The sequence below is a fragment of the Vibrio profundi genome (genome assembly GCF_005281835.1).
In the GTDB taxonomy this organism is placed as follows: domain Bacteria; phylum Pseudomonadota; class Gammaproteobacteria; order Enterobacterales; family Vibrionaceae; genus Vibrio; species Vibrio profundi.
The window spans coordinates 402904-565444 of the sequence record NZ_RZIS01000003.1; the positions used below are offsets into that span (position 1 = coordinate 402904).

The 162541-nt window shown below is 42.7% G+C and carries 140 protein-coding genes (1 of these 140 cut by a window edge); 80 read left to right on the forward strand and 60 right to left on the reverse strand.

The window, feature by feature from the left end; genetic code table 11:
* On the reverse strand, positions 1–1308 hold the 5' portion of the coding sequence (nirB, locus tag ELZ11_RS10605) for a nitrite reductase large subunit NirB (RefSeq protein WP_137357377.1). Its footprint begins 1260 nt before the window's first position; 1308 of the gene's 2568 nt are visible here — the first part of the coding sequence; it begins with the start codon at positions 1306–1308; its stop codon lies off the left edge, out of view.
* Between the two features lie 467 nt (positions 1309–1775).
* Between nirB and ELZ11_RS10610 the strand changes: the two genes are divergently transcribed.
* A complete protein-coding gene (locus ELZ11_RS10610) occupies positions 1776–4313 on the forward strand; it encodes a molybdopterin oxidoreductase family protein (protein ID WP_244291644.1) in 2538 nt (845 codons plus the stop codon).
* Between the two features lie 93 nt (positions 4314–4406).
* On the opposite strand, the gene ELZ11_RS10615 is transcribed toward ELZ11_RS10610, so the two are convergent.
* The 6 genes from ELZ11_RS10615 to rbsD all read right to left on the reverse strand — a co-directional run bounded on the left by ELZ11_RS10615 (position 4407) and on the right by rbsD (position 10484).
* A complete protein-coding gene (locus tag ELZ11_RS10615; RefSeq protein ID WP_137357379.1) occupies positions 4407–5408 on the reverse strand; it encodes a substrate-binding domain-containing protein in 1002 nt (333 codons plus the stop codon).
* A 71-nt stretch (positions 5409–5479) separates the two neighbouring features.
* Positions 5480–6406, reverse strand: a complete 927-nt coding sequence (gene rbsK, locus ELZ11_RS10620; protein ID WP_137357380.1) for a ribokinase — start codon at positions 6404–6406, stop codon at positions 5480–5482.
* 127 nt (positions 6407–6533) lie between these two features.
* Positions 6534–7412 carry a ribose ABC transporter substrate-binding protein RbsB gene (gene rbsB / locus ELZ11_RS10625; RefSeq protein ID WP_137357381.1) on the reverse strand — a complete coding sequence of 293 codons (879 nt, stop codon included), beginning with the start codon at positions 7410–7412 and terminating at the stop codon, positions 6534–6536.
* 115 nt (positions 7413–7527) lie between these two features.
* Positions 7528–8523, reverse strand: a complete 996-nt coding sequence (gene rbsC, locus ELZ11_RS10630; RefSeq protein WP_374939814.1) for a ribose ABC transporter permease — start codon at positions 8521–8523, stop codon at positions 7528–7530.
* Positions 8520–10025: a ribose ABC transporter ATP-binding protein RbsA gene (gene rbsA / locus ELZ11_RS10635; RefSeq protein ID WP_137357382.1), complete on the reverse strand. Its 1506-nt coding sequence runs from the start codon at positions 10023–10025 to the stop codon at positions 8520–8522. Before rbsA ends, rbsC begins: the two co-directional genes overlap by 4 nt.
* A 39-nt stretch (positions 10026–10064) precedes the next feature.
* Entirely contained in the window at positions 10065–10484 is a 420-nt protein-coding gene (gene rbsD, locus ELZ11_RS10640; RefSeq protein WP_137357383.1) for a D-ribose pyranase, read from the reverse strand.
* A 588-nt stretch (positions 10485–11072) separates the two neighbouring features.
* On the opposite strand from rbsD, the gene ELZ11_RS10645 reads away from it, so the two are divergent.
* From ELZ11_RS10645 to ELZ11_RS10680, 7 genes are all read left to right on the forward strand, one after another.
* A complete protein-coding gene (locus ELZ11_RS10645; protein ID WP_208746704.1) occupies positions 11073–12503 on the forward strand; it encodes a discoidin domain-containing protein in 1431 nt (476 codons plus the stop codon).
* A gap of 234 nt (positions 12504–12737) precedes the next feature.
* Positions 12738–13364, forward strand: a complete 627-nt coding sequence (locus tag ELZ11_RS10655; protein WP_137357384.1) for a LysE family translocator — start codon at positions 12738–12740, stop codon at positions 13362–13364.
* A gap of 108 nt (positions 13365–13472) precedes the next feature.
* Positions 13473–14072, forward strand: coding sequence for a LysE/ArgO family amino acid transporter (locus ELZ11_RS10660; protein WP_137357385.1), 600 nt, complete (start codon positions 13473–13475; stop codon positions 14070–14072).
* A gap of 84 nt (positions 14073–14156) precedes the next feature.
* A complete protein-coding gene (locus tag ELZ11_RS10665; protein ID WP_137357386.1) occupies positions 14157–14474 on the forward strand; it encodes a heavy metal-binding domain-containing protein in 318 nt (105 codons plus the stop codon).
* 25 nt (positions 14475–14499) lie between these two features.
* Positions 14500–14901 carry a GFA family protein gene (locus ELZ11_RS10670; RefSeq protein ID WP_137357387.1) on the forward strand — a complete coding sequence of 134 codons (402 nt, stop codon included), beginning with the start codon at positions 14500–14502 and terminating at the stop codon, positions 14899–14901.
* 24 nt (positions 14902–14925) lie between these two features.
* Entirely contained in the window at positions 14926–15288 is a 363-nt protein-coding gene (locus ELZ11_RS10675) for an MmcQ/YjbR family DNA-binding protein (protein ID WP_137357388.1), read from the forward strand.
* 754 nt (positions 15289–16042) lie between these two features.
* Complete coding sequence (locus tag ELZ11_RS10680) at positions 16043–18682, forward strand: cellulose-binding domain-containing protein (protein ID WP_137357389.1); 2640 nt, start codon at positions 16043–16045, stop codon at positions 18680–18682.
* Between the two features lie 121 nt (positions 18683–18803).
* Here ELZ11_RS10680 and ELZ11_RS10685 read toward each other — a convergent pair whose 3' ends face one another.
* Entirely contained in the window at positions 18804–19697 is an 894-nt protein-coding gene (locus ELZ11_RS10685) for a LysR family transcriptional regulator (RefSeq protein ID WP_137357390.1), read from the reverse strand.
* A 164-nt stretch (positions 19698–19861) separates the two neighbouring features.
* Here ELZ11_RS10685 and ELZ11_RS10690 point away from each other — a divergent pair, with 164 nt between their 5' ends.
* Positions 19862–20182 (forward strand): carboxymuconolactone decarboxylase family protein, encoded by a 321-nt coding sequence (locus tag ELZ11_RS10690; RefSeq protein ID WP_137357391.1) that lies wholly within the window; start codon positions 19862–19864, stop codon positions 20180–20182.
* A 66-nt stretch (positions 20183–20248) separates the two neighbouring features.
* Here ELZ11_RS10690 and ELZ11_RS10695 read toward each other — a convergent pair whose 3' ends face one another.
* Positions 20249–21133, reverse strand: coding sequence for a winged helix-turn-helix domain-containing protein (locus ELZ11_RS10695; protein WP_167494663.1), 885 nt, complete (start codon positions 21131–21133; stop codon positions 20249–20251).
* Positions 21134–21467: 334 nt separating this feature from the next.
* Here ELZ11_RS10695 and ELZ11_RS10700 point away from each other — a divergent pair, with 334 nt between their 5' ends.
* A complete protein-coding gene (locus tag ELZ11_RS10700) occupies positions 21468–22067 on the forward strand; it encodes a porin family protein (RefSeq protein WP_137357393.1) in 600 nt (199 codons plus the stop codon).
* 69 nt (positions 22068–22136) lie between these two features.
* Here the strand turns inward: ELZ11_RS10700 and ELZ11_RS10705 are convergent, their stop codons facing one another.
* The 5 genes from ELZ11_RS10705 to ELZ11_RS10725 form a co-directional block, all read right to left on the reverse strand.
* Positions 22137–22973, reverse strand: a complete 837-nt coding sequence (locus ELZ11_RS10705; protein ID WP_137357394.1) for a carbohydrate ABC transporter permease — start codon at positions 22971–22973, stop codon at positions 22137–22139.
* Entirely contained in the window at positions 22963–23976 is a 1014-nt protein-coding gene (locus tag ELZ11_RS10710) for a carbohydrate ABC transporter permease (RefSeq protein WP_137357395.1), read from the reverse strand. Before ELZ11_RS10710 ends, ELZ11_RS10705 begins: the two co-directional genes overlap by 11 nt.
* 26 nt (positions 23977–24002) lie before the next feature.
* On the reverse strand, positions 24003–25094 hold the full coding sequence (locus ELZ11_RS10715) for an ABC transporter ATP-binding protein (protein WP_137357396.1): 1092 nt from the start codon (positions 25092–25094) through the stop codon (positions 24003–24005).
* Positions 25095–25174: 80 nt separating this feature from the next.
* Positions 25175–26425, reverse strand: coding sequence for an ABC transporter substrate-binding protein (locus ELZ11_RS10720; protein WP_137357397.1), 1251 nt, complete (start codon positions 26423–26425; stop codon positions 25175–25177).
* Positions 26426–26455: 30 nt separating this feature from the next.
* Positions 26456–28570, reverse strand: coding sequence for an ADP-ribosylglycohydrolase family protein (locus ELZ11_RS10725; protein WP_137357398.1), 2115 nt, complete (start codon positions 28568–28570; stop codon positions 26456–26458).
* Between the two features lie 451 nt (positions 28571–29021).
* Between ELZ11_RS10725 and ELZ11_RS10730 the strand changes: the two genes are divergently transcribed.
* The 3 genes from ELZ11_RS10730 to ELZ11_RS10740 all read left to right on the forward strand — a co-directional run bounded on the left by ELZ11_RS10730 (position 29022) and on the right by ELZ11_RS10740 (position 34480).
* On the forward strand, positions 29022–30437 hold the full coding sequence (locus ELZ11_RS10730; RefSeq protein ID WP_137357399.1) for a GH1 family beta-glucosidase: 1416 nt from the start codon (positions 29022–29024) through the stop codon (positions 30435–30437).
* A gap of 77 nt (positions 30438–30514) precedes the next feature.
* Entirely contained in the window at positions 30515–31537 is a 1023-nt protein-coding gene (locus ELZ11_RS10735) for a LacI family DNA-binding transcriptional regulator (RefSeq protein WP_137357400.1), read from the forward strand.
* A gap of 351 nt (positions 31538–31888) precedes the next feature.
* Positions 31889–34480 carry a glycoside hydrolase family 3 protein gene (locus ELZ11_RS10740; protein WP_137357401.1) on the forward strand — a complete coding sequence of 864 codons (2592 nt, stop codon included), beginning with the start codon at positions 31889–31891 and terminating at the stop codon, positions 34478–34480.
* A 76-nt stretch (positions 34481–34556) separates the two neighbouring features.
* Here ELZ11_RS10740 and ELZ11_RS10745 read toward each other — a convergent pair whose 3' ends face one another.
* On the reverse strand, positions 34557–35603 hold the full coding sequence (locus tag ELZ11_RS10745) for an endonuclease/exonuclease/phosphatase family protein (protein ID WP_137357402.1): 1047 nt from the start codon (positions 35601–35603) through the stop codon (positions 34557–34559).
* Positions 35604–35702: 99 nt separating this feature from the next.
* Positions 35703–36740 carry a GGDEF domain-containing protein gene (locus ELZ11_RS10750; RefSeq protein ID WP_167494664.1) on the reverse strand — a complete coding sequence of 346 codons (1038 nt, stop codon included), beginning with the start codon at positions 36738–36740 and terminating at the stop codon, positions 35703–35705.
* Positions 36741–37019: 279 nt separating this feature from the next.
* Between ELZ11_RS10750 and ELZ11_RS10755 the strand changes: the two genes are divergently transcribed.
* The 5 genes from ELZ11_RS10755 (at position 37020) to ELZ11_RS10775 (ending at position 43334) form a co-directional block, all read left to right on the forward strand.
* A complete protein-coding gene (locus ELZ11_RS10755) occupies positions 37020–38834 on the forward strand; it encodes an extracellular solute-binding protein (RefSeq protein ID WP_374939817.1) in 1815 nt (604 codons plus the stop codon).
* A gap of 8 nt (positions 38835–38842) precedes the next feature.
* Complete coding sequence (locus ELZ11_RS10760) at positions 38843–39931, forward strand: microcin C ABC transporter permease YejB (protein WP_137357405.1); 1089 nt, start codon at positions 38843–38845, stop codon at positions 39929–39931.
* A gap of 2 nt (positions 39932–39933) precedes the next feature.
* Positions 39934–40971, forward strand: coding sequence for an ABC transporter permease (locus ELZ11_RS10765; protein ID WP_374939815.1), 1038 nt, complete (start codon positions 39934–39936; stop codon positions 40969–40971).
* A gap of 9 nt (positions 40972–40980) precedes the next feature.
* Positions 40981–42576 carry an ABC transporter ATP-binding protein gene (locus ELZ11_RS10770; RefSeq protein ID WP_137357407.1) on the forward strand — a complete coding sequence of 532 codons (1596 nt, stop codon included), beginning with the start codon at positions 40981–40983 and terminating at the stop codon, positions 42574–42576.
* Between the two features lie 143 nt (positions 42577–42719).
* A complete protein-coding gene (locus ELZ11_RS10775; protein ID WP_137357408.1) occupies positions 42720–43334 on the forward strand; it encodes a glutathione S-transferase family protein in 615 nt (204 codons plus the stop codon).
* A 15-nt stretch (positions 43335–43349) separates the two neighbouring features.
* Here the strand turns inward: ELZ11_RS10775 and ELZ11_RS10780 are convergent, their stop codons facing one another.
* Positions 43350–44141, reverse strand: coding sequence for a substrate-binding periplasmic protein (locus tag ELZ11_RS10780; protein ID WP_137357409.1), 792 nt, complete (start codon positions 44139–44141; stop codon positions 43350–43352).
* Positions 44142–44282: 141 nt separating this feature from the next.
* Here ELZ11_RS10780 and ELZ11_RS10785 point away from each other — a divergent pair, with 141 nt between their 5' ends.
* Together ELZ11_RS10785 and ELZ11_RS10790 are read left to right on the forward strand one after the other, a co-directional pair.
* Positions 44283–44813: an RNA-binding S4 domain-containing protein gene (locus ELZ11_RS10785; RefSeq protein WP_137357410.1), complete on the forward strand. Its 531-nt coding sequence runs from the start codon at positions 44283–44285 to the stop codon at positions 44811–44813.
* A gap of 166 nt (positions 44814–44979) precedes the next feature.
* Positions 44980–46272: an alpha/beta fold hydrolase gene (locus ELZ11_RS10790; RefSeq protein ID WP_137357411.1), complete on the forward strand. Its 1293-nt coding sequence runs from the start codon at positions 44980–44982 to the stop codon at positions 46270–46272.
* A gap of 30 nt (positions 46273–46302) precedes the next feature.
* Here ELZ11_RS10790 and ELZ11_RS10795 read toward each other — a convergent pair whose 3' ends face one another.
* From ELZ11_RS10795 to ELZ11_RS10825, 7 genes are all read right to left on the reverse strand, one after another.
* Positions 46303–47247, reverse strand: a complete 945-nt coding sequence (locus ELZ11_RS10795; protein ID WP_137357412.1) for an ADP-ribosylglycohydrolase family protein — start codon at positions 47245–47247, stop codon at positions 46303–46305.
* A gap of 90 nt (positions 47248–47337) precedes the next feature.
* Positions 47338–48165: an EAL domain-containing protein gene (locus ELZ11_RS10800; RefSeq protein WP_137357413.1), complete on the reverse strand. Its 828-nt coding sequence runs from the start codon at positions 48163–48165 to the stop codon at positions 47338–47340.
* 156 nt (positions 48166–48321) lie between these two features.
* Positions 48322–49248 carry an amino acid ABC transporter permease gene (locus ELZ11_RS10805; RefSeq protein WP_137357414.1) on the reverse strand — a complete coding sequence of 309 codons (927 nt, stop codon included), beginning with the start codon at positions 49246–49248 and terminating at the stop codon, positions 48322–48324.
* A gap of 88 nt (positions 49249–49336) precedes the next feature.
* The gene (locus ELZ11_RS10810; protein WP_137357415.1) at positions 49337–50146 is read right to left on the reverse strand and encodes a transporter substrate-binding domain-containing protein; all 810 of its coding nucleotides are present in this window, start codon (positions 50144–50146) and stop codon (positions 49337–49339) included.
* 12 nt (positions 50147–50158) lie between these two features.
* A complete protein-coding gene (locus ELZ11_RS10815; RefSeq protein ID WP_137357416.1) occupies positions 50159–50956 on the reverse strand; it encodes an amino acid ABC transporter permease in 798 nt (265 codons plus the stop codon).
* Positions 50956–51672 carry an amino acid ABC transporter ATP-binding protein gene (locus ELZ11_RS10820; RefSeq protein WP_137357525.1) on the reverse strand — a complete coding sequence of 239 codons (717 nt, stop codon included), beginning with the start codon at positions 51670–51672 and terminating at the stop codon, positions 50956–50958. Before ELZ11_RS10820 ends, ELZ11_RS10815 begins: the two co-directional genes overlap by 1 nt.
* A 184-nt stretch (positions 51673–51856) precedes the next feature.
* Positions 51857–53005, reverse strand: coding sequence for an iron-containing alcohol dehydrogenase (locus ELZ11_RS10825; RefSeq protein WP_137357417.1), 1149 nt, complete (start codon positions 53003–53005; stop codon positions 51857–51859).
* Positions 53006–53166: 161 nt separating this feature from the next.
* Between ELZ11_RS10825 and ELZ11_RS10830 the strand changes: the two genes are divergently transcribed.
* The 5 genes from ELZ11_RS10830 to ELZ11_RS10850 all read left to right on the forward strand — a co-directional run bounded on the left by ELZ11_RS10830 (position 53167) and on the right by ELZ11_RS10850 (position 58975).
* The gene (locus ELZ11_RS10830) at positions 53167–54045 is read left to right on the forward strand and encodes an AraC family transcriptional regulator (RefSeq protein WP_137357418.1); all 879 of its coding nucleotides are present in this window, start codon (positions 53167–53169) and stop codon (positions 54043–54045) included.
* A 456-nt stretch (positions 54046–54501) separates the two neighbouring features.
* Entirely contained in the window at positions 54502–56145 is a 1644-nt protein-coding gene (locus ELZ11_RS10835; RefSeq protein WP_137357419.1) for a glycosyltransferase family 39 protein, read from the forward strand.
* A 303-nt stretch (positions 56146–56448) separates the two neighbouring features.
* On the forward strand, positions 56449–57498 hold the full coding sequence (locus ELZ11_RS10840; RefSeq protein ID WP_137357420.1) for a hypothetical protein: 1050 nt from the start codon (positions 56449–56451) through the stop codon (positions 57496–57498).
* Positions 57499–57546: 48 nt separating this feature from the next.
* Complete coding sequence (locus tag ELZ11_RS10845) at positions 57547–58599, forward strand: hypothetical protein (protein ID WP_137357421.1); 1053 nt, start codon at positions 57547–57549, stop codon at positions 58597–58599.
* A gap of 97 nt (positions 58600–58696) precedes the next feature.
* Positions 58697–58975 carry a hypothetical protein gene (locus ELZ11_RS10850; RefSeq protein WP_137357422.1) on the forward strand — a complete coding sequence of 93 codons (279 nt, stop codon included), beginning with the start codon at positions 58697–58699 and terminating at the stop codon, positions 58973–58975.
* A 153-nt stretch (positions 58976–59128) separates the two neighbouring features.
* Here the strand turns inward: ELZ11_RS10850 and ELZ11_RS10855 are convergent, their stop codons facing one another.
* Positions 59129–60511: an MATE family efflux transporter gene (locus ELZ11_RS10855; protein ID WP_137357423.1), complete on the reverse strand. Its 1383-nt coding sequence runs from the start codon at positions 60509–60511 to the stop codon at positions 59129–59131.
* Between the two features lie 389 nt (positions 60512–60900).
* Between ELZ11_RS10855 and ELZ11_RS10860 the strand changes: the two genes are divergently transcribed.
* Together ELZ11_RS10860 and ELZ11_RS10865 are read left to right on the forward strand one after the other, a co-directional pair.
* A complete protein-coding gene (locus ELZ11_RS10860; protein WP_137357424.1) occupies positions 60901–62070 on the forward strand; it encodes a hypothetical protein in 1170 nt (389 codons plus the stop codon).
* 141 nt (positions 62071–62211) lie between these two features.
* A complete protein-coding gene (locus tag ELZ11_RS10865; RefSeq protein ID WP_137357425.1) occupies positions 62212–62490 on the forward strand; it encodes a hypothetical protein in 279 nt (92 codons plus the stop codon).
* A gap of 315 nt (positions 62491–62805) precedes the next feature.
* Here the strand turns inward: ELZ11_RS10865 and gcvP are convergent, their stop codons facing one another.
* The 3 genes from gcvP to ELZ11_RS10880 all read right to left on the reverse strand — a co-directional run bounded on the left by gcvP (position 62806) and on the right by ELZ11_RS10880 (position 67506).
* Positions 62806–65685, reverse strand: a complete 2880-nt coding sequence (gene gcvP / locus ELZ11_RS10870) for an aminomethyl-transferring glycine dehydrogenase (RefSeq protein ID WP_137357426.1) — start codon at positions 65683–65685, stop codon at positions 62806–62808.
* A gap of 92 nt (positions 65686–65777) precedes the next feature.
* Positions 65778–66158, reverse strand: coding sequence for a glycine cleavage system protein GcvH (gcvH, locus tag ELZ11_RS10875; protein ID WP_137357427.1), 381 nt, complete (start codon positions 66156–66158; stop codon positions 65778–65780).
* Positions 66159–66210: 52 nt separating this feature from the next.
* Complete coding sequence (locus ELZ11_RS10880) at positions 66211–67506, reverse strand: serine hydroxymethyltransferase (RefSeq protein WP_137357428.1); 1296 nt, start codon at positions 67504–67506, stop codon at positions 66211–66213.
* Positions 67507–67898: 392 nt separating this feature from the next.
* Between ELZ11_RS10880 and ELZ11_RS10885 the strand changes: the two genes are divergently transcribed.
* The 3 genes from ELZ11_RS10885 (at position 67899) to ELZ11_RS10895 (ending at position 71289) form a co-directional block, all read left to right on the forward strand.
* A complete protein-coding gene (locus ELZ11_RS10885; RefSeq protein ID WP_137357429.1) occupies positions 67899–68522 on the forward strand; it encodes a helix-turn-helix domain-containing protein in 624 nt (207 codons plus the stop codon).
* A gap of 385 nt (positions 68523–68907) precedes the next feature.
* Positions 68908–70038 carry a glycine cleavage system aminomethyltransferase GcvT gene (gene gcvT, locus ELZ11_RS10890; RefSeq protein WP_137357430.1) on the forward strand — a complete coding sequence of 377 codons (1131 nt, stop codon included), beginning with the start codon at positions 68908–68910 and terminating at the stop codon, positions 70036–70038.
* A 135-nt stretch (positions 70039–70173) separates the two neighbouring features.
* A complete protein-coding gene (locus tag ELZ11_RS10895; protein WP_137357526.1) occupies positions 70174–71289 on the forward strand; it encodes a S1 family peptidase in 1116 nt (371 codons plus the stop codon).
* 77 nt (positions 71290–71366) lie between these two features.
* On the opposite strand, the gene ELZ11_RS10900 is transcribed toward ELZ11_RS10895, so the two are convergent.
* On the reverse strand, positions 71367–73133 hold the full coding sequence (locus tag ELZ11_RS10900; RefSeq protein WP_137357431.1) for a methyl-accepting chemotaxis protein: 1767 nt from the start codon (positions 73131–73133) through the stop codon (positions 71367–71369).
* 154 nt (positions 73134–73287) lie between these two features.
* The gene (gene arfB / locus ELZ11_RS10905; protein ID WP_137357432.1) at positions 73288–73698 is read right to left on the reverse strand and encodes an alternative ribosome rescue aminoacyl-tRNA hydrolase ArfB; all 411 of its coding nucleotides are present in this window, start codon (positions 73696–73698) and stop codon (positions 73288–73290) included.
* 86 nt (positions 73699–73784) lie between these two features.
* Between arfB and ELZ11_RS10910 the strand changes: the two genes are divergently transcribed.
* Positions 73785–74396 (forward strand): beta-phosphoglucomutase family hydrolase, encoded by a 612-nt coding sequence (locus ELZ11_RS10910; protein ID WP_279631083.1) that lies wholly within the window; start codon positions 73785–73787, stop codon positions 74394–74396.
* On the opposite strand, the gene ELZ11_RS10915 is transcribed toward ELZ11_RS10910, so the two are convergent.
* The 4 genes from ELZ11_RS10915 to ELZ11_RS10930 all read right to left on the reverse strand — a co-directional run bounded on the left by ELZ11_RS10915 (position 74397) and on the right by ELZ11_RS10930 (position 80416).
* Complete coding sequence (locus tag ELZ11_RS10915; RefSeq protein WP_137357433.1) at positions 74397–76298, reverse strand: sensor domain-containing diguanylate cyclase; 1902 nt, start codon at positions 76296–76298, stop codon at positions 74397–74399. It lies immediately after the preceding gene.
* Between the two features lie 248 nt (positions 76299–76546).
* On the reverse strand, positions 76547–78295 hold the full coding sequence (locus ELZ11_RS10920; RefSeq protein ID WP_137357434.1) for a formate--tetrahydrofolate ligase: 1749 nt from the start codon (positions 78293–78295) through the stop codon (positions 76547–76549).
* Between the two features lie 218 nt (positions 78296–78513).
* The gene (locus ELZ11_RS10925) at positions 78514–79818 is read right to left on the reverse strand and encodes an inosine/guanosine kinase (RefSeq protein WP_137357435.1); all 1305 of its coding nucleotides are present in this window, start codon (positions 79816–79818) and stop codon (positions 78514–78516) included.
* Between the two features lie 121 nt (positions 79819–79939).
* A complete protein-coding gene (locus tag ELZ11_RS10930) occupies positions 79940–80416 on the reverse strand; it encodes a CreA family protein (protein WP_137357436.1) in 477 nt (158 codons plus the stop codon).
* Positions 80417–80674: 258 nt separating this feature from the next.
* Here ELZ11_RS10930 and ELZ11_RS10935 point away from each other — a divergent pair, with 258 nt between their 5' ends.
* From ELZ11_RS10935 to ELZ11_RS10945, 3 genes are all read left to right on the forward strand, one after another.
* Positions 80675–81166 carry a hypothetical protein gene (locus tag ELZ11_RS10935; protein WP_137357437.1) on the forward strand — a complete coding sequence of 164 codons (492 nt, stop codon included), beginning with the start codon at positions 80675–80677 and terminating at the stop codon, positions 81164–81166.
* Between the two features lie 66 nt (positions 81167–81232).
* Complete coding sequence (locus tag ELZ11_RS10940; RefSeq protein WP_137357438.1) at positions 81233–82993, forward strand: HD domain-containing phosphohydrolase; 1761 nt, start codon at positions 81233–81235, stop codon at positions 82991–82993.
* 237 nt (positions 82994–83230) lie between these two features.
* Positions 83231–83935 carry an HAD-IA family hydrolase gene (locus ELZ11_RS10945; RefSeq protein ID WP_137357439.1) on the forward strand — a complete coding sequence of 235 codons (705 nt, stop codon included), beginning with the start codon at positions 83231–83233 and terminating at the stop codon, positions 83933–83935.
* Here ELZ11_RS10945 and ELZ11_RS24060 read toward each other — a convergent pair.
* Positions 83880–84089 (reverse strand): hypothetical protein, encoded by a 210-nt coding sequence (locus ELZ11_RS24060; protein ID WP_137357440.1) that lies wholly within the window; start codon positions 84087–84089, stop codon positions 83880–83882. The genes ELZ11_RS10945 and ELZ11_RS24060 overlap by 56 nt on opposite strands.
* Positions 84090–84284: 195 nt before the next feature.
* On the opposite strand from ELZ11_RS24060, the gene ELZ11_RS10955 reads away from it, so the two are divergent.
* The gene (locus tag ELZ11_RS10955; protein WP_167494665.1) at positions 84285–85385 is read left to right on the forward strand and encodes an efflux RND transporter periplasmic adaptor subunit; all 1101 of its coding nucleotides are present in this window, start codon (positions 84285–84287) and stop codon (positions 85383–85385) included.
* Between the two features lie 11 nt (positions 85386–85396).
* The gene (locus ELZ11_RS10960) at positions 85397–88456 is read left to right on the forward strand and encodes an efflux RND transporter permease subunit (protein ID WP_137357442.1); all 3060 of its coding nucleotides are present in this window, start codon (positions 85397–85399) and stop codon (positions 88454–88456) included.
* Between the two features lie 73 nt (positions 88457–88529).
* On the opposite strand, the gene ELZ11_RS10965 is transcribed toward ELZ11_RS10960, so the two are convergent.
* Positions 88530–89960 (reverse strand): methyl-accepting chemotaxis protein, encoded by a 1431-nt coding sequence (locus ELZ11_RS10965; RefSeq protein WP_137357443.1) that lies wholly within the window; start codon positions 89958–89960, stop codon positions 88530–88532.
* Between the two features lie 150 nt (positions 89961–90110).
* Positions 90111–91331, reverse strand: coding sequence for an aromatic amino acid transport family protein (locus ELZ11_RS10970; RefSeq protein ID WP_137357444.1), 1221 nt, complete (start codon positions 91329–91331; stop codon positions 90111–90113).
* Between the two features lie 351 nt (positions 91332–91682).
* Between ELZ11_RS10970 and ELZ11_RS24015 the strand changes: the two genes are divergently transcribed.
* From ELZ11_RS24015 to ELZ11_RS10980, 3 genes are all read left to right on the forward strand, one after another.
* Positions 91683–91805: a hypothetical protein gene (locus tag ELZ11_RS24015; protein WP_257619035.1), complete on the forward strand. Its 123-nt coding sequence runs from the start codon at positions 91683–91685 to the stop codon at positions 91803–91805.
* Positions 91806–91898: 93 nt separating this feature from the next.
* Positions 91899–92492, forward strand: a complete 594-nt coding sequence (locus ELZ11_RS10975) for an acyl carrier protein phosphodiesterase (protein WP_137357445.1) — start codon at positions 91899–91901, stop codon at positions 92490–92492.
* A 53-nt stretch (positions 92493–92545) separates the two neighbouring features.
* Positions 92546–93820 carry a DEAD/DEAH box helicase gene (locus ELZ11_RS10980; RefSeq protein WP_137357446.1) on the forward strand — a complete coding sequence of 425 codons (1275 nt, stop codon included), beginning with the start codon at positions 92546–92548 and terminating at the stop codon, positions 93818–93820.
* 21 nt (positions 93821–93841) lie between these two features.
* Here the strand turns inward: ELZ11_RS10980 and ELZ11_RS10985 are convergent, their stop codons facing one another.
* A complete protein-coding gene (locus ELZ11_RS10985) occupies positions 93842–94573 on the reverse strand; it encodes a TetR/AcrR family transcriptional regulator (protein WP_137357447.1) in 732 nt (243 codons plus the stop codon).
* 162 nt (positions 94574–94735) lie between these two features.
* Between ELZ11_RS10985 and ELZ11_RS10990 the strand changes: the two genes are divergently transcribed.
* Genes ELZ11_RS10990 through ELZ11_RS11000 form a run of 3 tightly spaced genes read left to right on the forward strand, consistent with a single transcriptional unit; the run spans position 94736 to position 99917 of the window.
* Positions 94736–95809 (forward strand): efflux RND transporter periplasmic adaptor subunit, encoded by a 1074-nt coding sequence (locus ELZ11_RS10990; protein WP_137357448.1) that lies wholly within the window; start codon positions 94736–94738, stop codon positions 95807–95809.
* Positions 95809–96864, forward strand: coding sequence for an efflux RND transporter periplasmic adaptor subunit (locus tag ELZ11_RS10995; RefSeq protein ID WP_137357449.1), 1056 nt, complete (start codon positions 95809–95811; stop codon positions 96862–96864). The genes ELZ11_RS10990 and ELZ11_RS10995 overlap by 1 nt, the downstream gene beginning before the upstream one ends.
* Entirely contained in the window at positions 96861–99917 is a 3057-nt protein-coding gene (locus ELZ11_RS11000) for an efflux RND transporter permease subunit (RefSeq protein ID WP_137357450.1), read from the forward strand. Before ELZ11_RS10995 ends, ELZ11_RS11000 begins: the two co-directional genes overlap by 4 nt.
* 102 nt (positions 99918–100019) lie before the next feature.
* Here the strand turns inward: ELZ11_RS11000 and ELZ11_RS11005 are convergent, their stop codons facing one another.
* Together ELZ11_RS11005 and ELZ11_RS11010 are read right to left on the reverse strand one after the other, a co-directional pair.
* On the reverse strand, positions 100020–100757 hold the full coding sequence (locus ELZ11_RS11005; protein WP_137357528.1) for an EAL domain-containing protein: 738 nt from the start codon (positions 100755–100757) through the stop codon (positions 100020–100022).
* Between the two features lie 581 nt (positions 100758–101338).
* The gene (locus tag ELZ11_RS11010; protein ID WP_137357451.1) at positions 101339–101971 is read right to left on the reverse strand and encodes a hypothetical protein; all 633 of its coding nucleotides are present in this window, start codon (positions 101969–101971) and stop codon (positions 101339–101341) included.
* A gap of 193 nt (positions 101972–102164) precedes the next feature.
* On the opposite strand from ELZ11_RS11010, the gene ELZ11_RS11015 reads away from it, so the two are divergent.
* The 3 genes from ELZ11_RS11015 (at position 102165) to ELZ11_RS11025 (ending at position 103683) form a co-directional block, all read left to right on the forward strand.
* Positions 102165–102410 (forward strand): DUF2164 domain-containing protein, encoded by a 246-nt coding sequence (locus tag ELZ11_RS11015; RefSeq protein WP_137357452.1) that lies wholly within the window; start codon positions 102165–102167, stop codon positions 102408–102410.
* Between the two features lie 167 nt (positions 102411–102577).
* Positions 102578–103117: a cytochrome b gene (locus ELZ11_RS11020; protein ID WP_137357529.1), complete on the forward strand. Its 540-nt coding sequence runs from the start codon at positions 102578–102580 to the stop codon at positions 103115–103117.
* Positions 103114–103683: a YceI family protein gene (locus ELZ11_RS11025; protein WP_137357453.1), complete on the forward strand. Its 570-nt coding sequence runs from the start codon at positions 103114–103116 to the stop codon at positions 103681–103683. Before ELZ11_RS11020 ends, ELZ11_RS11025 begins: the two co-directional genes overlap by 4 nt.
* 124 nt (positions 103684–103807) lie before the next feature.
* Here ELZ11_RS11025 and ELZ11_RS11030 read toward each other — a convergent pair whose 3' ends face one another.
* The 4 genes from ELZ11_RS11030 to focA all read right to left on the reverse strand — a co-directional run bounded on the left by ELZ11_RS11030 (position 103808) and on the right by focA (position 107541).
* The gene (locus ELZ11_RS11030) at positions 103808–104332 is read right to left on the reverse strand and encodes a porin family protein (protein WP_167494667.1); all 525 of its coding nucleotides are present in this window, start codon (positions 104330–104332) and stop codon (positions 103808–103810) included.
* 182 nt (positions 104333–104514) lie between these two features.
* Entirely contained in the window at positions 104515–105084 is a 570-nt protein-coding gene (locus tag ELZ11_RS11035; protein ID WP_137357455.1) for a hypothetical protein, read from the reverse strand.
* 260 nt (positions 105085–105344) lie between these two features.
* Positions 105345–105941, reverse strand: coding sequence for a hypothetical protein (locus tag ELZ11_RS11040; RefSeq protein WP_137357456.1), 597 nt, complete (start codon positions 105939–105941; stop codon positions 105345–105347).
* A 148-nt stretch (positions 105942–106089) separates the two neighbouring features.
* Positions 106090–107541 (reverse strand): formate transporter FocA, encoded by a 1452-nt coding sequence (gene focA, locus ELZ11_RS11045; RefSeq protein ID WP_137357457.1) that lies wholly within the window; start codon positions 107539–107541, stop codon positions 106090–106092.
* A 274-nt stretch (positions 107542–107815) separates the two neighbouring features.
* Here focA and ELZ11_RS11050 point away from each other — a divergent pair, with 274 nt between their 5' ends.
* The gene (locus tag ELZ11_RS11050; RefSeq protein ID WP_137357458.1) at positions 107816–108721 is read left to right on the forward strand and encodes a LysR substrate-binding domain-containing protein; all 906 of its coding nucleotides are present in this window, start codon (positions 107816–107818) and stop codon (positions 108719–108721) included.
* Positions 108722–108903: 182 nt separating this feature from the next.
* Positions 108904–109410: a DUF1097 domain-containing protein gene (locus ELZ11_RS11055; protein WP_137357459.1), complete on the forward strand. Its 507-nt coding sequence runs from the start codon at positions 108904–108906 to the stop codon at positions 109408–109410.
* Positions 109411–109528: 118 nt separating this feature from the next.
* Here the strand turns inward: ELZ11_RS11055 and ELZ11_RS11060 are convergent, their stop codons facing one another.
* On the reverse strand, positions 109529–111169 hold the full coding sequence (locus ELZ11_RS11060) for an ATP-dependent endonuclease (protein ID WP_137357460.1): 1641 nt from the start codon (positions 111167–111169) through the stop codon (positions 109529–109531).
* A gap of 248 nt (positions 111170–111417) precedes the next feature.
* Here ELZ11_RS11060 and ELZ11_RS11065 point away from each other — a divergent pair, with 248 nt between their 5' ends.
* From ELZ11_RS11065 to ELZ11_RS11095, 7 genes are all read left to right on the forward strand, one after another.
* A complete protein-coding gene (locus ELZ11_RS11065) occupies positions 111418–113160 on the forward strand; it encodes a bifunctional metallophosphatase/5'-nucleotidase (protein ID WP_137357461.1) in 1743 nt (580 codons plus the stop codon).
* A 479-nt stretch (positions 113161–113639) separates the two neighbouring features.
* Positions 113640–114644 carry a TerC/Alx family metal homeostasis membrane protein gene (locus tag ELZ11_RS11070; RefSeq protein ID WP_137357462.1) on the forward strand — a complete coding sequence of 335 codons (1005 nt, stop codon included), beginning with the start codon at positions 113640–113642 and terminating at the stop codon, positions 114642–114644.
* Between the two features lie 314 nt (positions 114645–114958).
* On the forward strand, positions 114959–115150 hold the full coding sequence (locus ELZ11_RS11075) for a hypothetical protein (protein WP_137357463.1): 192 nt from the start codon (positions 114959–114961) through the stop codon (positions 115148–115150).
* Positions 115151–115268: 118 nt separating this feature from the next.
* The gene (locus ELZ11_RS11080; RefSeq protein ID WP_208746705.1) at positions 115269–115982 is read left to right on the forward strand and encodes a DUF1223 domain-containing protein; all 714 of its coding nucleotides are present in this window, start codon (positions 115269–115271) and stop codon (positions 115980–115982) included.
* Between the two features lie 107 nt (positions 115983–116089).
* Positions 116090–116569: an aminoacyl-tRNA deacylase gene (locus tag ELZ11_RS11085; RefSeq protein WP_137357464.1), complete on the forward strand. Its 480-nt coding sequence runs from the start codon at positions 116090–116092 to the stop codon at positions 116567–116569.
* Positions 116570–116704: 135 nt separating this feature from the next.
* Positions 116705–117451, forward strand: a complete 747-nt coding sequence (locus ELZ11_RS11090) for a substrate-binding periplasmic protein (RefSeq protein ID WP_137357465.1) — start codon at positions 116705–116707, stop codon at positions 117449–117451.
* A gap of 326 nt (positions 117452–117777) precedes the next feature.
* Positions 117778–118710 carry an alpha/beta hydrolase gene (locus tag ELZ11_RS11095; protein WP_137357466.1) on the forward strand — a complete coding sequence of 311 codons (933 nt, stop codon included), beginning with the start codon at positions 117778–117780 and terminating at the stop codon, positions 118708–118710.
* Between the two features lie 72 nt (positions 118711–118782).
* On the opposite strand, the gene ELZ11_RS11100 is transcribed toward ELZ11_RS11095, so the two are convergent.
* Positions 118783–119340: a PhnA domain-containing protein gene (locus tag ELZ11_RS11100; RefSeq protein WP_137357467.1), complete on the reverse strand. Its 558-nt coding sequence runs from the start codon at positions 119338–119340 to the stop codon at positions 118783–118785.
* Between the two features lie 269 nt (positions 119341–119609).
* Here ELZ11_RS11100 and ELZ11_RS11105 point away from each other — a divergent pair, with 269 nt between their 5' ends.
* A complete protein-coding gene (locus ELZ11_RS11105) occupies positions 119610–120692 on the forward strand; it encodes a site-2 protease family protein (RefSeq protein ID WP_137357468.1) in 1083 nt (360 codons plus the stop codon).
* A 37-nt stretch (positions 120693–120729) separates the two neighbouring features.
* Here ELZ11_RS11105 and ELZ11_RS11110 read toward each other — a convergent pair whose 3' ends face one another.
* Complete coding sequence (locus tag ELZ11_RS11110; RefSeq protein ID WP_137357469.1) at positions 120730–121521, reverse strand: M48 family metallopeptidase; 792 nt, start codon at positions 121519–121521, stop codon at positions 120730–120732.
* 81 nt (positions 121522–121602) lie between these two features.
* Between ELZ11_RS11110 and ELZ11_RS11115 the strand changes: the two genes are divergently transcribed.
* The 6 genes from ELZ11_RS11115 (at position 121603) to cutA (ending at position 125708) form a co-directional block, all read left to right on the forward strand.
* The gene (locus ELZ11_RS11115) at positions 121603–122031 is read left to right on the forward strand and encodes a hotdog fold thioesterase (RefSeq protein ID WP_137357470.1); all 429 of its coding nucleotides are present in this window, start codon (positions 121603–121605) and stop codon (positions 122029–122031) included.
* Between the two features lie 27 nt (positions 122032–122058).
* On the forward strand, positions 122059–122292 hold the full coding sequence (locus tag ELZ11_RS11120; protein ID WP_137357471.1) for a DUF3389 domain-containing protein: 234 nt from the start codon (positions 122059–122061) through the stop codon (positions 122290–122292).
* Between the two features lie 94 nt (positions 122293–122386).
* The gene (locus ELZ11_RS11125) at positions 122387–124081 is read left to right on the forward strand and encodes an SgrR family transcriptional regulator (protein ID WP_137357472.1); all 1695 of its coding nucleotides are present in this window, start codon (positions 122387–122389) and stop codon (positions 124079–124081) included.
* Entirely contained in the window at positions 124078–124965 is an 888-nt protein-coding gene (locus ELZ11_RS11130; protein ID WP_137357473.1) for a DMT family transporter, read from the forward strand. The genes ELZ11_RS11125 and ELZ11_RS11130 overlap by 4 nt, the downstream gene beginning before the upstream one ends.
* On the forward strand, positions 124965–125216 hold the full coding sequence (locus ELZ11_RS11135) for a hypothetical protein (protein WP_137357474.1): 252 nt from the start codon (positions 124965–124967) through the stop codon (positions 125214–125216). Before ELZ11_RS11130 ends, ELZ11_RS11135 begins: the two co-directional genes overlap by 1 nt.
* 141 nt (positions 125217–125357) lie before the next feature.
* Positions 125358–125708 (forward strand): divalent-cation tolerance protein CutA, encoded by a 351-nt coding sequence (gene cutA, locus ELZ11_RS11140; RefSeq protein WP_137357475.1) that lies wholly within the window; start codon positions 125358–125360, stop codon positions 125706–125708.
* 229 nt (positions 125709–125937) lie between these two features.
* Here the strand turns inward: cutA and ELZ11_RS11145 are convergent, their stop codons facing one another.
* Positions 125938–126546, reverse strand: coding sequence for a DUF2238 domain-containing protein (locus tag ELZ11_RS11145; RefSeq protein ID WP_137357476.1), 609 nt, complete (start codon positions 126544–126546; stop codon positions 125938–125940).
* Positions 126547–126750: 204 nt separating this feature from the next.
* Here ELZ11_RS11145 and ELZ11_RS11150 point away from each other — a divergent pair, with 204 nt between their 5' ends.
* Both ELZ11_RS11150 and ELZ11_RS11155 read left to right on the forward strand, forming a co-directional pair.
* The gene (locus tag ELZ11_RS11150) at positions 126751–127590 is read left to right on the forward strand and encodes an isopenicillin N synthase family dioxygenase (protein WP_137357477.1); all 840 of its coding nucleotides are present in this window, start codon (positions 126751–126753) and stop codon (positions 127588–127590) included.
* 148 nt (positions 127591–127738) lie between these two features.
* Positions 127739–128356: a DNA-J related domain-containing protein gene (locus tag ELZ11_RS11155; protein ID WP_137357478.1), complete on the forward strand. Its 618-nt coding sequence runs from the start codon at positions 127739–127741 to the stop codon at positions 128354–128356.
* 117 nt (positions 128357–128473) lie between these two features.
* Here the strand turns inward: ELZ11_RS11155 and mrdA are convergent, their stop codons facing one another.
* From mrdA to ELZ11_RS11180, 5 genes are all read right to left on the reverse strand, one after another.
* Positions 128474–130372 (reverse strand): penicillin-binding protein 2, encoded by a 1899-nt coding sequence (gene mrdA, locus ELZ11_RS11160; protein WP_137357479.1) that lies wholly within the window; start codon positions 130370–130372, stop codon positions 128474–128476.
* Positions 130373–130572: 200 nt separating this feature from the next.
* Positions 130573–132228, reverse strand: a complete 1656-nt coding sequence (locus ELZ11_RS11165) for an ABC-ATPase domain-containing protein (protein ID WP_137357480.1) — start codon at positions 132226–132228, stop codon at positions 130573–130575.
* An 84-nt stretch (positions 132229–132312) separates the two neighbouring features.
* The gene (locus ELZ11_RS11170; protein WP_137357481.1) at positions 132313–134226 is read right to left on the reverse strand and encodes a sensor domain-containing phosphodiesterase; all 1914 of its coding nucleotides are present in this window, start codon (positions 134224–134226) and stop codon (positions 132313–132315) included.
* A gap of 179 nt (positions 134227–134405) precedes the next feature.
* Complete coding sequence (gene fabV, locus ELZ11_RS11175; RefSeq protein ID WP_137357482.1) at positions 134406–135605, reverse strand: enoyl-ACP reductase FabV; 1200 nt, start codon at positions 135603–135605, stop codon at positions 134406–134408.
* 81 nt (positions 135606–135686) lie between these two features.
* Positions 135687–136292: an arylesterase gene (locus ELZ11_RS11180; protein WP_137357483.1), complete on the reverse strand. Its 606-nt coding sequence runs from the start codon at positions 136290–136292 to the stop codon at positions 135687–135689.
* Here ELZ11_RS11180 and ELZ11_RS11185 point away from each other — a divergent pair.
* The 3 genes from ELZ11_RS11185 to ELZ11_RS11195 all read left to right on the forward strand — a co-directional run bounded on the left by ELZ11_RS11185 (position 136291) and on the right by ELZ11_RS11195 (position 141164).
* Positions 136291–136965, forward strand: a complete 675-nt coding sequence (locus ELZ11_RS11185) for an ABC transporter ATP-binding protein (protein ID WP_137357484.1) — start codon at positions 136291–136293, stop codon at positions 136963–136965. The genes ELZ11_RS11180 and ELZ11_RS11185 overlap by 2 nt on opposite strands.
* Before the next feature lies 1 nt (position 136966).
* Complete coding sequence (locus tag ELZ11_RS11190; protein WP_137357485.1) at positions 136967–139402, forward strand: ABC transporter permease; 2436 nt, start codon at positions 136967–136969, stop codon at positions 139400–139402.
* Positions 139403–139697: 295 nt separating this feature from the next.
* Positions 139698–141164 carry an FAD-dependent oxidoreductase gene (locus ELZ11_RS11195; RefSeq protein ID WP_137357486.1) on the forward strand — a complete coding sequence of 489 codons (1467 nt, stop codon included), beginning with the start codon at positions 139698–139700 and terminating at the stop codon, positions 141162–141164.
* A gap of 71 nt (positions 141165–141235) precedes the next feature.
* On the opposite strand, the gene ELZ11_RS11200 is transcribed toward ELZ11_RS11195, so the two are convergent.
* From ELZ11_RS11200 to ELZ11_RS11210, 3 genes are read right to left on the reverse strand one after another with little or no spacing between them, the layout of a single operon-like run.
* On the reverse strand, positions 141236–142180 hold the full coding sequence (locus ELZ11_RS11200; protein WP_137357487.1) for a 5-oxoprolinase subunit C family protein: 945 nt from the start codon (positions 142178–142180) through the stop codon (positions 141236–141238).
* The gene (locus ELZ11_RS11205) at positions 142177–142890 is read right to left on the reverse strand and encodes a 5-oxoprolinase subunit B family protein (RefSeq protein ID WP_137357488.1); all 714 of its coding nucleotides are present in this window, start codon (positions 142888–142890) and stop codon (positions 142177–142179) included. Before ELZ11_RS11205 ends, ELZ11_RS11200 begins: the two co-directional genes overlap by 4 nt.
* Before the next feature lie 37 nt (positions 142891–142927).
* On the reverse strand, positions 142928–143671 hold the full coding sequence (locus tag ELZ11_RS11210; RefSeq protein WP_137357489.1) for a 5-oxoprolinase subunit PxpA: 744 nt from the start codon (positions 143669–143671) through the stop codon (positions 142928–142930).
* A gap of 166 nt (positions 143672–143837) precedes the next feature.
* Between ELZ11_RS11210 and ELZ11_RS11215 the strand changes: the two genes are divergently transcribed.
* Genes ELZ11_RS11215 through galE form a run of 4 tightly spaced genes read left to right on the forward strand, consistent with a single transcriptional unit; the run spans position 143838 to position 149455 of the window.
* Positions 143838–145877, forward strand: coding sequence for a TonB-dependent receptor plug domain-containing protein (locus ELZ11_RS11215; RefSeq protein ID WP_244291645.1), 2040 nt, complete (start codon positions 143838–143840; stop codon positions 145875–145877).
* Positions 145867–146382 (forward strand): YfiR family protein, encoded by a 516-nt coding sequence (locus ELZ11_RS11220; RefSeq protein WP_137357490.1) that lies wholly within the window; start codon positions 145867–145869, stop codon positions 146380–146382. The genes ELZ11_RS11215 and ELZ11_RS11220 overlap by 11 nt, the downstream gene beginning before the upstream one ends.
* On the forward strand, positions 146382–148388 hold the full coding sequence (locus ELZ11_RS11225) for a sensor domain-containing diguanylate cyclase (RefSeq protein WP_137357491.1): 2007 nt from the start codon (positions 146382–146384) through the stop codon (positions 148386–148388). Before ELZ11_RS11220 ends, ELZ11_RS11225 begins: the two co-directional genes overlap by 1 nt.
* A 53-nt stretch (positions 148389–148441) precedes the next feature.
* Positions 148442–149455, forward strand: a complete 1014-nt coding sequence (galE, locus tag ELZ11_RS11230; RefSeq protein ID WP_137357492.1) for a UDP-glucose 4-epimerase GalE — start codon at positions 148442–148444, stop codon at positions 149453–149455.
* Positions 149456–149778: 323 nt separating this feature from the next.
* On the opposite strand, the gene ELZ11_RS11235 is transcribed toward galE, so the two are convergent.
* A complete protein-coding gene (locus ELZ11_RS11235) occupies positions 149779–151908 on the reverse strand; it encodes a TonB-dependent hemoglobin/transferrin/lactoferrin family receptor (RefSeq protein ID WP_137357493.1) in 2130 nt (709 codons plus the stop codon).
* Positions 151909–152151: 243 nt separating this feature from the next.
* Here ELZ11_RS11235 and ELZ11_RS11240 point away from each other — a divergent pair, with 243 nt between their 5' ends.
* Entirely contained in the window at positions 152152–153039 is an 888-nt protein-coding gene (locus ELZ11_RS11240; protein WP_137357494.1) for a LysR family transcriptional regulator, read from the forward strand.
* On the opposite strand, the gene ELZ11_RS11245 is transcribed toward ELZ11_RS11240, so the two are convergent.
* Positions 153040–155721: a bifunctional acetate--CoA ligase family protein/GNAT family N-acetyltransferase gene (locus ELZ11_RS11245; protein WP_137357495.1), complete on the reverse strand. Its 2682-nt coding sequence runs from the start codon at positions 155719–155721 to the stop codon at positions 153040–153042.
* Between the two features lie 217 nt (positions 155722–155938).
* On the opposite strand from ELZ11_RS11245, the gene ELZ11_RS11250 reads away from it, so the two are divergent.
* Positions 155939–156511 (forward strand): SPOR domain-containing protein, encoded by a 573-nt coding sequence (locus ELZ11_RS11250; RefSeq protein WP_137357496.1) that lies wholly within the window; start codon positions 155939–155941, stop codon positions 156509–156511.
* Positions 156512–156676: 165 nt separating this feature from the next.
* On the forward strand, positions 156677–157672 hold the full coding sequence (locus ELZ11_RS11255; protein WP_137357497.1) for a D-alanine--D-alanine ligase: 996 nt from the start codon (positions 156677–156679) through the stop codon (positions 157670–157672).
* Here ELZ11_RS11255 and ELZ11_RS11260 read toward each other — a convergent pair.
* On the reverse strand, positions 157669–158631 hold the full coding sequence (locus ELZ11_RS11260) for a tyrosine-type recombinase/integrase (RefSeq protein WP_137357498.1): 963 nt from the start codon (positions 158629–158631) through the stop codon (positions 157669–157671). The two genes, ELZ11_RS11255 and ELZ11_RS11260, sit on opposite strands and share 4 nt — an antisense overlap.
* Before the next feature lie 100 nt (positions 158632–158731).
* On the opposite strand from ELZ11_RS11260, the gene ELZ11_RS11265 reads away from it, so the two are divergent.
* Positions 158732–159100: a DUF3319 domain-containing protein gene (locus ELZ11_RS11265; RefSeq protein ID WP_137357499.1), complete on the forward strand. Its 369-nt coding sequence runs from the start codon at positions 158732–158734 to the stop codon at positions 159098–159100.
* A gap of 6 nt (positions 159101–159106) precedes the next feature.
* Positions 159107–159418 (forward strand): stress response translation initiation inhibitor YciH, encoded by a 312-nt coding sequence (yciH, locus tag ELZ11_RS11270; protein ID WP_137357500.1) that lies wholly within the window; start codon positions 159107–159109, stop codon positions 159416–159418.
* Positions 159419–159573: 155 nt separating this feature from the next.
* Here the strand turns inward: yciH and ELZ11_RS11275 are convergent, their stop codons facing one another.
* The gene (locus tag ELZ11_RS11275) at positions 159574–159930 is read right to left on the reverse strand and encodes a DUF3693 domain-containing protein (RefSeq protein ID WP_137357501.1); all 357 of its coding nucleotides are present in this window, start codon (positions 159928–159930) and stop codon (positions 159574–159576) included.
* A 199-nt stretch (positions 159931–160129) separates the two neighbouring features.
* On the opposite strand from ELZ11_RS11275, the gene ELZ11_RS11280 reads away from it, so the two are divergent.
* The 5 genes from ELZ11_RS11280 to ELZ11_RS11300 are packed head-to-tail and all read left to right on the forward strand — an operon-like array spanning position 160130 to position 162381.
* Positions 160130–160426, forward strand: a complete 297-nt coding sequence (locus tag ELZ11_RS11280; RefSeq protein ID WP_137357502.1) for a hypothetical protein — start codon at positions 160130–160132, stop codon at positions 160424–160426.
* A 2-nt stretch (positions 160427–160428) separates the two neighbouring features.
* Complete coding sequence (locus ELZ11_RS11285; RefSeq protein ID WP_137357503.1) at positions 160429–160629, forward strand: hypothetical protein; 201 nt, start codon at positions 160429–160431, stop codon at positions 160627–160629.
* Positions 160619–161734: a replication initiation factor domain-containing protein gene (locus ELZ11_RS11290; RefSeq protein WP_137357504.1), complete on the forward strand. Its 1116-nt coding sequence runs from the start codon at positions 160619–160621 to the stop codon at positions 161732–161734. The genes ELZ11_RS11285 and ELZ11_RS11290 overlap by 11 nt, the downstream gene beginning before the upstream one ends.
* Positions 161722–162060: a DUF1293 family protein gene (locus ELZ11_RS11295; RefSeq protein ID WP_137357505.1), complete on the forward strand. Its 339-nt coding sequence runs from the start codon at positions 161722–161724 to the stop codon at positions 162058–162060. The genes ELZ11_RS11290 and ELZ11_RS11295 overlap by 13 nt, the downstream gene beginning before the upstream one ends.
* A 3-nt stretch (positions 162061–162063) precedes the next feature.
* Entirely contained in the window at positions 162064–162381 is a 318-nt protein-coding gene (locus ELZ11_RS11300) for a hypothetical protein (protein WP_137357506.1), read from the forward strand.
* Positions 162382–162541: the final 160 nt, after the last annotated feature.

Here is a 162541-nt window from a genome sequence, read left to right on the forward strand (position 1 = left end):
GTCAAAACATGAACAGATCATCGCGGTGTCAGGCAGCGCTTCGACCCCCACACCTGCCGAGCCAGAATCGTCAGCAACGTTTGGTAGAATTAGAACCGCTGGGTTTTCTGGTAGCGGCATGTCATTTTGCTTAGTTTGAAGAAGGGTGCCATACGCTTCAGCATCACCGACTAAGACTGCGCCAACAATTTTTTTGCCGTCAGCTGAAACGATTAGGCGTTTGTAAACTTGTTCGATTTCATCGTTGTAAGTGTATGACTGTGCGCCTTCAGTACGACCATGAACTTCGCCAATACTGGCTACATCGACACCGAGAAGCTTGAGCTTAGTACTCATGTCGGCACCAGTGAAACTGTTGTCATGAGTGCTGTTAGACAGGATATGAGAAGCCGCGACCTTAGCCATCGAATAACCGGGAGCAACTAACCCATAAATCATATTCTCGTATAGTGCACATTCACCAATCGCGTAAACGTTACTTAAGTTGGTTTGGCATTGGCTATTAATTACGATACCACCGCGTTCACCAATTTCGATATCAGAAGTACGAGCCAATTCATCTTGTGGGCGAATTCCCGCAGAGAAAACGATCATATCGGTTTCTAAGTGGGTACCGTCAGCAAAGTTCATACGGTAGCGTGAAGTTTCGCCCGCAACGATTTCCGTTGTCGCTTTTTCAGTGTGCACGCTAACTCCTAAGCCTTCGATTTTTCGGCGAAGTAACGCACCACCACCGTCATCAAGTTGAACGGCCATTAATCGTGGTGCGAACTCAACTACATGGGTTTCAAGGCCTAGGTTTTTGACCGCATTTGCTGCTTCTAACCCTAAGAGACCGCCGCCGATTACCACGCCAGATTTACTTTCTTTACTAGAGGCTTCAATCGCGTCGAGATCGTCTAGTGTTCGATATACATGACAGTGTTCTTGGTCGTTGCCAGGGATAGGTGGAACAAAAGGAAAAGAGCCTGTCGCGAGAACTAATTTGTCATACGACTGAACGTGTCCGTTGTCGGTAACCACTTGATTGTTTGCAGTATCAAGCTGAACGACTTTGGTATTTAGCAGGTAGTTAACGCCATTTTCTTGATAGTAGCCTTCGGTCGCCATTGCCAAATCGTTGGCCGTTTTTCCTTCAAAGTAGGAGGTAAGTTGAACACGATCGTACGCTAAACGAGACTCTTCACAAAAGGTAATGACTTCAAACTCTTCAGAGTTGGCTTGAACAATACCATCGATGAACTTATGCCCAACCATACCGTTTCCGACAACAACGATCTTTTGTTTAGTTTCAGCCTTCTTGCTCATAATAAATTCCTTTTTGCTTGCCCACTTGTAAGTTGGCTTAACGGCGCAATAAATTGGTTAGCTAACTTTTCTTGTTATTACCTATAAATAGATAATTTTATTTTTCAATCTGATTTCTCATGAGCAAAGAGGGTGCCAATAGGCCTGGCTAAACAAATAAATAAATTATAGTTGTTTATTATCAATAGCTTATGTTGTTTCTTTATGGGTGGTGGGATTTGCGTTGCTATAAAGTTATTACTCTAAGTTGGTAAAAGTGGGCGTTTGTGGTGCAAGTTTCTTTAAGTTGGTGCAAATAAGATGAAATAGAAACGGCTTTTTTACGATTGGGGACATTTGGATTCTAAGTGTTTACATAAGTTATTGATTTTATGTCTTAAAAAATCAATGTAACTGATTGTTGAAAAGTGGCGTATATATTGCTCTATAGATAAATATACAAAGAGGGAAAAATACGCGAGGGACGAATGACTAGTTCGCATCAAGAATGGACCAAATCAACATGTGCGTATTGTGGCGTTGGCTGCGGTATTGAAGCGCGCCCCACATTATCTGGAAAACTGGAAATCCGAGGCGACAAATCGCACCCGTCGAACTACGGAAAGCTGTGCACCAAAGGTATTGCTTTGGGCGAAACGGTTGCTCCGATAGGCCGGCTTACGCAACCTAAGCTTAAAACCAATGAGATGCACGAACCAATAGATTGGACAACGGCGACTCAATTAGTCGCTGATAAGTTTAAGCAAGCGATAGATGAGTATGGGCCTGATTCAGTGGCTTTTTATGTTTCAGGGCAATTACTCACCGAAGATTATTACGTCGCGAATAAGTTGATGAAAGGTTTTATCGGCAGCGCGAACATTGATAGCAATTCTCGCTTGTGCATGGCATCCAGTGTGGTTGGACATAAAAGAGCATTTGGGACTGATACCGTTCCTGTGTGCTATGAAGATCTAGAACATACTGATCTGGTCATCATCACGGGCTCGAATTTGGCTTGGTGCCACCCTGTCTTGTTTCAACGTTTGAGAGCAGCTAAGCAAGCGAACCCAAATTTAAAAGTCGTGGTGGTTGACCCGCGTAGAACAGACACTTGTGAAATTGCAGATCTACATTTGGCGGTTGAATCAGGCTCTGATGTGGCGTTGTTCAACGGATTATTGGCATTTCTATCTAGCCAAGGCCACCTAAATCAAGCGTTTATTGAGAAGCATACTGAGGGCTTTGAAAGTGCGTTGAATAGCGCCCATAGCCAATCCATCACACAGCAGGTGGTTGAAGATATTACAGGCTTATCTGGCGATGAACTTAATACGTTCTATCAGTGGTTTGCTGATAATGAAAAGGTCATTACGATTTATTCCCAAGGCGTTAATCAATCAAGCCAAGGCTGCGACAAGGTAAATGCGATCATCAATTGCCATTTAGCAACTGGGCGAATTGGCAAACAAGGCATGGGGCCATTTTCGGTGACAGGGCAGCCTAACGCAATGGGAGGCCGCGAAGTGGGTGGGTTAGCCAACACATTGGCAGCACACTTTGAATTTGGCGATGCTCAATCACACGAGCTTGTCAGTGAATTTTGGGGGACTCATGCTTTAGCGACGAAGGCAGGATTAAAGGCGGTTGACCTTTTTGATGCAATGAACGAAGGCAAAATCAAAGCCGTGTGGATCATGGCGACGAACCCTGTAGTGAGCCTGCCAGACAGCGAAAAAGTAAAATCGGCCCTTGAGAAGTGTCCATTCGTTGTCGTTTCAGATTGCATTGAAGACACCGAGACAACTCGTTTGGCCGATGTACTGCTACCTGCTCAAGGTTGGAGTGAAAAATCCGGTACGGTGACGAACTCTGAGCGCCGAATTTCAAGGCAACGCCGCATTTTACCAAGCCCTGGAGAAGCAAAGCCAGATTGGTGGATGATTAAGGAAGTAGCGCAGAAAATGGGGTTTGAAAAGTCATTCGATTACTTACACGAAGGGCAAATCTTTAATGAATATTGTCATATGACAGCACTTAGCAATGAAGATGGTAAGCAGCGAGATTTGTGTTTGATAGGGCTGACTAAACTTGATGACCAAGGCTACAGTAAGCTTATTCCTCAGCAGTGGCCTGTAATGGAACTTCAACAGAAAGTCGTGAATCAGCGAATGTTTTCCGAACACCAATTCTTTACCTCTTCAGGGAAAGCACAGTTTATTGCGGTCGATTATCAAGCGCCCATCGCTAAAGCCTCTAAGGAATATCCTCTCATTCTTAATACCGGCCGAATTCGAGACCAATGGCACACCATGACAAGAACCGGGCTTGCGGCTGATCTAGGCTGCCATACTCCTGAACCCTATGTTGCGATACACCCGAAAACGGCAGATTCGTTAGGGTTAGATACCAATGATACTAAGCAGCAAGTGGTGACGGTAAAAAGTAACCAGGGGCAGTGTCAGGCGCGTTTAGTCTTGTCTGAGGACATGCAAATGGGGCAAACTTTTATGCCAATTCACTGGAATGGAACCACTGCTAAAAATAGTAAGCCTTGCGATCTAATATCGCCTAATGTCGATTCGTTTTCGGGTCAACCTGAATTCAAACATACGCCTATTTGCGTGGAACCGTATGAACTGCACAGTGAAGCAGCACTAATCAGCGATAAAATCGTAGACTGTGGTGAGTTTGATTACTGGGCTAGGCAGAGGGTTGAAGGGGGATTTCTATATCGTATATGTTCGAAAGGAAATCCAATGGAGTTGGTCATTGCACTCGCGAATAAGTTGGAAACTTTGTCTAGTGATGTGCAGCAAGCGTCAAAAACGGTCAATTTTCATGGTAACGATCAAGTTATGAATTACGGTTCTGCTAAGCTTGATTCTTCAGGATTAAGGCAAGCGTTTGTGGTCAGTGAACGAATCAGCCAAGACAAAGTTGATTGGCTGGTTGAATATTTTGATAGGCCATTGAGCGACGATTTTGAATCAGAGTTTATGAAGGGACTGGCGTCGACAGGTTAGCAAAAGGGTCAAAATTTAGTGCGCGAAACATAAATAGAAAGGGCAGCTAAAATGCTGCCCTTTCTATTTTAAGCTTTACGTAACGCCTTGAAATTAGAGTGCTCGCACACTATTTCGTTCAACTAACGTAGGCTCTAATTCGACAACCTGAGGGTAAGCGTCCGGTGTTTCTAAGCGGCTTAACAATGTATCGACCGCGGCTTTACCTAAACGATGCTTAGGCTGGTGGACCGTTGTAAGTGACGGTGTCATGTATTTAGATAGGTGAATATCATCGTATCCGACAATCGACAGTTCGCTAGGAATGTTTAAGCCATCCTCGGATGCCGCATTAATTACGCCCATCGCCATCATGTCATTGCATACAAATAGGGCAGTCGGTAATTCACCTTTGGCTTTTAACGCTTGATACGATTCAAAACCACCGTCGCATTCAAAGTTCGATTCAACAATCCAATTTGGGTTGATCTCGATGTCTGCTTCCTTCATCGCCTGCTTGTAACCCTCGTAACGAGAAGAAGCTTGATTACGATGAAGAGGGCCAGTAATACAACCAATCTGGGTATGACCGTGTTGAATTAAGTGTTTAGTCGCGAGGTAGCCACCTTGGTGCGAATTGTCTTGGATTTTATCACTAGCGAACAACATTGGGCCCCAATCCATAACGACAACTGGCAGCTCAGGGTAGCGATCAAATACGTCTAAATGCTCGCCTTCCAACGTGGAGCACATTAGCATTAAGCCATCGACCCTCTTTTGAAGCAGAGTATCGACGGATGATTTCATACGTTCGCTGTCACCTTCCGTATTACACAGAATTAGGTTATAGCCCTTTTCATAGCAGCGACGCTCAACGCCTTTAACAACTTCGCCAAAGAATGGGTTAGTGGATGTAGTAACTAACATACCCACGGTGTTGGTTCGTTTCATTTTCAAGCTACGCGCGAGCGCAGAAGGAGCGTAATTAAGCTCTTTGGCCGCGTTGTTGACGCGTTCGGCAATTTCTTCACTGACAAAGCGTGATTTGTTGATCACGTGGCTAACGGTAGAGGTCGAAACCTTTGCCAATTTAGCGATGTCTTTCATTGTGGCCATATAAAATCCTTGTGGTGATACCTAATCCACGTTGCGCGATATTGTGCCTGAAAGCAGGCACTTATGCTTGATTAATTAGAGAGCTGCTTTGCCAAAAATGTATCGGTTTCTTCACGATTTGGAATCGACGTTTGTGCACCAAAACGGGTGACTGAGATAGCCGCTGCGGCGTGTGCAAATCGGATCGCATCTTCGATAGGCATGTCTTCCATTAAACCAGTCACGAAAGCGCCGTTAAAAGTGTCGCCAGCTGCGGTTGTGTCTGTCGCATCCACGCGGAAACCAGGAATCAGCTCACCACGGCCGTTTTGGCTTAACCAAACGCCTTTTGCGCCTAAGGTAATCATTACGATTTCAATACCTTTTAAGTGCAATTTATGGGCGGCTTGTTGCGCTGATTCGTTGTCCGTCACGGTAATGCCTGTCAGTACTTCAGCTTCAGTTTCATTTGGTGTAATGACATCAACACAAGACAATAGCGCGTCAGACAATGGCCTTGCTGGCGCTGGGTTTAGAATGACGTTAGTTTTGTTGTCTTTTGCTACTCGCGCAGCGTATTCGATGCCTTCAATCGGTGTTTCAAGCTGGGTCAGCAGGTATTTCGCATTGCGGATTTTCTCTAAATGCGGCTCAATTTGTGCGCTTGTCAGCTTGTCGTTGGCCTCTGCCGATAAACAAATGCTATTTTCGCCAGATGCCGAAACTTGGATCATCGCGATGCCTGTCGGAGTACCTTCAGCCACGATAACACCATCGATGTTAATGCCGTCTTTGGCGAAATCTTGTCGAATATTAATGCCAAACGGGTCGTCACCGACGCACGCAACGAAGCCAATGTCTGCATTCAAACGTGCTGCGGCAACGGCTTGGTTTGCGCCCTTACCACCAGGAATGACTTGATAATTACCACCAACGAGAGTTTCACCTGGACGAGGAAAAGAAGGAACTTGAAGTACATGGTCAGCGTTTACGCTACCTAAAACAATCAGTTGAGTCATGATACGAGCCTTATGATATATCGTATTTGAAAATGCATTGTGATTGTTCATTTATGATGAATAACGACAATGAACTTTCGAAAAATCAGGGGGTAGGGGGACCCCCTGAGGAATTACAGGAACCTAATTACTGAGAGATTACTTTCAGTGGAACAGGTACGTAAGCATCAACAGTTTGACCTTTCAGTACTTTGTCTGCCATTTCGATACCTAAAGAACCAATCATGTCAGGTTGTTGTGCAACAGTTGCAGCTAGCTTACCGCGGTTTACTGCAGCAATACCGTCTTCAGTGCCATCAAAGCCAACGATCATTACGTCTTTACCTGAAGCTTGTACCGCGCGTAGTGCACCAAGTGCCATCTCGTCATTCTGAGCGAATACTGCTTGAACATCTGGGTTAGCAGCTAGCAAGTTTTCCATTACGTTCAGACCTTTAGTACGGTCGAAATCAGCTGGTTGGCTAGCAAGTAGCTCTAGGCCGCTGCCGTCTACAGCGTTCATGAAACCTTCGCCACGCTCACGTGCAGCAGAAGTACCAGCGATACCTTCAAGTTGGATAACCTTCGCTTTCTCGCCTACTTTTTCCATGATGAAGTGACCCGCCATTTCACCACCGATAACGTTATCAGAAGCAATGTGGCTTACTACGTCGCCACGGCTTGCGCCACGGTCAAGTGTAAGTACTGGGATGTTTGAGCGGTTTGCCATGCGAATTGCATTAGACACAGCATCTGAATCAGTTGGGTTGATTAGGATAGCTTTCACACCACGAATAGTAAGATCTTCGATGTTTGATAGCTCTTTACTTGGATCGTTTTGAGAATCAAGAACGATAAGCTTGTAGCCTAGCTCTTCTGCTTTCGCTTCTGCACCGTCTTTCATCGTTACAAAGAAAGGGTTGTTAAGAGTTGATAGTACGATAGCCATTGTATCTTGCGCCTGTGCAGACACAGATACAGAAGTTGAAAGTACAGCAGCAGAAATTAAAGTTGCTAATTTTTTCATCGTTTTAGTCCTTTGTGTAGAGTGAGCTAGGGATGTTCCAACCCCAGCTCTAATTGTTATCTTGTTTACGTTAAGTAAGATTTTGCGTTAGTGAGCTTTGCTAAGCTTTTGAACGCTATTTATTTTTATTGTCTACCAATACCGCCAGAAGAATAACCACTGCTTTTGCAATCATCTGGTAGTAAGAAGATACGTCTAATAGGTTTAGTGCGTTGTTTAGGAAGCCGATGATAAGCGCGCCTATCAAAGTGCCCATGATTCGACCACGTCCACCTGCTAAGCTTGTACCACCAAGTACAACCGCTGCGATAGCATCTAGCTCATAGCCCATACCAGCTGTCGGCTGCGCAGATGAAAGGCGAGACGCGACGATAATGCCTGCAACAGCAGCAAGTAGGCCACAAATTGCGTACACACCGATTTTTACTTTGTCTACGTCGATACCAGATAGGCGAGTTGCAGATTCATTACCACCAAGTGCGTACACGTAGCGGCCGAAACGAGTGTGATTAAGTAGGTACCAAACCGCTGCGAATACCACAACCATGATCCATACTGGAACAGGAATACCCATTGCGTAACCTGTACCAAACCAAGCGAAAGCGTCAGCTGTATCTGTGAAACCTGTCGAGATTGGACGACCGTCTGTGTAAACCATGGTCACACCACGAAGTAGAGTCATGGTTACTAAGGTTGCAATGAAAGCTTGCACTTTACCCTTGGCGATAATGATACCGCTTATCGCACCCAAAGCAGCACCCGCAACTAATGCGGTTGGCACAGCAACGAGTACAGGGACTTCCATGGCGATTAAGCTGGCCGCGAAAGCGCCACAAAGTGCTAGGACTGAGCCAACACTTAAATCAATACCAGCGGTTAGGATAACTAGAGTCATACCCACTGCGATAATCGCGTTAACCGAGGTTTGGCGAAGAATGTTCAGAATGTTGTCGACTGTGAAAAAGTTCGGATTTAAGAAAGACACAACAACAATTAAGAAGATCAAAGCGATCAATGATTTCTGTTCAATTAGCCATTCTTTGCTGATTAGTGGCTTTTTAGCTGGTGCCAACTCTTTGTTCGCGTCTTTAGTTTTGCTCATGGTACTCATGCTGCGTCCTCGTTAATCTTTTTACCGACCGCACACGCCAGTAGTAATTCTTGGTTTGCTTCTTTTGCGTCAAATTCACCGCTGATACGGCCTTCATGCATCACTAAGATGCGGTCACTCATTCCTAAAACTTCTGGCATCTCTGATGAAACTAAGATGATGCTCATGCCATCGGCTTTGAACTTATTAATGAGTTGGTAAATCTCTTTTTTCGCACCGACATCGACACCACGGGTTGGTTCATCAAGAATCAGTACTTTTGGTTTCGTCATTAAGCCTTTGGCTATAGCAACTTTTTGCTGGTTACCACCTGAAAGGTTGCCAATGATTTGTTCGCGAGTTGGTGTTTTGATGTTGAATAGCTTGATAAAGTCGTCAACGGCAATCACTTCGTCGCTGTGCTGCAATTGACCGTTCTTGGTCAAGATATCCAGTGAGCAAAGTGACATGTTTTCTTTCACAGAAAGGCCTAACACTAAGCCATCACCTTTACGATCTTCAGAGATGTAAGCAATACCATTCGATAGGCCATCTTTCGGACTTACAGGGTTGATGGTTTTGTTTTCAAGGTTAATAACGCCGCGTTCACTTGGTAGGGCACCATAAATCACTTTCATCAGTTCGGTACGGCCAGCGCCCATAAGACCTGACACACCAAGGATTTCGCCACGTTTTAAGTTAAAGCTAACGTCATGGACACCTGAGCCCGTTAAGCCAATAACTTCAAGGCATGTTTCGCCATGGCTTTGTTCAATACGTGGATATTGTTCATCTAGCTTACGGCCAACCATCATTTCAATGAGGCCATCTTCGTTTATGTCTTTGACTTCGCATTGGCCGATGAATTTGCCGTCTCGCAGTACCGTGATGTCATCACAAATTTCAAAGATCTCTTTCAAACGGTGAGAGATATAAACAATGCCGCAGCCTGCATCACGCAGTTCGTTGATGACTTTAAACAACGATTCCGTTTCCGTATCTGTTAGCGCATCAGTAGGTTCATCCATGATGATCACTTTAGATTCGAAGGACAGTGCTTTGGCGATTTCAACCATTTGCTGTTCACCAAGACTTAGCTGACCAAGTGGTGTTTTCGAACTGTGTTTTACATTAAGGCGCTTTAATAGCTTGTCCGCTTCTTGGTACATTTCGTTCCAAAGAATACGCCCCATAGAACCAGTAATTTCGCGGCCTAAGAAGATATTTTCAGCAATGGTTAACTCAGGAATTAAGTTAAGTTCTTGGTGAATGATACTAATGCCAGCTTCTTGAGAATCACGAGGGCCTTTAAAAGCGGCCGGTTTGCCTTGGTAGGCAATCGAACCAGCGTCTAAGTGATAAATGCCGGTTAGCACTTTCATCAGAGTTGACTTTCCTGCTCCGTTTTCTCCCATCAACGCCATTACACGTCCCGGATAAACATTGAGGCTTGCCTTATCCAAAGCTTTAACACCTGGGAAGGCTTTCTCAATAGAGCTAAGTTCTAAAATGGCTTGAGTCATGTAGGTTCCTTACTCGGGGCCAGAATAAATAAAATGGGGCTAAAAAGTTACACCAGCTTGGAAGATCACGTTCGCGTATGGGGTGCATTCACCTGTGCGAATAACAGCACGACTATCGTTCGTACGCTGTTTAAAGTCTTCGTGGCTGACATAAGTAATCTTGATTTCTTTATCGCTGCGAGCTTGTTCCATCTTAAGTTGATCGATCAATACTTTGTGGTGTTCAGGGCTTACAGATTTGAATTCTTCAGCGATAACCACGCCTTCAATTTGAGACTCGTCTAGCATGGTTTTTACGGTTTGTTGAAAGCTTGGAACGCCATGAGTCAGCGCTAGGTCAATACGACGTACATGGTCAGGAATTGGCAGTCCTGCGTCACAGATAGTGATCTCATCGGTATGGCCTAACGTAGCCACTAAATAAGAGAGATCGGAATTTATTAGAGTACTTTTTTTCATAACACTACCTATTACTAATATCGTTTGATGGGATGAGAAAAAGCTCAAGAAAAGCCATCGAAACGTTTCGATAGTGATAATAGTGAGTTATTTATGAATTGCACAGTTAGATGTAAAAGAGTGTGACTACGATCATCGAAACGTTTCGATGGGCTGTTTTTTGGTGATCTTTGTCACTAAAAAAGCCATATTGAACAAATATGAGCCTGATTTAATAGGCTCGGTCAAGACTACATGTGAAACAAAGCAGGGGAACCGAGCATAAAAATGAACGTTATTATTTGTTGCTTAAACGTCAGGATCTAAGGGGGTGTAGATATTCCGTTTTATGTGATTTGGTTGAGTGAAAGGTTCTGATCAAATATTGACTTCTATCCCAAATTCATTGCCAGTAAGTTCTATATTTAACAATAGGTTAGTGTCAAATTTATGAATCGTGTTTTATACGTAATATTGAGCCGTGCCAATGTTCTTTAGTGAGATTGATTGATATTTGGAATCATTCTATGCAAATTCATATTATCAAATTGAATGGTTATGAATACGAATGCATTCTTTGTTCTGTCTATTACAAATGAGAGCAATAATATGAATACACGGCTAGGCAATAAATCAAAACTAACATTAGCAATGTTGGCATTAGGTATGTCTTCATTAGCAATTTCATCAGAAGGTAACGTGAATTATGGCGTTGTCTCCAGTCAAGAAGGGGCTTCAGCAAGCAGTTATGCTTGGCTATATACAGACAGCTTTAAACCGTACCCTGAAATGGCAGAGTTCGCGTTCGACAACATCCATCATGAACATTCTCAAGACCACGATTTGAATACGTATTGGCGCCCAGAGCATCAAGTCAATGAGTGGTTAATGCAAAGTTTGGATAAACCAGAAGTAGTCACGCGCTATTCGATTCAAGGCGAAAATAGTGACATGCACCCGGAACACTGGATTCTGCAAGGAAGTGTCGATGGGGAAACTTGGAAAACACTCGATGAGCGAGTGAACATGGAATTTGATTCCCGTGAGACCAAAACATTCGATGTGAATAAAGAAAACCAAGGTTCATATCTGTTTTATCGTTTCTTCTTTCCAAGCAATGTTAAACCGATTGCCATAACAGAAGCTAAGTTGATGGTGCAAACCAATGATGGGGGAGACATCCCAAAACCGGACGACAGCAGAATGGTGATCAGTGATTCCGATGATTATCTCACTATTAAGCTTACACCTGATGAATACCACCTATGGAATAGTACGAGTATTAATGTAAGTGATCATGCTAAAGAACTGACTAAAGAAATAATGGCGAAATTCAGTGATGACTTTGATTTCATTATCTACATTATGAACAACAAAACGCGCCCTCAAATCATGCCTTTTGGTGAATTTGCTTTTGTTAAGAACGATACACAGGGGGTTGGGTTACACCAGTTTGATAATAGCCAAGCATTTGGGACGGCAGGAAAGTTACAAGGGGTATTTGGATTATATGGTTCTATGAATGAAGCGGGTGTCATGAAAGCGCTCCACTTAGATGCTTCCCTTCACGAACTATTTCATCGTTGGGGGAATTGGATCGTAGATCAAACCTCTTATGGTCATTGGGACTATGTTAATGGTGTATTGAGAAACGCGAGTGTATTCGCTCCGATAGAACTGTATTTAATGGGCTTGATTGGAAACCCATATAGTGATGACTCAGACCTGTGGGATTTAGACAGCAAAATTGTGTACGACACGTGGAGCGAAGATCCGCAATTCGCAGTTCGCAATCCAGCTTTAGGGCAGGCTCAAACGTCTTTCAAAGGCTTGGTTGTATTACTTACAGAAGAAGGAAAGCCGTTGAGTAGAAGTATGGAGCATAGGTTCGCGGCTAATGTTTACAACTTCATGAGATCGGATGGTAATCATAAAACCTACAACAATGGTGAAGTTGTGAGCCGAAACTTTTGGAATGCTACAGGTGGTCGCGCCACTATTGAGCTTGATGGGTTGAACGCCTCACAAATTAAACCTTAGAAAATGAGCTGTAATCTAGGTTTATAGTGGATAACACGGAATAGGCACGTCATATGTTTAACTTTGGAAATGTTGATATCTGGCGCTGCCTAATTTGTATTTGAGGGAGGCAGCACCAGGTACGGGTTATTGGTTCGTGTGGGAATAAAGGTAGCTTTGTTATAAATGATGGTTGCATTTGTAATATCTATAGAATTACAGTGAAAGATAATTCATAACATTCAAGGATTGATCATGTTTCCCATCGAAGTTGTTGTAACTTATACCTTAGCTTGTTTGCTATTGGTGATTTCACCCGGCCCCGATAACTTATTGGCCATAGGTCGAGGATTAAGCCAAGGTAAATTGGCCGCAGTCGTTTCAGGGGCGTCATCTGGAATGGGAATCATCTTTCATGTGTTAGCGGCGACCTTCGGGCTTACTTTGCTCATTCAAACATCAGAAATGGCGTTTTATGTTGTGAAGTTTGTCGGGGCAGCTTATCTAATTTGGTTAGGCATTAAAGTGCTACGCTCAAAAAATTTGTTTTCATTAGAGCCTGCTAAGAAGCAATCATTGAAAACAATATTCACGACGGGCTTTTTATCAGCAGCGCTTAACCCTAAACCGGGAATGTTTGTACTCGCGTTTGTTCCGCAGTTTGTAAACCCTCAACTAGGCTCAGTGACAACTCAAATGGTCGGATATGGCGCATGGTTCGCTTTACTCACAGCGATTGGGTTTAGTTTGATGGGAGTTTTTTCTTCAAAGCTAGCTGGATGGTTACGCAGTAAACCTAAGCTTGTTTCTGGACTGAATATTGGCGCTGGAGTCACATTTGTATCGTCTGGATTAGCTGTTGCGTTTATGAAACAGCGATAAGCATTATCTTATATAGCAATAGCTTACAATCCGTTATTGCTATATAACCCTATCTACTAATGATAGATTGGTAAAGGGTTTATAAAAGTTAGCAGGGCGTACATATTGATGTCGACATACATCGCAGGCTTTTCACTAGGTTTATCTTTAATACTTGCGATCGGTTCGCAAAATGCTTTTGTACTCAAACAAGGGTTGAAGAAACAGCACGTATTTTTAGTCTGTTTTGTTTGTGCTCTATCAGATGCGATTTTAATTTCATTTGGTGTTGCAGGGTTTGGATCGATCGTTCAAACATTTCCAATCATTGAAGTGACGGCACGCTATGGCGGTGCGTTATTTTTAACGGCCTACGCGCTACTTAGTTTCCGCTCAGCGATTACTACTGATCACGCATTGAGAGCAAATGCAGAATCACAAAACTCAATAGTTAAAGTCATCTCAACTTGTCTTGCATTTACTTGGCTGAACCCTCATGTCTACTTAGATACCGTAGTGTTATTGGGTTCTATTTCCACCCAATATCAGCCGGAACATTGGAAGTTTGGTATTGGCGCTGTGTTCGGGTCATTTGTTTTCTTTTTTAGCTTGGGTTACGGAGCCCGCGTACTTGCACCTATATTTGCGAAACCTAAGGCTTGGAAAATCTTAGAGCTGCTGGTTGGGGTCATGATGTTAAGCATTGCAGTCTCATTAATATTAGTTTGAGAGCATAAAATGTAACGCGGTTTTAACCCGCGTTTATTTGGCGAGTCAGACACTAAATACATTGTTAAATAAGGGTTGGATACTATGATTTTTACTACTACCGATACTGTTCCTGGTAAGGATATTGATTCTGTGGTTGGAGTGGTGACGGGAAACGTTGTTCAATCGAAACACGTTGGTCGAGATATTATGGCTGGTTTAAAAAGCATCGTTGGTGGTGAACTAGCGGGATATACTGAAATGATGAGTGAAGCGCGTGATATTGCAATAGAAAGGTTGGTTAAAGACGCTCAAGATTTAGGTGCGGATGCAATTGTCGGTATACGTTTTACTACCAGTGCAGTCACTGATGGAGCATCGGAAATAATGGCGTTTGGCACAGCGGTTAAATTGAAGAAATAGAAATTGGGATATCAAGGACGATACGATGACGATAGCAGGAAGTTGTTTATGCGGGCAGGTTACTTTTGAGTCTAAGAATACTTTTAAGTACTTCCACTTATGCCACTGCAAACAATGTCAAAAAACAACGGGTTCGGCACATGCGTCGAATCTTTTTACATCGCCTGATTATGTCGTTTGGTTAACAGGGCAAGAACTTGTGAAACGCTTTGACGTTCCTGGACGAGCGATATCCAAAGCGTTCTGTACCGAATGTGGCTGTGGGGTTCCGTATTTGACGGCGTCAGGTAAATTAATGGTTGTTCCTGCTGGTAGTTTAGATGGTACGCCAAACTTACTTCCACAGGACAATATCTTTTGTTCGGAAAAAGCCAGTTGGTACGAACATGGAATTGAAGCAAAACAGTTTGATGCATTTCCTGAATAACGGTTTTGCAAATAGGGTTTCGTCATGGATTACGAGAAATTTAATGAGTTTTGTGCCCGTTTAACTGCCACGTCTTATGTCGTTCAGTGGGGAGGTGCTCATGTATGGAAAGTCGGTGGCAAAGTGTTTGCGATAGGAGGCTGGGGGCCTGATGACGAGCCCGCCTATACTTTTAAGACCTCGACATTAAATTTTGATTTTTTGAGTAACAATGAGGGGTATCGCCCAGCGCCTTATTTTGCTAATCGTGGTATGAAATGGATACAACAAGTAGACACGTCAAGCTCGCTCGATGAGGAGTTAGAGTATTACTTGGTAGAATCTCATCGTTTGGCCTCTCTGAACTTGTCTAAAGCCAAACAAAAAGAACTAGGCCTCAACCAATAGCGACGCAGAAACCAGTGTCGCTGCTTTGTCTCGAATTTTATTTAAACTAATCATTAAACTTCACGGTTAGAGGGCGTGTCGACGTATAGTGATAAAAAGTAAGTCTCTTTTGTTTTTAAATGCAATTCATTAATTGATGAAAATCAATTTGTGATCTCTGCCAAAATATATATTTCAACCGATTCGCTGTTTATCAAAATGTCACTAATGGCTCAATGTAATTATGCTGATGTGACTTGTTTGTTTTCATAATATCGGCAGATGTCACATTATTATAAATGAGTATATGAAAGGTCTTATTTATAGGGTGAAGTAATATCTCAAATTCTAAAATGAGATGGTGGTTATTTCGGCTTGGAATTGTTTTATATAGCGAGCTTCAGAACAGGCTTAATGTGGAAATATTAATTAACTGATATGTATCAGTTGCTTACATTGCCAGTCCCGAGTTTCTACGTGCTCTACCTCTCTTTCAGGAACCTTTTAATTATCCTTAAACGTACGAGCTAATTGTATTTTGTTCACTATGGTTGTAATCGATTGCCTTATTTTTATTCGATTACAAACTAAACTCAGTTGCTTAAAACTTCGTGATGTTAGCCGCATAAAATTATTTTTGAAAGTAATTTATAAGATAAAGCTTCGTTATAGCTGCTAACTTATTTTTAGATGATAATTTATAAAAACATTAACTGTCTAACCCTTATTAAAATGTGAAACAGGACATCACGATAATTAACTGAAAGGTAAAATTATGTTTAGGATGAACAAAATAGCAGCCTCATTGGCTTGTATTGTTTTAAGTGGCCACTTATTCGCGGCCGAACCATACGATTCAACTAAGACTTATTCTGGCGGTACTCAAGTAACGGTAGATGGTAATACTTATGAAGCAAAGTGGTGGGTAAACGCAGGGCAAAGTCCTACAGATAGCTATGCGAATGAATGGGATTCTCCATGGAAACTCGTTAGTGGTACAACTCCAACACCAGACCCTGATCCGACCCCAGATCCAGACCCAACGCCGGACCCAGATCCTACGCCAGATCCGGACCCAACACCGACACCAGATCCAGACCCGACACCGGATCCAACACCAGACCCAACCCCAGGTATTGGTGCATGTGCCGAGTTCAATGTTTACCCGAATTGGACGCAAGGTGACCATGCAACAGGCGGCGATATTATGGTTAACGATAATGTTGCTTACAAAGCGAACTGGTGGACATCATCCATTCCGGGAAGCGATAGCAGTTGGGGGCATCACCTAGACTGTGACAATTCCTCTTCTGGAGGCGGAACAACCGCACTTTCATTACCAAACCCATTAGACCCAGTACGTTTAGAAGTTAATGGATGGCCAAGCAACTTTGTTGTAGCAAGCCCTGCTAGTTTAGATGCACCTTCAACTGTTACTGTTAATGCGTTGAATAGCCAAGATCTTGCGGACGTTACTAAACTTACCGCTGCATTTGTCGCTTTGATCCAAGCGGCTGACGTAGCGGGTTCTACTTCTATCATTTTAAATAGTGATGTATTGGATGTGGCGACAGCCGATAAAGGCGCTGCATTAGGTACAGTTGCTGTTAAGCAAGCGCTAACTGCTGCAGTCGACTCAACGGGAACACATAGTCAATTCGATACAGCTACTATCAATAGCCTTACTGATGATGTTAAAGGCTGGGCACAAGCGCATAACCTAGTCATTTCGAATTTAGCTCCACAGGCAACCTTTGGTTGGGCACTAAGCATTGGTGACTTTGCTTACAATACTCATTCAGGTAAGCGAGCGGTTTGGAATGCAGCTTCCGGTGCATCTTCAGACCTACTGTCGACGTTCGAGCTGTACAAAGCCGGTGCTGCTAATAAAGCTGACTTTGTTGCATTCACTAAGTCCGCAACAACGACAGCACTTACTGAAGAGCAATGGCACTACGCGCTAGAATACGTTAAACAGGTTTCTGACCATATTAAAACTCCGGCTCTATTGTCTTCGGTTCCAACTTCTCAAGCGGCTAGCTACTTCTTAGGTAATACTTCAGGTGACCGTCATATCAGAAAAGCAGCGCATAGCAATATCTTCGCTATTTTGTTTGATTCGGATAGTGCAGATCTAAATGCTAAAATCGCTCGTTACCAGACTGAAACGGTTCCTTTGTATTATGTTGGAGAAAGTGTGCAAAATGGCCCTCTAACTCGTATCACATCATTAAACTCTGAGTTAGCAAGCGCTGAAAACGCAATGAACAACCAAGCCTTCCTATATGAAGTCGCTCAATCGCAATGGGCACCATCGACTGTATATAAATGGGCGGACTTCCTAGCTGGCTTGAACTCGATGCATAACGTAGGGGTAGCTGGCAATACGTTCTGGCTTCTGGATGAGACTGCAGACGATGCTACAAACACGCTTTACGCGAAAGTCGCTATCGCAGCTTTCTTATCTCAAAGTATGCAAGAAACCATTCGCTACAACGCTTGTGATGAGAACAACTGGTCTGAAGTTCGATACGGAGCGCCTGTTAACTATCCAATGACAGCTAGTTGTGGTCAATTAGGTCAGAAATACGCGGATTACGGCATGGATCCTAATACAGGTGTTGATCACCCATACTCTTGTCCTCGCGACCCGAAAATGGAAGTGAGCGCATTAACAAATGCGAAATGGTATGGCGCACCAGCTCCTATCTTTGCTGCACCTGACTCAGTACTCGCTGAAAAAGGTTTGTTGGTAAACGGTAATGTTGGCCGCTGGACCAATGATGGCCACTGTATGGAAGTTCCGACAAGTGTTGATACGTCTAAACAAGTTTGGGAGCGTGGTGAGTGTAAAATCTACGAAGGTCAAAAAGCAGGTAAATTCATCTGGGATGGTAGCGATACAACAGGCACGGTACAAGGCTGTGGCTGGTGGGGCCGTGGTGTTATTCAAACCACAGGTCGTCAAAACTTTGGTACGTTGAACCACTTTATGGGCCGCTCACATGTGAACCCAGAAACTATCGGAACAACGGTGAATGGCACGGTTGTGGAAGCGCCTCCTGCGAACCCACTTTATGCTGACTTAGATTTCTGTTCAAACCCAGGGCTAATTTGTAGCTCAGAAGAGAATAGAGAAATTAAGTGGATTGCTGGTTTATTCTATTGGGTATCATCCGTACAGACATACAACGATGAAGGTGGTCCATACGCACATTGGAATTACCACACTGAATTGAAGAAGTATGTAGATGGCGGCTTACAAGGAACTGAGTTTATCGACGCAGTCTCAGGTATCGTAAACCGTGGTTGTCCTGATAGCCACTGCCCAATCAGTGGTGAAGTACACGCAGTGAAAGAACGTCGTGACAACTTCGATCTTGTTTTGAAAACATTAGGTGTTACCAAGCCGTAACGCTATAACGTGAAACAATGAGATAAACAATTAAAGGCTCCCGATTATCGGGAGCCTTTTTGTTATGCGTTTATTCTCTGTGAAGGGGAGCGGATATTTAGCGAAGTCTTGATACGACTTTTCAAAGGGTTATATTTTCAACCAAGAAGTCCAAAAATGCTTTGGTACGTAGGTTGAGGTGCTGGCCTGTGTAAAACACGGCGTAAATTGGAATTCCTTCATTTTGCCATTCACTCTCCATTATCGGAACCAAGCGGCCAGCGCCAATATCTTGTTTGACGGTAAAACGAGAGAGACAAGCGATACCTAGATGGTTCAATGCCATTTGCTTTAATGACTCACCACTATTACTGGTAACAGATGCGTCATTGACGATGAACATTTCATTCTCGTCTGTTTTTAGTGGCCAACGATTTAAATGTTCGAATTGGTGAAAGCCCAACAGCTGATGGTCTGTAAAGTGAGAGTAATGAGTGGGTAATCCGTTCTGAGCGATGTATTTTGGAGATGCATAAAGCCCACGATGGGTTACCCCGAGCTTTCTTGCGCGCATTGTTGAGTCTTGCAGATCGCCAATTCGGATTGCGATATCCACGTTAGTGTTGAGCAGCTCTGTTTGTCCTTCACTGTTAATCAGGTTCACTTTTAACTCGGGGTAAATTGTTCGAAGTTTACGAAGCAATGGAACGATCGCATAAAGTGAAAAAGGCGTCGCTGCGTCAACCGTTATTGCGCCTTCGACCGTATGATTAAGATGTTGAAAGTGGGGCATGATAGTTTCATGCTCCTTTAGAATTGAATAAGCTCGTTCTAATAGCCATTCTCCCTCAACGGTCAAATGTACTTTTCTCGTTGTCCTTTTAAAAAGCGAGGCATGAAACCTTTCTTCTAGCTTTCGTATGGTTCGACTGACAACCGGTTGAGTGATGTCTTTAAGGTTCGCGGCGGAACTAAAGCTTTTGGTTTCGGCAACAGCTACAAAAATTTCAAGTTCATAAATCGATGGTTCGCTCATACTTATATCTATATGGCTATTAGTGTTATAGAAAAAGTAGCATTTAAGTTATAAAAGTGTCGAGCTATAGTTTCCTCATCGACTAGCAGATTGGAATGAAGTCGGCTCTCGGCTTCAGCTAATCAAAGTTAGCGGAATATGTTTTTCATTAACCGGAGTGATTTATGCGACTATCTAATATTCAAAACAAGTTTGGCGAAATCTATGGTGAGTTACTTTCAGCTTGCTCTAACCAAGCTGAAGCCGCTTACGTGGCACTAGAAGTGTCTAAACTTAATGGCTGTAGTTACTGTATACAAATGCACACAAGAGAGTTGGCGCAATTCTCTGAATTAGAGTTAGAGAAGCTTGAACATGGAAAAATGGCGGCAATCGTACAGGGGGTTGTTAAGTGCGAACCTGTTGCACGAGATCATTACGACATCGCACTCATTGAATATGCGATTCTAGTTAACTCATTTAACAGAGTCGGAAAACTGGCCTAATGCGTGAGCTAGCCACAAGGATAAAGTGCACTCAACTTACGGCTAGCGGTTCTTAGTTTTGCCAGATTAAGAGCAAAGTGAATTTGCTTCGTGGATCACCTTGTTAATCGATGGTATAGGGTCGAAACCCTCAAGGGGAATTTTGGAAAGCCTGATACTTTCATCAGTGCGGTCATTGAATATGATCGCATTCATGGTGAGTTTGTTTGCGTCACTATCATTAAAACGAAACAGCAATGAGGTTTGACATAAGCTTGAGTCGATTTGGTTCAAGCTTAAGCTTTTTTCTATAGTTGTTAACACTTGAAGAGAGCTAGAGTTATCGTCGATATATAAGGTTTGATTTATATTGTTGTACTTTCGATACTGCGTTGCGCTATTGAGCTTATTGGACGAGTCTGACTTTGTATAAGCATCCATCGCGAGTAAACATAGGGCAATCAAGAGTCCGAATATTGAGACGAAAATGGACTTGGTGCTGACTAACGTAAGCGAAGCACTACTTGGGAATAAGTGCGGTAAAACTTTGAATACTTGTTGTGTCGTGTTGCCTTCCTTTGCTAAACGAGTGTTAGCGTCGTCGAGATCGGTTTCTTTAACATTATAAGTATCAACGCTGTCTGCATTGGCTGAGTTTTCTGAAGGCTCAATGCACAGTTTGTAACCAATCTTACTGATGGTAATTAATTGTATTCCTTGAGCTTTTAACCGAAGAAATACATTGCGAATGTTTGAAATAACATTGGTTAGCGCTTGATCAGTAACAATAGCGCCGTTCCAGCATTGTTTAAAGAATTCATCCCGGCTAATGCAATGTCCAACGTTACTAATCAGTAAACTCAATACTTTAAAAGAAAGTGGCCTGAGCGAGATGCAATTACCGTTTGAGTTGGCGATGTCTCGGTCTTGAAGGTTAATGGTTAGATTTGCGAGTTGGAGAGTACGGTTCATGGGCATTTATCTAAATCTGATTAGCTTTCAATCAAAGTGGGTTATTTCTGCTGGTGGCTATTTTCCATATATTAGCGTTGAGGGTTGTAAGGCATTGTAAGACGAAGCGTTACATTTCACGACATAGCGAACTATTGTTGCATTTACTATTGAAAGGTTGATGCATAATGGAATTGTGGTTGGTTTTTATTTTATTTAAAAACAGTGACTTAGTTGGTGTTTGTGAGAGAACTACTTTATAAATTATAAAGCGATTATATTGTTGTGTGTTTTTTTGATTTTTTTACTTCTATCTTGTCGGCAACTCGAAGTGGTTCCGAATTGGAAGGAAATAATGAAAAAAACAATGCTAATGGCAGCGGTAGTTGCATCATCTTTTGTTGCGACAAACACATTTGCAAATGAAGTAGAAGGTTTCTACTTAGGTGGCGCGATCGGTACAACCGGTATCGATGACGGTGGTCTTTATAGCGGTACTCTTGCTCCAATTACTGTTAAAGCCGAAGATTCAACATTCAAGGTGATCGCTGGATATCAGTTTAACCGTATCGTTGCGATTGAAGCGCAGTATACAAACTACGGCGATATTGTTGCGAAAAACGCATTGAATCAATCTACATACACTTGGTCTCCAACTGCGTTTTCAGTTAGTGCCAACCTAGGTTACACATTTGAAAATGGTGTGCGTCCATTTGGTATCATCGGCTTAGCGTCCATTGATCTAGACCAGTCCCTACCTATGCTTCAAGATGATAGCGGTGAAGGCGTGCGTCTTGGCTTTGGTGTTGAGTACACGCCAGCTTCAATCGGCAACGTTAGCTTTAAACTGGGTTATGAAGCCGATGCATTTACGATTGAATCTGCATCTGTTTACGATAGCGATAAAGACATCGTGATTGATTCGTTCTACGCGGCAGTAGCGTACCGTTTCTAAGCTCGATTCTCTGAATTCTGATATAAAAAGCCGAAGCATTTGCTTCGGCTTTTTGTTCCGTAGGATGACTTATCCTTTAACGGCCCCGGCCGTAAGGCCTGCAATCAAGCGACGTGAGCTGATGACAAACATCACCATTAACGGGATAACAGCGATAGATACACCAGCAAAGATAGCGCCATAGGGGATTAAACCGGTGCTTCCTTGTAAGGCACGTAATGCGAGCGGAACGGTAAACATTTCCATATCATTCATTACAACTAATGGACCCATGAAGTTATTCCACTGGCCGATGAACGTCACTAAGCCTAAGGTGCCTAAAGCAGGTGAAATCAGCGGAAGTACAATGCGCCAGTAAATTGAAAATTCCCCACAGCCATCCATACGTGCGGCTTCAATCAACTCTTTTGGTATCGCACTTCCTATATATTGACGCATTAAGAAGATGCCCATAGCTGCAACCGCCATCGGAATATAGATCGCTTTTGGCGTGTTCATCCAGCCTAAGAACGACATAATCAATGCCGTTGGAATCATGCTCAAGAACGCAGGCAGCATCATGGTTCCCATAATAAATAGGAACAGGCCTTTCTTGTATTTGAAATCAAACATTGCAAAGGCATAGCCAGCTAGCGAACAAAACAGCAAGTTCAATAGGGTAGTGATTGCCGCAATGTAAAAACTCCAACCTAAGTTCTTCCAAAAGTGCGGTAAATACTCGATAAGTGCTGCCAAGTTATTCATTAACTCATTGCCAAACCACATTGGTGGTGGTACTGACAAAATCGCCATATTGTCATGAGTTGCGAAGATAAACATGAAGTAGAAGGGCGCAAGCATAACCAAAGCGCCAATTGCTACAAAAGCGTAAGCAGTAAGCTGAGCGAGGGTGATATTACTTTTCATCTTCTTGTACCTCAGTTTTGTCTGCAAACAACTTGTTATTGCCCCAAGTTAACGCGGCGATGATCATAAATAGTATCCAGGATATGGCAGACGCAGTACCAAAGTCGCCTTCTTGGAATGCAGTGATGTACATATGCATTGCTGCTGATTTACCGGCTTGGTCAATACCGCCTGTACCGTTAGTGATGATGAATGGTTCTTCAAAAATCTGAAGGCTACCTATGATGGATAACGTGACTGCGAAGAACATCATCGGCTTAAGCATCGGAACGGTAATGTAGAAGAATTGTTTGATCTTGGATGCACCATCAATCGTTGCAGCTTCATACAAATCCTTTGGAATGGTTTGCATAGCCGACAAATAAAGGACAGTGTTCCAGCCCACGTATCGCCAGAATACAACGAATGAAATCATGCCTTTCGTGTATTCAGGTTGGTTCCAGTCAATATTTTGAGTTGGGAATATCCATGCAAATGGTTCAATGCCACCAATCGAGATGGTGCCAATTGATGTGAGTATCATATTTACAAGGCCGTAATCTCGAGAGAAAAGGGTCGTGAAAATCATCGCGACCGCAACTGTCGACGTAATGTAGGGCAAAAAGTACATTCCGATGACAGTATTTCGCATGCGAGAGAAGCTAGTATGGATAAAGAACGCAAGAGGAATGGCGACTAAATGCTGAGGAATACCTGAAGCTGCAGCCATCCAAAAAGTATTGTAGAGCGATTTATGAAACCATTCGTCTTCAAGAGTAAAGGTGTAGTTTTCAAAGCAAACCCATTCCATTGCGGCTAAGCCGCCCGCGGGTTCCCAATAATGAAACGATAGGTAGAGAGAAAACAGCATTGGGAAGATGCCGAAAATAGAAAAGATAATAAAGAATGGGCTAATAAAAATGTAAGGTACCCATTTGTAACCCTTAGCACGCATCCTTTGGATTAGTGATTGTTGAGGGGTAGTGATTCCTACCGGTGTCGTGGTCGCATTACTGATTGACATAATTCCGTTTCCTTAACAACAGTAGGTTAGGCTGCTTGAACGACTTTACCTTCGCCGTCGAAGATATGAGTTCGGTTAAGATCGAAGAAAAGCTCGATTTCCTGGCCTTCAAATTTTTCAAGCGTGTCTGCGGAAACGATTTCTGCTAGCACCTTTTTGTCACCTAGCTTGCAATGCAAGTGATAAACAGAACCAAGCAGTTCAGCCATCGTCAGCTTTAGTTTCACACTCCCAATATTGTCAGATTCAATCGCTTGTCTATTGAGATGGAAATCACTTGGTCTAATCCCGTATTCGACATTTTGCTGGGCGATACTAAATTTGGTTGGCAATGCTACGTGCTGGTCAGCGAGAGTGATATGAGTAACGTCTTCATTTCGTGCTAGAGCCGGGATAATGTTCATCTCTGGAGCTCCGATGAAGGTTGCGACGAACTTACAACTTGGATTGTCGAAGATTTCTTTAGGCGTACCAACTTGCGCCACGTAACCGTCTTTAAGGATGACCACTCTGTCCGCTAGGCTCATTGCTTCGATTTGGTCGTGAGTCACATATAGCGTTGTGGTTTTAAGCTTTTGGTGCATGGCCTTAATTTCAGCACGCATAGTGCCACGCAATTTGGTATCTAGATTAGATAGCGGCTCGTCAAATAGGAAAACAGAAGGTACACGAACCATTGCTCGTCCCATTGCTACACGCTGACGTTGGCCACCAGAAAGAGCTTTCGGGTAACGTTTCAATAAAGGAGTCAGTTCCAGAGAGTTGGCGACTTCAGCGACATGAGTTTTTACGTCGGCTTTGGATACGCCAGCCATTTTTAGTGGGAAGCCGATGTTCTGCTCAACGGTCATATGTGGGTACAGTGCATAGCTTTGGAATACCATTGCTGTGTTTCTGTCGGTTGGATGCAAATCGTTAACGACTCGGTCACCGATAAAGATTTCGCCTTCAGAGATGTCCTCTAAACCTGCGAGCATTCTAAGAGTGGTCGACTTACCACAGCCTGAAGGCCCAAGGAAGACAACGAATTCTCCATCTTGAATATGAAGATCGAATTGTTTAACTACTTCGGTCTTTCCGTAGCGTTTTTTAATATCTTTAAAAGTTACTGAAGCCATAGTGTTTGCCTAATTATTATATTGACCTAGAAAGAAAAAGAAGCCGACTATTCCCCCCGAATAGTCAGCTAACGCGCATATTATCGGCGTGCGCGGCGCTTAATTAGCTTAGCGGCATCTGCTAACGCTTTATCGATAGAAACACCGCGGTTTAGTACTGACTCTAGTGCGTCATCGATGATCTGTTCGGCTACTGGATCATGTTTATGAGCTTTGATTGCCGGGATTTTAGACGCAGAGTTACGCCATTGGACGCGAGCCTGCTCACCGCCTAAGAATGCCATCGGTTGGTCCATCAATGGCGCGTGTTGAGCCTCAATCAATGATGGGAATGTACCAAAATCTAATGCTTGTACTTGTGTATCAACACGGTCTGCTAAGAACTTGATGAAGGTCCAAGCGGCTTCTTTGTTTTCCGCTTTCTTCGGTATAGTTAAGAAAGTACCGCCCCAGCTAGCGTATGTCTGTTCTGGTAGGTCGGCGGTGCGCCAATATGTGGTATCTGGTGAAACGAAATCGCGCAAATGACCAACAAACCAAGAGCCGAACATCTGAGTGGCAATATCACCTCGACGAAGGCCTTCGTTCCATTCTGTGCTCCACAAAGCGACTTGCGCATCAAGGCCTGCTTCGCGAACATCTTGGGCAACTTCGAAAGCTTTTTTAAAGCGATCGCTTTCAACCAATATTTCATTGTTAGGTCCAAAGTAAATGGACTCGCCGTCTTTTAGGCCTGTGCGGATAACAATGTCTTTCACTAGCTTAGTATTTGCGACCAAATAGCCACCAGTTTCAGCTTTGATTTTTTTCCCTGTCTCTACAAAGCTGTCCCAGTCTTTGAGAAGCTCTTCAGGTGTTACACCTGCTTTTTCAAGTACATCACTACGGTAGAAAATAGCGCCAGGGCCAATATCTACAGGGAGCCCAGCTTGTTCGCCTTTTGCGTTTTGGCCAAGTGGTACTGTGAATGGGGAAAACTTCTCGGTGAATTCACCAGCGTTATACGGCGCTTTGCTCAAGTCTTCCAGGCCACCAGCATTAGAGAAACGGCCGATGAATCCGACTTCGATCGCGGCAACGTCAGGTACATTTGAACCCGTAGAAAGTGACGTAGTTAGGGCGGTATGGTGATCGGCAAATGCCAAAGACTTTAGATTGATTTTGATATCAGGGTATTGTTTTTCAAACTCAGGAGTAACCAATCGAATGACTTGGTCATAGTTAGCAAATGCCGCTACATCTAGCTCGACTTTTTCAGCCATCGCTGCGGTAGAAAAAAGTGCAGCGCTGATTGCGCTCGCTAAGCAAGCTTTAGAAAGAGTATTTTTCATAGTAATCCTTTGTACTTGTATGTAGGGCAATTAAATTGCTTTTATCGTCATATTGGTAAAATGAACTGGGCCTAGTTGGTTATAGAAACCAGCCGCACCGCTAGCGAAGCTTTCAGGCATCTCCGTGTCTGTCGCTTCCAAAACTAGTTCGTTATTGATGTAGCAAAGGAACTGATTTCCCTTTACATGAACATCAAATTGGTAAGGTTTATGTGGCACCCATGGAAAATCGGCTTGTGCTATCACATTGGTTTGATCGTAGTGATTTAGTATTAATTGAATTTGGTCATCGGCAGTGAGTTGTACTCGATAGAAACGTGACAAGCCTTGGTAGCGCACTATCGGCCCGAAAGGTTGTTTGATCTGCGATGTCAGTGAAAGGTTTAGTGTGTAGTCGCGCCAATCTTTGTTTCCGTACACAAAAACACCAGGGTGATTGGCATCGTTGTTGACCAATCGATAGATATCTTGGTTGTCGAACTTAATGCACGTGTCCATAGTATTGATGAAACTGCTGTCCCAAATTTCATGAATTGGCTTCTCATCCACACCTATGGTCAGTGTTGGCGTGCCTTGCCAATCTAATTCGTGTAGTTGAACTGTTCCTTTTTGGGAGCGGGTTATTGTACTTTCAACTTGAATACCGACATTGGCAATCATGCGCTGATCCAAACTCGGGACGGTCCAATTTAGAACGCTAGTCATGTTTGGGGTTAACTCAACTGGTGAAGAATGAATGGTCTCGATATTCAGTTGTGAATCATACACTTCAACAAAGATACGCGCGCTCACCGCTGCGTTGGCGTCGTCAGATAAGCTTACTTTTGCACTGATTGTCTGAGTTGGGTAAAGAGTCGGGCTGCCTACGATGTGATAGGACGATTCGTTCACTTTAGAATCGCTAGGCGTATGAGTAGCCGTTTTAAATCTAAGTGGGACACCGTTAATTAGGTTTCTAAAATCGACGCTTAAAGCGTTCGAATCATTATACATTATGGCAGTGCGCAAATAGTCTGGGTTGGTATCGAGAGCAAAGCCTTGAACTGCCCCTGAAAAAGGGAAGTGAAACTTTGGCGTTGGCTCAGGTTTCATACCTGTGTGTAGGTAAGTTGCTATTGCAAACAATTTGTCGGTTTCCTGAACCGCATCAAAGATATGGTCTTGCACATTGGCACTTGGAAGTAGAATGCGATCTGCGATTGGGCCACGCCAATCATAGCCATCATCTAAAGCATTAAGCCCTAAGCGAATGCCATTTAAACACCCTACGTTTGCTGCGTTACAGTCAGTGTCCCAGCCGAGAGTATTGACGATTTTCATTGACTCGTGGAAGCTGTCTGCACCGTATAGCAAGGATAAGATGATCAGTCCATGGTTGGGCATGACATGACAAGTACCGTCAAATTTATCGTAGCCATAGTATTGTTTAAGCTGTGAGAATGCCCAATTCCAGTCGGTTGGGTTTTGGCTGTGCCACGCTCTAACGTCTGTGATAACTTTCGCAATGTCACTGTCTTTAGGGATGTAAGTTAACCCCAGATCAATCAATGCATTAAGATCTTTTTCGACAAATGCTTGTGATTCCATAACGGCTATCATGACGGCTGCATGAACCGCTTCGCCATCGTGGCTTGCCTTAGCAGCTTCACGTGCATACTGGGCCGCTTTATCTGGCATGGCTGGATTTATCAGTGCCCATCCATCAATAAAAATCTGCGCTCCGATTTGTTCTGCGACGGTCTTACCATTGGTTTCAATAGAGCCACTTGCGGGCGCTTCAATTCCGTTGCGCAGATTTAACCAAGCTGTGTGTTCTGTCGATTGCCCGTAGCCGCCCCACCATAAGATGGTTTTGCCTTCAATAAGGTTATCTAACCATGATTGACCAACATGTTTCGCTGAAAAATCTGTGCGAAATAGGTGATCTTCTAGTGCATGGGTAAACATAAATGTACCTGTAATGTCATCGTCACTACAGATAAGAGGGTGGTCGGCTTGTTCATTTACAAAACGATTAATTTCTCCAAATTGTTCAACTATTTGTTCGTTTTCCCAGCCTTCAAATGGTCGGCCCACGTAAACGCCAATTATTTTGCCTAAAATACCAGCGTATACTTTTTCGTAATAATTGAAGTCTAAATTCATTGGATACTCGTATTATAAATATTGAATATGGCTAAATTTATTTAAAGCAAATGTTATTTTCTTGGTTTATATAAATTTAGTGGTTTAACTGATAAATACTCAGCACGAGAATAGTACGAGTTTTTAGCAAGAAATTTTGTGACCTAAAGTCAGTTAATGATTGACCTGTCATCATGATGGTGAAATTAAATTTCATGTTAAGTTATTGTTTTTATGTGTTTATAAAATATATTCATTAATAACTTTCATGGCTTTTGTCCGATTTGTGCGTGTAGCCCCGAAACGAAACATCAGAATTGAGCTCAGCTACTTCGTGAGATTTCAATCACATAAACACCGCCTGTCTATGAATATTATGTGCAAAATCGATTATCAACTGAAAATGACAAATATCTATTAATACCAATATTAATTAGTGATTTTGTTGTGTTTAAAATTATATGAGGCAGTTATGTCATTTCGTGATGAGTTTATTTGGGGAGCAGCAGCAGCGAGCTATCAAATAGAAGGTAATACCCAAGGTGTTGATCAATGTGCTGATTCGGTTTGGGATATGTGTTCTCGAAAAAAAGACTTTGTTTTAGAAGGGAATACAGGGTTCATCGCTTGCGACCATTACAATCGCTATGAAGAAGATATCCAGTTAATGAAAGATATTTCGTTGCAAGCTTATAGACTGAGCATTATGTGGCCTCGGGTGCTACCTGAAGGGACCGGACAGGTGAACCAGAAAGGTTTGGATTTCTATGACCGTTTGATAGACGAACTATTAGCCAAGGGGATCGACCCTTGGGTAACACTTTTTCATTGGGACTACCCGATGGCTTTGTTCCACAAAGGTGGCTGGCTTAACGATGACTCCAGTGATTGGTTTGCAGAATACACGCGTGTTATCGTCGAGAAACTGTCTGACCGAGTACAAAACTGGTTTACGCTTAACGAACAAGCATGCTTTATCGGGTTAGGTCATCAAGTTGGTATGCATGCTCCAGGTATCCAACTGCCTACCAAAGAAGTCAATCGAGCGTGGCATAATGCGCTGCTAGCGCATGGTAAAGCCACAACCATTTTACGTGAAGAGTCGATACTAAATGCAAAAGTTGGTGCTGCTCCTTGTTTTAGAACCGCAGTTCCTATGCGCAATTGTCCGGCAGATATAGAAGCGGCAAGGCAGTACACGTTTAATGTCATCGATGATCAGATGTTTAATGCGACATGGTGGATGGATCCGGCTTTCAAAGGTGAATATCCTGAAGATGGATTGGCGTTACATGGGAAAAACGCGCCTAATGTAAAATCTGGAGACATGGAGATAATATGCCAGCCACTAGATTTTGTCGGGTTTAATGTTTATCAATCCGCGACCGTTAAAGCTGGACAAAACGGCCAACCAGAAGAAGTCCCTTACCCGAATGATTATCCAAAGACACATTTTCAATGGCCTGTGACACCCGAAGCATTACGCTGGGGCACACAATTTCTCTATGAACGTTATAAGAAGCCGATCATCGTGACCGAGAATGGTTTGAGTACCAACGATTGGGTTAGCTTGGACGGAAAAGTGCATGACTCTTCGCGAATCGATTTTCTAAACCGTTATTTACTTGGGTTAAAACAGGCAGCCGATAGTGGTGTAGGTATTATGGGGTACTTTCAATGGTCAATTTTAGATAATTTCGAATGGGCTGAAGGTTACCTTCAGAGGTTCGGCCTAATTCATGTTGATTATGCGACACAAAAACGAACGCTTAAAGATTCGGCGCTTTGGTATAAAGGGGTGATTGAATCTAACGGCAAAACTTTAGGTGACCACAATGCCATGCAGCATTGGCGTCTGCCTGAAGACTTTAACAAAAACATTTGTTAGCGTTGAGTCGGTTCAGTATTCAACAAACTGTATTGAAGGCGTGCGGAGCGCCTTGTATTTCTTTTGGTAGTAGTTATATGAGTAAGAAAGTCACCATCCACGATGTCGCGCAACGAGCGAATGTTTCACCAAGCACGATTTCGCGATATCTCAATCGAACCTCTTATATTGCAAAAGACAAAGTCGACAGTATTGAGAAAGCGATCTTCGATCTAGGCTTCAAAGCCAAAAAGAGAAAATCGCAACCCGAAACGAAACGTACCATGACGCTTGGCATTGTTACTGCTTCGTACGATAGCCCACACATTACGCGAATATTGATGGGTATGGATGAAATGATTCATCAACATAGCTATCAACTTATTGTAGAAACCACTCACTGGCAGCCCAATCGCGAAGAAGCGGTTCTTAAGCAATTCATCAACCAAAATGTTGATGGGATCATTGTGGTTGGGGGCTATCTAAGTGAACGAGCGGTCAAGGAAATTACCGGCAAGAAACCCGTACTCTTGTTTGGTAGCCCGGTGTTTTTGGCGAAAAAGACTTCGGAGAATTTGCTTCCCCAGTTGCAGGTTGATAACGAACTTGGCGGGTATTTAGCAACGAATCATTTATTGCAACTGGGACATCGACGAATATTGCACTTGCATGGAACAGTGGGGAACATTGATGCAGAGGAGCGATTACAAGGGTATAAGAGAAGCTTAGAAATGGCAGGTATTACCGTTGATGAGCAACTAATTTGTGCTGGTAATTTTGAGGCTAAAATCGCTTTCAAAGCAATGAATGAATTCCTCGACAAAGATATCAATTTTACAGCGATATTCTGTGCAAACGATGAAAGTGCATACGGAGCCATTCAAGCGATGCATCAAAGAGGAATTTCGGTACCAGATGATGTGTCAGTTATCGGTTTTGATGATTTACCGTTCTCGTCGTTCTTTATTCCGCGATTGACTACAGTTAAGCAGCCATTTGAAGAAATGGGGAAAATAGCCATCCGTCAGATGTTAGATTTGATTAGTGAAAATACTGGTGAATATTCAGTTCCGCCTGTTGAGCTTATTTCCAGAGACAGCACAAAACGTTTAGAAAACTAATGTGATCACCCCAATTTATAATGGTAAGGAATCAAGGTTGTGATTTGATATCATTACCATCTATACCTTGTCATTATTTATTTAAATAGAACATTTAAACTTCCGTCATTAAAATTGATAAAGAATTATTTCACAATAAGTTACTGTTACTTAAGGGTTCTTGTTATCTTTTTCTCATAATTTTCATGATGTAATTGAGATTCGTGTATCGACTCTTATAAATAAACATTGGTGACTTACCCCAGAATTATGTGTGAGTTTCTTCACGATTAATATTGTTCCATAAAGTTAATATTCGGGTCGTTATACAGCGAATCGATTTTAAAACTTATTACTTGAATGGAATGTCACATGACTAAAAAATTCACCACGCCTTACTTTTCCGATTGGCCAAAAATTACGTCTTCAATTGGCCGAGATGAAGTGATCGAAAAAGAAATTTCTCGAATTGTTAGTTTGATGACCGTTGAAGAAAAGCTAGGGCAGATGATTCAACCAGATTTACGTGGTGTGACTCCTGCAGAAGCGAAACAATATAAGCTAGGTTCGATCCTAAATGGTGGTGGTGCATGGCCAAATGAAAACAAGCACGCAAGTGCTCAAGACTGGGCAAACAAAGCAGACGAATACTGGTTTGCGATAGAAGAGTCTTTTGAAGACCGTCCGTTTAGAATTCCATTTATGTGGGCAACCGATGCCGTTCATGGCCATAACAATGTGTTTAGCGCGACGGTTTTTCCTCACAACATAGGTCTGGGTTGTGCTCGCGATCCAGAATTGATTCGTAAAATCGGTGAAGTAACGGCGTTAGAAGTGGCTTCTACCGGGTTAGATTGGACGTTTGCTCCGACAGTCGCGACACCGCGGGATTTACGCTGGGGTCGAGTTTACGAAGGGTATTCTGAAGATCCTGAAATCACGTATGCGTATGCCTCTGAGATGGTTACGGGGTTACAAGGCTCGGCTGAGCAGCTGAAAAGTGATGTCAAAGTCATATCGAACGTTAAGCATTGGGTCGGTGATGGCGGTACGCTAACAGGCGTGGATAGAGGCAAGAACCTCTATAGCGAAGATCTACTGCGTAATATTCATGCAATGGGTTATTTCAGCGGATTGACTGCTGGCGCACAAGTCGTGATGTCTTCTTTTAATACGTGGCAGTCGGAAGCGAACTATGATCACATGCCAGACTATGAGGGTGACTATAACTTCAAAATCCATGGCAGCAAATATCTGCTTAATGACGTGTTGAAAGAGAAAATGGGCTTTGATGGCCTGATTGTTACGGACTGGCATGGGCACGCTGAAGTAAGTAAGTGCAGCGATGGAAATGCGACTTACGCGATCAATGCTGGCAATGATGTTTTAATGGTTCCGGTTCATGAGCACTGGATTGATGTTTATCACCAATCGTTAGAGGACATTAAGACGGGCTTGATCTCAATGGCCAGAATTGATGATGCCGTCACTCGTATTTTGCGTGTGAAGATGCGTGCTGGGTTGTGGGATAAACCGCAGCCTTCTAAGCGACAGCTCGCTGGCGACCAAACTGTACTTGGCGCGAAGGCTCACAGAGAGCTAGCTCGTGAAGCGGTTAGGAAGTCTATGGTCTTACTAAAGAACGAATCCAATGTTTTACCGCTAGCTAAATCTCAAAAAGTCCTGTTAACGGGTAGTGCTGCTGATGATTTACAAAAGCAGTCAGGGGGCTGGAATTTAACGTGGCAAGGCGATGAAAACACACTCGATGATTTTCCGGGTGCTACAACCGTAAAAATGGCATTGGAGTCTGAATTGGGCTGTGACAATGTCACATATGACCCGCAGTTGAAGTCAGACTTGCAAGCCACAGAGGTAGCCGTCGTTGTTTTCGGTGAAGACCCTTATGCCGAAATGATGGGGGACATCAAAGCTTGGCAAACGCTCGAATTTGGCGCATTAAAACGATCATACTTGAAAGATGTGGAAAAAGTGCATCAGTTAAAAGCAGCTGGCGTTAAGGTTATCTCGGTATTCTTTTCGGGACGCCCGTTGTATTTGAACGCCGAAATTTCAGCATCGGATGCGTTTGTGGCTGCGTTCTTACCAGGCAGTGAAGGGCTGGGAATCACGGATGTAATCGTGGGAGATGAGAATAAGAAGCCCCGCTACGATTTTGTCGGAAAGCTTTCTTACAGCTGGCCGAATAAAAAGCGTTCAGCAACGGTCAATCGCATTCCTACGCATATTCCTGATTACGTTGTTCCGGAGCAAGAACAAGATCCAAACGGTGAGCATGCACCTTTGTTTCCATATGGCTATGGATTGAGCTATCAAGGTTCAACCTCACCGCTCGATCTAGATTTAAATGCAATAGCACTTGATGACCAAGGCAAAGTTAATTCTGAAAAGGCGAGCGACGATTTAGAGCTATATGGGGTACGTTCTAATATTGGCGATTATCAGTTAAGAGTCGGCGACCTACATCATTGGATTGGCTCTGATGTATCTAGAAATAATGCGGTGGCACTGCAAGGGATCAATACAGCACCGTTTAATTACCAGCAGCAGCAAGACGCGGTAAAAGTCACCTTTAAGAATGAATTTGCCGCTGTGTATATTCAAACCGGTGATGGTGGCGTCGAAAACTTACACCCATATGCGATATCTGGCGGCTATTTGAGCTTTGAAGTATTAGTGACTGAGCTCGCGACTCAGCCAGTTTATGTCGCCCTACAAAAATGGACGAAGAATGTGGTGCCTGCCAATATCGCTAGCGTAGAAGTGACGCAACCTATCAATACTAAGATAGGAGAATGGAATCAGATTCAAATCCCTCTATCTGAATTCGTTGAGCAAGGCGTCGATCTGGAATATTTAGATACACCGTTTATGTTTTTCACAGCGGGTGAATTAACCACTGTGATCGCCAATGTTCGTTGGGTGGTTGGGGATAACGCCTAATAGCATGCTCTTTTGAGCTTTGGTTGAGCCACTTCGAAATCGTTGAAGTGGCTCTTTTTTACTTTCGAAATGTGGGCTAACCAGTTCTCACATGAGCGGTGACTGATACGAGCGCATGATCGGTGCTGAAATGATCTCGTTCAAATTCTGGATTAATGATGTGTCTATCCACGACTTGATACTCCGTAATTTCCATTAAGCTCAGTGAGTGCTGACAATCAAACTCATTGGACATCAGAATGTAGTCGAGCGTTGAACCTTTCCCCCCAAAATAATGAGTCGCAGGGCGTTCTTCCAACAGATCTGACTCTTTGACTTGGTGGTATAAATCCCAGCTGTCTCTGAGTCTAAATTCGCTCAACCAATATTGACTTTCTTCATCTCGATTGAGCTGGTAACTCAACAGACCTTTAAATTCGTCGCTCGTGAGTGGCTTATTGAAGTCGCCCATCAATACAACGGGTTGGCGAGTCTTGCTGCGTTGAAGTGAAATGTATCTGTGCAGCAAATTAGCCTCATAGCCGCGTTGAACCGTCGATATCCAACTACCAAACTGTTGTTCGTGAAGTTGATTTAAAGTGGGGGACGGCGTGAAATCATCAGAGGTAAAAGCGTGGGGTGGGCCGCTATAATCTTTTTTTGTTTCGGTACCGCGCTGTGACTTGAAATGCACGACGTAAATGTCGGTGTCTTGCAAATGGGGAAGCGTAATCGTCGCGTGAATAGGCGTGCGATTAAAACTAAACTCGTCAGCAAGCTCAAAAGCTTGGAGTAGGTTTTGGTCGGCGGTAACAGGTTGGCACTGTTTAATAGGGTACTTGGAGGCAATCGCGACTACAGGCGCGAAGAATAAGTAGTCGGATTCGATTTTTGGAGCGTCGACTACCTCGAAAAAGTCGTACCCAAGTGAACTCACTAGTTGTCTAAGCGACTCAGGGCTAAATACTTCTTGGAACGCAATCACGTCACTATCAAGCGCTGTAATTGCGTGACTAAACCAATTTTGTTTTTTCTGCCATTCGTCTTGCGCATAGATATTTTCGAACTCATAGTACGCGTTAGGTGGTTCTAAGTAGTTCAATAAATTTATAGTGGTGAAAGTGATTGCGGATGAAGTAGTCAAAATAGCTCGATGTTTCAAAAGAGATAGTTCAATTATGGGCTAACCACTCGATAATTGAAACGTCGTAATTTGGATTCATAAATGAAAACAGTGTGATAGCTATTTAATTAACCGAACCACATTGTTCCTTTCTTCAGATCCGCTTAGGTTGAATTCATGGCTATCAGTAATGATAGAGCGTTCTTTAGCGTACTCAAGCTGAGCTTCTAATCGCGCTAGCAAAATTTCTGGTGTCATGGCTAAGTCAGATTGGAACGAATAGCCGCCAACGCGAATATTGATTGGGTACTGAGCGACCGCTTCGAATTTACTGACGATGCGTTCGCACACTGGGCGAATGTTTTCGATAGGTGTGTTGGGCAGCAAAATGAAAAATTCGTCGTCATCACGAGCGATCGTTTCCGTTTTTCTCAATTGTTCTATGCAGATCTCGGCGAATTGCTGCAATAGCTTATCACCCGCTTCGTAGCCAAACTTCTGATTGATCTTTTTCAGTTCATCAAAATCGACGTGGAGCAAGGTAAATGCTTTTTTGGAACGCTCAGCGATGGCGACAGCACGGTCTAGCTCTTCGGTAAACGCCCAAAGGTTGTAGGTATTGGTCAACTGATCTTTGAAACTAAATTTCTGCATGTCAGTTCTGATATCGCGAGCTTGCAATGCTTGGTTTATCTCATTGAGTAACTGGTTATCCAATGCAATGAACTTTTGTAACGCTGCAAGGGTCTGATGTGGGGAAAGGTTATCTTTCTTTAATTTGATTCTTAAATGATCGGAAAGCGTCTGATGGAAACTGTGCATACGCAGCAAGAAATCACTTAAATGAACATTGAGCTGAGCAAGAGCCATACACAGCTCTACGCGGCAGTATAAGTAATCCTCTTCCGCTTTCATAAAAGTATTCATGTACCTATGGATCTCTTGCTGAAGTTTGGTTTTGAAATTCAGCGAATCAACAGATGTGGAGGGAGTTTCATTCAGCGTTTGCTTAATGATAGACGAGAAGCTTTTCACATCGGGTATGTAATCAATGCATTTCACTAGTAGATCGTAATCTTGTTGTGAAAAATTGAGTAATGAATATCGTCGTTCTAATTCATCTTTGTTGAGGCCTAGCTCGCTAATCAAACTCTTCAAATTTGGCATCCCGGTAACGATAGTTATTTAAATAGAATAAAGTGCGGATAAGTTTTAGTAAAGTGAATTTCTAGCCGTCTTTTAGTCAAATAGATTTGTCTATAACTGGTTATCTAGCTCATAAATGACAATGACTATTTTATTAGTTATTACATGATGTTAGATTTTTCTCTATACTAGATTTTAGGTCGCGCTCACAATTGCATATAAATCCAGCGACTCAATAAATTTGAATGTGGCATTTGAAGGGAGAATCAAATGGGGACGATACGTCGAACAATTCTTAGCTCCAGCTTTACTCTGATCGGAGCGTTACTTGTACCTAACATCGCAAATGCTGCCAATGTTATAGAAACCACCCAACTGGTTGGTTTTGGAGAAGCGAAATACTCTCCGGATTTTACTCACTTCGACTATGTTAATCCCAACGCACCCAAAAAAGGTAAAGTGACCTACGGTGCAGTCGGCACATATGACAGCTTTAACCGATTTGGTTCTCGTGGTGTTGCGGCGGCGAATTCCGGAGAGCTGTATGACACCTTAATGTACTCTCCAAGCGACGAAATAGACGCTTATTACCCACTTATTGCATCCAAAGTACGTTACTCAGACGACTACACTTGGATGGAAATCGACATTAACCCTAACGCTAAATTTCACGACGGCAAGCCGATTACAGCGCATGATGTGGCATTCACATTTGATAAATTCAGCGCAGAAGGTGTTCCCCAATACCGTGTTTATTACAAAGACGTAAAATCTGTAACTGCAGTGAGCGACTTAAAGGTGCGTATTGAAATGTCGGTACCGAATCGTGAGAAGCTATTTAGTTTAGCGCAAAGTACTCGCGTTCTTCCGAAGCACTTTTGGCAAGATAAAAAACTTTCTGATCCACTGAATGAGCCACCGGTAGGAAGTGCGGCTTACAAGATCATTGATTACAAATCGGGTCAAAGCGTTACCTATGGGCTGGTGGAAGATTATTGGGCGGCAAATTTACCAGTTAATGTGGGCCGTAATAACTTTAAGCAAGTTCAATACGATTACTACCGTGACGACACAGTAATGTTAGAGGCCTTTAAAGCGGGCGAGTTTGATTTCCGCCAAGAGAATTCAGCTAAGTTCTGGGCAAATTCGTATACCGGAGCAAACTTCGATAAAGGTTATATCGTCAAAGAGGAAATTCCTCACCAAAAACCAGAGGCCACCCAAGCATTTGTTTTTAATACGAAAGCCACAGTGTTTTCAGAACCTCAAGTTCGTGAAGCATTAACCTATGCGATGGACTTTGAATGGATGAACAAGAACCTCTTTTATAGCCAATATTCGCGTACACGTAGCTATTTCCAAAATACGGACTACGAAGCGAAAGGCTTACCTTCTAAAGAAGAACTTGCCGTTCTTTCGCCATTTAAGGAACAAGTACCGGAACGTGTTTTCACTGAAGAGTATCAACCACCAGTTACGGATGGTAGTGGTCGCATTCGTAGCCAAATGCGTCACGCGTTCAAATTACTAAAAGGGGCTGGTTGGGAGCTTAAAGATAAAGTGATGACCAACGTAGAAACAGGTCAACCTTTGTCGTTTGAATTACTGATTTATAGCCCGACTGCGGAGCGTATTGCGATTCCTGTACAAAAGAACTTGAAGCGCATGGGGATTGAAATGAAAATCCGCACCGTGGATACCACGCAATACATTAAGCGACTACGTGACCGAGACTTCGACATGGTGTCCTCGTCTTATTCTCCAAACCCATACCCAAGTCCTAACCTAATGATTGTTTGGAACTCTAACTTCTTGGATTCCACGTACAACACCGCTGGCGTTACGGATCCTGTGGTTGATCAACTTACAGATGAGATATCTAGGAACCAACAAAACCCTGATAAATTATTAGTGTTAGGGCGCTCATTGGATCGCGTTCTACAGTGGAACTTCTACATTATTCCTCAATGGCATGTTGGCAAATATCGCATCGCCAGCTGGGACAAGTTTGAGCGCCCAGACGTATTACCTAAATACGACTTAGGTGTTGATACGTGGTGGATCTCCGACAAGAAATCTTCTTTGTTGCCTGAAAAACGTCGTTAGGAGTATTAATGGCAGCATATATTTTTCGTCGCCTACTGTTGGTCATTCCGACCTTGTGGGCGATCATCACCATCAATTTCTTCATTATTCAAATCGCCCCCGGTGGCCCTGTTGAACAAGCGGTTGCTCAACTAGAAGGGCATAACTCCGGAATCATGGAACGCTTTTCTGGTGGCGGCCAAGAAGTTGATTTAGGTGAGAGTGAGCAAGCCTCTGCTTCTGGCTATAAAGGGTCACGTGGTTTAGATCCGGAAGTAGTCGAAGAAATTAAAAAGCAGTTTGGTTTTGATAAACCAATTCATGAACGTTATTTCGATATGCTGAAGAACTACGCCATGTTTAACTTCGGCGAAAGTTTATTTAAAGGCGGAAACGTAATTGATTTGATCATAGATCGCTTACCTGTGTCTATTTCGCTTGGCTTGTGGAGCACCTTAATCATTTATTTGATTTCGATTCCCTTGGGCATACTCAAAGCGATTCATCATGGTTCACGTTTTGATATCTGGTCGAGTGCGGTGGTGATAATTGGTTATGCGATTCCAGGCTTCTTATTCGCGATAATTTTGATCATCTTATTCGCAAGTGGTAACTACTTTAGCTGGTTCCCGCTGCGTGGCTTGGTTTCGAGTAATTTTGAACAGCTTAATTGGTATCAACAAATTATCGATTACTTTTGGCATTTAGCCTTGCCGATCTTCGCCATGGTTATTGGTGGTTTTGCCACGTTGAGTATGTTGACCAAAAACTCATTCTTGGATGAGATCAATAAGCAATATGTGGTGACCGCTCGTGCCAAAGGTCTCGATGAAAATCGAATTTTGTATAAGCACGTATTTAGAAACGCGATGCTAATCATCATTGCTGGCTTCCCTAGTGCTTTTATCAGCATCTTTTTTACTGGTTCGATGCTGATAGAAGTGATGTTCTCTTTGGAAGGGATTGGGTTATTAGGGTTTGAATCGACGATTCAGCGTGACTACCCAGTTGTATTCAGCTCGTTGTACATCATGACTCTACTTGGCTTAGTGCTGAGTATTATCTCTGACCTGACTTATACATGGGTCGATCCTCGTATCGATTTTGAGGCCCGCTAATAGTGAAAAAAGTATTTGAATTCACGAATCCACTCGCGCAAGCCCGTTGGTTACGTTTTAAAGCGAACAAGCGTGGTTTCATTTCGATGTGGATCTTTCTTCTTTTGTTCGTGTTGAGCTTATTTGCCGAACTTATCGCTAATGACAAACCTTTGATTGTGTCGTATCAAGACTCGTTCTACTACCCAGTGGTGTCTGAATACGCAGAAACTGAATTTGGCGGAGAGTTCGAAACTGAGGCCGACTACACCGATCCTTATGTCATAGAGTTAATTGAAGAGCAGGGCTACATCGTATGGCCATTGATTCGTTTTAGCTATGACACTATTAACTTCGATATTTCGGGATCTGTTCCTTCTGCGCCGGATAGTGTGAACTGGTTAGGCACCGACGACAAAGGGCGTGATGTACTTGCTAGGATCATTTACGGCTTCCGGATCTCGGTCTTGTTTGGTTTTATTCTCACCATAGTTTCTAGCGTTATTGGCGTGTTTGTTGGCGCGACGCAAGGCTATTACGGTGGTTGGTTAGACTTACTTGGGCAGCGCTTTATTGAAGTGTGGTCAGGAATGCCAACTCTGTTTTTGTTGATCATTCTGTCAAGCTTCATTGAACCAAACTTTTGGTGGCTACTTGGCATTATGGTCCTGTTTAGTTGGATGAGTTTGGTAGGTATTGTCCGCGCAGAGTTTCTTCGTTGCCGCAACTTCGATTACGTTAAAGCCGCGCAAGCGATGGGCGTGGATGACAAGCGAATCATGCTTAGACATATGTTACCTAATGCGATGGTTGCTTCACTGACAATGATGCCGTTCATTTTATCGGGTTCGGTAACTACGCTTACCTCGTTGGATTTCTTAGGTTTTGGACTACCAGCAGGCTCTCCTTCGTTGGGCGAACTCCTGGCACAAGGTAAAGCGAACTTACAGGCTCCGTGGCTGGGTATTTCAGCCTTTGTGGTACTTTCGTTAATGCTGACTTTACTCGTATTCGTTGGCGAAGCGGTACGTGATGCATTCGATCCCCATCAACAGCGTTAAGGCTCAATTATGACGAATAAAACCGTTCTCACCATTGATGAGCTTTCCGTCGGTTTCGGGCGTGCGAAAGCGATACAACAGGTGACAAGTAACGTGTCTCTTTCGATTAACAAAGGTGAAACATTAGCCTTGGTAGGAGAAAGTGGCTCAGGTAAATCGGTCACCGCGAATTCAATTCTAAAATTATTGCCTAAAGGCTCTTCTCATTACATGAATGGGACGATCACTTTCGATGGCTTAGACATTCTTAGCTGCTCTGAACGCCAGTTACGCGGCATTCGAGGCGGAAAAATCGGCATGATTTTCCAAGAGCCGATGGTGTCGCTCAATCCGTTACATAAAATTGGTAAACAGTTAGTTGAAACGCTTGCAGTGCATAGAGGGATGCGCACCAATAAAGCGCAGCAATTGGCAATCGAGTGGTTAGAAAAGGTAGGTATTAGGCACCCAGCGCAAAAGATTACCGCTTATCCTCATGAGCTTTCAGGTGGTGAACGACAACGTGTGATGATCGCAATGGCGCTTATCAATAAACCAGAGTTATTGATTGCAGACGAGCCGACTACCGCATTGGATGTATCGGTTCAGGCTCAGATCTTAGATTTGCTCAAAGAGCTCCAGCAAGAGTTGGGAATGGCAATGCTGTTCATCACTCACGATTTGAGCATTGTTCGTCGAATCGCAGATCGCGTTGCCGTGATGAAAGCTGGCGAATTGGTCGAAACTGGAGATTGTCAGCAAGTTTTCTCACAACCTAGCCACCCATACACACGTAAGCTGATTGATTCTGATCCTAAGGGCTCGCCAGTTACGGTTGAATCTGACAGTGAGTGTTTGTTGGATGTTAACCAGCTTAAAGTGTGGTTTCCGATCACTGGTGGTTTGTTTAAACGTACCATAGCGCACGTTAAGGCCGTGACGGATATGAAGTTTAGCCTGCGAAAAGGCCATTCGATTGGGCTTGTGGGAGAGAGTGGTTCGGGTAAATCCACCACAGGTATGGCGATACTAAAGCTGGTTCAGAGCGAAGGTTCGATCAGTTATCAAGGTAACGAACTACAGGGCCTCGATCGAAAAGGGATGCTACCGTATCGCAGCAGAATGCAAGTGGTGTTTCAAGACCCATTCTCTGCACTGAACCCTCGAATGTCTGTGGCTCAAGTGATTGGAGAAGGGCTACGTGTACATCATGAGATCAGCGATAGTGAAATGGATAGCATGATTTGCGACGTGATGCGTGAAGTCGATCTAGACCCCGACACTCGTCACCGCTACCCGAATGAGTTCTCAGGAGGCCAGCGTCAACGTATTGCAGTTGCGCGTGCTTTGATTTTGAAACCCGAGTTTATCTTGCTGGATGAACCGACGTCTTCGTTAGACAGAACCGTCCAAGCGCAGGTACTCGATCTCTTGAAATCGCTACAAGAGAAGTATGGGCTAACGTACCTGTTTATCAGCCATGACTTAAATGTCGTGAAATCGCTTTGCCACTACACCATTGTCATGAAAGCGGGTGAGATTGTAGAGCAGGGCAACACTGACGAGTTATTCCAATCCCCATCTCATAGCTACACCAAACAGCTGATTGAATTATCAAGCTTTTAAGCTCAAATAGACACATAAGTCACGGTTCATTCATTTAACATCGTGGCTTGTGTGTTTAGCTCACAATTTTTCCGAACAAATTTCGAATCTTGCAAATATTGGGTCTAACTTTAGTCTGACTTAATATAGTTCAAGGAAATAGGATGAAACTGTTTGAATTTAAGCCTTCGCCAAGTAGTCGTCGCGTTGCAATCTTTCTTAATGAAATTGGTGTCGAGCTCGAAACAGTTCAAGTGAATGTACGAAAAGGTGAAAACCTTTCTCCCGCCTATCAAGCAATCAGTGTGAATGGAAAGGTTCCGGTTTTGGCGCTAGATAATGGCAGCTCAATCTGTGAAAGTGTGGCGATCTGCCGTTACTTAAACGATCTTCATCCTAATAATTTGCACTTGTTCGGGCATAGCCCAACGGAAAAAGCCAAGGTAGAGATGTGGCACCGTGTAGTGGAATTCCAAGGTTTGTACCCTGCATTCCAGGCGTTTCGTAATATAAGCGGTGTCTATAATGATCGTGAAGTCTGCATTACAGAGTGGGGCTATGAGTCTAAGCAGCGAGTGAAAGACTTTCTCCCGGTATTAGAAGATAGGTTAGGGGAATCAGACTTTATCGCGGGCGATCGCTATTCAATAGTCGATATTACCGCGTATGTGTTTATTCAGTTTATTGAGGGCGTACTGTTTATCGATATTGAGGACAAATTCCCGAATATCAGCCGCTGGCATCGGTGCCTAGTGAACAGGCCTGCTTATGGCTATTGATTTTCTTTTCGCTGGCTAATCAGTGTATTGCTTGATGATGTTTTCGATTTGCCCATTGTCACGCATCTCATTAATGATTTGATTAAACCTTTTAATAAAGTCGGCTTTATAGGGAAAGTTATCCACCTCTATACCGCTGAAAGCTAGGTAACCTTGTTCTTTGCTCACCCGAACTCCCAGGCGGAATTGAGTATTCTCCGGTATCGCTCCTTTTTTCTTAAGCTGTTTTACTTCCCACAAGATAGACAGTTTGTCGTTTATGTAGCAGTCGATACGTTTTGCTCTGAGCTTTAAAATATTCTCACGGTTATCGATTGCGGTTTCTACTGTGAGTTTACCTTGCCGACTGGCTTGCCAAAACAGGTCGCCACCTATGGCAAATGAATCATTAATTCCGATGGTTAACCCGAAGTAATCATCGGGCCAAACGGTACGTGGTTGACTGATCAATATAATGTCAGGATTACAGTAGACGACGACCTCTTCATTAAGGATCGGTACTGAATAAGGCTCAATGTACTTGCGTTGGTTTGGGTAGAAATAGGGAGGGTACAAAGCGAACCCTTTTCCTGTTTCTAGCATTCTTAGTCCGCGTTTAAAGGGAACAGGCGCAATAGACACGTCGTACATGGGCATCCTACTGAATGCCACGCGCAGAACGTCAGCATATATCCCTTTGGCGACACCGTCTGACGCATAACTGTATGGTGGATACGCGTCATCAGCGTAAACCGTTACCGGAGTTATCTGATAAGCGTATGAATGGGAGAAGCCTAGCCAAAGGGTTATTAGTAAAAGATTGCGCATACAATCCCTCATCAATAACACTTATAATTAACTGTAGACGATAGCCTTAGGCTACAACAGCGTACGAAAAGAAATATCCTTTATGGTTATTTGTTTGTTTTCGCATTACACTGCGCGCAAGATTTTTAGTTAGAGGTCACCATGGACCAAGAATATTACGAAGATGCTGATTACGTTGAATACAACGAGGGCGAAGAAGGCGAAGAAATTGAGATTGAAGCGATTGGAGTTGAAGTTTCAGCCCAGCCTATAGAGCTCTATAAAGTATTTAAAATAGCGAACTTAGTAAGCGGTGGCGGTGAAGCCAAGCATGTAATTTCTGAAGGTTATGTGGCGGTTAACGGTGAACTTGAAACGCGTAAGCGTCGTAAAATGTACGATGGTGATTTCTTCGAATTCAACCAAGAGTATTACGTTGTGGTTTGCGATGTGCCCGTTCAAGAGCCTCAAGAAAAACCGGTAAAAGCTGAGCCGAAGGCAAGCAAGAAGCCGGCAAAAAACAAAAACAGCTCAAATAAGAAAAATAAGTCGTCAAACAGTTCAAGACCTGAATTAAGCGCATCTGCAAAACCTAAGAAGCAGAAAGAAAAGTCTCAAGCGGCAAAGCAGGATAATAAACTTAAGCCGCAGCGTGATGAAAAGAGTGGAAGAAATTCGATCGACTTTTTCTAAGTGCATAGATTAAGAATTAAGCCTGAAAAGCTCACTATTTGATAGTGGGCTTTTTTATTACACTTCTTTGGGCGATCGACTCTGAATTTAGTGATAAAGTCTTGTTTAGTCGTCATTAACAGTTCTTAGCTGTTGAATTGTATCTAACTTAAAAGGAATACGTTACGTGCAAACCAGTTTTATAGATGGAAAGACTCTTTACCGTCAGCATTCATTTGATTTACCACTTAACTATAACGAGCCTGAAAAAGCCACAATCCAAGTATTCGCTAGGGAAGTGGTTGACCTTGCAAAAGATTCTCAAGAACTACCATGGTTGGTGTACTTTCAAGGCGGTCCTGGTTTTCCTTCGCCACGTGTAAGTGGTGAGTCTGGTTGGCTTAAACGCGCATTACAAGAATATCGAGTCTTATTACTGGATCAACGTGGAACAGGTAATAGCTCTGTCGTGAACAAAGACACTTTGGCACATTTATCTGCTGCGGAACAGGCTGAGTTTCTCTCTAATTTTAGGGCTGACAACATAGTAAGAGATGCAGAAGCGATTCGAACTAAACTTGGCGTTGAGAAATGGGCGACGCTGGGACAAAGTTTTGGTGGGTTCTGCACGTTAACTTACCTGTCTTTGTTTCCACATAGCTTATTACGTTGTTTTGTAACGGGTGGTATTCCTTCTATTTCTCGCCACGCTGACGACGTTTACCAAGCGACTTACCAACGCGTATCAGACAAGAACCAGGCGTTCTTTGCACAATTTCCGAAAGCGCAAAGCATGTGTCAGGAGATTGCGGATCACTTGATCGAGAACGAAGTCAAACTACCAAATGGACAAGTTTTTACTGTAGAGCAATTTCAGCTGATCGGTATTAACCTTGGGCGTGGTGGTGCGAACATGCCAATGTATTTTACGCTTGAAAGCGCGTTTGAAGTAGCAAATGGTAAAAAACAGCTGAGTTATGCTTTCCTAAACCAGATGCAGCAAGAACAGGGTTACTTAACAAACCCAATCTATGCAATTCTGCATGAAGCAATTTATTGCCAAGGTTACGCGTCAAACTGGTCTGCACATCGTGTTCGTGACGAACATCCAAGGTTTAATTATCACAAAGGTGGTGAGTTCTGGTTTACTGGTGAAATGGTCTATCCGTGGATGTTTGACCAACTAGAAACACTAAAGCCTTTAAAAGAAGCCGCTCAAATCTTGGCTGAAAAGCAAGATTGGTCGCCAGTATATGATGCAAGCGTGTTAGCCAATAACCCAGTACCTATGGCTTGTGCGGTATACGCTGATGATATGTATGTAGAATTGCGTTATAGCCAAGAGACACTGGCGAATATCCCTAACTCAAAGGCTTGGATCACAAACGAGTACGAGCATAACGGCATTAGTGTTGATGGTGAGAACATTCTAGGCCGTCTGATGGATATCAACAGCCAAATAGAAAACTTGCCGAAGTAAACTCACTGGATTCCCCATTAAATAGAAGCGCTACTGGATCGGTAGCGCTAATACATTACCCTGTAACTTAGTTTTGGCCAACCACTCACTTGGTATTGAACCTGAGCTGTCGAAATAACACGCGGCTAAAATCGCGCCGATGATTACTCCACGACCACAACTATCTCCACCACAAAAAATATTGTCTCGCATGGCTTGTTGGTAACTAGAAGCCGTTGCAACGATCCGCATAATTAAAGGGAAGGCGGCATCTAAACCGCAATGCAGTCCAAACCGCTCTGCAGCGACCGTGATGTGTTCGTCGGGCTCGCTTAACGCTAGGTTCACCTGTTCGAAGATGAACTCACTACATGTTTGCCTAACCATCTCCACTGACTGCATCGGTGTATTACCTTGCAAAGCAGCTTGAAGTAATAATGTAATTGCTTTCGCCCACTCGACTGATTGATCGTTGTTATTGGTGACTCTAACCGCACTCTCGACCATTTTAGGTAATTCAGACAATCCATGAAAACACGCAATCAAAGGGACTAATTTCGCTACAGCTGGAAGTTGAGTATCGTCTGCTCCACAGCGCGTAATGGGTAATTCTTGTTGTTCTAGCTGGTGGATGTTCACCAAGGTGATTCGAGTCGGTTTGTCTATGTAGCCAACCCATTGCCCACCAAAATCAAACCAATTTCGAAACTCACGAATGTAGTCTTCTTCTTGGTAAATTTTATTGGTTGCTAAACTGTCGACCATTGCAAGTACTTGAGCGCCATATTGGGAATGATCACCAACGCTTTTGCCTTCGTGAGCAAAGTAACCTTTGTCTTGATATTCATAGCGGTTAGAAGAATGGAACTCGGGCTTATCACCCGCTATTTTTCTGATTTGCTGCTGGTCATAGAGCCAATGGAATCCCATGCATGCGGCATCGCCAACCAATGCCCCAATGACCGAATGATATGCGCGTTCTTTATGATGATCCATAGAATGACTCAGTGAAGATATTTGAGTTAATTATAGTGACATCAAAAGGGTATGGATAAGAAACTAGAAAGTTATCGAATGAAACGAGAACTAGTTGTCAAAATGTGCGTTAAATTCTTCTAACCAATGGAAAATACTGGCTGGTTTACCCAGTTGATAGCCTTGGTAAAAATCGATTGGTAGCAGCTCTATTATGTCTAATTGCTGTTGGGTTTCTATGCCTTCAATTAACACTTTAGACTGGGTGGTCACTGCTAGCTCGATCGCTTTAAGTAATGGTTGCTTATTACCCGCTTCATAAGTGAGTAAAAGGCTGCGATCTATTTTGATCATGTCCGGCTCGATAAGGTGAACCCGATTTGTATCAGAGCTGCCTGCGCCAAAATCATCGATTGCCAGTAAATAACCACGATCTTTGATGCCAGAGATAAGCCGGGCAAGTTCCTCGTTCTCGTTGCAATCTTGCTCAACAATTTCTAGCACAACATCGTCTAATTTAATCCCTAACTCTTCGAGTCGGATTCGCATTAACTTGTGTGTTTCACTATTGGTAATTGAGTTGACGTACCTTTGATAGCTGATCAACGCGGCTGGAATAACGTTAAGAAAAATCTTGCATGGAAGGTGAGGATAAAACAACGAGAAATTTCGAAGGTGGATAGCTCGACTTAGCATTTCTGCACTTAAACGCGTTGCTTCATTAAAGTCGGGGTTAGACAAAAACAAATCTGGGCGAATCCAGTTACCTTGTGCGTCCTTAATTCGTAGGAGTGCTTCAAAACCATGTAGCTTAAGTTGTTGAGTATAAATGGGCTGGAAGACACTATAGAGAGTATATTCGCCAAGCACAGCGTAAGACTCTCCAACGGAAGAGCGTTTAATATGCCTTTCAAAATCTGCGCGTGTAATCGGAGCCATTAATCAACTTATGTGAGTGAGCAATCAAGTTATTGAGTTATTGAACGATATGAGTATACGTAAAAAAATGTTGCAGTACACCAAAGAGTGCAGTTAGCCGTTAACAGTTTGTCTTATGTAGTAACATAAGTTCGGATAGTTCGCGGTGTGTGGACGCTATATTTGATTTAGGTGGCGTCGGCTGCGGCGCTCTAATCGTTTGAATAAACGAGACAAGCTGAAGCAAATAACAAAATAGACGGCTCCAACTAAAAGCCAAATTTCAAAAATCAGACCAGAAGAATTGGCAATTTCAGTGCCTACAAAGGTCATTTCTTGAATTGAGATCAGCGATACAATTGAGGTGTCTTTGACAAGGGAAATCGCTTGTCCTGCCAGTGGAGGCGTTATTGCTGTTAGTACTTGCGGCCCAATAACGTAGCGGTATTTACTGAATGCAGATAAACCAAGAGAATCAGCCGCTTCCCATTGCCCTTTATCTATTCCTTCTAGCCCAGCGCGAATGACTTCAGCTATGTATGCCGATGATAGTAACCCGATACAGATGACACCGGACGCGAGGTTTTCCCATAGATTTGAAGGGCCAAACAAGAAACTTTGAAGCGCGTTCAACTCGCCTGAGTGTTCGCGTAGCAGTGGCTCTAAGCCTAGCAACGGAATTAGTTGGTTTGAGATAAAGAAGTAAAAAATAAACACGAAGACCAAAGGTGGAATATTTCGCACCAGTTGGATAAACATGGTTGCAGGTGTTCGGAAGATTGCAAAACGCGAGTGACGAGCAATGCCAAGTAAAGTGCCTAAGGATAGGGATAGAAAAAGGCTCCAGACGCTCAAGCGTAGCGTGGCGATCAAGCCTTGAAAGAAATAGGGCAAGCCACCATTTGATGGTGAGGTGAAAATAAGGCTGATAGCGTCAGCCCAGCGCCAATGATAATTGACACCAACTGATGAACGGTAGTAAAGCCAACCTGCACATAACACGACCCCAAGCAACAATCCGTAATCAAGGAAAGTTAACCTTTGAAACCAAGGTAGACTACTGGTTTTAGGTTTGTTGACTGCAGTTGTAACCGTATTGCTCACATCTTTACCTTATACATCGAGTTAGGACGACGCTGCACCGCGTATGAGCAGCGTCTTTATTAGTTAACTATCGCTAATTCTTATTAGCTTATTGGCCTTGAGCGATTTGGTCTTGCCAATCGAGAGTCGCGAACCAGTACTCATAGCGCTCTTGTAACCAACCGTCTTCGGTACGTGCTGTGATCCATTGGTTGAAGAACTCTGCTTTATCGGCTTCACCAAGACGAACGGCAAAGGCTTCGTTACCTTTAGATAAGCGCTGTTCAAATGGAATGAATAGAGCGTCTGAGTTTTTAATGCTTTCATGCTCTGGTTTAGGGCTTGAAGCGATAACGGCATGAGCGTTGCCGTTTAGCACTTCTTGGAATGCCTGAGCATCGTCATCGAACTGAAGTACTTTCGCTTTAGGGAAGGTCTCGCGAGCAACTTGCACCGTAAATGCGCCACGGCGTGCAGCAATTTTTACTCGGCGAGAGTTGAAGTCATCAATTTGGCTGAAACCTTTTGCCAGTTCAGTATTTGCCGCCAGTTGAACGCCTGAATGTGAATATGGAGCGGTGAACAAAACGCTTTTCGCCCTTGCTTCCGTAATCGACATTCCCCCGATGATGACGTCGAACTTATTGGATAACAAAGATGGAATAATGCCATCCCAAGCGGTAGGGACGAACTCTACTTTCCACCCCGAGTCTTTTGCGAGGCGCTTAGCAACGTCAATCTCGAACCCGACAAGTTCACCTTGGGTGTTACGCATCGCCCACGGCACAAAAGTAGACATACCCACACGCAGAGTTCCGCGATCATTGATTTTGTCTAAATTAGGCGTATTCGACGCAAGGGTTGGCAAACTGACCGCTAGGGTTAGTAATGCTGTAATAGCCGTTTTAAATAGCTTCATGCTGATTAATCCTTATTGTGTTCTCCAGCTTGCCCCAAGCTTGCGCTCAAGCATCACTGAAATGGCAGAAAGTGAAAGTGTTAATGCGAGATAGATAATAGCAACCGTAAACCAAATCTCGAATGGCATTGCGGTTTCAGAAACAATGTTTCTTGCTTCTGTTGTTAGGTCGAAAATCGCCATCACGCTGACGATAGAAGAGTTCTTAATGAGCGAGATAACTTCATTTGTCAAAGGAGGCAACGTACGTTGTAGTACTTGAGGGAGAATGATATCCCAGTAGGTATAAGGCTTGGATAATCCGAGAGATTGAGCTGCCTCAAACTGACCTTTATTGATGCTGTTCAAACCTGAACGGAAAATTTCCGCGGTGTACGCTCCTTGAAATAATGATAACGCTAATACCGCAGTACTAAAGCGGTCTAGCCCAATTACGGGGCCAAACACAAAATAGAGCAAGTAAATTTGAACCAGTAACGGTGTGTTACGAATAAGCTCAACGTAACCAGTGGCGATTGCTCGCCCGACGATCGAGTTAGAGTTGTTGAGCAAAGCGGTTACTAAACCAAGCCCCAAGGTCGCCACTAAACTTACTAACGAGATTTTAATGGTGACAAGAAGGCCTTCGATCAGTTCAGCTGGCCACCATTCTCCATCTTCATAAAAGGCGATATAGTCAGGAACACGATGCCATTGCCATGAATATCCCATAGCCTGTGCTCCGGAATCTAGGATCCAGCTGATTCCCACCAACAAGAACAGAATTTGGAAGAGAGCTGACAGGGTTGGCTTAATGACTTTGAATAACATCAGTAACTTAGGATCTGTTTTAAGAAGGCTTGAGTACGAGCGTGTTGAGGGTTATCAAATAATTGATTCGGCGTGTTGGATTCAATGATTTCACCTTGGTCCATAAAGATAACGCGGTCGGCTACTTTTTTGGCAAAGCCCATTTCATGAGTCACACACACCATGGTGATTCCTTCCTCCGCCAGTTCCACCATGACATCAAGTACTTCATTGATCATTTCCGGATCAAGAGCAGAAGTCGGCTCGTCGAATAACAGTAACTCTGGCTTCATACATAGTGAGCGAGCAATTGCGACGCGTTGTTGTTGACCACCAGAGAGTTGCACGGGGTATTTGTTGGCTTGCTCTGAGATATGAACGCGCTCCAAGTAGTGCATGGCGAGCTTTTCAGCTTCCTGCTTACTCATTTTTAGTGTTCGGATTGGCGCTAAGGTCAGGTTTTCTAACACGGTAAGGTGAGGGAAGAGGTGAAAATGCTGAAACACCATGCCAACTTTACCTGGGAAATTCAATTTAGCAGGGAGTGTTTGGTCTAGAACGGTAAGCTGACCTGACTCGAATCGCTCAAGTTGATTAATACAACGGATTAAGGTGGATTTGCCAGAGCCAGAAGGGCCACAAATGACAACAATCTCACCTTTTTGAATGTTCAAATCGATAGATTTTAGGGCGTGATAGTCGCCATACCACTTATTAAGTGCTTTAAATTCAACCATGTTATGGTGATTGTTCACAATTATTTCTATTTTTGCTGACGTTAAGATTTACCTTAACAATATAGAAAAATGAATGCACATAAAAAAGGGCAGTAACTTGATATGAAATGGTCAGTTGCTTAAAAAGTAACAAAGCAGCGAGCATGCTCGCTGCTTTTAGTTCTAACTAAGCTGCTACTTTCTGTTACTGCATCGCGCCTTCAAGAATCTCACGCGTACGTTCTAATGTAATTGCTTGGTTTTCGCCAAGTTGTACATAACCGTGTGATTCTAACTGCTCAACGACTTTGTCGATAGCGGTCGATTTGTCAGATTCATATCCAGAGAATTGAGTCTCAACCTCTAGGCTGTGGTAGAAGTTTTCAATCGCGATGATCGTACGCTCTGCTAAATCTTCGCTCTGCTCTAGTCCGAATACATTCTTACCCATTTGCTCAAGCTTGCCGCGTTTCGCTTCAATTTGATTGCGTAATAGCGAAGGCTGAACGATAGCTAGAGAGCGAGCGTGGTCTACGTGCCATAGTGCAGTAAATTCGTGACCAATCATGTGGGTTGCCCAGTCTTGTGGCACACCGGTACCAATCAAGCCATTTAATGCTTGGTTAGCTGTCCACATTAGGTTTGCGCGCCACGAGTCGTTATCACGCTCTGAGTACTGAGAACCTAGCACGAGTAAGTTTTTAAGTAAGGTTTCAGCGTAGCCTTCTTGAACCATTGCGTTTGTTGGTAGAGTAATGTATTGCTCACATACGTGAACCCATGCATCAACGATACCGTTGATCAACTGGCGCTCAGGCAAAGTTTTCATTACGTCTGGGTCCATTACAGCGAATTTTGGCTGTACAGCAGGCGCCATGAATGCAAGCTTGTCTTGAGTCTCTGAGCGAGTGATAACCGCGCCCATGTTAGATTCTGAACCTGTTGCCGGTAGCGTAAGAATAGCGCCAATCGGTGTCGCTTCGTTAACTTGATGCTTGCCTTCTAAAATATCCCAGCCATCACCATCGTGTTTAGCGGCTGCTGCAACATACTTAGAACCGTCAATAACTGAGCCACCACCGACAGCAAGAATAAAGTCGATATCCTGTTCTTTTACGATAGCGACTGCTTTATCTAGTGTTTCTTTAGTAGGGTTTGCTTCAACGCCAGAAAACTCAACCCAAGAGTGACCGTTTAGCGCTTCTTGAACTTGGTCGTAAACGCCGTTTTTCTTGATAGAACCGCCACCGTAGATAACTAATACTTTTTGAGAAGCGTTGATTGCTTGTGCAATCGTAGAAATTTGACCTTGGCCAAAATGAATAACAGTAGGGTTAACGTAAGTAAATTGCATTGCTGATTCCTCGTGTAGGAGCGATAACGTTTATCTGTTTATAGTTGGAATACTTGCATATTAGTGTGATTGTTTGCGCCTTTAAAGACCATATTCTCCAAATAAATTGCCTATTTCTACAAAGTTGTTATTCTGGCTGTTCTTGTATAGTCGGTGAACATATGGAAAATCTAGCTCAATTAATGCGTTCTTACGTTGCTCTTAAAGGTTGGGATGACTTAGAGGGTATTAGAGAAACCGCGATCGATAATGTATGGCTTTATCGCAGTAGCCAAGGCAATGGCCGTCAGCCTTTCACCTATCAGTCGGGGATCATCATGATGGGGCAAGGCCGTAAAAATATCCATATTGGAGATAGACCAGTTGCTTATGGCCCCGGGGATTACCTCGTTGTCGGTGTACCTATGCCTTTAGAGTGCGAAGCTTTTCCTGAAGACGATGAGCCATTACTAGGGTTGACGATCAATATCGACTCAAAGTTATTACATAAGTTAGTAAAGCGCTTGGAAGAAGAGTCGTTTTTAACCAGCCATTGCAATAAGCATACGACGAGTGGGTTAGAGTCTGCTTCAATGGAACCACAAATGCTCGAAAGCTGTATTCGAATATTACGGGCTCTCCATTGCGATATAGAGGCAAAGATCTTGGGTGAATCACTGGTGACTGAAATCGTCTACCGAGCGCTAACGGGATCGGAAGGGCGTGTATTGTTTGAGCTTGCTCAACATGATGGACACTATGCTCGTGTTGCAAAGGCGCTTGCTAAAGTGCATCAAGAATACTCTCAAGCACTGACGGTTCAATCATTAGCTGAAGAAGCCAACATGAGTGTCTCTGCGTTTCATACGGCATTTCGAAATGTCACCTTCGAGACTCCGTTGCAATATCTAAAAAAAGTCAGGTTGAACAAAGCGAAAGAGTTGATTCAGATTGAGGGTAAACGGATCAGTGAGGCTGCTGGCCTTGTTGGGTATACCAGCCCGTCACAGTTTAGCCGTGAATTTAAGCGTCACTTTAATACAACACCACGGGCAATATGAGTGAGTTGATTTTTACCAAGCTTGATAGCTAAGTTATTGATACTAGTTTGGTGAAGGAATGGTTAGTTTTAGTTGATTCCGTGACCATATTAAGTATGCAATGAAGAATTTGATTATAGGTAGCACCTTCGTTGAGGCGTGTTTTTAGATTAGTACTCTCTATCTAGGTTCTTACATGAGCTATGGTTTATCGATCCAAAAACGTCTGTTTAGCTTTCCGTTATAGTGACTGTTTCTGATTGGTGTGAGGCAGTTGCACTAGCGGAGAGGTCAGTTAGTTCAATCGCCGTAACCTATAATTTGAAATCAGCAAACTAAGAGCACCTTCGGGTGCTTTTTTTGTGCGCGCATAGATCTTCTCAGGGTTTCAAGCCGCTAAAGGCCTTGCAACGACTATACTCAATAGCATCGAACTCAAACGCTAAGATTGTTAATGACGAATTGAATGGTGAGTGATTGAAAATTAAATTGTTATACATTTCGCTATTTGGCTTTATCGCAGTGTTTTATTTGGCAGCGATAAGGTACATGGCAATTGTCGATAACGATTTTATGGCTATTTACCTCACTTGGTTAGTGGAAATAGGAAGCCGATCAGGTATCCATTTTACCTTCGACAGCTACTCGTTAATGTTTGAATTAATTTCACCGCTTATTACGCAAATAGGTGGTGAGCTTAATGTGGTTTATATATTCAGGCTGATAAATGCATTGATGTTAATTGTCATTTCATTGCAGCTTTATTTGCTGATGACCGTCTACGTAGAAAAGTACGTTGCACTTTGTTCCATTGCCATTTTATTGCTGACCACAGTGATGTACACGCGTGGCATTGATATACGGCCCGATATATTTGTCTTGCTGATTTGGTTGCAAATCATATTAATGATGTGCAAAGAAGAGTCTTTGGCGAACTGCGACAGAATGTTTATCGTCGGCTTTTTGTATGGCATGGGATTTCTGTTCAAAGCTAAGGCGTTGATTATAACGGTACCAATGCTGATCTTATTTTACGGTGGCTGTATTCATAGTGGTATGAACTTGTCTGTGGCGATACGGGCGTTGCTATCACTGCTTTTAGGTTGCTTTGTCGCGCTAGCGATCTTCTTTCTTAAAGCCAATATTAACGGGATGGACGAAATCTACAGTGCTGGTTTCACCTTGATATCCCATTCTTTTAACAACGATGACGAAGCAGGGCTGAAAAGCGTTGTGTTGTTTAATGCCATTAAAGCGGACTTTGGATACTGGCTGTTTTTCATTTTTGGCTGCTATTTAGTGGTAAGAAACTACGCAAGATACCATACTCGCCAATTACTACTGTTTATGGCGGTGGTATCTCTCATCATTCTTTCCGTCGTGATTAATCCGCATTACTACGCGTATAACTTGGTTTCCTTGTACGCGCTGATGCTGCTGATTTCAGCGGTGTATATAAAAATTCCTTTGGACAAAAGCTTTTTCTCTTCAAGAAAAGTGAGGATTATTTCCGGCTTAGCAATAACCTCGTATTTAATGATCAAATCGTTCGTGGGCCTTGTAGAAGTTTCGAAATATACCATTGACCATCAGCTCTCTCTTAATCAATTTATAGAAGAGAATTTGCATGGTTATCGTAACGTTTATACCAATGGCGAGATAAGTAGGATTACAGGCCCAAATGTTCACTGGGTAGCTTATCGGGACGGCTATAAAACCAATAATATTTGGCGAGATATCAAAAGTAGGAAACCGATCCTAATCATTATTGATTACAAATTTATGCATGAGTTAAAAGGCGAAGATAGGGTCAACTTGTTTGAGCACTACACATACTTAACACCGCAAATCCTGACTCCGGGCTTTGGTACCGAAAGTGAGGTGAAAGGTAAGCTACTTTTGTCTGGCAGGTATCGTCTTACTAACTCGGAAAATGAAGTTTGCAAATTGAACGGAACTCTATACTCGCCGAATTCGGTGATAAGGCTGAAAAGAGGTGTGCACCTTCTTCAGTCATTCGGCGGGAAGTGCACGCTAAAGTATTACTTTAATGAAAAGTCAGTAAATGAACTGATAAGAAGTAACCCTAACATGCTGCCATACTTGCTCGATGCTAACTAACTTTATGTAATATCGAACTATTTTCAATAAATTGACTATTAATGTCTTTGTTAATACCAATCTCCAACCACATCTCGTTAGCCAATTCATAGCTTTTATTTATATTACTTTGTTTGATCTCTCACTTTAGTGATGACTCAATGGTCAATGTTTGAACTAGTGCAAAAGCTCTCGTCGGATGAGTTGATCAAAGTGTAGCCAAAGACTAATCCTTTTTATCGAGCAAAGTAGTTTCGATGTTTGAATTTTGCTTATCGGTTTTATAACCAAAGACCAATTAAGGATAAAAAGGTTAATAACATCATGAAAATAATGACAAAAATAGCGTCCATCGCAGTGGTAACTGCGTTTTCTAGTTTCACACATGCTGCAATAGGGAACTATAAGGTTGTGCTAGTTCACGGGTTTCAGGCGGATCAACTTCAATCTAAACCGGATAAAGAACAGGTAACCAGCGAAGGTGCCGATTATTGGAAAGATTATTGGCTTCAATATGCAGATGCCCGAATTGACTGGCCATCTCAGGAAAGGGTAGAAGGTAAGATTTCAAGCGATTACGTTTGGCCGAAGTTACAAGAGCTATCGCAAAATGGAACTTGTAACACCGGATGTATTTTTGTCACGCATTCTACCGGGGATTTAGTGACAAGATACCTGCTAGATAACCAAGAAAACTGGCTGCAAAATGCTGGTCTTACGCCTTTGAATGTAGTTGCAACTTTTGATTTTGCAGGTGCTGGTGGTGGCTCAGAACTTGGTGATATTGTAGTTAACATTACAGAAGGCGGGGGCTGGACAGACAGTGCGATGCGCTATGCAATTTCGTTGTGGTTAGGGGAAATACCAACACAAGAAAATTCAGGCGTACTTAATGATTTAAAAGTATCTAATGCTCGTCAAATCGCGCGATTGTCTGAACATAGGATTCCGAGAATCCGTTTTGTAGGGAATGGAACCGATTATTTCAAGACAACATCAGGCTTCTTGCCGGGTAATGACGACGGAGTTGTAGCGGCGCATTCTGCTTGCGGTGCATCAAATTCAGGTAGCTTTGACAGTTGTTCTACAGGCTTGGCAATGAACGGTAAAATTGCTTCTCAAAGTAAGGGCGTGTCGAGTTTCATGCCTGAACATTACCCATTAATTATGGGAGATGGTTACAGCCACGGCGATGTGATTAGTTCAAGCCATCAAGGTGAAGTGACATCGAGTGTCACCAGTGTCGCTCTTACCAATGGTCAATCGGTGAGTGTGGATACATATACAGAGAACGGATGGTGGGGCACTAAGTACCTTTATGTTCAAGGTTCGAACAGAGACACCATGTCTGAAATCGCATTGAATCTGAACTAGTTAGGCTTGTGGGCTGGTGGATAAAACCAGCCCTATTAGGAGCGTTATATGAAAAGAAAATACTGGTTTTATTCTTGTACGGCCTTAGTTGGTATCGCAAGCGCAATATTATGGCCAACTGGTGTGCAAACTTCTGAATATTCCAAGCCGCTAACACATTCAAACACTAAACTACCTAAACAGGTGATCACTGATAGCGATACGCCTATAGTGCAAAACGTACTTCAAGAGCCCGAAATTGAGCTTGAAGTACTGAATGAGCCAGCGATGGTCTCCATTGATCTCACTAAAGTGGCTCAAAAGCATCAAGCGACGTTGCAATATCCCGCTTACTCTCAACCTATTACAGATTCGAACAGTCCATACCTCTCATGGAACAAGTTTGAAGAAGTCGCTATTCCCGTACTGGGTGGAGACTCGACCGCATCATTAAGCGTGAACAAGTACCGCCATTTTTTTCCAGATGATATTGAAGTTAAATTAAAATCAAGCGCGATGATACTAGGCGCTAACTTAGAGGTTATAGCGGTTGAAACAAAACAAGTTCTTGAGACGCTTCCTTCAGATGATTCACAGTGGGCTATTACACCAAGTGAGAGCTGGCCTGAAGAAATCCGGTTAGTGGCAAAAGTGGAATTTGAACAAGGGGAAGACGTAGTGAGCGCGGATATTCGCTTTTACCACTCGGTTGCAAATGTCATAAATGTAGAACACGGCTATGCGGATGGAGCGGATTTACGAATCCCAGTTGTGTTAGAAACAGAGCAAGACGGAATATACCGAGTACGGGCCAACCTGTTTGATAGCAATGGCGTGGCAATTGCGTCGTTAGTTACTAAAGAGCAGTTAACAACTGGCGAACAGACCATAGAGCTAAAAGCGTTTAAAAGCGTTTTGCCTGCGGGAAGTTCAGAGTTGTATTTAAAAAATGTTATGGTGGAGCGAATGTCTGGTTACCCTGGTGAAAAGGCGGGTTATGGTCAAAGTAATCTTGAAAGCTATTCTATTGGAAGCTTTGATTCCAATACACTGTCTGACGAAGATTATCAGATGTCGGAACAAGAGAAGCAGCAAGTCGCGTTCCTTAAACAAGTCTTCTAAAAAAGCGCGAGAAGTGACTAGATCTTGGGTGTAGCTATCTATACAATTGAACAGTGTTTTATTGTGGGTGGTACTAGGGATGCGTGGAAGTCGAATAATGGCTTTGATAAGCCTGCTGTTTCTTGCGGCGTGTACATCGACGCCAAAAACAGAACCAGAAGTGCAGATGGTAGTTGAGACACAAGATTCAGAATCACTAAAGGAGCAAGCCGTTCAAACGGAACTAGAACATGAGCCCGACACTAAAGGCATTGATGGGCATGTCATACTAGATAACGAGCCTGCAAAATTGATCCTCAATTCTATAGAAAGTGTCGCGGATACGTTAAACGTACTTAGCTTCGGAATATTTGCCGCTGGGCGAACACGATTTTAAAATCTAAGGCCGATTGCTTTGTTTGTGGGGCGTCCTTAAGTAGGGGGCTAGTTTGTTCCATTTAGAAAGTGTAAAACCTTCACCTTCATCATTTATTCAGGCTGAATCAAAAAAGCGCGTTTGTCCGAAATGGAAGTAACGCGCTTTTTTGTATCAGTTGGCTGTAGCTGTATTCGTCGGCAGCGAGTCGCGACTTTTGATCACGTATCTCAACCTAAACAACATCAACACTGCGGCCACGCTTAAACCCGTTAGAATGCCTACCCAAAAGCCTTTCTCACCCATCGCCGGAACGACATAATCGGTTAAGCCCAATATCATCCCCATCGGTAGAGCGATGCCCCAGTAAGAAATGATAGCTAAGAACATTGGTATTTTAGTGTCTTTATAACCCCGTAAAGCACCGCTAGCAGAGGTTTGCAGTGCATCGCTAAATTGATACATCGCCGTAAATACCAGCAAAGTGGCTGCGGTGGCACTGATAACGGGATCCGACGTGTAAAGTCTAATAATCCACTCTGGGAACAAAAGGAACATTGCTACTGAAAGCAATGAAATCAATGCAGCAACCAAAACGCCAACTTTACTACGTTCAATAGCGCCCAATTCGTTTCTTTCACCTAGCGCATGGCCAACACGGATCGTAATACCAAATGAGATACTCATAGGGATAACGTAAGTGAGGCTTGATATGTTAAGTGCTATCTGCGCGGCAGCGACGTTCTCGGCGCCGATACGCCCAATCATTAGCGCAATCACTGCGAAGATACTGCCACAAACTGCTATGTTCATCCCGATAGGTAGACCGAGTCTAAGAAGATGAAGCATCTCTCTTATTTTTGGCTTTGCATCTGAAAAACGGATGATAGTTTTATAGTGATGATGCCCTTTGATGTAGGAATACAACATTCCTGACATGAGCCAATACACCAAGCTTGTTGCCCAACCACAACCAACAGCGCCCATTTCTGGAAAGCCAAACTTACCGTAAATTAGAACGTAGTTGACCGGAATATTGATTAATAGACCAATCACCGAAATGATCATCGGTACTTTAGTGTTGTTCATTCCTTCACAGAAGCCATTTAAGGTATAGAACAGGGCAATACCCGGAACACCAAAGGCTAGAGCAAAAGCGTAATCACTTCCGATAGGGATTATCTCAGCGGCTACGCCAATCCATTCTAATATTGGTTTGGCACTGACTAAGTACGCAATCAGTAAAACACTAGCGATTAGTGCCAGCCATACCATTTGGAAGAATTCGACGGAGAGGCTTTTGAAATCACGCGCACCGCGATGGTATGCGACGACTGGCGTTAAAGCCATAATAATGCCGCGTAGTAATAATAGAACAGGGATCCAAAGGCTAGTACCAAGTGCAATAGCAGCGAGATCCGCAGGGCTGACTTGGCCAGCCATTGTCGTATCGACAAACCCCATCGCTTGGGTAGCAATTTGAGTCAAAATGATTGGAATCGAAAGATGCATAAGCGCACCTGATTCACGAGAAAAAGGACGAAGTTTAGTTAGCATGGAAATTCATAACACCAATATAAATACACGAATGATGGCAGGATGGCCGGTGTGCATTTTAGGATGTGCCCGTTAGGCGACGACAATATAAACACCTTACCGTATAGGGTCAAGCATTGGATTTATAGAGTTTCACTTGCTCCTAGGTACCGATAGCTTGTGATGGTGACAACACGGATTTAACGCGCGTAAGTTTATGATTTAGTGGGGTTCATGCGAGGCAGTTAAATTATATATTTGTAACGCTAATCACTAGGTTAGAGGTATGAGTTATTGTTATGAAAAGACAAAGGTTAGTACAATTGGTGGCATAAGGAACTAGATAGAAAATTCTGTATTTAAATGCAGAACCTTTTGGTCTAATAGCTGCTAAGTTTTTGGAGAATAATATGTCACGAGCAGTAACTGCTGATCATGTTTTGTTTGAGGAGTGTATTCGAGCTTTTCGCTCAGGTGATGAAAGGTGGGCTCCATTCGAAAAAGGACCGAGCTATTCTTTTCTATTAACCCCTTTTGAGATTTCAATTCCGTGGCAATTTAAAGAGTGTCATGTTGCTTCTTCAGTGCAAGTTAGACTTCCTGGTGCTAACTGTGCGTTCATAAGTAAAGTTTGCAACCCAGAGCATGTTGGAGGGCACAATAGCCATTTATTCGGTATTGCTCTATCAGCAATTGCTTCATTCTCATGGTTAAAGCCCTGTAAGTCTACAAGAAATGATTATTTATGCAGACGAGAGCATCTAACCGATTCGGATTACAGTGAGTTAGCACTAAATCATGCTGTGTTAGTTGCGGGGCCGGGTGCTAATCATTCTAAGGTATCAGACGCGAAGCTGCACGATATGTACAAAGAGCTAGAACAGCTAATGTCAAAGCTACTTAGCGTCGATATCAAAACGTACCGAATTGCAATGCAAAGCATAAGGTTAGTTCATTTATCTTTATTGGTTAAAAGGGATGACTTTGGGCTGGCGTACTTACTTGTTGTTTCAGCCATTGAAGCTGTTGCACAACATGCAGTAAAACGTAATAAGGTTAAACAGAAGCACCCGAAAGAAGCTGAATGGAAACTACATTCTAAAGAAGACAGTATGTTCAAAGAATTATTGGAATCATATTTGGAATCGAGAGGAAATAACCAGTATTTACGTGAGAGGTTTGTGTTATTTATTGAGAAGTTTGCACCTATTGAAAAATGGACTAATTATATTGAACATCCAATGAGTGATGTGGCAGATACCATTAGAGCTTATGGCTCTACGGGTAGCTTTGAACATCTTACGAGAAAAAGTTGGTTTGAGAAGTATCCGGAAGATTTAAGTCCAAAAGAAATTAGCTCAATTATATCTGATGCTTATGTTCATAGGTCATGCTTCATCCATCGCGGCGAACAACCACCACATACAGATCCTAGTCCATCACTCGATCGTTTTTTCCAAGATTATCGTTCGTATGATGGCAATGAGCTTACTGAGAAATTACTACCGAATTACGAACTTCTGATTGGCTTAGCAAAGCATTCAATAACCAATTGGCTGAATACGAAATTAAAAACTTAACAACGGCTATAAGACTGAATCGCAACACGTGGTATTCTTATCACGCGTTGAATTTAGTCATTTAAGTGATATGCGAAGCGTCTTATTGCGTTGCTCACCACTTAAACGGGCCTAATATACCAATACAAATAGGAAGTAAGAATGAACGCTGTATATGAATTTCTATATGTACTTTCATTATCCAAACGCACTCAATTTGCATTGATTCTTGGTGTCGTTTTTTACTTTGTAATATTGTTGGTTGGTAAATACTACATCGCTGAAATTGAGTTCCAAGGGGTAATGAAATCTTTGGAAGGTGCCATAGTTGGGAAGTTATTACATAGATACGACAAGCTAGCGTTGTTTGCCTTGGTATCTTTCTGGGTCTTGGCTTTTAAATGCTACCGTAAAGATCACAAAAGGTTTAATAGTTTCTAGTCCTTATTCTATCTCCCATTAAGGGATTTTCAAATCTGGCGCTGTATAAGCGTCCTACTGCCACAAAGCCAACAGAAACACAATTAACCCAATTCCAAGCGTAACTTTTAGAAGTAAGCCAAGAGGGGCACCACCTTTCGGCGCTTTATTACAACATTCCATAATTCTTTCCTCATTCATCATTGGATTCATTTCACCTTAAACCTTTCCCTTACGGTAAGGTCAATGCATTTGTTCTTCTCGAATTACAGAAAACAAAAAGGCGAACCGTTTGGTTCGCCTTTGTTATGTTTTGCTGTTTAGCAACGCTACAAATTAGTCTTCGTAGTTATCGATGCTAGGGCAAGAACAGATTAGGTTACGGTCGCCGTATACGTTATCTACACGGTTAACCGTTGGCCAGTACTTCGAGTTTTTAGCTGCTTGAGAAGGGAAGCAAGCTAGTTCACGAGAGTAAGGGCGATCCCACTCTGCTTCAGAAAGGTCAGCTTGAGTGTGAGGAGCGTTTACTAGAGGGTTGTTCTCTAGTGGCCATTCACCATTTTGTACTGCTGTCATTTCGTGACGGATAGCGATCATTGCTTCGCAGAAACGATCTAGCTCTTCCAAATCTTCTGATTCAGTAGGCTCTACCATTAACGTACCAGCAACTGGGAAAGACATAGTAGGCGCGTGGAAACCGTAGTCCATTAGACGCTTAGCGATGTCTTCTTCGCTGATGCCTGTCTCTTCTTTAAGTGGACGAATGTCGATAATACATTCGTGAGCAACACGGCCGTTAGTACCACGGTAAAGAACAGGGTAGTGAGGAAGTAGTTTTTCCATCACGTAGTTCGCGTTTAGAATCGCAACTTTAGTTGCTTCAGTAAGACCTGGTTCGCCCATCATTGCGATGTATGCCCAAGAAATAGGTAGAATTGAAGCACTACCTAGATCCGCAGCTGATACCGCGTAGTCACTGCCTTGTACACCGTTTTCGATGTGACCTGGTAGGAAAGGTGCTAGGTGAGACTTAACACCGATAGGACCCATACCCGGACCGCCACCACCGTGTGGGATACAGAACGTTTTATGAAGGTTCAAGTGAGATACGTCTGAACCGATGAAGCCTGGAGAAGTTAGACCAACTTGAGCGTTCATGTTCGCGCCGTCTAGGTAAACCTGACCGCCCGCTGCGTGAACTTGTTCACACACTTCTTTCACTTGCTCTTCGTATACGCCGTGCGTAGAAGGGTAAGTGATCATGATGCTTGATAGGTTGTCTTTGTGCTTCTCAATTTTCGCTGCTAGGTCTGTCATGTCGATGTTGCCATCTTCATCACATTTAACAACAACTACCTTCATTGAAACCATAGATGCTGTTGCAGGGTTAGTACCGTGCGCAGAGCTAGGGATCAAACAAACGTTACGGTGACCTTCACCGCGGCTTGCGTGGTAACGTTGAATCGCGATTAGACCCGCGTATTCGCCAGATGCACCAGAGTTAGGCTGTAGTGAGAAATCGTCGTAGCCGGTGATTTCACATAGCTTCTCTTTAAGATCTTTCGCTAGTGCTGTGTAACCGGCCGCTTGCTCTAGAGGTGCGAATGGGTGAATTGAACCAAACTCAGGCCATGTTACTGGGATCATCTCAGCAGCAGCGTTCAGCTTCATTGTACAGCTACCCAGAGGGATCATGCCGTGCGTTAGTGAGAAGTCTTTATTCTCTAGCTGTTTTAGGTAACGCATCATTTGCGTTTCGCTGTGGTGCGTGTTGAATACTGGGTGAGTTAAGAACTCAGACTCACGACGGCAAGACTCAGGAATTGCAGCAAATTCGTTTGAAGCGATTTCTGTTGATAGTGCGTTAACGTCTTGGTCTACATCGAAGATAGCGAATAGAGACGAGATGCAGTCTGTTGTTGTCGTTTCGTCAAAACTTACACCTAGTTTACCGTCTAGCTTACGTAGGTTGATGTCAGCTGCTTGTGCTTTAGCGTAAAGCGCTTCAGTTTTGTCACCTGTGTTTAGTGTAATTGTGTCGAAGAAGCTGTTATGAGCTAGCTCGTAACCCGCTTTAGTCAGGCCTGCGGCTAGAATTGCTGTCATGTGGTGCGTGCGACGAGCGATAGTGCGTAGGCCTTCAGCACCGTGGTAAACCGCGTAGAACGACGCCATGTTTGCCAGAAGTGCTTGAGCAGTACAGATGTTTGATGTCGCTTTCTCGCGGCGGATGTGTTGCTCACGAGTTTGCATAGCCATGCGTAGTGCTTGGTTGCCTTTAGTATCGATAGATACACCGATAACACGACCAGGCATTGTACGCTTGTGCTTTTCACGTGTCGCCATGAATGCTGCGTGTGGACCGCCGTAACCCATAGGGACACCGAAGCGTTGAGCTGAACCGATAACGACGTCTGCGCCCATTTCGCCTGCAGGCTTAAGTAGGGCAGATGCTAGTAGGTCAGTTGCAACGGTTACTAATGTTTTGTTCGCTTGAGCTTTCGCAATGATGTCTGTTAGGTCGCGTACTTCACCGGTTGTACCTGGGTATTGTACTAGTGCGCCAAACACGTCTTGCTCTGGTAAAGACTCTAATGAGCCAACCAGTACTTCGAAACCGATGTATTCAGCACGGGTTTTCACAACTTCTAGTGTCTGAGGGTGAACATCGTCTGCAACGAAGAATACTTTGCTCTTACTCTTACCTGCGCGCTTACAAAGTGTCATTGCTTCGCCAGCCGCTGTCGCTTCATCTAGAAGAGATGCGTTCGCGATTTCCATACCAGTTAGGTCCATAACCATCTGTTGGAAGTTCAATAGCGCTTCAAGACGACCTTGCGAGATCTCTGGTTGGTATGGCGTGTATGCCGTGTACCAGCCTGGATTCTCAAGCACGTTACGTAGGATAACGTTAGGCGTGAATGTGTTGTAATAACCTTGACCAATGAACGTGCGTTTCACTTGGTTTAGGTTAGCGATTTCTTTTAGAGAAGCCAGCATGTCCATTTCGCTCTGTGGAGCGGCAAGCGTCATTGGCTTTTCTAGGCGGATTTGAGATGGCACTGTTTCGTCAATCAGTGCTTCAAGGCTTGCAGCCTTGATAGTGTCCAACATTTTTTGCTGGTCAGCTTTATTTGGGCCGTTGTGGCGTGCAACGAACTCATTTTGAGTGCCCAAATCTTTAAGTAATTGGCTTTGAAGTAATTCAGTCATGATATCGTTCTACTTTCTCTAGTTAGGAAGCGTGAGCAAGCTCCTAAAATTAAGCTGCTCAAAAGAGCAGCTTTAGTTAATGCTTGGCCTAATTAATCTTCTTCGATTGAGTTTAGGTAGTCTTCTGCATTCTTGAGGTTGTCTAGTTCAGACGCGTCAGACATCTTAACTTTAACAATCCAGCCACCTTCATAAGGTTCTTCGTTGATTAGCTCAGGGCTATCTTCTAATTCTTCGTTGATTTCTACGATTTCACCAGTAATTGGCGCGTAGATATCTGAAGCAGCTTTAACTGACTCAACTAGAGAGAAGCTTTCACCCGCTTCAATTTCGTCTTCAGTTTCAGGTAGGTCAACAAACACAACGTCACCTAGCATCTCTTGAGCGTGCTCAGAAATACCGATAGTTACAGTACCGTCACCGTTGTCTTTTACCCACTCGTGGCTGTCTGCAAACTTTAGTGTATTGTCCATTGCTTATTCTCCAAAAAATTATGAGGTTTTAATTTAAATCTTTAAAAACGGTTTAGCGGTAAAGAGGGAAGCGCTTGCAAAGCTCTTTAACTTGCTTGCGAACACGTTGCTCAACTTCAGCGTTGCCTTCAGGGCTTTCTACAAGGCCGTCAAGAACATCACCGATCCATTCACCGATTAGTTTGAATTCTTCAGTGCCAAAACCACGGCTGGTTCCAGCTGGTGTACCTAAACGAATACCAGAAGTAATCATAGGCTTCTCTGAATCGAAAGGTATGCCATTTTTGTTACATGTGATCCCTGCACGCTCTAATGCTTCTTCTGTTACGTTACCTTTCAAGCCTTTAGGGCGAAGGTCAACCAGCATTAGGTGAGTGTCTGTCCCGCCAGTCACAATGTCACAACCGCGAGTTTGCAACACTTCAGCAAGAACTTTTGCGTTGTCGATCACTGAATCAATATAAGTATTGAATTCAGGGCCTAACGCTTCACCAAATGCGACTGCTTTTGCTGCGATAACGTGCATTAGTGGGCCGCCTTGAAGGCCAGGGAATACAGCAGAGTTAATCTTTTTGTTGATGTCTTCGTGGTTGGTAAGAATCATACCGCCACGAGGGCCACGTAGTGTTTTGTGTGTCGTTGTCGTTACTACATGCGCATGTGGAAGTGGGCTAGGGTGAGCACCTGTCGCGATTAGGCCAGCAATGTGCGCCATATCAACCATTAGGATAGCGCCAACTTCATCAGCAATTTCACGGAATTTAGCGAAATCGATAGTACGTGGTATTGCACTACCGCCTGCAATAATCATTTTAGGCTGGTGTTCTTTAGCCAGCTCTAGTACTGCATCGTAATCAATTTCAAGTGTGTCGCGATCTACACCGTATTGAACAGCGTTGAACCACTTACCAGAAAGCGCAGGGCGTGCACCGTGAGTTAGGTGACCACCAGCGTCTAGAGACATACCTAGAATAGTGTCGCCAGGCTGAAGCAGGGCTAGTTTAACCGCGCCGTTAGCTTGTGCGCCTGAGTGAGGTTGAACGTTTGCGTACTCGCACTTGAAAAGTTTTTTAGCGCGTTCGATAGCGATAGCTTCAACGGTATCAACGTGTTCACAACCACCGTAGTAACGGCGACCTGGGTAACCTTCAGCGTATTTGTTGGTAAGGCATGTGCCTTGTGCCTGCATTACCGCTTTAGAAACAATGTTCTCTGAAGCGATAAGCTCGATTTGTTCGTTTTGACGCGCGTTTTCAGCTTGGATTCCAGCAAAAACAGCGTCATCAGTAGCAGCAAGTGTCGTAGAGAAAAAGCTTTCTAGGCTATGGTTTTGGTAAGTGTTGTTCATTGTAGATGACCTTTCAAAATTACTAATGGTGAATTGTATTTTTTGTCCATTAGGTCTTGCGTTAATTTCTGCATTGCTTCTGAAGTAATCAAAACGCTTCAGAATATGTAGGATAAATGCAGTACGTATAATCCCGAAAAAGTGGGTAAAAAGCTGCTATGCAAATGTTAAATCTGTCATTTGCGCTAAGCAGAAGTAGCATCTCTTCAACTAACAAGTCGATAACATAGCGCTCCGAGCATGAACAATCAACCAAAAATTTCCTATAGGAAACAGATTTTCTCTTTTTGTTACCGAGAGCACGGTTTATTTTACTGTGCGCTCTTTAATCAACAAAGGTCTTCATGCAACAATGAATAAATAGACAGGAAGAAAGAAAAATCGAGGGATGTATGTCAGAGAAGATTTACGATGAGTACCCATCTTTAACGTTGGCTAAAGAGTCGCAAGACCAAAACATAGAGCCATTGAAATTGGGGCAGCGTATAAAAGATATTCGCAGTAAATTGGGCATAACCCTAGAAGAGGCCAGCCAACGAACAGGCTTGGCTCGCTCTACGTTGAGCAAGATTGAAAATGAACAGATCTCACCAACTTTCCAAGCGATGCAAAAGCTTGCGTTAGGCCTACAAATCGATATGCCTCAACTATTTGAGCCACCAAGGAAAAAGGTTGCTACAGGTAGAAGGGATATCACTAAATCTAATCAAGGTAAGCCGCACCCAACTCCTACCTATGAGCATGAACTGCTCGCGACCCAACTTTCCAATAAGAAAATGATGCCTTTCAAGAGCCGCATTCGTGCTCGAGCTTTCGAAGAGTATGGTGATTGGGTTAGACACGATGGCGAAGAGTTCCTGATGATTATCTCTGGGGAAGTGAAATTCTACTCAGAGTTTTATGAACCCGTCACAATGAGTGAAGGCGATAGCGTGTACTACGATGCTAATATGGGTCATATGCTTATCTCTACGAGTGAAGAAGATGCTCATATATTGTGGGTTACAGCAAAATAATTGGAATGAATTTAAATTTCCTATAATGAAAGCAACCGTTTGCTTTTGTGTTGAATGACTTTGAAAATGCGCCTTTTTGCTTCTAAAAACAGCAAAAAGGCGTTTTTGTATGGCAATGAATGTTGTTTATTAATTGTTAAATGTCACATTTTGAACTGTTTTGATCTTGTTAAAGGTATAAAAGTGGCTCAGGCTTGTTTACTATAGTGAACATAGTTTACTGAAGTGGATTTGTGATTATTTGAATTGAGTGAAAAATGCTCGTTGGTTTCAAATACTCAATTTCTTTACCCTTGCTGAAAAGCGAACTCTATATCAGAGAAATAAAGCTAAACGCTCGAAATGTTCATTTAACCGTGATTGAGCAGCTTAATGGAGAATAACAATGACTCAAGAACATACTACAGACCTGCTAAAAACACCTTTGCATGCGCTTCACGTTGAAGTTGGCGCGAAAATGGTTCCATTCGCTGGCTATGATATGCCAGTGCAATACCCGCTAGGTGTAAAGAAAGAGCACCTTCATACTCGTGATGCTGCAGGTTTATTCGATGTTTCTCACATGGGACAACTTCGCCTGCACGGTGCTGATGCAGCTAAAGTTCTTGAATCATTAGTTCCTGTAGACATCATCGATTTACCAGCCGGTAAGCAGCGTTATGCTTTCTTTACGAATGAAGAAGGCGGCATCATGGATGACTTGATGGTTGCTAACCTAGGCGATCATTTATTTGTAGTTGTGAACGCTGCTTGTAAAACACAAGATATCGACCACTTAACCGCTCACCTTCCATCAGATGTAGAGCTAGAAGTGATTCAAGACCGTGCACTGTTAGCCCTTCAAGGCCCTAAAGCGGCAGAAGTTTTAGCACGCTTCCAACCAGCAGTTTCTGACATGCTATTCATGGATGTTCAAAAATTGGATATCGACGGCGTAGAGTGCATTGTGAGCCGTAGTGGCTACACAGGTGAAGATGGCTACGAAATTTCTGTTCCAAACGATCACGCGGACGCATTAGCTCGCAAGCTAACGGGTGAAGCGGAAGTTGAGTGGATTGGCCTTGGTGCTCGTGATTCACTTCGTCTTGAGTGTGGTCTATGTCTATACGGTCACGATCTGGATACAACAACTACGCCAGTAGAAGCTAGCCTTCTATGGGGCATTCAAAAAGTTCGTCGTACTGATGGTGAACGTGCAGGTGGTTTCCCTGGTGCAGATATTATTCTTGAGCAAATCGCGACTAAAGATGTGCAACGTAAGCGTGTTGGCCTTGTTGGTCAAACTAAGGCACCAGTTCGTGAAGGCGCAGAGTTATTTGACGCTGAAGGCAATAAGATTGGTGTGGTAACAAGTGGTACAGCTGGCCCTAACGCAGGTAAGCCTGTATCTATGGCTTACGTTCGTACAGATCTTGCTGCAATCGGCACTGAAGTATTTGCAGAGGTTCGTGGTAAGAAATTAGCAATGACGGTAGAAAAAATGCCGTTCGTTCCACAACGCTACTACCGCGGCTAATCACCAAAAATTGCCACAAGTATTTAAAAACGCAGTCTTTTTAGGCTGCGTTTTTTTGTGTGGCAGAGGTCAGATAATTCAAGCATTCCAATGTCTTAATTCAAATAGCTTCTATACTTTAGTTACGTGGAAAGTATTCCAAAGTTCGAGAACGTAACAAGGAAGGTTAGGTTGGCTATTAAAGAACTCTGTGTTCCAGTAATTTTATTCACTTCATGCGTTAGCTATGCTGAAGTAGAGATATCACCATATATTGTAAACGGGTCAACGAGTTCGGTGGCTACGTTCCCCTCAATCGCGCATCTATTCATCGATAGCTTAGAATATGACAACGTGTACTATTCGCAGCCATACTGCGGCGCGACCATCTTGGACGAAGACCATATCCTGACGGCAGCGCACTGTATTTATGGTGACACCGTTGTACAACTATTTACGACGGTGGTGCCTCAGTTATTCAATGTTAACGATTACCCGTTTGGCAATATTCAACGGGTGCGCGTTTCGGAAATCTATTACCGCAATGACTTTTCTAATGATCTGAGTGATCTACTTGCTAATGACATTGCAATACTCAAACTTGAAAGCTCCCTGAATATCGACACTGTCAACGATGTGATCGAACGACCTACGTCAGAAAGTTATCGTAGTGACAATGTAAATACGACGTTTACAGCGGTAGGGCACGGGAATACCAGTTCGGGTAACGATACATCAGATGTGCTTAGGCAAGTGAACCTTACTCCGATTTCAAACTCTTCATGCGCAGCCATGTTTATTGAAGGAGCAAGCTTGACCAACAACCAAATCTGCTTTGATGGTGCTTACAGTTCTTCCACTGGTTTGTCCGGTGGTACTTGCCAAGGGGATTCTGGAGGTCCGGTTTATTGGTACGATGGCTCTCAATATGTACAGATAGGGCTGACGAGTTTTGGACCTTCTCAATGTGGCTATAATGGCGGTGTGACATCAGTATTTACTGAGATCTACGACTATTCGGCGTGGGTTGATAGTGTGTTAGCGGGAAATGAAACCCCTAAAGTCACATCAACTAATAGCCAAAGGCAGTCATATTTGAATAGTAATGGCCAAATTACGTATTCGGGTGGCGGAACTATCTCTGGCAACGGCAGTAGCTCCCAATCTGGTGGTTCAGTTCCGTTCTTGAGTATAACGCTATTATTGATTGCTGCCGCGACACGTAAATGGGCACGAAGTTGGCGTAGAGTTAGAACAGCGCTTTCGTACTAATACTTGTCGAGAACACCAAAATCTAGACAAAAGAAAAGCCCCATGAAGGGGCTTTTTTGCCGATAAAGAGTTGGTTTCTATCGATTGGTTTTGAACTCAGCTACGGCATTGTCCATGTCATTGGCTTGGAGTGAAACCGAGTTAACTTCGTTCAGACAATCTTGGGCTGATTGCATGTTGTTCTCTGAAATCGAATTTAGCTCTGTAATTGATTCGCTAACCTGGTTCATTACGATGCCTTGTTCTTCAATCGCTGAAGCAATTCGTTCAGAGTTCGCTTGGATTGAACCCATATCATTAATGATTTGACTTAAGCTAGCATCCAACTGCTCAGACGCATTCAACGTGTCTTGCCCCTGATGGTTACATTGATCGATATCGGTCACTACGGTCGACATTTGACTCTGAATCGCAGAAACAACTTTGGTGATTTCTTCGGTCGATTGGTGAGTTCGGCTTGCCAACGCTCGTACTTCATCAGCTACCACTGCAAAACCACGCCCTTGCTCTCCGGCACGTGCTGCCTCAATTGCAGCGTTAAGTGCGAGTAAGTTAGTTTGCTCTGCAATTTCTTGGATGATGTGCACCGCGCCGCCAATTTTATCAACGTGCTCGTTGAGCGAACTGATAGAGTTTTGGCTGTTCGCTAGGGTAGAGGAAAGCTCACCGATATTGTTCACGGTCGTTTTTACGACATTACGCCCGTTCTCAGCATTGTTGGCAGCTTGCTGAACACCTTCCACCGCAACCGTTGTGCTTTCAGAAATCTCGTTGATTGTTGAAACCATTTCCTGAACGGCAGTTGCCATTGTTGTAGTGTGGTCGGCTTGAACGTGGAATTGTTCGATTACGCCTTCTAGCTGATTATGCATGTTGCCAGTACTGCTAGTGAGTCTTTGTGACTTATCCTGAGAACCGCAGACTAAGTTTTCAAACTTCTCTAGTAGGTTATTGAAGTGATTACCTATTTGTACCAGCTCGTCTTTACCTTTGAGCTCAGCTCTCATTCCAACGTTGTTGTTTTCTGAAATCTTTCTGATCACTTCAGATAGATTACTCACTTGTAAGTTGATAGAACGCGATATTTGGAAAACTAAGCCAATGATAATGGCCAATACAATAATCGTTACCGACTGTTTAACGAAGGTAAGGTTCTCTTGCTGAATATTTTGTTCTTCAGTCAGCGCTGCAAAAAACGATTTGAACTGTTCTTCGACACTGTGAGATAGGCCGCGAGTATCACCAAGAATCCCTTCGTTGTATTTCAAACCGATGACTTGTTTCTGGTTAACTAAAGCGCTAGCGGCTTGGATAAGATCAGAAGCGCTGAGTGAAGAAAGGAGTGAGGCATCGAGCTTACCAGCATTCACGCTACTATTGAAACGAGTCAATTGTAAAAGCTGATCTGAACTAGCACGAGATTCAACCGCCTCAAGTTTGCTGAGATATTGCCCAAGCAGTCCGTCTTCGTTGTTAAGGCCGTGCACCTGGTAAGCACTAACGAGTTTTTCAAAACCGGCTTGGTATTTGACTAAATCTTGTCGTAAGAGGTCGCTTGATGGCAGGCCGTGAGTGGAAAGTATTGTCGATAGCTGTTTTTCTTTATCAAGAAATAGAGAAATATTGCCAGTGAATTTATCCAAATACTTCATGTTACTTCTGAGTAAGAAGTCTTTTTCATTTCTTCGTAGGTTGAGCAATCGTATTTCAAGCTGGGATACCAAGTTCATTGCTTGGTTTATTTCTGCAGATGTTCGAGCAAAGTGTGTAGCAGTGAATAACAGAGCCAGTACACCAAATACGGCGATAAAACCCAACGAATACAGCTTTTGCTTAATATTCATCTTAAACCCCTAAATAATCGTTGTGCACTTATAAATTTAGCATTGCATAGTTAAATGTATACTAAATAACTATCTAAATTATCAATAGATAGGTAATGGTATGGTAACCTGAAGTATAAGTAATTGATATATATGTAAGAGTTTGTAATTGAAACTATAAAGGTTTGCCTCGCAATTTTTTTGTTTGGCTGCGTTGATTTTTCTTATCTAGCCTACGTTTTTGCGAGCCTTTGGTCGGTTTGGTTGGCCTGCGGACTTTTTGAACTTTGGTAACGCTCAAGATTAATTCCTTTAAGCGCGCTAACGCATCTTCCCGATTTTGTTCTTGGGTTCGAAATTGCTGAGCTTTAATAATAATGACTCCTTCTTTGGTGATGCGACTGTCTTTGCATCTTAAAAGGCGTTCTTTATAAAAGTCGGGAAGAGTCGAGTGGTTTATATCAAAGCGAAGGTGAATCGCGCTCGATACTTTATTTACATTTTGACCACCAGCGCCTTGAGCTCTGATGGCAGTAAGCTGAATTTCCCAGCTTTGAATGGTGACAGTGTTTGATATTTGAAGCATGTAATACGTTTACTACTGAATAATTACGGCATAATACTCAATATTGAATTAGGTATCAGTATGTTTTTTTGTGGTAAGTAAAAGGGATCAAGAGAGTGAATCTAGACAAGTATGAAGGTTTGATTTTTGACATGGATGGGACGCTGCTCGATACGATGCCAGCGCATCTTAGTGCGTGGCAACAAACGGCGAACCATTTTGGATTTGAGTTCGATCAAACGTGGATTCATGGGTTAGGTGGAATGCCAAGCTATAAGATTGCAGCAGAGATAAATCGTTCTCAAGGTTTGAGCCTTGACCCAAACTTAGTGTCCAAGTTCAAGATGTCATCTTTCGCAAACCTTGAAAACAAAGGCGAAAAAATTGACGTCACTTGCGATGTATTGTTCAAGCATCATGGACAGAAAAAGCTTGCAGTAGGTACGGGCAGCCAAAGGTTAAGCGCGGTTGCTCTGTTAAAAGCGCATAAATTGGAAGGGTTGTTGGATTCTATCGTGACCGCGACTGATGTTGAAAATCATAAGCCCCATCCGGACACTTTTTTGAGGGCAGCGGATGAATTGGGGCTGATACCTTCACAATGTGTGGTATTTGAAGATACAGAACTTGGGAAACAAGCAGCGCATGCAGCTCAAATGGATTGCATAATGGTTATCGATGGAAATGAGCTAGCGTTTTACCCTTATATCACAGAGTAGTTAGGCAATTTCGTCAATTTCATCGCTTAAGAAGAGGCAGATAGTATTTCTGCCACTTGCTTTAGCGTCATACAACGCGACATCAGCGCATTTATAATTTTGGTTGGCGTCTGCAGTGATATTCGTGATACCACCGCTAATAGTGACTTCTTCTCCGAACTCTAAGCTAATCACTGTGCGTAGACGGTTCAAGACATAATTGGCTTCACTGGTTGTTGTGTGGGGGAGGATTAGCCCGAACTCTTCACCACCAATACGTGCAACAAAATCGGTTTCTCGGCTTTCTCGCTGCAGTACTTCAGCAACTGTTCTAATGACTTTGTCACCGTGATCATGGCCGTATTTATCATTGATGCGCTTAAAGTGGTCGATGTCGAGAATCGCAAGGCATGATGTTTCTTTGTCTGGGTAACGGCCACAGCGAGTAGAATGATCGCGCAGCTCATTATCGAATTTACGTCGGTTCCAACAACCTGCGAGGGCATCTTTTTCACTAAGGTCACGTAAGCGGTTTTCTAGCTCTTTACGTTGAGAAATATCGACAAACGAGGCGACATAAAACTGAATGACGCCTTCTTTATCCATAATGGTTTGGATACGAAGGATCTCGGTGATCAGTGAGCCATCTTTTCTTTTGTTGACGACTTCACCTTCCCATATACCTTTATCTTGAATCACTTTCCACATTTGAATGTAGAATTCTTCGTTGTAACGGCCGGAGGCAAAAATGGAAGGCTGCTTACCTTTTACATCGTCTAAGGTGTAGCCGCTGGCCCTTGTAAATTCTTGGTTTACTTGGATTATTCGGTTGTTTCTATCGGTAATGACTAAGGCCGACATGCCATTCATAGCGGCTTTAGCTAAGCGACTTTCGATACTATTTTTGTTGTGTCGATAGTTCCACCAGACGAATGCTCCGGAAATGTTCATAATGATGATGAGTAGGGCGGCAGCTTGTTCATAGATAGATCGCATCTCACTTTTGTAATGGCTTTGTAGGCGAGAATCCTTAATATTCAATACCATATACAGAGGCTCATTGAGCTGAGATATAGCCGAACTCACATCGCTATAGAAAAACCAAGATTCACCATCGAAGTAATTACCTTGATCGTTGGCAAGCATGGATTCCCAAAGTTTCGGCTGGGTTATCGCTAATGTTTCTTTGCTGCGCTCAGGGATGATGTGCCCATACGCTTTTTCTAGTGATTGAGACATGACAACGTAACCGCTTTTATTTATCAGTGTCGGTAAGCTTTTGTTGCCACGTTCGTACTTAAGTCGGCTGTAGATTTCATTCATATTTAGGTTCGCGATGAAATAGCCTAGTCGCTTACCATTTGATTCGACAGGGGTAATAACGCGCAATGCAGGAATGATTGGCGTGACGATTTGCCCTTTTTCTACTTCGAGATCGAGGCCATAAGAGATGACTTGATTAGGCTTCAGAGTTAGCGCTTCTGCAAAGTAATCACGATTAGACTTATCTTGTAACTGGCTAGGGGCAATAACGGTGGTAATGTTATTTTCATGATTGACACGGATACGTTCCATGCCGTCGTTATCAAGAAAGCGAAGTTGAGAGTAATACTTTTGGCCGCGCGCCAGCATTGTCCATAGATCTTGAACCGACTCTAGATGAACAGGGTCCGGTTGTTCAATTGCTCTGATCAGAGTCTTTGAACGCGCAATAGTAGGAACCGATGTGGAAATTTGGCGAATGATAGTTGCCAATTCATGGTAACTGTATTCGATTTGGTTAAAGTTAGCTTGCTGTACGCTTGAGTTGTATTGTTCGTCAATGCGGTCAAATTCAGCGATAACATAAAGAGCAGGAACGATACCTAGGGCAAATAAAGTGCACAAAAACTGTCCTGAAAGCTTTGCAATTTTAATGTTCATATTCCCCTCAAAGTACTAAGGGAATGGTACAGTTTCATATGATGTAATAATGTGATCCTCTCCTCAATAATATACTTAGTTTATTGAGTACAGAATGTTGGTGCTACGCGTGTTCTTATTAATATCAAGTATATATTCAGATAGTTTTCTCAATAAAGTAGAAAAATGCGTGTGTTTACAGTGTAAATAGTTAAAAAATAGGCCCTAGAATAATGACTAGAGCCTAATTAAAATGGGTGATAAACCTTCTAGCTTAAGCCAATAATTTCACCGTTTTCGTCAATATCTAGTGACATAAATGCAGGCTTGTCTGGTAGGCCTGGCATAGTCATAACATTGCCGCACAGTGCATAAATGAAACCCGCCCCGGCGCAAAGCTTCAGTTCTCGGATTGGAACCGTAAAGCCTTTTGGTGCCCCCTTAATGTGTGACTCGGTTGAAATGGATAGGGGAGTTTTGGCTAGACAGATTGCTAACTGGTTGAAACCATGGGCATTAAATTGCGATAGCTGTTCTTTGGCTTGCTCTGACAGTGTGATGTTTGCCGCGCCATAGCCTACCTCGGCAACGGCCATCAACTTTTCTTCAATGCTCTGCTCTAGCTGGTATAACGGAGTAAAGTTGGTGGTAATCTGACATGCTCTCACTACTTTATTTGCTAACTCCAATGCGCCTTTACCACCTTCAGAAAAAGAATCACTGATTGCGACTTCGACTGTACGATCGTATTCGGAAATCATTTGCTTTAACTGTTCGAGCTCTATTGTGGTGTCTTGTGGAAAGCGGTTGATAGCGACAACAGCAGGTACACCATATTTCTTGACGTTGTTTATATGCCACTTAAGGTTTTCAAAGCCAGCCGTGAGCGCTTGTTCATCTTGCCCGAACAAGTTGTCAGGCAGCGGAGTACCAGGTTTTAAGTCATATTGGCCTGAGTTCGCTTTTAAACCCCGTAATGTGGCGACAATAACCGCGCAACTTGGCGTTTGTTTGGAAACTTGTGCTTTGATGTTACACGCTTTTTCAAAGCCCATATCAGAACCGAACCCACCCTCGGTTACGACATAGTCACTGAGTTTTGAGGCAATTCTATCTGCGATGATAGACGAATTACCATGTGCGATATTGGCAAACGGACCTGCATGAATCAAGGTTGGCACACCTTCTAACGTTTGCATTAAAGTTGGTTGGATCGCGTCTTTCATGGTGACTGTCATGGCGCCAGCTACTTGGAGGTCTTCAGTTGTCACAGGTTTGCCTTCATCATTGTAACCAATAACAATTCGGCCGATTCTTCGACGTAGATCTTTCAAGTCGCTCGACAAAGCCAAGATAGCCATGAGTTCAGAAGCCGCTGAGATATCAAAGCCGTCGTTACGTTCAAAGCCGTTAATGCTTTTTCCTTCGTCATTTTTCCCAACAGTGACTTGACGTAGTGCTCGATCGTTGTGGTCTAGAACTCGTTTCCATGTCACGCTGTTTGGGTTGATCTTTAGCGCGGTTAACCCACTGCGCGCTTTAAAATCTTGATAGCCTAGACGCTGCTCATGATAGATTCGTGCGTCAATCGCAGCTGAAGCAAGGTTATGTGCGGCTGTGACTGAATGAATATCGCCAGTTAAATGAAGGTTGAGTTCATCCATTGGTGCCACTTGAGCATAACCACCACCAGCCGCTCCTCCTTTAACACCAAATACGGGGCCCATTGAAGGTTGTCGAATACACGCCATTACCGATTCATTGAGTTTTGCTAGCCCTTGCGCCAGGCCAATCGTCGTCACTGTTTTGCCTTCACCCAGTGGTGTCGGCGTTATTGCTGTGACAAGAACAAGCTTACCGTTTGGTTTACTTTGCAACCTATCTAAAGTCGATAATGACACTTTCGCTTTATGTTCGCCCAAGGCTTGAAACTCACTGGGCTCTAAGCCTGCGCTGTGCGCTATATGTGAAATGGGCATGAGTGAGGTAGAACGACAAATTTCAATATCAGACAACATGAATGCTCCTAAATAGGTGGGATTTTAGGTCAGTAAACGTTTGCGCTGTGATACTACTAATTAAATGTGCTTTGTAAAGTTGATGTGCTAGTGATTCTGACTAAACGATATCAGATGTCACGCTTCAATGCGCTAGATCAAGTCGCAAGAATAAAGATCGAATGGATAGAATTAAAAAAGGCTACCGTTGGTAGCCTTTTTTCTGTAATCGCTCGGGATTAGCGGTCCCAGTATGTCTCTTCTAAGCTGTCTTCACGCTCTGGTAGGGCGCGAGATAAGCGAGGGGAGTGTTGAGTCAGCACTTCATAGCTTACGCGGTTTGCATACTTACAAATTTGAGATAACGATGAATACGTCAGGCACGTTTGTTCATGTTTCTCTGAGTTTGGTACGTTAACTTGGTGGTAGCTGTTTGCGGCCATATCGTGCAGTAATGCAGATAACGCACCGTCGCCAGCACCATTCGTATTTTTAATCTCTAGTGGACCACCAAGGTATGGGCCAATGTGAGAGTATACTTTAATTGGCTTTTGGCAATCTTCTTTACGCATTGCACGGCTGAACTCGAATTTATTGAATTCGGCTATGTTACCCGGTAACAATGGAAGGGTGGTTTCACGCTTATGTGATTCCTCAGTGTAGCCAGCCATGTATAAGCCGATAGGGCCCGCTGTACATAGAACCAAATCTACCCACTCAAGTGCTTTATTCGACGCTAGAAGTGGATCTTTTTCGCCAGTTAGGGCTTCACCTTCTTCTTCGTTCATCGCTACGATGGTTACGTTTTCTTTTAGGTAGTTTTGCCACCATTCAGCGTTACCTTCGATGACGTATTTGGTACCAAGTGTAAGAACAACAGGGACATTATGTGCTTTTGCATACTCGATAGCTTTTTGAACGGCCTGAGGCATTGGATCTTCTGGCTTGCCGCGCATCAAGTAAGAAGAAACAACTAATGCAGACGCTTTCTCGAATACTTTTTCTGGAATGCTTTCAGGTTTTAGCTGATTCATGTGACCTTCGTTGATCGCGAACGTACGTTCACCATCTTCGGAGATCAATGTGTAACAACGACCAATAGGACCATCTACAGTTTGCAGGTGGTTTAAGTTCATGCGTGAAGAAGTACGGCAAAGGTAGCGATAACCGTAAGAACCAACTTCAATGTTCTTAGACATTACGCCAAGTAGTACTGATTTGCTGTCTGCTAATACAGAATAGTTGTGTAGCGTGTTGCCAATGGTGTCACCAGGGTATTGGTGCGTGATTAAGCCGCGCTCAACCAACTCGTCGTACAAGGCGTCGGCTTTGCTCTCTTCGAGTACTAAAGAGTGTCCTTTACTTAATTCATATTTTTCTAGGAATTCATTGTCCACACGCGCTTCAATATCAACGATTGTTTGACCTACACCTACGATTGTTGGTCGGTGGAGCTGAGGCGTTTGTTGAATTTGGTTGACCAATGGGTCACGGGCGTGTGTTGGAAAGTAGTGCTTAGATTTACGCTGTCCAGGAAATTTCATATGAAAAAAGATAGTGGGAAATTTTGCCGCATGATATCACAAAATTTGAGAGTTTCTTTCATTTTTATTACATTTGAGTTCACCTGAGCAGGGATTGAACAGGTGAACTCTTAAAATCAATTTACTGAGTAATTTCAGTCGTATTTGGCTCTACGTAAGCTTTTGTTCCCCATAAAGGCACTGTAGATAAGCTATGCTTAAAGCTACCGGACGTTTCTTTAGTCGAGTACGACAAGTACATCAGAGTTTGGTTAGCGGGATCGTAAATACGACGAATTTTCATGGCTTTAAAAAATACACTTTTCGATTTTTTGAATACCACTTCGCCAGATTTACTTCTATCGATTTGAGCGATCATTTCAGGTGTGATTTCGCCTGTTTGGCGGCATGAGATAGAGCTGTCACTAGGATCCGCTAAACTGAAATCTGCTTCGATACTTGCGACATGACAAGTAACGCCAGGAACTTCTGGGTCTACAAGCGTGTTCAATTTGATGTCTTTCATCGTAAACATGCCTAGAGACACATCGCCAACCTCGTTGTCTGAACAACCAGAAAGGAGGGTGATGAGGCCAACTGCTAATAAGGCTTTTTTCATGTGAAGTCCTTTTTGTAATAAGTTTTATTGATTGCAAAAGAGATTGTAAAAGGAAGTGACGAGTTTACCAAGGGGGATTCTAAGGATTCATGGAGCAAATGCTTATTAAATAAGGAAGTTAACGATGAAAAACTTAAAGTGCTTGTTGGTTATCTTGATGGTCTGTATGCTTTTTGGCTGCAGCTCGGCACCTAAGTCGAATGTTTGCCTCCCAAATAATTGTGATATTTGGGGATAAATTACTAAGGTAGTAAAAGAATGAATAATGAAATACCTGATATAGCCCATAAAAAGAATCTATGGCTCTTGAGTCAAATAGATGTCCAATTCCCCACCAAAGAAAGTTTAGCTGGTAGCAAACTTTATCAAGAATCTCTTTTCAATCGCCAAGTTCAACCTTTCACTCCCTCTCAACCTAGCCATTCTGTCGACGAAATTTGTTTGGTCGATTTCCATAAAATGACAGTGATGTTCTCTTTAAACCAAGCAAGTTCATGGAAATCTAAAGCTGATCAAGCCAACATGCTGGAGTTTTTCACGCAGATCATTTTGTCTGATGAACATAACCTATATCTAGGGTTAACTAATGGCGAAGTGGTCGCATCTGCGATTGTTACCGCGCAGTCTGATGAGTTGTTGATCTCAGACATTACGAACTTATCAGGTGATAAAGTGGAATTCGCATGCCAACTGGTTAACGTTTGGGAGCAAGATCATAGTTCCAGTGCAAAATATTGGGCTGAAGTATAAAACAGTAGGCACAACTACAGGTTGATCGAGTAAAATACGCCGTCTTATTTACCGAGTGTTTTGTCAATGAACAAGTTGTGCCGTATTATTTTTGCGATTGTACTGGCTACCGTTTTTAACGCTGCGTATGCAAATAGCGAGTCGCGGGGCTTAAAGCAAATTTTAGTGCTCCATTCCTATGAGCCCTCATACCAATGGACATCTGACTTTCAGAAGGGTATCGATTCAGCACTTGCGCTTGCAGACACTCCAACTAAAGTTTCAATTGAATACCTTGATACTAAGCGTGTTAACTCCGAGGAGTATCTATCTACGCTCCAAAGCTATTTGTCTTCTAAATACCAAGATTATGAATTTGATGGTGTAATTGTCACCGACGACAATGCACTTAAGTTTTTGCATCGTTTCGACCTAATCGCTGGCAAAAACATTCCAGTCGTGGCAGCCGGGATTAACGATCCAGCCGAAAATCTTTATGGCATTACACATCGCGGCACCGTTATTTATGAGAAAGACGACATTGAAAGCAATATCAAGCTTATCCTGAGTGTCCAACCAAGAATTAAAAACCTTTATTACCTTGCCGATCACAGCGTAACCTCTGAGCTGATTCGTAAGCGAGTGTTCAAAGCGGTAGAGCAATACCCAACGGTCAATATCATTGAAATCTCCGAATTAACGTTGGTCGAAGCAAGCCAAAAATTGTCAAAAGTTTCCCCTGATGATGCAGTGTTGTTAACTCACTACAATACTGAACTAGCGTCTAATATCTATTACAGTTACCAGCAGATCGCTCACACTATCGGCGAGGCCTGTGCCGCGCCAGTATTTGCGCTCTGGGAGTTTTATATTCAAGGGGGAGTTGTAGGTGGCTATGTTAATCGCTCGGAAAGCATGGGAATTGAAGCGGTAAAATCGCTCAATCAATATGTACCGTTGAACTTTACGCAGGATGTTATTCCAGGGGATAACAAGCGGGCGGTCTTTGATTACCAAACCGTAAAAACAATGAACATTAATAAGAATACCCTCCCAAGTGACAGTATATTCCTAAATACTCCATATTCGTTCTTTAAAGAAAACCTAAGGTTGGTAATTGGAGTAAGTATTCTCATTGTGTTTTTAAGCGCAATTATCGTGATGCAGTTTGCGACGTTAAGACAAAAGAAAGAGCTCGCAAACAAGAATAAAAAAATACTTTCTTTGCAAAAACGTACATTAAGCGTTCAAAAAGAAATGATTCATGTACTTGGTGAAGCGATTGAAACACGCTCTGGTGAAACGGGTAATCACGTAAAACGTGTTGCAAAGTTGTCAGCCTTTCTAGCGAAGTTAAAAGGCATGAGCCACCGAGAAGTGGAAATTCTTGAAATTATCAGCCCTATGCACGATGTAGGTAAAATATCTGTGCCTGAGTCTATTTTGGATAAACCGGGAAAGCTCACTGATGACGAATGGAAAATTATGCAGCAACACACCACTACCGGCTTCAAGCTATTGCAAACCAGTGACGGAGATATCACTAACCTTGCAGCGGTGATTGCTCATGAGCACCATGAACGTTGGGATGGAAAGGGGTACCCACAAGGGAAAGCAGGCAGTGATATTCATCTGTTCGCGAGAATTACTGCTATCGCAGATGTATTTGATGCACTACTAAGCGTACGCTGCTATAAGCAGGCGTGGCCAATCGAAAAAGTCATTAAGTTATTCAACGACGAGTCAGGGAAACAGTTTGATCCTGAACTTACTCGCTTGCTGCTAGAAAATATTGAAGACTTTATCGCTATCCGAAATACCTATCCAGATACAAGTTCTGTACACTAGTGATTAATCGTTACTCTGGGTTCTATAAACCCAGCGCTATAATCATTTATTATTTCTTCTCTTAATGTATGGCCATCCCTTTTATATATAAACGTTAATTATTAGCCTTACATTAGTGATCTTGTGCATATTTTGCGAAGATAAATAAGTGCCAATCCCGGAAGTGTTACCTCGTACATATCAATATAACATTAATCATTTAGTATAAATTACTAGATGGTTTTATTGAGAGTGCTTATGAGTTCTGGTCAAGTAAAATGCGTAATATTCGATTGTGACGGTACGCTCGTGGATAGCGAAAAGCTATGTTGCGAGGCGCTTGTACAGGTGTTCTCTCAATTCAACTGCACGCTCACCGCTGAAGAGTGTTTAAGTCATTTCAAGGGCGGTAAGCTCGCCGATATCCTCTTAGAAACGCAATCAAGACACGGCCTCTATATTTCACTCGATATACTTGAACCGCTTTATCGAGAGAACGTACAGAAACTTTTCCAAGCCCACCTAAAACCCATGCCGGGTGCGAAAGAACTCATTCATTTTCTTGAACAAGAAGGAATTGAGTTCTGTGTCGCGTCTAACGCACCAAAAGATAAGATCGAATTGTCATTAGAAATGACGGGCTTGTATCAAAGCTTTAAAGGTAAAGTGTTTTCAGCATTCGATGCCAACAGTTGGAAGCCAGAGCCTGATTTAATCATGTATACCGCTATGAATATGGGGTTCTTGCCACAAGACTGCATTTATATTGATGACACACCAAAAGGTGTGGAAGCGGGGGTTAGAGCAGGGATTCAGACATTTCGTCTATGCTTGGAAGGAAGAAAAACCGAAGACGTTGACGCTTCGGTTTTAAATATTAGTCGATTAGAAGAGCTTCAATTCTGGATTAATGACAGGCTCTACTTACCAAGTGCATCGCACTCTGCGGCTGTGGGTCTATAGGAACCACAAAACCACGAGTAATCGAAGTAAAGTGCTTGGTATGGAATCCACAAGAAGCGCATGTAAACTTCTCACCACTCTCTGAAATCATATATTCATCGTGTTGGCATAGTGGACAGGTAATATTGTTTGGTGCAGTTTTTGTATTTTTCATTATGTCACCTGGCAGCAATAAGATAGAGCGAAAATGTATAAGCCATTTAAGATTACCCCTAGGCTCTAAAGTTAGACAGTTTTCTTATTTATCATTCCACTTTTTGAGAGTGACTTCACTGTATGGCATTTTTATTAGTGCTTCAGTATACAGTTTGGTATATTGGAACGATGTACCATAAGTCTAGGTGTCGCTGTGAAACCTCTCTTTGCATTCCTTATCATTCTTGTTACCGCCGGTTGCGAAAAACAACCTGAAACTACAACATCTACTTCGCAAGAAACGGTGCGAAGCGTCAAATTCATTAAATCTGTCTTTGAATCTCATACTCAGTACCGGGAACTAACCGGTGTTGTGCGCAGTGCACAAACGTCTCCTATTAGCTTCAAAGTGAACGGCACAGTCAGTCACGTGCTTGTGACGAAAGGACAGCGAGTAGAGAAGGGGCAGGTGTTAGCACAGCTTGAAACCAGTGATTTACTACTAGCATTGAGAAAAGCTCAGGCGTCTCTTGGTGCAGCCAAGGCGGCTAGGCTACAAGCTGAAGACAAATACACACGTTCAGCAACACTCAACGAAAAAAGCTTTGTATCCGATTCAGAGCTTAGTGGAATAAAAGCGGACTTCGATGCTAAACAGCAACAAGAGAACTTAGCTCTTACCGATCTATCCAACGCGGAATTAAACCTTGAACGTGCGAAGTTGTTTGCCCCATTTTCCGGGCAAATTAGCCAAGTGTTCATCGACAATTACACCAAAGTAAACTCTGGGCAGAAGATCATCGAACTAGTGAATGACTTTGCTTACGAAGTTGATTTCTTAGTGCCTGAATCTTTAATTGGACAAGTTGAGTTCGGTGCTATGGTACAAGTGGTGATTCCAGCATTGAACAACACGGTTTTCATGGGGCAGATCTCAGAGATTGGCGCGGTCGTACAAAAGGGCAACGCCTATGCGGTGACTTTATTGCTACAAGAGCCAATCGAAACGCTACGTAATGGTATGTCAGCCAATATTCAATTCAATATAGGAAGCACTAGCCAAAATGTCGTGATGTTACCGTTGGAAGCGTTTGATTTTGGTGACAAAAGCCATAGTGGTTCTAAAGACAGCGCGGCTATCTATATCGTTTCGCCAGACGATATGACGCTAGAAAAACGTTACGTTCAAACTAAAAACAACATCAATAGTAAAGTCGTGGTGCTGAGTAACCTGGATGAAGGCGAAATTGTCGTTACAGCAGGCATTCCTTACTTGTACGAAGGGCAAAAAGTTGCTTTATGGGAAGGTCTATAAGGTAACTGGCTATGCATAAAATCACTGAACTAGCATTAAAATACGAAAGATTTACTCAAGTGTTTTTGGTTATGTTGCTACTGCTTGGTATTAGCACATTCAACAATGCACCTAGTAAAGAAGACCCTGAAATCTTGATTCGTAGCGCGGTTGTCGTGGCGCAATTTCCTGGTATGTCACCAGATAGGATTGAAAACTTCATAACAAAACCATTAGAGCGCGAAATAAAACAAATTCCTGAAGTAACCGAAATTAAGTCTTGGTCGCGAACGGGTACTGCGCAAATCACGGTCACCGTACACGACAAATATTTCGACTTGCAGCCTATTTGGGACACGCTTAGAAACCGAATGGACAGTATGAAGTCGCAATTGCCAGATGGGACGGTTGGCCCTATGGTTAATGATGAATTTGGCCGAGTGTATTCAGCGACCATAGCCTTAAGCGGTGAAGGCTTTAACGATAGGGAACTTCGTAAAACGGCGGAAAACCTACAAGACCGGTTGAGCAGCGTTGAAACGGTCTCGCAGGTAGAGCTTTATGGGGTAAACCAAGAACGTATTTGGATCAAAGCCAAGAATGGTGCGCTTGAAAACGAAAAGTTCCAGTTTCGCCAAGTCGTTAGTGCGCTACAAGCGAGAAATGTTGTATTACCTGGCGGTAACATTCAAAGCGACACACTTCAGATTGAAATTGAGCCTACCGGTAACTTTAATACCGTCGATGAGATTCTAAATCTCGATCTACAAGAAAGAGAGTCTGGAAATACGGTTTATTTGCGTGATCTGGCCGATGTAGAACGGGGCTACGAGGATCCTTTTAACACTCCGGTCTATTTCAATGGGAAGCGCAGTATTGTTATAGCGGCTTCAATGGCGTCAGGCAGTCAAAGTGATGTGTTTGGCGAAAAGGTTCTGGAATTTATCCAGCTAAACCAACAGCTTCTACCTGTCGGAATGAAGTTGGAACTTGCAACATTCCAACCAGAAAAAGTTAACGCTTCAGTTAGCTCTGCAACTTCAAACCTAATGCAAACCGTCGCGGTTGTACTTGCTGTAGTTATGCTCTTCCTTGGAGTAAGGATGGGCTTGATCGTTGGTAGCATTGTGCCGCTCACCATATTGCTGACGGTTGTCGGTATGTCTTTGTGGGGCGTTGAACTCCAACGGATGTCAATCGCCGCGATCATTATCTCTCTCGGGCTTTTAGTCGATAATGGCATCGTGATGGCTGAATTTATAAAAAGTAAAGTGTCTCAGGGTATTGACCGCACAGAAGCTGCAATTTTAGCTTCAAAGTCGATGGCAGTACCGTTGCTAACGTCTTCTTTGACCACCATTTTGGCATTCATGCCGTTGTTACTGGCTCAAGATGTCACTGGGGAATACCTGCGTTCATTGTCCCAAGTGATCACCGTAGCGCTTCTTTCTTCTTGGTTTCTATGTTTATTCGCGACGCCTGTTATGTGTGTGTGGTTTATCAAACCGCAAAAAGCGAGCACCGAGCAAAAAGTAGAATCTAAGTTTCATCAGGGCTATAGAAAGATCATTGGCAGTATTTTGAACATGCGTTTGATTACGCTCGCGTCTGTGCTGGTGGTGTTTGCCTTATCACTCTACGGATTTAAGTTTATTACCGTTCAATTTATGCCCGGTTCCGAACGAAATCAGTACTTGGTGTTTGTTGATTTACCCGCTGGGTCAAGAGTTGAAGAAACAGACCGAGTCACGACACGACTTAACGACTGGTTGCTGGATAAAGATCTTAACCCTGAAGTCACCAGTACCGTACGTTACGTAGGTGACGGTGGGCCACGCTTCTTCTTAGCATTATCTCCGGTGGATAAAGCGCCGAATCGAGCATTCATGGTTGTGAATACCACGGATTTTGAAGCAGCAGCGGAAATGGTTCAAAAAACGAATCAATTTATTACTACTCAATTGCCTGAAGCGAGCGGGCAAGCAAAGCGTATGTGGCTTGGTGGAACGGAACTTGGATTAGTCGAATATCAAGTCGTTGGTAAAGATATCGATGTGATAAAAGACATTGCCCAACAAATTGAAGTAGCGCTTCGTAAAGTTCCGGGTGCAGTGGGCGTGGCTAATGATTGGGAAAATAATGTCCCTAAATTGATACTTAACATTGATCAAGCGCAGGCACTTAGAGCCGGAGTGACTAGCCGCGATATTGCGACCAGCTTAGACAGCTATTTACGTGGTCATGAAGTCACTAGTTATCGCGACGATGAAGATGTAATACCAGTTGTAGTAGGGGCTTCTAATGACGAGAAAGTACTAGATAAATTATTTACTACCCAAATCATTGCATCAGGTAGTGGTGAAGCGCTACCTCTTATTCAGTTTGCTACGATTGAAGCGATCAGTGAACCTTCGGTAATTCGTCGATTCAACCTAGAGAGAACGGTTACGATCAGTGTCAAACATGAGAGTTTACAAGCCAGCCAATTGAATAAACTGATTCAACCAACCTTAGAGCAAATTAACTTGCCTTTGGGCTATCGCATTGACCTTGGTGGTGAGTTAAAAGGCGCGAGTAAGGCAAATGGCGCTTTATTTGGTTATTTACCGCAGTGTTTTGGTGTGATGATCTTGCTACTGTTGCTTCAGTTCAACTCCATTCGTAGACCGGCCATTATCTTGTTGACGATCCCGTTATCACTGATTGGTGCGGTGAGTGGCTTACTTATCATGGATGCGTTTTTCACCTTCCCCGCAATGCTTGGAATCTTCAGCCTAGCAGGGATCATTATAAATAATGGAATTGTTTTGATTGACTGTATAGAGCAAAACCGTGAGCGAGGCGTGTTGATCCGAGAAGCGATCACAGAGGCATGCGTGGCGCGATTTCGACCAATCGTAATGACAACTTTGACTACCATCTTTGGACTGATCCCACTAGCAGTATCTGGCGGAGAGTTTTGGTATTCGATGTCGATTGTAATGATATTTGGTATGGCGGTAGGCACGTTATTAACACTTGGGGTTGTACCTGTGCTTTATAGCTTATTCTTTAAAGATAAAGTTGCCGAACAAAAGCCAGCGATGGCATAGATGAAATACACCTAATAAAAAACAGGACTCAAATGAGTCCTGTTTTGCTATTTAGCTGGTTTTAAGTTGAGAACTAGGCTGTTCTATAGCGCTCAAGCGTCATCGATAAAGACTGAGAAGCTTTGGTTAAATTCGAGACACCAGTTGATGAATCTCTCGCGACGTCTCTAATGACATTTGATTGGCTGCGGATATCATTCAGTTCCGAGGCAATACTGTTGGCAACACTGCTTTGTTCATCTGCAGAAGTCGCAATTTGAATGCTCATGTCCATTAATGAGCGAGCAGAATCGGCGATAGATGTTACATCGTTACCAATATCAGAAATAAGCTGGCTACTCGTTTGTGCTTGTAGCACGGTGTCGTTAGTAATGTCTGCGATGGTCTTGCTTTCATTTTGAAGCTTTTCAATCATCGCTTGGATTTCGACAGTCGCAGATTGTGTACGGCTCGCCAATGTACGAACTTCGTCGGCTACGACAGCGAAACCACGACCTTGTTCACCAGCACGTGCCGCTTCGATAGCAGCGTTTAACGCAAGTAGATTGGTTTGCTCAGAAATGGCATTGATCGTGGTGATCACTTCGTTTATCTGGCTGGTGTTATCGTTCAAGCTGGTCACTGACGACGACGTTTTCTCGATGTAGCTTGTCAGGGTAGAAATTTCAGAAATCGCTTGCTGAACTTTCGCATGACTGCGGTCGATATGTTGAGTGTCTTGCTCGGTTTGATCCGTTGCACGCTGGGAAATACCTGATACTTCTTGCGCAGAGGCCGTCATTTGATCCATCGCGGTTGCTACTGAATCAAGTGAAGCATGTTGGCCAGAGATCTGCTGTTCGCTTAACTTCATTTCTTGTTCGAATGACGCTGAAGTTTCGCTAAGCGTATTTGCGTTCTCATTAACCGTGTTGATCAATTCGCTCAAGGTGTCCATTGATTTATCCAATGCACAGCCAATAGTACCGAATTCGTCACGGCCAGGATGGAAGCCTAAGCGAGACGTAAGGTCACCGCTACCAATCTTCTCAGTGGTGGTGTAGAGCACCCAAAGTGCACCGCCAAGGAAAGTCGCTACCCAATAAACGAAAACACCAAAAGGAATAGCCCAAAGGTAGCTTAGCAAGAATGAGTTTAAGGCAGCTTGCTTTTGTGATTCGTTGTTTGGTTGCGGGATGGTCAGAGAGTAAAAGTTACCGTCTTTAGCTCTAGCCGTGGCAGTAACGTTACCGTTGTTGATTTCGGCGGTGTTGCTTGAAGCGCGAGCAGGGGAAAGTGATGCATGCTGGCTAGGGTCTATCGAATCTACGCTTAGAATCCCTTTTAGCTGGTATTGTGCTAGCTGCTTAGATTGGAGGTCAATCTGTTCTAGAGTGGAAAAATAACGCGCACCAGAAAGGCCTGTAACAGCTGCTAAGAAAATTAAAAATATCACCCACATTTTATCGTTGATAGACATCTTTATAAACAAACGGTCTATCGTTCGAAACTGTACTTCTTTCATAGTCACCTCTTGGACATTCTTTATATCGAGAACTTTATATAACGATAATTGATAAAAATGAGATCAAGGGCGACTATTTATGAAATAGATATGATGGCTGATTTACATAGTGTGATCTTGATCTCTGTATTCGTTAGGGGTGAATAGAAATCAGCCTAAAGCAGGTAACGCACCAGCAGAGATCAATAATTGGCAGATAATGATAAGTGTGCCAATCATCCCAGTAATCATCAATGACGCATTACCACCGAACACTTGGTAAACCGTTTCATTTTGCGTATGCACTTTAGGGGCAGTTACTCGAACTTTGTAAGCCATAACAGCAGGCAGTACGACTGCTAGCACTGCTAATGCAATTGCCGCGTAGCCAAGAGCCATAATAAAGCCCTGAGGGTAAAATAATGCAAACCCTAAAGGTGGAACGAATGTGATTAACGCCGTTTTAGTACGACTAGCGTTGCCAACTTTCTTGCTTAATGAATCACCCATAAACTCGAATAAGCCTAGGCTCACACCGATAAAAGAAGTCAGTAGTGCTAAGTCGGCAAATACACCCACAATGTGGCTCAAATTAGATTGCTGAACGGTTTGAGACAGAGTAACAAGAAGGGCACCTAGGCTCGAATCTTGGAGTAATTGATCTTGGCTAACAACGCCAAGTGTTACTGATTGCCAGAAAATGTAGATAACCAAAGGCAGTGCAGAGCCAACAATCATCACTTTACGTAGCGAACGAACATCACCATCTAGGTAGTTAACAATAGAAGGGATACTGCCGTGAAAGCCAAACGAAGTGAATACAACCGGGATTGCTGCCACGATCAAGCCTTGTTGAAGCGGCATGCTCAATAAGTATTGTGATGAAATGTTTGGAGCAAGGAAGCTTAATACCACAACCATTGCAATCAGTTTACAAGCAAAAAGTACGCGATTCACTTTGTCGACACTGTGCGTACCGATAGTGACCACGGTCGCGACTAATAGCGTAAAAATTATCGTTGTAATAGTTGAATCAAGTTCAATGCCCGCCAAATCAATCAACCTTTGATTAAACTGAGCACCACCACCTGCAATGTAAGCCGCGCACAGTGCGTAGAATAGAAACATTACCGAAAAGCTCGCTATCCACTTTCCTTTTGTTCCAAGAATACTCTCAGCCAGAGTATGGAGTGTCGCTTTGCTGTCAGCGTATTGATGCAGTTCCACCATTAATAGCGCGGTGAATGCCATTAGCATCCAGAGTGCAAACATGATGAATAGAGAGGTAGTGAAACCAATTCCTGCTGAAGCTAGAGGGAGAGCGAGCATACCTGCACCAATAGTGGTGCCTGCAATGATCAAAGTACTGCCGAAAACCTTTGATTTAGTCATGTGTATATTATTCTTTACGTTAGTGGGTTGTTTTAGCGAATTAATCGTAGTTTTTGACTGTTATAATCACTCAAACTCTACTTTTTGGAGATTTTGCAGTATATAACTCCCAAGATCAACCTAATGTCCATATTATTTAACGATAGGTGTAATTAAAAATGTACATCATTTGGATTCTAGTGGGGAGAGTGATTAAGCAAACGATTAACCATGATGTGAGTCATAGATACATACTGATTTGCTTCTTTATGACACGAAACTGTCATATATATTGAGTAACAATGAGAGTGTATTACCGAGTTCACTCGAACTCACCGCATTGTCTTACAATAATGGAATAGAGAGGTCGATATGAGTGACCAATATGTAAATGAAGAAAGCTTGGAATTGCTTGATGCTATGGAAATTGGGATCAATTTAGCTGATTATCAGCAAGCAAATTCAAATCATTCCGAAGAAAGTTTTAACGACTAAAACATCTAATTAATACCGAAAAGGTATTTCTTATCTCATGCCTCGTTAAAGTAGATTATGATTACTCATGATTGATGACTTTAATGAGGTTTAATGAACTACTTAGCCCACCTCCATATCGCAGAACATTGTTCCAGTAGCCTCGCCGGTAACCTATTAGGCGATTTCGTAAAAGGCGATCCGAGCAAACAATTCAATTCTGAGTTTGCTACCGGCATTAAACTTCATCGCTTTGTTGACAGTTACACGGATTCTCACCCGATAGCGAAAGAATCAAAACAGCTATTCCCAACTTCAACTCGTCGGTTTGCTCCAATAGCGTTGGATGTATTTTGGGATCACTATTTGGCAAAGAATTGGTCACGTTACCACGATAAAGGGCTAGGCGATTTTTGCGGGTCTGCTCATCAGACAATAGACCAAGAATTGAAAGAAGATTGGCCGGAACGATTTAAACTGGTGCACCGAAGTATGTGGGAGCACAATTGGTTAGAATCGTACAAGAATGTGTCCTCCATTGAGCTAGTGCTAGAGCGTATGGCAAAGCGTAGACCGAGGCTCGCTCCGTTAGAGCAATGTTATTTAACCTTAGAGCGACACTATGATTTGTTACAGGGTAGCTTTACGGCCATTTATCCCGACATACTAGAAAAAGCGAGACAGTTTCAGCGACAAAATAGTGCCTGATTTCATGAGTTTTGCTACAATTCGCGGCTAATTTCTATTGAGCCTTATTTATTATGTCTGATGCTGTAAAACCTTTCGACCAACTTGGTTTGTCTTCTCACTTACTTGATACCTTGTCTGAGTTGAACTTTACGCAACCTACCAGCGTTCAAGAGCAGGCTATCCCTCTGGTATTACAAGGTCAGGATGTATTAGCAGGTGCGCAAACGGGTACTGGTAAAACTGCTGCCTTTGGTTTGCCAATTATTCAGCGCTTGATAGAAACAAAAAATAACGTTATTCCAAACCCGAAATTAGTTCGGGCGCTGGTTTTAGTGCCAACGCGTGAATTGGCACAGCAGGTGTATGATAATTTAGTGAGCTACTCGCAAGGTACAGATTTAAAAGTTGTTGTTGCTTATGGCGGCACTAGCATGAAAGTGCAGACCGACAATCTAAAAGCGGGTGCTGATATTCTAGTTGCTACACCTGGGCGATTGATTGATCACATGTTTACTAAGAACATTATGCTCAGCCAAACAGAAACTTTGGTTCTCGACGAAGCAGATCGAATGCTCGATATGGGCTTCATGCCGGACATCAAGCGTATCTTGAAGCGCATGAATGAAGAACGCCAAACACTGTTCTTCTCCGCTACCTTTGATAATAAGATCAAAGCCATTGCACATCGTATGATGGATAACCCATCAGAGATCCAAGTTACTCCAACCAACAGCACCGCTGAAACGGTCACTCAAATTGTTTATCCAGTAGACAAAAAGCGCAAAAGCGAGCTGTTGGCTTACTTGATCGGGTCTAAGAACTGGCAGCAAGTGTTAGTGTTTACCAAAACCAAACAAGGTACCGATGCGTTAGTTAAAGAGCTTAAGTTAGATGGCATTAAAGCGGCATCGATAAACGGTGATAAGAGCCAAGGTACGAGACAAAAAGCGTTGGATGATTTTAAATCAGGTAAGGTAAGAGCGCTTATCGCGACCGATGTTGCAGCTCGTGGGTTGGACATCCAGCAACTTGAGCAAGTGGTTAACTTCGATATGCCGTACAAGGCTGAAGATTACGTTCATAGAATTGGAAGAACGGGGCGCGCTGGAAATAGCGGGTTGGCCGTTTCGTTGATGAGCCGAGACGAAGAATATCTTTTGGAAGCCATCGAGACTTTACTTGATAAAAGACTGCCACAAGAATGGTTGCAAGGGTTTGAACCTAGCCTTATCGAAGAAATCGACACAGACCGCTCACCCAAACGTAAAGGTCGCTCTGCGGATAAACGCAAAATGAAAGCGAAACTTAAAATACATCAAGGTCGCGGCCAATCTCGTAGAAAGTAGAAACCACTAAAGGGAGTCAGGCTAGCAGTCTGACTCCTTATTACATTTCCATTCGCATTCAACGTCGTAGACGAGTTCTTCTAGCGTATTTGGCTTAAGGACCCACTCATCGCTGATGTTAAAAGTGTGGATCATTTGCTGATTGAACATTTCCCAGTGTTTCATTACACACACATCTAAGTCGTCCGTTTCTTCGCTCCACGTATCTTTCAAAAATGGCGTCATGCATACCGCAGCATTCGCGTACATGATCATTTGCCATTTAATCTCGTAAATCTTAATCGCCTTATCAGGGTATTCTTCGTTATAGCGTTCTGCGAGTTCGTTAATTAGCGCCTCAACGTCACCGACCTTGTCGATAAAGTAATCAAATAGCGCATCTTCTTGACGAACGGCGTCAGCGATCAATTGCATCGGACGCTTGGTGTAGATCATGTTTGAAATCAAACGCATCACAAATAGATACAGTGAGATATTTGGCGTGACGTCTTTTGGTAATTCTTTGACGATGTGAGCGATGTAATTCTGAAAATAGATGTGCAGATTGTCGCTAATGCTGTGCCAAATCTTCTCTTTGCTACCAAAGTGGTGGCGAATCAAGCTGTGCGACACGCCAGCCTTTTCACTGATGTTTCTTAGTGATACTCGCTCGTATCCAAGATCGCAAAACATACCGGCAGCAACTGAAAGTATTTGATACTTCGTCTCTTCTGCTGCCTTAGCACTTCTTCTGCCTTGTTTTTTTTCTGTCATATCAACAATTCATTCAAGTTCGGGACTTTTACCAGATTCTACACGCTTTTTGTCAAAATAAAAAATATTACACAGGTGGAAAGTAAAACTTGTGTAAAACAATATTTCCAATATACTGCCCGACTGTGTAGTAAATAATAATTACAAATTGGAGATTCAAAGATGAAGCCTTCGTTGTCTATAAAAGTCGCGGTCACAGCCGTAAGCGTACTATTGCTCAGTAGTTCGCTGGTGGGTTGCAATAAAGTGCAATCCGAAGAAAACGAACTGGTGATCAAGCCAGTAAAAACCATACAAGTTCCTGAAGTATCGAAAGTCAATTTCGATAGTTACATTGCAAACATCGATGCAACGGAAAGGGCGTCATTGTCATTCCAAGTGAGTGGTGAAATCGACCGTGTCCAAGTGCGTATGGGTGAAGTGGTCAAGAAAGGTCAGCTTTTAGCGTTGCTTGACCAAACTGACTATCAAGTTGCGGTTGAAGCGGCTCAAGCTCAATACGACTTAGCTAGTGCACAGTACGTTCGAGCAAAAGAGTTATTTGAGAAGAACCTGATCAGCGCCGACCTTTATGACCAGCGTCAAAACAACTTTGTTACTGCACAAGTTGAGCAGCAGCAAGCGAAAACCAACCTTGGATATACCAAGCTAATCGCACCTTATGATGGTGTGGTTTCAATGGTTTTTGGTAAGCAGGCGCAAGTAGTAGGTAGCTCACAGCCAATCTTGAATATCGTGGATGACGCTAATATGGATGCCACTTTCTCTATTCCAGTTTCCCAGTTAGAAAACCGCGATTTGTCTGAGTTTTTGACGTCTCCAATGTGGGTGGTCATGGACAGTCATCAAGCTATTCAAATTCCTGCGAAGTTCAAAGAGATCTCTACTCAACCAAATACAGACACCAATAGCTACCAAGCGACTGTTTCTATTTCTTCTAACGGAGAAATGAACTTGTTGCCGGGTATGACAGCGCAAGTAAAAGTCCTTAAGCCAAACAAAGACCTAGGCATTGATGTGTCTGAATCAGCATGGTTAGAAAAAGGCCAGGAGTTTGGCAAGCTTTGGCGTTATGAGCCTGAAACAAAAACGGTAGAAAAAGTAAAAGTTGCCTTGAATGAACAAGGTCAGATCATTTCTGGTGTCAGTGCCGGTGATCAACTTATCGCAGCTGGAGCCAATGCTCTAGTGGAAGGGCAGCAAGTGACGACATGGACTCGTGAGGGCGGTATCTAATGAAGTTTTCCCATATTGCATTGATGTTAAGTTCAGCGCTTGTCCTACAAGGTTGTAATAACGAAGTCGAACATCGTGAACTGAACCCATTAACGCTATCTACTTTTGAGGTGGGTGCACCGTTAGTTAGCCAAATTCGTAAATTCAATGGTCAAGTTATGCCTGCAGAACTAACGCCATTGGCTTTCAGAATTGAAGGAGAGTTGAGTGAGTTACTTGTCGAAAATGGTGACCACGTAACCAAAGGTCAAACACTAGCTACCTTGGTTGATACCAAGCATGCACAAGAATTAAAAGACGCACAGTCGCAGTTTGATTTAAGTGAAAAACAGCTAGCTCGTGGTAAAGAACTGTACGGCAACAAAATGGTATCTCAGTCCGAGTTGGATGAACTAACGGCAAACTTTAAGCTTGCTCAAGTGAACTTAAAGCGCGCGAAACTCAATATTAAGTACACCAAACTTACGGCACCTTTTAGTGGAACAGTTTCTGAAGTGTCTAAGAAGAACTTTGAAAATATTACACCTGGTGAAACGGTACTGAGCGTGTATCAAGATTCTCAAATTTACGTGCGCGTAAATGTCTCAGATTCTGTGCTCGCAATGTTCAACCCTGATATTAAATCTGAGCGATATAAACCTATGGCGACGTTTGGTGGTCACAGCGGTGAATTCGAACTTGAGTATCTAGAACACACCAACGAGTTGCACCCAGACTCTAAGACGTATGAATTCTGGTTGAAAATGCCACAAATTCAACCGGAAGTACTACCGGGAACAAGTGTGTCGGTATTGGTTGATATGGCCAAAGCGGGGTTAAGTGATGTGCGCGGTTTCCAAGTGCCAATGACTGTTCTGGAAGCTGGTAATGAAAATGGTCAGTTCCACGTTTGGAAGATCATAGATGGTGAAGCGAAGCAATCGCCTATCTCTGTAGACAAGATAGCAGGGCAAGGTGCATTGGTGTCTGCTGGGTTAGATCAAGGCGATATTTTGGCGAATTCAAACTTGAGAAAGCTACGTGATGGAATGGAAATTAATGGAGTAGCGAAATGAACATCGCTGAGTATTCAATAAAAAACAAAGTAATTAGTTGGTTATTCCTTGTCATCTTAACCGTAGGTGGCGTTACCTCTTTTGGAGAATTGTCTCGTTTAGAAGACCCAGCATTTACGATTAAAGACGCAATGATCATTTCTACTTACCCTGGCGCGTCGTCGACTGAAGTAGAAGAAGAGTTAACGTATCCGCTAGAAAAAGAGATTAGACAGCTACCGTATATCGATAAGATTACGTCGACTTCGTCTAATGGTATGTCTCAAATCATGGTGAGCATGGCGATGGACTATGGCCCTGATGAGCTGCCGCAAATTTGGGACGAGATGCGCCGAAAAATTAATGATCTACAGCCAACGCTGCCTTCTGGCGTTCAATCGGTTCAAATCATTGACGACTTTGGCGATGTATTCGGCGTAATGATCATGGTGACGGGCGATGGTTTCGATTATATCGAATTGAAACAATATGCCGATTACCTAACGCGTGAACTGGAACTAGTTGACGGTGTGGGCAAAGTGAGTATCGCTGGCGACCAAGAAGAGCAACTCTTCGTGGAAATGTCTTTAGAGCGCTTGGCGGCACTCAACCTAGACATGACGACGGTAACGAGCTTACTAGCACAACAAAATAACGTGGTGACGTCTGGTGAAGTATTGTTGAACGGGCAAAGTTTAGCGATCAAACCTAACGGCACACTAAGCTCTGTTGAAGAACTAGAAAATCTAATTATTCATGGCCGCGATACGGGTAATCTAATTCGTTTAAAAGACGTGGCAGAAGTGTCACGTGATATCAAAGAAAAGCCAAGCAACGTTATCACTTACAATGGTAAGCCTGCTATCAACTTAGCTTTAGCGTTCTCTTCAGGCGTAAACGTTGTTGAGATTGGTCATGCACTAGAAGCCGAGCTAGAACGTTTAGAGAGTATCAAACCTGCTGGCATTGAACTGAACTACTTTTACAATCAGGCACAGGAAGTTGATAAGTCCGTTGCCGATTTCATTGTGAGCTTAATTGAAGCGGTCGCGATTGTAATTGTCGTACTGCTATTCGCGATGGGTCTACGTAGCGGTCTAATTATCGGTATTGTTTTACTGCTGACTGTTTTTGGTACCTTCATTTTGATGGACTATAACGGCGTAGAACTGCATCGCATCTCGTTGGGCGCGCTTATCATCGCGCTGGGTATGCTGGTAGACAACGCGATAGTTGTCGTGGAAGGCATATTAGTCGGACTTAAGAAAGGTAAAACTAAGCTACAAGCGTCGATTGACATCGTTAAGCAAACTCAGTGGCCATTATTGGGTGCGACAATTATTGCTATCACTGCCTTTGCGCCAATTGGCTTGTCTAAAGATGCGACTGGCGAATTCATGGGCTCGCTATTCTGGGTATTGTGTTATTCACTATTTTTGAGCTGGGTGACGGCACTGACGTTAACGCCATTTTTAGCGAATGTATTACTTAAAGAAAACGACAAAGCCGTTGAAGACGAAGACCCTTACAAAGGCGTTCTATTCACAGTGTTTGGCGGGTTGCTTAAGTTCTGCCTACGTTTCCGTTGGTTAACCGTTGTCGCTATGGTGGGGTTGTTAGCCGTATCCGTTGTAGGTTTTGGTATGGTGAAGCAGCAGTTCTTCCCACCATCAAATACGCCAATGTTTTACGTCGATATGTGGATGCCTGAAGGCACTGATATTCGCGAAACAGTGAAGCAAACTAAGAAAGTCGAAGCCTATATTCGTGAACAAGAAAATGTAGAGTTTGTGACTACTTCAACAGGTCAGGGTATGCAGCGTTTTGCGCTAACTTACCAACCTGAAAAGAGTTACGAAGCGTACAGCCAACTACAGGTTCGTACCCACGATCGCAAAAGCATGTTTGAAACGCTTGAAAAACTAGACAGTGAATTGAGCATCAAGTTTGACCAACCTAGCTTTCAATTCAAGCTAATGGAATTCGGCCCTTCACCGGCATCTAAGATTGAAGCGCGCATCATTGGTGCTGATCCACAAGTGCTACGTGATATTGCGGTACAAGTAGAAGATATTCTTCTTGCTGACCCTGGTGCGCGAAATGTTCGACATGACTGGCGTGAAAGAACCAAAGAATTGGTTCCACAGTTTAATGAATCAAAAGCTCGTCGTTTAGGTATTTCCAAAACGGACCTGTCCAACACGCTACAAATGGCATTTGGTGGCAGCTCTATTGGTTTGTTACGCGATGGTACGCACATGTTACCGATCGTCGCTAGATTACCAGAAGACGAACGTTTTGATTTCGAATCTCTAAGTAATGTGAAAATCTGGAGCCCAACACTACAGACTTACATTCCAGTTGAGCAAGTGATCGACGGTGTAGAGCTTGAGTGGAGCGAGCCATTAATTCAGCGTAAAAACCGTAAGCGTACTCTAACCGTACTTGCAGACCATGATGTGCTGGGCGATGAAACTGCGGCGAGTTTGTTCAGCCGTATTCAGCCGCAAGTTGAAGCAATGCCATTGCCGACAGGGTATAGCATCGAATGGGGCGGGGAATACGAGTCGTCAAAAGACGCACAGGAAGCGCTATTTGGTTCACTACCAATGGGTTACTTGTTGATGTTCATCATCACTATGCTGCTGTTTAATTCGTTAAGAAAGCCTTTAGTGATCTGGTTTACCGTGCCACTTTCTATCATCGGTGTTTCAATTGGTCTGCTGGGCAGTAATATGCCATTTAGTTTCACAGCATTCCTAGGTTTACTAAGTTTAAGCGGAATGATTTTGAAAAACGGTATTGTATTGCTTGATCAAATCAACATTGAACTATCGAGCGGAAAAGACCCGTATTTAGCGGTGGTCGATAGCGCGATTAGCCGTGTAAGACCAGTGTCCATGGCGGCACTCACCACAATCCTCGGGATGATTCCTTTGGTATTCGATGCGTTTTTTGGCTCGATGGCAATCACAATAATGGCGGGTCTAGGCTTTGCTACGGTTCTGACTTTAATCGTTGTTCCTGTGATGTTCGCTATCTTTTATAGAATCAAACCATCCACTGCCGGATAAAAGGATTTTTAATCTCGTGATTCTTTAGCCAAGCTCAACCTTCGGGTTGAGCTTTTTTATGGTTGGGATTTGGGTATAGGTTTAGCAAGGGGCAGAAGTTAATTAGATGGCTATTTGCGTACTCAGTTCTATAGGGAGGGGCATCGCGAGGTGGTAGCCTTGATACATATCAAAGCCTAACTGCTGCATTGCTTCAAGTTGTTCCTGAGTTTCTATGCCTTCGATTACTGTTTTCGCACCAATTTGTTTAGCCAGTTTTAAAGCGAGTTGTATTTGCTCTGTTTGGCCCTGTGCGTAATCGAGCATTAGTGAGCGATCAACTTTCAATATATTAGGTGTAATGTGTTTTACGCGAGCTTCGGTGGAAGCATTGGAACCAAAGTCGTCTATGGCGATTTGGAACCCATTTCCTGAAAGTGAGCGAGCCGCCTGTTTGAGCTTTAGCTCGCAGTTGGCATCGAGTTCGACCAACTCCATAATGATTTGATTACTCGGTATATTCAATTCTTTAAGACGTTTAGTCAACAGACTATCGGAGACGCTTTCTATCGCAAATAGCTCTCCAACATTTGGTAGAACATTCAGAAATAGCTGGAGATGACGTATGTTAGATTGCGAGAAGTTTCGTATATGGATGACGCGGCTCAAGCGTTCAACATTTATCTTATCGCATGAATTGGTGCTATCAGAGTGAAAGAAGTGATCAGGGCGTATAACGTGGCCATTGGAGTTACTGATTCGAACTAAAGCTTCAACACCGATTTGATTCATTTCATGGTCGAATATCGGTTGATAAACACTTTTTAACGTCAGGTTTTTATATCTCGCGATGTATTGCATATCACTGTCGACGAATATGCAATTAAGAAACTCATTTCTATCAGATAGAATCATATTTAGCACGCTACTAGTAAAACATGACAATAGTGTTGTTCTACTATTGTCTAACCAAGTGTCACAATATTGGCACGTGTGGTTATTTTGTCAATCCATAAAAATATATAATCATTGGCTGTTTTTTACCCAAGAAAATATCCTCTTTATTCAGAGCGTATTACCTGCTTCGAATGATGGCTGGTAACATAATGATTTATCGAAACAAAATTTGCTTTAGAAGAATCAAATAACATTTCGCTCATATAATTGTTTATCAATTTAGTCGCTATTGAGTAAATACTAGGCTCGAAAAATATCATGAATTGTTGTGCTTTATAGACAAACCTCAAACTTCCATGTTTCATTCTTAATCTGTCACATTGAAAATATTACATTGATACCATAATTCACAAATGTTGAATTTTGATGCATATAAAAGTGATAGTACATGCTGTTTCATATTGGTGGCGGGGGCTATAGGTGAATAACTTTGCAGAAAGATTATAAGGGGAGCTATATAAATACCTACGCCTAAATTAAGGTCTTTACCACTGAAGAACCGCATATAATTGGATATATTTGCGGACAAGTTGTTTATTCGTTGAACGTTTTAGTGGGTGTCCAAACTTTATAAAACACGGACTTATATTAAAGCCATCAGATAATGAGTGGGCTAATTGAGAGTTACTCTTATATAATGTAATGCCTTGTTCACTATATTCATTAATTTGATCTGGCAAATCGCCCATCCACCAGTGTAATAGTTCTCTGCTATTTTTACTCCGGCCGATCCAATGGTCACTGATTAATATCAAGAGATCATTTGGTTGAATTGCATAACCATATTCAAGTTGCCACTCCCGAATATCACTTAATAGTTTTTTTCGACATGTTTTTCCTGCACTTACCATGTGGTGAGTGATTATCCATACTGTTCCAATATCAGACGTGACCCTGAAATTATGGGGTAGATCAGGAGATTCTAGGGTTTCAATGGGCTGTATAACGCAAGGGTGGTTAAAGCTAGTAAAGGTATTTTCCATCCTTCGCGCAAACGCTTTGCCGATATGGTGCTCACTGATGCCTTGGTTGTGAACGGTAGGGTAGTGCCTTTCACACAACTTTAAGCAGTCATCTTGGAATTGATTCACACTTTTTATGACGAGATCTAATAACAATGACAATCCTTATACATGGTTATTGAAGGCATACGAGATAAGCATGATAGGCAAGCCAACGGTAAAGTAATAGCGCTAACTACTGAGTTCTTGATCAGCGCATCAAAAATATATTTTTTCATTAAGTATTAGTGCGTTAACAGAAGTAATGCGTGAAAATGTAGACATGATATGCATTTGATTGAGAATAAACATGACCATAGAACTTGATAGTAGCCAGAAACAATCACTCACACAGGCTCTTCAAACGTATTTACAAGATGAGCTAGATGTAGACATTGGCCAGTTTGACGCCGAGTTCCTTTTGGATTTTATAAGCAAAAAGTTTGGAGCGGTCTACTATAACCAAGGTGTTGCCGACGCCCAACAGGTCATTGAAACCAAAATGATGAACATTGCCGACGAACTGTATGAGATTGAAAAGGTTGTAGAAATCTAGGGAAAGCGACTCGCCAGAGCACTTGTTCGAAAATTTTGAATGACTTGGTTAAGCTAGTCTGCTGTCCTAAATGTAAAGCTTGGTAAATAATGTATCTCAAGAACAAGGGCTAAGGTACATTGCAAATAACTAATTATTCTTATTTGCATTTAATACGCGGTTTAATGATGAATACAAATGTAAAGAACTATAACGCTGTTTCAAGAATGTTCCACTGGCTTTCAGCCTTGGCAATCTTCGGACTGTTTGGTGTTGGATTATGGATGGTTGATCTGACTTACTACAGTGAGTGGTATAAGACAGCTCCTCATTGGCATCGCTCGGTCGGAATTATTCTTGCTGTGGTCACCATCGCACGTTATGTGTGGAAGAGTGTGACGGCGTCACCAAAGGTGGAAGGTAAACCATACGAAGTCGTGGCTGCGAAAATCGTTCACGGCGTTATGTATCTAACAATGATTTTGATATTTGTATCTGGTTATCTGATTTCGACTTCTGATGGCAGAGGTATCGAAGTATTTGACTGGTTTACTGTACCAGGTGCTGGTGAGCTATTTGAAAATCAATCAGATCTCGCTGGTTCAATTCATTATTACGCAGCTTGGGGACTGATTATTATGGCTGTTACCCATGCTTTAGCTGCCATTAAACATCACATTATCGATAAAGACGATACGCTACGAAAAATGATAGGAGTTTCAAAATGAAAAAATCAATTATTGCTACTGGATTAGCTTTCGCAATGGCGATGCCTTTCGCAGCAAATGCAGCTGATTACGTAATTGATACAAAAGGTGCTCACGCATCAATTAACTTTAAAGTTAGCCACCTTGGTTACAGCTTCATTAAAGGCCGTTTCAATAAATTTGAGGGTGACTTCTCTTTTGACGAAAGTAATGTTGAAGCTTCAAAAGTTAACGTAACAGTCGATACTCGCAGCTTGGATTCAAACCATGCTGAACGTGATAAGCACATTCGCAGCGAAGACTTTATCAATGCGAGTAAGTTCTCTAACGCTACTTTCAACAGTACTAAAGTTGTTGATAAAGGCGACGGTAAACTAGACGTAATGGGTGACCTAACACTTCACGGTGTAACAAAGCCAATTACTATCGAAGCTGAATTCATCGGTGCTGGTCAAGACCCATGGGGCGGTGAACGTGCTGGCTTCAACGGAACAACTCGACTAGAACTAGCGGACTTCGATATCGCGGTGATGGGTGCATCAAGCTACGTAGACATGGAACTTCATGTTGAAGGCGTGAAGAAGTAATTCCCAACGCGATTGTTAGAGAAAATCTCTAGCATAAATAAAGGCGCAAATTCGTTTGCGCCTTTTTTGATCTGTTTAGCTGTGCATGTAGAAAACATGGGGCCTCCCAGCTCAACAAAGTCGATCAGAAGAAATGATAGCTAATATAAGTTTTTATCGAACTGATTGAGTATCCGTGACCAAATTGTTGGTATGAATACTCTGCGCCAAGCTCTAGTTCATGGCCCGAGTTAAATATTGGGATATATACGCTCGCGCCAACTCCTGCGTAAGGCCGTACACCATGGAATTTGTCTTGGGAAATAAATACACCATCGGTGCTAATATTTTCTTCCCCTTCATAATAGGTCCCACCTAGCTTGGCATATGGAAGTAGCCACAACCAAGGTTGCCGAACAACTAGTCCTAAATGAAAAGAGTTTAGCGTTACTTTTGATTTTGTGTTCCCGTCAAGGATATGGTCATACGCTAAGGAGTACTTTGCCTCCATTCCCCAAAATACATTGGGAAAGTAGCTGTAACCGATTAGGGTTGGGAATGGAATAGGGGTTGGTTCTTCTATATCTTCAAGCTTTCTTTGACCCTCAGCTCCATTCTTGTCTACTCGGGAGCGTTCAAATCCAATGTGGAATTGATGATGGCTGTCCATGCGGGCAGAACAAAGAGATGAAAAAAGAACTCCAAAGATAATAAGTAGAATGCGCACAGTATATCATAACGGAAATTATTGGTACATCGTATTCTATATTGTTGTATAGACTACCACAACGTAGTAACCGCACTTTATAGGGAAGAAACTTTGCCTATTTAGGTAGGTATGGGGGAATCTATCTAAAAGAAATGATAGCTGATTTTGGTGGATATCGAACTCACATAGTAGCCCCGAGTGTAAGGTTGATATGAATACTCGAAACCAAGTTCGAACTCATGTCCAGTATTAAATATAGGCATAAAAGCGCTCGCTCCTAAACCAACGTAAGGCTTGATACCGCGGTCACTTTCGTTTGTTGAACCTTGCGACGCTTTAAGCTGAAAAGAATTTACCCCTACTTCTATATAAGGTAACAACCATCTCCAAGGCTGCCTTACGACGCCGCCAAATTTAAGCGATTCAGATCGTACATCAATATAACCTTCATCGCCGTCAAGGCTGCCAAACGCTAAAGAATAGCTAGATTTGAATCCCCAAAAAATACTAGGGTAGTAACTGTAGCCTATGGCTGATGGGTAGAGTAGATGTTCCCATGAATCCACATAACTCTCTGAGAGTAAAGAGTCTCTCGGGATCCCTTCTTTGTGTATTTTTGTTATTTCATACGCTATGTGTAAGTTATGTCCGGTTTTGTCGATTGCGAACGACAAAGTAGGGAATAGGCTCAAAATAACAACAAATAGACGCACAGATACAATCTCATTAAATTACATATAGTATGTCGTACTTTAATTTTGTTCGGGTAACATTTCAAGTGATTTACAGTATTTAAGGGAGCGTCGTACTAATAAGGAAAGTGATGTGTGGTGATGATTACTCAAAGGTTATGCTACTCATTGCTTTTGAGTTATGTTTGAAAGACAGATTAGCTATGGCGTTTCACTAGTCTGTCTTTCGAAAAGAGGGGGAGTAGTCAAGTTTGAAACACTTTACGTGTCAGGAACACTAATTAGAAGTGGTACTGGAAACTTGTCGAGATAGAATTTATGGAATAGCCGTGGCTGTAAGGCTGAAAACTGTACTCAGCGCCTAACTCAAATTCATGCCCAGTATTAAAAATTGGTATATATACACTCGCACCTAAGCCAAAGTAAGGGCGAACTCCATAATAGTTATTGACTGACCAATCTGAACGATCAGAGTGGCTATCTACTCGCTCATTTGTTTCGAAGTAATTGATACCCGCTTTCGCGTATGGAAGTAACCAGTTCCAAGGTTGCCTGATGATACCGCCCAGTTTATAGGACTTAATTTTGACAGTGGTCATTGTTTCACCATCAGTAAATTGGCTTTGGGCTTTTGAATAACTGGTTTCTAACCCGAAAAATACTGATGGAAAATAGCTATAACCAAGAGTTGAAGGACGTAAGAAATCGGCAATAGTGTCATTATAGCTATCTGAAAATAGGCTACTTTTTTCAAAACCTTCTTTATCAATGCGTACGAAATCATACGCCACTGTAAATTGATGACCAACTGACGGGCCAGCTAGCACAGAATTTGAGGTGATTGCGACTAATACGCTTAGAAGACCTAACCTTCGCATAAACATTAATACCATAAATCAAAAATATTGCGAACGATATATGGTAATTAATTCGAGTTCAAGCGAGAAATCTATTCGCCATATGTAGAAAATGCGCGAACTAATTGTTCGCGCATCTTCTATTCTTTGTTGTTCAGCCACTAATGAATTATGCGGATTCTAATTCATTAGTCTTTACTGCATGTAAACGCTCGCCATAGATCGGTCTTAATGCTTTCATGATTAACTCACGAGAAATCACACCGACTAAGACACTATTTTCCAGTACAGGTAATACATGCGGTTGACTTACTTTCATCGCTTTTGCTCGCTCTTCTAGTGACAAGCTTGTTAGACGAGTAGCAATTCCCATGCTTGATGTTGGATATAACCGCTCATTGTCGATACAAAGGAATTCAGCGACATCAACTAGATTATCAGTCGCGCTAATAGCAATGACGTCACGGCTCATTAAATCCACAACCTTTTGGCCTTTTACTGGAATGTAGTCTTGGCACCACAAATCCACCATTACATCGTGAACAGAGTAAAAACCGACCAAACGCCCAACGACGTCACACACAGGTGCACCAGTGATATTAGCGTCAAGCAGAGTATCTATCGCGTCAGTTGTTGGCATTTCAGCGGTTAGTGTTACTGGCTTAGTGTTCATGATTTCTTTTATAAGAGTTTTAGCGTTCATAGGTGTTTCCTTAACCGACGTGGTATCTGCTGTCTGTGTAATAGATGTAATGTTTGTTGCTTTTAGTTGCGGGCGACGATAGATGCTCCAGTTAGCTAGCCCAACTAACACGGAGCCGCCAACGATATTCCCGAGCGTTACAGGTATAAGATTCGCCGTGACAAATTGATGTATGTTGAGGTCGCTGTATTGTGCTGCCGACATACCAATTTGCTCCCAGAAAGTATTAGGGGCAAAATTTTGAATCGTGATGCCGAGTGGAACCATGAACATGTTAGCTACACTGTGTTCGAAACCTGTGCTGACGAACATGGCTACGGGTAACACGATCATCGCGGCTTTAGTCATGGCATTTGCAGAACTGAACGTTAACCATATTGCTAGGCAAACCAAAAGGTTACACAAAACACCCAATGCAAAAGCCTGTACTGGGCTATGATGGAGTTTGTGCTGAGCAATATTAAGAGCGTTAAGGCCCCATTGGCCGTGATCCAGTTGATAAAGACCAGCTGCACTGACCAAAGCAAGCAAAAACATCGCGCCAATGAAATTGCCTAGGTATACCTTTCCCCAAATCGATAACATTTTAGAAAAAGATATCTGCTTATTAGCCCATGAAATGCTCGACAACACGGAGCTAGTAAAAAGCTCGCCACCGCATATCACAATGAGGATCAATCCCAAACTGAATGCGATGCCTCCGGCAAGTCGGCTAAGCCCCCAACCAGCATCGGCGCTTCCGGTTGTGACTGTGATATAGAATAAAAATGCGAGTCCAATAAAAGCGCCAGCCATGATCGCTAAACTAAATGTCATGCTACTGGTTTTATTCGCTTTACTTAGCGCGTATTTCTCAGCCTCCGCCATCATTTCTTTTGGTGAAAAAAGTTGATGATTTTCAGAAGTGTTTGTAGCCATAACCCCTCCTCAAATTACCTTTCATAACAAGTCCTCAAGTTATATTTCATAACCGTCCTAGTGGTGTGTTTAATATGAGTGCAGTGGAGTATTTCTCGCCTGCCAAACCAGATTAAGAGGAATGTAGGTAGAGGTAAAATTGATAATTTTGAGAATGCTCATCAAATTTATTGATATAGTTTTTGTGGCAAGTAAAATGAAATCAATTGCTCATAAATACAGTGGAATCAGAGCTGTAGAATTAAAAAATGTCAGGCTGGCTAGGGAAGAAAGATTGCGATATTCATTGAAACAACTCACCGTATTTGACGCTGTTGCCGATTCAGGAAGTGTTAGTCAAGCTGCGGATAAACTGGCGCTCACACAATCTGCGACCAGTATGTCATTAGCGCAGTTAGAAAAGATGCTCGGCAGGCCTTTGTTTGAAAGGCAAGGGAAGCAAATGGCATTAACACATTGGGGGATGTGGTTAAGGCCGAAAGCTAAGCGATTGTTACAAGATGCCCAACAGATAGAAATGGGCTTTTATGAACAGCATTTGTTGAGTGGAGAAATTCGCTTAGGTGCAAGCCAAACCCCAGCGGAACACTTAGTTCCAGACCTTATCAGTATCATTGATAACGACTTTCCGGAGATGCGTATCGACCTTGGCGTGAAAAGTACCCAAAGCGTAATCAATGGTGTGCTCGACTATAAATATGATCTTGGTGTGATTGAAGGGCGGTGCGATGACAATAGGATCCATCAGGAAGTCTGGTGCCAAGACCATTTAACTGTTGTTGCATCCGCGCACCATCCATTCGCCAAGCGTGATAAAGTGAGTTTGGCTCAGTTGGAGCAGGCAAAATGGGTGCTACGTGAACACGGCTCGGGAACTCGTAAAGTTTTTGATAGTTCAATACATCATTTAATCGCAGATCTTGATGTGTGGCGCGAATATGAACACGTTCCGGTGCTGCGTAGCCTCGTTGCGAACGGGCAATACCTAACATGTTTACCTTATCTAGATGTCGAACGATTTATTGAAGCGGGCTTATTGGTCGCGCTTAATGTTCCTGAGCTAGAAATGGATAGAACACTCTCATTCATTTGGCGTGCAGACATGGCCGAAAACCCACTAGCTGAATGCATAAAACGCGAAGGTAAGCGTATGATGAAAAGCAAACCAGCAATCTTCTAATTTTTACTGATAACTAAATCTGTTGTTTTAACGATTGCGTATAAATACTTATGAGAAGTACAACGTGCGATACATAGTTTATGTGATTTATATCACCTGATAATTTGTAAAGTTCACATAGTATATTCGCTTGATTTTATGTGAGGCTAAGTTCAGTAGTTCGCCTACGGCTTAGAAAAAGTATGAGTACATTAGTCGCTATATCGTTAACAACAGGTATTTTGTCCGGTCTTTGGGGATGGATAGCCATTTCATTTGGTTTATTATCTTGGGCTGGGTTTTTGGGCTGTACCAGTTATTTCGCTTCGCCTACGGGCGGCATAAAGGGATTAGCGGGTAGTTTGCTAACGAATATGACGGGTGTGTTCTGGGCTATGGTGATTATCCACGGCTCAACTTTCGCTAGTCTAGAAATTCTTGGATACGTGATTACTGCAGTTGTCGCATTTTTTATGTGTATACAAGCGAAACAAGCGTGGTTGGGATATATCCCTGGTACGTTTATTGGCTCTTGTGCAACATTTGCGGCCGGTGGTGATTGGCAATTAGTCGTTCCTTCATTATTGGTCGGCGGTGTCTTCGGGTATCTAATGAAAGCGAGTGGACTTTGGCTACACGAAAAATCAAATCAGTCTTCAAATGAAGATAAACAGACAATCAAACTGTCGACTAAGAAAGCACAAGCTTAGGCGATATCTGTTTATCCACCAGAAGATTACCCCCAATTAATTTGTATAAAGTATTTGTACAGGCACACCAAATGGTGTGCCTTTTTTTGTTGGGAGGGAAGTGTTTGGTGAACCTGCGTTAAGTGTTGCCGTTCGCCATGGTAATCACTCGTTTTAACGTCCACCTTAAAAGGATAGGGATGCACTCTTGCCCTTGGTTTTCGCAATGAGACACAATCGCCAGCGCTAAATCGGGTTTGGCGTGTTTCTTAAGCACTTTTGTGACCACTTTCTTCGGTGGGATAGGATGGTCATGAGGGATCTTAATCATATCTTTGAAGAAGTTTTCGAAACCATTGGCATACAGATAATGTTCGATATCCTTATCAGGTAACTCCGTTAAACGATGACGCGCTTGGTCATTTTCCAATTGAGACATCACAGTCGCAGCGTACTTTTTACCCGCGGCGTCGCCATCTGTCACAACATGCCAATCAATACCAAAGGCTTTAGCCACTTTTATCAAAGCTTTTAAACCAGATTGGGCAAATTCGATGATCTGAACGCCTTCCGCGGCAAGATTAAATCCGCATTGATTGGCAAGTTCATTAAACAGCCAGACTTCTGTTTCTCCTTCAACTAGCAACCAACACCTAGCGAATAACGCACCTGAACGATGAAAGCGAATATGAAATCCGATTCGGCGTAGCTCATCTTTACAGAACTTATTGGTATTAAGTTGAGTCGCTATGGTTCGATCTGATTGTCGTACTAAACGACGAATAGATTGCAGAGGGACAGCAGCCAATAATTCCCCGCTGTTGGTTGTGAGAATTTTTTGCATAGGGAGTTGCTGCAACAAACTCCACGCTCTGGCTAGGTGGGTCGGGTGCAATCGACCTTCCGGATCTTCTAAGATCAATAACGGTCGAGCACAACGTCTAAGTTCTGTTGGTCCTTTAGCTTGTAGATACGCGTTGAGTAATCCCATAAACAACAAGCGCGTCTGCTTGTTTTGTGTTTCTTCAACAATCTGGTGGACGCTTTTATCGTTTGGCGCAACAGAGTAGAGCAAGCCATCACGTGGCTTACGTGGATTTTTGCGGGACTGACTTTTAAATGAGAAATAATGTTCGACTAAACTTTGCATCGAATTGAGACTACTGCGCATTTCCCCTTTGTTTACGTGGCCAGGAATAGCGAGTAATCGTCGACAAGTATTATCGATTCGCTTTTCTACGCGAGCATTTTGCCCAACATGAGCAGAATTTGCGTTAAACGGACGATCAAAGTAGCGGGAGTCACGTAAGCGAATCACTGGGTGCAAGGTCATAAGTTCTTGCGCGAGCTTTTCTGAGTGATGAAGTTTGAGAGGGTTACCTTCAATATCAAGAAATGCATAGTGCGTGGTTGTTTCGTATTGTTCTCGAGTGGCACTAATTCGATAGTAAATCCGGAACACACCGTGTTCGTCTTCTATCCAAATAGGTTTTAACCTGCGGTATCGCCCCGCATTTAGCTCGCTTTTGTCGTTGGCCTTAAGTGAAAGAATGATTTGAAGATGTTGAGATTGAGGGTGAGAAATAGAGTAGTCAACGTGGAAATCTTGCATTTCGAATTGGTACGGCACGCCGTCGGCAGGCAATACTACAGACAAAGCGTCGAGTAAGGACGACTTGCCCCAAGTGTTTTCACCAATTAAAGTCGTTAGCTCATCGAAAGCCAAAGACATGCGCTTAATACCACGAAAACCAGAAATCTCTATTCTTTCTAGTTGCATAGGCAGCTCCTTACCGGATTCATCTGCTAATGTATTGAAAGCTAACAGATATCTTTAATCATAATAGATAAATTCCGGCAGCGTAGGCGGCGTTGTCACAATTGTGACGCAAATACCTAACCTTCTATTCCTCTATATAATGTGACCGTGTAAAAAGATAAGAAATTTCTTTGCAGTTAAGTTTCATAAAATTCACGATTCTGTCATGATTCTCCTCTTAGTATGGAAGGGAAAAAGAGAGAGAAAATATGACTAAAAAGAATAAGCCAGTCAAAATGGTACTGGCACATATTAACGACACCCATTCCTACTTTGAGCCAACGTCATTACAGCTATCATTAAAAGTGAACAACAGCATCATAGAACCTTATGTCAGTGCTGGTGGCTTCGCACGCATCGCTACTCGTTTCAAACAGATCAAATCTGAAGCAACTCGACAGGGCAAGGGGACTTTGTTCTTGCATGCCGGGGACTGCTTTCAAGGCACCTTGTATTTCTCGTTATTCAAAGGAAGAGCGAACGCCGATTTACTGAATTCTTTAGAGATCGATGCGATGACATTAGGTAACCATGAATTAGACATGGGAAACGAGCCAGTTGCCAAGTTTGCAAAAAAAATTGAGTTTCCTTTGCTAGCGGGCAACTGGGACTTATCTAATGAGGACAAAACCAAAGCCTTCACTTTATCTGACAATCCAAGTATCAAGCCTTACCAGCCCGAAACGCAAAGCGCGAGTTATATCACCAAAGACTTTAATGGAGAGCTTGTCGCCATTTTCGGATTATCACTCGATAAGATGGCCGATATAGCAAACCCTGACCCTGATACTCCGTTCACGAATGCAATAGAAACGGCGACTGAAACGATAAAGCAGATACACAGTGCCGGTATCAACAAAATCGTGTTGCTTAGCCACTTAGGTTACGAAGCTGATTTAGAACTAGCAAAACAGATACAAGGTATCAGTATTATTGTTGGTGGCCATAGTCACAGGTTACAGGGTGACTTTTCTGATATCGGTTTAGCTAAAGATGATGATTATGGAGTGAGGGTTGGCGATACCTATATTGTTCAGGCTGGGTTTCATGCCATGAGTTTAGGGCATTGCGAAATCGAGTTTTCCGCTGAAGGTCTGGTAACTCGATTTAGCGGAAAAAATGAGCTGCTCCTTGGCCGTCGATTGTTTCTAGATGCAAATTTGAGCGAAACTGGATCCGATTATGCGCATGAACTTGCTTGCAATTATTTGAATGCACATTCTAATGTAGTGGTTTGCAAGAAAGATCCTCAGATTCAGAGCCTACTTGTAGATAAATACATTCCAAGAGTAAGAAAGCTTCAACAGCAGATCATTGCGTCTACTTCAAGCAAGTTAAGACATGTTCGAATTCCAGATGAAAACGGACCGAGCCAATTAGCCCCGCTGGTCGCTCAATCCTTCGTGCATAGTATGAATAAAAAAGGCCACCCAACGCAGTTTGCCATCCATAATGCAGGAGGAGTTAGAAATTCACTTAATGTCGGCGATGTTTCGGTGGCAGATATTGCCGGGAAATTGCTCCCATTTGCCGTTCCTATTGGTGTTTATGAAATAAGCGGCAAGACTTTGCAACTTACGTTGGAAGGCGCCATAAACAACGCGTTAAACAATGGTGTGGTTGGTACTGGTTCTGGTAGTTTTCCTTATACTCATAATTTGAGTTATCGATACGATGCCCAGCGTCCAAAAGGGGATCGCATTGTTGACTTAAAAATCCACTTGGACGATGTAGGCTGGCAACCGGTTGAAAACAATAAGAAATACCGTGGTTCCTCTTCAGCTTACACGATGAAAGGGAAAGAAGGATATGACGCTATTCTCGATATGAACGGTGAAGGTACAGTGACCAACCTTTCGATGGCAGACTGTTTCATTGAATTTTTAACGGATAATAAAGACGCGCTTAACCAAGGTCACTCTTTCGACTGTTTAGCCTCCGCATTGGTATAATATTTGCTCATAACCTTTAACTACCTAGAAGACGATAGTGTTTAACTGGGTTAGGGAGAGGGTATGTGGAATAGGGACTGGGTTGATACCGCCGTAGTGGTTGGTTGGGTATCTGCATGGTCGGCATTGGTCTACTTTGTACCACTAGCTGGCGTGTGAGATTCTGAGTTAATTATTCATTTAATAAATGGTATTAACCGTTAAAAAACATAAAAGGAGCAGTGTGCTCCTTTTTGTTTTTTGAACGAAAATAAAGCTAGACGAGTCCGGTTTTCAGGAATACTATCCAATTGTTTGGGGAGTAGTTAGCGCAAGTTTACTTATCGTCATCTCGTTAAGCGAATAGCTTATCCGGTAAGTAAAGGTGGATAAATTCCACTTCAACGAGACCAACGCATTCAACGCTGAAGTACATATGGTATTTCGGCATGTTTTGTATGCGGAAGGTCTACTACACAGTTCTTCCGCCCGGAGGAATGATGAACTCAACACAATCCTTATCTGTTATAAACAATGCAGCGGAGCACGCTGTAGTATCTTCAAGCTCGATGACTTACATCGGATTTTTCCTACTGACGTTGGTGTTAGTGTCTATCGACATTTATCAAACTCGTGGTGGGAATATTGCGATCCGTAAAGCTGCGATTTGGAGCGTATTTTGGTTCTTACTCGCATTTGTTTTTGCGGCAAGTATTTATTTCTTTTGGGACGTTTATGCGCCGAGAAGTGACTACAGTGCAGAGAAAGCGGTTGTCTCTTTTATAACTGGCTATCTGCTTGAGAAATCGCTCAGTGTCGACAACCTGTTCGTCTTTGCCATCATATTCTCGCAATACCAAGTGCCGGAGCATTTGCGCCCGCGTGCGTTATTGTGGGGGGTTATCGGTGCATTGATCCTCAGGGCTGTAATGATAGCGGTCGGTGCGCAACTATTAGAACAGTACCACTGGGTGTTGTATGTGTTTGCGGCTTTCCTTATTTGGACGGGCTTTAAGTTAGCTTTCGATAAAGGTGAAGAAACAGTTAGCCCTTATCCGGAGAAACTGATCCGTAAGTTCGTTAACGTGAGTTCAAGCTACCACGGCAACTCGCTAATGGTAAAAGAAGCGGGTAAATGGGTGGTGACGCCAATGGTTTTAGTTATCGGTGTAATCGCAGTGATGGACGTAATGTTTGCATTAGACTCGATCCCTGCAATATTCGCTGTTACTCGTGAACCGTTCTTAGTATTAGCGGCTAATGTATTCGCATTGCTAGGGTTACGTTCATTGTACTTTGTTCTCCAAGGGATGATGGACAAGTTTATTTACCTAAAACCAGCGTTATCTTTCATCATGGTTTTCATTGGTGTGAAAATGCTACTTGTGGGCACTTCATGGGAAATCCCGACTGTAATATCGTTAACTGTACTTATTAGTGTGATGTCTGTAGCGGTAATTGCTTCGGTCTATAGTAAGAAATCAATGATTGATCAATCGAATTAATACCTAATAAAACTAATTTAAAAGTAGGGGAATTATGGTTGATTGGTGTCATCAATAAATTATTTATTGTTAATATATTGTGATGCCAATCATCTTATTGAGCGTAGTGTTTGTACGATATTCATCTAATTAGGTTTGTTATGAATATTTATGCGCCTGGTGTGAATTTGAATTTCTGGCAATTGTTAATTTGTTGTTTGATTAGATAAACTAATGCGAAGGTTCAATTTTTGTCATTTTTTAACCATAAAAAAAACGACTAATATTCATCTCAACAAAACGAAACACGTTAACAAATTTATAGAGAGGCAATCATGGCTCAAGCAATGCAAATGAATACTATCGCTGTTCCTAACTCTATGGATAAGAAGACCTACTCGGTTAACTTCAAAGGATTGATTGCACACATTCTAGATGTTCTTTTCGTAGACAACAGCGCACCACGCAGCTACTACGCGAACGACCTATCTGGTCACATGCAAAAAGATATCGGTTTATACCGTTAATCATAATAGCGCATCCGAATTCTAAAAAACGCCAGCAGTTATGCTGGCGTTTTTTTTAGAAATTTTTCAAGGTTTACTGCGGTCTCTTTAGTTACCCACGTTAAATAAAGGGCCTCTGATGAAATCGTTTAAAGCATTGTCATTTCTACTACCACTCGTTTCTTTGAGTTCGGTGGTTACTGCGCAGACTTGGTCGCACAGCGGTGCTCCTGCGCAAATCATTGAGCTCTACACCTCTGAAGGGTGTTCGAGTTGTCCTCCTGCTGATAAATACTTATCAAACTTGAATGGTGAATCAGAACTTTGGGTTGAAACGATTCCAATGGCGTTTCATGTCGACTATTGGGATTATCTCGGTTGGAAAGATCCATACGCTCAACCCTCGTTCACTTTGCGCCAACAACTCTATAGAAAGTATGGGGTGGTAAGCAGTGTATACACGCCAGGGTTTGTAGTAGATGGAAAAGAGTGGCGTGGTTTCTTCAATTGGCTTGATCAATCATTACCTCAAGCGAACCAAAGTGATTCGCTAAGGCTGACGATGTCACTAGAAGGAAATCAAGTAAAAGTCACGTACGAACAAGCTCATGAGCTCGACTTAACATTAGTAGCGATTGCCACAAGTCGAACGAGCAAAGTAAAAGCGGGTGAAAACCGAGGAAAACAGCTTGATCACAGCTTTGTGGTATTAGAACAACACCAGCAGCGTTCTTCCGATGGTAAATGGACTATCGACATAGCTGCGAAAAATTATGACGTGCTCGCAGCTTGGGTTACTACATCCCGCTCCTTCGTACCGCTTCAGACCGTAGCAGGAAAAGTAGAGCGCTAAGGTTAGTGTACCGAATATGCTATATATAAGCGCTATACTTAACCCTGTTAAAGACATTACCGCTCATATCTACAGTACGTTTTACTTTAGAGAGCCAAGGAGGGTCTATGACTATCTCAACAAGGTTGAATCAGTTCCTACAGACGCATGATATTGACTATAAAACAGTTGAACATGTACACAGTAACGGATCGCTAAGTTCGGCGGTTGCTTCAAGAATACCTTTGAAGCAAGTCGCTAAGGCCGTGGTATTGGAAGATCATGACGGACATAACATGATGGCTGTGCTACCAGCAGACAAAAAAATCAGTATGTCCGTGCTCAATGCGAAGTTTAACGCCAAGTTTCAACTGATGAAGGAAGAAGCTGTCTACAACATGTTCTCTGATTGTGACGAGGGTGCAATCCCGCCGGTTGGAGAAGCTTACAATATGATGGTCGTGTGCGATCAGTTACTCGACATATTGGATGAAGTGTACATAGAGGCTGGTGATCACCAGACCTTACTTAAACTTGATCAAGAAGCGTTCAAAAAAATCACATCGCATGCCAAACACACGCGGTTTGGTAAAGAGATGTACCATTGACGAGCTTCCACTGTGTAAACGAAAGGCGCTGTATGCGCCTTTTCTGCGTTTCAGTACTATACCTTTCAAACCATTAGCGTCATTCAAACTAAACTTAATAATAAAGCGTGTTATTCCATAGGTTAGTGAGCATCTATGAAAAAACTTATCCTCATGACTTGTCTATTTTCTATTTGTAGTTTTGCTAATGAGCCATTGAAGTTGGTAACTCTCGATTATCCGCCTTACATTGAAGTTCACGAAGATAAAATAGACGGAGTCGCAGTCCGTTTGGTCGAAGCCATTTTCTCTAAGTTGGATGTGGAAATATCCATTGAAGTTTTGCCATGGGGTAGAGCGATAAGCTATATCGAATCAGGTACTGCCGATGGCATTTTTACCGCATTCAAAACATTAGAACGTGAACGCTTCGCTGATTATAGCCAGCAAGTATTGTTCGAACAGAATATTACGATGGCGACTTTAAAGGTAAGTGACTTAGTTTGGGATTACACAAACCTAAGTGATTGGGAAATATGTGTCGTTAGCAATGTGAGTTACGGAAAGTGGCTAGATGGCGTAATTGACTCCAATCGTTTCAAAGCCGTTCACTACGTAACGGCGACTGAACAATGTGTATTGATGCTCTTATCAGGTAGAGTCGATTTATGGCCAAGTAACGAATACGGTGCAAGAAGCATTGCAGCTAAAATGGGCGTGAGTGAGCAGATCCATCTGATGGACCCACCAATAGAATCGACCCCAAGCTACATCGCGTTTTCAAAATTAAACCAGCATCGAGAGTTAATTAAAGCGTTCGATAATGAGCTGAAATCCATGAAAAGTGAAGGGCAGTATGACCACATCATTGAAACCTATTTTAGCGAGTTGGATAAGTTTTAATGGGGTAATCGACGCAGTTTAATCCGATCACATCATCTGAACTTAGCCTTTAACTCACCCTCTCGCGAATAGATTTCATCCACTCGATTACAATTAAGTTTCTGTTATCCAGTTTCTTTTTGCGCTTTAGCCTTTAATGGGATAATGAGTAGATCCATTGTCATGCCTGGCACTTGCGAAAGGTTTACAAATAACGCCTATACTAAAAACACTGTTTCATATGCGAGTTGGTTTACTATCTTGCATTAACCGATGCTCTAACTATATGAACCTTGGCTAGGTGCCTTTAATGTTCATCTAAGAGCAAAATAGACAACGGTGGAAGTATGGCTAATAAAATACTGCTTATTTCTAATCGAGGGGTGAGACCAAATCGAACCGGAGAAACCCTATTTAAAAATAAGCTAACTAAATCAGATCACAGGCTTAGATGCGCGGAAGTTAATCCAGGTAGTAAGCCTAAAAAGTATTCCCTTAGATTAGTGCCTAAAGGGCAAGAACAACAGTTTTTAAAAGATGAGATAAGTGACGCAAATGGTAAGCCTTGGGTATTTTTTGTTCACGGAAATAACCAGACGCTTAATAAGAACCTCAAAAAGTGTTTTGAACTTAGGAAGCTGTATGACGTGAATGTAATCGCATTTTCATGGCCATCGGTACACCATGGAAAAGTACGTTCTGTTTTGGGGTGGATTCCGATCCAACCGAACGTGGGGCGTTACTTAACAAGGCAGTTAAAACGTAAGTTAAAACAGTATGGGAAAGCTCGCGCTAATGCTAGTCATTCAGCTAAGGACCTAAGTGAAAGCCTCCAGATGTTTACAAACGCGCTCCCCGAAGGCGATATTCAGGCTAATTTCGTTTGTCATAGTTTGGGACATCGAGTGCTCAAACTTTCGAAAGAGCATCGTGAATTGAACCATGCGTTAATGCCTTTTGATAATGTTTTGTTGCATCAGGCAGACGAAGACAATGAAGGTCATCGAGCTTGGATAGATTCGATTGATAAAGGGGACAAGGTTGTAGTAACAACACATCAGAAAGATAAGATCCTTGAACTCTCTAATCTATACAACCATAAAACTTTCGTGAACAGGCGTTTAGGTAATGTGCCTAAGCCCAATGAGCCTAATCCACCCATCTATAAAGATTTTACTGGCGTGAAGAACCTTAGTTTTTCCCGGCATAGTATGTTCTTGACTCCTGAAAGTGAAAATCAAAATGTGTTTTCATTTTTTAAACCAATAATAGGTGAGTAGGTTAGTTCGGGATTTGATTTTCGTACATGAAAAAAGGCGCTCAGTGAGCGCCTTTCTATTTAACTGATACGTCTACTTCTTACGGCAGAACTCAGCGATAACGTACATAGATTGACCGCCGTTTGTTTTACCAGAAACTAGCTTAGGATCGTCGCCAACGCTGATGCCACGGATTACCGTGCCTTGCTTAATTACTTGGTTAGTCCCTTTTACTGGAAGGTCCTTGATAACTGTTACGTCGTCACCTTTTTTCAGTTCAACACCGTTAACATCTAGAGGTTTGTCGTCGTCAGACATACCAATTTGCGCCCATACTGATGTTTCTTCTTCAAGGTACATCATGTCTAACAGGTCTTGAGCCCAGCTTTCAGAGTTTAGACGAGTAAGCTGACGCCATGCTGTGACTTGAACAGGAGCTTCTTGGCTCCACATGCTGTCGTTAAGACAACGCCAGTGATTGATATCTTTAGGGTCGTCAATTTCGCTTAAACACTTTTCACATACCATGATACCGTGATCCACAGTGACGTGGCTGTGTGGTGGTACTGCGTATGCAGTTAAAGAAGAATCAGAACCACATAGTTCACATTTAGATTGGCAGCGTTCAAGCATAGTTGCTTCAGAAGACATAAAGAGCTCACATTTAATAGGTATTAATAACGGGGCTATTATCCACTTTATGAAAGAGAATGAAAGGGGTGAAACGGCATTCTGTCTCGAATAGCTTTTGCGGGCTAGTTACTGAAATGTCGTTGCTTGAAATCCAGATTAAATTGTCGCCATTTACGTAAAAAACGCGAGTATTTACTAGAAAATTATACTTGGAGCCTACCTTTACCCGATAATGTTGAATCGGCATAATATGCCTTTGTTTAGATGTAATTGAATTGGATTAAAGATTGGAATTACTTGCGATAGATTTTCTTGGTAGACCTTTGAGGCTAGAAGGCTCAATGGCTGGTTGGCAACAGCTGTTTTGGGATAACACTTTAGTTTCACAGCTCGATGCGAGTTCAGAAGCAGATGAAAATAGAAAGCATACGTTCAAGCTTGCGAATGGCACAGAGGAGCTTACTTGCGAAGTCACAACCAATGTTCAGTGGCAACCATTCGAAATGGATTATGTAGCAACGGTAAACAGTCAAGTTGTTGCAGAAGGCTCTCGAAACACTAAAGACATAGAACAACAAACTCCCGTAGTCGCGCCAAAGGCTGAAAAACGATTTAGCATTATCGGACTCGTATCGCTTGGGATGAAAGCGTTAAAAAGTGCCAAGCTTATCAAGGTAGTACTTGCGTCTGCGAGTCTCGCGGCTTATTCGTGGCTTTTTTCGATTCAATTTGCTTTAGCGCTTATCGCATGTCTAATGTTTCACGAGTACGGGCATATTCGTGCGATGAAATACTTTGGGATGAAAACTAAAGGTATTTACCTAATCCCATTTTTAGGTGGATTAGCATTATCGGATGAGAAAATTAACACCCGTTGGCAAGATGTCGTTATTTCAATCATGGGGCCTTTTTTTGGCCTAATTTTGTCGGTTATTTTTACGCTTCTTTATTGGGCGACGGGCGAGATGTTTTTCGCAGGGCTCGCGGTATTTAATGCTCTATTAAACCTATTTAACTTATTGCCAATTCTGCCGTTGGATGGTGGTCACGTTCTAAAGAGCATCAGCTTTTCAATGAACAGCATGCTTGGGATTGTGCTATGTGTGGCAGCCGCGATTGGTGGCGTTATTCTAAGTTACCAGCTGAATCTAACTTTGTTTGGCTTCTTACTGATTATGGGAAGTGTAGAGATCCTGTTTGAATGGAAAGGTCGACACCATAGTCATTTGTTGCCATTAGATCGATACGGCCAAATCGTTTCGTTTGCATGGTACGTCGGTTTAGTTTCTGGATTGATTGGCATCATTTGGTATTTTGCGTCAACTGGCGATCAATTACTAAGTTTACCGATGCAAATACTCGGTACCTAATATCAAAAAAGCCCAGTTATTAGTACTGGGCTTTTTATCAGGCTTTACAGTTTGGACGAGACGTACCGTAGTTTGGAAGTGTCTTGATTGTCGCTTGTAAATCTTTTATCCGTGTATTGTGCGATGGGTGAGTCGACAGCAATTCTGGAGGCGCGCTTCCGCCAGATGCCTTGGCCATATTTTTCCACAAATCCACGCTTTGTTTCGGATCAAATCCCGCTTTAGCCATATAGTCTAAACCAACAATATCAGCTTCAGATTCTTGAGTTCGACCATACGGCAAGATCACCCCATATTGAACGCCAAGCCCTAACGCAGCCATCGTTACGCCTTGATATTGATTATATTCAGAGGCACCAACGGCGATACTGGTGAGTTGTAAACCAGTATTGGCGATTTGGGATTGAGATAGGCGTTCGTTACTGTGATCCGCAAGAACGTGTGCGACCTCGTGGCCAATAACCGTCGCTAGCTGATCTTGATTTACTGCAACCTTAAGAAGGCCAGTGTATACACCGATTTTACCTCCCGGTAACGCAAATGCATTCACTTGGTCACTATCAAAAACCACGACTTCCCATTCACTAAATCCCTTTTGTTTCGGGATGTATTGGGTGATGCTGTTCGCTACACACTGGACGTAAGCGTTAGTTTTGGCATCTTTACTGATAGGTTGCTCTTTTTTCATCTGCTCAAAAGATGTTGCCCCAAGTTGCGACATGTCTTGATCTGAAAAAAGTAATAATTGGTTGCGTCCGGTAGGAGAGGCACTACAAGCTGTGAGACCGGCTACGACAAGCATCGTCGATGCTTTCATCCATGGCGTCATACAATATCCTCATGTAATACGATATTTAGCCATGTTAACATCAACTTGAGTGATAACTAAAACAACGATTAAGGAATATGCGTGAGTATTTGGAAAAAACCGATAGATTTAGAAGCACTTAACGCGACCTCTAAAAACACTTTAATTGACCATCTTGATATTGTTTATTCAGAGTTGAATGACAATTCTTTGAAGGCAACGATGCCTGTTTGTCATTTTACTCATCAGCCTTTAGGTATGCTGCACGGTGGCGCTTCAGTGGTCCTGGCCGAAACGTTAGGCTCTGTCGCGGCCAATTACTGTGTGTCCGACGATTATTACTGCGTTGGCCTCGATATTAATGCTAATCACGTTCGAGCGATGCGAGAAGGGCACGTGATAGGTGAAGCGACCCCAATCCACTTAGGTGCTTCGACACAAGTGTGGCAGATTAACATTACTGATGAACGACAACGATTAGTGTGTACAAGCCGCCTTACTATTGCTGTGAAAAAACATAAACGTCGTTAATGAATGAAAATAAGTTGAAGGTAAGCTTTGGTTATAAATTTTAAAAGCGGAAAAATTATCGCGACACCTCACGAAATTGTTGTGAGATTAGACGGGGAGCATCGTGTAACTATGCAAGCTCAAACCGATGCCATTCAATTGATAGGTAATGGTGCCAATGTTATTTCTGTCAATGGTGCTGAGTGCAAATGGTCAATTAAATTAGATACTGAGGCGCAACTAGACGCACTCGCCGCAGCGATTGGTATCGCGATTCTTTAACATTCCTTATTACAATTCTTCGTAACTAAACTTGCGAATCTCTCTAAAAATGAGGAAACTGTACTTATCTCCCCTAAAGTATGATTTCCTCTTTATGAGTAGCCCAAGACTCCGCGTTCAATTTGAAACCCTATTCGAACACTTCGATGGTAAAGACACTGGCATTCAGCTAGAAGATATTACTGATGTACTTTGTTGTACTCGTCGAAACGCTAGGATTGTGCTCAACAAGCTTGCAGAAGAAGGTTGGATTGAATGGCACCCGGCAGCGGGACGCGGAAAACTTTCACAACTCAATTTTAAACGAAATCGCAATGACGTTAGTGAAAACCTTGCCAGACGTTACCTCGAAGAAGGAAAAATAGGGCAAGCGCTTGCGGTTTTAGACCGCGACGCCGCTAAATTGACTCAGGTAATTCAAGGGTATTTAGGCGTTCAATATCAGGAAGGGGAACAAGTGGTTCGACTTCCGTATTACCGCCCACTTTCCATGTTAGACCCTTTGAAATCGATGCGACGTAGTGAGCAGCACATTGCAGGGCAAGTATTTAGCGGCTTAACCAAGCTTGATGATAACGATCAGTTACAACCAGATCTTGCTCATTCATGGCAATCCATCTCTGAAAAACATTGGCGTTTTTACCTGCGCCCTGGGGTACGTTTTCATAACGGCGAGCCATTATTAACTGAATACGTAGTTGATGGGTTGAGTAACCTAGAATCATTAAACATGTTTTCTCACATCAAAGAGGTTACTTCTCCGGCGCCTTGGGTAGTCGATGTCATGCTGACTCAGCCGGACAAATATTTCCCTCTTGCTCTTACTGAGACGCAGGCAAAAATCACACTGCCTGTGAGCTTGCGTAATGAGGATTACGATACAAAACCGATTGGTACCGGCCCATATAAAGTGGAAATAAATGACGAGAAACGACTTATTCTTCATGCTTTTGATGGCTATTTTGGATTTCGTCCTTTAATGGATCGTGTCGAAGTTTGGGTTGTGGATGAAGCTTATTCTTCCATGGTCTTTCCAAGCTTAACGAAGCCGACGATTGCTGACCGTAGTGCGACAGACGAAGTTGAACTCGATCCCGGTTGTACATATTTATTGCTTAATCGCCGAAGCGGTATCGCTCAAGATCCCGAGTGGGCGAGCTTTCTTGCCAATACGCTAAGCGCTTCCAATTTGTTCGCTCACATACCTCAATCTACCGTCATTGAACTAGGCGTGCTGCATGCATACGGACTAAAACCTGGTTGGTATGACGTAATGCCTAATCAAGAGGTTGAGCTTCCAGAAAGCCAGCAAACGCTGAGAGTCGCTTACCAACCACAACATCCAATGTTTCCGACGGTAGCTAAGGGCATTGCATCAATTCTTAAGGCTCACGATATTACAGTAGAATTCATTACTTATGACATCACTCATCCGGATCCCGAACAAGTCGATGTTTGGATCAAACCAATGGGGATTGCTAATAATCGCGACGATGCACTTGCAGGATGGCTACTTGATTACAGCGATATCGAAAACCTAAGTCCGCTGGATGATTTTGACCAATGGGCGCATTTAGTCGATCGATGGAGAGCAGGAGAGTTTGAAAAGTTTCCTGCGCGGAAAATTGGAAAGGAATTAGTTAACTCGAACCAAATAGTCCCTATGTTTCATTGTTGGCTCGGCGTGAATAAAGATCAGTGTGGCACACTTCAGAATGCAAAATGCAATGCTCTCGGTTGGTTCGATTTCAGTCAGGTTTGGGTTAAACCTGAATTAGGCGGCCAATGAAAAACACCGTAACGTTAACCTTACTTGCACTCATTGCTTTCGCTGCGAACTCGGTATTGTGCCGCTGGGCGTTAGCAGATTCTTCAATTGATGCATATAGCTTTACTGCCATTCGAATCATCTCTGGTGCGTCGACTTTGATGTTACTGGTGCTATTGCTAAAACCAGTCGAATTTTCAGCCGCAGAATTAAGACGTTTTGTAAGTGTGAAATCGACATTCGCATTATTGGTGTATATGTTCGGCTTCTCTTACGCATACATCGATTTAGGCGCAGGGCTTGGTGCTTTAGTCCTATTTGCTGCGGTTCAATTCACGATGATCGCAAGCCACGTAATCAAAGGCCATAAATTAAATACCCTAGAATGGGCTGGATGTTTAATCTCCATTAGTGGGCTAGTGTATTTATTGGCGCCAGGCTCTTCACAGTCAACAATGAATACTCTCTCAATCGCATTGATGCTGCTCGCTGGAATCGCTTGGGGATTCTATACGTTATTTGGCAAAGGCGGAGAACAACCCTTGGTGTCTACCGCTGTTAACTTCTCGCTGGCGGTCCCTTTCGCTTTAGTCGTAGGGCTGCTGTTAAGTGGGAACCTTCATGTCACACAAGATGGTATTATCTACGCGATTTTATCTGGAAGCCTTGCATCTGGCGCCGGGTACGCATTGTGGTATTCAGCACTTCGTCATATTTCCACAGTAACGGCTTCAGTATCACAATTATCTGTTCCTGTTATCGCGACAGCTGGTGGCGTGATATTACTGGCCGAACCATTGACGTTACATTTTATAGTGTCTTCTAGCATTATTTTATGTGGGATTGGATGTGTGTTGCTCGCACCGAAACTAAACTCTAATAACAGGAACAACGATACAAAGTAATGGCAAAACCAAACAAAAAACAGCCGAGCAAAACGGTAGAAATCTTCTGTGGAAAATGTCGAACTCAGCTATTTAAATATCGTAAAGGCGGCAAAGGTGCATTAGTGAAATGCTTCAAAGAGCGTATTGTGGAAGATTACACTGAGAAACCCTGTTACTGCCCGGGTTGTGGTATAGAGTTCGCCCGAGATACTTTAGTTCGTGGTACTCCTGCGTTCAAGATGATTGGTGGAAAAGTCACAATGAAATAGTAGTGATATAGAATTAAACTATATCATCATTGTATCCACCCCGATAAATTTCTAACAATTACCATAAAATCAATCCATTTGGCTATATCATTATAATTATCGTGATTTCGATGTCAGCGTTAGCTCATTAGAGGATTTCAAATGAAAAATAGCCCCAATGCCGAACAACCTGACGAGTTCTGTGTCGTACTGACGACAGTAAATAGCCCAGAACAAGAGAGCCTCATTATCCGCGCGTTACTAGAATCAAGCTTAGCAGCATGTATTCAAACTTTGCCGATAAGCAGCCATTACGTTTGGGAAGGGAAAGTGTGCAGCGACAAAGAAACTTTGCTCGTGATTAAGACGCAAAAAAAGTGTTATCAAGTGCTTGAGCAAACAATCTGCGCGCATCACGAATATGATGTTCCTCAGATTGTTCAACTAGAAATCAAAGAGGGGTTCAATCCCTATTTAAGCTGGATAGAACAAGTTACCGGCAATAAAGAGTAACGCTATCACTTAGGCTCAACATTATTCCCTGAATTCGCTGTACCCTTAACTATGTTTTGGTTGGGAATGTTACAAGGTAACTTAAATCTAAAACGACAGTAACAAATGTCCAAGGCCAAGAGTGAGTTACCGTTGTGATATATTTGGGGGATATTTGCCTTAGCGAAAACAGCAGCTTTCCAGCCGTATATTCTTTACGTTCGAGTCTTTCCGTAAATCAGTCATATTATCAGTACTCTTTCACCCGCCCTTGAAAACCAAGTAGAGCTAGAGATAAAACGGCTCCCATCGTGTCGCATAACATGTCCTTTTGCGCGTCCCAAATATCGCCTTGCGACCCTAAAAATGCGATGCCTTCATCACCGCCAGCGATCTCTGCGTACCACCACTCAATAATTTCGTATCCAGCAGCCACACTCACGATAGCGAACAATGAAAATAGACACGCCAGCAGAGGTCTGCATAACTTATTTTTCAGTAAATATTCAGCAAGGGGATAGGCATAGAGCCCAATTGAAAAGTGAGCAACTCGGTCAAAGTTGTTACGCTCTGAACCTATCATATTGTTAAACCAGTCAAATGGGACTTCTGAGAAAGTGTACTTAGCTCCGATGGTATGTAACGCCAGCCAAATGAACATCAGTACATAAGCGGTTTTACTGAAAGTGTATTTAGTCGATATCCACCAAATGCCGAGCAAAATTATGAGAGCAGGGACGATTTCAGCGATCCAAACCGCACGTGATGAAGGTTCATATGCTGAGAATAGAAAAATGGCGCTATATAACAGCGTCAAAATACCTAACGTGGAACTTTGACTTGTGCTTACTCGGAACATAGATAACTCCAATGAATTATTTTGACTATAATGACACTTAATTAAACACTGTACAATTGCGTTTTAAATTACGAAATCTGTTGGAAATCGAATTCATCGCCCACAATATCGTCTAACGAAACCTTACATTTCATTAAAGTTTGATTTACCTACTATGGCTCACTAAAATCACGGCACAATTACTACAAACAAGAAAGTAAAGTCATGAAACTGGAAACTGTCGATTATCTTGCTGACGATGCAGCGGAACAATTTGTAAACTCATTACGCGAAACTGGATTTGGTGTTCTTAAGAATCACCCAATCCCTAAAGAACTCGTAGAATCTATCTACGAAAATTGGTACCAATTCTTCATATCTGAACAAAAAAATGACTTTCACTTCAATGTAGAAACTCAAGATGGTTACTTCCCACCATCAGTATCTGAAGTGGCAAAGGGCCACTCTGTAAAAGATATTAAAGAGTACTTCCATGTTTACCCTTGGGGTCAGATCCCAGAGCAACTAAAAGAGCAGATCTTAGACTACTACGCGCGCGCTAATGCATTCGCTGAAGAACTATTAGGTTGGGTTGAAGCTCACGCTCCTAAAGACGTTCAAGAGAAATTCTCTATCGCATTGTCAGAAATGATTAATGGCAGTGAACAAACACTTCTACGTGTACTTCACTACCCACCAATGCAAGGTGATGAAGAGCCGGGCGCAATTCGCGCTGCAGCACATGAAGACATCAACTTACTGACTGTACTTCCGGCTGCAAACGAGCCTGGTCTACAAGTTAAGTCAAAAGAAGGTGATTGGTTAGACGTACCATGTGATTTTGGTAACCTAATCATTAACATCGGTGACATGCTTCAAGAAGCATCTGGTGGTTACTTCCCATCGACAACGCACCGTGTAATTAATCCAACAGGCGCACGCCAAGAGAAATCTCGTATTTCACTTCCTCTGTTCCTTCACCCGAAGCCAGATGTTGTTTTATCTGAGAAATACACGGCAAATGAATACTTGATGGAGCGTCTACGCGAACTAGGCGTTATCTAACTCTGGTAGCAGATTATCTAAAAGGTCAGCATTTGCTGGCCTTTTTTGTTGCTTGGTTCAAGAAACGCGCAGTCAAATGTAATCCTACTCGACAAATACTTACCAATGGATTTCAATTAAATAAGAGAGTCTTCAAGGTAGTAGGTATATGTCAGAAAATCATAATATCAGCGCAACTTTTCAAACCTATATGGAGAACCCGCTTTTGTGGCCCATATTGGAAGTGTTGAGAAAAAAGCCGAGTGGTTGGAAGGTTCATACCCTGTCTGCACACTTAAATGAGTTAGGGTTAGTGCCGATACTCGATGTGGTACCAGAAAAAGACTTATTCAAGCGCAACTTCTTGATTATGAATGCGCTTTACCAATTACAAGAAACTCTATATCCAGACAATTGGTTGCAAGTCTGCGCGATGGATATCGTGTTAATGCCAAGCCATCAAGCCTCGTCTCATGCGGTTGATCATGAGGATCCTCTCCGTGACTATTATGTTCACTGGCATAATTACGAAGCAGAAGAAGGCGAAGTTAAACGCTTACTTAACGAGTTTTGGAGCCGTTATAGAAAGTTTGTCGGCAGTACCAATGGGGCAGATATGGACAGAGCCAAAGCCCTCAGCTTATTCGAGCTGCCACACGATGCGACTCAGCCAGACATTCGTAAGCGTTGGCGAAAATTAGCACTCAAATGGCACCCAGACAGGGATAGCGGAAATACCGACAAGTTTAGAGTTCTATGTGAAGCTTGGAACGTTTTAAGACACTGATTGTTTTGACAGAATTACAAAGCCCTCGTAAAAACTATCCACTAGCAAGAGATAGAATACGAGGGCTTTGAGTTTTCATGAGCTTAATTCGGAATTCTTACGCTCTTTGTGCAGTGCTCAAGAATGATTCTTAGATAAATCTGCTTGATGTTCAAACGCATAGTCGAGCACTTTTCTTAAATAGGGTGCGCCAACTTTAGAACCGCCATTACCATGCTCAATAACAACAGTCGCCACATATTCTGGGTTGTCATATGGGGCAAAAGCAGTATACAAAGCGTGGTCGAGCAGATGACGAGCTAGCTTCTTCGAGTTATAAACTTGCCCTTCATCTAAGTCAAACACCTGAGCGGTACCCGATTTACCACCACTCGTATATTCCGCGTTCTTAAAAGCACGGCGGCCACTACCATGACTCCCGTGATTAACCAAACGCATCGCATTAATGGGGATATCCCACGCTTCATCACTAACGCCTGTAATTGAAGGTAATGGTTTCGGAGCCATCAAATGCTGCAGATCGAAATCAGTGCCATGATCAAGCGTTGCTCGCAATATATGTGGTGGCATAACCTTTCCGTGATTAATCAAAACCGATGTGGCTTTCGCTAGCTGCATCGGAGTGGCAGTCCAATAGCCTTGCCCGATCCCAATAGGAACAGTGTCGCCCTGATACCAAGGTGTGCGATAACGTGCCATTTTCCAATCTCGAGTTGGCATATTGGCATTACTTTCTTCATAGATATCAATGCCCGTGGGTTTTCCGAAACCGAATCGATTCATCCACGTTGAAATTCTATCCATTCCTAAGTCAAAAGCGGTTTGATAAAAAAATGAGTCAACCGATTCTTCAATTGCCTTGGTCACATCGACCGGTCCGTGCCCCCAACGTTTCCAATCTCGCCACGCTTTGGAGTTTGGCTTTGAACCCGGAATCCGCCATACGCCATGATCGTTTCGAGTGGTGTTTTTGGTAATCACATGTTCTTGTAAACCAGCAACCGCCATAAATGGTTTCACGGTAGATGCAGGAGGGTACACACCTAACGTAGTGCGATTAACTAACGGGCGAGCCGGATCATTCAATAGGCGCTGATAATTCTTACTTGAAATACCATCGACAAATAAATTGGGGTCATAGCTTGGGCTAGAAGCCATCGCCAGCACACTATTATCCTGTGGGTCTAAGATAACGGCACTGCCAGTTCTGTGGTCGAGTTGTTGGTACACGTACTTTTGAAGTTCAAGATCGATATTGAGCACGATATCTTTACCAGCAACAGGAGGAACATACTTAATAGTACGAACAACCCGACCTCGGCTGTTCACTTCAACTTCTTGATAGCCTTTCTGACCATGTAAAATATCTTCGTAGTACTTCTCGACACCAAGCTTCCCAATCACTTGTGTCGCCTGATAATTGGCGTCTTTACCGTTTTCCGCTAAACGCCTTAAATCGTTATCGTTAATATGTGCAACATAACCTAGAACATGTGTGAGTACTTCGCCGTTAGGGTAGTATCGCTTCAAGCTGGTTTCGATAGATAGGCTAGGAAACTGATATTGATGTACAGAAAACTTAGCAATCTCTACTTCATTTAAGTTATCTAAAATCATCACCGATTTAAAACGACGCGCTTTGTGAAAGCGCTTCCTAAACTTATTAACCTGTTTTGGTTCAAGAGGAATGATTTTATTGAGTTGCTCCAGCATCGACTCAACGTTTTCCGTTTGCTCGGGAATCATGGTCAGGGCATAAACAAGTTTGTTCTCAGCCAATAGCGCACCATTTCTGTCATATATCAGACCACGAGTTGGCGGAATAGGGAGAATTTTAATGCGATTGCCGTCAGAGCGAGTTTGGTAGTCATCAAAGTTCCTAACCTGCAAATGGTAGAGGTTGGCGATCAGTACCATAGTGAGCAAGAGGATTCCGGAAAACGCTACGATTACACGTCGTTGGAATAGTTTTACTTCGCCTTTATGATCACGAAACTTAACGCGCTTATGATTCATCGAAGTTGACCTTGTTACATTCAGTTACATCCAGAGAAAGGCGAACTTTATCTGAATTTAGTCTGCGTTTTGTAAATATTGTGTCAGTATCCTCATGCGGCCATATTTAGCGAATCCAGCAGATGAGTTCATCGAATATGGGGGGCATAAAAAAAGCCCAGCTTGAAAGCTAGGCCTTTTTCACGTGTAATGCAGAAATATTAATTTGATGCTTTAAATTGAGATTTTCGCATTCGGTTTAGAGCAGCCATTACATCTAGAGTACGAGGCTTCGCTAGATCACCGTAATTTGGCATATTTGCATGCCACTCTTCAGTAAGCAACGAGTCGAACTCTTTAGCTGGATTTGAAGACCAACCTGGTAACTGTGCAAACTGGAACCAAGCCCAACCAATCGCATTCACTTCTGACGCCGACTCTAATTGCTCAAGGGCACTTAAATCAGCGAACTCTTTACCAAAACGCAGTGAGTCTTTGCCTTTCGCTGAAACACGGAACTTACCATCGGTAAGAATATTCATTAGTGCGGCACGGTTAAATGAGCGTGGTACAAAAGACGCTAGTTCGCTTTCGCACTCATTAGAACGTTGAGTAGGGTGCTGTTTAATGACTTCTTTCGCTTTATCTGTTACGTCTACCGCTTGGTAATCGTGCATTTGGATAACGGTATCAGCCACATCTAGGTAATCACCAGAACCGCCCATAACAACTAATGTGGAGATTTCCATGGTGTCTCGTAATTGGCCAATGCGATCAACCAACGGAGTAATCGGCTCATCACCCTTAGAAACCAATGCTTGCATACGTTCATCACGAATCATAAAGTTTGTTGCTGAGGTATCTTCATCAATCAATAATGTCTGTGCGCCGGCTTCGATAGATTCTTGTAGCCAAGCCGCTTGAGAAGTAGAACCTGAAGCGTCTTGCGTCGTAAAGTCGCTAGTATCTTTACCCATAGGCAAGTGGTTAATGTAGTTAGACAGGTTTAAATGATGAACACAGCGGCCATCTTCTGCACGAATCTTCATTGCTTGCTGGTTAGTTACAATACCCTCACGGCCGTCACCAGGAATGTGATTGTAAATAGAGCGCTCAACGGCGTTTAGTAGTGTTGATTTACCGTGAAAGCCACCACCGACAATGAGAGTGATGCCTTTCGGAATACCCATACCTTTCACTTCACCTTGGTTTGGTGTTTTTAGTGCAACAGTTAAGGATTGTGGCGCTTCAAAAGGCACAGCGTCTTTCATTGGTAAATCACAGTTACCCGCAATACGTGGAAGTACACTGCCATTCGCAACGAATGCAGCTAAGTTATGCTCATCTAATTGCTTGCGTAGCGCTTCTTGGTCTTCAACCACCTGACAGTGTTGAACCAATGCATCAAAATCAAGTTCTCTTTCTAAAGTCGCACGACGGATAAACTTAGGAAGGTAGAAAGTAATAATGTTGATCGCTTTCTTCGCTAGGATATTGCGCCCATCAGCGGGTAAGTTAATACGAAAGCGAATTTCGATACCGTGCTCGGTGAATACGACTGCCGTATTATCTAATACAGTTTGGCCTGTAAGTGCGATAGAAACCGTTGCTTCTTGCTTGGCAAATTCTGCAAAGCTACGTGCAATAAAATCACGAGCAGCAACTTGGTAAGCCTGCGATTTCCCTTTTAGCCATTCCAATCCTGTTAACGACCAAGCGCGAGTCGCACGGAAACGAGAAGCTGAGGCGTATGGGTCACCTTGAATGTGATCGACATGCAATTCAAAATCACCGAAGTCGTATTGACCTTTAATTTGTTGATATGCGCGGTAGTTCTGTTTTTCTAGCTTCTTCAGCTTTGCAGTCAACTGATCCATAACGAAGTGTGCCTATTATAAAAGAGAAAGGCGGCGATTATAGAAACCGCCACCTATAGAGTAAAGAGAAACTAGTACTAATTTCTATGGGAAGGCATATTGTGCCGTTCCTAAGTAGTTTTGATTGATTAAGCTGTGCTCAAACTCTTGTCCTGGCATAGGTTTTCCATACAAATAGCCTTGTCCAACTTCGCAACCTTCTTCGATGATAAAGCGCTCTTGAAACTCAGATTCAATCCCCTCAATGACAACTTTAAGATCAAGCTTCTTAGCAATCTGAATAATGGAACGAACGATTTCTACGTCATCATCGGATTTATGCATTTGGTCTATGAAACTTTTATCCACTTTGATGAAATCGAACGGAAATTTTTTGAGATAACTAAATGAAGCGTAGCCAGTACCGAAGTCATCCAGTGACAATGTAACGCCAATTTCATGTAGTGACTCCAACGTATTCTTCGCCACCACTTCATCAGCAATCAAACCGCTCTCTGTAACTTCTAGTTCAAGGAAGTGCGGTGGTAAATGATAAGTTTCAAGCAAGTGGGTGACTTGCTCAGAAAACTGAGCGTTTTTAAGCTGAACGGCGGAAACATTCACCGCCATTTTGAAGTCTTCCACGTACTTCGACCATTCTTTGGCTTTTTCTATTGCAGCGCGAAGCACAAAGCTTCCCACTTCAAAGATTAAACCATTTTGCTCAGCCATATGAATGAGCGTTTCGTTTGAGATATCTCCCAAAACCGGGTGCCTCCAACGAAGCAGTGCTTCGGCACCAATCCATTTATGAGTTACCGGACACACCTTTGGTTGGAAGTAGAGCATTAAATCGTCGTTACGAACCGCTTGCAGTAAATAACTTTCTAGTTGGTTGATATGGCTTTGATTTTCCGTGTGAGACTGGGAATAGTAAGCGTACTTTTGCCCTGAATCTTTACATGCAATCATCGCTTCACTGGCGTTTTGAAGAAGTGATGCAGCTTCTTGCCCAACATGGCTTACTGCAATCCCAATAAACGCATGGAGATGAACCATGTCTTTACCAATGGTGAATTCTGAATGGCCGATTTCAACCAACCGATGGCATAATTCGTCTAAACGATGTTGAAGATCATTGGAACTAAAAGCGATCGCTAAATCAACGGAAGTTGGTCTACCTGTTACAACTTCAATATCATCAATGCAACCTAAGCGCTCTCTGTATTCTATAAGTACTTTATCAAGTGCTTGATAACCATAGCGTGATTGAATTCGTCTACCGTTAGTAAAGCCAATATGGATGACCGCAATATGTTGCTGGGATTTGGTTTGAGAAGGCAGCAACATGTGATTCAACTGGCTTTCAAATGCGTTTCGATTTAGGAACCCAGTGCCGAGGTCGTGGCTTTTTTGGTAAGAAATTTTTTGTTCTGCTGCTTTGCGTTTATCAATTTCTTGATTCAATGAATAGTTTAGGCTGGCGAGATCTTTGGTTCGAGTATGAACACGATTTTTCAGTTCGTTGTTAAGCTGAACTAATTTGGCGTGTTGAAACAAAGTAGTAAGCTGAGACTCAATTGAAACACGAAAGCTTTCGAGTAGTTTGATGTAGGTTGGTGTGTAGTGATTTTCTTTGTTATCTAGTATACAAATTGTGCCAAATGGTTCGCCATTTGGCCAAAGTAATGGGATTCCGCAATAAGACACCATCCCAAGTTTGATGTCTGGGTTGTGATCCCAATCCTTATCCGAAAGGGCGTCCGGTACAATGAGTCTACTTTTGTTTTCAATCACCGACTCACAATACAACCCATTCCCCAAACCTTCAGAATCACCTTCAGCGTATGGGTTAGAGTCAGACTGGCTACTAGAAAAAACCTCTATCGATTCGGTATGGATCCGCATCACTAGCGCTGCTGGGACCTCTGTTATTTGGGCAAGAAGATCGACAATATTTTGCCATCCTTCTTTCATATCCAGAGGGATTTCTAGTTCTATTGTATTAATTTTTGTCATATAAGCTCTCATTCCGTCACGCGATGAAAACACTTCCTGTGTTAATAGCTGCGTAAGATGTAATGACGACGTTGTTCAACCTAAATTTAGTATAAGAAAGGAAATCAAAAAAAGCCCTTGCAATTTAACAAGGGCTCTTAGAGTTTGACAGGGATCTCATTACTGAGACCGCTTCAACATCAAGGGGTTAACTTTATAAAATTATCAATATCTATTGGATCACTGTAATCTATGGTCGACAAGTCAAATCCATTTAGTTGCATAAACTCCTTTTTGAATCCGTCATAATCCCCAATCACAGTAAAATTGTCTGAATTCATCGCTTCTAACAGCTCAGAAACGTGGTGTTGAGTTTCAGGATCAAGTTCGTGTTCGTCCATTCTTAATAAGCGTTCACCATCCAAAGGTACTAATTTTTGACCATACAATTTAGTACTAAAGAGGCGCTGCATTTGCTCTATACATCCTTCGTGCGTGCCACTTTGCTTCATGATTTTATAGAGAGCTAAGATGTAGGGTGATAACGCAGGGATGAATACGCTCGCTTTTGTCACTAAAGCTTTACACACCGTTGCATAGGCGTTGCCATTGAAGTTGGCGAGTTTTAGATTAAGGGAATGACTCGTTTGATGTAGATCTATTTTTGCGCGGCCAAGGGTTCCATCGAGATAAATAGGGTGGGTGGCTTGTGGCCCAACATAAGAGAAAGCGATAGTCTTACAGCCATCAGCGATTGATTCAGCGTTGATTAGAGTATCGATCCAACTTTCCCAGTCTTCTCCTCCCATGACTTTTAGGGTTGCGAGCTCTTCATCGACAGTTGCTGGTTCAATGGTAGTTTCACACCAGCGATCGTGTTCAAGTGAAATAGTCGAACCAGAAACACTTTGCCCGATCGGCTTTATCGCCGATCGCCAAAATTCTTCAGAGCCTGGCTTTGGCCTAATCCCTGCAGCGAGGCTATAAATGACAAGATCAACTTCACCTTCAAAATATGTTTCGATAGCCTCGACAACTTGTTCTCTCGTTTGAGTAGAAAAAGCATCACCAACTATATTAATCGCTTGTCGTTGCTCTTTTTCAGCCTCTTGTTTGAAGAAAATATTGTTGTACCAGCCTGCGCTACCTATCGATTTTTCACTAGGTCCACGCTCAAAGGAAACTCCAATTGTATCGGCTTCTGCTCCACCAAATGTTAAAGCAATCCTCGCGGCGAGCCCGAATCCAGAAGAAGCACCAATAATGAGAACACGTTTTGGGCCTTGTTTAATAGGGTTGGCTGTCTTTACGTATTGGATTTGTTGTTTAACCGCTTCTTGGCAGCCTAGGGGATGGGCATTTTTTGCAACCACCCCTTTAATTACAGGTTCAATGAGCATAAATAACCTTACAAGTGTCGAGGATATGCACTCAGGTTAACGTAAAGCTTTGTAAACTTTATTGAGCTAGACACGCAAAATCTAAAGATATTGGTATAATTTTTCAGCCACGAAGTCAGCAATCCAAGGTTGGGCGGCCGGTTTCGGATGTAGACCATCTTTCATCATCCATTCCTCTTTTAAAATGATGTGTTCTAAAAAGAAAGGAATTATTGGCGTGTTTGTCTGGTCTGATGTTGAAGTAAAGACACTTTCAAACATCTGGTTATAGCGTTTTCCATAGTTTGGCGGTATACGTATTTGCATAAGTACTGCATTAGCACCGGATTCTTCCACCTGCTGAATGATTTGTTTTAGGTTGCCTTCGATCACATTAGGTGGGAAGCCTCTTAATCCGTCATTTGCACCTAGTTCAATGAGAACGACATCAGGTGTGTGCTCTTGGAGCAGTTGAGGAAGCCTAGCTAAGCCATTACCTGTGGTATCGCCAGAGATACTGCCATTGATAACTTTTACACTTTTTCCATGTTGTTCAAGTGATGATGGCAGTAGAGTTGGCCAACTTTGCTTGATATCCATGTTGTAGCCAGCGCTTAAGCTGTCGCCGAGGACTAACAAGGTAGAGCTTTGGGCAAAAACATTAGTAGAAATAACGAATATAAATAAAAAGGAAATCAGTCGCGTCATGCATACATCCATAATAAAAGCTGAATCTGTTACCAAACTAGTTTCTACTAATCAGGAACAATTAACAATCCTCGAAAACGTCGACCTCAACATTTTAGAAGGCGAGACAGTCGCAATTGTCGGTACATCAGGGGCAGGTAAGTCCACATTAATGACTTTGCTTGCAGGATTAGACGTTCCAACAAGCGGCGAAATTAGCCTACTTGGAAAAGCGCTTTCGCAGTTGGACGATGAAGACCGAGCCGCCATTCGAAGTGAATCTGTCGGTTTTGTATTCCAAAGCTTTCTGCTAATTCCGAGTTTGTCGGCTTTACAGAATGTTACTTTACCTTGCTTATTAAAGGGTGAAGATGAAGACATCGAGCGAGCCAAATCTCTGCTTGAATCGGTAGGGCTCAAGGATCGTGTTGACCACTTACCATCCCAACTCTCTGGGGGCGAACAGCAACGTGTCGCGCTAGCTCGCGCCTTTATGATCAAGCCAAAAATTCTGTTCGCTGACGAGCCAACAGGTAACTTAGATCAACAAACTGCGGCGAAAATTGTAGAGCTGCTTTTTGAATTGAATACTCAGCACGGTACAACGCTTGTTTTGGTCACTCATGACTCCAAATTGGCAGAACGATGCCAACGTACACTGACGATGCAGTCTGGTCACTTGAAGGAGTCGTAAATTGAAATCTACTAATGGACTAAATAAGCGACTGCTTTCCTGGAGTATCGAAGAAATTCGTCATGGTCAGCTGTGGCCAGTTTCGATCGCGCTAACTTTAATTATCGCTTGTGTTTTCGCATTATCAGCACTGGCAGAGCGAATGGAGCAGGTGATCGTTAAACAGGGTAAAGACGCTTTAACCGCAGATAGCGTTTTTATATCCGCTAACCCGTTGCCGGACACATTACTGAATCTAACCAATCAATCTAACTTAGCGCGTTCGGAGTTAACACGTTTTCAAACGATGGCGTTCAGTGACAAAAGCATGCAGCTAATTACTGTAAAGGCGGTAGATGATGCTTATCCTCTTCTAGGCGATATGGAGCTGACCAACGACGTTGAAAGCGTTCACCAGGTATCTTCTGGTCAGCTTTGGTTAGACGAACGTATCTTTTCTCAGTTGGAAGTGTCAATCGGTGACAATGTCACTATTGGAGACGCAGACTTTACCGTTTCAGGTCGTATTAGCCAAGAGCCAGGCTTGAGCTTCAACCCTTTCCAACAAATGCCATCGGTCTTAATTCATAAAAGCGACGTAGACAAAACCGGTGCCATTCAACTTGGTAGCCGCGTTCAGTTTAGGTTGTTTTTAGCGGGTAGTGACAGTGAAATCCAAACCATTAAAGACCAACTCGAATTAACACCGAGTGACCGCTGGCGTGATCAGGATTCAGCGAGCCGAACCAACGAAATGTTTGAGCGTACGACTCAATATTTATCACTGACTGTGGCTATCGTTGTGATCATGGCGGCAACAACACTTGTGCTTACTTGCCAGCATTATGTCGCTAGTCGTCGTAAAACCATTGCAATGCTTAAAAGCTTAGGCGCGAGCAAACGCTGGATAATTCGTTGGCTATCAGTACAAGTATTACTACTAGTAAGCATTGCGGCAGTGTTTGGTGTTGCGATTGGCATCGGTTTAGAGGTGTTGCTCCGTATACCTTTGGGCGAACTACTTCCTACGCCGTTACCTTCTTACGGTATACAGCCAGCGTTAATGTCGATTCTATCTAGTGTTTTAATCGGCATTCCGGCATTGGGTATCCCTCTTATAGGTTTAGTTCATACATCGGCCGCCAGTGTGATTCAAAGTGGCCACCAAAACCAAGAAAGTAAGGCGAAATACTTACTGCTCCTGGTACCGGTTATTCCAATGCTTTTAATGTACGGTGATAACCTACTGGTTTGGATTGTGATTGGAGGAATCGCATTACTGTTCGCCGTATTAGCCCTAGTCAGTATGCTTCTGCTTCGTGGTATCGCAAAACTACCAGTATCAACATCAATGCGACTTGCGCTAAGCCGTATTAATCGCTCTCCATTTGCAACTGGTATTCAGTTTGGTGCGTTATCGCTGTCTTTGATGCTGCTTTCAATCATTTGGTTAGTTCGAACTGATCTACTGACCGACTGGCAACAGACTCTGCCGGAAAATGCACCGAACGCTTTCGCCTTAAATATTGCGACGTATGAAAAAGACTCGTACTTACAAACGCTCGATACAGAAAACATCGAACGCTCACAAGCTTACCCGATCATAAGAGGGCGCTTATCATCTATCAATGGCGTGGAAGCGAATGAATATGCCAAAGATACCAGCAACACAGATGCTTTAAGGAGAGAGATCAACTTTACCTGGGGAGAAACACTTCCTGACTATAACGACGTACTTGAAGGTACATGGCAGCCTCAAAATGGCGTATCGGTTGAAGAAGAAGTGGCAACAGAGTTAGGGATAAGAATCGGTGATGAGCTGACTTTTACAATTAACAGCCAAACTGTCACGGCAACGGTTAATACCATTCGCCACGTAGAATGGCGTGACATGAAGCCGAACTTTTATTTCATATTTAGCCCAGATGTATTGAGCAGTATTCCATCCACTTGGCTTGTAAGCTTTAGAGTTGATGATCAGCATAATCAGTTGCTCAATGATTTGTCGCGTAACCATCCGACTGTCAGCTTAATGGATATTCGTAAAATGGGCGACAAAATCCAGCAATTGCTACAGCAAATCGTATGGTCGATTACGGTATTAGCGGCGCTAGGCGTTGTGGCTGGTTTACTGCTCATTTTCACACTGTTAAGACTAAGCCTATCTCAGCGCCAGCAAGAAATCCGTTTGTACCGAACATTGGGTGCAAGTAAAAAGCGCATACTAAATACGATTTGGAGCGAATACGGACTGATGGCGATCGTTGCGGGTTGTATAGCAAGCTTAGGTGCCGAAATCAGTGTCGCGGGTGTTATGAACTTTGGTTTCGAACTAGGCTCGACACTGCATCCAACACTGTGGATAGTGTTACCAATCCTAACTTTTGCGACTTTAGCGGCCGTTGTAAACAGCTTGCTGAAAAAGCTGTTAGTCCCTGTAAATAAAGACTTCGCGTAACCTATAACAAACGTTATCAACAGTTATCCACAAAAACGGTGGATAACTTTAGGGATAACTCATTAGTGAAATAAGGGGAGTTCCTCGCCAGGCTTTATTCGGCGTAACTTTGAACAAACTGGCGATGGTTTTCCCACTTTCAAAATTAAAATAGGCGTATTGAGTCAAGAAAAAAAATGAATTTTTTTTATCTGGTCTTAGCAGTAATAATCTAAGACCTTGAAAAAAATGTGATTTAAATCGTTGTGATTCAACAGTAGAATACTCACAGCTAAAGTTACTTCCATAGAAAGCAATGACAACTAAACAAACGGATAAAATTCAACCATCTATCGCAATTATCGGTGGAGGAATAGCCGGTTCAACCGCAGCCATTCACTTTAGTGAGCTCGGTTACCAAGTTACGCTCCTGGAAAAGGGGCCAAGTTTGGTTAATGGGCCACCAATTTGTCATTTACATGCTGGCGGTAACCTGTATCGTGATATTTCTGAGCAACAATGTTTAGAGCTTCTAAGGCAGTCAATCGATACTGTTCGTTTGTTCCCTCACTCATTGAATATCCGCCCAACTATCATTGCGGTTCCTCATTCAGATAGTGGTTCTCCACAGGAACTATTACCTAGACTGAAAATCATTACTGACGCATACCGACATTTGATCGCTCAAGATGCAAGAAACCAAGTTTTGGGTTCACCTGAAGAGTATTACAAACTGTACGATAAACTGGATTTGCTTAACTTAGCGACTAGATCACAGCCTAAGCAGCCTAAAACGCTTGATGATTGGTGTATTCCTTTTGCAAAGCATACAGACTTAGAAACACTCAAATATCCTGTTGTCATGGTTCAAGAATACGGACTGAGCGTATTTCGTCTGTCTGCTACCGCTCAACTCGCTTTAGAACAGTTACCTAATTGCCAAGTCTTAACGCACTCGAAATTGATATCGGTAAGCCAAGAGCGAGGGCAATGGCAACTCCAATACCGTAACCAACAGAATCAACTTGAAGAGCTCACGTGTGACTATTTAATTAATGCCAGCGGCTTCGAAACGGGCATTGTCGACGACATCGTAGGGTCACAGCAGCAGCGCTTAGTTGAATTTAAGGCTGCGTATGTCACCCAGTGGCCAGAAAACAATGACGAATGGCCTGAAGTCATCTTTCACGGTCCACGTGGCACACCACAGGGCATGGCACAATTGACTCCTTACGCAGATGGCTATTTCCAATTGCACGGTATGACCGAAGGCATCACGTTGTTTGAAGATGGCTTGGTTGCATCTTGTGATGTGTCGTCACAACCTAAACTACCTCAACGCTTAATAAAAAAGATCGTATCTGGCTGGACGACTGAACAGTTAGAGGAAAGAACTAATGCCGCTATTCAGCATATGGCTCAATTTGTTCCTCAATTTGAAATGGCGAAAGTAGGGGGGAAACCACTCTTTGGAGCGCAACAAATCCCCGGTTCTGATCCTAGCTTAAGAGCCGCCGATGTTTCCTTTTGCGGCGAACGATACGCTAGAATCGAAATGGTTAAGGCTTCGTCCGCATTAGAAGCGGCCAGTAAGATAAGACATCAATGGTTCGAGATGCCAGAAAAGCCCTCAGAGTATGACCTTGATGATATTGAAGTAACACATTCAGTGACAATGTCACTTGAATTATCCGAAGTCGAAGATCTCGCTATATCACTTACCGATGATAGAGGTTACCCGAACGCACTGGCTAAGGTTTCTGGTCAACCTCACTCTTTATAGCTCATAAATTAAAAAGCGAATTACTGCTAAGTAATTCGCTTTTCCCGTTTAGATAAACGAAACCACTAGGCCTAATAGCCGAAGAAGTTTGCCCACTGACACCACACATCTTGAAGACCTTGCCGATCACCTTTAACAAATCGAACCTTTTGGCCTGGTTTTGCTTGGGCTAATCTAGGTAAATCAATCCTAGCCACGCACCCCAGTTTTGGATAGCCGCCTATTGTTTGTCTGTCATTAAGCAAAATGATCGGCTGACCATCATCAGGAATTTGAATGGCTCCTAGGGCGATGCCTTCGGATAACATACTCTTCGAAGGTGGGGTGATTGAAGGCCCATTCAAGCGATAACCCATTCGATTCGCATGCTGATCAACGTTAAATTCAGAACCGTAAAACTGGGATTTATCGTCAGTTGAAAACTCCCCACATTGGTAAGACTCGATGACTCTTAATTTTAAAGGGAGGTTATAATCGGGTTTAAAGCGAAACGTCAGCCTGAGAGGTTTATGCGTTGCACCGATTGAATGTGCGTTAAATAATAGCTTTTGATCACTGGTTAGTGAACTGCCTTGGTTCGCACCACCTAACTCATCACGAACCACAGTCGAAGCGCTGCCTAGCGTTAGCGGTACATTAAAACCACCTTTTACTGCTAAATAAGCTCTTAAGCCATTCTTGGGTAACCCGAATGTCAAAATCTGATGCTTTTGGGCCGAAAAGGTACTCCAATTCGCAATTGGCACATCATCAAGTTTTGCGCCAAGATCTCCACCACAAATTGCCAGTTCGCACTGGTGGTCAATTCGTATCGCAACTTGACCTAAGGTAATTTCGATGACTGACTGATTAACGGAATTACCCAATAGATGATTTGCCCAGCTATAGGCGTAGTCATCGACTGGGCCGCCTTGTGTTATCCCTAAATGACTCAGTCCAAAACGTCCAAAGTCTTGAATTAAACTAAGTTGACCTGGCTTGATAACAGTGAGGCTGACATTGTTTGGATGAGTCATAACTCTTCGCCTCCCAACGCCAAATATGTGGGGTAATCTATCGCTTCAAACTTAACTGAATCTCCAATGGAGAAAACAGAGATCGAATCTGCTGAATGCTGGTTGGCTCTAGTCAAATCAAAAAGCGGAATAGGGCAATTACCTATGATATTCCAACCTGCAGGAGACTGTGATGGGTAAACTGCTGTTTTTGAATCTGCTATGCCTATACTGCCTTTTGGCACGGAAAGCCTTGGTGTGGTGAGTCGAGGCATTGAAATCTTGTCACTTACATCGGATAAAAAAGCAAAGCCAGGTGAAAAGCCAATTGCACTCACGCTGTAAGTTTGAGACGTGTGGATTTCAATCAGCTCATCTAGATTTATACCCTTAGTTTCAAAACGACTAAAATCAAGCGCAGTCTCGCGTGAGTAATATGCGGGTAACGTTGTTGTTTTTACTGAGTGCGATTGAGAGTTAAATGAAAATTCATGGGAAAGCTGACGTAGTTGAGATACAAAACTGCTTTCGTTAATTCTATATGGCAGGTAATCGACCAAAATAGAATTATAAGAAGGTGTGACATTCATTATCATCGCGCCAAATCGCTTACGAATATCCGTTGCTAACGCCCCGATCAGCATAGAATTCTCTGCGTTAACTTCGGCTAAAAACCGTAAAAGAATACTGCATTCCGCTATTGGTTCAATTGAGAATCTTTCTTTATTCATCGCGACTCCATTCGCCTTTTATTATTTAAGCAGATCACTAACTGTTATTAAGGGTTTGGCTGATCTTTTGGATCAACGCGATAGATTGTGGATTATCACCGTGAACACAAACCGTATCGGCTTCAATTTTTAATATAGTCCCGTCGATAGCAGTCACGCTTCCAAAGTTCGCTAGTTGCATCACTTGATTGTATATATCGTCTGCGTGGGTAAGAACCGAATTATCAAGATTTCTCGGAGCAAGTTTACCATTGCTTAAATAGGCTCTATCTGCAAACGCTTCAAATAACAGCGGGACATCGTAGTCATCAGCGATATCAAGATATTCTTGATTATCATTAGTCGCTAGGATCATCAGTGGAACATTAAACATGGCAACAGATTCGATGATCGCACGATAAATATTAATATCCGCCATCATGTCATTATATAAAGCTCCGTGGGGCTTAACGAAATCGACATAGGCGTTCTGATGGCGAGCCATTGCTTGCAACGCGCCAACTTGATAGGTCACCAACTCAGATATTTGTTGGGGAATATGCGGGATAGAGCGACGCCCAAAACCTTGCAAGTCTAGATAACCAGGGTGGGCACCGATTTTCGTATTGTAGTGCTTAGCCAATTGAATGGTTTTTGCCATAACGTGGGGGTCAGACGCGTGAAAACCACATGCTATATTGGCCATATCCACCCAGGGCATGACAAGCTCGTCTTCGCCCATCTTCCATTTACCAAAACTTTCACCCATGTCGCAGTTAAGCTGAATTCTTGTGCTCGTCACTTGCTATTTTTCCGTTAGCTTCTGTAAATTAAGACATTCTTATAAATATTAGTAATAAACAGTGATCGTTGTCTCTATTTAACTCATAAAAAATTAAAGGAATGCCATTTTGTTTATACTAGGCCGTTGATTAAATGGTCAATATCTCTGGCAAACTGAATACTTCATGAAACTACCTCCACTGTTAGTCGCGATGACTTGTTGCTCTTCAGCCTCACTCCAAGCCCATGACGCGACTGTAGATCTATTAATGTCGATGAGTTTGGAAGAACTTTCAATGCTCGATATTGAGATGAATACCGCGACAAAAACGACACAAAAACTGACCGATATTCCTTCCTCTGTTTATGTACTTTCCAATGAACGAATTCAACGTAGTGGCGTAAGAACGCTAGCTGAAGCGCTCATGCTCGTACCTGGGTTAAAAGTCACTAAGTTTAGTGAAACTGAATGGTTTGTTTCTACACGTGGTTTTCATGACGGTTTGTACAACAAAATGCTAGTAATGATGGATGGGCGCAGTTTGTTTAGCCCCGTGTACGGTGGTACCTATTGGACTAACGTCGACTACATCTTAGCGGACATAGAACGAATTGAGGTACTGAAAGGCCCTGGAGGAGCGATTTGGGGTGGTAATACTGTAAATGGTGTCATCAACATTATTACCAAGTCAGCTAAAGATACTCAAGGCACATACGTATCTGGCCTTACATCCGGCTCGGATAACTTTGAATTGAGCGTTCGTCACGGTGTTCATTTAAACGAAGATATATACGGCCGTGCTTACTATAAGCACAAGCAAGAACCAAGGTTCAACAATAGTGGCTCTACAGTATGGAGCAATGAATCCGCTGGGGTAGTCATTGAAAATGAACAACATAACTGGGTACTAAGGTTTGGTGGATTACGTACCTCTTACCACCAAGATTGGGGAACATTTGTCTATGATACGAACGGTGTCGCTACAGATTATGTGGAAGATAATTTTGATATAGAAAGCCAATCTACTTATGTACAGTTTAATAGCCGTCTTGATATTGATGAAAATACAACACTTGCATACTCCTTTTGGGCCGAGAATGCTGAAGATAACGCACCAGACGCTCCAGGAAATTACACCACCGTAGATTTAGACTCTACCGTTAATCATCGAATAAACGATAAACATCAACTTGTAGTCGGTGGTGGTATTCGATACATGGCACTTGATTTCAGTTCAAGCCAAATGAACGATATCGATTTACATCAAATGGAGTGGTATCGCCGTGCTTACGATATAAAAGAAGCCAATGATGTCATTGTTAACACTTATGTACAATCTCAGTACCAGTGGACCGAACAATTCAGCACAACACTTGGTGTAAAAGTTGAATATTTCGAACAGAATTCTTCGCTGGAACTATCACCTCAAGCGAGAGCAATGTATCAATTAGATGATCACCACTCATTTTGGACTGGTGTAAGTCGGTCTGTTGTATCACCTTCATACATGGACAGTAATTCGACATATTTTTCGACACATTACAGTGATGATTGGGGATATTTCTATACTACAACTTTAGGTTCCGATTCATTAGGCAATGAAAGTGTAATAACAGGAGAAGTGGGCTATCGCTTGGCTTCGGGAATAGGGTATGAGCTAGACGCAACAGTATTCATTAGTAAGTACTATAATGCTCGCTCCATTGAAGGCGGAGCCTATTCAAGTGAATCTCCTTATATGTGGGAATCGACCATCGATGATAATTACTCAGTAAAAACACAGGGGGTTGAAGTTGGAAGCCATTACCTGATATCAGAAACCATTACTGGCTATCTTTCATACGCTTACCTTGAATCAGAAGGCACCCAAGAAGAAAACCCGAATAATTTAAGCTCCGATAGCCAACTGTATGGCATTGACCAAGAACATGTTGGTACGATTCAACTTATGTGGAACGTAACAGATTCAATTCAGCTCGATATACTAGGCAAATACCATAACGTTACCTATTCAGATATGGCTTCCTATGAAGCGGTTTATGGCGACATCGATCCTAACCTTGCGTTTGATGCTCGCGTTGCTTGGAAAAAGAATGAATCCGCGCCGTTATTTGAAATGATAGTAGAGAACATAGGTCAACATGATGGTAACCAAACCGATTGGTCCACCAGCAAAAGTTCGAATGAAGAATCTGTTTATGTAAGGGTTTCGCATGAGTTTTAAGTCTAGCTCTCGCTGGGTCACTGCGATCTTTTCTGCCTTACTACTGTTTTCTCCGAACGTCGCTGGGGCGAACTTTAAACCTTTCCAAATTAAAGCGGTGTATATCTTCAGAATCGCAAATTTCGTACGTTGGGATAATGAAGACACTAAGCAAACTCTTACTTTCTGCGTAGAAGGTGCGCCAAAAATTAAGAAAGTACTTGGGTCAATTATTGAAGGAAAAACGATTCGAAGCATGCCACTTCAACTGGGCCAATTAAAGATATCTAAGAGCTGTGATATCGTTTTTATCGCACAAAAAGACGCTAAAGATATGATGACAGGAGACACTCTTCATCGGTTAACGATTAGCGATAAAAAAGAGTTTTCAAAATATGGTGGTGTTATTGAACTTCAAACTGTCTCTAATAAAATAAAACCAAAAATTAATTTAGAAAACGCACACTTAGGTAATTATACTATCGGCTCTAATTTGTTACGCATCGCTGTCGTGGAGGGTTACTAATGCAGTCACCACTTCGTCATTTATCCCTCAAGAACAAACTGTTGCTCCCAATACTTCTGTTTATTGGCCTTACATTTTTTGCAACCCAGTTTCTAAATTACACTGTCACGTATGAGCGAGAAAAACAGAACCTAGTTCAACGAGTTAAAGTATTAGCGAAAGGTGTGGCTTACAACCTTCAAGCGGCAATCCTATTTGATGATTCAGATTCAGCTAATGAAATTCTATCTGCATTTAGCGCAGATAAAGATATCGTCCGAGTTAAGCTGTATGACCTCGAACAACAATTATTTGCCATATATCGGCAAGAAGGCGTGAACCCTCCCGTTCCAAACCAAGTTGAACGTGAAGCCATTTTAGATAAGAAGTTTGCTATCGCAAGTGAACATATATTTCTACTTGTGCCGGTCACCTTAGAAGGTGAAAACATCGCTTATTTAAGAGTTACGATTTCAACGAAAAGCTTTAAAAACATCCTGTTTACCATCATTAAAAATGGCGCGATTTATTTAGGGCTATTGGTTGTCCTGGGTTCTCTTCTGTATAAATTAGTTCAACGATTCATCATAGAGCCTGTATTTTCACTCAATGAAGCAATGCAAGCATTTGTTGAAAGGCGAGGGAAAGTACCAACTCTTGCAGCTCGTTCGCACGATGAAATAGGCGATTTAGTTAATGCGTTTAACACCATGCTTCAACGTTTAGAACAGCGAGAAAAGCAGGTCTTTTTCACACTAGACAAACTAGAACAAGAAAAATCGTTTGCGAATGAAGTGGTGGAGACGGTACAACACGCATTGGTTGTTACCGATGATAAAGGCAATATCATTCACGCAAACGCGGCTACGCGCGAAATATTCCACTGTACCGCAGCCTATCTAGAAGGCTTAAAGATCCGGGTATTGCTCAATAGTACTGAAAACCCACAAATCCAATCCGCATTAGAGTCCAAGGTTGATCTAAATGATCATCTTCTTGAAACCCAAAACGTTTTTGGTAATAAACAGCAACTCCAAATCAGTACTCGTGGCCTGTCCAAACAGGGGCAAACCCTTTTTGCAATTCAGGATGTAACCGAAATCGAAGCCGCGATGAGTCGCCAAAAGCTAGCGGCTGGAGTATTTGAAAACAGCAAAGACGGTTTAATTGTCCTTAATTCAAAAAGCCGAATTACCATGGTTAACCCTGCAGTTAGCCAGTTACTCGGTTTTGATATCGATGAATTAGTTGGAAAAACACCTTTTGAAGTATTTGAATGGCGTCAGTTTGCGTCATTAATGCCAACTATCGTTGAATCCATTAAGAATTACGGGCAATGGCAAGGTGAAGTGTGGGAGCAACACAAAGCGGGGCACCTAATTCCTATGTTTGTCAAAGTAAACAGAATTGCTACCGATGAACACAAACACAAATTTGACATGGTGCTGATTCTATCTGACCTATCTAATGTGAAAGAAATGGAACGTTTAGAGCATATGGCTCACCATGATGCGCTCACTGGGTTGGCAAACAGAGCGCAACTCTATCGGTTCCTAGATGAGGTGCTCTCTTCGAGTCATTATTCAAGCAGTCCATTTGCTGTGATCTATTTAGATTTGGACGGCTTTAAAGCAGTTAATGATACTTATGGTCATGACGCTGGTGACGAAGTACTAAAACAGGTATCAAGTCGTTTATTAAATCAAGTAAGAGTAGGGGATTTAGTCGCTCGATTATCTGGGGATGAATTCGTCCTGGTGATTCAGCCAGCCGATAAGAATATGATTTCCGCGCTTGCCGCGCGTTTACTAGACTCAATCCAAAAAACGATAACGTATCGAGATCGAGAGCTTTACGTAGGGGCAAGTATTGGTATCAATTTTGTTGCTGATAGTGCACGAGATCTCGATACCATATTACAAGAAGCGGACGAAGCCATGTACCAGGCGAAAAAACAAGGTAAAGGCCAGTTCGTTTTTTTCAGGCATGCCAACAAGTTTGAAAATAATCACCCTGAAACTGTGTAAGTTATTGTATAGTCGCTATAGTTTAGTTAGTTATTGATTCAAAAGGCTTAAAAATGAACGTATTAGTTACAGGTGGTATGGGCTATATAGGCAGTCATACTTGTATTCAAATGATTCACGCGGGCATGACCCCTGTCATTTTTGACAACTTATATAACAGTAAATCAAGCGTTTTAGAGCGTATTGAAAAAGTCACATCAACTAAACCTAAGTTCATCCAAGGCGACATACGCAACCGTGAATTATTGATTCGTGTTCTACAAGAAAACGACATTAAGGCGGTAATACATTTCGCTGGGCTGAAAGCGGTCGGTGAGTCTGTACAAAAACCATTGGAATACTACGACAACAACGTGAACGGCACGCTAGTTTTAGTTGACGCGATGCGAGAGGCTGAAGTCAAGACTTTAGTCTTTAGCTCTTCGGCTACAGTTTACGGCGACCCAGCAAGCGTCCCTATCACTGAAGACTTTCCAACTAGTGCAACAAACCCCTACGGCCGTAGTAAATTAATGGTCGAAGAATGTTTGACTGACTTCCAGAATGCCAACCCTGATTGGAGTATTACGTTACTACGCTATTTTAACCCGGTAGGATCGCACCCAACTGGTGAGTTAGGCGAAGACCCGCAAGGCATTCCAAACAATTTGATGCCGTTTGTCTCACAAGTAGCCGTTGGCCGCAGAGAATTTCTTTCAGTATTTGGTGACAACTACCCAACGAAAGATGGTACTGGGGTTCGTGACTATATACATGTGATGGACTTATCTGATGGTCATGTTGCAGCTTTAAAGAAAGTAGGTCAAAAGTCTGGTTTACATATTTATAACCTCGGTACTGGTAACGGATACAGCGTACTAGAAATGGTTAATGCGTTTGAAAAAGCAAGCGGTAAACCGGTGCCTTACAAATTAGTAGAACGTAGACCTGGTGACATTGCAGAATGCTGGGCTGACCCGGCAAAAGCGCAGGAAGAACTAGGTTGGAAAGCCACTAGAACGCTAGAAGAAATGACAGAAGATACTTGGCGCTGGCAATCAATGAATCCGGATGGTTTCCCTGACTAATCTGGCCATTCTTTCGTATTAAACTTGATAAAAGGCACATTAAGGTGCCTTTTTTGATCTAAACCCAAAAAAAAGTAAAAAATTGGTTAAAAAGTATCATTTGAAATTAATCATGTTAGACTACGCATGTTTTTATTCATCCAAATGTTAACTTTCTTCGGGGTCGTCATGGAACTTGGTCTTATCATTGCTTTTATCGTAGCGTCTGCAGTTATGGTAAAGAAAGAAATGACAAACAAGTAATTTCACTTTTCCTTTTTTGTTCATTTTCAAAGTGAAATAAAAAGCCAGCGATTCGCTGGCTTTTCTTGTATTGAATGATATTAAAACTCGTACTTTGCAGTTACCGACCAGTTACGTCCTGGTTGCGTGTAATCTTTATTTTCTTCAGAGAAGCCTCGAACGTCATTCCATTCATAATACTCTTCATCAGTTACGTTAAAGATACCAGCGCGAAGTGTTAAATCTTTGATTGGCATATAGTAAGCAGTCAAATCAACAACTGTTGCAGCAGAATTTTCAAGAATCGGATCAGTTAGGCCACTACTATCAATATCGCTTGAACGCTTCTTCGCAGTATAATTCACATCAACAGACGTGCCCCAAGGCTTATTAGGTGAATCATAATTTAGACTAATCACGGCATTCCAAGGGTTAACTGTATTTAATGGGTTTCCTTTTCCGTCTTCACCTTCTGTATAAGCAGCAGCGAAGCGCGAGCTTACGCCCTGAATTGGCAAAAATCTGTTCCAAGATAAAGTATTCGATGCTTCGACACCTTTAATTACCGCTTCATCTATATTAATGCTTTGATTAATAGTTGGGTCAAGTGGGGTACCACTGCCTCCAACGGGCTGACTATCTATGAAGTTATTGTAGTCACTGTAGAAAACAGCAATTTCACTAGAAGATACCGTCGTATTGTGACGCCAACCTAACTCATACGAGATACTTTCTTCGGCTTCTAAATCCGGATTAGGAGCATTAACGTAACCGTGATTAGGGTTACCAAATGAATAATATAGCTCCTGGAAGTCAGGTGCGCGGAAACCTTGGCTGATCTGAGCAAAAATCTTGTTTTCATCGTTAATTGTATACGTGGTACCTAGACGACCAGTGACAGCAGAGTCGGAGTATTTCGCATAGTCACTAGCTGGATTACCACTTGGGTTTTGGCTTGTGTCTCCTGGATCTGTTTCAAATCCGTCAAAACGCACACCCGGAGTAATCATCCAATTACCAATCGTCATTTCGTTTTGAGCGAACACCCCGTACTTTCGTTCCGAAGCCGAAGGGATATAGAATATAACCTGGTCAGCACTTATTGAGTTGTACTCATTGTTGACATTTTTTATATCTTTATCTGAATATGCTGCGCCATAAATAAAGTAATGTTCAACATTACCAGTCGTAAAGAACTTATCCAATTGGATGTCTAATTGGTAGCCTTTATCTGAATATATGTAATCTTTACGCTGTACGTTACCGGCAGGGGGTAGGAACGCTCCCCCATTTGAAGTACGATTTGTAACTCCATTTTCTTCTTTCGCCAACCAGTCCGCTTGCCAAGTGATTGCGTCAGCGAATGACAGGTTTGCATCCCAAATATGCTTAATTCCGACTTGTTGCTGGCTAGTTGTATCTTCACCAGTATAATCGGTGTAGCTCGCACTTTCTAAGTTTGAATCGCCAGAATTCTCAATAAAGTTACCTGTAAATTCAAGGCGGTGTTGATCATTGAGTTGATACTGAAGCTTAACGAGCAAATTGTTATTTTGAGTATCTTGCTCTTCAGGGCTACCGAAGTTTTCTATATTTTCGCCGTCACGACGAGTGTATGTAACTAGCGTTTCCAGATCGCCGATACGATTTGCTAGTGCAACTGATTCGCTAAATGTATTGTCTGCAGATGAAAAGTTAAATTTAGCATGACCACCGAAATCTCGACCATCCAAAAAATCACTAGGATCTTTCGTTTCAAATGCAGCGATACCGCCAATAGCATCTGAGCCATATAAAGAGGAAGCCGCTCCTTTTACGATTTCAACAGACTTAAGTAGGTCAGTGTCAACATCTACACGAGAAGAGTTGATGAAGTTATATGATTGAGTTCCACTAGGTGTAAATTGGTTAGTTTGAGAAACACCATCAACTATAACTTTGACACGGTTACCTTCCATTCCACGGATATTTATTCCTTGGATGCCTTGTCTAGAGTTTGTCGTAACCGTGACGCCTGGCGTATATCTGAAGAGATCTTCGACGCTAGTCATCATTTTTGATTCGATATCTTTGTCGTTAATCACAGATACTGATGCCGCAACGTCTTCAAGTTGCTGGCTCGTACGAGTTGAAGAAACTACGACTTCATCAAATAACGCATATTCTTCAGCTATCGCTGGTGTAGTCATTGCTACAATGATAGATGCTGATAAAAGAGACTTCTTATACATTTTTATTTAACCTTAAAATCCATAGTAGGTAACTTGAGCGGATGCCATTCTATTGGATACAAATGATAATTACTATCGTTATCATTAGGTTTTATTTTTTATTATAGCTTCATGTTTCATGTCGCATTGATAAGAAATCTTATAAAAACAATTAGTTATATTTTCTAAATTAATTATAATTAGTTCAATGTTGAATTAATTATTGTGATAAAGATCTCATTAAATAACCGAGAGGGATATGGTTTGCAAAGTCCAATAACCTTAGAAGCGCTTCATATTTTAGATGCTATTGATCGCAGGGGGAGTTTTGCTTCAGCCGCAAATGAACTCGATCGAGCACCTTCCTCGTTGAGTTACCAAATACAAAAACTTGAGCAAGATCTTGATATCATGATCTTTGACCGTTCAGGCCACAAAGCAAACTTTACTGATGCCGGAAGACTAATTTTGGAACAAGGTAGAATGATTCTTGCGGCTTCGGAGCGCTTGGTCACTGAAGCTACGATTCTTGCTAATGGCTGGGAGCTCGACTTAACCATCGCATTTGATGGAATTATCCCAGTTGATAACTTTTTTCCACTCGTAGAAGAGCTTGGAAAAATCAGTAAAACTCGCGTTAGGCTACAAGAAGAGATCCTTGCAGGATGTTGGGAAGCGTTAGCAGCAGATCGAGCAGATTTATTAGTGTGTCCTAAACCTGAAACATTACCAAATGACGTTAAAAGTGACACAATAGGTCATATTACAATGACATGGGTCGCTGCAACGGATCATTATGTTCATAAGCGAACAGGGGACTTTGACCAGAAAGCCAGAGAAAGTTACAGGGTCATAGCGATTGCAGACACGGCGCGAGATCAGCCTGCAATCACAGTGAACATTTTGGAAAAACAACCAAGGCTAACAGTCACCAACTTCCATGCAAAAGTCGATGCGCTAATAAATGGGCTTGGTATTGGTACTTTACCAACAACGATTGCTGAACCTTTAATCGAATCAGGCAAACTGAAACAAATCACAGGCACCGAGCAGCAAAGTATCGATATTGTTCTGGTTTGGCGCCGAAACAAAATTGGAGACGCCAAATCTTGGTGTATTCAATATTTGAAAAAGAACTGGCTGATGCAGTAGCTAGGTTAGTCGGAGAACCATATCAGCGGTTCCATCCTCGAAGCTGACGTCGACTACAAAACCAAGTTTTTGTGCAAGCGTCAGCATCCCTCGGTTAGTCGGCATCGTCATACCAGATATCTGCTCGGTGTTTTTGTTACGACAGTAGTCAATAATTTTATTCATTAAAATCCTTCCCAAGCCTACACCTTTAAGATCAGAGCGAATCAAGATTGCGAATTCAGCATCGGTATTTTCGGGATTAATCAAAGCTCGAGAAACGCCAATGATCGCGTCTTCACCGAGCTCTTCACGTACCGCAACAAAAGCAATTTCTCTATCAAAATCGATCTGAGTAAAGTTAGCTAATGCTTCATGATTAAACTCTCCAACATCACTGAAAAAGCGCTTATAAAGATCTTCTTTCGAAACGTTTTGAATAAAATCGGAGTGTAATGGTTCATCCTCAGGAAGAATCGGACGCAACAATATCTCGCTACCATCTTTAATTTGATGGGTTTCTTCCAATTCAACAGGATAAGGTCTTATCGCGAGGCGTTCTTGAGCATCACCATGGTAGGACTTTAAAACAATATCGGCATCCAAAATGGTAAAACTGTTGCCATTAACGAGTAGTGGATGAATATCCAGTTCGTGTATTTGAGGGCAATCTACAACCATCTGTGATATTCGGACTAAGAACTCAGATAACCCGTCGATATCGATAGGGCTTGGCAACTTTTGTAAGCGAACTTTTTCACTCTTTATTGCTCGTATGACCAAGTAGCGAGCTAGCGTCGTGTTAAGTGGGGGAAGTGCGGCTGCAGCATCTCTACACTCATCCCATTCAGAACCACCTTGACCTAGGAGAATTACTGGCCCAAAAGTCGAATCGGTTGTCACCTTAATTCTTAACTCTTGGCCTCCTGCGAGTTTCGCCATTCCTTGAACTAACAAGCCATGGATATGCGCTGTAGGATAGGAGAGTTGTGAACGATCCAAAATTGCCTGGGCAGCACTGGCTACTTCTTGGCTATTACGCAGATTTAGCATCACACCTTGCACATCGGACTTATGCGCAATATCCGGAGAGCGCAACTTAACCGCAACTGGATATCCGATTTTCTCGGCAATATGAACGGCTTCGCTAGGGTCAGAGGCGATCCAAGTTGGTAGCAGCTCTAATCCAAAACTATTAAAAAGATGTCTCGTTTGGTGGGTATCTAGACTTACTGTGTTTTCGTCCAGTAATTGCTGGGCAATCCAATTCTTTGCGTCCACGAGGTCTTCTACGTGTACTTTTTCTGCTGTTGTCGGCGTTTCCATTAGCTGGCGTTGATTGCGTCGGTACTCCACTAAGTGCATGAAAGCGACGACCGAACTTTCAGGTGTTCGATAGGTTGGAATTCCCGCCTGTGTAAACAATTGACGAGCAGGTTTAGCGGTTAGTTCCCCAGACCAATTAGTGAGAATGTTAAAACGTTTTTGGCGAGGGTGTGCCTTAATAGTTTGTATTATTCGCTCAGCCGTTTCTTTTGACTGCGCGACAGCTGATGGGCTATGCATAATCAAAATGGCATCAGCTTCATCGCCATCTAGTAAGATATTTAGTACATCAACGTAGCGCTGTTGGCTAGCATCACCGACTATGTCAATCGGATTACTATGGGACCAACTTTCTGGTAGCACTCTGTTAAGTTTTGCGTATGTCTCATCAGATAAATCTGCAAGTTTTCCGCCACGCTCGAACAAGGTGTCGACAGCCATGATTGCCGGGCCACCGCCGTTTGTAATTATCGCTAATCGTTCTCCGCGTAGCGGCACAGAGTGGGTCAGTGTCTCAACCGCCGCAAACAATTCGTGCATATTTTTTACTCGCAACATCCCACTTCTTCGAATTGCCGAATCGTAAATTATATCAAGCGTATCATTGCCACCATTGTGAGCCATTGCCGCTGCTCTTCCACGAGCAGTTCGCCCACCTTTTAAAACCAAAATACGTTTGTTTCGCGATGCCGCTCGTGCTGCAGAAATAAATCGTCTCGCATCTTTTATAGTATCCACATAGAGAAGAATAGCTTCGGTGTGTGAGTCACGACTTAAGTAATCAAGTAGTTCAGAAAAGCCTATGTCACAGGCGTTTCCAATCGATATATACGCCGAAAAACCAATGCTTTTGTCGTTTGCCCAATCCAGGATAGTGGTACATACAGCCGCTGATTGAGACAAAAATGCGATTTTTCCTTTCAATGCGCCGACTGGTGAAAACGACGCATTGAGTCCAATCCAAGGTAAGATAATCCCTAAACTGTTTGGGCCAAGAATGCGGATATTGTGTGCCTTGGCAATCGCTTGGCACTCTTCGATTATCGGCAGGTCGTTATTCCCATATTGATGCATATCGGAAGACAAAATAACGACCGCTGAAATTCCTTTAGCCGCAATACTTTGGAAAATCTCGACATTTCTTGAAGCATGAGTACAGAGAATTGCCAAATCAGGAACAATAGGAAGGGCATCGACATTTTTGTAAGCCAACACACCAGATACAGAGGAGTATTTAGGGGTAACAGGCATAATAGCGCCAGTGAACTCACCGTGTAGAAGATTATTCATTACGATATAACCAGCACGAAACTCTTTTTGAGACGCGCCGACAACCGCGATTGATTTAGGCTTAAATAGAGAGTCCAAATAGTTCATAAGATTACCTTTTAATACTGATAGCCGTATCCTAACCTACAAAGTGGAATCAAATTGTAGGAGAAATCAGCAATTTGATTTTGAACTACACTTAGAGCGTTAAGTTTGTGAAATGAATCACTACCAATTGGTAGATATTGATAAAGTATGCTTGATTCTCTTTGTCTGTATCGGCATGATTTATAGTAGTTTATTATTAAGGACGTCTGAGCATTCCATGAAAAAAATTGCAATTGTGAGCCTGCCACTGCTCTTGGCTGCGTGTGCATCTGAAACCTACATCACGGATGTAACTTCTGAAAGCTACACGGAAGAATACAAAACAGCTAAAGTTGAAGCTCCTGTCGTCTCGCAAGCTCAAGAAGTAGCGACAGGCGTTAGTGAAGAAAATGTAGCCGTTAATGTTGTGAAGCTAGCTCCTGCAGAAGAAAAGAAAGTGGTTAAGCTTAGCCCTCAAAAAACGGCTAAAGTGGTACCACCAACTAAAAAACAAATGGATATGAACCAGCGTTTTGGTTACACCATCCAAGTTGTTGCTGTTGGAAGCCAAGCAAAAGTGGATTCGTTTGTGAGCAAACTTCCACGTTCAAGCCAGCCGGTTTGGGAAAACTACAAAGTAGTTAATGGCACTAAATGGTTCACGGTTTTATATGGTGACTATGCAACACGCTTAGAAGCAAAAAAGGCGATTTCAACACTATCTTCTGAATTCCAAGACTTGCAACCATTTGTAAAGAGTATTGATGATATTAAGAATTCAGACTATCCGACACTGAATAAGCTTAATTAGATTAGAACAAACATAGGTAAGGGGCTTCGGTCCCTTTCTTTTTGCCCAATAGTTAGTCATTTGGCAGCAAAGCGCGATTTTTTCTATTCAAAACACTGTACCTACGCGTCGATTTGTTTATGATGAAACTGTATTTTTACTTTGTCTCAAGGACTGATTTCACACATGAATAATACTAAAATTCTTTTACTTTGCGGCGGTGGCTCATCTGAGCACGAAGTATCACTAGTATCTGCTGGATTCCTCTTTGACCAGCTCAACACTATAGAAGAATTCGAAGTTATACGTGTAGAGATCAAACAAGATGCATGGGTAACGGACTCTGGAAAGCAAGTCTACCTAGACATCCACACGAAAGCACTTCGTGGCGATGACTACGTTGAAAATATTGACTTTATTGTTCCTTGTATTCATGGATTTCCTGGTGAGACAGGGGATATCCAATCACTTTTCGAACTCGCTAATATTCCATACCTAGGATGCGGTTCTGAAGCAAGCAACAATAGCTTCAACAAGATCACTTCAAAGCTCTGGTATGACGCTATCGATATTCCAAATACGCCATATTTATTCCTATCAGAAAACTCAAGTTCTTCTCACGCAAAAGCTGAAGAAGCTTTCGAGAAGTGGGGGAATGTATTCGTTAAGGCAGCAAGACAAGGCTCCTCTGTAGGTTGTTACAAGGTAACAGACATAAGCGAACTAAGTGCAGCTATCGACAAAGCATTTGGTTATTCCGACCAAGTATTGGTAGAACTAGCCGTAGTGCCGCGAGAGTTAGAAGTGGCAGCGTATGAAATGGACGGAGAGCTACACGTAAGCAAGCCAGGCGAAGTCATTGCTCCCAACGGTGCGTTCTATACATACGAAGAAAAGTATGGTGCGGACAGCCATTCCGTCACAGAAGTCGAAGCAACTAACCTCACTGACGAGCAATTAGCAACAATTGATGAAAGTGCTAAAAAAGTATTTATCCAAATGAAGTTAAGACATTTATCTAGAATTGATTTCTTTTTAACGGAGAAAGGGGATATTTATCTCAATGAAGTCAATACCTTCCCGGGTATGACGCCAATTTCAATGTTCCCGAAAATGGTAGAACATAATGGACACACATTCAGTGAGTTTCTTGAAAACTGCGTAAAAACGTCACTGCGTTAATCCCAAGGCTTAATCACTTTATATCTACTGAACTCACTTTCTGCGGTGCTTCTATATCCTACATATTGAGCAGGCATCGCAGGGCTTAACCACCTTCCATAGTCCTGTATTTCCTTTACTTTCATTCCTTGTCTTGAAAGCTCTTTAACCGCACCGACACGTAGCGATTGGCCAGAAAATTTAAGATGCTCTGGAAGATCAAGTAACGTTGAGGCGCTTCTTAAAATACGATAAATCGAAGAGTCATTAAGAACGTTATTGCTAATATTTCCATGCCTGTCTATCGACCGGAAAACAGGTCCTGTCTGTAATGCGATGAGTTCGATCCAGCGGTTAAGAAAGCTGCTTGTGTCTTCTGATAGTTGGTATTTATCACGGCCTATGTTTATCGAAACGCTAATACCATCAAATTCAAGGTCTTCAAAAACTAAGCCCTTTAATTCCGAACGTTTTAATACACATTCAAACATCACGTTATAAATAGCGATATCTCGTATATCTTTAGAGCTTTTCGAATTGGCGAGCAATCCGTTTAACTCCTTTAAATGTTTGAGTGTAAACGCATTCGTTTGTTTGGCATCGCCAGCCTTTTTGGCTTGCAGTTGGGACAACGTAAACTTAATCTGTCTGTGATTTATAGGGTTTGGTAAGCCCAAAACAGTATGCACCAGACTCAACGTTGCAGTGTAACGTTTAAGTGACGAGTACTTTCTTTGCGCTGACTCTAACTCGAGAAATCGACGAACAGCGGTAATAGAGGCGGGGAGTACGTTAATATGGTGATCGTGACAAAACGAAAGATATTGTCGCCAATCGGAACAAATTGCTAACAATGAGTTATGACTATATTGCGATTGAGTGAATTCATGCAATAACTCAAAATCAGATGACTGGCTAAGTCTAAACACAAAGTCTTTAATTATGTGATGATCGGACAATACTGGGATATTTTTTCGCATTCTAGTGCAACATAACCGGATTTAATCGCATTTTATCCTTGATATCATTGAAAGTACACTTATGATTAATATAGATAAAACAAAAAGATGAAACACATGTATGGCCAATTCAATATACCGAGGCGTACCGTTACAATCGACGGACGCAACTAATAAAGTCTGGCAAGCTAGGTTAAAAACACGAGTTATACAAGGCAATTTAAATGCCATCAAGAAAAGTATAGACTGGTGGCTTGATACCGCATCGATCATCGATCCGAAAGAGTTTAGTTCTTTAAATAAAGAGCGAGCAGCAGCCGGGCAAAAAGAAGATTTCAACGGTTTTACCATTAAGAATGACACTGGTGAGCCTAATGCATGGTATTGCATGTTTAATGGGAAGCTTATTAAAGGTTCCAAGACGGCAATACAAAAACATATCGAAGCTTATCTAATTGCAAAACAGAAAGCCGAACAACAAAAGAAGTAAATGTTAATGAGTTTAGTTTATTCAACTGAAACTGGTCGAATTAAGCCAGAAGAACAAAAAGTCGAACGTCCTAAAGGCGATGGTATTGTTAGAATTCAACGTGAAACCAAAGGTCGAAAAGGCAAAGGAGTTTCTGTCGTGTCTGGCTTAGATCTCGATGATGCACCATTGAAGCTTCTGGCTGCTGAATTGAAAAAAGTTTGTGGCTGTGGCGGCTCAATAAAAGATGGCAACATTGAAATTCAAGGCGACTCTAGAGATAAGATAAAAGCCCATCTTGAAAAGAAAGGTTTTAAAGTTAAGTTCGCAGGTGGTTGACACCACTAATAACTAGTTGAAAATCGCAGATTAGCAAAACTAGTTATTAGGTATTTTATGGTAAATACTGATTATCGTTAAATACATGAATAGAACGCCGTGAAAACCGAAAGTAGGCAAGAGGTTCACTCTTGCCTTTGTTATTACAACACAATTTAACATAAGATAGATAATACGCACTGAGATGGTTGTTGTAAGTATAGGGCTAGAGAACCGCAAGCCATTGAAATACTTGTTAAACCAAGCCCGTTATACTTTTTTGCAATGCTGTTCCACAGTGTCTGTGCTTCGTGCGTTTTGGCTTTATCTAACGCCAGTCCAACTAACGCCTTTTCTTTATCTTCACCAACCGCATCAGCAATCATAAGTATCTGATTTTCTTTTAGAAAAGCTCTGTCTTTTCTAATATCTGTCAGCATTTGAGTACTTATCCCCAAATCCGAAGCCACTTGCTTATATTGCACGTAATTCATGTGTTCTTTATAAGCATCTATGAGTTTCTTTGTGTACATTTTGAAAACCTCGCTTACTTCCTATGCTTCGATTCTAGCTTATAAACACGAAATTTATCGTATTGCCACTACGAGATTTATCATATTTACTATACGGAAATTCTCGTACTGAGAATTAACTGGTTAAGTTTGGGCTGTTTGCCCTTGACGCTTATAGCTCGCTTGGCCAGTCACTCTCAATCCAGTCAAGGTGGTTGCTATGTTTACAATTGAAGCTATTGAGTACGGCCAAATTTTAAAATCTGACAATGTTTGCTTCTATAACTACCCAGATTTCACACACGCGGCCGTTTCTATTCATAACTCACCATTGGAATTCTGTTTTGAGTTCTTGGCCAGTGAACTTGAGTTTAGCCAACGCACTATTGGCGAAGAACTTTTTCACACGGTTTCCTTTGCTAGTTCTCAAGCTTCTTGCAGCGACGCTTTTACTTTTACCTTTGATGACGACCAAGAACTTGAACAGTTCTGCGCGTTCTACGGTTTGGTGCGCTAGTCATGGATTCAATCTACTTCGACAACGAACCCAACCATGGCATCAACGCGTATTTCCCTTGGGGTCATAACTTCTTTAAGACGCAGCGCGACTTCTTCCAGTTCCTAGACGTTCACTACGGCATGGTCTCATTTCAGATCATTGAAATCACAGATGACAACTACCAAGAACTTTTGGTTAAGGGCGTGTTCCATGCCATCTAAAAAACCGCACAAGTTCCATGATGAAGTTCGTCCGGTTCAAGTGGATCACTTAGCGTTTTCATTTTCGTATGGTTCGCTTCGACACTTAGACAGTTCTAACGACCAAGACTTTATCAACTTGCAATTTCCTGAATTTAAAAAGGTTTCCGTCGACGGCAAGCAAGATTCACCCGAAGCCATCGAGAAATCTATAACGTTACATCGTAACAAATGCCGTAAGGTTTTATCCCATAGGTTTGATGAGTTCATGTCGAAAGTCTTTAACTTCCGTCTGTCTCCTATGCGTGGCCGTGGACTTCATGGTTATCAAGATTCGATGGTGATTCTGGACTCTACCGGAACGGTTGAATGTGGCTTAGTTGGGATTGGCGGCAACAATGACACCGTATTTGTTCAAGTAAACGGTACGGGTTGTAAGAAGCTGTTTGAGTTTACGACCCATGAAAAAATCCATTGGTGGTTGGCCTCTTGTCTGGGTATCACTCGCCTCGCCCGCTTGGATTTATGCGTCGATGATTACACGGGTAACTTTGACTGTAAGTACGCTGAGAAATGTTTTTATGAGGGAGCATTTCGCACTGCTTCTCGTGGTCGTGGTCCGACAATGGTTCCTCATAAGCGCGTTTCCCAAACAGGTGAATTGTCTGAAGAAGCGGTCTTGGTTGGCTCTCGTACGTCTTCTATCTACTGGCGTATCTACAACAAGAAATTCGAGCAGAAAATCACTGACCCTGAAGTGATTTGGTACCGCAATGAAGTGGAACTCAAAAAGTGTGACGTGTCATTGATGGCCTCTCCTGCTTCCGCGTTCGCTGGCCTTTGCGACTTCTCAGCCAGTATCGACCCAGCTGAACCAATGAAGATTGAACTCAACAAGAAGAAAGCCGGATTAGAGTTCATGGCTCGTATTGCTTGGGTTCGTCGCCAATGTGGAAAAGCGTTATCTGAAATCGTGGCCATGACTGATGGTGATTTAGGTGAAGCATTTGGAATGCTCATCCCTACGCATCATCGACGTGCCAATTTTGAAACCTCGTTGGGCGTTCCCGACGAATACACAAGACAAAAAGTCGAAATTTTGGAGTCAAGAATATGCCTACAATAACTGGAATCTCTATCAAACGTTTCCCTAAATCGGGAATGGAATTCGCTGAATTGTCAGTACTTCGCGCGGTAGAAGAAGTCGACAACGAAAAGTTTCAACAAACGGGCATCGGCTTCTCAACCGACATTCCTTACAACAAGCAAGCGCTGAAAATCGACGTGGATTATGCGCGTCAACTTATCCAGTCGCGTGCGTTCGTGGCCAACCGAGAATACCAACTGAGCTTTGGTGCTAATCCAAATGATCCTTTAGACATTTTGGTGAACAAGCTTGAGCCAGTGGACGACGAAATCAAAAAGCATTTCCAAGCGTCACTTAAGGCTTAATCCATGGCATTTGTTACAGGGTACTGCGCCAGTCTTCTCTCTTTTGATGGGGCTAACTCAACAATCATCTTGGAGTACAACACGAGCAATATCGTGAGTACCCACAAGAGCAATTGTGATTGGGCGGTATCGGTAACAACCGAGTTCTTGGAATCTCAAAACAATTATTACTTTTTAGAATCACAACCTGCGGCAGTAAGCAGTGATTACCAACTCAACATTGATTCGGAAATCTACACCACGGTTTCAGGTTGGATTCTATTTTCATTCGTTTCTGGTCACGCACTGGGACGAATACTCAAAGCGCTTGGCAGACGCTAAGCATTTAATCTTTATATACATTTTAGGAAATATAACTTATGAAACGTTTACTTTTGGCTGGTGCAACTCTTGGTGTTTCTTCTGCGGCTTTTGCTGAAGACAGTGCGGTGACTACAGCGCTTAATGCGGCTATCTCAGCGGGTCAAGCTAACTACGGTCT

Excerpts from the sequence above, each read along its gene's own strand:
- ELZ11_RS10610 (WP_244291644.1), top strand. The coding sequence starts at position 1,776 with ATGACTAGTTCGCATCAAGAATGGACCAAATCAACATGTGCGTATTGT.
- ELZ11_RS10615 (WP_137357379.1), bottom strand. The coding sequence starts at position 5,408 with ATGGCCACAATGAAAGACATCGCTAAATTGGCAAAGGTTTCGACCTCT.
- rbsK (WP_137357380.1), bottom strand. The coding sequence starts at position 6,406 with ATGACTCAACTGATTGTTTTAGGTAGCGTAAACGCTGACCATGTACTT.
- rbsB (WP_137357381.1), bottom strand. The coding sequence starts at position 7,412 with ATGAAAAAATTAGCAACTTTAATTTCTGCTGCTGTACTTTCAACTTCT.
- rbsC (WP_374939814.1), bottom strand. The coding sequence starts at position 8,523 with ATGAGTACCATGAGCAAAACTAAAGACGCGAACAAAGAGTTGGCACCA.
- rbsA (WP_137357382.1), bottom strand. The coding sequence starts at position 10,025 with ATGACTCAAGCCATTTTAGAACTTAGCTCTATTGAGAAAGCCTTCCCA.
- rbsD (WP_137357383.1), bottom strand. The coding sequence starts at position 10,484 with ATGAAAAAAAGTACTCTAATAAATTCCGATCTCTCTTATTTAGTGGCT.
- ELZ11_RS10645 (WP_208746704.1), top strand. The coding sequence starts at position 11,073 with ATGAATACACGGCTAGGCAATAAATCAAAACTAACATTAGCAATGTTG.
- ELZ11_RS10655 (WP_137357384.1), top strand. The coding sequence starts at position 12,738 with ATGTTTCCCATCGAAGTTGTTGTAACTTATACCTTAGCTTGTTTGCTA.
- ELZ11_RS10660 (WP_137357385.1), top strand. The coding sequence starts at position 13,473 with ATGTCGACATACATCGCAGGCTTTTCACTAGGTTTATCTTTAATACTT.
- ELZ11_RS10665 (WP_137357386.1), top strand. The coding sequence starts at position 14,157 with ATGATTTTTACTACTACCGATACTGTTCCTGGTAAGGATATTGATTCT.
- ELZ11_RS10670 (WP_137357387.1), top strand. The coding sequence starts at position 14,500 with ATGACGATAGCAGGAAGTTGTTTATGCGGGCAGGTTACTTTTGAGTCT.
- ELZ11_RS10675 (WP_137357388.1), top strand. The coding sequence starts at position 14,926 with ATGGATTACGAGAAATTTAATGAGTTTTGTGCCCGTTTAACTGCCACG.
- ELZ11_RS10680 (WP_137357389.1), top strand. The coding sequence starts at position 16,043 with ATGTTTAGGATGAACAAAATAGCAGCCTCATTGGCTTGTATTGTTTTA.
- ELZ11_RS10685 (WP_137357390.1), bottom strand. The coding sequence starts at position 19,697 with ATGAGCGAACCATCGATTTATGAACTTGAAATTTTTGTAGCTGTTGCC.
- ELZ11_RS10690 (WP_137357391.1), top strand. The coding sequence starts at position 19,862 with ATGCGACTATCTAATATTCAAAACAAGTTTGGCGAAATCTATGGTGAG.
- ELZ11_RS10695 (WP_167494663.1), bottom strand. The coding sequence starts at position 21,133 with ATGAACCGTACTCTCCAACTCGCAAATCTAACCATTAACCTTCAAGAC.
- ELZ11_RS10700 (WP_137357393.1), top strand. The coding sequence starts at position 21,468 with ATGAAAAAAACAATGCTAATGGCAGCGGTAGTTGCATCATCTTTTGTT.
- ELZ11_RS10705 (WP_137357394.1), bottom strand. The coding sequence starts at position 22,973 with ATGAAAAGTAATATCACCCTCGCTCAGCTTACTGCTTACGCTTTTGTA.
- ELZ11_RS10710 (WP_137357395.1), bottom strand. The coding sequence starts at position 23,976 with ATGTCAATCAGTAATGCGACCACGACACCGGTAGGAATCACTACCCCT.
- ELZ11_RS10715 (WP_137357396.1), bottom strand. The coding sequence starts at position 25,094 with ATGGCTTCAGTAACTTTTAAAGATATTAAAAAACGCTACGGAAAGACC.
- ELZ11_RS10720 (WP_137357397.1), bottom strand. The coding sequence starts at position 26,425 with ATGAAAAATACTCTTTCTAAAGCTTGCTTAGCGAGCGCAATCAGCGCT.
- ELZ11_RS10725 (WP_137357398.1), bottom strand. The coding sequence starts at position 28,570 with ATGAATTTAGACTTCAATTATTACGAAAAAGTATACGCTGGTATTTTA.
- ELZ11_RS10730 (WP_137357399.1), top strand. The coding sequence starts at position 29,022 with ATGTCATTTCGTGATGAGTTTATTTGGGGAGCAGCAGCAGCGAGCTAT.
- ELZ11_RS10735 (WP_137357400.1), top strand. The coding sequence starts at position 30,515 with ATGAGTAAGAAAGTCACCATCCACGATGTCGCGCAACGAGCGAATGTT.
- ELZ11_RS10740 (WP_137357401.1), top strand. The coding sequence starts at position 31,889 with ATGACTAAAAAATTCACCACGCCTTACTTTTCCGATTGGCCAAAAATT.
- ELZ11_RS10760 (WP_137357405.1), top strand. The coding sequence starts at position 38,843 with ATGGCAGCATATATTTTTCGTCGCCTACTGTTGGTCATTCCGACCTTG.
- ELZ11_RS10770 (WP_137357407.1), top strand. The coding sequence starts at position 40,981 with ATGACGAATAAAACCGTTCTCACCATTGATGAGCTTTCCGTCGGTTTC.
- ELZ11_RS10775 (WP_137357408.1), top strand. The coding sequence starts at position 42,720 with ATGAAACTGTTTGAATTTAAGCCTTCGCCAAGTAGTCGTCGCGTTGCA.
- ELZ11_RS10780 (WP_137357409.1), bottom strand. The coding sequence starts at position 44,141 with ATGCGCAATCTTTTACTAATAACCCTTTGGCTAGGCTTCTCCCATTCA.
- ELZ11_RS10785 (WP_137357410.1), top strand. The coding sequence starts at position 44,283 with ATGGACCAAGAATATTACGAAGATGCTGATTACGTTGAATACAACGAG.
- ELZ11_RS10795 (WP_137357412.1), bottom strand. The coding sequence starts at position 47,247 with ATGGATCATCATAAAGAACGCGCATATCATTCGGTCATTGGGGCATTG.
- ELZ11_RS10800 (WP_137357413.1), bottom strand. The coding sequence starts at position 48,165 with ATGGCTCCGATTACACGCGCAGATTTTGAAAGGCATATTAAACGCTCT.
- ELZ11_RS10810 (WP_137357415.1), bottom strand. The coding sequence starts at position 50,146 with ATGAAGCTATTTAAAACGGCTATTACAGCATTACTAACCCTAGCGGTC.
- ELZ11_RS10815 (WP_137357416.1), bottom strand. The coding sequence starts at position 50,956 with ATGTTATTCAAAGTCATTAAGCCAACCCTGTCAGCTCTCTTCCAAATT.
- ELZ11_RS10820 (WP_137357525.1), bottom strand. The coding sequence starts at position 51,672 with ATGGTTGAATTTAAAGCACTTAATAAGTGGTATGGCGACTATCACGCC.
- ELZ11_RS10825 (WP_137357417.1), bottom strand. The coding sequence starts at position 53,005 with ATGCAATTTACTTACGTTAACCCTACTGTTATTCATTTTGGCCAAGGT.
- ELZ11_RS10830 (WP_137357418.1), top strand. The coding sequence starts at position 53,167 with ATGGAAAATCTAGCTCAATTAATGCGTTCTTACGTTGCTCTTAAAGGT.
- ELZ11_RS10840 (WP_137357420.1), top strand. The coding sequence starts at position 56,449 with ATGAAAATAATGACAAAAATAGCGTCCATCGCAGTGGTAACTGCGTTT.
- ELZ11_RS10845 (WP_137357421.1), top strand. The coding sequence starts at position 57,547 with ATGAAAAGAAAATACTGGTTTTATTCTTGTACGGCCTTAGTTGGTATC.
- ELZ11_RS10850 (WP_137357422.1), top strand. The coding sequence starts at position 58,697 with ATGGCTTTGATAAGCCTGCTGTTTCTTGCGGCGTGTACATCGACGCCA.
- ELZ11_RS10855 (WP_137357423.1), bottom strand. The coding sequence starts at position 60,511 with ATGCTAACTAAACTTCGTCCTTTTTCTCGTGAATCAGGTGCGCTTATG.
- ELZ11_RS10860 (WP_137357424.1), top strand. The coding sequence starts at position 60,901 with ATGTCACGAGCAGTAACTGCTGATCATGTTTTGTTTGAGGAGTGTATT.
- ELZ11_RS10865 (WP_137357425.1), top strand. The coding sequence starts at position 62,212 with ATGAACGCTGTATATGAATTTCTATATGTACTTTCATTATCCAAACGC.
- gcvP (WP_137357426.1), bottom strand. The coding sequence starts at position 65,685 with ATGACTGAATTACTTCAAAGCCAATTACTTAAAGATTTGGGCACTCAA.
- gcvH (WP_137357427.1), bottom strand. The coding sequence starts at position 66,158 with ATGGACAATACACTAAAGTTTGCAGACAGCCACGAGTGGGTAAAAGAC.
- ELZ11_RS10880 (WP_137357428.1), bottom strand. The coding sequence starts at position 67,506 with ATGAACAACACTTACCAAAACCATAGCCTAGAAAGCTTTTTCTCTACG.
- ELZ11_RS10885 (WP_137357429.1), top strand. The coding sequence starts at position 67,899 with ATGTCAGAGAAGATTTACGATGAGTACCCATCTTTAACGTTGGCTAAA.
- gcvT (WP_137357430.1), top strand. The coding sequence starts at position 68,908 with ATGACTCAAGAACATACTACAGACCTGCTAAAAACACCTTTGCATGCG.
- ELZ11_RS10900 (WP_137357431.1), bottom strand. The coding sequence starts at position 73,133 with ATGAATATTAAGCAAAAGCTGTATTCGTTGGGTTTTATCGCCGTATTT.
- arfB (WP_137357432.1), bottom strand. The coding sequence starts at position 73,698 with ATGCTTCAAATATCAAACACTGTCACCATTCAAAGCTGGGAAATTCAG.
- ELZ11_RS10915 (WP_137357433.1), bottom strand. The coding sequence starts at position 76,298 with ATGAACATTAAAATTGCAAAGCTTTCAGGACAGTTTTTGTGCACTTTA.
- ELZ11_RS10920 (WP_137357434.1), bottom strand. The coding sequence starts at position 78,295 with ATGTTGTCTGATATTGAAATTTGTCGTTCTACCTCACTCATGCCCATT.
- ELZ11_RS10925 (WP_137357435.1), bottom strand. The coding sequence starts at position 79,818 with ATGAAATTTCCTGGACAGCGTAAATCTAAGCACTACTTTCCAACACAC.
- ELZ11_RS10930 (WP_137357436.1), bottom strand. The coding sequence starts at position 80,416 with ATGAAAAAAGCCTTATTAGCAGTTGGCCTCATCACCCTCCTTTCTGGT.
- ELZ11_RS10935 (WP_137357437.1), top strand. The coding sequence starts at position 80,675 with ATGAATAATGAAATACCTGATATAGCCCATAAAAAGAATCTATGGCTC.
- ELZ11_RS10940 (WP_137357438.1), top strand. The coding sequence starts at position 81,233 with ATGAACAAGTTGTGCCGTATTATTTTTGCGATTGTACTGGCTACCGTT.
- ELZ11_RS10945 (WP_137357439.1), top strand. The coding sequence starts at position 83,231 with ATGAGTTCTGGTCAAGTAAAATGCGTAATATTCGATTGTGACGGTACG.
- ELZ11_RS24060 (WP_137357440.1), bottom strand. The coding sequence starts at position 84,089 with ATGAAAAATACAAAAACTGCACCAAACAATATTACCTGTCCACTATGC.
- ELZ11_RS10960 (WP_137357442.1), top strand. The coding sequence starts at position 85,397 with ATGCATAAAATCACTGAACTAGCATTAAAATACGAAAGATTTACTCAA.
- ELZ11_RS10965 (WP_137357443.1), bottom strand. The coding sequence starts at position 89,960 with ATGAAAGAAGTACAGTTTCGAACGATAGACCGTTTGTTTATAAAGATG.
- ELZ11_RS10970 (WP_137357444.1), bottom strand. The coding sequence starts at position 91,331 with ATGACTAAATCAAAGGTTTTCGGCAGTACTTTGATCATTGCAGGCACC.
- ELZ11_RS24015 (WP_257619035.1), top strand. The coding sequence starts at position 91,683 with ATGAGTGACCAATATGTAAATGAAGAAAGCTTGGAATTGCTTGATGCT.
- ELZ11_RS10975 (WP_137357445.1), top strand. The coding sequence starts at position 91,899 with ATGAACTACTTAGCCCACCTCCATATCGCAGAACATTGTTCCAGTAGC.
- ELZ11_RS10980 (WP_137357446.1), top strand. The coding sequence starts at position 92,546 with ATGTCTGATGCTGTAAAACCTTTCGACCAACTTGGTTTGTCTTCTCAC.
- ELZ11_RS10985 (WP_137357447.1), bottom strand. The coding sequence starts at position 94,573 with ATGACAGAAAAAAAACAAGGCAGAAGAAGTGCTAAGGCAGCAGAAGAG.
- ELZ11_RS10990 (WP_137357448.1), top strand. The coding sequence starts at position 94,736 with ATGAAGCCTTCGTTGTCTATAAAAGTCGCGGTCACAGCCGTAAGCGTA.
- ELZ11_RS10995 (WP_137357449.1), top strand. The coding sequence starts at position 95,809 with ATGAAGTTTTCCCATATTGCATTGATGTTAAGTTCAGCGCTTGTCCTA.
- ELZ11_RS11000 (WP_137357450.1), top strand. The coding sequence starts at position 96,861 with ATGAACATCGCTGAGTATTCAATAAAAAACAAAGTAATTAGTTGGTTA.
- ELZ11_RS11005 (WP_137357528.1), bottom strand. The coding sequence starts at position 100,757 with ATGCAATACATCGCGAGATATAAAAACCTGACGTTAAAAAGTGTTTAT.
- ELZ11_RS11015 (WP_137357452.1), top strand. The coding sequence starts at position 102,165 with ATGACCATAGAACTTGATAGTAGCCAGAAACAATCACTCACACAGGCT.
- ELZ11_RS11020 (WP_137357529.1), top strand. The coding sequence starts at position 102,578 with ATGAATACAAATGTAAAGAACTATAACGCTGTTTCAAGAATGTTCCAC.
- ELZ11_RS11025 (WP_137357453.1), top strand. The coding sequence starts at position 103,114 with ATGAAAAAATCAATTATTGCTACTGGATTAGCTTTCGCAATGGCGATG.
- ELZ11_RS11030 (WP_167494667.1), bottom strand. The coding sequence starts at position 104,332 with ATGGACAGCCATCATCAATTCCACATTGGATTTGAACGCTCCCGAGTA.
- ELZ11_RS11040 (WP_137357456.1), bottom strand. The coding sequence starts at position 105,941 with ATGCGAAGGTTAGGTCTTCTAAGCGTATTAGTCGCAATCACCTCAAAT.
- focA (WP_137357457.1), bottom strand. The coding sequence starts at position 107,541 with ATGGCTACAAACACTTCTGAAAATCATCAACTTTTTTCACCAAAAGAA.
- ELZ11_RS11055 (WP_137357459.1), top strand. The coding sequence starts at position 108,904 with ATGAGTACATTAGTCGCTATATCGTTAACAACAGGTATTTTGTCCGGT.
- ELZ11_RS11060 (WP_137357460.1), bottom strand. The coding sequence starts at position 111,169 with ATGCAACTAGAAAGAATAGAGATTTCTGGTTTTCGTGGTATTAAGCGC.
- ELZ11_RS11065 (WP_137357461.1), top strand. The coding sequence starts at position 111,418 with ATGACTAAAAAGAATAAGCCAGTCAAAATGGTACTGGCACATATTAAC.
- ELZ11_RS11070 (WP_137357462.1), top strand. The coding sequence starts at position 113,640 with ATGAACTCAACACAATCCTTATCTGTTATAAACAATGCAGCGGAGCAC.
- ELZ11_RS11075 (WP_137357463.1), top strand. The coding sequence starts at position 114,959 with ATGGCTCAAGCAATGCAAATGAATACTATCGCTGTTCCTAACTCTATG.
- ELZ11_RS11080 (WP_208746705.1), top strand. The coding sequence starts at position 115,269 with ATGAAATCGTTTAAAGCATTGTCATTTCTACTACCACTCGTTTCTTTG.
- ELZ11_RS11085 (WP_137357464.1), top strand. The coding sequence starts at position 116,090 with ATGACTATCTCAACAAGGTTGAATCAGTTCCTACAGACGCATGATATT.
- ELZ11_RS11090 (WP_137357465.1), top strand. The coding sequence starts at position 116,705 with ATGAAAAAACTTATCCTCATGACTTGTCTATTTTCTATTTGTAGTTTT.
- ELZ11_RS11095 (WP_137357466.1), top strand. The coding sequence starts at position 117,778 with ATGGCTAATAAAATACTGCTTATTTCTAATCGAGGGGTGAGACCAAAT.
- ELZ11_RS11100 (WP_137357467.1), bottom strand. The coding sequence starts at position 119,340 with ATGTCTTCTGAAGCAACTATGCTTGAACGCTGCCAATCTAAATGTGAA.
- ELZ11_RS11110 (WP_137357469.1), bottom strand. The coding sequence starts at position 121,521 with ATGACGCCATGGATGAAAGCATCGACGATGCTTGTCGTAGCCGGTCTC.
- ELZ11_RS11125 (WP_137357472.1), top strand. The coding sequence starts at position 122,387 with ATGAGTAGCCCAAGACTCCGCGTTCAATTTGAAACCCTATTCGAACAC.
- ELZ11_RS11130 (WP_137357473.1), top strand. The coding sequence starts at position 124,078 with ATGAAAAACACCGTAACGTTAACCTTACTTGCACTCATTGCTTTCGCT.
- ELZ11_RS11135 (WP_137357474.1), top strand. The coding sequence starts at position 124,965 with ATGGCAAAACCAAACAAAAAACAGCCGAGCAAAACGGTAGAAATCTTC.
- cutA (WP_137357475.1), top strand. The coding sequence starts at position 125,358 with ATGAAAAATAGCCCCAATGCCGAACAACCTGACGAGTTCTGTGTCGTA.
- ELZ11_RS11145 (WP_137357476.1), bottom strand. The coding sequence starts at position 126,546 with ATGTTCCGAGTAAGCACAAGTCAAAGTTCCACGTTAGGTATTTTGACG.
- ELZ11_RS11150 (WP_137357477.1), top strand. The coding sequence starts at position 126,751 with ATGAAACTGGAAACTGTCGATTATCTTGCTGACGATGCAGCGGAACAA.
- ELZ11_RS11155 (WP_137357478.1), top strand. The coding sequence starts at position 127,739 with ATGTCAGAAAATCATAATATCAGCGCAACTTTTCAAACCTATATGGAG.
- mrdA (WP_137357479.1), bottom strand. The coding sequence starts at position 130,372 with ATGAATCATAAGCGCGTTAAGTTTCGTGATCATAAAGGCGAAGTAAAA.
- ELZ11_RS11165 (WP_137357480.1), bottom strand. The coding sequence starts at position 132,228 with ATGGATCAGTTGACTGCAAAGCTGAAGAAGCTAGAAAAACAGAACTAC.
- ELZ11_RS11170 (WP_137357481.1), bottom strand. The coding sequence starts at position 134,226 with ATGACAAAAATTAATACAATAGAACTAGAAATCCCTCTGGATATGAAA.
- fabV (WP_137357482.1), bottom strand. The coding sequence starts at position 135,605 with ATGCTCATTGAACCTGTAATTAAAGGGGTGGTTGCAAAAAATGCCCAT.
- ELZ11_RS11185 (WP_137357484.1), top strand. The coding sequence starts at position 136,291 with ATGCATACATCCATAATAAAAGCTGAATCTGTTACCAAACTAGTTTCT.
- ELZ11_RS11180 (WP_137357483.1), bottom strand. The coding sequence starts at position 136,292 with ATGACGCGACTGATTTCCTTTTTATTTATATTCGTTATTTCTACTAAT.
- ELZ11_RS11195 (WP_137357486.1), top strand. The coding sequence starts at position 139,698 with ATGACAACTAAACAAACGGATAAAATTCAACCATCTATCGCAATTATC.
- ELZ11_RS11200 (WP_137357487.1), bottom strand. The coding sequence starts at position 142,180 with ATGACTCATCCAAACAATGTCAGCCTCACTGTTATCAAGCCAGGTCAA.
- ELZ11_RS11205 (WP_137357488.1), bottom strand. The coding sequence starts at position 142,890 with ATGAATAAAGAAAGATTCTCAATTGAACCAATAGCGGAATGCAGTATT.
- ELZ11_RS11215 (WP_244291645.1), top strand. The coding sequence starts at position 143,838 with ATGAAACTACCTCCACTGTTAGTCGCGATGACTTGTTGCTCTTCAGCC.
- ELZ11_RS11220 (WP_137357490.1), top strand. The coding sequence starts at position 145,867 with ATGAGTTTTAAGTCTAGCTCTCGCTGGGTCACTGCGATCTTTTCTGCC.
- ELZ11_RS11225 (WP_137357491.1), top strand. The coding sequence starts at position 146,382 with ATGCAGTCACCACTTCGTCATTTATCCCTCAAGAACAAACTGTTGCTC.
- galE (WP_137357492.1), top strand. The coding sequence starts at position 148,442 with ATGAACGTATTAGTTACAGGTGGTATGGGCTATATAGGCAGTCATACT.
- ELZ11_RS11235 (WP_137357493.1), bottom strand. The coding sequence starts at position 151,908 with ATGTATAAGAAGTCTCTTTTATCAGCATCTATCATTGTAGCAATGACT.
- ELZ11_RS11245 (WP_137357495.1), bottom strand. The coding sequence starts at position 155,721 with ATGAACTATTTGGACTCTCTATTTAAGCCTAAATCAATCGCGGTTGTC.
- ELZ11_RS11250 (WP_137357496.1), top strand. The coding sequence starts at position 155,939 with ATGAAAAAAATTGCAATTGTGAGCCTGCCACTGCTCTTGGCTGCGTGT.
- ELZ11_RS11255 (WP_137357497.1), top strand. The coding sequence starts at position 156,677 with ATGAATAATACTAAAATTCTTTTACTTTGCGGCGGTGGCTCATCTGAG.
- ELZ11_RS11260 (WP_137357498.1), bottom strand. The coding sequence starts at position 158,631 with ATGCGAAAAAATATCCCAGTATTGTCCGATCATCACATAATTAAAGAC.
- ELZ11_RS11265 (WP_137357499.1), top strand. The coding sequence starts at position 158,732 with ATGGCCAATTCAATATACCGAGGCGTACCGTTACAATCGACGGACGCA.
- yciH (WP_137357500.1), top strand. The coding sequence starts at position 159,107 with ATGAGTTTAGTTTATTCAACTGAAACTGGTCGAATTAAGCCAGAAGAA.
- ELZ11_RS11275 (WP_137357501.1), bottom strand. The coding sequence starts at position 159,930 with ATGTACACAAAGAAACTCATAGATGCTTATAAAGAACACATGAATTAC.
- ELZ11_RS11280 (WP_137357502.1), top strand. The coding sequence starts at position 160,130 with ATGTTTACAATTGAAGCTATTGAGTACGGCCAAATTTTAAAATCTGAC.
- ELZ11_RS11285 (WP_137357503.1), top strand. The coding sequence starts at position 160,429 with ATGGATTCAATCTACTTCGACAACGAACCCAACCATGGCATCAACGCG.
- ELZ11_RS11290 (WP_137357504.1), top strand. The coding sequence starts at position 160,619 with ATGCCATCTAAAAAACCGCACAAGTTCCATGATGAAGTTCGTCCGGTT.
- ELZ11_RS11295 (WP_137357505.1), top strand. The coding sequence starts at position 161,722 with ATGCCTACAATAACTGGAATCTCTATCAAACGTTTCCCTAAATCGGGA.
- ELZ11_RS11300 (WP_137357506.1), top strand. The coding sequence starts at position 162,064 with ATGGCATTTGTTACAGGGTACTGCGCCAGTCTTCTCTCTTTTGATGGG.